This window comes from Alsobacter metallidurans, assembly GCF_014636935.1.
GTDB classification, from domain to species: domain Bacteria; phylum Pseudomonadota; class Alphaproteobacteria; order Rhizobiales; family Beijerinckiaceae; genus Alsobacter; species Alsobacter metallidurans.
The window spans coordinates 657,054-882,666 of record NZ_BMES01000001.1; the positions used below are offsets into that span (position 1 = coordinate 657,054).

A 225,613-nucleotide genomic window follows, 5' to 3' on the forward strand; every position below is an offset into this window, starting at 1 on the left:
TGGAACGGGTGCCCCGGGTCCGCCGTCCTCCTCGGACCCGGGGCTCGCCCGCCAAGCCCCCCTGCGCAGAGCGGCCCCTCGCGGCCGTTTCCAAACTTGCCAACACGCTCCAGCCCCTTAACCTTCGCGCCGAAACAGCCCGGCCGAAACGGAACGCCAGGGCAGACGCGAGGGTGGTTACGCCGATGGCGCAAGAACTGAGGATCAAGGACGCTGACCTGCGCGCCGCCGTGCGCGCCCTTTTCGCGGCTGCGGGGTCGAGCGAACGCGAGCAGCGCCTCGTGGCGGACCATCTGGTCGAGGCGAACCTGCGTGGCCACGACTCGCACGGGGTCGGCATGATCCCGGCCTACATCACGAATTTCTCGGCGGGCGAGATGAAGCTCAACGCCGCCCCGACGGTGGCGGTCGACACCGGCTCGCTGCTGGTCTGCGACGGCGGCATGGGGCTCGGCCAGACTATCGCGCACGACTCCGTCGCGCTCGCGATTGACCGCGCCAGGCAAAACGGCAGCTGCATCCTGTCGCTGCGCAACAGCCACCATATCGGCCGCATCGGCCACTGGTCGGAGCAATGCGCGGCCGAAGGGCTGGTGTCGCTGCATTTTGTCAACGTCATCAGCGACCCCGCCGTCGCGCCGTTTGGCGGACGCGCCGCCCGCATCGGCACCAACCCGATCTCGATCGGCATCCCGCGCCGCGGCCAGGAGCCGATCATCGTCGACTTCGCCACCAGCAAGCTCGCGGTCGGCAAGGTGCGGGTGGCCTACAACAAGGGCGTGGATGTCGCGCCCGGCGTGCTTCTGGACGGGGAGGGCGAGCCGACCACGAGCCCGGCCGCATTGTTCGAGGAGCCCCGCGGCACGCTGCTGCCCTTTGGCGACCACAAGGGCTGGGGGCTGGCGCTGGCCTGCGAGCTCCTGGCCGGCGCGCTTTCGGGCGGCGGCACCCAGCACCATCCCAAGCGCCGGCAGGCGATCGTCAACAACATGTTCTCGGTGGTTGTCTCGCCCGACGCGGTGGGTACGGCCGAGACCTTCTTTCCGCAGATCGACGCCTTTATCGAATGGGCGCGAACGCCCCCGCCGGGGCGCGATCCGTCCGTGCTGATCGCCGGCGAACCCGAACGGCGCACCCGGGCCGAACGCCAGCGCGACGGCGTGCCGGTGGACGTGACGACCTGGGAGCAGATCGGGCAGGCGGCGGACGCCGTCGGCCTGCCGCGCGAGGAGTTGCAGGCACTAGCCGGTCTGGCCTGAGCGGCGTCGCCGGCCCGCCCCGGGGCTTGCGGGGCCGGTCGGGTGCGGCCATAAGGAGCCGCCGCGAGGGCCGCGGCCCAGCACGGACCCAGGAATGACACGCATGCAGGAGCGCTCGGGCGACGAGCTGCCCGAGCCCGGCCCGGCCGTCGCCGGTTCGCCGAGCGGCAGGCTTGGCGGCCCGAACGCGCCGCGCGGACGCTGGGCCTGGATCGGCGCCGGCGCGAGCGTGCTTTTGTTCGTGATCTCCGCCGTGGTGCTCTGGCGCATCCTCTCGGAGGTGAAGCTCGCCGACGTGCGCGCCGCCTTCGCCAGGACCGAGCTCGAGAACCTTGCCATCGCGCTCGCCTTCGTGACGCTGAGCTACACGCTGCTCACCGCCTATGACGCGCTGGCGCTGCGCCAGCTCAAGCTGCGCATCCCGTTCCGCACCACCGCGCTGGGCTCCTTCACCAGCTACGCCATCTCGTTCACGCTCGGCTTCCCGCTCGTGACGGCCGCCACGGTCCGCTACTGGATCTACGCGCCGCTCGGCGTATCGCCCGGGAAGGTCGCAAGCCTGACCACCATCGCGGGGCTCACCTTCCTGCTCGGCATGGGCACGGTCGTAGGCCTCGGGCTGATCTGGCAGGCGCCGGCCATTTCCGACATCAACCACCTGGCCGTGAACGCGAACCGGCTCATCGGCGCGGCCGTGCTGGCCGTGATCGCCGGCTACCTGGTCTGGGTCGGGGCCAAGCGGCGGGCCGTGCGGGTGCAGCGCTGGCGGCTGGAGCTGCCCAGCTTCCGCGTCTCGCTCGCCCAGATCGTGCTCGGCGCGGCGGAAGTCTGCTGCGCCAGCGCCGTGTTGTACGTGCTGCTGCCGCCCGGCTATGGCGTCGAGTTTCAGACGCTGGCGGCCATCTACGCGTTTGCGTGCATCCTCGGCATCGTCAGCCACGCGCCGGGCGGCCTCGGCGTTTTCGAGAGCACCATGCTGCTCGCCTTCTGGCGGCTTCCTTATGGCGGGATGATCGGCGCGCTGCTGCTGTTTCGGATCTGCTACTACCTCATACCCTTCGTTCTCGCGCTGGCGCTTCTCGGAGCCATGGAGATCGTCCGCCGGGTAAAAGCCTTCCGGGCCGACGAGGGCGAGGATGAGGACGACGACGAGGTCGAGGTCGGATCGGGCTGAGGGGCGCAGGGATGGACGACGCCGCGCAGGACCCATCGCCGCCGCCCGCGCGCGACGCGTTCGTGGCGTCGGTGCTGGAGGCAATCCCGGACCCCGTGATCCTGGTCGACCCCGTTCTCACGGTGGTGCTCTGCAACGCCGCCGCGCGACGGACATGGCGGTTCGTCGCACCCGGCAAGCCGCTGTCCTTCGCGCTGCGTGCGCCGGCCTTGATCCGCGCCGCCGAAGCCGCGGTGCGCGGCGAGGGGCCGATTTCGGATGAATACGACGAGCGCGTCCCCGTGCAGCGGGTGTTTTCCTTCCGGGCGTCCGCTCTGCCGGGCGAAGCCAGGGAGCCCGGCGAGCCCGCCGCCCTGATCGCCTTCCACGACCTCACCGAAGCGCGCCGGCTGGAAAAAATGCGCGTCGACTTCGTCGCCAACGCCAGCCACGAGCTGCGCACTCCGCTGGCGTCCCTGCTCGGCTTCGTGGAAACTCTGGAGGGTCCGGCCAAGAACGACGCCGTCGCGCGCGAACGCTTTCTCGCCATCATGCGCGCCCAGGCGCAGCGCATGTCTCGCCTGATCGACGATCTCCTGTCGCTGTCGCGCATCGAGATGAGCGAGCATCGCCACCCCGACGCGCCCGTGGACCTCGCCGCCGTGGCCCGTCAGGTGGTCGACACGCTGCGGCCGCTGGCCGAGGACAAGGGCGTCGAGATCCGCATCGATAGCCCCGGTCCCGTGATCGTGCCGGGCGATCGCGACGAGCTGCTGCGGGTCGCCGACAACCTCGTCGAGAACGCCATCAAGTACGGCCAGGCCGGCAAGCTGGTCGAGATCACGGTCGACAGCGTGGAGGACGGCGGGCGACCGCACGGGCGCTTGTCGGTGCGCGACCATGGTCCCGGCATCGCGCCCGCCGATCTGCCGCGGCTCACCGAACGCTTCTACCGCGCCGAAACCGGCGACAAGAGCGGCACGGGCCTCGGCCTCGCGCTGGTGAAGCACATCGCCACCCGCCACCGGGGTCGCCTCGCGGTGGAAAGCCGGCGCGGGGAGGGCTCCACGTTCCGCGTCACGATCCCGCAGTCGAATCCCTAGACGGCTCCGCCCGCAAGGGTTGCGGAGTGTAATATGAATGTCATGGACCGGTCATACACAGCAGGCTGTGAAGCATCCGGAGACCGCGTGATGGCGTCCGCCCCATTCATCCTGATCGTCGAGGACGAGGAGGCGCTGACGCTGTTGTTGCGCTACAACCTCGAAGCCGAAGGCTACCAGGTCGACGCTGTGGCGCGCGGCGACGAGGCCGACATCCGCATCCGCGAGCGCACCCCCGACCTGATCCTGCTCGACTGGATGCTGCCCGGCCTTTCCGGCATCGAGCTGTGCCGGCGGCTGCGCCAGCGCCCCGAGACCCAGCGCCTGCCCATCATCATGCTCACCGCGCGCGGCGAGGAGAGCGAGCGCGTCCGCGGCCTCGCGACCGGGGCCGACGACTATGTGGTGAAGCCGTTCTCGGTGCCCGAGCTGGTGGCGCGCGTCCGCGCCTTGCTGCGCAGGGCCTCGCCCGAGCGGGTCGCCAGCATGCTGGAATCCGGCGACATCGCGCTCGACCGCGAAACCCGCCGCGTGCGCCGCAGCGGCCGCGAGCTGCGCCTCGGCCCGACCGAGTTCCGCATGCTCGAATTCCTGATGGAGAAGCCCGGCCGCGTCTTCACGCGCTCGCAGCTCCTCGACGGCGTCTGGGGCCTCGACAGCGAGATCGACGAGCGCACCGTGGACGTCCATGTCGGGCGCCTGCGCAAGGCCATCAACCGCCCGCGCGAAAAGGACCCGATCCGCACCGTGCGGGGCTCGGGCTACTCCTTCGACGAAACCTTCGCGCGCCGCTGAGCCCCTACTGCGCCGCGCAGTTGGCGATCAGCCGCCGGATGAAGCCGACGCCGCGCTCGATTTCGTCCAGCGTGATGTATTCGTCCGGCTGGTGTGCCTGGTTGATGGATCCCGGCCCGCACACCACGGTCGGCAGTCCGTTGCGCTGGAAGTGCCCGGCCTCCGTGCCGTACGGCACCGTCATGGTCTGGTTGCGGCCGGCCAGCCGCAGGGCCAGCGTCTCGGCGGCGGAACCAGGGTCTGGCGCGAGCCCCGGAACCGCGACCTCCAGCAGCGTCTCGACCGAGCCCGGCCATCCCCACCGGGTGAGGCGCGGCACCACCACGCGCTGCGCGTAATCCTGCAGCATGCGGGCGACCTCTTCCTCGTCGGTCCCGGGCACGCCGCGCACCTCCCACTGGAAGTGGCAGATTTTCGGCAGGATGTTGCGGGCCGTGCCGCCGTTCACGGTTCCGACATGCACCGACGAGTAGGGCGGGTCGAAACGGCCCGTGGGGTCGCCCTTTTCGCGGTAGACGTCCGAGAGCCGGTCCAGCTCCTGCAGCAGCCATCCGGCCGCGAACACCGCGTTGGAGCCGAGCTCCGGCTTGGCCGAATGCGCCTCGTAGCCGTGCACATAGGTGTTGAACGTGACCACGCTCTTGTGGGCGTCGGCCACCTGCAGCTCGGTCGGCTCGCCCACGATCACGGCCTGCGGCCGCGGCAGGTCGACGCCCATGCGCCGGATGGTGTCCACCACGCCGAGGCAGGTGAGCTCCTCGTCGTAGCTGAGCATGATGTGGATGGGCGTCTTCAGCGCGGCCGCCTGCATCTCCGGCACGAGCGACAGCGCGATCGCCGCGAAGGCCTTCATGTCCACCGCGCCGCGCCCGTAGGCCTTTCCGTCCCCCACCCGCAACGTAAAGGGATCGCTGGTCCAGGCCTGGCCGGCGACCGGCACTACGTCCGTATGGCCGGACAGCACGATCCCGCCGCGGTCCGTCGGACCGATCGTCGCGAACAGGGCGGTCTTGTCGCCTGTCTCGTTGGGGACGCGCACCGACGTGACGCCAAGGTCGGCGAGGTAGCGCTCCACGAAGGCGATCAGGTCGAGGTTCGAGCGCGCGCTTTCGGTGTCGAACGATACCAAGCGTTCGAGCAGGGCGAGGGGGGTCATCGCGGTTCCGTGCTTGGCGGCCATCAGTGCATCACCCGGCGGCGGTTGGGGCTGTCCAGCGAAAAGGCCGGGATGTCGATGTCGAAATGCGCGCCGTCCTGGCCCTGCATGCCGTAGGTGCCCGACATGATGCCCTCCGGCGTCTCCAGCGGGCAACCGCTCGTGTATTTGAACGTCTCTCCCGGTCCAATCGTCGGCTGCTTGCCGATCACGCCCTCGCCGCGCACTTCCTTTACGGCGCCTGTCGAGTCGCGAATGTGCCAGCAGCGGGTGAGCAGCGTCACGGTCTCGGCGCCGAGGTTTACGATCTCGACCGTGTAGGACCAGAAGAATTGCTTCTTTTCAGGCGCCGACTGGTCCGCCATGTAGGCGGGCGTGACGGTGACCTGGATCTGGCGGGTGACGGCCCGATACATCGTCGCGTGAACTCCGGGGGCTGCGGAAAGCGCTCGCGTCCTAAAGCATTTCACCGCGGAGGGGAATCGGCTTTGCTCGGCGGCGGGCGCCGGGAGCGTGGAGCAGGCATGTTGGACGGAATGGCGCGGCGGTTGATCGACCCGCCGCTGGCGCGGCTCGCGACGCGTTGCGTGCGCCTCGGCCTCACCGCCAACGCCATCACGGGGCTGGCGCTCTGCTTCGGGATCGCGAGCGCGGCCGCGATCGCGGCGGGCGATTTTGCGCTGGGGCTCGCCCTGATGGCGCTCGGACGGATCGGCGACGGCCTCGACGGCGCGGTCGCCCGCCAGACCCGGCGCACGGATCTGGGCGGCTTCCTCGACATCGTGTCGGATTTCGTTTTCTACGGCGCCGTGCCGCTGGCCTTCGCGTTTGTCGCGCCCAACGCCAATGCGCTCGCGGCCGCCACGCTGCTGTTCAGCTTCTATGTGAACGGCGCGACCTTCCTGGCCTACGCGACGGTCGCCGGGCAGCGCGGGCTGCAGACGACATCGCGCGGCCTGAAGTCCATCTACTTCACGGCCGGGTTGGCCGAGGGCGCCGAGACCATCGGCTTCTTCGCCCTGATGATGCTGTTCCCCCGCGCCTTTCCGACGCTGGCCGTGATCTTCTCGCTCATGTGCCTCGTCACGGCCGCCAGCCGCGTTCTCCTCGCCTGGCGGACGTTCCGATGAATGCGCCTAGCGCATTCCCCCGGCCCGGGCCGCCGCGCGGCGGCGGTCCATGGAAGGCTGGTAGGCCACCTGCGAGTGGAAGTTGCAGTAAGGCGTGCCGGTCGGCGACTTGGCCCCGCAAAAGCGGAAATCCTCGCTCGTCGGGTCGCCATGCGGCCAGCGGCACATGCTCTCGCGCAGCTCCATGATGGTGACGCGCTCGGACATGGGGATCACCACATCCGTCATCGGCGTGGGCGCGAGCTCCATGATGGGCGCCGCCATCGGCATGGCCTTGGGGGCCACCGCCAGGTTGCCGCGCACCACGGGCGCCGAATGCGTGTGGCTCATCGGATGGCTCGGCGCCCGGGTCGGCGCCTTGCGGGGACGAGCCTGCTGGGGCGCGGGCGCCTTCGCGCGGCCCGAAAGGCCGAGCCTGTGGACCTTGCCGATCACCGCGTTGCGGGTGATCCCCCCGGCCAGCTCCGCCGCGATCTGGCTGGCGCTAAGCCCCTGGTTCCACAGTTTCTTAAGGAGTTCGACCCGTTCATCGGTCCAGGACATCGGCCTCGGTCTCCGTATCTGAATGTTGCCTCTGTGGACTTCGCCGCCGGCTCTTGAGGCCGATCTGTCGCGCCGTCCGCCTGTTCCTTCGCCAGCCGAATCCTCCCGCGTTCGCCGCTCCGCAACGGCGGAGCACGGGACTGCCTTCGACCCAACTACGTGGTTTGCCGCACCACATGTCGTATCCGACAAGTGGAAACCTACGATATCGCGTGACTCTGCCGCAAGAGTCCGGCGCGCATCGGCCGGCGGCGAGGCGCGTTTTCAACAAGGATCGTGGCAGGAAAGAGTCGGTCGTGGGGTTGACCTGCGTGGCGCGTTGCGCATCGGCGCCAAAACCTTCGGAGATCTAGGCTCTGGCTCGTTTCATTGACAGAAAACGCGGCCGTCCTCATAGTTCAGCCGCGCCGCCCGGGTCGGGCGGCGCTTCCTATTTCTAAGGTTCAATCGAGGAAAGATCGTTCGCCATGGCCGAAGAGAGCCTTCATCCGTCGCCGCTGCTTCCGAACTTCGCGCGCGCGGACCTCTCCTTCGAGCGAGGAGAAGGCCCCTGGCTCTTCACGGACCGAGGCGAGCGTTACCTGGATTTCGGCGCCGGCATCGCCGTGAACGCGCTCGGGCACGCCCATCCGCATCTCGTGAAGGCGCTGGCCGACCAGGCCCAGAAGGTCTGGCACGTCTCCAACCTCTACCGCATCCCGGAGGGCGAGAAGCTCGCCCAGCGGCTCGTGGACGCGACCTTCGCGGACACGGCCTTTTTCTGCAATTCGGGCGCTGAGGCCAACGAGGCCGCCATCAAGATGGCGCGCAAGTACCACGCCGTGAACGGCCAGCCCGAGCGCTTCCGCATCATCACGGTGGAGGGCGCCTTCCACGGCCGCACGCTGGCCACGCTGGCGGCGGGCGGGCAGCAGAAATACCTCGAAGGTTTCGGTCCCAAGGCCGAAGGCTTCGACCAGGTGCCCTATGGCGATCACGAGGCGCTCAAGGCCGCCATCACGCCCGAGACGGCCGCCATTATGGTTGAGCCGATCCAGGGCGAGGGCGGCGTGCGCTCGGTCCCGCCGCAATGCCTGCGCGGCCTGCGCCAGCTTTGCGACGAGCACGGCATGCTGCTGATCTTCGACGAGATCCAGACCGGCGTCGGCCGCTCGGGCAAGTTCTTCGCGCATGAGCGCGCCGGCGTCACGCCCGACATCATGACGGTCGCCAAGGGCATCGGCGGCGGCTTCCCGCTCGGCGTCTGCCTCGCCACCCGCGAGGCCGGCAAGGGCATGACGGCCGGCACGCACGGCACCACTTTCGGCGGCAATCCGCTCGCCATGGCGGTCGGCAACGCGGTGCTGGACGTGGTGCTGGAGGAGGGCTTCCTCCAGCGCGTCGAGCGCATCAGCCTCGTGCTGAAGCAGCGCCTCGCCGAGCTGAAGGATCGTCACCCCTCGGTCATCGAGGACATCCGCGGCGAAGGCCTGCTGCTGGGCGTGCGCACCCGCGTGCCCAATGTGGAGTTCGCCGCCGCAGCCCGCGACGAGCATCTGCTGCTCGTGCCCGCCGGCGACAACGTCGTTCGTTTGCTGCCGCCCCTCACCATCACGGAGGCCGAGGTCGCGGAGGCTTTCGATCGTCTGGATCGCGCCTGCGCCAGGATCGAGGCTGCGAAGAAGACGGGAGCCGCCGCATGAGCGCGCCGGTTCGTCACTTCCTCGATCTCACGGCCCTGCCGGGCGACGAGCTCAGAACCATCATCGATGCGTCCGCCGCCATGAAGCGGGCGCGCCGCAAGGGTGAGCACGCCGCCCGGCGCCCGCTCGCCGGCAAGACGCTGGCGATGATCTTCGACAAGCCCTCGACGCGCACCCGCGTGTCGTTCGACGTCGGCATGCGCGAGCTCGGCGGCGAGACCATCATGCTCACCGGCGCGGAAATGCAGCTCGGCCGTGGCGAGACCATCGCCGACACGGCGCGCGTGCTGTCGCGCTACGTGGACGCGATCGTGATCCGCATGCTCGACGCCAAGGCGGTCGCGGAACTTGCCGAATACGCCACCGTGCCGGTGATCAACGGGCTCACGAAGCTGTCGCATCCCTGCCAGGTCATGGCCGACGTCATGACCTACGAGGAGCACCGCGGGCCCATCAAGGGCAAGACGGTGGCCTGGGTGGGCGACGCCAACAACGTGCTCGCCTCCTGGGTGCACGCCGCGGCGCGCTTTGACTTCCGCCTCAACATCGCCGCGCCGGAGCAGCTCGCTCCGCCCGCCGACCTGCTGGCCTGGGCGCGGCGGGAAGGCGCCCGCGTGGCCGCCATGGAGGACCCGCAGGACGCCGTGACGGACGCCGATTGCGTGGTGACCGATTGCTGGGTGTCGATGGGCGACGAGGACGCGGGTAGACGCCACAACATGCTCGCCCCATATCAGGTGAACTCCAAGCTCATGAAGCTCGCCGACGACAAGGCGATTTTCATGCACTGCCTGCCTGCTCACCGCGGCGAGGAAGTGACGGACGAGGTCATGGATGGCCCGCAGTCCGTGGTGTTCGACGAAGCCGAGAACCGGCTGCACGCCCAAAAGGGCGTGCTGGCCTGGTGCCTCGGGGCATTGGATCGATGACTGACACACACCCAGAGCTCGACGACCTCGTACTGCCCTTTTCGGTAGAACCTCTCGAAGCCCGCGGCCGCATCACGCGGCTCGGGCCGTTGGTGGACCGTATCTTGGAGCGCCACGCCTACCCGCCCCAGGTGGCGCGGCTGGTCGGCGAGATGGTGGTGCTGGCCGTTCTGCTCGGCACCTCGCTGAAATTCGAGGGCCGCTTCCAGCTGCAGACGCGTACGGACGGCGCGGTCGACATGCTGGTCGTGGACTTCGAGGCGCCCGACCGCGTGCGCGCCTATGCGCGCTTCGACGCCGAGCGCCTGGGCGAGCTCGCCGCCGACGCCAGCCCGGCGGCGCTGCTCGGCCGCGGCCACCTCGCGCTCACGATCGACCAGGGCTCGGACATGTCGCGCTACCAGGGCATCGTCGCCCTGGAGGGCCAGTCCATCGAGGACGCCGCTCACCAGTATTTCCTCCAGTCCGAGCAGATCCCGACCCGCATCCGCATCGCGGTGGGCGAAACGCTGGCGGGCGCGCGCCACACGTGGCGCGCCGGCGGTGTAATGGTGCAGTTCCTGCCGTCCTCCCCCGAGCGCCAGCGCCAGGCCGACCTGCCGCCCGGAGACGCGCCCGAGGGCGCGACTGCGCATGTGGTGGACGAAGACGACGCCTGGGTGGAAGCCCGTTCGCTGGTGGAGACCGTTGAGGACCACGAATTGCTGGATCCCACGCTCACCAGCGAAACGCTGCTCTACCGCCTCTTCCACGAGCGCGGCGTGCGCGTGTTCGAGGCCCAGACCGTGATCGAGCGCTGCCGGTGTTCGCGCGAGCGCATCGTCGGCATGCTGCGCCAGTTCTCACCCGAGGAGCGCCGCTCCATGGTGGGCGACGACGGTCGCATCGGGATCACCTGCGAGTTCTGCTCCACGCACTACCAGGTCGAGCCGGCCGAGGTCGGCGTCGAGGATTGAGCGGCTTCGAGCCGAATTGAGCGATCACAAGCCGGAGAGCCGCGCTCGCCGCGCGTTCACCCGCGCGTGAGCCGGCCGTGGCGGACGGAGGTCAATAAATCCGGCCGCCGAAGCTGAAGCGTAAGCACGGCAAGCACTTCGCTGGTTTCATGACGCCCAGCGCTGATCACGCCGCCTTCTCCGACGCCCGGCGCCGTCGCGTCATCACCGATCTTGCTCCGGTTTTCGTGATCCCGCCGCCTCTGGCCGAAGCCGGGCGGGCGTGCCTTCGTGATCGTACGACGGCGACAACAGCCGCTCGGCCCATCTCGGGGAGGCGCACATGACCATGGACACCACGCTGCGGCCGGCGCTTCCGGCCATTCCGAGCCGGCGTACGATCGCGTGGCTGCTGATTGGCGGGTTCCTCGGCCTCATGGCTTGGGAAATCTGGGCGCGGTTCATCACCCCGCTGATCCTGGGCGGACCGCTGGAGCCGGCCGAACTCGTGATCTCACTCGTGCGCCGCTGGACCGGATACGAGCTGGCGCGCTTCCCGGCCGAGGTCGCCCATTACACTATCGGCATCGTTGGTTACCCGGTGCTCTACTACATCGTGTCGCGCAGCCTGAAGAGCTGGGCGCTGGTGCTCGATATCGGCGTCTGGGCGCTGTTCACGCTCTACCTCGCCGGCGTCGCATTCACGGGCGGCCTGATGATGGGCGCGGTGCTGTTCTGGCTGTTCGTCACCGTTCTCACGGCCACACGCTTCATCAACCCGAACAGCCTCCTGGCGGATTGCCTGAGCTGGGGCTCGTTCACCTGGTTCAACGCGCTTGGCATCATGGCGCCGCTGGCCGGCCTGCCCTTCCTGCTGCTGGAATGGGGCGGTGGGCTCTCGTTCATGAGCTACGCCGGCCACATCATCTTCGGCTTCGTGGCCGCGCTGGTGTTCGAGATGAAAGCCGGGCGCCAGGCCTGAGCGGCGGGGCCGCTCTCGGGGCGGCCTCGTTTCAGGGCTTCAGGGCCGCGCCTTTCGGGCGAGCCGGCAGGCTCTCCATCCAGCGAAACGCATCGGCGACCCAGCCCGCCTCGATCTCGTGCTCGCCGGCGTGGAGGCACAGCGTCAGCTCTCTCCCGCTGGCGCAGTGGCTCGCCGACCATGTGCGGCAGGCGAGCGCGCCCCGCTGCGCCTCCTGGTCCGGCTCGGCCACGCAGCCGTCGATGCTGCGCCACAACGCCATGCCGCGCAGCACGTCGCCCTGCTGCAGCGCGCCGCCGCGCAGCACGCGGCCGGCCATCGGCACGGTGCGATCGGCCAGCCCATGCACATGTCGCAGCGACACTGGCCCGCCCGGGCAACTCTCCGGCTCCGGCATCCAGAACGCGCCCGCGACGGGCGCGAACGCCGTGAAGCGGCCGGGCGTCTGGCAGGCGAGGCTCCACACCATGGAGCCGCCGACCGAGAAGCCGGTCGCGAGCACGCGCGTCTGGTCCACCGGCCAGCGGCGCTCGACGTCATCCAGCACGCGGCCCACGAACGCGATGTCGTCGCGGCCCGGAAACGCCTTGGACGGAAATGACCAGGATAGCGCTGACCCGTTCTCGGCCCGCCCTTGCGGCGCCACCAGGATGGCCCCGACGCCCTCCACCGCGTCAGCCAGCGTGGCGTCCGCCATCACGCCTTCGGCCGAGCCCGAATAGCCGTGGAAGAACATCACAACCGGGAGCCGCGCCTGCCCGTCCCACCGCGGCGGAACGCGGGCGTAGTACACGCCGTCAGCCACCGCGCACGGGATCTGGGCGTCACACGCGAACGCGTCCGGGGCGACCAAGGCCAGCAAGGCTGCGAGCGCACCAGGGATCAGGCGCATGGGATCGGGCGCATGAGCGCTCCTCCGGCGGTTGCCCGCACAGTAGCACCACCCCGACGGCCGTCATCCGGCTCACGCCGGCATCACGCGAACGTGTCGGCCGCTCACGCGGATGTTCGTGGCGCAACTGGGCGCCACACGGTCCGATGCGCCTCGAGATCTTCGAAGACATGGCCCGGAGGGCAGTCGCATGATCGTTGACGCGTATGCGGGGCGTCATTCCACCGGTAGTCCGGCCGCGGTCGCAGCCTTCGAGCAGGCGATCGCCAGCGTCGCCCGCCACCAGCCCGGCGCCGCCGAAGCATTGGATGCGGCTTTGGCGGCCGACCCCGACCTGATCGCCGCCCACGCGCTGCGGGGCTTCGCGGCCGTGATCCTGGCGCGCTCCGAGTGCGTCCCGGCCGCGGACGATGCCTACGCCCTTGCGGCCGCCGCGCTGGCGCGACGCCCCGACGTGACCTCGGACGAGTCCGTCCTGGTCCATGCCCTCGACGCCGCCCGGCGCGGGCGCTTGCGCGCCGCCGCCGACCGGCTCGACGCGCACCTGCACGCCGAGCCCGGGGCCTTTCTGCCGCTCAAGCTCTCGCACTCCCTGCGCTTCATGGCGGGCGACCTCGGCGGCATGCTTGCGCTGACGTCGCGGGTTCTCCCGGCCTGGACGGAGGACCGTCCGGGCGCGGGCTTCGTGCTCGGCTGCCACGCGTTCGGGTTGGAAGAAGCCGGCGAGCTCGCGCCCGCCGAGCGTTACGGGCTGCGCGCCGTGGAGCTCGAGCCAGGCGACGCGTGGGGGCTGCACGCCGTTTCTCACGTGCACGAGACGCAGGGCCGCACCCGCGAGGGCGCGTCCTGGCTCGAAGCCTCACGCCCGCGTTGGGCCGCCTGCAACAACTTCCGCTTCCACCTGTCCTGGCATCTCGCGCTGTTCGAGCTGGAGGAGGGGCATGTCGGGCGCGTGCTGGACCTCTATGACGACGAGGTGCGGCCGACGCGGACCGACGATTTCCGCGACGTCGCCAACGCGGCCTCGCTGCTGTGGCGGCTGTCGCAGGAGGGCGTCGACGTCGGCGACCGCTGGGCCGAACTGGCCGCCGTCTCGCGCCGCCGGACGCGCGACGTCACGCTGGTGTTCGCGTCACTGCACCACATCCTCGCGCTGGTCGGCGCGGGCCAGCGAGGCGACGCCCTCGCGCTCGCGGGGGAGATCAGCGCGCGGGAGCGGAGCGGCGGCGACCAGGGCAGGGTCGCGGGCCAGGTGGGGCGTGATCTCGCCCGCGTCATCCTCGACCTTGGCGACGCCGCCACGATCGCCCGCGCGGCGGCCGCACTGCCGCTGATCGGGGGCAGCCACGCCCAGCGCGACGTCTTTCTGCGCACGCTGGCGCTGGCGGCCGCCGACCGCGGCGAGCGCGACGCCATGGCGGTCGTGATGGGCTGCCGGGCCGCCTTGCGCCGGGAGGACCGGTTCTGCCAACTGGCGCATCAGCGCCTGGCGCGGGCCGAAGCCGCCCGCAGGCGCGTCGCCTGAGCGCAAGGTGGACCCTATGAACCGCATCGCAGACCGCATCGCCGAAACGCTCTACGCCGCCGGCGTCCGCCACGCCTTCGGGATGCCGGGCGGCGAGGTCGTGACCCTGCTGGACGCGCTGGAGCGCGCCGGCATCCGCTTCGTGCTGGCCCGCAACGAAACCGCGGCCGCCATGATGGCGGCGGCCGCGAGCGTGGTCGGCGGCGCGCCGGGGCTGCTGGTGACCACGCTTGGGCCCGGTCTCGCCAACGCGGTGAACGGCGTCGCGGACGCCGCGCAGGAGCGCACGCCGCTGCTGGTGATCTCCGGCGTGGTGGAGCGCTCGATCCGCGCCCGCTATACCCATCAGGTGGTCGATCACGCCGCCATGTTGCGGCCGCTCGTGAAGGCGTCGTTCGAGATCGAGCCCGAAAGCGCCGAGGCCACGATCGCGCGCGCGCTGCGCCTCGCCACCACGCCGCCTTTCGGCCCGGTGCACCTCGATCTGTCGCCCACGACGGCGGCGCTGCCGGCCCAGGGCGCGCCTGCTTCCCGCAACGGCGCTTCCCAACCGCTTGCGCCCGATCCGGCCGACCCCGCCGTCGCGGCCGTGCGCGAGCGCCTCGCCCGGGCCGAACGCCCGCTGCTGGTCGCCGGCTTCGACGCTGCCCGGGGCGGGGCGGCCGCCGCAATCTGCAGGCTGGCGGACACGCGGCGCATGCCGGTAATCACCACCTACAAGGCCAAGGGCGTCCTCGATGAGAACCACCCCTGCAGCCTTGGCGGGGCCGGGCTGTCGCCGCTCGCCGACACGATGCTGCTGGGGATGGTCCGCGACGCCGACCTCGTGCTGCTCGCCGGCTACGACCCGATCGAGATGCGCCCCGGCTGGCTCGGCGTTCCGCCCCATCCGGAGCGCGTGGTCGAGCTCGGCTGGCCGGTCGATCACGCCATGCACGAGGCCGGCCTGCGCCTGTGCGGCGATCCCGCCCAGTTGCTCGCCGCCCTTGCCGACGGCTGCGCGCCCGGCGAAAGCTGGCCCGGCGGCGCCGTGGCGGACGCACGGGCGGCGCTGGCCCGCGCCTTCGCGTCCCCGGCGGACTGGGGTCCGCACGCCGTGTTCGAAACGCTTGCCGAAACGGCGGGCGACCCCACCGTCACGATCGACAGCGGCGCCCATCGCATCCTCCTGAGCCAGATGTGGCGCGCCTCCCGACCCCTCTCGCTGCTGCAGTCCGCCGGCTGGTGCACCATGGGCAGCGCCATCCCGCTCGCGATCGGCGCGGCCCTCGCCGAACCCTCTCGCCGCGCCATCGCGGTGCTGGGCGACGGCGGCCTCGAGATGACGCTCGGCGAACTCGGGACAATCCGGGATCAGGCCCTGCCGCTCACCATCCTGGTTCTGCAAGACGAGAGCCTCGGACTCATCGAGCTTAAGCAGGCGGCCGCCGGCCTCACTCGCACAGGGGTTACGCTGGGGCGCACCGACTACACGGCAGTCGCGCGAGCCTTCGGAGGGCTAGGCGTCGAATGCCGCGACCGCGCCTCCCTGCGTTCGGCCCTCGCGGAGGCGGCCAGCCGTTCGGCGTTCACGCTGATCACATGCCCGATCGACGCGAGGGCCTATGTCGACCGCATCTGATGTTCCCGCCGCGCCGCGCGCGCGGGATCCGCGGCTCGATTTTTTTCGCGGCATGGGCATGTGCATCATCCTGATCGCCCATATCCCGTGGAACCCCTGGACCAACTGGATCCCGGCGCGCTTTGGCTTCAGCGACGCGGCCGACATGTTCGTGTTCTGCTCCGGCATGGCGTCCGCCATCGCGTTCGGGCGGGTGTTCGCGCAGCATGGCTGGCTGATCGGGACGTTCCGGATCCTGCATCGGCTCTGGCAGGTCTACTGGGTGCATATCTGCGCCTTCGTGACCGTGCTCACGCTCGCGATCGCGCTCGACCAGATGCTGGATGTCGATCACTACGTCCGCGAAGAGCTGAAGCTCCAGCCGGTGCTGGACGACCCGCGCACCTATCTGGTCAATCTGCTCACGCTCCGCTTCGTCCCGAACTATTTCGACATTCTGCCGATGTACCTCGTGGTGCTCGCGATGACGCCTGTCGCGATGGCGCTGGCTCGCGTGAGTCCCGCTTTGGCCGGCGCAGTCTCGGTGGCTCTATGGCTCGGCGCACAGGCCGGCGTGCTGGAGCTCACGGCGGACGCGACCACGGGCCGTCCGTGGTTCTTCAACCCGTTCGCCTGGCAGCTCCTGTTCTTCACCGGTTTCGCCTTCGCGCGCGGCTGGCTGCCCGCCCCGCCGCGCGACAGGCGGTTGGCGTTGGCGGCCGGTGGCCTGGTGGCGATCGGGATCCCGCTTGGTTGCCAGAACGAGTTCCAGTGCTATGCGGGATTCGGCGCGGCGCCGGCGCTCGGGGAGGCGCATGAGGCTCTGGGCGCCCTGATTGCGAAGACCAACCTCGGTCCGCTGCGCTACCTGCATTTTCTCGCCACCGCCTACCTGGCTTTTCTGGCCGTCGGGGAGGGCGGTCGCCGCCTCGCCGGTCGCGTGCCGGACGTGCTCCGGATGATTGGCAAGCAGACCCTGGCGGTGTTCCTCACCGGACTGGTGATCGCGCAGGGCCTCGGGGCGCTCTTGGACGTCGTCGGGCGGAGCCCGCTGTCCGCACTGCTGGTCAACCTTGCCGGTCAGGCCATCCTGCTGATCGCAGCCCTGATCGTCACGGCGGTGAAAAGCCCGCCCTGGCGCAAGCCGCCCGTACCGGATCGTCGGGCCTCGTCGCCTGCGGGCGCCAGGCCTCCGCGCGGTTCCCCGACAACGCAGGCCGCGGCGCCCGGCTGAACAGGTGTCGTCTGAAGATTGTTGACAATCGACAGCGACGGGGCATGATGCCCCCATGTCCGCGCATGAAGCCATCGCGTTCCTGAAAAGCCGGTCCCTGGGCGTTCTGATCGAGCCCGAGATCGAGCGGATGATCATGTCCGGCGAGATCAAGCCGGGCGATCGCATCAACGAGAACGCCCTTGCGCTGCGCTTCGGCACGAGCCGCGGGCCCATTCGCGAGGCGCTGCGCTCCATGGAGGCCGGCGGCCTCGTGGCGCTCGTGCCCAATCGCGGCGTTTATGTTCGCAGCCTCGATCTCGCCACCGCCTGCGCGATCTACGAGGTTCGCGCCGCCCTGTTCGGCATGGCGGGACGCTGCGCGGCCGAGCGCGCCGGCGCGGAGGATATCTGCAGGCTCGAGACGCTCGTGGCCGAGATGGACCGCGCCGTCGACGCTGGGGATTTCGAAACCTACTACCCGCTCAATCTTGCCTTTCACCAGGCCATCCTGGCGGCCTCCGGCAATCATTTGCTGGCTGCGCAATACGCCAGCCTGATCAAGCAGCTCCACCTCTACCGGGCGCGCAGCCTCGTGCAGGGCGGCGGCTTGCACGTGTCCAACCAGGAGCACCGCGCCATGGTGGACGCCATCGCGGCGCGCGACCCCGAAGCCGCCTCCCGCACCCATTTCGACCACGTGATGCGCTCGCTGGACCGGCTTCGCGCCGCGCCGGCGGCGCACGCCGCAACATAAGGCCAAGCCATGACGTCGCGCCCCATGACCGCGGAAGCGATCCGCTTCATCGAGACGGTCCGCTACGAGGACCTGCCCGAGGAAGCGCTGCGCATCGGCCGCCGCTGCATGGTCGACACGCTCGGCCTTTATCTGGCGGGCGGCCTGGAAGGCTCCGTCAAGATGCTGGCGGCGGACGCCATCGAGAATGGCGGCCGTCCGGACGCCTACGTGATTGCGGGCGGGAATGCGAAGGCGCCGGCGGCGCTGGCCGCCCGCGTGCTCGGCACCGCCGGCCATGCGCATGACTGGGACGACACGCAGGTGTCGCACGACCCGCGCCACGTCTACGGCCTTCTCACGCATCCTTCCGTGCCGCCCCTCACCGCCGCGCTCGTGATGGCGCAGCGCCTCGGCGGCGTCGACGGCAAGCGCTTCATGCTCGCCTTCCAGGCGGGCTTCGAGGTCGAGTGCAAGATCTCGGAGTGGATGACGGACCGCCACTATCGCCGAGGCCACCACACCAGCGGGACGGTCGGCACCTTCGGGGCCGCGACGGCGGCCGCCAAGCTCCTCGGCCTTTCGGGCGACAAGCTCGCACATGCGCTCGGCATCGCGGCCAGCTTCGCGGCCGGCATCCGCTGCAACTTCGGCACCATGACGAAGCCGCTCCATGTCGGCCGCGCGTCCGAGAATGGCGTCACGGCGGCGCTGCTGGCCGCGCGCGGCTTCACGGCCGATCCGGAGGCGCTCGATGGGCAGTGGGGCTTCTGGGCCGTGATGGGCGAGGGCGCGGACGAGAGCAAGTTCGAGCAGGGCTTCGGCAAGACGCTCACGATCGTGGACCCGGGCGTGAGCATCAAGCCGTACCCGTCGGGCATTCTCACGCACCAGTCCATGGACGCCATGCTGAAGCTCGTGCGCGAGCATGACCTCAAGCCCGACCAGGTCGAGACGATCCGCTTCTACGCCGGCAAGAACATCACCGAGCCGATCCGCTACCCGGTGGCGCAGAACCACCTTCAGGCCAAGTTCTCCATGCCGGCGCTGCTGTGCATGATCGTGCTCTGCCGCCGCGCCAGCCACCACGAGTTCGAGGACAGCTTCGTGGCCGGCGCCGCCATGCAGGACATGCAGCGCCGCACGCAGGTGATCAACGACCCCGAGATCGACGCCAAGGGCTACGACCTGATCCGCTCGCGCATCGAGGTCGACACCAAGGACGGCCGCACGCTCACCCAATGGGCCGACGAGCGCTATCGTGGCGGGCCATTGAACCCGATCAGCGACGCCGACCTCGAAGGCAAATTCCGCATGTGCGCCGAGGGCGCCATCGACAACGCCCGGCAGGACCAGTTGCTTGACGCCGTGCGCGGCCTCGACAAGGCGGCCGACGCCGCCAAGCTTGCCGAGCTGATGATCTACGACGCGGCCGCCCGCTAGGGCGACGGCGTATCGACGGTGCGGCCCACAAGGGCCGCAGGGCGCTCCGGGAACGCGCCAAAGGAGGAAGTCATGGGCAAGCTCAAGGCAGCAATGCGGCTCGCCGTGGCGGCGGCCGCTGTCGCGTGCGGGATCGGGATCGCGAAGGCCGCGCCCGAAGCCTATCCGCAGAAGGTCGTCACGCTGGTGACGCACTCCAGCCCGGGAGGCGGCAGCGACGTCTTCCTGCGCGAGATGATCAAGTACCTGAACCGCTACATCGACGCGACCTTCGTGGTCGAGAACGTGCAGGGCGGCAGCGGCGCGCGCGCGATGTCCAAGGTCGCGACCGCGAAGCCCGATGGCGCCACCTTCTACGCCATCACGCCGACTTATGTGTTCACCTCGCTGATGAGCAAGGTGCCGAGCACCTACAAGGACATGCAGCCCGTCGTCACCGTGTTCTCGGACGCCGAGGTGCTGTTCACCCGCACGGACGGCCCGTTCAAGTCGCTGAAGGACGTGATCGCTCACGCCAAGGAAAAGCGCGGCCGCTGGGGCGTCGCCAACCCGGCCTCGCTGGAGCGCCAGGCGGCCGAGCGCCTGAAAAAGGCGGCCGGCGTCAACGCCGCGATCGTCTCGCACGAGGGCGGCGGCGACATGATGATCAACGTGCTCAACGGCACGCTGGATGTCGGCGTCGGCGAGATCCAGGAGCTGCGCTCGCAGCTGGAGGCCGGCAAGGTGCGCCTGGTCGCCACCTTCAACAGCAAGCGCCTCGACGGCTATCCCAACGTCCCGACCGTCAAGGAGGAGGGGTTCGACGTAGTGGTCCAGAAGTTCCGCGGCCTCGCGGGTCCCAAGGGGCAGCCGCCGGAGGTGCTGGCCATCTGGGAGCGGGCGATGCGCGGCCTGATCGCGGATCCCGACTACAAGAAGGTCTACGCCGCCGAGAGCCTCGTCCCCGAGGTGCAGGGCTCCGCCGGCGCGACCAAGCTGGTCGACGATTTCGCGGCCGAGTCCGAGGCCTTCCTCAAGGAGGCGGGCGCGGCCAAGTAGCCGCCGCCGTCTCGAGCCGCAGGAGCGCGGGTCATGCACAAGGACATCCAGAGCGGCCTCGTGGTGGCCGCCGTGGGGTTCCTCTACCTCTGGGGCCTGCGCGGCATCAGCGAGACCACGCTGTCCGACGAGGTCGGTCCCACGGGCATTCCCTATCTGCTCGGGATCGGCCTTGCCTTGACCGGGCTCCTGATCGCCGCGCGTGGCGCGCTGGTGGCCCGCAAGGCCCAGCCCGCCGTCGCGGCCGCTCCGGCTCCTGACGATGACGAAGAGGCCGACGCCCCAGCCTGGCGCGCCATGAGCTTTCTGGGACTTGGCGTCCTGTTTATCGGCGCAGCCTGGCTGGCCGGCTACGTGGCCGCCGGGATCGTGCTGCTCGCCGCCACCGCGACCTTCGAGGGCATCCGGCCCTCCGCCCGACTCGCCGTGCTGGCGGTGGTTGGCGCCGTCGGGTTCTGGATCGTATTCGTGAAGCTGCTCGGCATCGACCTGCCGCACGGCGTGCTGTTCGGGGGCTGAGGCATGGACACCCTGCTGAAATGCCTGACGCTGCTGGTCGCCACCCCGCTGGTTCCGGCCGCCATCATCGGCCTCGTCTGGGGCATCATCGGCGGCGCCCTGCCGGGCATCTCGGCTTCCGTGACGATGTCGCTGGTGCTGCCCTTCACCTACGCGATGGACCCGATGGTCGCCATCGTGCTGCTGGCCTCGGTCTATATCGGGGCCGAGTATGGCGGCTCCATCCCGGCCATTCTGATCCGCACGCCGGGCACCAACTCGGCCGCCGCCACCGTGGTGGACGGGTACGAGATGAAGCGCCAGGGCCGCGCCGGCGAGGCGCTCGGCATCTCGCTGTGGTCGGGCGTCATCGGCAGCCTGTTCGGGCTCGTGATGCTGATCGGCTTGACCGAGCCGCTGTCGCGCATCGCGCTCGCGTTCAAGCCGATGAGCTACTGCGCGCTGGGTCTGCTCGGCCTCAGCATCATCGCTTCGCTGTCGGGCGGCTCGCTGCTGAAGGGCCTCGCGGCCGCGCTGGTCGGCATGATGGTGTCCACCATCGGCATCGATCCGATCTCGGGCGTGGATCGCTTCACCTTTGGCCAGCCGGACCTGCTGAACGGCGTCAAGCCCATCATGGTTATGGTCTCGCTGTTCGCCGTGAGCGAGCTTCTGCGCCAATCAGGCAGCAAGAGCGTGGCGCTCGGCCAGCAATCGGTCCGCATCACCCTGCCGAACCTTGCAATGATGCGCCGGCTGATCAAGCCACAGTTCATCGGCTGCATCACCGGCACGGTCGAGGGCCTGATGCCGGGCGGCGGCGGCTCCATCGCGGCGTTCTTCTCCTATAATGAGGCCAAGCGCTGGTCGAAGCACCCGGAGGAGTTCGGCAAGGGCTCGGTCGAGGGCGTCGCCGCCCCGGAGGCCGCCAACAATACGGTGGCGAGCGCCTCGCTGATCCCGCTGCTCAGCTTCGGCATCCCGGGCTCCAACTCGGCCGCGGTGCTGCTGGGCGGGCTCCTGATCCACGGCCTGCTGCCCGGGCCGCGCCTTTTCGAGCAGAACGCCGACGTGGTGCTGGGCCTCTACACCGGCTCGCTGGTCGCCACGATCGCGCAGATCGCGGTCGGCATCGTGATCATGCCGGTCTGCATGTGGCTAGTGAACCGGCCGCGGCCCTATCTGGCGGCTTTCATCTACCTGCTGGTGCTGTCGGGCATCTACACCATCAACGGCAGCCTGTTCGACCTCGGCATCGTGCTGTTCGGCGGCCTCGTCGGCTTCCTGATGAAGGCCTTCGGCTACCCGTTCCTGCCCGCCGTGCTGGGCGTGGTGCTGGGTCCGATCGTGGAGTCCAACTACCGGCGCTCCATGCTGCTCTCGGGCGGCGACCTCTCGATCTTCCTCGACGATCCCATCGCGGTCGGCTTCCTGATCACGGCCGTCCTGTTCCTGTCCTGGTCGCTCTGGCGCGAGTGGCGTGACGCCGTCGCGCGCCGGACGGAGGTGAAGCCCGCATGAACGCCCCCCCGAAGAGCGACGCCCCGGTCGCGGCCTCGCTCGCCCGCTTCGCCGTCGAGACGAGCCGGAAGCCCCTGCCGGACGCCGTGCGCGAGACCGTCCGCCTCCTGCTGCTCGACGTCGCCGGCCTTTGCCTTGCGGCGCGCGACACCGACTACGTTCGCGCCGGCCTCGCCAGCGTGGCGTCCGAGGGGCGCTGCACGGCGCTCGGCCATCCGGGCGGGCTCGGCCCCTACGACGCCGCGCTGGTGAACGGCCTCGCGGCCCATGGCGAGGATTTCGACGACACCTTCGAGGGCGGCCCCGTGCACGCCGGCGCGGTGGTGGTTCCGGCCGTGCTGGCCATCGCGGAGCATCGCGGGCTTTCTGGCGATGCCGTGCTGCGCGGCGTCGCGGTCGGCACGGAGCTGATGTGCCGGCTGAGCCTGGTCGCCCCGCAGGCGATCCACAAGGCGGGGTTCCACCCCACCGCGGTGCTGGGCGCCCCTGCGGCAGCCGCCGCCGTCTGCGCGGCGCTCGGGCTGGACGGGACGCAGACGCTGAACGCCATCGGGACCTCCGGCAGCCTGGCGTCCGGCATCATCGAATACCTGTCCGACGGCAGCTGGACCAAGCGGCTCCACGCCGGCGCGGCCGCGCAGGCCGGCATCCGCGCGGCGCTGCTGGCCGAGGGCGGCTTCTTCGGCCCGTCCACCGTGCTGGAAGGCAAGCACGGCTTCTACAAGGCCTTCGCGCCCTCCCGCGCCCCCGATTTCGCGCCGCTGCTGGACGGCCTCGGCGAGCGCTGGGTGCTGCAGGACATCGCCTTCAAGCCCTACGCATGCGGAACCATGACGCAGCCCTTCGTGGACTGCGCCGTGAAGCTCGCCGCCCAGGGCGTCAGCCCGGAGGACGTCGTCGCGATAGAATGCCGGGTCGGCGAGGGCACGGTCCATCGGCTGTGGGATCCCATCGCGCTCAAGCGCCGGCCGCCCAACGGCTACGCGGCCAAGTTCTCGACCCCCTACTGCATCGCGGTCGGCTTCATCGACGGCAAAGCCGGGCTGGAGCAGTTCACCGAGGAGCGCGTGCGCGATGAGCGCGTTCTCGCGCTCGCCGCCACGGTTTCGTACGTGGTCGACCCCGAGGACGAATACCCGCGCAACTTCACCGGCCATATCCGCGCGACGCTGCGCGACGGCAGCGTTCGCGAGGTCACCAAGGGCCATATGCGCGGCGGCGCGCGCGAGCCCCTGACCGCCGCGGACATTCGCGCCAAGTTCGACGACAACGCCCGCTTCGGCGGCTGGACCGAGGCCGCCGCGCTCGCCGAGGCTCTCGACCGGATCGCCGCCGGCGGCTCGGTGGATCTCGCCGCCGGCCGTGCCGGCCAAAAGGAAACACGCCCATGAACGGCGAACTCAGCCACCGCAATGTCCTCGTCACCGGCGCGTCCAAGAACATCGGCCGCGCCATCGCGCTCGATCTCGCGGCCGGCGGCGCCCGGGTGGCGCTCGTCGCCCGGCAGGATCGCGCAGGCCTCGAAGCCGTGGCGCGCGAGATCGAGGAGGCGGGCGGGCCGCGCCCGGTCGTGCTGCTCGCCGATGTCTCGGACGAGGCGTCCGTGCGCCGCATGGTGGAGGACGCCGCCGCGCAACTGGGCAGCCTTGACGTGCTGGTTAACAACGCCGCCGTCCGCAACGAGGCGCATTTCGAGGACCTCACCTTTGCGCGCTGGCGCGAGGTGATGGCGATCGCGCTGGACGGCGCCTTCCTGTGCTGCCAGGCCTGCCTGCCGCATCTCTCCAAAGGCGGGGAGGGAGCCATCATCAACATCGGCGGGCTCACGGCCTACACGGGAGCGCGCGACCGAGCCCATGTGGTCGCCGCCAAGGCGGGGCTCGACGGCCTCACCAAGGCGTTGGCGCACGATCTCGCGCCCAAGGGCGTCACCGTGAACCTCGTCTCGCCGGGCCTGATCGACACCGTGCGGGGCGGCCCGACATCGGCCGCCGAGCCCACGCATCACAAGACGCACGCCACGCTGCTCGGACGGCGCGGCAAGCCCGCCGAGGTCGCCGCCATGGTGCGCCTGCTGGCGGGCCCGCAGGGGCGCTTCATCACGGGCCAGACCATCCACGTGAACGGCGGGGCCTATCTGCCGTGACGGCGGCGGCGGACCCCGCAGCGTTCGGCCTGGCCGGCTTCGCCGGGGCCGACTTTGCGGCGACCGCCACCCTCGTGGCGCTAGCGGCCTTTCTGGGCGCGCTGTTCAGCGCCCTCACGGGCTCCGGCGGCGCCATCATCCTCTCGCTCGCGCTCGCGCCCGTGATCGGCGTCGCCGCCCTGGTGCCGACGCTCAGCGTCGCGCTGCTGATCACCCACGTGGCGCGCGTTGTCGCGTTCCGCCACAGCATCGACAGGCGCGCCGCGACCATGATGGCCGGGTTCGCGGTTCCGGGCTGCGCGTTTGGCGCGGTGATCTACGCCTGGCTGCCCGAGCGCGCCATCGCGGCCATGCTGGGCGTGTTCCTGCTCGTTCTCGTGATCGTGAAGCGGTCGCTGGCGTCCCGCATCGCGGCGTCCCGTCTCGCCCGGCTCGGTCCCGCCGGCCTTGCGGGCGCGTCCGGCCTCTTCGGCGTCCTTTCTGGCGCGACCATCGGCGGCGGCGTGCTCGCCCTGCCGATCCTCGGCGCCGCGGGGTTGGTCGGATCGCCGCTCGTGGCCACGGACGCGGCGGTCGGCTTGGCGTTGCAACTCACCAAGGCGATCGTGTTCGGGGGAGCGGCTACGCTGACGGCCGAGTTGTTCGGCCTCGGCCTGCTGATCGGCCTCTGCATGGTTCCGGGCGTCACGCTGGCGAAGTCGCTGCTCTCCCGCATGTCGCTCCACGTCCACGGCCTGATGATCGACGGCGTGATCGCGCTCGGCGCGCTCGGCTTCATCCGGCAGGCGCTGAAGGGATGACGCGCGATTTCGAAAACAGTCTATTGTTGACAATCTGAACCGCCCTGGCCCATCGTGGCCATCACGGCGCCGCAGAGCGCCAGGAGGCGATCGTCGAAATCCCGTGCGGGACGAGGCGCCGCTTCACAAACCGGGAGGAGGTCGCATGGCCTTCGTCGAGCTTTCGCAGCTGTCCAAGTCCTACGGGAAGCTGACCGTCGTCGATCGCGTGTCGCTCTCCATCGAGAAAGGCGCGTTGGTGTGCCTGCTCGGCCCTTCGGGCTGCGGCAAAACCACGACCTTGCGTCTCGTGGCCGGCTTCGTCGATCCCACGGGCGGCGAGATCCGGGTCGGCGGCCGGGTGTTGTCCGCGCCGGACGTCACCACACCGCCCGAGCGCCGCAACATGTCGATGATCTTCCAGAGCTACGCGCTCTGGCCGCACATGACGGTGTTCGAGAATGTCGCGTATGGGCTCTCCATCAGGGGCCTCTCCAAGGCCGACATCAAGACGCGGGTCGACAACATCCTGAGCGTCGCCAAGCTATCGCCGTTGGCCGAGCGCTACCCGTCGGAGCTCTCCGGCGGGCAGCAGCAGCGCGTGTCGCTGGCCCGCGCGCTGGTGGTTGAGCCCGAAACGCTGCTGCTCGACGAGCCGCTCTCCAACCTCGATGCAAACCTGCGCGAGGAAATGCGCTTCGAGATCCGCCGCCTTCACGACCAGTATCGCTACACCACCATCTACGTCACCCACGACCAGGCCGAGGCCATGACCACCGCCGACGTGATCGTGGTGATGAACCAGGGCCGCATCGAGCAGGCGGGCTCGGCCGAGGACATTTACAAGCGGCCCCGCTCGGAGTTCGTCGCCCGCTTCATCGGCGGCACCAACATCCTGAAGGGCCGGCGCTCGGGCGACCAGGCTGTGGACTGGGGCGGCATCAAGCTCACCTGCGGCGATGGCGAGTTCGCGGCTGCAGACGAGACGGCGGTGTCGATCCGGCACCACGACATCCGCATCGCCACCAATGCGCCCGTGGACGGCCTCAACTGGGCGCCGGGCGCGGTCTCACGCCAGGTCTTCCTCGGCTCGCACCGGGACTACCTCATCGATCTTTCGAATGGCGAGACGGTGCGCGCGGTTGCGCCCCCGGATGTAGCCATTCCGAAAGGGCAGCCGGTCTGGCTCCAATTCCCCCCGGAACACTGCCGGGCGCTGGCTCAATAGAACAAGGAGGAAACGTCATGAAGCATTTCGTCCTCGCCGCGGCTGCGGCCGTCATGTGGCTCGCGCCGCATGCTGTCCAGGCCGCGCCGCCCGCGCCCTACGAGCCCGACCAGGCCCTGGTCGAGGCCGCCAAGAAAGAGGCCAAGGTCGTCTGGTACACGTCCACTGACGTGCAGGTGTCCGAGAAGATGGCCAAGGCTTTCGAAGCCAAGTATCCGGGCATCGACGTCCAGGTCGAGCGTTCGGGCGCCGAGCGCGTCTACCAGCGCATCAACCAGGAATATGGCAGCAAGATCTACAACGCCGACGTGATCGAGACGTCGGACGCCGTGCACTTCCTGGTGTTCAAGCGCGAGGGCATCCTCGCCCAGGCGTTGCCCTCCGACGTCGCCAAGAGCTGGCCGGCCGAGGCCAAGGACCCGGACGGCTTTTACGCGGCCTACCGCGCCCACCTCTCGGTGATTGGCTACAACACCAAGCAGGTGAAGGCCGAGGACGCCCCCAAGAGCCACGCCGACCTGCTGCTCCCCAAGTGGAAGAACCGCATGGTCAAGGCGCATCCGGGCTATAGCGGTACGGTGCTGACCGGCACGGCGGCGCTGAGCAAGCTGCTCGGCTGGGAATATTTCGAGAAGCTCGGCCAGCAGAAAGTCATGCAGGTCCAGTCCTCCACCGAGCCGCCGAAGAAGCTCGCACAAGGCGAGCGCTCCATCATGGCGGACGGCAACGAGTACAACCTCTTCCTGCTGCGTGAGACCGGCGTGCCGATCGAGGTCGTCTACGCGCAGGAGGGCAGCCCCATCGCGATCGGGCATGCGGGTCTTCTGAAGAACGCCGCGCACCCCAACGCCGGCAAGCTCTTCTACGCCTTCATGTACACCCAGGAGGCCCAGCAACTCGCCAGCGATGTCGGCGGCCTGCGCTCCTTCCACCCGGGCGTGAAGGAAAAGGAGGGCCGCGTGCCGCTCTCGAAGATCAAGGTGCTGTTCACCGACCCGGCCGAGGTCGAGAAGCAGATCGAGACGATCAAGAAGAAGTACGAGGAATATTTCGGGACCTAGTCCACCACTCCGGCGCCCGGCGGCCAGTTCGCCGGGCGTCCTTTACGACGGCGAGGGGCGAGGAAATTCCGGAATGACGGTTGCGATCGAACGGACACTGCCGGTGCGACGCTTCGCCTTCGACTGGTCGAAGCCCGTTTTCATCTCTCTTGTGCTCGTGCTGGGCGGCCTTGTTCTGCTGCCGCTGTTCTGGCTCGCCTATTACAGCGTGCTCGCCAAGGACGGCTCGCTCTCGCTGGAGAATTTCCGCGCGCTCGTCACCGATCCCACCCTGCGCAAGCCCTACGCGATCGCGATGGGGATGGCGCTCGCCACCGGCGCGCTCTCCTGCCTGATCGCGACGCCGCTCGCCTGGCTCACCGCGCGCACCGATCTGCCCGGCCGTGGCGTAGTGCGGGCCTTCGTGACCGCCTCCTTCGTGACCCCGCCCTTCCTGGGCGCCATCGCGTGGGAGATCCTGGCCGCCCCGAACAGCGGCATCCTGAACGAGATCTACCGCTGGGCCTTTGGCCTGGAGCAGTACGAGTATCTCTTCGACATCTACACCTTCGAGGGGCTCGTCTTCGCGCTCTCCTGCTACACCTTCCCGTATGTGTTCACGCTGGTCGCCAACGCGCTGGACCGCGTGCCGACGGACCTGGAGGAAGCCTCCGCCATGCTGGGCGGCGGCGTCTGGACCACGCTGCGCAAGGTGACGCTGCCGCTGGTGCTGCCCGCCATGCTGGCCGGCGGCCTCGTCGCGATCCTGCAGGCGCTCACCATGTTTGGCACGCCCGCCATCCTGGCGCTGCCGGCGGGCTTTCACGTCATCACCACCAAGATCTGGAGCCTGTTCCAGTATCCGCCCAAGCCCGGGCTGGCGGCCGCCAGCGCATTGCCGCTGCTGCTGATCACCGTGTTCCTGATCTGGGCGCAGGCCAAGATCATCGGGCGCCGCGGCTACACCACGGTGGGCGGCAAGAGCGGCGCGGCCCGCATCACGCCGCTTGGCCGTTACCGCTGGGCCGCAGTCGCCTTCGTTACGGTGGTGCTCAGCATCACGGTGATCATGCCCTATCTGGCGCTGCTCAAGACCGCCGTGACCCGTACGGTGTCGGAGCCGTTGACCTGGTCGAGCTTCACGCTGCACCACGTCAACTTCGTGCTGTTCGAGTTCTCGGCCACACGCCTTGCGCTGCAGAACACGCTCGTCCTTGGCGTCATGACCGCGACGGCCGGCACCGCGATCGCGCTGCTCGTGTCCTATCTGGTGGCGCGCCGCTCGGTCGCGGGCGCGTCGCTGCTCGGCTATCTCGCCACCGCGCCGGTCGCGATCCCGGGCATCGTGCTCGGCGTGGGCCTTTTCCTGAGTTATTCCAGCCCGCCCTTCATGCTCTACGGCACCATCTGGATCCTGTTCATAGCCTTCCTGACCATCGAGATGCCGGCCGGCTACCAGCAGCTGTCCTCGGCCTTCAAGAGCATCCATCCCGAGCTCGAGGAGGCGAGCCGCATCCTCGGCGCCACCCGCATGATGGCGTTGCGCCAGATTACCGCCCCGCTGCTGCGCACCAGCGTGGTGGCCACCTGGTGCTTCGTGTTCATCGGCACCATCCGGGAGCTCTCGGCCACGATCCTGCTCACCACCGCCGAAACCAAGCTGGTCTCCGTGATCATCTACGACCTCAACGAAAGCGGCGACCTCGGCGCCATCTCGGTGCTCGGCCTCCTGCTGCTGGGCGTGTCCTTCGCGATCGTGTTGCTGGCGAACAGGCTGCCGGTGCTGGGTGGCCGGCGGATCACGGCGCTGCGGTGACCGGCGTTCCCTTCTCCCCGGCACGGGGAGAAGGTGGCCGAGCGCAGCGAGGTCGGATGAGGGGAGCGGCCCAGCCGGGAGCATGGCCGCAACGCCCTCACCCCAGCCCTCTCCCTGTTCCAGGGAGAGGGGGCCGCCCGCTCACTTCCCGAACAGCGCGTCCTTGCTGGTGAGCACGTGTTCCTCCATTTCGCGGCGGGAGGCCTCGGCGTCGTGCTTCTTGAGCGCGGCGAGGATGCGCCGGTGCTCGGCGTTGGAGACCTTCATGCGCCCCGGCGCGTCGAGCGTGCGGCGGCGGAAGAGGTGGGCTTCGCGCTGGATCGCGTTGCACAGCGAGAGCAGCCGCTCGTTGCCGGTGAAGCCTACGATTTTTTCGTGGAAGCGCAGGTTGAGCGGGTAGAAGGCGTTCAGGTCCTCGGCCTTGGCGGCCTTGTCCATGTCGTTGATCAGCGCCTGCAGCTCGGCCGCCTGCGCGGTCGTGATGATGGGCGCCAGCAGCCGCCCGGCCATGCCCATTAGCGAGGCGCGGATGTCGTAGAGCTCGGCGGCGGCCTTGTTGTCGAGCTCGCGCACGAACACGCCGCGGTTGACCACGACCTCCACGAGGCCGCTCTGCTCCAGTCCCCGGCACGCTTCCCGGATAGGGCCGCGGCTGACGCCGAGCCGCGTCGCCAGCGCGTTCTCGTTCAGGCGGTCGCCGCCCGCGAGCTCGCCCATCTCGATCATGCGCTCGAGCTCGCGGCGCACCAGCGAGGTGAGCGACTCGGTGCGGCGGATCTTCAGGGCGAGCGTCGGGTCCACGGGCGTTCCGCAATTGACCAAAGAAGCAACCTTCCTGAACGCAGATCGACATCCGCGCAAGCGAAATCCGGCGGCGAAAAACTGTTGACAATTCACAATCCGGCGACGAGCCTGAGGGAGACGCGGCGCGAAGCCGTGCAAAGCATTCGCCCCAGCCGGGCCTGGCCAACCGCCAGGGAGGAGATCGAGATGAGCGCCAAAACCGCCGCGGATCGCGCCGACACGACATGGTACGTCGCCGAATTCGTTCATGACGTGCAGGCGTCCGACCTGCCGTCCGATGTCGTCGCTCTGGGCAAGAAGTCGATCCTCGACGGTCTCGGGCTGGCCCTTTCGGGCTCGGTCGCGCGAAGCGGCGAACTCGTCCGCCGGCACCTCGACGACCTCGCGCTGGGCGATGGCCCCGCGACCGTGATCGGGACCAACCGCCGCGTCGCGCCACGCTTCGCGGCCTTCGCCAACGGCGTCGGCGTCCACGCGGACGATTACGACGACACCCAGCTCGCCGTGGCGTCGGACCGCGTCTACGGCCTGCTCACGCACCCGACCGCGCCGGCCCTGCCGGCCGCGCTTGCGATGGGAGAGGCCAGGGGCGCCAGCGGCCGCGACGTGATGCTGGCCTACCATCTCGGCGTGGAGGTGGAGTGCAAGATCGCCGAGGCGATCGACCCGCGCCACTATCAGACCGGGTTCCACGCCACCGCCACCTGCGGCACTTTCGCGGCCGCGTCCGCGGCGTCGAAGCTGATGGGGCTCTCGGCCGAGCAGATCACCCGCGCGCTGTCGGTCGCCGGCAGCCAGTCGGCCGGCCTGCGCGAGAACTTCGGCACCATGACGAAGCCGTTCCACGCCGGGCGCTCCTCCGAGAGCGGCGTCGCGGCGGCGCAGTTCGCCGACTATGGCTGGACCGCCACGGACAAGATCCTGGAAGCCCCGCGCGGCTTTTTCCGCGCCGCCGGCGGCGGCTTCGACCGCAACGCCATCATGGGCAAGCTCGGCGCGCCCTGGACCTTCGCGGAGCCGGGCATTTCCATCAAGCCGCATCCGTCGGGCTCGCTCACCCATCCGGGCATGACCGAGATGCTGCGGCTCATCCGCGAGCATGGCGTCAAGGCCGATCAGGTCGAGAGCGTGCGCGTCGGCACCAACTCCAACATGCCCAACGCGCTGATCCACCATCGCCCCACCAACGAGCTGCAGGCCAAGTTCTCCATGGAGTTCTGCATGGCGATCCTGCTGATCGAGGGCCGGGCCGGGCTCAACGAGTTCACCGACGAGGTGGTGATGCGCCCGGACGTGCGCGCCATGATCGAGCGCGTCGACTTCGGCGTGAACGACGAGGCCGAGCGCGCCGGCTACCACCTGATGACCACCATCATCGACATCGCGCTCAAGGATGGCTGCACCATCTCGGGCCGCGCCGACTTCGGCAAGGGCAGCCCCTCCAACCCGATGAGCTACGAGGAGGTCGCCGACAAGTTCCGCGAATGCGTGGAGTTCGCGCGCTTCGACAAGCAGAAGGCCGAGACCGTGGTCGCGATGGTGCGCGACCTGGAAGACCTCGGCTCCATCGAGCGCCTCACCGCCGCCCTGCGCCCCTGAGGCCGCGGTGGACGACAGGCCGCAACGCGAGCCCCTGCAGGCCGGCCGCTTCGGCCGGCTCGCGCCGCGCGATCGCTGGGCCCCGGTGCGCATCGTCGCCACGCTGGCGCTGGGCTTCGCGGCCGGCTGGGCGGCGAGCCGCGTCGGCCTGCCGCTCGCCTGGATGCTGGGCCCCATGCTGGCCACGGCGGCCTGCGCGATGCTCGGCTGGGCGCCCACGCCTGCGCCGCGCAGCCGCGAGTTCGGTCAGGCGGTGATCGGCCTCGCCATCGGGCTGCGCTTCACGCCCGTGATCCTGGCTTCCACCGCGACGCTGCTGCCCGCCATGGCGGTCGCCACGCTGGGCGTGATCCTCATCACCACTGCGGCCGCGCTCGCGGTGCGCGCCATGATCGGCCTCGATCGCCAGACCGCGTTCTTCGCCACGGCGGCCGCCGGCATGGCCGAGATGGCGATGCTGGCCCGCGACCGCGGCGCGGACTCCGAGGCGGTCGCGGTGTTCCACGCCATCCGGGTCGGCACCATCGTGACGGTGGCCCCGCTCGCCGTGTACGCGTTCGGGTCGGACGGCGGCATCCCGGATCTCGGCCAGACCGGCGTCGTGCCGCCGCTGCCGCTCGCCCTGATGCTGGCCGGCGCAGTCGCGGCGGCGCTGCTCGCCCGACCGGCGCGCATCCCCAATCCCTGGCTGTTCGGCCCGGCCATTCTCGGCCTTGCCCTGGCGGCCTCCGGGCTCGTCGCCGGCTCCATGCCGCCCTTGCTGCTGATCGTCGCCCAGGTGGCGCTCGGTGTGGCGCTGGGCGCGCGCTTCCAGCGCAGCCTCATGATGCGCCTGCCAAAGGTGGCGGCCTGCGCCTTCGCGGTGTCGCTTGGCCTCGTAGCGGCGGCGGCGGGCCTCGCCTACGGGCTCTCGGCCGCCACGGGGCTGTCCTACGGCACGAGCTTCTTGGCCGTCGCGCCGGCCGGCGTCACCGAGATGGTGCTCACCGCCAAGGTGATGCACCTCGACACCGCCAGCGTCACGGCCTTCCACGTCATGCGCATCGCCGCCATCACGGCGACGACGCTGCTCACCCTGCGCGTCTACGAGCGCCTCGCCGGCTGGCTGGACGCGGCCTGATCCCATGGAGTTCACGCATGCCTGAAGCCCACCTCGTCGTCGGCGTCCTGAACGGCGACGACATCGGCCACGAGATCGTGCCGGCATCCGTGGAGGTCGCCAAGGCGGCCGCCGCCCGCACCGGGCTGGTGGTGGACTGGCGCCCGACGCCGATCGGCCGCAGCGCGCTGGATACCCATGGCTCCACCATGCCGGAGGGCACGCTGGAGACGCTGGGGAGCTTCGACGGCTTCATCCTGGGCCCGATCGGCCACCGCGCCTATCCGAAGGTGCCGGGCGCCATCAACCCGCACCCGATCCTGCGCAAGCACTTCAACCTTTTCGCCAATGTTCGCCCGACGCGGTCCTTCCCGGGCATCGGCTGCCTTTACGACGACGTCGACCTCGTGATCGTCCGCGAAAACAACGAGGGCTTCCAGCCGGACCGCAACGTGGTGGCGGGCTCGGGCGAGTTCCGTCCCACCGACGAGGTCACGATCTCGGTGCGCGTCATCACTCGCACGGGCAGCCGCCGCGTCGCCCGCGCGGCGCTGGAGCTGGCCCGCAGCCGCCGCAAGCACCTCACGATCATCCACAAGGACACGGTGTTCAAGCTCGGCTGCGGCATGTTCGTGGAGGAGTGCCGCAAGGCCGCGCTCGACTTCCCGGACGTGCTGGTGGACGACGTTATCGTCGACACCTTCGCGATGCGCCTCGTGCGCGATCCGCAGTCTTTCGACGTGGTGGTCACCACCAACATGTTCGGCGACATCCTCAGCGACGAGGCCGCCGGCCTCGTGGGCGGCCTCGGCATGGCGCCCGGCCTGTGCATCGGCGAGGGCGACATCGCCATGGCGCAGGCCACCCACGGCTCCGCCCCCGACATTGCCGGCAAGGGGATCGCCAATCCCTACGCGATGATCGAGTCCACCCGCATGCTGTTCGACTGGCTCGGCCGCAGCCGCAACGTGCCTCAGGCCGTCGAGACGGCCGCCCTGATGCAGCGCGGAGTCGAGGCCGCGCTCGCCAATCCGGAAACCCGCACGGGCGACATCCGCGGCTCCGGCGGAACCGCCGACATGGTGCGGGGGATCATCGAAGGCTTGGGACGCTAGCGGCTCGCCATGGTGAAACCGTCATGCCGGGCTTGTCCCGGCCGTCCGCGCAGGCGCTCCGCTTCTCACAATTCCCGGCCAAAGTGCCGGCTCAGTTCCTGAACGCCTTTCGGCGTCACCTCGAGCGCGCGGGTTCCGGCCATGCGCCGAACCCACCCGCCATCGAGGCACCATCGGCAGAGCGCCGCCCCCACGGCTCCGGCGATGTGCGGCCGACGCTCGCTCCAGTCGAGGCACGGCCTGCAGAAGATTCGGCCGCGCGCCGGCCCGGTCGGGGGATCGAGCGTCATCCCGATCCCGCGCAGGAATGCAAAGCCGTCCGGCGTCAACGCGGCGCCGTCGTCCGACAGGTCGAGGCGGCCGCTGGCCACGAGGCTGTCCGCGATCCCGACCGCGATCTCGCCGGCCAGGTGGTCGTAGCAAGTCCGAGCGCGCCGCAGCGCCGCATCGCGCGGGCCGACCCTGGGCCGCCGCGTCGCCGCGCCGTTCTCCAGCCCACCCGCGACCGCCATCAGGCTCTCCAGCATGGCGGCGACCTGCGGGGAGGCAAGCCGATGGTAGCGATGCCGTCCCTGCTTCTCCACGGCCAGCATTCCGGCCTGGGTTAGCTGGGCGAGGTGCCCACTCGCGGTGGCCGCCGTAACGCCCGCCACCGCGGCGAGTTCGGACGCTGTCAGCGCGCGGCCGTCCATCAGCGCCGCCAGCATGCCAGCGCGGGCGGGTTCGCCGACGAGAGCCGCCGTGGCGGCGAAGGCCGAGATGGTCGTCATGGGTTCCTCGCGAGCGCCATCATGCCCGCGCAGCACCATGGATGCTACGGCCGCGCCCGAAGCATTCCAGGGGCGTGAGCCGCTAGGTCTTGTCCACCTTCCACGGAGCCCCCGCCATGATCACCTGTTTCATCCGCTACGAGATCGACCCCTTCAAAGTGGACGCCTTCAACCGGTACGCCCGCTCCTGGGGAGAAGCCATTCCGCGCTGCGGCGCGGACCTGATCGGCTATTTCGCCCCGCACGAGGGCTCGGCGACCACGGCCTATGGCGTCTACTCGGTGGAGAGCCTCGCCGCCTACGAGGCCTACCGGGCGCGGCTGAAGGTCGATCCGTTAGGACAGGAAAACTACCAGTTCGCCAAGCGAGAGCAGTTCATCCGGCGCGAGGATCGTGTTTTCCTGCGCCTCGCCTCCGCGCCTCACGCCCCCCTGGTGCTTCCATGATCGCCGTCATCTTCGAAGTCCGCCCCGCCGAGGGCCAGATCGACCCCTATCTGCGGCTCGCCGAGGCGCTGCGCGGTGAGTTGGAGCGCATGGACGGGTTCATCTCCGTCGAGCGCTTCCGCAGCATCAAGGATCCCGACAAGCTGCTCTCGCTGTCGTTCTGGCGCGACGAAGCGGCGGTGCTGGCGTGGCGCAACCATGAAAAGCATCGAGCCACGCAGGCGCGGGGCCGCGGCGGCGTGTTCGCCGACTACCGGCTGCGGGTCGCGGCCGTGCTGCGCGACTATGGTCTCGACGAGCGCGCCGAAGCGCCCGCCGACAGCCGCGTCGCGCACGGGGCCTAGTTCTCGTAGGGCGCAGGCTTTCGGCCGGAAAAGAACTCAAAGAAGCTCGTCGTAGGAGCCTTGCCCAAAAGCCGTCTCAACAACCTCGATGCCCTCATCCTGAGGAGCAGGCCGACTTCGGCCTGCGTCTCGAAGGACGAGGGAACCAGCCTGCACGCGGCTTTCAGCCTCCTGGATCCCCTCGTCCTTCGAGACGCCATGCGAAGCTCGCATGGCTCCTCAGGATGAGGGGGCGGGGTGTGCTTGCAAGGATGGTTTTGGCTCAGCCCGCGAAGGGCGCGGGCTCGCGGCCGGAGAAGAACTCCCAGAAGCTCTGGTACACGAGGTCCGGCCTGTGCTCGGCCGGGTAGTGCCCGGTCGGGATCGCCCAGCCGCGCAGGTCGTCGCACCAGCCGCCCCAGGCCTCGATCGGCTTGAAGTGTCGGCCGCAATGGCTGTTGGAGCCCCACAGCACCAGCGTCGGGCAGGTGATGCGCTTCTTGCCGAAATCGGCCGCATCCATCGCGAGATCCAGCGTCACGGTGGCGCGATAGTCCTCGCACACCGCGTGGATCTGCTCCGCCGTGGTGCAGCGGGCGTATTCGGCCATCGCCTCGGCGGTGAAGATCTCGAGCCCGACGCCCTTTTTGTTGAGCTTGTAGCGAATGTAGTAGTCGAGGTCGGCCGTGATGAGCTTCTCGGGAAACGGGGCCTTCTGGGCCATGAAGAACCAGTGGTAGCTCTCCAGCCCCCAGCCGAGCGTCACCTGCGTCAGCACCGTGTGGGTCGGGACGATGTCGAGCGCCGCCATGCGCTCCACCCGCTCGGGCTTGTCCAGCGCCATGCGGAACGCCACGCGCGCGCCGCGGTCGTGGCCGGCGACGCCGAAGCGCTCGAAGCCGAGCGCGTCCATGACGTCGAACGCGTCCTCGCCCATGGCCCGGAACGTGTAGGCCGCGTGGTCCTCGCCGCCGTCCGGCTTGGAGCTGTCGCCGTAGCCGCGCAGATCCATCGCCACCACGGTGAAGCTCCTGGCCAGCGTCGGCGCAATCTTGTGCCAGCTCACCAGCGTCAGCGGGTTGCCGTGGATCAGCAGCAGGGGAGGGCCGCTGCCCGCCACCGCCACCTCGATCTCGGCGCCGCGCGTCCGGATCCGGCGGCGTTCGAAGCCGGCCATCAGGGTGGGCCCGTGGTTCTCGAGCGGCGGCATGGCCTGCATGGCGTTGAACTCCCTTGGCGCGCTCGTTGCGGCGGCGCGCGTCTTATCGCCTTTCCGCAAACTGAGAGCGGGATCGCAGATTGTCAACAATTGACATCAGGCCTGAGCCGTGGCGCCATGCAGGCGAACAGCTTTTGCGAGGCCCCATGCCGTCCACTTCCGCCGCTCTCCCGCGCATCGCCCTCACGCTCGGAGATTGCACCGGCATCGGCCCGGAGCTCTGCGCCCGCATCCTGCATGACGGCCGCCTGCGCGACGCCGCCCGCATCGTCGTGGTGGGCGACGCGCGCGTGCTCGAACAAGGCATGCGGGACGCCGGCGTGTCATTCCCGGTGGCGCGCGTCGCCTCGCCGGACGAAGCCGATTGGAGCGGCGACGCCGTTCCAATGGTGGACCTCGGCAACATCGATCCCGCCACGCTGCCGCGGGGCGAGATGTCACCCGAATCCGGCAAGCTGACCGGCGACACCCTCGCCAGGGCGGTCAGCTTCGCGCAGGCCGGGCAGGTCGACGCCGTGTCGTTCGCGCCGCTCAACAAGGCGGCGCTGCATGCGGGCGGCTGGCGTTTCCCCGACGAGCACAAGATGTTCGCCCACTTGCTCGCGCACGAGGGCTACTTCTCGGAAATGAACGTGCTGGACGGCCAGTGGATGTCGCGCGTCACCTCGCACGTGTCCCTGCGCCAGGCCATCGACCAGATCACGCCGCAGTCCATCGAGGACGCGATCCGCCTGGTGGACCGTACCATGCAGCGCGCCGGCGTTGCCCGTCCGCGCATCGCCGTGGCGGCGCTGAACCCGCATGGGGGCGAAAACGGCCTCTTCGGCATGGAGGAGATCGAGATGATCGGCCCCACCGTGAAGGCCGTGGCGGCGACCGGCATCGATTGCCGCGGCCCGTTTCCGGCCGACACGATCTACCTCAAAGCCTTCGCGGGCGACTATGACAGCGTGGTCGCGATGTACCACGACCAGGGCCAGATCGCGACCAAGCTGCGCGGCTTTAACCGCGGCGTCACGGTGACGGCCGGCCTCGCCACGGTGTTCACCACCCCGGCCCACGGCACCGCCTTCGACATCGTCGGCCAGGGCGTAGCGTCCACCGGCGCGATCGAGACCGCCATCCGCCTCGCCGCCAAGCTGGCGGCCGGGACGGGGTGGCGCGCCGAAGCGGCAGCCTGATAGGGCAGATCCAGCGCGAGGCGGACCCGCACATAGTCCGCGCCACCCTCCCGTCATTGCGAGCGAAGCGAAGCAATCCAGCCTAAGGGCCGGGCCGCTAGGCTGGATTGCTTCGCCTCCGGCTCGCAATGACGGCGAGGTGGTTGGCCCATCCCCGGGTCAAGCCCGGGGAGAGCCGCAGCGCCTTAGCTGGCCGAGAACGGAATGCCTTCCAGGCTGTCCGGGAAGGTGTGCACCGGCACCTTCATCCACTTGTCATAGACTTTCTTCAGCTCGCCATTGGCCTTGATCTTGTCGATGAACGTGTTGATCGCGGCGTTCATCTCCTTCTCGCCAAGGCGCGTGCACGCCCCGTTGTAGAGGTTCTGGAATTCGAGCTTGTTCTCGAACTCGCCCGGGCGCGCCTGCTCGATGCGCTGCATGTAGAAGATGTTGCCGCCCAGCGCCTGGACCTGGCCCGAGACGAGCGCCTGGATGGACGGCGCGTCGCCGTCGAAGCGCCGGATGGTGGTGCCGGCCGGTGCGTTCTTGGTGACCTGGGTGTCCTGCGCCGCGCCCTTGGCGACCCCGATGGTGAACTTGCCCATGTCCTCGTTCTTCTTGATCTCGGCGTTCTTGGGCCCGATCAGCACGATGGTGTTGGCCACGTAGGGCTTGGAGAACTGCACCGCCTTTGCGCGCTCCGGGAGCATCGCCATGGTGGCGAACAACACGTCGACGCGGCCGGTGGTGAGCGCCGGTATGCGGTTGTTGACCTCGAGCGGCATGAACTCGACCGGAACGCCGAGCTCCTTGCCGAACAGCTCGGCGATGTCGGCGTCGAGGCCTTCCTGCTTGCCGCTGCTGTTGACGAAGCCCCATGGCGGGTTGTCGCCCTGGATGCCGACGATGACCTTGCCGCGCGCCTTGATCTCGGCGGGCGTCACCGCCTGGGCGGCCTGCGGCAGCGTGGCGGCGGCTGCGAGAAGCGCAGCGGCCGCGATGGCGCTGCGGCGGTTGATCCTGAATCCCGTCACGGTGTTCTCCCTGGTCCGGCTTCTTGGTTGGGCCCGCGGCAGGCGCGGCTGCGTGAACCTCTCACCGATCGCGCCCGGTCGCAACCGAGAATCGCGCGATCATCGGATGGAAGCGTCATTCGTCAGATGATCTGGCCATGCCGTGATTCCGGCTCTAGGATGTGGCATGCTCCAGGCCAGCCCCGATCCAGACGCCGCGCCGCACCAGGACGCCGACATCCTCTCGGCGGGCGAACGCGCCTATGAGCGAATCCGGACTGACATCGTCTTCGGCCGGCTGCCTCCCGGCCAGCGCCTCACGCTGGAGAAGCTTCGCGCCCGCTACGGCGTTGGCGTCGGCACCCTGCGCGAGATCTTCAGCCGGCTCACCCCCGAAGGGCTCGTCACCGCCGAGGGGCAGCGCGGCTTCCATGTCGCGCCCTGTTCGGCCGACGACCTGCGGGAGGTGGCGGCGCTGCGGCTGCTGCTGGAGAAAAGCGCGATGGCGAGCTCTTTCGAGGCCGGGGATGTCGAGTGGGAGGGCCGGCTCGTCGCCGCGCACCACAAGCTCGCCCGGGTGGAGCAGGGGCTGCTGGCCGGGCAGGACGGCGGCGCCGAGCGGTGGAAGCGCTTCGATTGGGAATTCCACCAGGCGCTTGTGTCGGCCTGCGGCTCCCGCGCGCTGCTGGACCTGCATGCGGGCGTGTATGACCGCTACCTGCGCTACCAGATGGTGTTCGTGATCTTTCGCGGCGCGGTGGCGGCCGACGAGCATCGCGCGCTTCTCGACGCGGCGCTGCGCCGGGACGCGCCCGCCGCGCAGGAGATCCTGGAGCGCCACGTCGCCGGCTGCCTCGATTTCGCGTTCAGCCGCAAGCTGCTCTGACGCTCAGGCCGTATTGAGCCGCAGCTTCGCGCCCGCCTCCGCGAGATCCGGCGCATCGATCCGCCGATAGCGCGCCGCCACGAACTGAAACGCCCCGAACGCAAACAACCCCGCCGCCGTCGCCAGCAGCAGGAGCCAGCCGTAGGGTTGCGCTTCCAGGGCCGCGAGCGTGCCCGCGAGCCCGCGCGCCTCGCGGGCGTTGGCGTGCCACGCGGCCGCCAGGAGGAACGCGCCCGCGAGCCCGAACACGGCCGCCCGCGCGGCGTAGCCCAGGCGCCCGAGCGGGACCACCCACGCGCGCGCCCCCGCGCGCAAAGCCAGATGCTCGCAAAAACTCGCCTTCCAGGCTTTGACCGCGGCGGCGCAGCCGGCGCCGATCACAGTGGCGCCGGCGGCGCCGACCAAAAAGGGGCCGAACGGCAGTTGGAGGAGATAGGCCGTCCAGTCGCGCGCGGATTGGTCGCCGCCCGAGCCGCCGCCCGAAAACGCGAAGATCAGCGACGCCGCCGAGATCGCGAGGCCGCCATTCACCACCGCGCCCGCCCCGTAGCCGATCCGGCGGACGATGCTTTTCGGCCGGCTCCCGAGATGATCGGCGTCGAACACCGCCTGCGCGACGCGCCAGGCCGCAAAGCACAGCAGCCCGATGCTGAGGAGCCCCAGCATCACGGCGCCATAGGGCTGCGCCAGCAGCGTTCGCAGCGCGCCATGGCTGTCGGGCGTTCGCCCGCCGCCGCCCATGGCCGCGAGGGCCGCGAGCCCGCCCACCATCACGAAAACCACCCCGCGCGCCACGTAGCCGGCGCGCGCCAGGCGTTCGGCGTTGCTGTCTTGCATCGACCACCTTCCTCGTTCCGGACAGAACGTGGCGGTCGAAGAGCCGTTCCGGTCAGCCCCGGTCGGCGAGGCGGCTCGCGATGTGGGCCGTCATGCCGCGCGCGATCTCGGTCTCGCCCACGATGATGAAGTTCGCCCCGTAGCGGCGCAGATACTCCACCTCGGCGTCCGAATGCGCGCGGGCGATGATCTCGATGGACGGATTGGCTGTGCGGCTCTGCTCCATCAAGGTGGCGTTCTCGAACGGGTTCGGGATCGCGCTGATCAGCCAGCGCGCCCGCGCGATGCCGGCCGCCTCCAGCAGGCCCTCCTGGGCGGCGTTGCCGGAGATGACCTCCACGCCGCGCGCCCGCAGCGCGTCGATGGCTTCGCGCCGCTCCTCGATCACCAGCAGGGGCTGGCCCTTGGCGAGCAGCTCTTCGCCGACGAGGCGCCCGACACGCCCGTACCCAACCAGCACGGCGTGGTCCGTCAGCGCTGTGGGAACGAGGCCGGGCTCGTCGTCCGTCTCGACGGCCGCCGTCGCGGGCGGCTCCTTGCCGGCGTCCGGAGCGGCTTCGCGGCTCTTCAGCCAGGGCGCGAGGGCGTCCAGTCCCACAAACAGCAGCGGGTTCACGATGATCGACAGCAGCGCGGCCGCGAGCACCAAGTCGCGCCCGGCCTCCGGCAGGAGGCCGAGATCAACGCCGAGCCCGGTCAGGATGAACGAGAATTCGCCGATCTGGGACAGGCTCGCCGCCATCGTGAGGGCGGTTTTCAACGACCGACGGAACAGCCGCACGATCGCGTAGGCCGCGATGGCGTTGCCGACCACCACGATCAGGAAGGCGCCCAGCACCGGCAGCGGCTGGCGGATCAGCACGGTGGGGTCGAACAGCATGCCGACCGACACGAAGAACAGCACCGCGAACGCGTCGCGCAGCGGCAGCGTCTCCTGCGCGGCCTGCTGGCTCAGCGTCGACTCCGCCAGGATCATGCCGGCGAAAAACGCGCCCAGCGCGAAAGATACGCCAAACAGCTCCGCCGATCCGAACGCCACGCCCAGCGCGATGGCGAGAACGGCCAGCCGGAACAGCTCGCGCGAGCCCGTATGCGCCACCCAGTGCAGCACGGCCGGGATCAGCCGGCGGCCGACCACCATCATCACCACCACAAAGGCGCCGACCTTCAGCACCGTCAGCCCCAGCGCCGCCCACACGGAGCCCGGCTCCAGAAGGGCCGCCAGCCCGCTGGCCGGCGTGGCGGCGGTCTTGCCGCCCAGAAGCCCCGACACGGCGGGCAGCAGCACGAGGGCGAGAACCATCGCGAGGTCCTCGACGATGAGCCACCCCACCGCGATCTTGCCGCGCTCGGTGTCGACGAGCCGGCGCTCCTGCAGGGCTCGGAGCACCACCACGGTGCTGGCGACCGAGAGCGACAAGCCGAAAACGAGGCCCGCGCCCGGCGACCAGCCCATGAGATGCGAAAGGCCAAAGCCCAGCATCGTCACGAAGGCGATCTGCCCCAGCGCGCCCGGAACCGCGATCGTGCGCACCGCCATCAGGTCGCTGACCGAAAAATGCAGGCCGACGCCGAACATCAACAAGATGACGCCGATCTCGGCCAGCTGCGGCGCGAGGGCCTGGTCGGCCACATAGCCCGGCGTAAAGGGGCCGATCAGAACGCCGGCCAGCAGATAGCCCACCAGGGGCGATAATCGCAGCCGGTTCGCGATCGCTCCGAAGACGAAGGCCAGACCGAGGCCTGCGACAATGGTGGCGATCAGCGAAGTATGATGCGGCATCGGAGCTCCGGGGACGTAGGGTCCCTTGATTTGGGGCCAGGTTGCGCTTATTTCAACCTTTTTGGTGGACATAAAGTGCTGCTCTGTCCTGAAATCTCGCGTGCCGCTCGCGGCCTCCTGGATTGGACCCAGGAGGATCTCGCCATGCGCGCCGGCGTGTCGCGCAGCACCGTCCGGGATTTCGAGAAGGGTCGCCACGTCCTGCACCGGTCGTCCGAGGACCTGCTCGTGGCGGCGCTGCGGAGCGCGGGCGTGGAATTGATGCCCGCCGGCGAGGGCGGCCCCGGGGTCAGGCTCCTGACTCACGCCGAAACGAAGCCGTGCGCGACATGACGCGCAAACGGGCCGCCATGCGGAGCTTGCCGCTCGCGATCGTGCTGGCTTGCGCGGCGTGGCTGTTCACTCTGGCGGCCGACGGGCATCGCGCGCCCGCGCTCGATGGTCCAAGCGCGTGGCGCAGCCATGCCCCCGTGGAAAGCGTCAGGCCAACGACGCCAACCCTCGTGGCGCGGGCTGCGTCCCAGGCTGCGTTCATCCCCGGCCGCGACGGCCCGGACCCGGTCGCCTTGGCGCCGGCGGCGCTTCGTCTCCATGGCAGTCCGGCCGCCGAGACGGTTCAATGGCCCGGCCGGTCGCCCGTCCGCCTCGGCGAATGGACCGACGCATGGCCCCGTGCGCCTCCGAGCTCCCCGGCCTGAAGCCCGGCTGAGACGTCACCCATCCCCGCGCCCTCCGAGACGTCGTGCGACGCCGCACGGCTGCTTGGGATGAGGGCCGTCGAGCGGATGGCCGCCCGGGCTCCGTCTCGTTCCTGAACCCATCCGGCGCTTCGGCGCCGTTCTGATCCCGGGCGACCGCGGCTCGCGAGAGCGCGCGCCCCATCAAGGCAATCGCATCATGAAATCCATCCGTGCGCTGATCAGCGCCGCCGTCCTGTTCGTCGGCGCCGCAGGCAGCATGGGAACGCTCGGCGTTCTCATCTTCGAGGAAACGGTCGCGTTGACGGTCTACAGCGTCGGCGTCGCCGCCGGGGCAAGCTGGCTCGCGCTGGGGACCTACCGGGCCGAGCTGGCCGAAAACGCCACCCGGCCTCGAACAGCCGAAATAGACCCGCGGGCTGAGTGAGCAGTCGGAAACAAGCGTGACTGGCGGCCGGGGCGACCAACGATCCCGGCCGCCCATCCGCTGCGCCTCGGCATTTATGGTCTTGCGCTCGGCGACCCAAACGGGCTCATTCTCCCCAGGGTTGCGAAGCCGACCGAACGAAAACGGGAGAAACGCCTTGTTGAATCGACGCCACATCCTTGCCGGCGCGGCCGCGCTCGCCGCAGCGCCTCGCGGGGCTTTTGCGCAGGCGAAGACGGAGCTGACGATCAGCCGGCAGCCCGGCATCCTCTACATGCCGCTGCACGTGATCGAAAAGAACCAGCTGATCGAGAAGCACGCGGAGGCGCTCGGCATCAAGGGCGCGGCCTTGAAGTGGCTGTCGTTCAGCAATGGCGGCGCCCAGCAGGACGCGCTGATTTCCGGCAATGTCGACATCGTCAACACCGGAACCGGGCAGCTGCTGCTGCTGAACGACCGCACCAAAGGCGGCGTGAAGGGCATCGTGGCGAGCTCGGCCTCGCCGCTGAAATTCGTGAGCCGCGACCCGCGCATCAAGTCGCTGGGCGACATCGGCCCGGGCGACCGCATCGCGGTCCCGACCGTGAAGATCTCCACCCAGGCGATCCTGCTCCAGATGGCGGCCGCCCAGATGTTCGGCCCCGACCAGTGGGCGCGATTCGACGCCAACACGGTCCAGCTCGGCCACCCCGACGCCTATGTGGCGCTCAAAAACCCTACGCACGAGGTGCGCAGCCACTTCGGCGCGCCGCCTTACGACTATTACGAGCTCAAGGAAGTGCCCGACGCCCACCAGGTGACGACCTCCGCGGAGATCATCGGCGGGCCGCTGTCGCAGGGCCAGTTCTTTACCACGACCAAGTTCGCGGATGCGAACCCGAAATGGATCGAGGCCGTCCGCAAGGCCGCCGAGGAAGCCAAGGCGCTGATCGAGGGCGACCTGAAGGCCGGTGTCGAGGCCTACAAGGAGATCAACAACGACAAGACCCCGACCGAGACGCTGGTCGACCTGATGAAGCAGCCCGGCATGGCGGATTTCAACCTGTACCCGCAGGGAACCATGAAATTCGCCGCGCACCTGCACAAGGTCGGCTCGCTCAAGGCCATGCCGGCGTCCTGGAAGGACTACTATCTTCCGATCGCGCACGACATGCCGGGGAACTGAGAGCGGCCCTGGCCACTTTTCGGCCAAACGCTGCTGCTGCGATATCGACGTCCGGCGCGCCGCGCCGGACGAACCGCATGGGGAATGAACGATGCCCGACTTCCGGCGACTTCTCGATCGCGTCCCGCTTGGCGGCCTGCGTTCGCCGGACGGCGCCCGACGGCTCCAGTTGCGCGCGCCCGGCGGCATTGAGCGCGGCCCGCTCGTCGCGGCTGTGATCGTGCTCGGCATTCCCGCCGCGGTGCTGATCGCCCTGATCGCGGGCTCGGAAGGCGTGCGGCTGGGCGGGCTGGTTTTCGCCACGCTGGTGTTCGGAGCGTTTTTGTGGGGCTTCTTCTACGAAGTGCGCCGGCTCACTCTGCTGCCCTGACGTTTCGCTTCAGCGGCTCGCATCGCCGCTCTGAATCGGGCGTCGCCGAGGTCACGACGGCGTCTTCCAGCTTGCGCAGCAAAACGGTCCAGTCGCTAAGGTCGCCGGCGGGGAGGGGGGCCAGCAGGCGGCGCATCTCGGCCGCGATGCGGGCCATCTCGTCGTCGTCGGGCTGCGGGTAGACGACCTGAAACATTTGGAGGCTCCACGGCCAGAGGTCTGTGAGACCGTTGTGAGCCGGAAGCCTCTTTGGCGCGGTGCGCTGCCGCACTGGGGCAACGCGCCACAAAGGGGAGACGAGCCGGAAAGGCTCGCCTCCCGTGTGGACTACTTGCGGATAAACGAGCTCAGCATCCAGGCCACGAGGCCGATGCCGACCGCCGTCGCGAGAGGTTCGCGGCTGGCCTGCCCGCCGAGGCGCTGGGCGTAGTCGCGGCCCATGTCGTAGGCGGCGCTCAGGTCGTAGTCGCTGAGCGTGCTGCGCGCCTGGTCCGCATAGCTGCGGGCCTCGCCCGCATAGTCGCCAAAGCGGCCGCGGGCCGTGTCCGCATAGTCGTTCGCCAGGCTGCGCGCCCGGCGATACCCCCGGTCCATTCCGTAGTCGTCGCTTCGGCGCGAGCCGAACAGCGCGTAGGCGATCAGCCCGCCGATCGCCGCAGTCGCGAAGGGGTGAGACGTGATCGTGTCATAGGCGTACTCGCCGCCCTGCTTGGCCATGCGGGTCGCGTCCTGCGCCGACATGTTTTGCACCGCCTCGCTGGCGTCGCTGATTTTCTGCCGCGCCGTATCGGCCGCCTTGCTGGCGATGTCCGTCACGTTGCCGAGGGCGCCTTCGCCCGATCGAATGTCGTCTGCCATGTTTCGCCTCCATGTCTGGAGCTTGGAAACGGTCAACCTCCCGAGCTGTTCCGATCCCAAATGCGATCATGTCCGCCGCTGGCTGATAAAAAACCGAGGCAGCGCCCGCGCGGCGACCCAGACGGCTTAGATCGCGGCGCCGTCCGGCGCCGCTGCGGCATGCGGCTGGGCGCCGGGGCTGAACATGGGCCGCGGCACGTGGAAGAGGTGCAGCCGCATTTCGCACCGTATCCCGTCCGGGAGATATTCGACCGCAACGGCCCCGCGTGGCCCGATCGCGGCCGCGCGCTCCAGCAGGATGCTGCCAAGGCCGCGGCGTTCCGGCGGCTGGATGCGCGGACCACCGCTCTCGATCCAGCGCATGGTGATGTCGATCCCGTCCTGGCTTACGGCCTGGGCCACGAACCACGACACAGCGATGCGCCCCTGCGGCGTCGACAGCGCGCCAAACCGCTCCGCATTGTGGGCGAGTTCATGCACCGCGAGCCCGATCATCACCGCTGCCTGCGGGGTCAGCTCGATGCGCGGTCCATCCAGGGTCACGGCGTCGTGTTCCGCCGGGTAGCGGCGCAGCTCCCGCTCGATGATCGCCCGCAGGTCCACGGCCTGCCAGTTGTTGTCGCTCAACACGTCGTGCGCCTGCGCGATGGCGTGCAACCGGTCCTGCAGGCGCCGGGTGCATTCCGCGACCGACTGATAGGCGCGGGCGCTGAGGCTCGTGATCGACTGCACGATCGAAAGGGTGTTCTTCACCCGGTGGTTCAGCTCCGCGATCATGCTCTGCTGGGCGGCGTTGTGCGCCTGCAGCCGAACGGATGCGCCCTGCAGCGCGTCCGAGATGTCGGCGATCTCGGCGATGCGCGAGCGCGGCGGCGGCGGCGCGCCTTCGCCGCCCAACGCAGCCGAATAGGCCCGGATGCGGCTCAGCGGCAGCAACGCCCACCCGGCCGCGAACCACGCCAGCAGCGCGCTCGCCAGGCCGACCAGGAGGCCCGCGACCGCAATGGACCTCTGCAGGTCGGCGACCGGCGCAAAGGCCGTCGCGGCCGGCTGGCGGGTCAGCACCGTCCAGCCGAGCCCAGGGTAGTCCGCATAGCCCGAGGTGCGCCGCCAGGCCGTCAGGTAGGATCGTCCGTCGGGCCACGTCACGGTGGCGGATTGCGGGCCGAGGCCCGCCAGCGCAATCGGCACGGGCTTGTTGCGGAGCGCGTCGGGGCCAAGCAGAACGGTCCCGTCCTTGGCGAGGATGAACACCTCCAGCCCCGGATGGCGGGCTGACGCGATGGACCGCAGCGTCGCGTCGATCTCGGCCGCCCAGCTCCAGAACATGTGCGCGCCGATCACGCCGACCAGCGCTCCGTTGTCGTCGCGAACCGGCGCGACGAGGTCGACGAAGCGCGGGACGTCCAGCGGGCCGGTCGACATCAGCTTGGCGAGCAGCAGCGCGTCGTGCACGTCGCCCACATATGGCGCCTTCCGGCCCTCCTGGAAGAACTCCCGGTTGGTCACGTCCGCGCCCACCATCTGCGGCACGGTGGCGGTGACCACACGCCCCTCGGGGCTCATCAGCGCGATCGCCGCATAGGCCGGATAGGTGGTTTTCAGTTGATCGAGCACCTTGCGCTTGGCCTCGACCGGCGCGTCGGCGCTGCGCATCGTGTCCAGCGAAGCCGCCACCCGGATGTCGCGCAGCCGCTCGGCCATGCCGCGATCCAGCGCGCCTGTCATGTAGCTGGCGAGTTCGCTCAGGCCGCCCTTGATTTCACCTTCGAGACGGGCGGCGGTGTCGCGGCTGACCACGATCGCGAGGGCGGCCGTGGCCGCGAGAGCCACCAGCGCGACCGCGCTGGCGAAAACGAAACGAAAGGAGGGTCTCATGAAAGCCCGGGGAAGCGCCCGCACGTCTGCGTCGGCAGTGTAGCCGCCCGGCGGGCGCTCGGCACTGGCGATTTTGCGGCGTCGTCGTCGCAAGCGACGCCAGCGCGCCTTCGCTTGACAGGCTGGCCGCGACAGCGTTCAGATCTGCGCCTGGGGACCGCGATCTCCCCACGAGGCTCCGGCCGAAGCATCGCGTCCAGGTCAACAATCCGGGGACGCGCCATGCCCTCCATCAACGCCATCTCGGTCGACAAACTCGCCCGGCTGATCGGTACGCCGAACTGCCCCGCCATCATCGACGTCCGCACGGACGAAGACTTCGACGCGCAGCCGCGCCTCTTGCCCGCGTCCGCGCGCCGCCGGCACGCCGACGTCGCCTCCTGGGCGGGCGAATACGCCGGCCGCTCGGTCGCGGTCGTGTGCCAGAAGGGCCTCAAGCTCAGCCACGGTGTGGCGGCCTGGTTGCGCCAGGCCGGCGCTTCCGCCGAAAGCCTCGAGGGCGGCAGCGATGCGTGGTTCGCGGCCGGCATGCCGGCGCTTCCGCACGCCATGCTGCCGCGCCGCGACGCGCAGGGCCGCTCCCTGTGGGTGACGCGCGAGCGTCCCAAGATCGACCGCATGGCTTGCCCGTGGCTGATCCGGCGGTTCGTCGATCCGGGCGCGGTCTTCCTGTTCGTGAAGCCGTCCGAGGTGCTCGGCGTCGCGGACCGGTTCGACGCAACCCCCTTCGACGTCGAGGACGTGTTCTGGAGCCACCGCGGCGAGCTCTGCACCTTCGACGTCATGGTCGAGGAGTTCGGCCTCGCTGCTCCGGCGCTGCGCCATCTGGCGTTGATCGTGCGCGCGGCCGACACGGCGCGGCCCGACCTGTCGCCGGAAGCGCCCGGCCTGCTCGCCGCTTCGCTCGGCCTGTCGCGCATGTTCGCGGACGATCTTGCGCAACTCGACGCCGGCATGACGCTCTACGACGCCTTTTTCCGCTGGTGCCGCGACGCGACGGGCGAAACCCACAACTGGCCGTCCAATCGGCCGGGCGCCTGAGATGACGATGACCCTCGAGGCGTCCCCCGCCCGGCTGCGCCCCGCTCACCCCACCTTGCGCGAAGCCGCGCCGGTCTGGGCCCGCATCGCGGCGCTCTCCTTTGGCGGCCCGGCCGGGCAGATCGCCGTGATGCACCGCATCCTGGTCGATGAGAAGCGCTGGATCTCGGACAACCGGTTCCTGCACGCCCTCAACTACTGCATGCTCCTGCCCGGTCCCGAGGCCCAGCAGCTCGCCACCTATGTGGGCTGGCTGATGCACGGCGCCTGGGGCGGCGTGCTGGCCGGCGGCTTGTTTATCCTCCCCGGCATCCTCGCCATCATGGGGCTGAGCGTCGTTTACGCGGCCTTTGGCGGCGGCGGCCTGGTGGCGGCGCTGTTTTTCGGCCTCAAGGCCGCCGTGCTCGCCGTTGTGCTCCAGGCCGTGCTGCGGGTCGGCTCCAAGGCGCTGAAGAACCGCATCATGGTGGCGATCGCGGCGGCCGCCTTCGTGGCGATCTTCTTTTTCGGCGCGCCGTTTCCGCTGATCGTCCTCGCAGCGGCGCTGATCGGCTATGCGGGCGGGCGCGCCGGCCTTCCGGCCTTCGCGGTCGGCGGCGGCCACGGCCCCAGAAAGGAGGCCGACGGATCCGATGTCGCCTACCTGCTGGCGGACGATGGCTCCGGGCCGCCCGCGCCGGATCGGTCCTCGTCGCTGCGCGCGGCCGGCGTGGCGGCGGCGCTTTGGCTGGTTCCGGTCGCGAGCCTGCTGGCCACGCTCGGCCCGCAGGACGTTTTCGGCCAGATCGCGCTGTTTTTCTCCAAAATGGCGATGGTGACGTTCGGCGGGGCCTATGCGGTGCTGGCTTACGTGGCACAGCAGGCCGTCGAGACGCTCGGCTGGTTGCGGCCGGGCGAGATGCTGGACGGGCTCGGCATGGCCGAGACCACGCCGGGCCCTCTGATCATGGTGCTCCAGTTCGTGGGCTTCATGGCGGCATTCCGCGAGCCGGGCGGCCTCAGCCCGATGCTGGCCGGCGCACTGGGCGGGCTGCTGGCCACTTGGGTCACCTTTGCGCCCTGCTTCCTGTGGATCTTCCTGGGAGCGCCCTTCATCGAGGTTCTTCGCGGCCAGAAAGCGCTCGCGGGAGCGCTGTCGGCGATCACGGCCGCGGTGGTTGGCGTGATCCTGAACCTCGCAATCTGGTTCGGCGTCCATACGCTGTTTCGCGAGGTCGTTCGGTTCGACGCCTACGGCCTCCAGTTCGATCGGCCGGTGCTGGCCAGCGTCGACCCGTGGTCGCTGGCGCTCGCCATGGCGGCGATCCTGGCCATGTTCCGCTTCAAGGTCGGCATGCTGCAGACGCTGGCGGCCTGTGCGGCCGCAGGCGTCCTGCTGCGGCTCGCGGGCGTGCTGGCCTGATCGCGCCCTGCGGCTCCGGCCATGGGCGCGGCGCGAAAAGGCGAGAAGAAGCTCACCCCCTGCAGTGCGGCGCGCAGCCGGACGCCCAGAACGGCGTCCCGGCTTGATGGGCCGGAACGCTCGGCCGGGGCTTGCGGCCGGGCAGGTCGGCCGGCGTCGGGCGCACCAGCTCCCACCAGCCATGCGCGCATTCCGAGCGCCAGGCCATCTGGTCGGCGAGGGTCACGCCAACGCGCTCGCAGGCTTGTTCCAGCGCCGCCAACGAGGCGCGCAGTTCGGCGTCGGTTGACGGGCCGGGCTCGTCCCCGGCCGCGCAGATCGCGCGCGTGAACCGCTCCATGTCGCGCCGGATCTCGGGCGCGGTCGCGTCGTCCATCGCCCACGCGGCCATCCACTCGCGCACCACGAACGCGACCGCCTCGTCGCGGTCCCGCCCGGCGACTTTCGCGGCCGTGGTGCGCATGTGCCGCAACAACTCCGCCCGCGCATGCACGGCCCGCGCATGGAACGCGGCCTCCTGCATCGCCGCAATGGCCGCCTGCGCCTCGCGCTGCAGGTCGTCGATGAGATCGGGCATGTAACATCCTTCTTCGGTTGACACGAGACCGGGGCGCCGGGCGAAACCTTCTCCCCGGCACGGGGAGAAGGTGGCCGAGCAAAGCGAGGTCGGATGAGGGGAGCTGCCCGATAACCCTCACCCCAGCCCTCTCCCCGTCCCGGGGAGAGGGGGCGCATTCCGGCGGCGGCGCTTTCGCGTCCACCGCGGATGCCCTAGCGAAGCTTCGCCAGCGAGCCCGCCAGCTGGGCGAAGAACCCGCGTGCGTCCACGCGGTCCGCCACGAAGGCGTTGGGCGGGCGCTTCAGGCGGTTGTTCCAGTCGATGGTGGTGCGCCCGCGCAGCGGGCCGGCGGAGGTTTCCACCTCCACAGAGCAGTCGCGGCCCTGGAACAGCTCGGGCCACAACAGCCACGCGATGACGAGCGGGTCGTGCATCGGGTGTCCGGCCGTGCCGAGCCCGCCGGCGCGCGGTCGCGTCATCATGCCGAGCACGGCCCGGGAGGCGGCGTTGCCGACGGCACGGATGGCTTCGAGATCAGCGGCGTCCGGCACGGCCTGGTGCGTGGTGTGAAGGTTGAACATCACGATCGGCAGGCCCGCGCCAAACACCACCGCGGCGGCGTGCGGGTCCACATAGGCGTTGAACTCGGCCGCGGGCGTCATGTTGCCCAGCCCGAGCGCGCCGCCCATCAGGACGATCCGCTCCACGGCCGCCATGGCGTCCGGCGCCAGCCGAAACGCCAGCGCCAGATTGGTGAGCGGCCCCAGCGCGCACAGCGTGACGCTGGCTGGCGCGGCGGCGCGCAAAACCGAGACCATGGCCTCCACGGCGTGTCCGCGCGTCGGCGCGCGGTCGGTCTCCGGCAGATCCGCGCCCGCGAGCCCATCCGGCCCGCACACGAACTCGGCCGTCTCGAGCTCAAACAGCAGCGGCGAGGCGGCGCCGGCATGCACGGGCACGTCGGGCCGGCCGGCGAGGTCGCACACGCGCAGGACGTTGAGCGCCGCCTGCCGCACCGGCACGTTGCCGGCCACGGCCCCGATCATCCGCAAATCGAGCCGCTCGCGTTCGGCCAGCGCCAGAAGGATCGCGACGGCGTCGTCCTGCCCCGGATCGGTGTCGATGATGATCGCCGTCATGACGCCGCCGCCACGGCCGGGCGCTCCGCCCCGTTCATGATCATGTGGCTGAGATCGTCCGGCTCCAGCCCGTCGATCGGCCGGTCCACGACCTTGCGGCCCCGGCTCAGCACCACGACGCGTGAGGCCAGCGCGACCACGTCGCGCATGTTGTGGCTGATCAGGATCACGGTGCGGCCGTCGGCCTTCAGCGAGCGGACGAGTTGCAGCACCTGCGCGGTTTCGCGCACGCCCAGCGCCGCCGTGGGCTCGTCCATGATGATGATCTCTGCGTCCCAGCGCAGCGCCCGCGAGATCGCCACCGCCTGTCGCTGCCCGCCCGAGAGCCGCTGCACCGGCCGGCGCGTGTCCGGAATGTCCACGGACAGCCGCGACAGGTAGCGCCGCGCTTCCGCGCGCATGCGCGCCTTGTCGAGCAGCTGGATCGGCCCGAGCCGCCGTGTCAGCTCCGCGCCCATGAACACGTTCTCGGCGATGGAGAGCCGCGGCGCCAGCGCAAGGTCCTGGTAGATCGTCGCCACGCCCTTTTGCAGCGCGTCATGTGGCGACCGGAACCGCACCGGTTCGCCCCGCAACGTCATGGTTCCGGCCGTCGGCGGCTGGGCCCCCGAGATGATCTTGATCAGCGACGACTTGCCCGCGCCATTGTCTCCGCAGATCGCCAGCACGTCGCCGCGATGGAGGTCGAGGTCGATGCCGCACACCGCGTCGACGCCTCCGTACGACTTGCTGATCCCGCGCAGGCTGAGGATCGGGGCGGCGATGTCCGTCATTGGGTTCGATCCAGATAAAGGCGGTGCGCCACGATCATCCTCCCGTCATTGCGAGCGCAGCGAAGCAATCCAGGCCTAAAGGTCGGCCGTTAGGCTGGATTGCTTCGCCTCAGGCTCGCAATGACGGGGAGAACGCAAACTACTGCTTCAGGTATTGCTTGACGTTGTTCTGGTCGACCAGCACGGCGTCGACATAGAGGTACGGCCCCTTGGTGACGCTCTCCTTGGGCTGCTTTTTGACCACGATGGCCTCCACGGCGTTCACAGCGGCTTTGCCCATCTCCTCAAACGGGATCGTCACGGTGGCCAGGAATGTGCTGTCCGGGTCGGCGATGCGGCGGTAGCTCTCCTGGCCGCCATCCACGGACACGAGCGGGATCTGGCCCTTCTTGACGCCCTGCTGCTGCATGATGTCGTCGATGATGTAGGCCTGGCCGTCGAACGAGGCCCAGATGCCCTGCACCTTGCCCTGGTTCTGCAACAGCAGCGCCTGCATGCCGCTCTTCACGTCGTCGCGCCAGCTCTGCGTGCGGGCCATCGAGAACTTGCCGATCTCCTTCACGGCCTGGTTCTCGGACAGCACGGCGTCCAGCACCTTGCCGCGGATGCGCGAGGCCACGTTGCCGTCGAAGCGGGCCGTGAGGATCTGGCCCTGGTAGCCCATCTGGCCCAGCAGGAACATGGCCGCCTCGGCGCCGACCTTGTACTCATTGGGCTGGATGTCGAACAGCGTGTGCGGGCTGCCGCCCGACTGCACGGTCACGACCGGGATGCCCTTGTCCTTGGCGGCCTTGAACTGGGCGTCCGCCTCGATCGGCTTGCCCATCGCGACGATGATGGCGTCCACCTTCTTGGTGATCAGCGTCTCGAACTGCTCGGCGTGCTTGGGCAGCGCGCCTTCGGAGTTCAGCAGCGTCACCGTCCAGCCCTTCTCCTTGGCGGCGGCGGCGGCCGCGTTGGCGACGCGGGCGTGCGTTTCGGACGAGAACTGGAAGCCGATCACGCCGACCTCGAAGGCTTGGGCCGCGATGGCGCTCGCCAGCAGGGCGGCCCCGCCGAGCAGGATGGATTTCAAGGTTGTCATGACGCGTCTCCCCTCCGTTTTGGTTGTATTCATACCTTGAACGCCGCCTGCTTGACCACGCTGGCCGAGAAGGCGACCGATCCGATGATGATGACGCCCAGCATGATGTCCTGGACGTAGTAGGCGGCCCCCATCAGCACGAGGCCGTTGCCGAGCGCCTTGAGCACGAAGGCCGCGAACACCGTGCCGGGCACGTTCGGGTGGCCGGGCTCGAACATCGTCATGCCGAGCAGCACCGCCGCGATGGCGTAGAGGAAATAGTCGCCCGCCATGTTGGGCGCGGCCGACGACACGTTGGCGGCGAGCAGCACGGCTGTGACGCCCGCGAACAGGCCCGACAGCGCCAGCCCGAGCAGCTTCATGCGGCCGGTCGCGATGCCCGAGAGGCGTGCGGCCTCCTCAGCCTCGCCGGTCGCCACCATCCGGGCGCCCGTGCGGGTCCACTTGATCAGCCCATAGGTGAGGGCGGTGGCGGCGACGAGCCACAGCACGAGGTTCGACACGCCCAGCGTGGTTCCGCGCGACAGGCCCGTGAAGCTGGTGGGCCAACGGCCCACGAAGGCGACGCCCTGTGTTTCCATGAAGGCGAGCCCGCGCGCGATCGCGGCCGTGCCGAGCGTTGCGATCAGGGACGGCACGCGCAGGGCCGTGACGGTGAGACCGTTCAGAAGCCCGAGACCAAGCCCGACGCCGAGCCCGGCCAGCACGGCGAGGCTGGGGTCGTACTTGCCCTGAATCAGCGCGCCCGCCGTCACAGCCGACAGGCTCGCGACCTCGGCGATCGACAGGTCGAGCTCCGCGATCGTGAGCGCCAGCCCGAAGCCCAGCGCCAGGATGGCCAGGAAGCTCGTGTCCTTGACGACGTTCAGCAGGTTGCCGGCGGTCGCGAAATTCGGCGCAAAGACCACGAAGGCGAGAACCATCGCCATGCCGGCGAAGGCCGTGCCGTATCTCTCGATCAGGGGCTTCATGGGGAGCTTGGGAGGGCCATACCGTGCGGAGGGCCCACACTAGGAGGCGCGGCGGCCCTGCGCCAGCCGATTTGGGCGCGAATACAACCGATTATTGTGGCGGCCCCAACTTCGCCAGCGCGTGCGAGATCGGCGTGAGCGCCGCTTCGGCTTGCCGGAAGAGCGCGTAGCTGGCGTCCAGCCGCGCCGCGCGCGCCGGGGCGGGGCGGTAGACGGCCGCCGGGGCGGCGAGGCGCTCCTGCGCGGCCTCAAGGGTTTCGCCGTCGGCCGCCGCAGCCGCCGCGATCGCGCCCCCGAGAAGGCCCGGCTCCGCATGCGCGGCGGTGACCACCGGAACCCCGCACACATCGGCCTTGACCTGCGCCCAGGCCGGGCTCGCCGCGCCGCCGCCGCCGAAGCGGATCTCCGCGGGCCGGAACCCGAGGGCGGCCTCGGCGCGCTCGAACACGATCCGGTTCAGGAAGGCGACGCCCTCCAGCACGGCCCAGGCGCAATCCGTCGCCGTGTGGCGGCGATCGAGGCCCACAAAGGCCCCGCGCAGCATCGGGTCCCAATAGGGCGTCCGCTCGCCCTGCAGGTAGGGCAGAAACAGGAGCGGCTGGGCGAAGCGTTCGCCCGCCAGGAGGCGGTCCAGCGCCGGGCCGGTCGCCTCATCGGCGAAGCCCAGCAGGTCCAGCGCCCAGCGCAGCGCGTCCGCGCCGTTCTGCCCGGGGCCGCCCAGATGCGTGAGGCCGCCCCAGTCCACGCTCATCAGCCCGGGCGCCTGCGCGGGCCCCTTGGAGAACACGCCCACGACCTCGGTGGTGCCCGAGAGATTATAGGCGCCGCCATGGTGCAGCGCCCCGAGCCCGAGCACGGACGCCCAGGTGTCGTGCGAGAGCATCACGACGCGCGCGCCCGCCAGCCGGCCCAGCGCGCCGGGCAGTCCGCGCCGAACGGCCCCGACGACGCTGGCCGGCCGAAGCAGGTCCGGCGTGGGATCGGCGATGTTGGCCGCCTCGAAGAGCGAGCCGCCGCCCGGGCCCGGTTGGCGGCACGCGGCGAGCCGGGCGGAGGCGATAGGGTCCGACGCCATGCGGCCGGTCAGGCGGGCGTTGAGCCAGTCCTTCGGCTCCAGCACCCGCGCAACCGCGGCGGCGCGATCGGGCGCCGTGCGGCGCAGCCAGGCGAGGCGCGCCAGCGGATGAAACGCATTCACGAGTGCGGTTTCGACGTGGTCCTGCGGCAGCCTCGCCCGCAGCGTGTCCGCGTCGGCGGCGGAACGGGCGTCCGCCCAGGTCAGGGCGGGGCCGAGCGCCCGCCCGCGGGCGTCCACGAACACCTGCGTGCGCGTCACGCTCGTGATCGCAACCGCAGCGGCCGCCTCGAAGGCGGCCTGCGCCACGCTCTCGAGCTCGTCGGCGGCGTCGGCGAGCAGCGTCCACCACGTCGCGGGATCGGCCTCGGCGCTCCCGGCGGATCCGAAAGGCTGCGGCCGGCCCGCCATCGCGACAACGCCGCCGTCGCTCCCCACCAGCGCGGCGCGCAGGCTGGTGCCGCCGAGATCCACGGCGAATGTGGTGTGGTGCGCGGATGTCATGGCCTCAGGCCGCCTGCACTTCCCGCAAGAACCGATCCACCGACGTCCGGAACTCGGAGGCGAGTTGGCCCATCTCGCGCGCGTCCGCGAGCACGCGCATTGCGGCCACGCTGGTGCCGTCCGCGGTTCCGGCCGTGAGCGCGAGCGACTGGTCGAGCTGGCCCGCGCCCGCCGCCGCGCTCGAGATGCTGGAAGCAATCTCCGCCGTCGCGACGGTCTGTTGTTCAATCGCGCCGGCGATCTGGTCGGTGACGCCGGAGATCTCGGCCACGATGCTGTCGATCTCCGCCATGGCCTGCACGGCCTGCGCGCCGCTGCCCACGATGTCGTGCACCGTGCCGGTGATGCCGTCCGTCGCCTTGGCGGTCGCGGCCGCCAGCGACTTCACCTCCGCGGCCACCACCGCGAAGCCCCGCCCCGCCTCGCCGGCGCGCGCCGCCTCGATGGTGGCGTTGAGCGCCAGCAGGTTGGTCTGCTGCGCGATGCTCTGGATCAGCGCCAGCACGCTCTCGATGCGCGCGCCGGAGGCGGCCAGCTTGGAGATGGAGCCCTGCGTCACGGTGGTCATTTCGGTGGCGCGGCGGACGATGCCGCTGGCCTCGCCGATCTGCGTGGCGATCTTTTCCACGGACTGCTCAAGCTGCTTGGCCGAGTGGTCGATCGAGCCCACGTCCTTGGAGGTCTGGGCCGCCGACATGGCGGCCGAGCGGGTGTGCTGGTCGACGATCTGCGCCGCCTGCGTGAGCTCGCCCGCCAACCCCTCGAAGCTCGCCGTGAAGGCCCCCATCCGCTCCAGCGCGGAGGCGACGTGGAGCCTGAATTCATGGATGGCGGTCTCGATCCGGGTCTGGCGCTCCTTCTCGACCGCGCCGGCCCGCACCTTGGCGTCGAGCTCGTTCTTGAGTTCGGTTTGGAGCCGCAGCGCCTCCACGACGCGCGCCAGCGTGCCGATCTCGTCCGGTCGCCGAAGGCCCGGGACCCCCACCGAGGTGTCGCCGCTGGCGATCCGCTGCAGCAGGTCGATATGCTGCGAGATCGGCCGCGAGATGCTGCGGGTGAGGTAGCGGTAGAGTTGCCCGGCCAGCAGCAGGGTGACCAGGAGGGCCAGCACGGTGGCGAAGCGCAGGCGCTGGGCGAAGCTCGCCGCGCCCGCCGAGGCGGCGTCGAGCGAGTCCCCGATCTGACCGCGCAGCTCCGCCGCCATGCGGCCGAGCTGGCGCGTATCGTCCGTATAGCCGTCGATGCGCCGGAGCAGGTCCGCCGGGTCCGTCGGGGGGCGGTCCGCCAGCGCGGAGCCGTCCGCGATGTGCTGGACGAGCCGGTCCCGCAAGGCCGGAACCTCTGGGGCCAGAACCGGATCGATGCTCGCCAGGAACTGCAGCGTGCCGTTGAGCTTCTCGCGTGTGGTCCTGACGTCGTCCGTCACGCCCGGCCCGGCGGCCGGGTCCATGGCCTTGCGGATGACCCGCCGGTCGAACGCCTGCACGTCGATCACGCCGCGATAGAAACCGTCGAGATTGTGCGCCGACTCCCGCGTGCTCGCGACGCTGGCCATGAGCCAGTAGGTCGACATGATCGCCGATCCGCCGACCGCCAGGGCCAGCAGCGCCACGCCGCCCACCACCACGGACGCGTGGGTCCTGATCGAGACGCCTCGGAGCCAACGAAACATTGCGCAGAATTCCCTCTGCCTCAACACAAAGCAGAGCGGTCCTAATACTGCCTTTACGACTATGATCATCGCGAGCGCGCCGGCGCGGTTTCGACGGCGTTGGGCCAGCTTGTCGCGCCGCCCTGCAATGAAACCCTTTCCTTTCGAAGCGCGTTCTCGACCGGCGCAAACTGCGCCGTGCTCCGGGGACCCGTCGATGCTGGACGAACAACACACGCGGGAGCGCGGCGACGCGCGCGCCAAGCTGGATCTGTACAAGAGCCTGCTCGACTGGAGACGGACGGTCGGGGATCTCTACGCCGACATCCGCATGATGGAGCCCGAGGAGGGCTGGGCGTTGTGGCGCGACACGCGCGACCGCCTGTTCCGCAGCCACGCGCAGTCGCCGCTGTCGCAGGCCCGTCGGACCCAGTTTGAGGGCGTGAACTACTTTCCGTACGATCCCGCATTGCGCTTCACCGTGGCGCTGCAGCCCGCCGAGGGGCGCGAGACGCTGCAGGCCGAGGCCGGCAAGGACGGGCTCATGACGCTCGTGCCCTTCGCGCTCACGCAAGGGCTGGAGCAGCCGCTCGGCAAGGAGCTGACGCTTTACTGGATCAACGGCTATGCGGGCGGCGTCTTCCTGCCCTTCAACGACGCCACGAATGGCTGGACGACATTTGCGGGTGGGCGCTACCTGCTCGACACCATCAAGAGCGCCGATCTCGGCGCTGCCGAGGATGGCCGGCTGATCCTCGATTTCAACTTCAGCTACTACCCGTCTTGCGCTTATTCGGAGGCCTGGGTCTGTCCGCTGTCGCCGATCGAGAACCGGCTGAAACGGGCGATTGCGGGCGGCGAACGCGACGCTCCGGATGATCGCCGCGAGCCGGCGGGCCTGCGTCTCGTCTGACGGCGAGTTGATGACCTACCGCCATTGAGCGCTTGCGCGCCGGTTTTCAACCGATAGCCTGACCGCATGATCCTTCGAGGGGCTTTTCCGATGCGTATCGCGCCAGTTCTCGCCGTTGCGGCGACTTTCGTCGTCTCGTCCATCTCGGCCGTGTCAGCCCAGACCATCAAGATCGGCTCCAAGAACTTCACCGAGCAGTTCGTGGTCGCCGAGCTCTACGCGGCCGCCCTGGAAGGAGCGGGCTTCAAGGTGGAGCGCAAGATCAACCTCGGCGGCACGCTGGTGGCGCACGAGGCGCTGAAAAGCGGCGCGATTGACCTCTATCCCGAATACACCGGCACCGGCCTGAACGCCGTCATGAAGGCGCAGGGCGTCACCGAGACGGATCCCGAGAAGGTCCGCGGCATGGTGAAGGCCTTCTACGAGAAGGAATTTAACCTCACCTGGCTGAAGCCGTCGGGCATCAACAACGGCTACGCGATCGTGGTGCGGCCCGACACCGCAAAGGAATACGGGTTGAAGACCCTGAGCGACCTCGGCAAGGCATCCTCCAAGCTGAAGCTCGGCGCCGGCGCCGAGTTCGTGGATCGCCGCGACGGCATCAAGGGCCTGAAGGAGGTCTACGGGGCCGAGTTCCAGGAGTTCAAGCAGTTCGCGGCGCTGCGCCTGCGTTACGACGCGCTCACGCAAAAGCAGGTCGACGTCGCCAACGGCTTCTCGACCGATTGGCAGATCGCGGCCGAGAAATTCATCGCGCTCGATGACGACAAGTCTCTGTTCCCTCCCTACTACCTCGCCCCGGTGGTGCGCCCGGACATCGCCGCCAACGAGAAGGTGGTGGCCGTGCTCGAGAAGGTCGGCGCGGCGCTCGACAACCCCACCATGCAGGAGCTGAACCGGCAGGTGGAAGTCGACAAAAAGGAGCCCCGCACGGTGGCGGCCAACTTCCTGAAGAGCAAGGGCCTGTGACCTGAGCCGCGGGCCAGGTCCGTGGGGGCGGAACCTGAACACGACGCGGTGACGTTCGGCGGGAGCGCCGTCGCGCTGGCGGACATCGTTGCGGTCGCGCGTCGCGCCGCGCCGGTGCGCCTCGACGCGAGCGTCGGACCGCGCCTTGCGGCGGCGCGCGCCGTGGTCGATCGCGCGCTTGGGCGCAATGACGCCGTCTACGGCCTGACCACCGGCCTCGGCGCCGCGGTCGACACCCGGCTGGACGCGGAGCAGATCGCGGCCTTCCAGACGCGGGCCATCCGGGCTCGCGCGGTCGGCGTCGGTGAGTGCATGGCGCCCGATGAAGTACGGGCCATGCTGGCCGCCCGCCTGGCCGGCCTCTGCCAGGCGGCGTCCGGCATTTCGCCAACGCTCGTGGACGCTGTCGCGGCCCTGCTCAACAAGGGCGTGACGCCGCGCGTGCGCCGCATCGGCTCGCTCGGCGAAGCGGACCTGAGCCCGCTCGCGCAGGCGTTCCTGCCGCTGATCGGCGAAGGCGAGGCCGAGCGTGACGGCGCTGTGGTGTCCGGCGCCGACGCTTTGGCGACGGCCGGGCTCGCGCCCGCGACGCTGGGGCCGAAGGACGCCCTGGCGCTGCTCAACAGCAACGCCCAGAGCATCGGCCTGGCGGCGCTCGCCCTTGTGGATCTGCGGGCGGTTCTGGAAGCGGCGATCCTGGCCGGCGCCTTGTCGCTGGAGGGCTACCGCGCCAACCTGTCGCCGCTGGACCCCGACCTCGGCCGCCTGCGCGGCCTGGAAGGCCATGCGGCGGGCCTGCGGGCGCTGCGAGCCGCGCTCGATGGCTCCGCCCTGTTCGGACCCGGAGTCGCCCTGCGCGTGCAGGATCCGATCTCGTTTCGCACTCTCGCCCCCGTGTTCGGCTGCGCGCTGCGGGCCTGCGAGGCCGCGGAAGCGGTCGCGACGGCCGAACTGAACGGCGTCGGCGACAGCCCGGTGGTGCTGCCGGAGCGGGACGCCATGCTGTCCAGCGTCAACTTCGACACCACCGAGCTCGCGCTGGCGCTGGAGGCCGCCGGGCTCGCGCTGTCGCACCTTGCCGCGATCTCGGCCGCCCGTGTCACCAAGCTGATGTCGCCGGGCGCGAGCGGCCTGCCGCGCTTTCTCACCCGCCATGGCGGATCGCATTCGGGCTTCGCCACCACGCAGAAAACAGCCTCCGCGCTGGAAGCCGAGATCAGGCATCTCGCGCATCCGCTCGGCGCCCTCACGATCCCGGTGGCGGACGGCGTGGAAGACTACGCCCCGATGACGCCGGCCATCGTCGACAAGCTGCACGCGACGGTGCGCCGCTTCGCCCGGCTCGTCGCGATCGAGCTCGTGGTCGCCGCCCAGGCCGTGGATCTGCGCGAACCCGCCGCGCTCGGCCATGGCGCGGCTCTTGCGTACGACTTCGTGCGCGCCGCCGTGGGGCCGCTGGGCGACGACCGCCCGATGGGACGCGAATACGAGGCGCTGGCGCTGCGCATCCTCGATGGCGAGCTGCCGCGGCGGCTGGATCCCGAGGTCGCCGAGGCATGAGCTGGCTGGTGGAGAACTACGACCGCCTGCTGGTCGCCCTGTGGGAGCACATCCAACTCGTCGGCGTCGGGCTCGCGATCTCGCTTGCGCTCGGCCTGCCGCTCGGCGTCGTGGCTGCGCGGCGTCCTGGCTTCGCGGTGTTCATCCTGCTCGTGTCGGGCGCGCTCTACACCGTGCCGGCGCTGGCCATCTTCGCGCTGCTGATCCCCTATCTTGGTCTCGGCTTCTGGCCCGCCATCGTGGCGCTGGTCGCCTATGCGCTCCTGATCATCATCCGCAACGTGTCGACGGGGCTCCGGCAGGTCTCGCCCGACATCCTCGACGCCGCGCAGGGCATGGGCTACGGCCCGATGCGCCGGCTCTTCGCCATCGAGCTGCCGCTCGCCATGCCGGTGATCGTGGCGGGCATTCGCATCACGGTGGTCACGCAGGTGTCGGTCGCCACCGTGGCGGCCTTCATCAACGCCGGCGGGCTGGGCGACATCATCTTCCAGGGCATCACGCAGGATTTCGGGGAGAAGGTCGTCATCGGCGCCGTTGCGACATCGGCGCTCGCGGTGGCGTGCGACGAGGCGCTGCGCCGGATCGAGATGCGGCTGCGCGCCGCGCAGGCGGACGCCCTGTGATGGCGGGTGCGCGCTGATGCTCCAGTGGATCGCCGACAATCCCCGCATCTTCACGGTGGCGCTGCAGAACCACCTTTGGATCTCGGCCGCCGCCCTCGCGGCCGTGCTCGCCATCGCGCTGCCGCTCGGGCTGGCGCTCACGCGCCGCCGCGCGCTGGCGGGCGCCGCCATCGGGATCGTCAACGTGTTGCGAACGGTGCCGTCGCTGGCGCTGCTGGTGATCATGCTGCCGGTGCTGGGCACCGGCTTCCTGCCGTCTGTGGTGGCGTTGACGCTCTACGGGCTGCCGGCGCTGCTGCTGAACACCTATACGGGCCTGACCGAGGTGGACCGCGACATCGTCGACGCGGCGCGCGGGCAGGGGTTCTCCGACCGGCAGGTGATGACCCGCATCGAGATCCCGCTGGCGCTGCCGGTGGTGTTCGCGGGCGTGCGAACCGCCGCCGTGCAGATCGTCTCGGCCGCCACGCTGGCGGCCTTCATCGGCGGCGGCGGGCTCGGCGAGCTCATCACCTCCGGAATGGCGAACTTCAACTTCCCGCAGCTTGTGGCCGGCGCGCTCGCGGTGGCGCTGCTGGCGTTGGCGGTGGAGCTCGCCTTCGCGGCCCTGGAATGGGTCATGACGCGCTCCACGGGGCTTCGCGACTGATGAAAGGCGTTGGCGCGTGATCAGGCTGGAAGCTGTCAGCAAGATGTTTCCCGGCGCGGCGCGGCCCGCCGTGGATGCGCTGGACCTCGAGGTGCCGTCCGGCCGCACCTGCGTGCTGATCGGCCCCTCGGGCTGCGGCAAGACCACCACGATGCGGATGGTGAACCGGCTGATCGAGCCCAGCGCCGGCCGCATCATCGTGGAGGGCGAGGACGTCACCACGGTGGACCCGGTCGGCCTGCGCCGGCGCATCGGCTACGTGATCCAGCAGGTCGGCCTGTTTCCGCACATGACCATCGCGGACAATGTCGCGGCCGTGCCGCGCCTCCTCGGCTGGCCGGAGGCGCGCATCCGCGAGCGCAGCGCCGAGATGCTGTCGCTGGTGGGGCTGGAGCCCGGCCAGTTCCTGTCGCGCCACCCGCGCCACCTGTCGGGCGGTCAGCGGCAGCGCGTCGGCGTCGCCCGGGCCCTGGCGGCCGACCCGCCCGTGATGCTGATGGACGAGCCCTTCGGGGCCATCGACCCCATCGTGCGCGGGCGCCTGCAGGAGGAATTCCTCGACATCCTGCGCAGGCTGAAGAAGACCGTGATCCTGGTCACGCACGACATCGACGAGGCGATCCGCATGGGCGACCTCGTCGCCATCATGCGGGATGGGCGGCTCGTGCAGTACGACGCGCCGGAGCGCCTGCTGGCCGCGCCGGCGGACGGCTTCGTGGCCGATTTCGTCGGCGCCGACCGGGCGCTGCGTCGCCTGTCCTTGCTGCGCGCCATGGATGTCGCCGAGCCGGGCGAAAGCGGCGGGCTGCGGCTGCCGGGCTCGCTGTCGGCCCGCGACGTGCTGTCGGCCCTGCTGGCCGAGGGGCGGGACGTCGCCACCATCCTGGACGGGGAGGGAAGGGCGGCGGGGACGCTCACGCTCGCCGCCATCCAGCGCCTGAGCGTGCTCGACAACCCGCACCCGGACGGAACCGGGCGTGCCTAGCCGGGCTGCCGGTAGCCGGCGCGGTCGGCCGCCTCGGCTTTGTCACGCAGGATGGCGTAGTCGCCCGCATCGACCGCCGCGAAGCCGGTGAGTTGCAGCGAGGCCAGGAGCGCCCGGCCGGCGTCGTCCTCCGCGAACCCCAGCAGGGCGGAGCGCAGCGCCGCGAGGGTCGCGGCGTCCACGGATGGCGAGGCCGCCAGCAGCGGCATTGGCCGGGGGGCGGTGGTCACGACCACGCGCAGCCGCGCCGCCGTGTCCGGCTCGTGGGCCAGGAGCAGGTCGTGGTAAAAAGAATCGAGCGGGCCGATGTCGATGACGCCGGACAGCACCGCGTCGATCACCCGGCGCGGCGTCTGCAGACCGCCGACGCTCTCGGCGAAGAGCGTCCGCCCCTTGTCCACATGCGGTAAAAGATGCGTCCGCAGCGCCTGGAAACCCGATTGCGAGTGCTCGGCCGTCCACCCGATGCGCCCGCCGAAGCTGTCCTCCAGCGTTCGGAGCGGGCCGTCGGCGCGCACCACGAGGCGCGTGGCGTAATGGGGCCGCCCGTCGCCGCTCGCCGGAATGGGAGCGGCGACCGGCGCGAGGCCGAAGCCGCCGGTCACGAACGGAAACCCGCAGATAAACGCGAGCCCGAGGTCCGGTCGCCGCCACAGCTCCTCCAGCGGCGCGGGCGCGGCATGCGGGATCACGTCCAGAGGGACGCCCGACACGGCGGCGACGCGCCCGAACAGCGCCGTCCAGGCGCCCGCCACGGCGGCGTTCACCGCATACATGCGGGCGTTGGCGACCAGCCTCACGCGTAGCGCAGCCGTTGGCCGAGCCCCATCCGGGCGGCCTTCTCGAGCATGAAGTGCCCCAGCGCGATGTCTGACAGCGACAACCCGCGATGCCAGAACAGGATCGTCTCGTCGTCGCTCTCGCGCCCTGGCTTGCGCCCGGCGACGATCTCGCCCATCTCGGCGTGGAGCGTCTCGGCCGAGAGCTTGCCGGCGTCCACATGCGGCCGCAGCGCGCCGAAGGGCCCGCCCTTGCACTGGCCCCAGTCGTCCACCACCAGCTTCGCCATGATGTCGGTGAGCGACAACTCCACGGCGCTCATGGTGCCGTACGGAACCACGAAGGCGCCGGGCTTGATCCATTCGGTCTTCAGCAGCGGCTCCGGCGCGTTGAGGCGCGACGCCTCCACGACGATGTCGGCGCCGTCCACGCAGGAGCGCCAGTCCGGCGTCGCCACCACGCGCTTGCCGAGGTCGGCGCTGAGCCGCTCCGCGAAGGCGTCCCGGCTCTCCGGGCGGCGCGAATGGACGCGGATCTCGTCGAAGTCGAACAGCGAGTCGAGCAGCCGCACGTTCCAATAGGCCGTGCCCCGTGCGCCGATGTGGCCCAGCACCCGCGAGCCCTTGCGGGCGAGGTGCTTGGCCCCGATGGCCGTCACCGCGCCGGTGCGCATGTCGGTGAGGTGGCTGCCGTCCACGATGGCCTTGGGGACGCCGTTCAGCGGGTCCATGAGCAGGAGGAGCCCCATCTCGGAGGGCAGCCCCTGCTGGTAGTTGTCCACGAAGTCGCCGATCACCTTCACGCCCGCCCGGGCGATGGGCGCCCGGAAGGCGCCGCGCAGCACATTGAAATGGCCGTTCGCGCCCGCGTTCGGCATCAGGTGCACGCGCGGCTCGATCACGGTCTCGCCGCGGCCCTGGGCGGCGAGGCCCGCCTCCACGGCCGCGATGATCTCCGCGTCCGTGAGCCGCAGGGCTTCCACGTCGATGGCGTTCAGGTAGTCGATATACAACTCGGCCTTCGGCATGCCGGCGCGCTCCTGCTCTCTCGTTTCGTCCTACGGATCGTCCACCGTCACGCGGGCAGTGGTCACCTGGTCGCCCTTCTGCTCGGCGTTCAGCGTCACCTGCCGGCCCGGAACGAGGTTCTCGGCCGAGCCCTGCGCGAAGGTGAACACCTTGGTGTCGGGCGTCAGCGCGATGGTCTTCTCGCCGCCCTTGTAGGTGAGCTTCATCGCCTTGCCGTCGCTGGTGTCCACGGTTTCGGCCATGGTGGCGTTGGTCATGGTGCTCTCGGGCAGGAGGTCCCACGCGCGGTGGCCTTCGCCCGTGCCCCGCATGGCGGCCGGGAAAATGAAGATCTCGACGGCCTTCAGGGTCTCGCCCGTTCCCGGCACGGCGGCGACGCCCACATAGTCGTTCGGCTTGATCTGGCTGGCCTCGGCCCGCACGCGCCGGCCGACCGTGACGTTGGGGGCGAGCTGCACGTTCACGGTGGCGCCCTCCCGGGTGCGAACCTCGAGCACGCTCGCGTTGGCGCTCACGATGGCGCCGCGCAGGCGGGCCGTCTGGGCGCTCGCGCCCGTGGCCGTGACGGCGGCGAGGCCGACCGTCGCGAGGGTGAGATTGAGGAAGAAGGAAAATCGCATGCGGGATGCTCCGGAGGGGGATGCCGCATCCTCGACCGCCCGCCTGCGTCGCGCCACCCCACCACACGCAGCTTTGATCGGGCGGGAAGATTTGTTTTCCGTCGTCGCCGCCATCGCGCCGGGGCGTCCGCGCCCGCCGCGCAGCGCTGCCGGGCGCTGGACGCGGCTTGACGCCGGCTGCGCTTCGCCCGATCGGTTGCGGGCGGCGCGACACCTCATGTGCGGTTGCCGAGCGTGAGAGAGGGACGGCGTGACCGCGTATCTGGAAGGGGCTCTGGCCGGTCTTGCCCTCAGCCCCGGCGTGGTTGCGATCCTGATCGCCGTGGTGCTGGGCGCAGCGGTGCTGCGCGGCTTCACGGGCTTCGGCTTTGCGATCGCGGCCGTGCCGCTTCTCAGCCAGGTCGTGCCGCCGCTGGTCGCCGTCACGATGGCGCTTTGCATGCAGACGCTGGGCGGCCTCATCGACCTGCGCCGCTCCTGGCGCGATTGCCACCGCGGCTCGTTGCGCTGGCTCCTGACCGGCGCGCTCGCCGGTTCCCCGGCAGGCATGGCGCTGCTGGGCGTCGCCCCCGCCTCCATCGCCCGCATCGCCATCGGGGGGATCACGCTGATCGCCGCTGTGTCGCTGGCCCGCGGCGCGGCCCTCGCCGCCATGCCGGGCAAGGCGGTTACGCTCGGCGCCGGGCTGCTCGCCGGAATTTTCAGCGGCCTCGCCGCTATGCCGGGTCCGCCTGCGGTCGCGTACTACCTGGCGTCGCCGGTCAGCCGCACCCAGGCCCGCGCCTCCATGCTGGTGTTCTTTTTCCTGACGTCCTCGCTCGCGCTCGCCAGCGCGCTCTGGCTCGGCCTCGCCGACAAACGTGCGCTGGTGCTGGCCGTGATCGGCATGCCCGTGATGGTGCTCGGCGTTCACGCCGGCAATCGCGCGTCCCGCCACGGCGGCGAGCGTACCCATCGGCTCATCGCGATCGCGCTGCTGGTCGTGATCGCGGTCAGCAGCATCGCGCGCGGCGGCCACGAACTCTGGCCGTGAGGCGGGGCACAACGCCCTCGGCCGCCCTCAGCCTCAAACCCTCGACACCGTCGTTCTCCGATCCGCATCGCCTGGGGCGATGCTCTTCAGCGTCAGGGGATTGATGAAGGGATGGGGCGAGGCATTCACCGCACCTGCGTTCCTTTGAGCCCGAGCGATCCCGGGTTCATCAGGCCGCGCGGGTCGAGCGCCCGCTTCACGTCCTGCAGCAGCGACCAGGTTTCAGGCTTCAGGATCTCGGCGAACGGGTAATCGCGCGCGATCTGCCAGCTGACGCCGCCGAGTCCCGCGTAGAGCTCCTGCGTGGCGCGGCGCAGCTCCGCGACGGCGTTGCGGGTTTCAGGGTTGGCCGGGCGATTCATCCACGGCTTCACGATTTCGGCCCCCACGCTGGCGGCGTGCAGGGGCGTGATCTCGTCGGTCCAGTAGAAAGCCGGCTCCAGAAAGAACTCGTTGCCCACCGTCATGCTCATCACCGAGTAGACGATGCCATGGCGCTCCATGAAGGGCTGGCGCTCGGCGAAGAACGCCTCGTTGGCGTCCACCACGCGCTGCGCATCGCCGAGCGGGAACACGGCGTGGATCGGCACCCAGCGCTCGCCGTTGAGGCCCAGCATGCCCCGCACGGGCCCGAAGGGCTTCGCCCGCATCACCTTGGGCACGCTGTTCTCGATCTCGGTTCCATGCGCCCGCCCGATGGCGCTCAGCGTCGCCATGCCCCTGCGCAGCGCGTCCGCGTCGGCGCCCTCCGTGACGATGTGGAGCGTGTAGTTGTGCGCCTTCAGGAAGTTCGCGCCCGCCACCGCCACGCCGGCCGCCGCCTTGACGCCCTCCAGCAGCGACTTGCCCGAGGTCGCCACCGCGCCGAGCGCCTTCAGCCCGTCCGAGATGCGGTTCACGCTGGCCGAATGCTGCGCCTTGGTGCGATCGATGCCGAAGCCCTCCGCGACGAGGCGGGTGCGCGCCATCTCGACCTGTGCGGCCGCCATGGCGTTCAGGCTCTGGAAGCCGAAGGACAGGAAGCCCGTCTCGGCCGGCCGGGGCCACAGCCGCAGCGTCGCCGAGACCTTGACGCCGAAGGCGCCGTTGTCGCCCAGAAACAGCCCGGTCAGGTCCGGCCCGCCCTCGCGCGTGAAGGGCTTGGTCCCCTTCCGCCCGCCCGAGCCCGTGGTCGCCAGCCGCCCGTCCGGCAGCGCGACGGTGACGCCGAGCACCGCCTCCGCGACCGTGCCGTTGAGCGCCGAGCCAAAAAAGGCGCTGTTCTGCGAGAGCGCGCCGCCCACCGTGGCGTTGACGCCCGACAGCGGCCCCCAATAGCCCGTGCGCAGGCCCGTGCCTTCCAGCGCTGCGTTGACGCTCTCCCAGGTGCACCCGGCCTCGACCGTGATGTAGCGATCGTCGGCGTTGACCTCGACGATGCGGTTGAGCTTGCGCGTGTCGATCACGACCGAGTCGGCGCGGTCCGGAAGGTAGCCCTTGGTGTACGACATGCCGCCGCCGCGCGGCACCACCGAGAGCCCGTGCTCGGCCGCGACCCGCACCGCCTCGGCGACCTCCTCGCCGGTTTGCGCCATCACGACCGCGAGCGGCGGAATGCCCGGCTGCCAGAAGATGTCGTTGGCGTAGTAGTCGCGCGTCTTGGCGTCCGCGAGCACGCGGTCGTCGCCCAGCGCGCGCTGCAGGGCGTCAAGAGCCATCAGGTCGTCAGCTCGAATATGGTCCGCCATCGACATCGGGCGCTCCTCCGTTCGGGGCGGTTCGTCGCCCGCCGATTTGGGCCGGATCGAACCACCGCAGGCCGACGCGTGTCAACTTTCGACTTCCATTTCATACCGTGACATGGGTAATCTGAGGGCGGACCACAGAAGTTGCCGGACGATCCATGGCTGAGACCGACTCCCCCACCCAGAATGTCAGGGCCGTCACCCGGGCCCTCTCCGTCCTGTCGTCATTTTCGGGGAAGAGCGTCCAGTCGCTGGCCGAGGTCACCAACGCCACCGGCCTCGACAAGGGCACCACGCGCCGCCTCCTGCTGACCCTGATGAGCAGCGGCTTCATCGCCCAGGACCCGGCCACCCAGCATTATCGGCTCGGCCGCGCCATCCGGGACCTCGCCGCCAATGTGGCCGACGATCTCGACCTGCGCAGCCTCGCGCTGCCGGTTCTCACCGAGCTTGCCGGCGACGTGCACGGCACGGCCTTTCTGTCGGTCTACGACGAGGGCGACGTGGTGTGCCTCGACCGCATCCACGACATGAAAGGCATCGAGGTTCATTGGTGGGCGGTGGGCGGCACCCTGCCGTACAACTGCGGCGGTGCCCCCAAGCTGCTGCTCGCGTTTCAGGAGCCTGCCGAGATCGAGCGCGTTCTCCGGCAACCGGCCGCCGCCCTCACGCCCAAGAGCATCACCGACAAGGCGGAGCTCAAAGCCTCGCTGGCGAAGATCCGGGAGCGCGGCTGGGAACTCGCGGTCGACGACGTGGCGCTTGGCCTTTCGGCGCTTGCCGTGCCGGTGCGGGGTCGCGACGACGCCATCGTGTGCTCGATCAGCATCGCCGGCCTCACGCCGCAGATGGTGGCGCGCAACAAGCCGGTTCATCTTGCCCGTATGCAGAGCGCGGCCGCGGCCATCGAACGCCGCCTCAAGGGGGCTGGGCGGAGCTAGCGTGTCACTCTATGAAACGCGGGTTGTGGTTTGACAGAGCAGAGCCGTTGGCGCTAGTTTGGGTTGTGGCCGATGAGGCCGTGAGAACGCCGTAGCCGAAGCTCGAAGACGCATTGCCCCGAGGGCGGGGCGTCACGGGCCCGGTCCACGACGGTTCGACGATGATCACCAAGATCACGCGAAAGATCGGGGAGGGAACATGAGCAAAGCTTCCGCAGCCGCGCGCACGTTGCGCGGCGTTCTGGCCGGCGCCGCCGCGCTGGCAATCGGCTATGCCGGAACCGCCGCCGCCGCTCCCGCGGCCGGCGAATACGGCGTCGGCTTCATCACCGAGAACACCGGCCCGCTGGCCGCCGCCGGCGTGTCCTATCATCGCGGCGCGCAACTCGCCGTCGACGAGATCAACGAGGGCGCCTGGATCGGGCAGGGCGTCAAGCTTAAGCTCAACGAAAAGGAAAGCGGCTCGGACGCGGCGCGCGCCGTGCAGGCGCTCACGCAGTTCTCGGCCGACCGCAACGTCATCGCGGTGACGTGCTGCATCCTCTCGCCGGTCGCCGCCGCCCTGAAGCCGGTCACCACCAACGCCAAGCTGCCGCTCGTGATCTACGGCGCGACGCTGCCCGGCCTGCCGCAGCCCCCCTATGTCACCTCCGTTGTTGGCCTGCCCGGCCCGCAAGAGGTGAAAATGTCGAAGATGCTGGCCGAAACCTTGAAGCCCAAGACGGTCGCGTACTTCGTCAACGCCGACAACGAAGGCTTCCAGAACCGCTTCAAGGCCGCCCAAAAAGTCATGGAAGAGGCGGGAGTGAAGACCGCCGGCGTCGTCAGCATTCTGTCGGCCGACACCGACTTCACCGCCCCGGCCACCCAGGCGATGGCGACGAACCCCGACCTGATCATGGTCTGGACCACGCAGACGCCCGCCGCCGGCATCATCGCGGCGCTCCGGGCGCGCGGCTACGCCGGCAAGATCTCGGCGTCCGACGTTATCTCGCCGGCTCCCGTGTTCAAGAAGATCGGCGCGGCGCTCGCCGGCGTCCCCTTCCCGATCGTGTTCTCCTCCGAAATCTCGAGCAGCCCGGAGGCGAAGAAGTTCGTCGAAGGCTACACCAAGAAGTTCGGCGAGGCGCCCGACACCTACTCGGCCCAGGGCTATACGTCGCTGTACCTGATCGCACAGGCCATGAAGAGCCTGGACGGCAAACCCTCCCGTGAGGATCTCGCCGCCGCGCTCGGCAAGGCTTCGGCCGTGGAATACAACATCTATGGCGGCCTCCCGATGGTGAACGGCCAAGCCGAAGTCCAGAACTCGCTGGTCGCCGCCTGGACGGCGGACGGAAAGGTCGTGCGCTGGGAGAACAAGTGATGCAGCTCTTTGTCGAGCAGCTGATCAACGGCTGGGCGCTGGGCTCGCTCTACGCCCTGTTCGGGATCGGCTTCGGCCTCGTCTTCTCCACGCTCGGCATCCTCAACGCCGCGCACGGGACCTACGCGAGCTGGGCCGCCATCGCGGGCTACTACGCGGTGGAGCGCTTCGGCGTCCCGTTCCCGGTCGCGATCGCGGCGGGCGTGATCGGCGGCGGCCTCCTGGCCGTCGTCGTGGACCAGATCGGCTTCCAGCCGCTCCGGGCCAAGAAGACCGGCATGCTCGGCGCGCTGATCACCAGCATCGCGTTCTGGATCATCCTCGACAGCCTGGCCGGTTTCGCGACCGGCCAGCAGAGCCTGGCTTTCCCGGCCGCGAGCTATCCCAACCAGATGGTCGTGATGGGCCCGCTGCGCGTGCCGCAGATGCAGATCATCACCATCGTGGCGCTGCTTGTCTGCACCATCGGCATCCACCTCTTGATCCAGAAGACCCGCATCGGCGCGGCCATGCGGGCCGTCGGCTGGAACGAGGTCGCGGCGGCGCTGGGCGGCGTCAACGCCCGCATGGTGATCCTGCTGACCGCCTTCTTGGCGGGCGCGACGTCCGGGCTCGCCGGCGTGCTGGGCGGCATCTCGACCTCCAACGTGTCGTTCACGCTGGGCGAAGGCTTGATGCTGAAGGGCTTCGCTGCCGTGGTGGTGGGCGGCTACGACGACGTTCGCGGCACCGCCATCGCGGGCATCTGCCTCGGCATCATCGAGGTCTTCGTGGCCCAGTACATCTCCACGAGCTTCCGCGACGGCTTCACCTACATGCTGCTCCTCGCCTTCCTGATCGCCCGTCCGCGTGGGCTGTTCGGCAGCGCCAGCTTCGTGCGGGCCTGAGATGGAGACCTTCCTCGACCTCTGGGCCGCCTATGGCAGCACCGTCACTTTCGCGATGGTCAACGCGCTGTTCGCGCTGAGCACCTACGCGGTGCTGTCCACGGGCGTGCTGAGCTTCACCACGGTGGTGTTCGCCGCCGTGGGCGGCTTCCTGGCCGCGCAGCTCTCCGGCAAGTTCGGCTTGCCGCTCTGGGCCGCCTTTCCGGCGGCGGCGCTGGGCGGCGGCTTCGCGGCCGCCGTGGTGGCCTTCGCGTTTCTGCGGCTCGAGAGCCACTGGATGGCGCTCGCCAGCCTCGCGCTGGTGCTCATCACCCGCGTGACGGCCCTGAACGCGCCGGCTCTGACCGGCGGCGTCAACGGCCTGATCGTGCCGGTCCGGGTCGAGCCATTGGAACTCGCGATCCTGCTGGCGCTCTGCACGGTGGTGTTCTGGCGCCTGCACCGGTCGTGGTTCGGCCTCGCCTCCAGGGCCGTACGCGAGGACGCGGCCGTGGCCTCCACGATGGGGATCAGCCCCTATCGCATCCAGTTCATCGCCTTCCTGATCAGCGGCGTGGTCGGCGGCCTCGGCGGCGCGGCGCTGGCCTTCACGCTGCAGTTCATCTCGCCCGAGACCTATTTCATTGGCATCGCCTTCACGATGATCGCCTCCACGGTGCTGGGCGGCTCCTTCCACTGGCTCGGCCCGATCATCGGCGCGGCCGTGTTCACGGCGCTTCCCACCACCATGCAGGCCATCGTCCCGCAGATCGAGGACGTGGCGAAAGGCGTGGTGCTGCTGTTGATCATGATCTTCCTGCCGCGCGGCCTCATCGATCCGCGAGCCTGGGGGCTGAAGAAGGCCGCCAAGCTTCGTGAGGAGACCGAAGCCAAGCGGGCGGCGGAGCGCGACGCCCATGCGTGACGCCGGCTCCCTCCTCGTGCTCGACCAGGTGGTGAAGACCTTCGGCGGCGTCGCCGCTGTGGGCGGGCTCACGGCCCATGTCCGCCAGGGCAGCGTCCATGGCCTGATCGGCCCCAACGGAGCCGGCAAGACCACGGTGATCAACCTGATTACCGGGCTCTTCCACCCCAGCGCGGGCAGCATCCGCTTCAATGGCGCGAAGCTGGAGGCCATGGCCCCGCAGGACATCGCCGCAACGGGCATTTCGCGCACCTACCAGAATGTTCGCCTGTTCAGCGGCATGACGGCGCTCGAGCAGGTGATGACCGGCTGCTACCTGCGCCGCGGCGTGTCGCTGTGGTCGTCCTTCCTGGGCCTCCCGGCGGCGTCTAGCGCCTGGCGCTCCACCCGCGAGCAGGCGCTGCACCTGCTCGACCGGGTCGCGATGGCCCACCGCGCCGACGAGCTGGCCGAGACGCTGAGCTATGGCGAGCAGCGCCGCATCGAGATCGCCCGCGCGCTCGGCTCCGACCCGAAGCTGCTGTTGTTGGACGAGCCCACGGCGGGCATGAACCATTCCGAGGCGGAGGCGGTCGGCCGCCTCGTCCACGAGCTGCGCGACGCCGGGCTCACCATCCTGATGGTCGAGCACAACATGAGCCTCGTCACCGCCTTCTGCGACAGCTGCACGGTGATGAATTTCGGCCGCCTGCTGGCCGAAGGGGACCCGAAGACCTGCATCGCCGACCCGGCCGTGCAGGAAGCCTATTTCGGACGCAAGAACGATGCTGACCGTATCCAAGCTCTCCGCTAGCTACGGGGCGATCCAGGCCGTCCGGGGCATCGACCTCCAGGTCAAGGCGGGCTCGCTCTGTGTCGTGCTGGGCTCCAATGGGGCCGGCAAATCGACGACGCTGCGCAGCATCGCCGGCCTGCACCGGCCGGTGTCGGGCTCCATCAGCCTCGACGGCGCGGAGATCTCGCGACTGCCGCTGCACAAGGTGGTGCGCTCCGGCCTCGCGCTGGTGCCGGAAGGCCGCATGGTGGTCGCGCCTCTGACCGTGGAGGAGAACCTCGGCCTCAGCGCCTTCGCGGGCCGCAACGCCGATCCAGAGCTCCTCGACAAGGTCTACACGCTGTTCCCGCGCCTGGCCGAGCGGCGCCTGCAGAAGGCCGGCCTGCTCAGCGGCGGCGAGCAGCAGATGCTCGCTATCGGCCGCGCATTGATGACCCGGCCGCAGATGCTGGTGCTGGACGAGCCCTCGATGGGTCTCGCCCCCTCCATCGTCGACCTCGTGTTCCAGGCGATCGTGGCGCTGCACCGCGAGGGCCAGTCCATCCTGCTGGTGGAGCAGAACGCCGCCATCGCGCTCTCGGTCTGCGACTACGGCTACGTTATGCGCCGCGGCCAGATCGTGGTCGAGGGCACGCCCGACGCGCTGAAGCAGAACCCGGAAGTGCTGGAAGCCTACCTGTCGTAGCGCTCAGCCGTTCAGGAAGGCGTCGTAGACCGCCATTGTGGCGGCCGCCGCGGCCGGGTCCGGATCCGGCCACCACACCGTCGTGGGCGTCACCCGCACCTCGACGCCGGGCAGGGCCAGCGCCTTCGCCTCCTTGAGGCCATCGATCAGCATGTCGTTCGGCCCGGCGCAGACCAGCGTCGGCGTGCGCAGCAGCGGCATGCGGGAGCGGGTGTCGTACGTGAAGGCGGAGCGGTAGGCGCGGTCGTAGGTCGGGCCGCTTTCCAGGATGCCGACCGTGTAGAGGTTCAACTGCTCGGCCGAGGGCAGGCCAAGCTGGCGGGCGGCGGCGCGCTCGACGCGGTACCAGGGCCAGTACAGGAACATGTCGCGGCGCCAGTTCCAGGCGAACTGGAGGTGCAGGCCCCACGGGTCCGCGACGATCGGCGGGAAGTAGCGCGCCAGCAGGTCCTGCTGGAAATCCTGCGAAATGAAGACCGGCCCTTCCAGCACGGCGCGGCCGACGAGATCGGGACGCCGCACGGCGAGCTCGAGTCCGACCAGGGCGCCTGTGTGGGATCCCCAGACGTCGACCTGTGGGAAACCGAGCGCCTCGATCAGCGCGATCATATCGTCCGCGAGGTCGCCGATTTCCACCGGCCGGTCCGGCTTGTCTGAAAGCCCGTTGCCCAGATAATCGACCGAGAACGTCTGGCGTCCGTGCGCCAGCCCGGTGACGACGGGCGCGAACTGGGCCGAAGAGCCGCCCCCCGTGGGGATGATCAGCAGCGGGCGTCCTTCCCCGCCCGCGCGGCGCAGGTGCATGCGGCCGCGCGCGGTCTCGACATAATGGTTCCAGATTGCGCCATTTGGCAGCGGAGCAGTCGACGGAAAGCATGGCGCCGGGGTTGGCGTCGCCAATCCGGCGAGGGCCGAATACAACGCATCAAGGCTGGCGACAGGCGTCCCCGTAGCAGGGGCGGATACGCCGTCCAGGGCGCCCAGGCAGGCGGACCAGAGCCGTTCATACGCGATAGGGTCGACGGCGGCGGCCGTCACGGTGCTGTCGAGTTCGACGGGGGTGGGCAACGGCTCTCCGATCGGCGCCGGCTGCGTCGGATCCAGGGGGTCGAACAGGTGCGCGTCACGCACATGCGCCCAAAGCGCCGTGAGGTGGGCCCCGTCCTGCCGCGGCGCGAGTGACGGCGGGCGCCATGCCCGTCGCGTCCAGGCCTGCGCGGCTGCGGCGCCGAGCGACAGCCCGGGACGGTGTCGCATGCGGGCCGCTATCGCGATGGCGAGATCGCAAGCCGCCAGCGGCGTGTCGGCGGCCACGCAGGCGTCCAGCGCAGCGTCGAGGCTGCGGGCCATGGCGGTGAGATCCGCCGTCGCGAGCCCGGCCGAGCCGCCGACGCCGGGCAGTTCCAGCACGGTGACGCGCCGGCCCGGACACGCTGAAGCAACGCGCGCGGCCGTGGCTTGCGCGCCCAGCGTGAGCCCGTGCAGGACGGCGACGTCCGGCCCGTCGCCGCAGCGCCAGACGCGGATCTGCCCACCCGCGACGGTGATGTAGTGCGGCCGTGGCGCCGCGAAGGCCTGTTGCGAGCCACTCACGGCGCTGCTCCTTGTCAGATTGCCGACTACTCCGCCGCGAAGGCCTTCGGCGGCGGGGTGGTGAGGTACTTCAGCTGCAGCGCCTCGATTTCCTTGAAGCCGATCATCTCGATGAAGGGGTCGTGGCCCATGGTCGGCCGGGGCAGGTTCTTGGTGGTCTTGTCGCGCACCAGTGCGGCGAGGTTTTCCTGCAGCGCAGTCGCGATGCTCATCAACGGCACGAGCGGGAAGGTGGCGAGGCCCGCCACGCTGGCGATCTCGGCCGGCGACAGGTTCTTCTCCAGCCAGCCCAGGATCTGCAGGGACAGCGGCACGCCGCAGGCCTCGCGCAGCGCCCGCAGGCCCTCGATGGTCTTGAACGTGCGGCTGATCGGCTGGATCACGTCCGCGCCCGCCGCCACATACGCCTTGGCGCGCTCGATCGCCTCCGCCTCGGTGGCCACGTCCGTGCGGGCGACGATCAGCATGTTCGGGTTGCGGCGCGACTCCACGGCGGCCCGGATCTTGCCGACCGCCTCGTCCATCGGGATGGTCTCGACCCCGCCGACGCAGATCGGACAGCGCTTGGGCGCGACCTGGTCCTCCATGATCACGGCGGCGACGCCCGTTGCCTCGAACTCGCGGATCGTCCGCATCACGTTGATGGCGTTGCCATAGGCCGTGTCGATGTCGGCGATCACCGGGATGTCGACCACATTGGTGACGTTGCGGACGACGCCGAGATTTTCGGTCATCGTGTAGAGCTCGGCGTCCGGCATGCCGAGCAGCGAGGCGGAGACGCCGAAGCCGCTGGTCAGCAGGGCGTCGAAGCCGGCGGCCTGGATGAAGCGCGCCGACAGCGCGTCATAAGCGCCGGCGGCCCAATGCGTCTTCTGCGCCAGCACCTTGGCGCGGAAATCCTGGTGTCCGGTGAACGGCATGGTGGTGACTCCTCGGGGGTCGGGCGCGGCGGCTAGACGGCCGCGATGGGGCGTTTCAGGTAGGGAACGAGGCCGCCCGCATCCAGCATCTCGCGGTCGGCGTAGGACAGCGGCTCCATCGGGAGCGATGTGCCCTTGGTGAGGTTACGGACGAGATTGGCGTCCCAGTCGACCTCGATCTCGTCCCAGCGGTCCACGAGCGACAGGATCCCGGGGCAGCTCGCCTGCGGGAAGCCCATGCTGATCTCGCCGCGCCAGTAGCCGGGCGAAAAGCTCTCGGCGATCACGCCCGTGACGCCCAGATGCCGCATGGCGCGCATCGGCGGATAGTGCGGGTGGCCGTAGCCGAAATTATGCGCGCCGACGATCACGTCGCCGGGCTTCACCTTGCCGTGGAAGTCCGGGTCGTAGGACAGCATCGCGACCTTCGCGAGCTCGTCCACGTCGGTGATCTTGATGTTCTTGACGCCGACGATCTGGTCGACGTCGAAGTTCTCCTCGTCGAACACGAAGGCGACGCGGCCGCGAAGCGGTTTCAGAGCCATGGCGACCTCCCGGTCAGAGATATTTGCGCGGATCCGCGATCGCGCCCTCGATGGCGGAGGCGGCGACCGTGGCGGCGTTGCAGAGGTAGATCTCCGAATCCGGGCTGCCCATGCGGCCGCGGACATTGAGCGTGCCGGTCGAGACCGCGCGCTGGTTGGCCGACATGGTGGCGATGCGGCCGAAGCAGTAGTCGCAGCTCGGCGACGACACGAAGGCGCCGGCCTCCACCAGCGTCGACAGCAGGCCTTCGCGGCCGGCGGCCGCCATGATCTCCTGGCTGGTCGGCACGACATTGAGCTGGAACCCAGCTTTCACCTGCCGGCCCTGCAGCACCTTGGCGGCGACCCGCAGGTCTTCCAGCCGGCCCGACGCGCAGGAGCCGAGGTAACCGGCGTTGATCTCGATCCCCAGGTACTCCGACAAGTTGCGGGAATTCGCGGGCGTCGGCGGGATCACGACCAGCGGCTCCAGATCGGTGAGATCGAGATCGTGGACGGCCGAGTACTCGGCGTCAGGGTCGCTCCAGACGGGCTCGATCTTCTTTTTGGCGCGCGGCAGCGCGTAGGCCAGCCGCTCCTCGTCCGGGTTGACGATGGCCGTCACCGCGCCGGTGAACATGGCGAGGCCCGTGATGGTCTGCAGGCCTTCGGTCGAAATCTGCGAGAGCGCCGGACCGCCCACCTCCAGAACCTGGAAGCGGCAGGACGCGGGCCCCAACGTGCGCACCAGATGGTGGAACACGTCGCGGGCCATCACGCCCTTCTGCAACGTGCCGCGCAGGTTCACCCGCACGGTTTGCGGCACCTTGATGGAGATGCGCTCGCGCACGAAGGCTTCGAGCAGGTTACGACGGATGCCCATCGCCAACGTGCCGAAGGTGCCGAGCTGGCTGATGTGCCCGTCGAAATGCACCACGAACGCGCCCGGCACCGCGTAGCCGACCTCGGCCGCCACCTGATGCCCGATGCCCTTGCGCTCATAGAGGGCGACGCCGTTCTCGGCGCACCATGTGCGGGTGCCGATGTGCAGCTCCTCCTCCTTGGGGGTGGCGGCAGGCACCATGTGGTCGATGAAGATGGCGTAGCGATCCGGCTCGGCGACGCGCTCGATGCCGAAATCCTCCTTCATCTGCTTGAAGTAGACGTCGGTGTAGCCGGGAAAGTCATAGGCGATGACGTAGTCCGGCTTGGCCATGACCTCGTCGCCGGCCTTCACGAACTCCTTGCCGGACACCCGGGCCAGGATCTTCTCGGTGATGGTGTAACCCACGTGCGATCTCCTTCGGCCGGCTTGCGCCCGCCGCTCAGTGCCGGCCGGCGCTCTCGGCCGGCTTGAATGTGAAGCCGCCGCCCCGGCGACCGATGAAGCCCGCATGCGGTGGGCCAAAATGGGAGGGCAACAGCAACGCGCCAGTGTCGGCGCAATGCTCGAGCAGCCGCAGCCGTGTCGCGCGCGCGGCCTCCTGGTCTTCGCAGAAGCAGCTGTTCAGCTGCGGCGCGTACACCTGGATGGGCTGGTGCAGCACGTCGGCCGAGCACACGAAGCTTTCGCCGCCCTTCGCATAGACGAGGTTGAGCTGCGTCTCGGTGTGCCCCGGCGCAGCCGCGACCGTGAGGCCGGGCAGGATCTCGTCGCCCGGGTCCACGAAGTCGACCAGCCCGGCCTCGATCACCGGATCGACGCTGTCGCGGATCACGTCGACGTTCTCCGGCAATCGTGCGCGCCCCGCGCCGCCCTCGCGCCAGTGGTCGTATTCGGCGCGGCCAAACAGGTAGCGGGCGTTTGGAAAGGTCGGGACCCAGCGCTCTCCGTCCCGGCGCGTGTTCCAGCCGACATGGTCGATGTGCAGGTGCGTGTTGAAAACGAAATCCACGTCCTCGGGCGCCACGCCCGCGGCCGCGAGATTGTCCAGGTAGGGAAAGTCCAGCATGTGGAAGCGCCGGAACAGCGGCAGCGCCCGCGCCTTGCCGTTGCCCGAGCAGGTGTCCACCAGGATCGTCTTGCCTTGCAGCCGGATGAGCCAGGACTGGATGCTCGACATCACCTTGCCGCTGGCGGCGTGAAAGAAGTTGGGGCCGGCGAGTTGGGGATGCTCTTCAAGCAGCGCCGCATCGAAGCCGGGCAGCAGGAACTGGGGCTCGAACCCCTGCTCCAGCACCTCCTCGACGCGGGCGACAGAGACGCCGCCGAGCTGAAAATTCGCCACAGGCGCACTCCCTTGGGCGCAGTTTTCTTGGCCCAAGGGTTACCACGCAGCACGCATCCTGCCAATCAGCAAAATGCGTTTCATCAGATGACACGACAGTGCGCGCGGTTCAAACCGCGCCGCGATCTCCCGTGCGCAGCTTCTCGGCATAGACGTTGATCACCAGGGCGGCGAGCAGGATGAGGCCGCGGATCAGGATTTTCAGGAAGCTGTCGATGTTCACATGGTCGAGCCCGTTGTTGAGCACGCCCAGCACGAACAGGCCCAGGATGGTGTTGCCGATGCCGCCGCGTCCGCCGAACAGGCTGGTGCCGCCCACCACCACGGCCGCGATGGCGTCCAGGAGGTAACTGTCGAACTCGTTTTGCTGCGCGCTGCCGAAATAGGCTACGCCCAGCATGCCGGCGACGCCGGAGCAGACCGCCGAGATCACCAGCGCGGCGCCCACCACGAAGCCGGCGTTGACGCCCGAATTTTCGGCCGCCTCGCGGTTGCCGCCGACCATGTAGACGTAGCGTCCGAAGCGCGTGTAGGTCAGCACCAGGTGGGCGACCAGCAGGAAAAGCGCCGCCACGATCACGATCCAGGGCACGCCCAGAAACGAGCGCGAGCCCAGCGTGGTGATCAGGGGCGGCACCGAATAGGCGATCTGGCCGCGCACCAGCAGCGCGCTCACGCCCGCGCCGATCTGCATCATCGCCAGCGTCATGATGAAGGACGGAATGCCGATACGCGTCACGCCCACCGCCGTGATCAGCCCGAGCAGCGCGCATGCCGCCAAAGCGAGCAGGATTGCGATCGGCCCCGGCAGAGGCAGGTTGGCGATGGCCACGCTGGCGTCCTGCAGGGTGAAAAACGCCACCACGATGCCGGTCGCGTTGGCGACGGCCGCGACGCTGAGGTCGATCTCGGCCGTCAGGATCACGAAGGTGAGCCCGACCGCGATGATCGCCGTCACCGAGACCTGCTGCAGGATGTTCCAGACATTGCCCATGCTGGTGAAGGACGGGCTCGCGATCGAGAAGAACAGGATCAGGAACAGCAGCGTCAGCAGCGGCGCGATGTTGCGCAGGCGATGGCTCAGCCATCGGCCGGCCCGGTTGGCGAGGGGAGGCCGGCTTTGCGTGGCGGATGCAGCGTCCATGAACGGGTCCCCGGACTATTGAAACAGCGGCCTGCCGTAATGGCGGACGGCCTCAGGCCGCCGCGAGCAGATCCTCCTTGGAGATCGCCATGTCGGCGAACTCCCGCACGACCTCGCCCCGGCGCAGCACCAGGATGCGGTCAGCCATCGACAGCACCGTCTCGGGCTCGGTCGACAGCACGATTACGGCGATGCCCTGCTCCTTGAGCGAACGCACGATGCGCACGACATCCTCTTTCGCCCCCACATCCATCCCGCGCGTGGGCTCGCACAGCACGAGCACGCGGGGAGGGCGGGTCAGCCAACGCGCCAGCGCGACCTTCTGCTGGTTGCCGCCCGACAGCGCGCCGAGCCTCGTTGAAGGACCCGGCGCGCGGATGCCGAGCGTTTGGATGTGGCCCGCCGCGATGGCGCGCTCGCGGTCCGGTTTCACCCAAATCCGGGAGATGGTCTCGAGGATCGAGATCGAGATGTTGCGGTAGATTGGCTCCTCGGCGAACAGCATGGCGCGCCGGCTCTCCGGCACGAACGCCATGCCGGCCCGCTTGGCCGCTGCGGCGCCGCTGAGCCGGGCCGGCTGGCCGCCGATGCGCATCGCCCCGCGCCGGGGTTGGATTTTGCCGAACAACGCGCGCGACAGCTCGATCTGGCCGCAGCCCATGTAGCCGTAGACGCCCAGCGCTTCGCCGGCGCGCACCTGGAAGCTGACGTCCCGGAACGCCGGCGCGTGCGTGAGGCCGACGGCCTCGAACGCCACCGGGGCGTCCCGGGGCGTCGCGAGCTGGATGGAGCCCATCCAGCTTTCCTCGAGGTCGGCCGCCTGCGCGCCGATCATGCGTTCGATCAGCCAGCCCTTGTCGATGGCCGGCGACACCCGCTCGGTCACGACCTTGCGGCCGTTGCGGAATACCGAAACCACGTCGGAGATGCGCAGGATGTCGTCCAGGAAATGCGAGATGAAGATGATGCTGCGGCCTTCCGCCTTCAGGCGGCGCAGCACTTCGAACAGCCGCTCGGTTTCGGGCGGCGACAGCGCCGACGTCGGCTCGTCGAGGATGATCGCCTCGGCGCCCGAAAACAGAACGCGCCCCAACTCCACCAACTGCTGCACGCCGATCGGCAGGAGCCCGGCCGGCGCGTCCACGTCGATCTCCAGCCCGAGGCGCGACAGCAGATCGCGCGCGCCGCGCCGCATCGCGCCCCAGTCCACCATCCCGAAGCGGTTGGTGGGCTGCGCGCCGAGATAGACGTTCTCGGCCACGCTCAGGTCCGGCGCGATGCTCAGCTCCTGGTGGACCATGCCGATGCCGGCCGCCAGCGCGTCCCGCGAGGCGCGGAAGCGCACCTCGCGGCCACGCACGCGCATGATCCCGCCGAACTCCGGGTGAACTCCGGCGATGATCTTCATGAGCGTGCTTTTGCCCGCCCCGTTCTCGCCCACGAGGCCGTGGATCTCGCCGGGCGCGAGCGCCAGGTCGACATCCCTCAGCGCCTGGACCCCGCCAAACGCCTTGGAGATGCCGACCAGTTCCAGGATGGGCTCGACCGCCATGGCGCAGCGCCCGTCAGATCAGGAACTGCTCTTCCATCCAGGCCATCCCGGCCGCGTTGGCCTTGGTCACCACCGGGCCGTCCGTGATGATGTGCTTGGGGATGTCGGTTCCGGTCTTGGCCCCGTTCATCACGGCCGCGACGCCCGCGATGATCGCGCCGCCGTGGATGCGGCAGGAGGGGTTGCGCACCGTCGCGAACATGCGCCCGTCGCTCACCGCCGCAATCGCGGGCGGCATGGCGTCCACGCCGCCGATCTTGATCTCGGTCCGGCCCTTGGCCTTCATGACGTTGTAGGCCGCGAGCGCCATGTCGTCGTTGTGGAAGAACGCCGCGTCGATCTTGGGGTACTTGGTGAGATAGCTCTCCCAGAGCCGCACCGCCTTGGTGACGTCCCAGTCGGCCGGCTGCGTTTCCAGGACCTCGATCTTGGGGAACTTCTTCACCACCGAGTCGAAGCCGCGAGCCCGGCCTTGCGCGCCGGTATGCCCGAGGGCGCCCTGCGTCATGATGACCTTGCCCTCGCCCCCGATGGCGTCCACCAGCGCCTGCGTGACGGAGGCGCCCATGAACTCGTTGTCGGGCGCCAGGAAGGTGTGAACGTTGATGGAGTCCAGCGGCGCGATCAGCGTGTCCATGTCGATCACGGGCGTGCCGCCCTCGATCATGCGGTTCACCGGAGCCGTCAGCGTACCGATGCCGAAGGCCTGGATGGCGACGAAGTCCCATTTCTGGGAGGCCATGTTGTCGATGGCGGAGCGCTGCTTCACGGCGTCGAGCTGGCCATCGAACCAGGTCACCTCGACATTGAACAGCTTGCCCCAGTATTCGGCCGCCTGCTTGCCCTGGGCGCACCAGGTGGCCTGAAGGCCGGCGTTGGAGAAGGCGGCCTTGAGCGGCTTAGAGGATCGGCCCGCCTCCTTGGCCATGGCGGCCGCCATGAAAGGGCTCACGCCCATGCCGCCGAAAAGCGCCGCGGCGCCAGCCGCCGCCGCAGAACCGAGCATCAGGCCACGCCGGGAAGCCCCGACGGAATCGTCTTGGGTCATGATTTCCTCCACTGCGATCCGGCCTTATGCGGCCCGGTATCGAGGACTAGGCTGGCATGTCCTGAAGTCTTAGTCACGGGCCATTGCGGCTCGTCTGCGCATGTCTCGAATGCGTTCTGCGCCAGTGCGCGCCAGGACTATTATCGCCACCGGCGACGCCGGGCGGCCTGGATCTGTCGGTGCAATCTGGAGGAAAAATTGGAGCGGGCGAAGGGAATCGAACCCTCGACATACAGCTTGGGAAGCTGTCGTTCTACCACTGAACTACGCCCGCGCGCCTCGCCCTTATAGGGCGGAATCGGCGCGCCCCGCAAGGCGCTAGCCGCCTTTGAAATGCTTGGAAAGCTTGAGGCCCTGGGCCTGGTAGTTCGAGCCGAGGCCCGAGCCGTAGAGCGCGGCCGGGCGCCCGGCCATGCGCTCGTAGACGAGGCGGCCGACGATCTGGCCGTCCTCCAGAATGAACGGCACGTCGCGCGAGCGCACCTCCAGCACGGCCCGGCTGCCCGCGCCGCCCGCGCCCGCATGGCCGAAGCCGGGATCGAAGAAGCCCGCATAATGGACGCGGAACTCGCCCACGAGCGGATCGAACGGCGTCATCTCGGCCGCGTAGTCAGGCGGCACGTGCACAGCCTCCTTGGAAGCCAGGATGTAGAACTGGCCCGGATCGAGGATCAACTCGCCCTCGCCCTTGAGATGCAGCGGGTCCCAATAGTCCTCGACCGCGCGCGCCCCGACGGCGTCCACGTCCACGAGACCGGTGTAGCGCTTCGCCCTGTAGCCGACGAGCCGGTCCGGGCCGAAGCCGACGAGGTCGACGCTCACCGCCACCCCGTTCTGGATCGAGGGCTCAGCCGACGTCACCAGCCGGTCGCGGGCATGCAGGGCCGCGAGCTCGGCGTCGTCGAGCCGCACCGCGCCGGACCGGAACCGCACCTGCGACAGGCGCGAGCCGGTGCGCACCAGCACCGGGAAGGTGCGAGGGGAAATTTCGAGATAGAGCGGCCCCTTGTAGCCGGCCGAAATCTGGTCGAATTCGGTCGCCCCGTTGGCGATCACGCGCGTGAACACGTCGAGGCGCCCGGTGGAGCTCTTCGGGTTCGCGCCCGCCGCGATGTCGTCCGGCAGATCGAGGCTTTCGCCCAGTTCGGCGATGTAAACCGCGCCGGTCTCCAGCACGGCTCCGCGCGTCAGGTCGATCTCGTGGAACGAGAGCTGCGCGATGCGCTCTTCGACGCTGGTCTTGAGCCCGGGCAGGAAGCTGGCCCGCACCCGAAAGGCGCGCCGGCCGAGGCGCAGGTCCAGGCTCGCGGGCTGGATCTGCCCGGCCGCGAGCGGCGCGTCCGTGCGGATATGTCCAGCCGAGACGAGCGCCTCGATGGCTTGCGAGGGAAGAATGCCGGGCTTGCGGGTCACGGCTGGATCCTGGCGCGAGCGCCCCATGGGGCTTTCCCATCCACTAGCGCATCGCCGGCCCGGCGCAAACAACCGTTGACCATAGCGACGGCGCAGGCGTAAGCAGGTGTGGACATCGTGGTCTTTGTGCCGGCCGGCTTGCACCCACGTTAAAAATGCTAAAAGGCCGGGGCGACGCATGTCCGGCCCGGTCTTTTATGATCCGGCCGGATTTTTTGTGTCCGGAGATGGGTCATGCCCGACGAAAGCCGCTTCGAAACCGCCAACCTGCATGCCGACACGCTGCTGGTGCATGGCGGCGGCATGCGATCGTCGTTCGGCGAAATGTCCGAGGCGTTGTTTCTCACGCAGGGCTTCGCCTACGACACCATGGAAGCCGCCGAGGCCCGCTTCAACGGCGAGGATCCCGGCTTCATCTATTCGCGGTTCTCCAACCCCACGGTGGCGATGTTCGAAAGCCGCATGGCGCTGCTGGAAGGCGCCGAGGCGGCCCGCGCCACCGCCAGCGGCATGGCGGCCGTGACGGCGGCCATGATGGGGCTGGTCAAGGCCGGCGACCATGTGGTGGCCGCCAAGGCGCTGTTCGGGTCGTGTCGCTACATCGTCGAGGACCTGCTGCCGCGCTTCGGAGTGGCGTCAACGCTTGTGGACGGCACGGATCTCGCGCAGTGGAGCGCGGCGGCGCGGCCCAACACCAAAGTGTTCTTTCTCGAGAGCCCCACCAACCCGACGCTGGAGATCATCGACATCGAGGCCGTGGCCGGGATCGCGCATGCGGCCGGCGCGAAGCTCGTGGTCGACAACGTGCTGGCGACGCCGATCTACCAGAAGCCGCTGCGGCTCGGGGCCGACTGCGTGATCTACTCGGCCACCAAGCACATCGACGGCCAGGGCCGCTGCCTCGGCGGCGTGATCCTCGGTTCGGCCGCCTTCATCAACGACAACGTCCACAACCTGCTTCGCCAGACCGGCCCGGCGCTGTCGCCCTTCAACGCCTGGGTGCTCCTGAAGGGACTAGAGACGCTGCCCCTGCGGGTCGCCCGCCAGGCCCACACGGCCGCGCTCGTGGCCGACCAGCTCTCGCGCCTGCCCGGCGTCCTGAAGGTGCTGTACCCCGGCCGCGCCGACCACCCGCAGCACGGGCTGGCCCAGCGCCAGATGGGCAGCGGCGGCACCATGGTGGCGTTCGAGATCGAGGGCGGGAAACCCGGCGCCTTCGCGTTCGGCAACCGCCTTCGGATCGTCAAGATCTCCAACAACCTCGGCGACGCCAAGACAATCGTGACACATCCGGCCACCACCACCCACCAGCGCCTGACGCGCGAGGCCCGGGAAGAGCTCGGCATCACCGAAGGCCTGCTGCGGTTGTCGGTGGGGCTGGAGCACCCCGAGGACCTTCTGGCCGACTTCGCCCAGGCCGCACGGGGGTAGGGCGGCAGCCGAGAGACGGCTGCCAATCCCGGGCCACCCTCCCGTCATTGCGAGCCCAGCGAAGAAATTCAGTCTAAAGGCCGGGATTACAGGCTGGATTGCTTCGCCTCCGGCTCGCAATGACGGCGAGAGGCGCTCACGCCGCCGCACTCTGCAGCTTCGCTCCGCGCGTCACGTTCAGGGCGATCACCACCAGCCCGAGCACGAAGCCCATCGTGTCGCTGTAGGAGAAATCGCTGATCAGCAGCGCGGCCGAGAGTCCGGCCAGCACACGTTCCATCAGATTCGTACGCACCCTCAGGAAGCCGATGGCCGCGATGCCCGACATGGCGATAACCATCATGGCCTTGGTGAACACCACCGCGACCTCCACCCAGTAGCCATACGCCGCCGCGATCGCCCCGCCGTTCTGCAGCATCAGCGAGGGCTCGTAGACGGCCATGAAAGGGATCAGGAACCCGGCCAGCGCGATGCGGGTCGCCTGCCAGCCGATGGCGTCCGGCGACGCCTTGGCGATGGGCGCGGCCGCGAGCGCGGCGAGCGCAACCGGCGGCGTCAGGTCGGCGATGATGCCGTAGTAGAACACGAACATGTGGCTGACGATCAGCGGGACGCCGAGTTGCAGCAGGGCAGGGGCCGCCAGCGAAGCCGTGATGATGTAGGTCGGAATCGTCGGCAGGCCCGTGCCCAGGATGATCGAGGTCACCATCACGAGCACCAGCGAGGCGAACAGCGACGCCTTGCCGAACGACACGATGTAGCTGCCCAGGATCGTGGCCGATCCGGTGAGCGTCAGCGTGCCGATCACCACGCCCACGATCGCGCAGGCGAGCCCGACCGGCAGAGCCTGCCGGGCGCCGTCCGCGAGCGCGTCGCGGCACATGGCCAGCGTTTCGCGACCGCCGCGGCTCAGGAGATTGATGACGATCAGCGCCGCCACCATGGCGACCAGCACCAGCACGCCGAACTTCAGGAACGAGGCCGTGAGCAGGCCGATCACGATCCAGAACGCAACGCGGAACGCCTGGGAGCCGAGCCCCAGCGCCACGGTCGCGCCGAGGATCATCACCACCGTCAGCGCGAGCCCGACCGAGCCGGCGAACAGCGGCGTGAAGCCGTGCATCAGCATGTAGATCAGCAGCGCGAGCGGCAGCACGAGGTGCCATTGCCGCTTCAGGGCCGCGAGTGGGCTCGGCAGCTCCGACCGCGGCATGCCGCGCAGGTTCTCTTTGCCGGCCTCCAGATGCACCATCCAGAACGCCGAGGCGAAATACAGGATGGCCGGGATGATGGCGGCCTTGACGATCTCGGCGTAGGGCACGCCGATGTTCTCGGCCATGATGAACGCCACCGCGCCCATCACCGGCGGCATGATCTGCCCGCCCATGGAGGCCGTCGCCTCGACGCCGCCCGCGAAGCTGGACTTGTAGCCGAACTTCTTCATCAGCGGGATCGTGAACTGGCCCACCGTCACCACGTTGGCGACGCCCGAACCCGAGATCGTGCCCATGAAGGCGGAGGACACCACCGCCACCTTGGCGGCGCCGCCCTTGGCCCAGCCGACGAGGCCGAGCGCCACGTCGTTGAAGAGCTGGATCATGCCGGCCCGCTCCAGAAACGAGCCGAACAGCACGAACAGGAAGATATAGGTCGCCGAGACGCCCGTCGGCGTTCCGTAGATGCCCTCCGTCCCAAAGGACATCTGCTCGACGATCTGGTCCAGGCTGTAGCCGCGGTGGTCCAGCGGGGCGGGCAGCAGGTGGCCGAACATGCCGTAGGCCAGAAAGGCGAGGCAAATCAACGGCAACGCGGCGCCCATCAGCATCCACGCCACCGCAAAGAGGATCACCAGAGTGGTGACGCCGACGACGAAGTCAGCCGTGGTGAGTTCGCCGGCGCGATTCACGAGGTCAATGAAGAAGACCCAGTGATAAAGCCCCGCCGCGAATCCGATCAGCGCCACGGCCCAGCCCAGCATTCTCAGGGCGGAGTTGGGGGCCTTGTGGTTTGCTATCAGTGCGCCGCCGACCAGCACCAGAAAGCCCACATGCACGGACCTCAGCACCTGCGCGGGCAGAATGGCGTAGACCGCGGTGGCGATCTGGAACACCGAGAAGGCCAGCGCGATCCAGAAGGCCAGCCGCGCCGACCAGCCTTCGCCCCAGCCGGGCGGCAGGCCGTGCTCAATCTCCATCTCGGTGAGGCTCGTGGTCGCAGGGTGGTGGTGCGTGTCGGCGGCCGTGCTCATTTCTCGTCCCTGCGTCCATTCTTGAATCGCTCGTTGGCGGCACTAAAGCACTGCGCGGGCTGCGTGGAAACGCCAATGGTCCGCAATGGCGCCCTGGCGGCGCGCCAACGCTCCGGACAACCGCAGGGGGTGGACAGCTGCAACGCCCGTGCTTCATTGTCGCAACCTCTGATATAGGCCGGGGGGCATATGACGGTGCGGTGGAGGCCGCTGGGCAAAGGCGCATCCCTGCGGCTGAGGCTGCTGGCCCTTTCGGTGGCGGCGCTGCTGCCGGGCTTCCTCGTCCTGGGCTACACGCAGGTGCAGATCGATCGCTCGCGGAAAGCCGAGATCCTCGATCTCGCGACGCGAAGCGCCGTGCTGGCGTCGTCCGAGCTCGACCGCATCGTCTCGGGCGTTCAGAACCTGCTCGTCGCCGTATCAAGGACCGAGGGCGTCCGTGACATGGCCGATCCGGCATGCTCGTCCTACCTTGCGGCGCTGCAGCCGGACCTGCCGCATCTGATCGGCCTGACAGTGATCGACGCAGCCGGCCAGTTTCGTTGCGGCTCGACGCCTGCGCCTGAAAACGCCGTGTATCGCGACCGCGCTTATTTCCAGGACGCCCTGCGCCACCGCGGCATCGTGCTGGGGCAATACACGGTGGGGCGATTTTCCGGGAAGCCGGTCCTGCCGGTGGCGCTGGCCATGCGCGACGCCGCCGGCGCGCCAACCGGCGTCGTGGTGGCGGCCATCGACCTCGCCTGGCTTGGCGGTCTGATCAGGGACAGGGGCGTGCCGCCCGGCGGCTCGCTGACGGTGGCGGACATCAACGGCACGATCCTGGTTCGGCAGCCATTCCCCGAGCGCTTCGTCGGCGCAAAAATTCCCGATCCCTTTTTGCGCCTCGTAAAGGCGTCAGCGCCAGGCGCCGAGGTCATCGACAGCCAGGACGGCACGTCGCGCGTTCTGGGCTACGTGCCGGTCGTCGATCCGCTCTCGGACCTTTACGTGAGCGCCGGGCTCTCCACGGAGGTGAGTTTCGGGACCGTGAGCCGCGCCGCCTATGTGGGCGGCCTCCTCGCCGCCTTCGGGGCGCTGGCGACCCTCGGAGCGACTTGGCTGGCCGGGCGGAGGTTCTTCGTGCGGCCTGTGGAGTCCGTGACCAGCACATTGCGGCGCTGGCGCGAGGGCGACCGAACCGCCCGGACCGGCTTCAGCGCTGGGCATGGTGAGCTGGGCGAACTCGGGGCCGAGCTGGACCGCATGATGGACGAAATCGTGCGATCGCAGGATCAGCGCGAGCTTCTCGCCGGGGAACTGGCCCACCGGGTCAAGAACACGCTCGCGACCGTGCACGCCATCGCGGCCAGCACGTTGAACAAGGTGAGCCCGGGACGCGAGATCCTGCCGGACTATCTCGCCCGGATCGCCGCACTGGCGCGCACGCATGACGTGCTGACCTCCGAGCGCTGGGAAGGCGCGGAACTGCACGCGCTGATCCGCGCCGTCACCGGGCCCCTGGTGGTGGACCACGAGAGCCGGATGACGCTGGCCGGCGCGTCCCTGCATCTGCGTCCCTCGGAGGTGCTCGGCATGACGATGGTGCTGCACGAGCTGTGCACCAATGCTCTCAAGTACGGGGCGCTTTCGGTTCCGGACGGCAGGGTCTCCATCACGTGGGCCACCGCGCCAGACGTTTCAGGCCCGACCCTGACGCTGACCTGGCGTGAGCGCGGCGGCCCGCCCGTCGTGGCTCCCGGTTCGCGCCTCGGATTCGGCACGCGCCTGATGGCGCGGGCGTTCGGCGACGCGGGCGAGGTTCGGGTGCATTTCGAGCCTGAGGGCGTGCTGTGCAGGATCGACCTTGAGATTGCCGAAACCGCCAAGGATGCCGCGTAATTCCCGCGGGCCGCACGCTACCTAACAACAATCAACAAGCAAAATCGCATGTTGCAGAATGTCAAGCTGAAGCTTTACAGCAAAATTCCATGTCGTTTCGTTCGATTTGACCCCTGACGAGGGCGGAATACGCCCGAGAACCATTGAGCGAATTGACGAATCCGGTTCGGTCGCGCAGTGTTGCTGGCGAAAGCGGACCCGCCTGGGCCTCCTGCGTTGTGTTTGAAGAGGAGAAGGCCATGAAATCGAACCGTCGATTTCTTGTCTCGCCGGCGCTCGCGCGGCTCGCCCGCAAGGAGCGCGGCATCTCTGACCGCTCGGTCATTGGTTATTTTCCCGGCCAGTCCGACCGCCAGCAGGCGGTGGAGATCGGCCAGCAGAGCAGCACGCTGGTGCTGATCACGCGCGACGGCGAAGGTCCCTCGAACGAGGAGCGTTTTGACGTTCCCCGCCGCCATGCCGAAGCGCTGCTGGAATCCTGCGCGGCGCGCATCGGCTTCGAGCGCACCCGCATGGATGCGGGCGGCCGCATGGTGCAACTCACCCGCCTGCTCACGTCCCAGCCCGTTGAGCTGATCGACGTCGAGTTCGCGGAGGGCGAGGACGTGACGCGCTTCTGGCCGCCGGCCTGGTTCGGACCGGAAGTGACCGAGGACGAGACCTGGAGCGACCGCTCGCTGGCCATGGAGGGTCTGCCCAACAAGTCGACCCCGCAAGCCAACGAAACCGCGTTGAGCGCATTCCTGGACGATATCGAAGGCATCGGAGCCCTGCAGCGCTTTGCGACCCGCGACGGCGAACGCCGCCCGACCGCCCCAGAGCGCCCGGCCGCGCAGGACCGCGCGACGGCCGCTTCCGAGCGTTCCGGCGCGGAGCGGCCCGCCGCGGAACGGCCTGCGCCGGAGCGTCCCGCCTCGGAGCGCTCGGCGGCAGAGCGCCGTGAGGCGCGGTCGCCCAACGTAGTGGCGGCCCCCTTCGCGCCGCGCACGGCGGGTGCGGAGGCCTGAGGCCTCCGGACGCCCCCAACTATCGGGCGATGGCGGCGAGCGGGATTGTCGCCGTGAGGTGATAGCCGCCGTCTTTGAAGGCCGTCTCGTAGCTTCCGCCCATTTCGTTCTCGATGCAGAGCCGCACCAGCCGGCTGCCGAACCCTGTGCCGGCCTCCGCGCCGGGGTCGCGGGCGCCGGTCTCCCGCCAGTCGAGCTGGATGGCCTGGCCGGCGTCGATTTCGGACCAGCACACCGCCAAAGCCCCAGTGGGGCGCGACAGGCCGCCATACTTGGTAGCGTTCGTGGCGAGCTCGTGCAGCGTCAACGACAGCGACACCACCGAGCGCGGCCCCACGCGGACGGGTGGGCCGCTCAGCGCAGTGCGGGTGAAATCGGGCCCGTCATTCGCCAGGAGCGACGTGCGCAGCACCGCTTCCAGCGTCGAACCCCGCCACTCCGATTCGCTCAGCAGCTCGTGCGAACGCGCCAGCGCCATGATGCGGCCCGTGAGGGCGTCGCGGAACTGCTTTGGCGAGGACGTCGAGTTCAGCGTCTGGTGAACGAGGGACTGGACCACCGCGAGCGTGTTCTTCACACGGTGGTTCAATTCGGCGATCAGCAACGCCTGGTGTTCGGAGGCGCGCCGCTCTTCGGTGACGTCCAGCACCACCCGCACCGCATAAGCGAAAGCGCCATCCGAGCAGACGGCCGCGCTGAACACGCGTCCCCACCGCAGTTCGCCATCAAGGCGGCGGAACCGCTTCTCGACCACATAGGCCGGGCGGGCGCGGTCGCGTTGCTGGGCGAAGTTGAGGAGGTCGTCCCGCAGGTCGTCCTCATCGCTCAAGTCCTGGAAGCGCCGCCCGATCATGTCCTCGCGCTCTCGGCCGGTGATGCGGCACAGCGCGTCGTTCACCGCGATGAAGCGGCCGTCACGATCGATTTCGCCGATGCCGACGCTGGCGTTCTCGTAGGTGGCGCGTAGCCGTCGCTCGCCGTCCTCGGCCGAACGCAGGGCGAAGTCGCGCTGCGACGCGCGCGTCTTGAGCTCCTCTGCGGTGGTCATCAGGGCGGCCGAAATCTCCTGCACTTCGGCGATGGACGACGGGGCCGGCCAGGCCGGAGCCTCGGAGTTGAGCGTCGCAGCCGCGGACGCCACGGCCTGGATCGGACGCGAGAGCCGGCGCCCATACGCGAACGCAAAAGCGAGCGAGCCCGCCAGACCGAGCCCGGTGAGCGCCGCGACGCCGCCCAGCGCCTTGCGCAGGGGAGCCTCGAGCGACGCCCTGGTCACCGACACGGACACGCGCCAGGGCGCATTTGCGGTGCGCTCGGACAGCGTGAGCACGTCCGCGCCGTCCAGCGTCACTCCTCTCCACATGGTTTTGCCAGCCGCCGCGTTGGCCTGGAACGAAGCCGAGGCCGTCGACCCGACATAACGCTCTGGCTGGCGCGAGCGCGCCACGACCTTGTTCACGCCGTCCGTCACCGAAACGATCCAGTCGGGCGGCATGTCAGCGAGCCGCAAGGCCGCCGTGATGGCGTCCGGCGCGGCCGCAACGTTGATCGTGTAGTCCGAGCGACCGTTCACCGTGATGGGGATAACCACCATCACGAATTGTGTTTTGGTCACGGAGCCCTCGAACAGGTCCGATATGACCGGCTTGCCAGTCCCCATGGCCCGGTCCGCCGCGTCTTTGATGGCCGGGTTGTTGCCTACCGGGAGCGGCGCGCCCCAGGGCAATTCGGTGATGAACACCAGGCGGCCGTCCGCGTTACGCACGGCGATCACCGGAGACCGGCCAGGAAGGATTCGCTGCGCCTGTGCATGCAGAGTCGCGAAATCGCCGATCGCCACGGCGGGCGACGTCGCCAGGGCTTGCAGCGTGGCGACAAGAAACTCGAATTCGCGGTCGAGATTCCGCGCCAGCGACCGGGCGATCTGCTGCGCCTGTTCCTCGAGCCGGGCCCGCTCGGCGTTCGCCAGTCCGATGGACGCGATCAACCCCGCTAGCGCGATCGGGATCACGATCGCCAACCCGAATATCGCGAGATGAACCGCGATCGAGAAACGTCGTCGGAAAAAGGTTGGCGTCGTCATCGCACCCGGTCCTGGATCAGCTTCGCGTGCACGGGGAGGCCGACGCAATCGGGAGCATCATAGCTTGAGCAATTCTGCTGGCAAATTTGATGGACGCCGCTTCCGCGTCCAACCTGCGATGGGTGGAGATCGCTTCAGCGGCCGGATCCTCTCGCAATGGGGCGGGATCGTCGGATAAGCTCAGGGGCTTCCCATGTGGTCGCAAAGATAGTTTAATTATGAACCATCTGGCGCAAAAGCCGGAGTGAACATCTGAGGGAGGACGCTATGGTCGAAACCGCGCGGGCGATGGCGAGCGCCAAAATGCCGTGGCTCGACCATTACCCGCCCAATGTTCCGGCCACCATAGACGTGGGCGCTGTGGGCACGCTGGTCGACATGTTTCGCGACAGCGTGCGCGATTTTGCGGGCCGCCCAGCGATCGAGAGCTTCGGGGTCCGCCTCAGCTACGGCCAACTCGGCGGGTTGTCAGACGCTATCGCGTCCTGGCTGCAGTCCATCGGTGCGCGCAAGGGTGACCGCATCGCCATCATGATGCCGAACGTGGCGGCCTATCCGCCCACCCTGTTCGGGGTGCTGCTCGCCGGCTGCGCGGTGGTGAACGTCAACCCGCTCTATACCCCTCGCGAGCTGGCGCACCAGCTTAACGACTCGGGCGCGACTGTGTTGTTCGTGCTGGAAAATTTCGCCCACACGGTGGAGCAGGCGCTGCCGTCCACGAAGCTCCAGCGCGTCGTCGTGGTCCGGCCGGGCGATCTGCTCGGTCTCAAGGGCAAGATCGTCGACATCGTCTCGCGCTACGTGAAAAAGGCCGTCGCACCCTTCAAGCTGCCCACCATGACGACCTTCGCGGAGGTCGTGGCCACCGGCAAGGCGCGCGCGCTGCAACCCGTTGCGGTGGAGCCGGGCGACGTCGCCTTCCTGCAGTACACGGGCGGAACGACCGGCGTCTCCAAGGGCGCCACCCTGCTCCATCGGAACATCGCCGCCAACGTGGCGCAATGCGACGCCTGGATGCGGCCCTTCATGCGCGGCGACGACCAGATCATGGTGACGGCGCTGCCGCTCTATCACATCTTTGCGCTGACAGCCTGCTGCATGTTCATGTGCCGCATCGGCGCGTGCCAGCTCCTGATCACGAACCCGCGCGACATACCAGGATTGATCAAGACGCTGAAATCGCGGCCGTTCACCTGCATGGTGATGGTCAACACGCTCTACAACGCGCTGTTGAACCATCCCGACATCAAGACGGTCGACTTCTCCCACATGGCGTTTTCGGTGTCGGGCGGCATGGCTACCCAGCAGGCCGTCGCCAAGGCCTGGAAGGCTCTCACCGGCAAGCCGATCGTGGAAGGCTATGGCCTGTCCGAGACGTCGCCCGTGGTCTGCGCTAACCCGCTCGACCTGCAGGAGTTCTCGGGCACGATCGGTTACCCGGTTCCCTCCACCGAGGTGTCGATCCGCGGCCCCGACGGTCAGGAATGCGCAACCGGCATCCCGGGCGAGCTCTGCATCCGTGGGCCCCAGGTGATGGCTGGCTACTGGAACCGCCCCGACGAAACAGCCAAGGTAACCACGCCCGACGGCTTCTTCCGGTCCGGCGACATCGGCGTCCTGCAGGCCGACGGGCAGGTGCGGCTGGTGGACCGCATCAAGGACATGGTGCTCGTATCGGGGTTCAACGTGTACCCCAACGAGGTCGAAGACGTGTTGGCGTCGCACCCGGGCGTACTCGAATCCGCCGTGATCGGCGTCCCGGACGAGCACTCGGGCGAGGCCGTAGTCGCCTATGTGGTCAAGAAGGACCACGCTGTCACGGCCGAGGCGATCCGGGCCTACTGCAAGGAAAACCTCACGCCCTACAAGGTCCCGCGTCGCATCGAGTTCGTGGACGCACTGCCCAAGACCAATGTCGGCAAGGTCTTGCGACGCGCCCTGCGGGACAGCGTCGCCGACAAGGCCGCTGGCTGATCAGCGCACGAAAGGCGAGGACAGAACGACCCGGGCCGGCGCGGCCGCAACCACCGGCGTCGCGGCGACCGCCGTCGCGGCGCTTTTAGCGACGGCGCTGCTGCTGAACGCCGCCGGCGCAGCCGATGCGGCCAGCGCGACCGCGGCGCTGCGGGACGCGACCACCACAATGCTGTTCGGCTCGCGCGGGCTGGCATACTCGAACCCCGAGTTCTTGGCGATCTCACGCCGAAATGAGAAGCCGAGCAGCCGGTCGGCGTCGCGCCGCTCATTCTTGCGCGTCTCCGCCGAGCCCTGGATGTCGCGCAACTGCGACGTCATGACCGGCCCGTCGCGACGGACCGAACCGGTGAACAGGGCGGCGCTCTGCTCGTTCACGACGATGTCGCCGCTCTTCAGGGTTGGGTCAGCCAGGAGCCGCTTGGCCCATTCCGCATAGGAGCCGGGCTTCTGGCAGCCGCAGGCCGGAATGCTGGCCTTGCGATAGGCGAAGGCGCTGGGCAGGTCCTTGTAAAGCCGGCCAGTGGCCCCGACCGCGAGGCTCATGTCCTCGCCGCGGCTGCGATACACGTCCATCTGCGTTCCCGGGCATACGAACGAGCACATCTCGGCGTCGCTCTTTCCGTCCTGCGCCTTCGCGCCCAGCGGGAAATAGAAGCCGTCGCAGGCCCGGACGCAGAAGCCCGCTCCGCCAGAATGAACCGAAACGACGCGCGCTGCGCCCTCGCGGGTCGGAGCGTCGACCCGTGTCAACGGCCGCCTCTCTGACGTGCGCCGGGAAGACGGAACCTCCCAGGCCGGAATGGACACTGGTGGAAGCGGCGCGTACGCGCGGACCTGCGGGTGCGAAGGCGCCCTTCCGAACAACATCTCGAAAAGGCCGGCCGCTTGCGCGGGGCCGGCCAAAGCGCCGCTGAGCCACGTGGCGGCGGCAAGGACGAGAGACGGCACGAAACGACGACGAAGCACGCAAAAGCTCCCGCAAAACTGATTCCGGTGTGCCACACGGCCCACAGCCGTGCAGCCTTTACCAAATGTTAACCCTAACGGCTATGCCCGTGCGCATGCGCGCAAAAATTGCAAAGCGCATCGGGACACGCGAGGTCGCCACGAGGATCTCGGGATTTTGTTCAAAGGCGGGACGCAGCCGCCGAACCGAGGTCCCGGATCAGAACGAAGCCTTCCGGAATGGATCGCTTCGAAACGGCGGAAGGCAGCGCGGGGCTCGTTAACGCTGGCGGGAAGAAGTCTCGCGGCCGCAACAACCGGGAATTGTATCGCGCGCATTGTGCCGCGCGACCGACGAGAAGGGCGGAGAACCATGAGCGAGGCGATCAGGAACACCATCGTGGCCATCATCGTGGAGGCAGGCCGTCTCCCGGTCGCGGCTGAAACGCTGACGGACGACGCCGATCTCTATCAGGCCGGGCTCACGTCCTTCGCGTCCGTGCAGCTCATGCTCGCCATCGAGGACCGATTCGGCGTCGAGTTCCCGGACCGCTATCTCAACCGCCGCTCCTTCGCGAGCATCGCTTCCATTCGCGCGGTGGTGAGCGAACTCCTGACCGAAAGGGAGGCGGCCTGATGGGTTATCAGAGCCCCTCGGCTTTGCTTGAAGCCGCTCTCCCTGACGACGAGCAGCGCAGGCTTGGCCTGATGCTCCGCGCCCGCCGCGTGGCCGACATCGCGGCCCGGCACGCCGACGCGGTGGATCGCGCCGCCCGCTTTCCCGCGGAGGCCGTCGCCGCCATGCGCTCCGAAGGCCTTCTCGGGCTCATGATCCCGGTGGAATTCGGCGGCGACGGCGCGACGCTCGGCGAAACAGCGGCGGTCTGCGGCGTGGTCGCCCAGGGCTGCTCGTCCGCCGCCATGATCTTCGCCATGCACCAGATCAAGGCTTCGAGCCTGATCACGCATGGCATGGACAGCCCCTGGCACCGCTCCTTCATGCGGCGCGTCGCGACCGAGCAGCTGCTGATCGCCTCGGCGACCACGGAGGCCGGCATCGGCGGCGACCTGCGCAACTCCATCTGCGCCATCGCGCAGGATGGCGGGCTGTTTCGCCTCGGCAAGGACGCGAGCGTGATCAGCTACGGCCCGCAAGCCGACGCCATCATGGTGACGGCCCGCCGTAACCCGGATGCGCCTTCGTCCGACCAGATGATGGCCGTGTTCGCGAAGGACCAGTACACGCTGGAGCAGACCGGCGGCTGGGACACGCTCGGCATGCGTGGCACCTGCTCGGCCGGCTTCCGCTTCGAGGGCGCGGCGCCGGTGGAGCAGATCCTGCCCAAGCCTTTTGCAGAAATCGCGGCGCAATCCATGCTGGTCCACTCGCACCTGCTCTGGGGCGCGGTGTGGCAGGGCATCGCGGGCGCCGCGCTCTCGCGCGCCCAGGCCTTTGTGCGCGCTGACGCCCGCCGTCGGCCGGACGTGACGCCTCCCGGCGCGCTCCATCTCGCGGAGGCGGTCGGCAAGCTTCAGTCGCTCCAGTCCACTCTGGCGAGCGCCCTGCGCCGCTATGAGCGCGCCCGGCGCGACCAGGATGAGCTCTCCTCCATGGGCTTCGCGGTGGCGATCAACACCGTGAAGCTGGTCGCCTCCCGCACCGCCGTGGAGGTCTGCCAGGCCGCCATGCAGATCGCCGGCATCCAGGGCTACCGCAACGATGGGCCCTACAGCGTCGGCCGCTTCCTCCGCGACGCCATGTCGGCGCCGCTCATGATCAGCAACGACCGCATCGCCGGGAACACAGCCACGATGCTGCTGGTGTCCCGCCTCGAAACCGATTTGGCAGGGTGAACCCGATGGACGCACAAGTCGCATTGATCGATCAGCTCTTCGACGCCGGCCTCCTGATCGAGACGGGCGTGGACGGATTGTATGGCCGCAGTGGCCAGTTCGAGGACGTGATCTCCCGCTTCGACGCGCTGATCACCTCCTTCGGCCGCGAGGACAAGGCGGAGGTCATCCGCTTTCCGCCCGGCATGAACCGCGCCCATTTCGAGAAGAGCGGCTACCTGAAGAGCTTTCCCCAGCTCGCCGGCACCGTGCATTGCTTCTGCGGCGACGACGGCGCGCATGCCGACCTGCTCCAGTGCCTGGGCGAGGGCAAGGATTGGTCCGCCAAGCAGGAGATGTCCGATGTCGTCCTGACGCCGGCGGCCTGCTACCCGCTCTATCCGATGGCGGCCAAGCGCGGCGCGCTGCCCGAACATGGTCGCCTGTTCGACCTCATGTCCTATTGCTTCCGGCACGAGCCCTCGCGCGATCCCGCCCGCATGCAGATGTTCCGCATGCGCGAATATGTTCGCATGGGCACGCAGGCCGAGGTTCTGGCCTTCCGCGAGACCTGGCTGCAGCGCGGCCGGGAGCTGATCTCGATGCTCGAACTGCCTTTCGAGGTGGACGTCGCCAACGACCCGTTCTTCGGCCGCGCCGGACGCATGATGAAGAACAGCCAGCGCGACCAGGGACTGAAGTTCGAGCTGCTGGTGCCGGTGAACAGCACCGTGTCGCCGACCGCATGCCTGAGCTTCAACTACCATCAGGACCACTTCGGCCAGACGTGGGGTCTCAAGACCGCCGCCGGCGAGGTCGCGCACACGGCGTGCGTGGGCTTCGGCATGGAGCGGGTCGCGCTGGCGCTGTTCCGCCACCACGGCGTCGACGTCCAGGCCTGGCCGCGCTCGCTGCGCCGCGTGCTGTGGGGCTGATCATGTCGGCGGTGGACTTCGCCCCCCGGCCTGCCTCGGCCCGTCCCCTGCGCGCCGCCGGCCCGGTTGTGGCCGGGGCGGGCGCGACCCGGCAGGCGCTGCACGATCCGCAGCGCAGCTGGCCCGAGACCAACTGCTCGGTGGATCTCTGGATCGAGCTCCTGGGCGCCCTGGGCCTGGAGCCCGCCGCCGCCATGGCGTTCACGGTGACGCAGGACTTCGAGGGCGACCAGTTCACCTTTTTCAAGATCCCGACCGACGACCTCGAGCGTCTCTACGGCGTGACCCTGCAGGAGCTGTCGATCTTCGACCGGCTGGAGGACCACGTCGCCGAGCAGCTCCGGCGTGGCCGGATCGTGCTGGTGGAGGTCGACGGATTCTGGTTGCCCGACACGCAGGGCGTCTCCTACCGGGGCGAGCACACCAAGACGACGGTCGGGATCAACCAGATCGACGAGGCGAACCGGACGCTCGGCTATTTCCACAACGCCGGCGCGTTCACGCTCTCGGGCGAGGATTTCGACGGCGTGTTTGGCCGGCTGCCGGGCCAGCGTTCGGACTCGACGCTGTTTCCCTATGCCGAATTCGTGAAGCTGGACCGCGCCCCGCTCGGGCCGGAGCGGCTGCGGGCGGCCGCCAAGGACTTGCTCTACCGCCACCTCGAACGAGCGCCGGCCCGCAACCCGATCGAGGCCTGGCGCGAACGCATCACCGCGCAGATGCAGGCCGTCGCCGACCGCGAGCCCGCCTTCTTCCACAAGGTCGCGTTCAACACCGCCCGCCAGCTCGGCGCCAATTTCGAGTTGCTGGCGAGCTTCCTGGATTGGCTCGCGCCGGGCGAGGCCGCCTATGCGGCCGAGCGCGACGCGGCCGCCCGCATCGCCACAGGGGCCAAGAGCCTGCAGTTCAACATGGCCCGCGCGGTGGCGCGCCGCCGCTTCGACACCCTGCCGCCGCTCCTCGATCCGCTCGCGGCGGACTGGACCGCCTGCGTGCCGGCGCTCGCCGCCAAGCTGGGCGTCTGATCGCCATGGCGCGCTGGTCGTCCTCCGCCGAGATCGTCGAGCCCATCGCCGGCTGGGCGATGGCCATCACGCCGGCCGGCTCGGCGGCTACGCCCGGTGAACTGGCCGATAATCTCGAATGGTTCGCGGCCGCCGTTCCAGGCACGGCCGTCGGCGCGCTTGCGGCTGACGGCCGCTGGAGCTTCGACAAGCCGGTCCCGCTCCACGACAATGACGTCTGGTGCCGGGCCTCGATCCAGGGCCAGGGCTGTGAAATCCTCCGCTTCGACGGCTTGGCGACGCTCGCCGAGGTCTGGCTGGACAACGAGCGCATCCTGGTCTCGGACAACATGTTCCTCGCCCACGCGGTCGAGGCGACTCTGTCGGGCGCCCACACGCTCACGATCGCGTTCAGGGCCAACGCGGCAAGGGCCTCCGCCTCCCGCCCGCGTCCGCGCTGGCGCTCGGCCATGATCGCGGGCGACGGTCTGCGCCATCTGCGCACCACGCTGCTGGGCCACATGCCCGGCTGGTGTCCGCCAGTCGACGTGGTCGGGCCCTGGCGTCCCATCAGCCGCATCCGGCGCACCTGCGACCTGCACATTCGGTTGGTCGACCTGCGCGCCGAGCCGATCGGGGAGGGAGGCGTGGTCCGGATCTCGCTGGATCTCGCGGGTGACCTGCAGGGCTCGCCGGCCGTTCTGGTCTGCGCCGGCGCGGAATCGCCTCTGCGCCGGGCCTCATCCGGGCGGCTGGAAGGCGAACTTCACCTTGCCAACGTCGATCCCTGGATGCCCAACGGCTACGGAGCCCAGCCGCTCTATTCCGTGCGGGCGCGCATCGGCGAAACGGTTCTCGATCTCGGCCGCGTTGGTTTCCGCGCTATCGCGGTGGACAGCGGCCCCGACCGCAAGGGCTTCGGCCTGGTCGTGAATGGCCGCCCGGTGTTCTGCCGCGGCGCGTGCTGGACGCCACTGGACGTCCTGATGCTGAACGCCTCGCCCGAGGCGCTGCGTGACGCGCTCACGCAGCTGCGCGACGCCGGCTTCACCATGCTGCGGATCAGCGGCGTGACGGTCTACGAGACGGACGCGTTCTACGCCTTCTGCGACGAACTCGGCCTGCTGGTGTGGCAAGACTTCATGTTCGCAAACCTCGATTATCCCGTCGCGGACGCCGCCTTCGCGGCCGGCGTCGCCGAGGAAGCGCGCCAGTTCCTCCTGCGCACGCAGGCGTCGCCCTGCCTGGCCGTGCTGTGCGGCGGCAGCGAGATCGCCCAGCAGGCCGCCATGCTGGGCTACCCGCCCGAAGCCTGGTCCGGCCCGCTCACGGGCGAGATCCTGCCCGCCGCCGTCGCGGCGCTTCGGCCGGATGTGCCTTATGTCGAAGGATCGCCCTGGGGCGGCGACCTGCCCTTCGCGGCGAATGAGGGCGTCACCCACTACTACGGCGTCGGCGCCTACCGCCGCCCGCTGGAGGACGCCCGGCGCGCCCATGTGCGCTTCGCCTCCGAGTGCCTGGCCTTCGCCAACGTGCCCGAACCCGTGACGCTCGATCGGCATCTGCCCGTGCCGGCCGTCCACGATCCGCGCTGGAAGGCGCGGACCCCGCGCGACGTCGGCGCCGCGTGGGACTTCGAGGACGTTCGCGACCACTATCTCGGCCTGCTCTTTGGCGTCGATCCGGCGCGCCTGCGCACCGAAGACCCGGAGCGCTTCCTCGCTCTCTCCCGCGCGACCACCGCCGAGGTCATGGAGGCGACCTTCGCCGAGTGGCGCCGGCCCGGCTCGCCCACCCGGGGCGGCCTGGTCTGGTTCCTGCGGGACCTGTGGCCCGGCGCCGGCTGGGGCGTCATCGACGCGACCGGCGAGCCGAAATCCGCCTTCTGGGCCTTGAAGCGGGCGTTCCGCCCCGTGCAACTCACGATGACGGACGAAGGCGTCAACGGGCTGACGCTGCACCTCGCCAACGACACGCCGCGCCCGGTGGAGGCGGTCCTCAGCTTCTCCTGCCTCCGCGAGGGGGCGACGCCGGTGGCGCGCGGCGAACGCCTGGTGTTGTTGCCGCCCGGCTCTGGCCAGACGCTCGGCTCGGCCGCCTTGCTCGGCTCGTTTTTCGACGTCACCTACGCATACCGCTTCGGGCCGCCGGCCCACGATGTCTGCGTGGCGACCCTAGCGGATGCGGCGACCGGGCGGGTGCTGGCCGACGCCTTCCACTTCCCGCAAGGGCGTGGCGCGACCCGCGTTCCCGTTGCGCTTTCGGTGCAGGTCGACCGCGACCGCGAGGGCTGGTCGCTGCTGGTCGCCGCGGACCGCTTCGCCCAGTCGGTGCACGTGATCGATGAGGCTTTCTGTCCCGACGAGAACTGGTTCCACCTCCCACCGGGGCGCGACAAGCGCATCCGCCTCACGCCGCGCAGCGCCGGGGACGCGACGCCTGCCGGCCGTGTGGCGGCCGTGAACGCCGTGGCTTCCTTCCCCTACCGGACCGCCTAGATGCTTCCGCTCGCTTTCGGCTCCTGCGCGGGCTGGCTTCATCGGCCCGCCTCCGCGCCATCCTCGCGCGGCGTCGTGCTCTGCGCCGCTCACGGCTTCGAGGAATTCGGCGCCCGCCATGCCTGGCGCCTCCTGGCCGACGAGATCGCGGCGGCCGGCCTTCCCACACTCCGCTTCGATTATCCCGGCGTCGCCGATTCGCTGGGCCGGGACTCCGATCCGGATCGCGTGGCGGCATGGCTCAAGTCCATCGGCGACGCCGTCGCGACGCTGCGGCGCGAGGCCGGCGTGCGGGAGGTCTATCTGGTCGGCCTGCGGCTCGGCGCGCTGCTGGCCGCCCATGCGGCGGCGCGGAAGGATATATCCGGCCTCGCCCTGCTGGCTCCGCCTCTTTCGGGACGCGCCTATGGGCGCGAGATAACGGCGTTGTCGTCGCTGCTGGCCCCGCCCGGCGTCAGCTCCGTCGTCGAGGACGAAGCGGTGGATGGCGTCGAGACCGCTGGTTTCCTGCTCTCCAGCGGGACGATCGACGCCTTGAAAGCCTTGGATTGGCGCAGCGCGCCAGCCTCGCCGGGCAGCCGGGTGCTGATCGCAGCCGAAAACGGAGCGCCGTCCGTCGCCGCTGCGCTCGGGTCCGGCGGCGCCGTCATCGAGGCGCTCGCCTTCGAAGGGCAGACGGCGCTACTGCGGGATCCCACCACCTCGTTGGTTCCAAGCCGGGACTGGCGCGCCTTGACGGCCTGGCTCGCCGATGGCGCTGGGCCCGCGACTCCGCGCCTGCCGCGCATCGCCCCGCCGGCGCTGCTGGCGGGCGATGGCTTCACGGAGGAACTCGTCGCCTTTGGACCAGGGCGATGCCTTCCGGGCGTGCTGACCCAGCCGCGCGGGCCTGCGCTGGGCCGTCCCGTTCTGCTCGTCCTCAATGCGGGCGGCAACCCCCACACCGGTTGGGCGCGCCAGACGGTCGACCTCTGCCGCAAGGTCGCGCTCGGCGGCGTCGCGGCGCTTCGGATGGATCTGCTCGGCCTCGGCGATGCGCCCAGGCCGACGGATGGTCGCGACCGCATCCATTACGCCGATCAGTCGCACGAGGACGTGGTCGCGGCGCTGGATTGGCTCGAGGCGCGCGGCTTTGGCCCGGTCACGCTAGCCGGACAGTGCAGCGGCGCCTACCGGGCGTTCCATACCGCCGTCGCTGACCCGCGGGTGGCCGGGCTTGTGATGCTCAACAACCAGATCTTCAGCTGGCGCGAAGGCCAGTCGCTCGACGCCGCCATGCGCGACAGCTATCGGGCGACGGGCTTTTACCTCGCCAGGATCGCCAACCGCGAAGTCTGGCGCCGCATCGTCGCCGGAGACGTCAAGGTGGCCGGCATCGCGGGCGAACTCGCCCGCCGGGGCTGGCGCGCCGCTCGCGCCCGACTGGCGCGAAGCCGCAGGGCCGCCGGCCCGAACCCCGTGCGAGGGGCCTTCGAGGCGTTGTCGGAACGCGGCTGCCGCGTGCTGCTCGTGTATAGCGAGGACGATGGCGGCCGCGACGAACTCGCCCGCCACATCGGCCCGGGCGGCCGCGAAGCCGAAGCCCTGCCGGGCTTGAGCCTCCGCATCATCCCGGGCGCCGACCACAACCTCACGCCGCGCCACGCCCGCGAGACTTATGCGCGCTGCGTCGAGGAGTTTCTGGCCGGGGTGGAAAAGGCTGGGGCGGAGCGCTCGGTGGCGGCTTAAGCTTTTCCGGAAAGGCCGTAAGCCCGCAGCGTCGGCAACGTTACAGCCACCTACAATCCCCGCATCCTGAGGAGCATCGGGGGCTTTGCAGCCAAGCGACCAAGCAAGAGCTGGTTACAAGTTCCTGCTCCGCCTCTAAGCCGGCGTCTCCTCCGCTTCCCCCTCGCGCTGGAGCAATTTCTCCAAGATCTCGATCCTGTCCGCCTCGGCCGGCGGCTTGTCCCAGCGAATGCGGGACACGCGCGGAAAGCGCATCGCCACGCCGGACTTGTGCCGGGTCGAGCGGTTGAGGCCCTCGAACGCGATCTCGAGCACAAGTCCCTTGTCGGGCTCGTGCGTGACTTCGCGCACCGGCCCGAAGCGGTTCACCGTGTTGCGGCGAACAAAGCGGTCCAGCTCGGCGAGCTCCGCGTCCGTGAAGCCGAAATAGGCCTTGCCGACCGGCACCAGCTCGTCGCCGCCGGCGCCCTCGCGCCACACCCCGAACGTATAGTCGGAGTAGAAGGACGAGCGCTTGCCGTGGCCGCGCTGGGCGTACATCAGCACCGCGTCGACCACGTGCGGATCGTGCTTCCACTTGTACCAGAGCCCCTTGGGCCGCCCCGGCACATAAGGACTGTCCGCGCGCTTGATCATGCAGCCCTCGACCGCAGCGGCGTCAACGCCCGCGCCGGCCTCGGCCGGGTTGGCGCGCGCGGCCGCCAAGTCCTCCCAGGTTTCAAACGAAATCAGCCGCGAGATGTCGAAGCGGGGGTTTTCCAGACTCCCCAGCATGGTCTCCAGGCGCTCTCGACGCTCGCAGAACGGCAGGGGGCGCAGGTCTTCGCCGCCCCAGTGCAGGAGATCATAGGCCCGCACATGGGCCGGGAACTCCACCAGCATCTTGGGCGAGACGCTTTGCCGGTTCAGCCGCTGCTGCAGCACGTTGAAGGTCTGGACGCGTCCCTCGCGCAGCACCAGCAACTCGCCGTCGATGGCGCCGTCGAAGTCGATCGCCTCGACGAGGTCGGGGAAGCTCTTCGAGATATCCTCCCCCGTTCGCGAGAACAGCCGCTGCACGCGTCGGCCATCCGGCCGCGTCCCGCCGACCGCCTGCACGCGGATGCCGTCCCACTTCCACTCCGCCGTCATCACGCGGGCGTCGAGGCCGTCAAAATCTTTGTCGTCGATGGGGTGCGCCAGCATCGGCGGCCGGAATGGGGCGGGGTCGGTCGCCTCCGGCCGGGGGCTGCGGCCTTCCACCCAGGCGAACAGGCTCTCGTAAGGCGGCTCCAGCCCGTGCCAGACTTCCTCGATGTCGTTCGGCTCCAGATCCCCCAGCGCCGCCACCGAGCTCTTGGCGAGGCGCGCCGACACGCCGATGCGCAGGCTGCCGGTGATGAGCTTCAGCAAGGCCCAGCGACCGGTCTCGTCTAGCCCGTCGAGCCAGCGCGACAGGAGGCCTGGCAGATCCGACCTGTGGCTCGCCTGCAGGCTCTCGATCACCTCGGCGAGGCTCGGCGGCGGCCGGTTGTGCCCGATGGCGGGCTGCCCCGGCTCATGCACCTCGCGTGGGCTCGGCCAGAGCAGCGCGACCGTCTCGGACAGGTCGCCCACATAGTCGTAGCTCATGCCAAACAGCACCGGATCGGTGCGCTCGGCGATCAGCGCCCGGATCAAGCCCGGCTTGGCGTTGGCGAAGGAGAGCCCGCCCGCCAGCGCGGCAAGCGCGAAGCCGCGCTCGGGGTCCGGCGTGGTGCGGAAATACTCCGTCATCAGCCGCAACTTGTTGTTGCGGCCGGGCTCGTAGCCGAGGCGGTCCAGCAATTCGGCGAAGCGGTTCACGACGCCGCCTCCGCAACCGGGGGCGCGTCGGCGGGGCCGGCCGTATCGGGCTCGACCTCGCCCTCGTCGCCATAGCCGAGCATGTGCAGCGGCTTTGCCCGGATGCCTCGCGACGTGCACCAGTGCACCAGCGCGTCCTCCTGGCCGTGCGTGACCCAGACCTCGCCGGCTCCGGTGTCCAGGATCGTGCGGCACAGGTCGTCCCAGTCCGAGTGGTCCGAAACCACGAGCGGCAGCTCCACGCCTTTTTGCCGGGCGCGGGCGCGCACCCGCATCCAGCCGGACGCGAAGGCGGTCACCGGATCCGGAAACTTGCGCGCCCACAGGTCCTGGGTGGCGCTGGGCGGGCAGATCACGATGGCGCCGCCGAGCTTCGGCCGCTCCGCCGCCTGAACTTTCCGGATCTCGCCCAGCGGCACGCCGCTCTGCTGGTAGAATTCGGTGAGCCGCTCCATCGCGCCGTGAACGTAGATGGGCTGGTCGTAGCCAGCCTCCCGGATCAACGCCATCAGGCGCTGCGCCTTGCCGAGCGCATAGGCGCCGACGATGTGGGCGCGCTCGGGGAAGAGCTGGACCGAAGCAAGCAGCTTGGCGACTTCGTCGCGCGTGTCGGGATGGCGGAACACCGGCAGCCCGAAGGTGGCCTCGGTGATGAACACATCGCAGGGAACGACCTCGAAGGGCGCGCATGTGGGGTCGCGGGCGCGCTTGTAGTCGCCCGACGCGACAATGCGCAGCCCCTCGCATTCCAGCGCGATCTGGGCCGAGCCGAGCACGTGGCCGGCCGGGTGATAGCTCACCTTCACGCCATTCAGGTCCACGGTCTCGCCGAGCCGGACCGCCTGCGTGTAGCCCGCGAAGTCGACCCCGTAGCGCACCGCCATGATGGCCAGCGTCTCGGGCGTCGCCAGCACGGCCTCGTGCCCGGCGCGCGCGTGGTCCGAATGCCCGTGCGTGATCAGCGCCCGCCGCACCGGACGGACCGGATCGATATGGGCGTCCGCCTGCGGGCAGTAGAGGCCGGACGGGGTGAGGGTGAGCAACTCGGAGGGGCGCATGCCCGACTATGTAGGGCTGCGTCCCCGCGACGGCGAGCGTTGGCGCGGGCTCAGCCGATCCAGCCCTCGGCCGGCCGCTCCGCGAGCTCGGCCGCGCGTCGCCCGACCACGGGCGCGAGGCTGTCCAGCCGCTCGCTCGCGAGCGCGCGCGCGAGCCCGGCCAGGATCTCGTCCACGAGCCCCGCGCCCTTGTAGACCAGCGCGGAGTAGAGCTGGATCAGCGTCGCGCCGGCCTCGATCTTGGTCCAGGCCGTCTCGGCCGAGTCGATGCCGCCCACGCCCACGAGCGGGAAGGCGCCCTCGACCCTCCCATGCGCCGCCGCCAGCATGCGGGTCGACAGCGCAAAGAGCGGCCGGCCCGACAGGCCGCCCTGCTCGCGGGCGGTTGCGGTTTCGCGAAGCGTGGTCGGCCGGCTCACCGTGGTGTTGGACACGATCAGGCCGTCGATGGCCCGGCGCCGCGACACCGCGACAATGGAATCGAGGTCCGCCAGCCCGAGGTCCGGCGCAATCTTCAGCAGCACCGGCTTGCGGCCGTGGCGCTCCGCGGCGGCGTCGCGGGCCGCGAGCACGCGCGCCAGAAGATCGTCGAGCGCCGCTTCGTGCTGCAGGTCGCGCAGGCCGGGCGTGTTGGGCGACGAGATGTTCACCGTGAAGTAGGTCGCCACGGGCGCGAACGTCTCGATCCCGCGCACGTAGTCGGCGGCGCGGTCGGCCGCATCCTTGTTGGCCCCGATATTAACGCCCACGATGCCGGGCCGCCCGGCCCGGGCCTGGAGCCTGGCGAGAGCCGCCGCATGGCCGGCGTTGTTGAAGCCGAGGCGATTGACGACGCCCTCGTCGCCCGGCAGCCGGAACACCCGCGGCCGTGGATTGCCGGCCTGCGCCAGCGGCGTGATGGTTCCGACTTCCGCGAAGCCGAAGCCCAGCCCGAGCATGGCGTCCGGAACCTCGGCGTTCTTGTCGAAACCCGCCGCAATGCCGAGCGGATTGGTGAAATCCAGCCCGAAAGCCGCGACCCGTAGGCGGGCGTCGGGCCGTGGCGCCGGCAGGGCGGGCAGGCGCGAGAGCGCCTGGATGGTCATCCCATGCGCGGTTTCGGCGTCGAGCCGGTGCAGCATCGGCAAGGCGAGCGCGCCGAGACGCCCGGCGAGGAACCGTCCGATCACGCCACGTCCTCCGGAAACAGGTGGGCGCCGTCTGGCCCGAGTCCAAGCGGCCTGACGCTGCGCGCCGCCGCGACCGGCAGCTGCCCGTAGAGATGCGGAAACAGCGCCCCGCCGCGCGACGGCTCCCACCGCAGCTCCGGGCCCAGTTCGTCAGCCTCGACGGCCACCAGCAGCAGGTCGGCCTGCCCGGCAAAATGCTTCGCGGCGGTTTCGCGCGCCTGCGCGCCGGTCGAGAAATGAATGTAGCCGTCGGCCAGGTCCACGGGCGCTCCCGCAAACGCGCCGGCCTCTTTTGCGGCGCGCCACAGCGCAGCCGGAACAATCTTGTAGATGAGCATGCGCCCCCCGAATGTCCTCCGGCTTTAAGCCATGGCGCCTGCAATGATCAACGGTTCATAAACCCCGCGCACGTCAGCGCTGTTGCATTCCGCAGGCAGTGGGATTAAATCCATAAAGACGGATGATGATCCTCCCACTTGTCCGGAGGCCTTTTTGCATGACCACGCGGCTTTCACACACCCAGGTCTGGGCGGCGATCGACGCCCTTGCGGCCAAATACCAGTTTTCGGCCTCCGGCCTCGCCCGGCGGGCAGGGCTCGACCCCACAACCTTTAATAAATCCAAGCGGACGTCCCCGGACGGGCGCGACCGATGGCCGTCCACCGAGTCCATTTCCAAGGTTCTGGACGCCACCGGCGCCAGCATCGAGGAATTCATGGCGCTGATCGCGCCACGCACGGTGGAGTATAAGAGCCGTTCGCTGCCGCTGCTCGGCCTCGCCCAGGCGGGCGCGGGCGGCTTCTTCGACGACGCCGGCCTGCCCAAGGGCGAGGGCTGGGATGAGGTCGATTTTCCCGACCTGCCGGAGGGCGACGCCTACGCGCTGGAAGTGACCGGCGATTCCATGCTGCCGCTCTACCGCGACGGCGACGTCATCGTGTGCTCGCCTTCGGCCTCCGTGCGCCGCGGCGATCGCGTGGTGGTGAAAACCGCGAGCGGCGAGGTGATGGCCAAGGAGCTGAAGCGCAAGACCGCCAAGTCGATCGAGCTCGTCTCGCTCAACCCCGATCACGCCGAACGCAGCATTCCGATCGCCGACGTGGTCTGGATGGCCCGCATCATGTGGGCGAGCCAGTGATGAGCAGCCACAGCCCTCGCGCCACGTAGGTGAGGCTGACGGTGCGGATGATGACCCGGCTCCACCAGCGGAAGCCTGCATCGCTCATCCGGTGCAGCACGATCGCGGCCAGCGACGTGCCCGCGAAGGCGGTCGCGATCGCGAGAGCGTAGACCCACCACGGCAGGCTCTCGTCCATAAGGCTCGCGAAGCTGCCGAAATAGGCCACGCGCAGCAGGTGCGCGACCGTTTGCGTCGCCGCCTTGGTGGCCACGATCGTCTTGCGGTCAAGTCCGCTGTTCTGGAAGAAGATGTCGAGCACGTTGCCGGCGGCCCCGGCCAGGAGCTGCAGCACCATGATGATGGCGCCGCAGTAGACCGGCGCGCCGCGGCGGGTGATGTCCATCCGCAAGCCGTGCGGCATGCGCTCGGCCACGAAGGGCAGCAGCCCGAGGCCGAGATAGATCGTCGCCTTGTCGGGGACGTACGCGATCGCCTTCATGACCGCGAAGGCCGCCACGGAGCCGACAAGGTAGCCGGTGAAGATCCCCCACTGGACGAAACGCCGCCACAACAGCGTGCGCCAGCCGTTCGAGGCCATCTGGGTGGTCCCGAACAGCACCATGGCGGGCGCGACGTCCAGCATCAGCAGCAGCACGCCGAGCAGGATCATCCCGCCCGCCATGCCGAAGATGCCCGACAGAAACGACGTGACCAGAACGGTCCCGCCGAGCGCCGCGACCAGGGCCGGCCCGAAAACCACCGATCAGGCCGGCTTGCGCGACGCCAGGAACGCCTCGTGCTCGGCGATCAGCCCGGCGGATAGCCCCTTGGCGATCAGCGCGCGGGTCTCGGCCACGCCGTACAGCGCCGCGAAGGAGCCGAAGCGCGGCCCACGCTCGGCCCCGAGCAGGATCTGATAGAGCATCGAGAACCACTGCTGCGACACGCCGGGACGCCCGTCCGGGCTCTTGGACTTGCCGCTCGTGTCGGGGAAGTGCTTGCGGCCGACCTCATACACGGCGAACTGGATGGCGTCGCCGTCCGTCGAGCCCTCAAATTGGGCCAAAGCGGCCGAGAGGTCCTCCAGGGCGGCGCGATCCGCTTCGGTCGGAGCGCGGTACACCTTCGAGGGCCGCACGAAGTCGCGGAAATAGGCCACCGCGTAGCGCACCAGCTTGTCGAGCCGTGGGTTCGCCTCCGGCGAGGCGCCCGGCGCATAGCGGCGCAGGAAGCCCCAGAGCACGGCCGGGTCCTCCGAATTCGCCACCGCGACCAGGTTGAGCAGCATGCCGAACGTCACCGTGGTGGCGGCCGCGTTGACGTCGGCGCTGTGGATCGTCTCGGGCGCGGGCGGGTTCCCGCCGTGGATGTGCCAGACCGGATTGGCCAGCTGCTCACGAAGGCCCTGCTTCTGGTAGCGCTCCAGGAAGCCTATGTAGTCGTCCACCGCGCGCGGAATCACGTCGAAGAACAGCTTCTTCGCCTCGCGCGGCTTGTTGTACATGAACAGCGACAGGCTCTCGGGGCTCGCATAGCCGAGCCACTCGTCGATCGTCAGGCCATTGCCCTTCGACTTCGAGATCTTCTGCCCCTTGTCGTCCAGGAAGAGCTCGTAGTTGAAGCCGTCCGGCGGCGTCGCTCCGAGCGCCCGCGCGATCTCGCCCGAAAGCTTCACGCTGTCGATCAGGTCCTTGCCGGCCATCTCGTAGTCGACGCCCAGCGCCACCCACCGCATCGCCCAGTCCGGCTTCCACTGCAGCTTGCAGGCGCCGCCGAGCACTGAGGTTTCGAAGCGCTCGCCGCTGTCGGGGTCGCGCCACACGATCGTGGCGGCCTCGCGGTTCACCTCGTCGATGGGCACCTGCATCACCACGCCGGTCTTCGGGTGCAGCGGCAGGAAGGGCGAGTAGCTCTGCGCCCGCTCGGCCCGCAGCGACGGCAGCATGATCGCCATCACGGCGTCATAGCGCTCCAGCATCAGCCGCAGGGTCGCGTCGAAGCGGCCGGCCTTGTAGCAGTCGGTGGCCGACAGGAACTCGTAGTCGAAGCCGAACGCGTCCAGAAAAGCCCGCAGCCGGGCATTGTTGTGCTCGCCGAAGCTCGGATGCGTGCCGAACGGGTCGGGAACCTGGGTCAGCGGCTTGCCAAGCGAGGCGGCCAGCAGCTCCTTGTTGGGGACGTTGTCCGGCACCTTCCGCAGCCCGTCCATGTCGTCCGAAAAGGCGACGAGGCGCGTCGGGATCTTGTCGTCCGTCAGCACCCGGAAGGCGTGCCGCACCATGGTGGTGCGCGCGACCTCGCCGAAGGTGCCGATATGCGGCAGGCCCGACGGACCGTAGCCGGTCTCGAACAGCACCTCGGTCTTGCCCGAGCGCTTGATGCGCTCCACCAGCTTGCGCGCTTCCTCGAACGGCCACGCGAGACCGGCCTGGGCGGCCTCCTGGAGGGTCTGCGGCTGGTCGGTCGCGGGCGCGGACATGAGCGGGACTTTCGGTGCGTTCAACGGGATCAAGCCCGGCCGCCATCGCTGGCCCGGGCGCGGCGGACCATAGGAACCCGGGGCCGAAGGGTCAATGCGGAGGCGCGCCGCGCCGCCTAGTAGAACCCCACCGGGAAATACCGCAGGTAGATTTCCGCGTAGACGCCGCGCTCGGCGACGCGCTGGAGGGCCCAGTCGATGGCGCGGCGCAGCACGACTTCGTTCTTGCGCGTCGCGATCGCGACGCCTTCGCCGAACCAGCGGCTTTCCTGATAGGGGCCGCCCACGAAGGCGCAGCAGTCGCCCGCCTCCTGGCCGTTGAGCCAGATCGCCATCGTGAGGCCGTCCGCGAACAGGAGGTCGACGTCGCCGCGCATCAAGGCCGCGCGCGCCCGGTCGAGATCGTCGAAGGGCTTGCGCTGCGCCTGGGGAAAGAACGTCTCGACGAAATCCTCGTGCGCCGAGCGCGCCACAACGGCGACGGTCTTGCCCGCCAACGCGGCCGGCGACGGATCGAGGGCGGCGCCCGCACGGCCGACGAAGCGGGCCGGGGTTCTGAGATAGGGCGACGTGAAGCCATAGCTCTCGCGCAGCTTCGGGGTGACCCGCAGCGACGCCACGATGGCGTCGCCCCGGCCCTCGCGCAGCGCGTCGAACAACGTGTCCCAGCGCCGCGCCTGCACCGTGCAGGCGACGCTGAGCGCGTCGCACACCGCGCGCGCGAGGTCGACGTTGAAGCCCGCCAGCTTGCCCTCCTCGGTGAGGAAATGCATGGGCGGGTAATCATCCTCTGTGAGGAAGCGGATGACCCGGATGGCCGACAGGTCAGGCTTGTCCGGACGCTGCGCCGGATCCCAGAAGCCCGGGATGAAAACCTTGTCCTGCGCGGCGGCCTGCGCCGGGGATTGCGGCTGGGAGCCTGGATCTGGGCTGCGCGTCTGCGCTGTCGCCGGAGCTGACATCGGCATGAAGGCAAAGCAAATCAGCAGAACGGCGACAAGCCGCCGGCTACGCAACCAGACCCTGTCTTTTCTGTATAGGTTAGGTTGCAAATTGATCAATGTGAGACTCTTCACTCTGAGGCATCGATATTCGCTCTACCCTTTCGGTATTACACCGATGCTTGCCGGGCGGAAATTGCCGATGAGCCACATAGCATTTTCCCCTCGCCAGCGCGCGCCCGCGCTGCCGCACACGCTCAGCTTTCTCGCCGAGATCGGGGTGCCGATCGCCGACGCGGCCGCATGTCTTGCGCGGGCGAAAGCGACCGGCCGGCCGCTCGATGAAATCGTCATCGGCGCGGGCCTGATCAGCGAGGAGGCGTTCTACCGCGGTCTGGCGCGGCGCATTGGCGCGCCTTTTCTACGCAGCTTTGCGACCGATCCGGCGCTTCCCGTGCCGGCGTTGAACATCGGAGCCGCCCCGCTGGCGCCCGGGTCTGGCGCGCGTTTCGCGCTGGCGCCGCGCGGGGAGGCGCTCGACCGGTTGCTCGAGCGCGCCCGTCCGGGCGGATTGATGCCGGGAGCCGGCGTCACCACGCCGTCGCGCCTCGCATCGTCGCTGCGGGCCGACATCGAGGCCCGGATGGCGCATGAAGCCGCAAACGCCTTGCCGGAAGCATCGCCGCTCCTGTCCGTGCGGGATGGGTGCACGCGGCGCGAGCGCTATTGTCTGGGGAGCCTGGCGGCCGGGTTGCTCGCCGCCGTTGCGGCGTCGCCGCAATTGACGATCTCGGTTCTGCTGCTGCTCTGTGGAGCGCTCTTTCTGTTTGGCGCTGCTCTGCGACTGGCTGCCTGCCGCAAGGCCCGCGGCAGTGATCTCCCATGCCCGCCCCTGAGCGACGTCGCCCTGCCGCGCTATACGATCCTCGCCCCGCTCCACCGCGAAGGACGGGTGCTTGGGCAACTCGTGCAGGCGTTGAGCCTGCTCGATTACCCGCCCGAAAAGCTCGACATCAAGCTGCTGGTCGAAGCGGATGACGCCGAAACGCTATCGGCCGCGGGCCGGCTCGCGATGCCTCCCCAGTTCGCCGTCGTGATTTGCCCTCCGGGCCTGCCGCGCACGAAGCCGCGCGCGCTCAATATCGGCTTGCGCAGCGCCACCGGAGCGCTTCTCGTCGTGTACGACGCCGAAGACCTGCCCGATCGCGATCAGCTCCGCCTGGCGGCGGCCCGCTTCGCCGCCGCGCCCCGAGAGCTTGCATGCCTGCAGGCGCGATTGGCGCCGCACAATCACGCGGCTTGCCGGCTCGCGCACCTGTTTGCGCTCGAATATGCCGCCTTGTTCAGGGTCATCATCCCCGGTTTCGCAAGGTTGGGCGTCCCCATTCCGCTCGGCGGCACGTCCAACCATTTTCGCGTCGACGTCCTGCGTCGCGTTCTCGCCTGGGATGCCTGGAACGTTGCGGAAGACGCCGATCTTGGACTGAGGCTGGCCCGATTGGGCTGGACGGTGGGCGCGCTCGCGTCCACGACCCGCGAGGAGGCTGTGATCACCGGCCGGGCCTGGATGGCGCAACGCAGCCGCTGGTTGAAGGGCTGGATGCAGTCGTCCCTCGTGCATGGCCGCGCCGTTTTCCGCCAGGAGCGCGCATCACCGTTCGAGAAGCTTATGATCGTTTCGCACACGGTGGGGCTCGTTCTGGCCGCGATGGGTTTTCCATTCTTCCTCGCGACCCTGTGCTGGAAGCTCTGCGACGGCTCGCTCCTGAACCCGTCCGGAGCGGTCGACGGCGCGGCCGCGATCGTTTCCGTGCTGGTTTTCGCCGTTGGCGTCGTCGCGCTGGTTCTGCCGTTGGGCCTGGGCGCCCGCGGGGCGCAACTGCGGTTCGGGGCTGGCGACCTGGCGCTATTCTGCTTCTATCTTTTCATGATGTGCGCAGCGGCGTGGCGGGCGGCCTGGGAACTCGCCCGCAATCCGCAGGGCTGGAACAAAACCGAGCACGGGCTGTCGCCCCCGGCGAGATCCAGCGAACGGCGCGTGCTCATCCCACGCCCGCTCAAAAATACCGCTGAACGTCCTTGGCCGAATCGGCGGGCGCGCGTTGCAGGTTGAACGCGCCCGCGAAACGGCCGTTCTTGTCCATGAGGTAGACCAGCGCCGTATGGTCCATCGTGTATTCGCCGCCTTCCAGCGGCACCTTGCGGGAGAACACCCGGTAGGCCTTCAGCACGGGGTCCAGCGCGGCGCGGTCGCCCGAAAGTCCGGTGATCCGTTTGTCGAAGCTCGACAGGTAGGTCTTCATCAGTTCGGGCGTATCACGCTCGGGATCCACCGTGATGAAGAACGCCTGGAGGCGGTCGGCCTGCGGACCCAGCGCGTCGAACACCTGGGTGACGTCCTGCAGCGTGGTCGGGCACACGTCCGGGCAATGCGTGAAGCCGAAGAAGATCAGCGACGGCTTGCCCTTCAGGATCGCCTCCGTGGCCGGCTTGCCATCCTGGTCGACGAGGCGAAATGGCCCGCCCACCGCGCCGGCGGCGTTCTGCTGCGCGCCTGGCGCAAGCGCCACGTAGGCGGCCACGCCGAGCCCGATCACCCCGAACAGAAACGCCACGAGGGGCAGGACGAGCCGGTTCGCGTTTTTCGGGGCGGGGTCGGTCATGGGGTGAACTCGAAGCGTGAGGAGGTCAGAAGCACCAGGCCAGCGCCGACGACACCACGTCGGTGAAGACGATCTCGCCCTGCGCGGCCCACAGAAACAGGCCCGCGCCCGTGAGGCTCGCGGCCACGCCCGCCCACAAGGCGACGTGGAGCCCGCGCCGGCCGGCGCCGGCGTCGTCCCATTCGGCGGGTTGCGTCATCGCGAATGCTCCGCGGGCCAGTTGAAGCCGCATGCCTCGAACGTGCCCCTGATATAGGCGCACGCGGCCGCTTGGCCAATCCGCGATTGGCGGGCCCGCGTCAGAGCATGTCGTCCGTCAGGGGTCTCGGCAGGACGGCCGACCGGCGGGTGAACAGGCTTGCGGCCGCGCCGGCCGCCAGCCCGACCGCGCAGCCCACCACGCCGGCCGATGCCGGAAGACCCGAAGGCTCCAGCCGACCGTCGATCAGCGCCAGCGTCACGACGAGCCCGGCCCCGAGCGACGCAAAGCCTCCTGCGGCTGTCGCGCGATCCCAGGCCACGCCGAGCAGGATGGGCGGGAGCAGCGCGCCGACCGTGAGCGCCGCCGCGGCTTCAGCCTGCGTGGCCGCGACGCCCGGGGCCCAGCCGACGGCGCCTGCCGCGAGCGCGATGGACGCCAGGGTGGCGAAGCGGATCAACGCGAAGCGCGCCGATGCGGGCGTGCGCCGCCGGTCGATCCGAGGGCGAAAATCAAAGCCCATCGCCTGCCCGGCGGCCAGCAGCAACGCTCCGGCGGCCGCAAGGCTTGCGGCCAGGGACAGGATCTCCATTGCGATCGGCCCGAAAACGCCAACCGGAGTGGCGGAGGCCGGCCCAGCCGCAAACGCGATCAGGCACACCGTGATCGACGCCCAGAGAAGCGCGAGCCGCATGTCTGCGGGTTTGTCGATGCCGGGCCATACCGTCTGGAACGCCGGGAACGCCAGCGCGCTGAGGGCCGCGCCCACGGCGAGCGCCGCGCCGCCCGGGCGCGTCAACGGCGACAGGAGCCCGATCATGCGCTCCGGCGCCGTTTCGGCCTGGGTGGCCCAGAGCGCGGCCGCGCATGTCGCAACCACCAGCGCCAGCGCGACGCCGGCGCGTGACTGGCTCCGCGATCCGCCCGGAAGGCTCGTGAACGCCAGCACGAGGCCGCCCAGAACGGCCGCCTGCGGGCGCGTCAGCGTGAACAGGCGCGCGAGAACGTCGGCCGCGTGGCCGAGGGCGGCTGCCCCGAGCCCGAGCGCGGCCGCGGCCAGCACCGCCGCCGCCACGACCCGAAGGGCCGGGCTGCCGTAGCGCGTCCCCAGAAAACACGGCCAGGTCGGCGCGCCCGACCGGCGCAGCACGGGGCCGAGCAGGAAAGCCGCCAGGACGAGTCCAGCGGCGACGCCGAGCGCCGGCTGGCCCGGGAGGCCAAAGGGCAGCAGCGCCGCCGTCGCCAGTGTGACCCCGGCCGAGGGGAGCGCCCGGTTCTGCGTCAGGAACTCCGGCAGGCGCATGGTCCCGGAGACAAGGCCGCTCACGACAACCAGCGCGATCGTCACCACCGCGGCGCCGGCCGCGAGCGCCCACGACGGTACGCCGAGCCGCTCGATCACGAGCACCGAGGCGGCGGAAAGCAGGGTCACGAAAAGAGCCAGGGCGGCGAACCGCGCAAAGACCACGGGAGACGTCATCATTGAATCGCAAATCCCGCACGCATCGCTTGCAAGTAAATCTCTTTGCAAATGGGAATAGACGCACCCTTGCGTTTAAGCTTGGTCGTAAGCTTGGCCATCAGGAGTTTCGCCGATGCGCCGAGCCCTTGCGAAGGCTAACGTCTTCGCGGAATGTTCACAATGCGGACCGGCTTCAACAAGGTTCCACCGGGGGAGGCGAGCTTGAGCGCGATGGCACAGACTCGGATCATGATCGCCGACGACCACCCCCTTGTGCGAGGCGCGCTGCGAACCGCGCTCGCCGGAGTGGTGCCCGAAGCCGACATCGTCGAGGCCGGCACCTTCGAGGACGTCACCGACTGCCTCGGCAAGGGCGCGGATCTCGATCTCGTCCTGCTCGATCTCAGCATGCCGGGCGTGCAGGGCTTTTCGGGGCTCATGTACTTGCGGGCGCAGCATCCCGGCACGCCGGTGGTGGTCGTGTCGGGCAACGAGGACCGCGGCGTCATCCGCCGCTGCATCGAGTTCGGGGCGTCGGGCTTCATTCCCAAGAGCGTTGACGTCGAAACCATGCGCGGCGCCATTCGGGACGTGCTCGACGGGCGCGCGTACACGCCGCCGGATGTCGACATGTCGTCGCCGATGGATCGGGAGACCGGCGATCTCGTGCGTCGGCTCGGCAGCCTGACGCCCCAGCAGGTCCGCGTGCTGATGATGCTGTCGGAGGGGCTGCTCAACAAGCAGATCGCCTACGAGCTCAGCGTGTCGGAAGCCACCGTGAAGGCGCATGTTTCCGCAATCCTGCAGAAGCTCGGCGTCGAAAGCCGGACGCAGGCCGTGATCGCGGCGTCCAAGATCGCGGCCGGGCAGCCGGTGGCCGTGGAGTAGCGGACGGCGCGCCGCGCCGCGGTCAGAGCCCGTTCAGGAACGCATCCGTCTTCGCCAGCGCCTTCTCGGTCAACGGCCCCGGAAAGCCGATGAACACATGCGCGCCGCCGGCCCACAGGGCGAGTTCGGCCGCATTGCCGGCCGCCGTCCAGCGCGACGCCATGAACAGGCTGTCATCCACCAGCGGATCGCGCGTTCCCACCGAAAACAGGGCCGGCGGCAACCCGGCGAGATCGGCATGAATGGGCGAAACGTCCGGGTCGCGAAGGTCACCCTTCAGCCGCAGGAAGTTTTGGGCGAACAGGAAGATGTCGCGCGTATTCAGCACGAGCTTCAGGTCGCCCCAGCGGCGTACGCTCGGCGTCTGGGCGAGATCGTAGCAGCCCGCCGTCAGGTTCGCGCCGCGAAACGGCGTGAGCCCGTGCTTGTCGCGCAGGCGCAGGAGAGTCACCACGGCGAGATGAGCGCCCGCGGATTCGCCGCCGATGAACAGCCGATCGGTCCCGAAGCGAGACTGGCATTCGCGCAACAACCACAGCGCAGCCGCCTCGCAATCATCGGGCGCAGACGGATAGGGGTTCTCGGGCGCGAGCCGGTATTCGACCGACACGCTGGCCAATCCGCAGTTCTGCGCCAGGCGCTCTAGCCGGTCGTCCTGCATGTCGGCCGTGCCGAACACCCAGCCGCCGCCGTGAATGTGGAGATAGACCCCGGTCGGTGCGTCCGGGGCGATGACCCGCAGCTCCAGCACGCCGCCCGGACCTTCGATCGCGAGCGTCCGGGCGCGTGGGCTGGGCGGAACCAGCGGAAACGCGCCGAGCCCCTGCTTGCGGCGCTCGCGCACAACCGCGGGCGGCACGGACCATTGATCAGGCAGGCCGGTCAGCTTGGCCAGAATTTCGGCGTTCAGCTTCTGCGTGTCCGGATCCACCGTGGCGGGATCAAATGCGCTGGGGTCGACGAGCATGCGGTTTTTCCGGTCGCTAGCGTGGGGCGCCATAGAACCGTCCTTCCGGCGGGAGGTCCAGAGCGTCATGGCCGTGATTCAGCCGCGATCGTGCTATCCTTGACGGCGTGGAATCGCCCGATCTGCGCGGGCTGGAGACGCTGATGGCCAACTCGGACTTTTCTCGCATGCTCGGCGGCTCGCCGGGCGCGGTGCTCGTGAAGCTGATCTTCATGTCCGTTCTGGTCGGAGCGTTTCTGTCCCTGTTCGGGCTGACGCCGCCCGACCTGTTGCGGGGGCTGCGTGATCTCGTCGATCGCGTGATGGATCTTGGCTTTGGCGCGGTGCGCGAGGTTTTCCGCTACTTCGTCTACGGGGCCGTGATCGTGATCCCGATCTGGCTGTTGATGCGGCTCTTCGGCCGCAACTGAGCCCGGTTTGATGCTGGAGCGCGCCCGCCGGCCCGTCGCGGCCACGGCGGCGAGCGTCATCGCGCTCGCCGCGCCCCTGATGCTCGCCCATCTGACCGAGCCGCTGATCGGCCTTGTCGATACGGCGGTGATCGGCCGGTTGGGCGAGGTCCATCTGCTCGGCGCGGTGGCCATCGGAGCGGTGCTGTTCGACATGCTGTTCTGGGGCCTTGGCTCCCTGCGCATGAGCACCGCCGGGCTCACCGCCCAGGCGCATGGCGCAGGCGATGACAGGGACGTCGCCCTGGCGCTCGCACGGGCCTTGGCGCTGGCCGTCTCGCTCGGCGTTGTCCTGATCGTGCTGCAACGGCCCATCATGGCGGCGACCTTTGCGCTGATGGACACCAGTCCAGCCGTTGACGCGGCGGCGCGCGCCTATATCGCGATCCGGATCTGGTCGGGGCCGCTGGCGCTGAGCAACTACGCCATCCTGGGCTCGCTGATCGGGCGCGGCCGGACCGATCTCGGCTTGCTGCTGCAGGTCGGCCTCAACCTCACCAAGGTGGCGGGCACGATCCTGTTCGTGCCGGGTCTTGGATGGGGCATCGAGGGCGCGGCCTTCGCGACGCTCCTGGCCGAGGCCATCGGCCTGCTCGGCGGCGTGCTGCTGCTGCGCCGCATCGGCGGCCTGCCGCGCGGGTTGGCTTGGGGCGCGATTGTGGAGGGGCCGGCGCTGCGCCGCATGCTGGCCGTCAACCGCGACGTCGCGATCCGGACCGTAGCGCTTCTGTCCGCCTTCGCGTTCTTCACCGCCCAGGGCGCACGGGCAGGCGACGTGGCGCTGGCCGCCAACGCCGTGCTGTACAACCTCTTCCTGATCGGCAGCTACTTCCTGGACGGCTTCGCGACCGCGGCCGAGCAATTGTGCGGCCAGGCCGTCGGCGCCCGCGACGAGCGCGGGTTCCGGAGGACAGTGGGGTTGACGCTGGGGCTGAGCCTTGGGGTCGGAGCAGTGGTTTCGGCCGCCGCCTTCGTCGGCGGCTCGGCGTTCATCGACGCCATTTCGACGAATGAGGCCGTACGCGAAGCCGCGAAACTGTACCTGCCGCTCGCCGCGCTGACGCCGCTGATTGGAGCCGCCGCCTTCACGTTCGACGGCGTTTACGTCGGCGCAACCTGGACTGCGGCCATGCGCAACCTGATGTTGGCCGCCCTGGCGATCTACCTGGCCGTGTTCTACGGCGGCGTCGCGCTCGCGGGCGCCTGGACCAATGCGGGGCTCTGGATCGCCTTCCTGGTGTTCCTCGGCGTGCGCGGCTTTGGCCAGTGGTGGCTTTATCCCGGACTGGCGCGACGGACCTTTCCGACAGCCTGACCAATCGGAACGAATGACGGCCCCGCGGGGGCAACGCGGGGCCGTCGGGACCAGGTCGCGTGGAGGTTCAAGGCCGCGACCTGGCCGTTCGAAAACCGATCCTGGGATCAGTCGCAAACGGTGCGGCGGACTCGGCGCCAGCCATAGTCGGTCAGGACGCGCCGGTGGACGACGTAGCAGTCGCCCGCCACATAGACCGGGCCATAATAGGTGGGGCGAGCGGCGGACGCCGCGAGGGCGCCCAGCGCCAGACCGCCGACCACGCCGGCCGCCGCAGCGCCGCCATAGCCCCAGCCGCCGCCATGATGGTAGCCCCAGCCGCCCGCTGAGGCGGGCGTCGCGGTCGCCGCCACGCCGCCGCCGAAAGCGAGGGCGGCCAGGCTGCCAATCAGGACCTTGCGGGCGTAGGAAGGCAGAGCGGTAAGTACGGTCATGGCGGCGAACTCCTGAGTGGCGGGCCGGAGGCCCCGTGTTGGCGTGGGCCGCTTTGTGTTCGGCCATGGCGGGACAATGCCCTGAGCCCGGCCCGGCCGATGTGTGGGGCCGCACACCGGCCGAGGCGTCGCCAGGGATGACGTCCGGCCGCTCGAGCGCTACCTAAAGGCGGTGAACGCCCCAACCCCCGACGCCGCCCTTCTCCCAGAGCGCTTCCAGCGCTGGTTCGCGGCGCGCGGATGGGCGCCGCGTCCGCACCAGCTGTCCTTGTTGGCGCGGGCGCGTTCCGGCCGCTCCGCCCTCTTGGTCGCCCCGACCGGCGCAGGCAAGACGCTCGCTGGGTTCCTCCCCAGCCTGATCGAGTTGGCCGATGCGCCCTCTGGAGGGCTGAAGGGAAGGGGGCTGCACACGCTCTACATCTCGCCCTTGAAGGCGCTCGCGACCGACATCGCCCGCAATCTCGAGGCGCCCATCGCCGAGATGGAGCTGCCGATCCGGATCGAAACGCGCACGGGCGACACCCCCTCGCACAAGCGTACGCGGCAGATGCAGCGGCCGCCCGACATCCTGATGACCACGCCCGAGCAACTCGCCCTGATGCTCGCGCATCGCGACGCCCAGACGGTGTTCGGCGATCTGCGTCGTGTCGTGCTGGACGAACTGCACGCGCTCGTCACGTCCAAGCGCGGCGACCTGCTGTCGCTGGGGCTGGCGCGGCTGAACCGTCTCTCTCCCGGCTTGACGGCCGTAGGGCTGTCCGCAACCGTTCGGGAGCCCGACGACCTGCGCCGCTACCTGGCGCCGCAGAGTCATGGCGCCACGCCGCCGGAAAGTCATGACGCTGCAGCGCCGGACGGCGACCCTCCGATGGCCGACCTCGTCGTGGTGGAGGGCGGCGCGCCGCCGCTGATCCGCATTCTGGAAGGCGCCCGCATCCTTCCGCTCGCCGGCCACAACGCCGTGCACGCCATGGGGGCCGTTTACGCCGCCATCCAGGCCCACAAGACCTCGCTGGTCTTCGTGAACACCCGCATGCAGGCCGAGTTCATGTTCCAGGAGCTCTGGCGCATCAACGAGGATGGTCTCGCCATCGCGCTGCATCATGGGTCGCTCGATGTCGCCCAGCGCCGCAAGGTCGAGGCCGCGATGACGGCCGGCAAGCTTCGCGCCGTCGTGTGCACGTCCACGCTCGATCTCGGCATCGACTGGGGCGACGTCGACCTCGTCATCAACATCGGCGCGCCCAAGGGCGCGAGCCGGCTGATGCAGCGCATTGGTCGCTCCAATCATCGGATGGACGAGGCGTCCAAGGCCTTTCTGGTGCCGGCCAATCGCTTCGAGATCATGGAATGCCGGGCCGCGCTCGACGCCGTCGAGGTCGCCGCCCAGGACACGCCCGACGCCCGCGTCGGCGCGCTCGACGTGCTGGCGCAGCACGTGCTCGGGATGGCCTGCGCGGGCCCGTTCGACGCTGACGACCTCTTCGCCGAGGTGTCCTCGGCCAGCCCCTATGCGGGGCTGGAGCGCGATGATTTCGATCGGGTGATGAACTTCGTCGCGACGGGTGGCTACGCGCTGGCGACCTATGATCGCTTCGCCAAGATCCGGAAGGGGACCGACGGCCTCTGGCGCGTCTCGAACCCGCGCGTCGCCCAGCAATACCGGATGAACGTGGGCACCATCATCGAGGCCGCCTCGCTGAAGGTGCGCCTTGGCAGGATCAAGCATGCGCGGCCGGGCTCGCCGGGCGTCATCGCGCGCGGTGGCCGCGTGCTGGGCGAGGTGGAGGAATATTTCGCCGAGAACCTGATCCCGGGCGACACCTTCATCTTCGCCGGCGAGATGCTCCGCTTCGAGGCGCTGGCCGACAACGAGGTCGTGGTGTCGCGCGCCCCGGCCGGCACGGACCCCAAGGTGCCGAGCTACGCGGGCGGCAAGTTCCCGCTCTCGACCTTTCTGGCCGCGCGCGTCCGCGCCATGCTGGCCGATCCGTCCGAGTGGAGCCGCATGCCGGGGGGCGTCGCCGAATGGCTGGAGAACCAGCGGCTGCGCTCGATTCTGCCCCGCCAGAACGACCTCCTGGTCGAGACCTACCCTCGCGCGGGAAGGCACTATATGGTGGCCTACCCGTTCGAAGGCCGGCTGGCGCACCAGACGCTTGGGATGTTGCTGACGCGGCGACTGGAACGCGCCCGCCTGCGTCCATTGGGCTTCGTGGCCACCGACTACGGGCTCGCCGTTTGGGCCCTCTCGGACATGAGCGCCGCGATCGCGCAGGGGCGGCTCGACCTCGCCGACCTCTTCGCCGAGGACATGCTCGGCGACGACCTGGAGGAGTGGCTGGACGAGTCCGCCCTGATGAAGCGCACCTTCCGCCAATGCGCCATCATCGCGGGGCTGATCGAGCGCCGGCATCCCGGCCAAGAGAAGACAGGCCGACAGGTCACGATGTCGACGGACCTCGTCTACGACGTGCTGCGCCGGCACGAGCCGGACCATATCCTGCTCAAGGCGACGCGGCAGGATGCGGCGACAGGTCTCCTCGACTTGAAGCGCCTCGCCGGGATGTTGTCGCGCATCAGGGGGCGAATCGTGCACAAAGCCCTCGAGAGGGTCTCGCCGCTTGCGATCTCGGTCATGCTCGAGATCGGCCGCGAGGCGGTTTATGGCGAGGCGGCGGAGGACATCTTGGCCGAGGCGGAAGCGGAGATGATGGACGAGGCGCTGGCCGGGAAAACTCCGGCGTGAACGCGCGTCCCCTGAGCTGGGCGACCGGCGAAGCTTGCGAGGCGCCCCTCGCGGTCGGCGAACTCGTGTTCGCGGCCTGCCGCTCCGGCGCGCTGTTTCTGGAGCGCGAGCGCATGCTCGTGGTCGCGGACCTGCATCTCGAAAAGGGCTCCGCCTTCGCGCAGCGCGGCCGCATGCTGCCGCCCTACGACAGTCGCGCCACGCTGGCGTCGCTCGCCGCCGTGGTGGCGCGGTTCCGTCCCGCGACTGTGCTGGTGCTGGGCGACGGCCTGCATGACATCCGGGCGCTTGAGCGCATGCCGCCCGAGGATCTCGCGGCCTTGCGCATCCTGCAGACCGGCGCGGACTGGATCTGGATTGCCGGCAACCATGACCCTGTCGCGCCGGAAGGTCTCGGAGGACGGGCTTACGACACGCTTGCGATCGCCGGCGTGACGTTCCGGCACGAACCGTCGGCGAGCGGTGCGGGGCCGGAGCTGTCCGGCCATCTTCATCCGGCCGCCAAAGTGGTCGGGCGTGGCCGCGCGGTTCGCCGACGCTGCTTCGTGTCGGACGGTCGGCGCTGCGTCATGCCGGCCTTCGGCGCCTATGCGGGCGGGCTCAACGTGCTTGACCGCGCCTTCGCGCCGCTGTTTGGACGCCGGTTCACCGCCCATGTCGTCGGATCGGAGCGCGTTTACGCGGTGTCTCCGGCGCAGTTGCGGCCGGACTAGCCTTCCAGGCCGGGCGTGAGCGCCAGGACGCCGATCAGCACCAGCACCACGGCGGCTGTGAGCAGCAGCCGCAGCGTCCCGTACCAGCGCGGCGTGGAGCCGCGCGACGCTAGCGCGATGTCGGACACGCCAAGCACCAGGAAGCAGCCGATCAGCACCACGAGATCGTGCGGGCGAGGCATGAACAGCGCCCCCCAGGCGACCAGCGGCGCCAGCACCGACATCGCGAAAAGGCTCGGCGCCTGCTTGCGATCCGGCAGCAGCAGGCCGACGCCCCAGCGCACGCCACCCAGAAACGACGTGATCACCACGCCGTAGCCGACCAGGGCCGCGCGAAAGAAACCAGCCGCGAGCCCGAGCCGGCTTTCGGCCTGCACCAGGGAGGCGACGCCCAGCGCCACGAATGGGATCACGCCCGCGCCGCCCAGCAGCATGGCGCTGGTCGGGATCGCGCGGTCGTCGGCGGCGGCCGGGGTGGCGGCGGGTTCGGTCATAGTCACTCCTGCAGGTCAGGCGCAGCGATAGCCAAGCCGTCGCGGATCCGCCAGTGGCGCATTCAGTCGCGGCGGAAGATCACGGTGGCGAGCCAACCGAAGATCAGCGCGATGGCGGCCGTCGCCAGGCCGTACAAATAGGGGTGCTGCCGGGCCGCCGTCGCGACGGCCTGCTCAAAGCCGGCTTTCGACACCTCGAAATTCGTGCTCTCGCGCGCCAGCAGCACGCCGCCCGAATACAGAGCCACGTTGACCTCGTAGCCTCCCAGCGGCGCCGTGGGCGGCACCGGCACGATGGCGCGGAAGATCGAGGGCGTGATGAACGTGACGCCGCGCTCGTCGGTCTTGTAGAGGCCGGCGTTGCGCTGGAGCCGGATCAGGGCCGACCGGAAGCTCGGATCATAGATCAGGTCGTAGCCCGCCGGATCCAGCAGCGCTTCGAGGCCAAGCCCGAAGCGTCGGCGCAGGTCCGGCGCTGTAATCGCCGCGATGGGTCGCGAGGAGATCTGCGCCACCGTGATCGGCACCTCGAAGAACTTGCGCTGTTGCAGGTTCATCCAGATGGGGCCCAGGCGCACCTTCTCGCGCACCACCGTGGAGGCGCGCGGCCCGATCGCCGTGACAACGACGTCGTAGGGCTCCTGTCGGGTGACGCTGCGCCGGTCGTTGTCGATAACGCCGAAGATCACCAGGTCTGATCCCGCCCATGTGGACGTGATCTGCACCCGGTGGTTGGACAGCGACAGCACGAGCGCCTCGGCGTGCGCCCGGCCGCTGAGCAGCAGCAGCGAAAGGCACGCGACCAGGAGGCCGGCCGCCTTCACCGGCGGATCTCCGTGAGGCCGATCGAATAGAGTTCGTCCGGCTTCAGCACGATCTCGGAGGCGAAGCGGACGCCGACGGCCAGCACGATTAGCGCCAGCAGCAGGCGAAAATGCTCGCCCCGGATGTTCTGGCCGGCCCGCGCGCCGAACTGCGCGCCGAAGACGCCACCCACCACGAGCAGTAGCGCCAGGATGATGTCGACGGACTGGTTGGTGGCCGAATGCAGGATGATGGCGGCCACCATCGTGAACAGGATCTGGAACAGCGACGTACCCACCACCACGGCGGTCGGCACCCGGAACATGTAGATCAGCGCCGGCACCATCAGGAAGCCGCCGCCGATGCCGAGCACCGCGCCCGCAAAGCCGATCAGCACGGAAAGAAGCAGCAGCGGCAGCACGCTCACATAAAGCTTGGAGCGGTGAAACCGCATGCGCAGCGGAAGGCGGAAATACCAGGGATGGCCGACCGGGCGCAGCGGCGCGACCATGCCGCGGCGGGCCGACAGCATCGACCTGATGCTCTCGGTCAGCATCAGCCCGCCCACCGAGCTAAGCAGCGTGATGTAGGAGAGCGTGATCACGAGATCGAGCTGGCCGAGACGGCGCATGGAGTTGAAGAAGGCCACGCCCAGCACGGTGCCGACGACGCCGCCCGCCAGCAGCACGCCCCCGAGCTTGAAGTCGAGCGCCCGGCGCCGCCAATACGCGATCGCTCCCGTCATCGAGGAGGCCGCGATCTGCGCGGTTTCGGTCGCCACCGCTACGGCCGGCGGAATGCCGATGAAGATCAGCAGCGGCGTCATCAGGAACCCGCCGCCGACGCCGAACATGCCCGAGATGAAGCCCACGGCCGCGCCGATGCCCAGCACCAGGAAGATGCTGATCGGCAACTCGGCGATGGGCAGGTAGATCTGCACGGCGGTCCTTCCGGCAGCGGGCGCGGACGCATCTCATGAACCGGAGCGGCTCGGCCGCGTCAACGCCGCCCAGCTCCGCCGCGGCCGTTTGCCAACCGCCGTTGCGTCGGCGCCGCGCCGGGCGCGGCCGGCGACCGGCTCAGAGCCGCGCCGACTTGCCCTTGGGCAGGCCCTGCAGGCCGACCGGCTCCTGGTCCCAGCCGCCGGGCGGCGGAGCAACCTCGTTGGCGCGCGGATCGGTCGGCTTCGGCTTGAAGGCCTGCAGCGCCGCCTTGGCCTGACTGGCCGCCTCGGCGTCGAGCCGCGCCGCGACCTCGTCGCGCTTCTTTGCCGCGTCCTGGTCGCCCTGGGCGGCCGCGAGCGAGAACCACACCCAGCTCTCGGCCAGGTTCGGCTGCACGCCGAGACCTCGGGCGGTCAGGATCGCGAGATTGTACTGGCTGTCGCGGACGCCATATTCGGCGGCCTTGCGGAACCAGGTCGCCGCGCCCGCATAGTCGGGCTTCCCGCCCGCGCCGTCCGCGATCACGACGCCGAGATTGTGCATCGCCTTCGCGTTTCCTGCCTCGGCGGCGCGCTGGTACCACGTCTTGGCTGCCGCCAGGTCGCGCGGAACGCCGACGCCCTTTTCGAGGATGCTCCCCAACCGATATTGCGCCGGCGCGAGACCGAGGCTGGCGGCTTTCTCGAACCACTTGGCCGCGAGCTTGGGATCGCGCGCGACGCCGCGGCCATCCGCCAGCCGCGTCGCGACTTCGAACGTGGCGGCCGGGTCGTTCTGGCCAACGGCCTTCTGCAGCGGCTTCGGCCATTGGCCGGCCGGGAGATCGGCCGCTACGCCGAGGTCCGGCCCAACCGGGGGAGGGGCGGCGGAAGGCGCGGCGCTCGGGGCCGATCCGAGTGAGCCCACCGTGGAAGGATCAGTTGGGCCAAAGCCGCTCGGCCCTGGCGCGATCGGCTGGTTGTTCAGGCTGAACTTCTGCGCCGGCGCGACGGACGGGGCCGTGATCGCGGACGCTTCCTTGTCGGGCTTGGGCGCAGCCGGGGCCTCGGACGCCTTGGATGGCTTCGCGGGCGCGCTCTGCGGCGCGTCGATCTGGGGAGGCGTTCCCTCGAACGAATCGGCGCTGAGCAGGTGGCGGGCCACCTGGGCGCTGCTGAGCGCGAGCACGATGGCGGCGAGGCCGATCAGGATCGGGCGGCGCTTGGCGTCCACATAGGCGCGAACCTGATCGACCGCCGAGCCCGTCGCCGTCGCTTCACCATCGAGGCCGGCGTTCTTGGTGCGCTTGGACTCCTTGACCGCCGGAGCGCCGCCGGAGCCGCGTCCCAACCGGAACAGCGGCTTGGATGGCTCAGCCGATTGCGTAGCCTGCGCGGCCTGGGCCGCTTTGCGCGCCGCTGCGATAAAGCTTGCCTGCGGGCTGTCCTGGCTGGCGCTGCGGCTGGCGGCAGGCTCGGACGGCTCGGCGCCATAGGTGGGGCGACCGCTTCCCGGCTCGAGGGGCAGGTCGCCGCCGAGGTCCAGAACGGGCGCTTGCGCGGCGGCAGGCGCCGGGCGCTCGGCTTCCGGGCTGCGCGTCGGCGCCTTGGGCGCGGGCGCGCGAACCTGCGGCCCGAGCGCGCGAGCCGCTTCGGCGGCAGCGGCGGCCGCCGCCATCTTCTGCGCGGTGAGGCTGGGCGAATGCGCGGTGAGGCTGGGCGAAGCCGGCGCGGCGGTCGGCGCAGCTTCGGCCGGAGCCGCCGCCTGAGCCTTCTCGGCGACGTTCAGCAGGCGGACGCGGTCGCTCGCCATGTCGGATTCGAGCATGCCGAGCCGCTCGACGATTTTTTCAAGCGTGTCGTGCACGGCCTCGAGCGTCTGGCGCGTGCGCACCTCGGCGAATTCGGAGGCGGGGCGAGCGGGCTCGCCGGCGGCAAAGCGCTGCGTGGCCTGCTCGGCCGCACGCTGGGCCGCGATGTCGGCTGCCTGGATGGCGCCAAGCTTGGCGTCCTCGATCTTGGCGAACAGGTCGCCGATGGATCGCTCCATGCTGCGCAGGGCCGAGAACCCTTCGCCCGATCGCTCCAATGCGGCCGTCATCCGGGCGAGCTGATCCGAGAGGCCGTCCAGCGACGGCCGGTCGCTGGCGCCGGCCTGCACGGTGGCGAGCTTGTTCGTCAGCGTGCCGATCAGGCTTTCGAGCGGGCTTAGATCGGGCGCGGTCTGGTTCTCGACGGCGCTCTGGACGCGGTCCAGCCTGCTGCGGATGTCGTCAAAGGCGCTGCGGTCCGGCTCGGCCGCATTGGCGTCCAGTCGCTGCCCGAGGTCGCCGATCTGCCGTTCGAGGCGCGAGAAGCGCTCGTTAGGCTGGAATTCGCGAGCGGCGGCGCGCAGTTCCGCCACCGCGGCCGCGATGGCGCCGAGGCCGGCCTTGTCGCCGCCGCGCCCGGGCTTGGCGGCGAGCGCTGCTTCGAGACGTTCGTTGAGGGCAGCAACCTGGCGCTCCAGCGGCTCGAGCGAGACCGGCCGGGCGGCTTTGCCCACAGAGGCGCGCAAATCCATGATCTGCGAGAGGATCGCTTCGGCGGTTTCGGCCGAAAGGCCATGCTGCGGCGCCCGGTCGAGCCGGGTTGCGAGCGCACTGATGTCGTCGCGCAGGGTGGTGAGGCCCGCGACAGGGCGCAATTCATCGATCAACGCCCGCATGTCGTCGATGACGCGTTCGGCCGCCGTAACGCCCGTCCCTGAAGGGCCGCTGCCCTGCCAGGCGTCGATGCGCTCGGACAATTCGCCGATGCTGCGCTCCAGCGCGGCGAAATCGCTTCGGTTGGCCGTGGTGTGCACCGAGCGCGCGAGGTCGGCGAGTTCGCGCCGCATCGCGTCCACGCCGGGGATGTCGCGGGGCTCGTCAATCCGCTCCAGACGCTGCGCCAGGCTGATCACGTCGCCGCGCAGCCCGTCCAGCAACTCCGCCGTGCGATCCTGGTTGGCGGAACGCCGCTCGCGCGCGCCCTCCAGCTTTTGCTGCCGGCTGCGGATCTGCGAGATCGCCTCGTCCATCGTCTGGGCGGGGGCCTCGTCCAAAACGTCGTCCGCCTCGTCGTCGTAGGCGGCTCGGCCATGCTGGCCATCGAGCACGTTCAGGACGGCCGCAAGCTTCTCCTCGATGCGCGCGATCCTGTCGGACCGGACCCGCGGGGCGTCCCGATGCTCGCTCTGCTCGGTCTCGGCCAGCTTGTCGGCGATGTCGACCAGGCGGGCTTCGAGATCCTTCATCTTGGATTCGATGCGGCTCGCACCTTCGCGTGGAGCCGGCATCCGTTCGTCCAGCCGCATCTCCAGGCGTTGGATGGCGGCCTTGATGGGCTGCAGCTCGGCCCCGTCGCGCCGTGAAATCGAGTGCTCGAGCGAGTCCATACGCCCGGTGACGAGCGCCAGCGCGTCGCGTAACGCGATAGACGTGCGTTCCTGCGCCTGCGCGAGCGTGCCGAGCTCGTCGCGACGCTGGCTGTCGGCGCGCTCCATGAAGCGCACCATCGAATCCAGCGCCGTAGCGGTTTTGGCCTCGACGGCGTCCGTGCGCGCCTGCGTCTCGCGCATTGCGCGCTCGAGCACGGCGGCGAGATCGTTGCGCTGCGGTTCAGGGTGGCGCTGTGAGGCGCGCGGAATGGCGGTCTCGCTGGCGCGGCGCGACAGCGCCTCCAGTTGGTTTTCCAGGCTGACCAGCTTCTCGGCCGCGGCGCGCTCGTCGTCAGCCGCAGGCAGGGCGGCGGGTTCGTGCTGGGCCGGAGCATCCCGCTCGTCTCGTTCACGAGCCTCGCGCGCTTCCCGCTGCTCGGCCGTTTCGGCGATCACGGTGTTGAGCCACTCGCCGAGCGTCATGCCGGCCCGGCGCGCCGCGTCTTTCGCGGTATCGCGCGCATTGGCGTCGACACCCTTCACGCTCCACGGGATCGCCTGTTTCATCGTCACGCTCGTTCTGGCGCGGGCGAGGGGCCCGCTGCTGGCCACGCCGGCGGAAGCCGATGCGGTTGCGAAATCTGCCCCCGCCTAGACAAATCGGAGACGGGCTTCACGCTCCGACTTTTCAAGAAACACGGTAAACAGGGGGTTAAGGATTGTTCCCCGGCTGTTAAGTTTTGTGAAAGCAGGCCGGAGTTGGCGACACCCGGTTGTATTCGAGCCTCTTTCCATCCTTCTGGAAAAGGTTTATATGTGAACCAAATCGTGGCTGGGCTCCGTCGGCGTCGCTGGCCAAACGTACCGAGGAGATGCCGCCATGCCGTCCTACAAGGCTCCCGTCGAGGACGTTCTCTTTTTGCTGAACGACGTCTTCGGCATGCAGCGCTACAGCAACCTGCCGGGCTTTGCGGATGCGTCGCCGGACGTGGTCGAGGCAGTGCTCGGCGAAGCCGCCAAGCTCTGCGAGGAGGTGCTGCAGCCGCTCAACCGCGTAGGCGACCTCGAAGGCTGCACCCGCCATGACGACGGCCGCGTCACCACGCCGAAGGGCTTCAAGGACGCTGTGAACGCCTTCTCGGACGGAGGCTGGATTGGCCTCGCGGCGGATCCCGAATATGGCGGCCAGGGCCTGCCCTACACGCTGGCGGCGGTCGTCAACGAGTTCTCGTCCTCGGCCAACATGGCGCTGGCCATGTATCCGGGCCTCACCATGGGAGCCATTGCGGCGCTGCACACCCACGGCTCGCCCGAGCAGAAGGCGCTGTACCTGCCGAAGATGATCGCCGGCGAATGGACCGGCACCATGAACCTGACCGAGCCGCATTGCGGCACGGATCTGGGGCTGATCAAGACCAAGGCGGTCCCGCAGCCGGACGGCTCCTACAAGATCACCGGCACCAAGATCTTCATCTCGGCCGGCGAGCACGACATCACGTCCAACATCATCCACCTCGTGCTGGCCCGCATCGACGGCGCGCCCGAGGGCGTGAAGGGCATCTCGCTGTTTGTCGTCCCCAAGGTGAAGGTGGCGGCCGACGGCTCGCTCGGCGACCGCAACGGCGTTGCCTGCGGCTCCATCGAGCACAAGATGGGCATCCACGGCAACGCCACCTGCGTGATGAACTACGACGAGGCGACCGGCTGGCTGATCGGCCAGGAGAACCGCGGCCTCGCCGCCATGTTCGTGATGATGAACGAGGCGCGCCTTGGCGTCGCCATCCAGGGCCTCGCCCAGTCCGAAGTCGCCTACCAGAACGCCGCAGCCTACGCCAAGGACCGCATTCAGGGCCGCTCGCTCACGGGCGCCAAGGCGACCGACAAGGCGGCCGACCCGATCATCGTCCACCCCGACGTGCGCCGGACCCTGCTGCAGATCCGCGCCTTCAACGAGGCCGCCCGCGCGCTGGTGCTCTACACGGCGCTGAAGAGCGACGTCGCTCACCGCGGCGGCGACGAGAAGGAGCGCCAGCAGGCCGATGACTGGCTCGGCCTCCTGACGCCGGTGCTGAAGGGCGTGCTCACCGACGTCGGCTTCGACAACGCGGTGCGGGCCCAGCAGATGTTCGGCGGCCACGGCTACATCGCCGAATGGGGCATGGAGCAGTTCGTCCGCGACGCTCGCATCGCCATGATCTACGAGGGCGCCAACGGCATTCAGGCGCTCGACCTCGTCGGCCGCAAGCTGCCCAAGGATGGCGGCCGCGCCGTGATGGGCTTCTTCAACGAGGTCGGGACCTACCTGAAGGAGAAGGGCGAGGACCCGGCGCTCGCGCCGTTCTGCAAGCCGCTCGGCGGCGCCTTGCAGCACCTGCAGCAGGCCACCATGTGGTTCATGAACAACGCCATGGCCAAGCCCGACAACGCCGGCGCGGGCAGCGTCGACTACATGCACCTCTTCGGCCTCGTCGCCATGGGCTACATGTGGGTTCGCATCGTCGAAGCCGCCGCGGCCAAGAAGGCGGCCGGCGAGGGCGACGCCGCCGTGCTCGACGCCAAGCTGGTGACCGCCCGCTTCTTCATGGAGCGCATGCTGCCCGAGACCGCCGCGCATCTCGCGCGCATCTCCGCCGGATCCGACGCCATCATGGCGCTGCCCGCCGAGGCGTTCTGAGTTCTGGAACTTCTCCCGCGCAGCGGGGGGAGGGCAGGGAGGGGGCTGTCGAGCGCCAGATAATAGCTTGTCCTGAGCACCCCCTCTGTCCGCGGCGCGGACATCTCCCCCGCTGCGCGGGAGAGAGTTCGCGCCTCGCCGTTTGATGCTTAAGATCACCCCCAACCGCCGCGCGCCGGCGGATCTCAGGGAGACCACCATGCCCGACGCTTATATCTTCGACGCCGTCCGCACCCCGCGGGGGCGCGGCAAGCAGGATGGCTCCCTCCATGAGGTGACGTCGCTGGCGCTGGCCGCGCACGCGCTTCGCTCCATCCGCGACCGCAACGACCTCGACACCACCAAGGTCGACGACGTCGTGCTCGGCTGCGTCGACCCGGTCGGCGAGGCGGGCGGCGACATCGCCCGCGCGGCGGCGCTCGTTGCGGATTACGGTGACAGCGTGCCGGGCATCCAGATCAACCGCTTCTGCGCTTCCGGTCTCGACGCCGTGAACTTCGCTTCCGCGCAGGTGATGTCCGGCCAGCAGGATCTCGCGGTCGCGGGCGGCGTGGAGAGCATGAGCCGCATCGGCATCGGCGCCTCGGGCGGCGCCTGGCCGGTGGACCCGGCGATCGCGATCAAGTCGTATTTCATGCCCCAAGGCGTCTCGGCCGACCTGATCGCCACCAAATACGGATTTAGCCGCGACGACGTGGACGCCTATGCGGTGGAAAGCCAGCGCCGCGCCAAGGCGGCCTGGGACGAAGGACGGTTTGCCAAATCGGTCGTGCCGGTGCGCGACGTCAACGGCCTCACGATCCTGGCGACCGACGAGCACATGCGGCCGCAGACCGACATGCAGTCGCTGGCCAGCTTGAAGCCCTCCTTTGTGATGATGGGCGAGCAGGGCGGCTTCGACGCCGTGGCCGTGCAGGCGCATCCGGAGGTCGAGAAGGTCATCCATGTCCACCACGCCGGCAATTCCTCCGGCATCGTGGACGGCGCCGCCGCCGTGCTGGTCGGCAACGCCGACGCCGGCCGTGCGGCAGGCTTGAAGCCCCGCGCACGCATCCGCGCCTTCGCGAACATCGGCTCGGAGCCGGCGCTGATGCTGACCGGCCCGGTGGACGTCACCCGAAAGGTGCTCCAGCGCGCCGGCATGTCGATCGCCGACATCGACCTCTTCGAGGTCAATGAGGCTTTTGCCGCCGTCGTGCTGCGCTTCATGCAGGCCTTCGACGCCGACCCCGCCAAGGTGAACCCCAACGGCGGCGCCATCGCGCTCGGCCACCCGCTCGGCGCCACCGGCGCGATGCTGATCGGCACGGCGCTCGACGAGTTGGAGCGCACCGGCAAGTCCACGGCGCTGATCACGCTCTGCATCGGCGCCGGCATGGGCACGGCGACGATCATCGAGCGCGTCTGACGCAAGCGGAACAGGGAGACACCCAAATGGAACTCGCGAATTTCCGCTTCGAGGTCGACGCCGACGGCGTGGCTCTGGCCACGTGGGACATGGCCGACCGATCCATGAACGTCATCACCCCGCAGGTGATGGAGGACATCGGCAAGCTCATCGACGAAGTGACAACCAACGACGCCATCAAGGGCTGCGTGATCACGTCCGGCAAGGACGGCAGCTTCTCGGGCGGCGCGGACCTCACCATGCTGCAGGGCCTCGGCATGGCCTATCACAAGCTCGCAAAGCAGCAGGGCGAAGAGACTGCGATGCAGTTCTTCTTCGACGAGAGCCGCAGGCTGAGCCTGCTGTACCGCCGCCTCGAAACCTGCGGCAAGCCCTTCGCGGCGGCCATCAACGGCGTCTGCCTCGGCGGGGCCTTCGAACTCGCGCTGTCCTGTCACTACCGCGTCGTCTCGGACGACAAGGCCACGCGCGTTGGCCTGCCCGAGGTCAAGGTCGGCCTGTTCCCGGGGGCAGGCGGCACCCAGCGCGTTGCCCGCCTGATGCCGACCGGCGACGCCCTGCAGATGCTCTTCAAGGGCGAGCAGATCCGCCCCGCCGCAGCAAAGAGCATGAACCTCGTGCACGAGGTGGCCCCGAAGGCCGAGATCGTCGCCAAGGCGAAGGCCTGGGTTCTGGCCGGCGGCAAGCCCCAGGCGCCGTGGGACGCCGAGGGCTACCGCCTGCCTTCCAACAAGGTCTACTCGCCCCAGGGCATGATGATCTGGCCGGCCGCCAACGCGATCTACCGTCGCGAGACGCAGAACAACTACCCGGCCATCAAGGCCGTGCTGCACGCCGTTTACGAGGGCCTGCAACTGCCCATGGACCTCGCCCTCAAGGTCGAGAGCCGCTACTTCGCCAAGATTTTGCGCTCGCCCGAGGCGGCCGCGATGATCCGCACGCTCTTCGTCTCGATGCAGGAGCTGAACAAGGGCGCACGCCGCCCGGCCGGCGTCCCAGCCTCCAGCCTCAAGAAGGTCGGCGTCATCGGGGCAGGCTTCATGGGCGCGAGCGTCGCCTATGTGACCGCCAACGCCGGCATCGACGTGGTGCTGATCGACCGCGACATGGAAGCCGCCGAGAAGGGCAAGGCTTACTCGCACAAGCTCGTCACCGACCAGATCATGAAGGGCCGCGCCAAGACGGCCGACCGCGACGCCCTGCTGGCCCGCATCACGCCATCGGCCGACTATGCGTCGCTGGCCGATTGCGACCTCGTGATCGAGGCCGTGTTCGAGGATCCCAAGGTCAAGGCGGAGGTGATCGCCCGCGCCGAGGCGGCGATGCCGGAAGGCGCCATCTTCGGCTCCAACACCTCCACGCTGCCCATCACGGGCCTCGCGGATACCGCCAAGCGGCCCGAGCAGTTCATCGGCATCCACTTCTTCTCGCCTGTCGAAAAGATGCTGCTGGTCGAGGTGATCATGGCCAAGCAGACGGGCGACAAGGCGCTCGCGCTGGCGCTGGACTATGTGCGGGCGATCAAGAAGACGCCAATCGTCGTCAACGACGCGCGCGGCTTCTACGCCAACCGCTGCGTCGGCAACTATCTCCGCGAAGGCCATCTCATGCTCATGGAAGGCGTGCCGCCGGCCATGATCGAAAATGTCGCCAAGATGGCCGGCATGCCGGTGGGCCCGCTCTCCCTCAACGACGAGGTCGCCATCGATTTGGCGCTCAAGATCGTGAAGGCCACCAAGGCGCAGCTCGGCGACGCGGCGGTGGATCCCGTTCAGGAAAAGCTCCTGAGCACCTTGGTGGAAACAGAAGGCCGCCTGGGTCGCAAGAACCGCAAGGGCTTCTACGATTATCCCGAGAAGGGGCCGAAGACGCTCTGGCCCGGCCTCGCCGCCATCGCGGGCCAGCAGCTAGACCCGGATGCGCTGGACATGGAGGAGCTGAAGCAGCGCCTGCTCGTCACCCAGGCGCTGGAGGCGGCGCGCTCGGTCGAGGAGGGCATCGTCACCGATCCGCGCGAGGCGGACGTCGGCTCCATCATCGGCTTCGGCTTTGCGCCCTACACGGGCGGTACGCTGAGCTACATTGACGGCATGGGCGCGAAGGCGTTCGTAGCGCTCTGCGAGAAGCTCGCCGCCAAATACGGCGCCCGCTTTGAGCCGAATGCGCAGTTGCGCGACATGGCGGCGAGCGGCGAGACGTTCTACGGCCGCGCCGCTGGAGCCCGACGGGCGGCGTGAGCGGGGCGCGCTAACGCCGGACGCGGAGAAGGATTTCGGCGGCCGAACCCTCACCCCAGCCCTCTCCCCATTCCGGGGAGAGGGTGTCTGTTGCGGCGCTTCGCAAGCGTTGCGGCATTTCGGAATCCGACAGCAAAAGCGCGGCGAACGAGAGCGTCCCCTCGCCCTGGAACAGGGAGAGGGACAGGGTGAGGGCAAGCCGCCGAGCGTCGGTGTTCGAGAAGAGGGCAACAGCTTGCCGTTGCGGTCAGTTTCCGAAAGCAAGCCCCCCTACGCCTCCAGCTCCTTCAGCAGATCGTCAAGATCCAGCCGCTCCGTCACCATGGCCAGCGAGCCATCGGGCTTGCGGGGCCATTCGCTCTCGGGCTTGTCCCAGTAGAGCTCCACCCCGTTGCCGTCCGGATCATCGAGGTACAGCGCCTCGCTGACGCCGTGGTCCGAGGCGCCGCCCAGCGGGATGCCGGCGACGATCAGGCGGCGCAGCGCGTCGGCCAGGTCCCGGCGGGTCGGGTACAGGAACGCCGTGTGGAACAGGCCGGTGGCGCCGCGCGGCGGGGGCGAGCCTCCGCGGCTCTCCCAGGTGTTGAGGCCGATGTGGTGGTGGTATCCGCCGGCCGACAGGAACGCGGCCTGCGTGCCGTAGTGCTGCTGCACCTGGAAGCCGAGCACGCCGCCGTAGAACGCGATGGCGCGATCGAGATCGGCGACCTTCAGGTGGACATGCCCGATACGCGTTCCGGCCGCGACGGGCGGGAAGGCGGCGGGTGCGGTGGCGGCGGCGCTCATGGCTCTTCCTCGGGTGTCTTGAGACCTTCAAGGTAAGCCGACGACCCGGTTGAAACCATGGCCCCGGCGCAATGACGATCTTGCGCCGGGGCCAACGTGGCCGCCCTGTTACTGAGACAACGCGATGGCGGTGTTCTTCTGGATCGCGGCGAGCACCTTCTGGAGTTGCGGGCCGATCTGGCTGGCGGACGAAGCAAGGAAATAATGGTTGGAGTCCGTTGAGCAGGTCCCCAGCACGTCGACGCTGCCCTCGATCACATTGATGGTGAAAATCTCGACCCCCTTGGCCTTGATCTCGGCGCAAGCCGCCTTGGTGTCGGCATCCATGGCGGCGTAGTGCGGCGCCTGATGGTTCGCCGGAATGCTCTTCCAGCGGTGGATGGTGTTCTGGCCGTCCGAGATGATCAGCATTGCCTTGATCGTGCCGGGTCCCCAGGGTTTGCCCAAGCCGATCGGGCCATCCGGCGCCAACAGGGTGCCGGCCCACGACACGCCCAGCGTGATGTCCGTGTAACCGTCATACTTGATGGTTCCGAGCCTGGACTTGATGGCGTTCAGGTTCTTGGTCGGCATCACCATTGCGTTGCCCGTGCCGGCCCAGTCGGTCGCGTCCCATTCAGACCGCGCGCAGGTGGTTGCGGGATAACGAGCGTCTGCGCCTGCTGCGCCGGAGAAATTGTAGGGCGAAGCGTCGAGAGGCTTTTCACGGTCGACGATGCAGCCATCCCAGGAGCCGCTGCTGGTCGAGGGAAGCGGAGAGGCGTTCCAGGTGATCCAGGACGCGCTCTTGTAGGCGTTCGGGTCGACCTTCACGACCGTCGTGAACGGCACGAACGACACCACGGCGTTCGGCAGCGCCGAAATCCCGTCCAGGAACGACTTAAGGCCGGCCTTGGCTTCAACGCCTCGGCCGTCTTTTTTCATCGATCCCGAAACATCGAACGCGATCGCGATTTCGATCGGTACCGGCACCGCATAATTGGCTGTTGCGGTTGACTGCACCACCTGACTGCCTTTGCCCAGGAAAGCGCCGAGATAGTTCTTCACCGTCACGGACGTGACAACCGTGACCTTGTTGTTGGCGGTGTCGACAGAAACGGTCCGGGTCATGTCTGGCCAGTCCGTGCCGGCGCGGTTCGCGACCAGGAAGTTGTTCGACTGCACCTTGCCGTCGGAGCTCGGATTTTGATTGAGCTCACGCGCGGCCGCGAGGGCCGCCGAATCGGCCACCTTCTGCGTTTCGTTGCGCGCCCTGTACATGTTGGTTGAATCGATCGCAAAGCCGATCATCGCCAGCATCGGAACCAACAGAACGCCGAAGATTGGGCCGATTGAGCCACCATCGTTGCGACGAAAGCGCGCCAAGTTCCGATGAAGCTTCGAGAAGCGTACCGACGACATTGCTCAACCCTGCTCAATTATTGGGTTGAAATGTATCAACAACATCTGAAGGTCTTGTGAATCGATATCCTTAAGATTCGCTGACGGTGATCTACTCTGCTGCGGCCCGCGTCGCGCGCCACTGCGCCAGAAGCGACCGCAACGCGGCCGGCTTCAGCGGCTTGTTCAGGACGTGGATGTCCTTTTCCGCCGCAAGGTCCCGCACCGCCGGCGAACGATCCGCCGTCACCAGCACGGCCGGCAGGTCCGCGCCGAATTTCCAGCGCAGCGCCGTGATGGCCTCCAGGCCATCCCCGTCATCGAGATGGTAGTCGGCGATCACCACGTCGGGGCCAAGCTTGCGACGGCGCAACGCGCCCTGCGCTTCCTTCAGGCTTGCGGCCGCGATCACGGCGCATCCCCACCCGGTCAGCAAGGTTCGCATGCCATCCAGGATGGCGGGTTCGTTGTCGATGCACAGCACCGCCATGCCGGCCAATGGCGCGACCGGAGTCGGGCGGGAAGCGCCTTGCGACACCATGGCGGGAAGGGGGGCGGCGACGGGCAGTTCGACGGTGAACACCGAGCCTCGTCCGACCTGCGACTGAAGCCGGATAGGATGATCGAGCACGCGCCCGATGCGCTGCACGATGGAGAGCCCGAGCCCGAGCCCACGGGCCGCGCGGGCGCCCTGGTCGAGCCGCTGGAACTCGCGGAACACCGCCTTCTGCTTGGACGGAGGGATCCCCATCCCGGTGTCCCACACCTCCAGCCTTAGGCGATTCCGCCGCCGGCGCGCGCCCACGATCACACGCCCTTTCATGGTGTATTTAATCGCGTTTGATACGAGGTTCTGGAGCAGGCGGCGCAGCAAGCGACGGTCGGATCGCACCGTGAGAGAACAGGGCAGGAAGGTGAGCTTCAGTCCCTTTTCCCGCGCGATCGGCTCGAATTCCAGCCGCAGCTGGTTCAGGATGTCGTCGATGCGGAAGCTCGAGACCTCGGCCTTCATGGCCCCGGAATCAAGGCGCGAGATGTCCAGGAGAGCTGTGAGAATTTCCTCGACGGCCTCGAGCGACGCGTCGACATTCTTGGCGAGGCCCGCTTCTTCGGTGTCGGCGGCCCGCTCCACGAGCGATGTCGCGTAAAGCCGCGCCGCGTTGAGCGGTTGGAGAATGTCGTGGCTCGCGGCGGCCAGGAAGCGGGTCTTGGAGACATTCGCGTCGTCTGCTTCGGACTTGGCTCGGCCCAGTTCCTCGTTCAGCCGCATCAATTCCTCGGTGCGCTCGCGCACCCGCTTTTCCAGCGTCTCGTTCGCGCGTTCCAGCGCCTCCTCGGCCGCCACGCTGGCGGTGATGTCCGTGTAGGTGGTCACGATGCCGCTGTCGGGCATGTGGGCCGAGCGGATCTCGATCACCTTGCCGCTGTCATGCAGACGCACGCGCACAGGCTCGACGTCGTTGACGAAGCTTTCGAGCCGGGCGGTGACGAACTCATCGGGCTCGCCGGGCCCATAGCTACCGCGCGCCGCGTTGAAACGGACGATTTCGTCCAGGCCCGCGCCCGCGCGCGCGAGCTCCGGCGGGAGATCGAACAGGTCCTGGAACTCGCGGTTCCAGCACATCAGCCGCAGGTCTTTGTCGAAGACCGTGATGCCCTGACGGGCATGGTCGAGCGCGTGCTGGAGGAGGTCGCGATTGTACTGGATCGCCGCCGAGGCGTCGTCGAGGAGCTTGAGGGCGGCCTTTTTGGTGACGTTGCGCCGACGCAGGAGCAGTGACAGCACGAGCCGCGACGACGCCGCCCCGATCGCCGACGCCAGCATGTGCTCCGCGTAGCGCAGCAAATGGATGTCGGCATCCTTCTGCGGCTCCAGGGTCATTCCGCGAGCGGCCGAGAATGTCTGGAAGGACGCAGCGGTTTGCTCTTCCCCGAGATAGCGCGCGATCGTGGCGCGCAACTCGCCGACCGTCACGGTGGCGCGCCACAGGCGGAAGCTCTGCCCCATGGCGGGCATGTCGGGCGACACGAAGGTGCTCGCCTGCAGCCGCTCGATCGGCGTGGCTGGCCGCGCCAGCGAGAACGCCACGAAGGCGAGCGTATTCGCGACGAGGCTCCAGCTCGCGCCCCGCGTGATCTCGGCCAGGCCGAAGCGCAGCCCCTCCTGACCGGGCGAGCCGATCAGCAGGCGATCGACGCCCAGCCAATCGACCCCGATTGCGCCGAGCGAATTGAGCCAGCCCGGGTCCGCGACGCTCGGGATGAAAAGCGTCAGCGCCCACACGATGAGGCCGCCCATGATGCCGGCGCTTGCCCCCAGGGCCGTGCCCCGGCGCCAGAACAGGCCGGCGAAAAAGGCCGGCGCGATTTGCGCGATGGCGGCGAACGAGATCAGGCCGATCGACGCCAGGGCGGCTTCGCCCATGTTCCTGAAATAGAAATAGGCGAGCAGCATCAACAGCACGATCGCGACGCGTCTGACCGCCAGGATGAGACCGCCCATGTTGCCGATGCCGGCGCTGCCGGTGAGCGCGCGCCGGCGCAGCACCACCGGGATCACGAGATCATTGGAGATCATGATCGCCAGCGCGACGCATTCGACAATCACCATCGCGGTGGCGGCCGAGAGGCCCCCGATAAAGGCGACGAGCGCGGTGAGGTTCTGGCCATGGCGCAGCGGCATCTCGAGAACCGCCATGTCCCGGTCGACGCCAGGCGGCAACAGCAGGTCCGCCGATAGCGCGAGCGGAACCACGAAGATGTTGATCAGCACGAGATAAAGCGGGAAGAGCCATGCCGCCCGCCGCGTCTCGCCTTCCGCGCGGTTCTCCACGACCGTGACGTGGAACTGCCGCGGCAGCAGCAGGATGATAAGCCCGGACATCATCGTGACGCCCAGAAAGGCCGGCCAGCCCGCGCCGCGGTCCAGCAGCGGCGTCATGCCGGGATGCGCCGCGACCCGCGCGAGCAGATCGCCGAAGCCGTCGAAGACCCCGTAGATAACCGCCAGGCCAACCCCGATGAAGGCGATCAGCTTCACCACGGACTCGGCCGCAATGGCGAGCATCAGCCCATCCTGGTGCTCGGTGGCGTCAACATGGCGGGTGCCGAAAGCGGTCGCGAAGCCGGCCAGGATCAGCGCGATCAGGAGCGCGAGGTCGCCGAAGATCGGCACCGCCTGCGACATCGCCCCGGGCTCGACGGCGTTCAGCAGCGTCGTGAGCGAGGCCGCGATGGCCTTCAGTTGCAGCGCGATGTAGGGCACGCAACCGATCACGGCCGTGATGCTGACCAGCGCGGCCACCCGCTCGCTCTTGCCGTAGCGCGATGCGACGAAATCCGCGATTGAGGTGATGTTCTGCGATTTGGCGAGCCGGACGACGCGCCCGACCAGCCCATAGCAGAGCCCGATCACGAGCGCCGGGCCGATATAGATCGCCAGGAAGTCGAGGCCCGACCGGGACGCCAGTCCGACGGAGCCGAAAAAGGTCCAGGAGGTGCAGAACACCGCCAGCGCAAGCGCGTGGATCGTCGGGCGCGCGCGCCCATTCACCCATCGGCGCCCTGTGGTGTCGCCGTAATGGGCGACCGCGAACAGCACGCACAAATAGATCAGAGCGGTCAGAACGATCGACCAACCCGCCAGCACGACGCTTCCCCCTCGACGCGTCGTCAGTCTAGCGCCCCGGCGAGCAAGACGGAAGTACAGCCAACGTCTGTCATTTGACGTAAAATGAACGCGGAGGTTGAAACTGCGTGTGGCGGCTTTCTTTTTACAGTGAATTGAGGGATTTTTGGCGATCTGCCTGGCCGTCAGGGCCAGGTTCACGAGGGGTGGCCTTATGCTTCAGGAATTCAAAGCTTTCGCGATGCGCGGCAATGTCGTCGATCTCGCGATCGGCGTGGTGATCGGCGCGGCGTTCGGCAAGATTGTCGATTCATTGGTCAACGACATCATCATGCCGATTATCGGCGCGATCACGGGTGGCCTCGACTTTTCCAACATCTACATTCCGCTCTCCAGCAAGGTGAGCCTCGGAATGGCCTACGCGGACGCCAAGAAGGCGGGCGCCGTGATGGGCATCGGCAACTTCATCAACACGCTGGTGTTCTTCATTATCATCGCCTGGGTGCTGTTCATGGTCGTGAAGGCCATCTCCAAGCTCCAGCGCGAGCAGGCCGCCGCTCCCGCTGCTGCGCCGGCCCCCACCACCGAGCAGGTGCTGCTCGGCGAAATCCGCGATCTGCTGGCCGCCAAGGCCTGAGTTCACGCCGCTGAAATCTGGAAGCCCCAGCCCTTGGGCTGGGGCTTCTCCGTTGCTGGACCAAACAGCCCGGCTGATGCTTCCGATGAAGAGAATTGAGAAGACGGCGTCGGCGCCCCATGGCAGAAGGGCCGCTTCCTCTCCGATCATCGATCCAGCTGCGACGGCGTGATGACTGACCTCTCGACCATGAACCAGCCCTCCGCCGAAGCTCACGCGGAGGTTGGACAGTTCCTCCTGTCGGCCGTGCGTCCCGAGGCGGCCGGCGCGCCCGAGAGCGGCATCGTCGAAGTGTTCAACTATGGACGTGGCCGCCAGGGCCTGATCCCGCTCTGGGTCGGCGAAGGCGACATGCCGACGCCGGGCTTCATCCAGGAAGCCGCCACGCGGTCGCTCGCCGCCGGAGAAACGTTTTACACGTATCAGCGCGGCCTGCCCGAGCTGCGCAGCGCCATTTCGACCTACATGAGCCGTCTCTATGGCCGGCCCCTCGACGCCGAGCGCTTCTTTGTCACCATCGGGGGCATGCACGCCCTGCAGATGGCGATCCGCATCGCAGCCGGGGTGGGCGACGAGGCCCTGATCCCGTCGCCGGCCTGGCCCAACTTCCTCGGCGCCGTTGGCGTGGCCGGGGCGACGCCGGTCGAGGTCCCGATGGCGATCGACCCCGTGCGGAACCGCTGGTCGCTCGATGTCGAGCGCCTGGCCGCCGCTGTGACGCCCCGCACCAAGCTCATCATCGTGAACTCTCCGGCCAACCCGACCGGCTGGACGGCGACGCGGGAGGAACTCGAAGCGATCCTCGCATTGGCGCGCCGGCATGGATTGTGGATCGTCGCCGACGAGATCTATGGGCGGTTCGTGTTCGACGGCGCCGAGCGCGCGCCGTCCTTCCACGACATCATGGCCGAAGAAGACCGCATCCTCTTCGTGCAGACCTTCTCCAAGAACTGGGCCATGACCGGCTGGCGGATCGGCTGGCTCGAATGCCATCCGGCCCTTGGCCAGGTCGTCGAGAACCTGATGCAGTATTCCTGCTCGGGCGTTCCGGCTTTCATCCAGCGCGCCGGCGTGGTGGCGCTGGAGCAGGGCGAAGGCTTCGTCCAGCATCAGATCGAGCGCGTCCGCCGGTGCCGGGAGATCATCTGCGACGCCCTGTCCGGCACCGGAAAGGTCGAATTCGCCGACCCGGCCGGAGCCTTTTACCTGTTCTTCTCCATCCGCGGCGAAGCCGATACCCGCAGGCGGGCGCTGCGCCTGGTGGACGACGCCAATGTGGGGATCGCGCCCGGCACGGCCTTCGGCGCGGGCGGGGAGCAGTATTTCCGCCTGTGTTTCGCGCGCCGGCCGGAGGACATCCAGGAAGCCGCGCGGCGGCTCTCCGCCGCGCTCGCGGGCTGACGAGGCAGCCTATTCAACGAAGGGCGAGGCCCCATCCGCCGCCTTCCAGTTGCGCACACCGCAACGGCGCATCAGTATGCCCGTGAAACGAGCAGTACGAACGCGCATGGAATGACCATTCCCCCGGGCGGCCCAACCGACCTCATGACGGTGTCCGACGCACGCCTTTCGAGCGTGCTGGATACGGCAGTCGATGGCATCCTCGTGATCGAGGAGAGGGGCGCGATCCTCGTCTACAACAAGGCCTGCGAGGGCCTGTTTGGCTATTCGCACGAGGAGGCGGTTGGGCAGAACGTCCGGCTGATCATGCCCAGCGACTATGCGGGCGCGCATGATCGCTACCTGGACAACTACCTCACGACGGGGTCGCGCAAGATCATCGGCATCGGGCGCGAGGTGCGGGCGCGCCACAAGGACGGAACGGAATTCCCGGTCGAGCTTTCGGTGGGCGAGGCGACCACCCCGATGGGTCGCCAGTTCATCGGGATCATCCGCGATCTGCGGTCCCGCAAGGAAGCGGAGCGCCGGTTCAACGAGCTGCAGGCCGACCTCGTCCACATGGCGCGCGTCTCCGCCATGGATGAAATGGGGGCCGCGCTGGCGCATGAGCTGAACCAGCCGCTCACCGCCATCATGCTCTACCTGCAAGCGGCCAGCCGCACGATTTCACGCGCGGTGCAGGGCGCGCCGCTGCCCGTCGAGACGTTCAAGCAGGTCCTCGAAAAAGCCGTCCACGAGGCCGAGCGGGCCGGCGCAATCATCAGCCGCATGCGGCACTTCGTGGAAAAGCGCGAGCCGCAACGTCGGAACGTCGACTTGCGCGCCATCGTGGACGAGGCCGTCGAGCTCGTGATGCTGGGCCAGCGAAACCCGCCCCGCGTCGCGCGCGAGTACCAGATGGACTTGCCGTTGGTGTCGGTGGATCCGGTCCAGATCCAGCAGATCATCGTCAATCTGCTGCGCAACGCTGTAGAGGCGCTTAAAGGCCGGGAGAATCCGCGCATCGTCATCGAGGTGCAGAGCGAAGCCGATCACGTGCTTGTCAGCGTCGAGGACAATGGGCCGGGCCTTGCGCCGTCGGCGATACCGACTCTGTTCAAGGCCTTTTCGAGTTCCAAACGGACCGGTATGGGACTAGGTCTATCTATCTCCCGCACGATCGCGCAAAATCACGCGGGGGATTTGTCGGTCGACCCGGGTGGGGACGGCCGAGGAGCAAGATTCAACCTGCAACTGCCCATCCTGCCGATCGAACAGGATGACGCTGACAACCCGAGCGATGGTCGTCTGTCGCTTGATACAGAATGAACGAGAGGCGAGGCCGGTCCCATTCGGATGAATGCGGATGGCCAAGGGAGCGGCGGCGACTCGACATGGCAACGGCGAACGGCACGACCCAGGAGGTCTTCATCGTCGATGACGACGGCGCGGTGCGCGATGCGCTGCGACTCGTGTTCGAGATGGACGGATATCAGGTCACGGCTTTTCCGGATGGCGGCAGCTTCCTCGCCGCCGCCCGCACGCGCACGCCGAGCGTCGTGGTGCTGGATGTCCATATGCCGGGGCGCTCCGGGCTGGAAGTGCTGCAGGAGCTCGGCCCCCACTACGGCGCGCCGGTGTTCATGATTTCCGGACAGGGCGACATCCCGATGGCGGTGGAAGCCATTCGGCAGGGCGCTCACGATTTCCTGGAAAAGCCCTTCGACGCCGACACGGTGCTGACCCGTATCCGCGAAGCCATTGAGGCGCGGACGCGCAAGGCGTCACAGAAAACCGGCGAACTCATCCTGGCCCCCTTTACGGGTGAGGATCAGCTCACGCCGCGCGAGCGGGAAGTGCTGGAGCGCATCGCCATGGGGGCGTCCAACAAGGAGGCCGGCCGACAACTCGGCATCAGCCCGCGCACCATCGAGGTTCATCGCGCCCGGATCATGGAAAAGCTCGGCGCGCGCAACACGGCCGACCTCGTGCGCATCGTCTATTCGGACGTTCGCCGCAACTGAACCGACCGCAAGCCCCCCTGCGGGCCGGCGCCGCATCCGCATCCTTACGGGTGCGCTTTTCCCGACGTCCTTGGGAAACCTACGGATGCACGGAGCCCAGGCGTCCGGCACACTCAGTTTGACTGTGATCAATGCATGCCCCCCGCATCGCGGGCAGGCTCCATGCTGCGTGCGTGAGACTGAGGCGCCTGACGTCGTGACAATCCACATCCTCGAAGATGATCCTGGGGTGAGCGACTCGCTCCTCATGTTCCTCAAGGGCATGGGCTACGATGCTTTCGCGTATCCGGACGCCGAGAGCTTCCTGGAGCTGTCTCCGCCAGGTCCGGATGACACCATCATCGTGGACCTGCTTTTGCCGGGCATCAGCGGAGCGCGCGTGATCCGCTGGCTGCAGGACCTGAAGACTCCGCCGCGGGTCATCGCCATTACGGGCCAACCGCAGTCCGCGATCGAAAAACAGACCACGGGTCTTCGCAACGTTCAGGTGCTGCGCAAGCCCCTGAACGCCGAGACGATTGCGTCGATCGTCTAACATTCTCCAAAACTTTGCGGATGAAGACTTTCGTCCTCCGTAACACTGCTTACGGCGATCCCCCGATGCGCCGGGTTCCATCGCGGGCTTAACCTTCAGCGTGACTTTCCAGGCGCCATACGGGCCCACCGTGGCGCTGCAGCCCCCCGTGAGGCCCGCCATGTCCCTCGATGTCGCCTCCCTCGCCCATTCCATGCGCGATCGCCTCCCGCCCAAGCACGATGCGGGTTGGACGCTTGGCATCTCGCGACCAGAGGCCATGGCGGAACCCGCCGAGAAGGCGGCGCGCCATCTTGATCTTCCGGCGCGCCAGACGATCCTGGACGAGGGTGACGAGGCGCGCTCGCTGCATGTCATTCTCGAGGGCTCCGTCATGCTCTCCAAGCTTCTGCCCGACGGCCGCCGGCAGATCATCGAGCTGCTTGGCCCGGGTGACGTCTTCGGCCTCTGCATCAACCGGCTTTCGGACGTGACCGCCGAGACCGTGCTTCCTTCCCGCATCGTCGTCTACGACCGCGCGGTGGCCGAAAGCTCGCCCTCGCTGCAGCGGCTCGTGGCCGATCGCATGAAGGCCCAGATCTGCGCCTTGCACGATCACGCCATGCTGCTTGGCCGCAAGAATGCCGTTGAGCGGGTGGCCACCTTCCTGATGCGCCTTGTGCCGAACCGCGGCGGCCAGGGATGCGCCGGTCCGCTGGCGGCCGGCAAGGCCGACCAGGCTCAGGTCCACGTGACGCTGACCCGCCAGGAAATCGCCGATTACCTTGGCCTGACGCTCGAAACCGTCAGCCGTGCGTTCTCGCTGCTCAAGCGCCAGGGCGTTCTCGCCTATGGTCGGCACGACGACGTCACGATTGGCAATGTCTGCCGTCTCTGCCAGTGCACGGGCTCGCACTGAGGCGACCGACGACAATCGCGTGATCCTGAAAATGGAAGCGCCCGGCACAGCTCCCCCGAGACTGCGCCGGGCGCCCCGGCCCACGGCTTTTGGCCATGGAACGGTGAACCGGAAGCCGCGACCGTCCGCGGAGACCCCCGCCGCCGGCGGGCCAGTCTGTTCAGCTTCCGCTGATCACGAGGGTGAATTTGACGCGGGCGTCCCTCGGCGTCATTGATCGAGGTCAACGGCGGCGAATTGTTGCCGCGCCCTCTCTTCTCGCCCTCAACATCCCACCGCCAGACCGCCTCGATGAACAGCGCCGCCGGGCCGAACTTTCGCGCGATTCTGGGCCAGATCGGCCTGATCGCCGCCGCCGCGGGTGGCGGATGGCTGTGCGATCTGGCCGGCATCCCGGCGCCATGGCTGACAGGGGCCATGCTGGCGACGGCGGCGCTCTCGGCCGCTCACCTCGTGCCCCCCATGGTGACGCCCATTCGCGAGTTCGCGCTCGTGATCTCGGGCATGAGCATGGGCGCGGCAGTCACGCCCGAATCGCTGGGCGCCTTCGCGGCCTATCCGGCCAGTCTCGCGATCCTGTTGGTCACGATCTTCGCCGTGGTGGCGGCGTCGGCCGCCGTGCTCGTCCTCTTGTCGGGCTGGACGCTGCCGGACGCCGTTCTGGCGTCCGCCCCCGGCGCGCTCTCCACCGTTCTGGTGATCGCCGCCGACAGGGGCGCGGACGTGCCGAAGATCGTGGTCGTGCAATTGCTGCGGCTGTTCGTGCTCGTCGCGATCCTTCCGATGGTGATCGTCTTCGCCGAGCATGGGCAGGCCGGAGCCCCGATCGTTCGTGCGGCCGCTGATGCGCCGGGGCTGGCCATCTTCTTCGCCGTGTCGCTCGCTGGCGCCATGCTATTCGAGCGGTTCAGGGTGGCGGGCGCGTTTATTCTGGGGCCGATGGTCGCCACTGCCCTCGTCACGGGCCCCGGGCTGATCCATGGCGGCGTGCCGCCTATCTTCTCGCTGATCGGCTTTCTGCTGATCGGAGTGTTCATTGGCCAGCGGTTCAGCGGTCTCGAGGGCATGACGGTGCTGCGCACCGCGCCGGCGGCCGTGATCTCGTTTGCGGCTTCGCTCGCGATGTCGGCGCTCGGCGCCGTGCTGGTCACCTGGTCCGTCGGCGTGCCGTTCGGCGAGACCGCCGTGGCCTTCGCCCCCGGCGGATTGGAGGCCATGACGGTGATCGCTTTCGCGCTCGGGCTCGATCCCGTCTATGTCGGCGTCCACCACCTCGCGCGGTTTCTGCTGATCGGCTTCCTGATCCCGGCCGCGTTCAAGTGGCTGCCGTTCATGCAGCTGCCCGAGAATGGCGCCAGCGCCCCCGCCGCAAAGGAGCCGTTCGGCCCCGGGGAGCGGCCCTGAAGGGCTAGACCTTCACGCCGATCCGCAAACCGCCCCAGTGCCGGCCGCGCACCCTGATCGGAGCGCTGACGTCCTTCATCAACGCGAAGATGCCGCCGCCCATGTCGCGGCGATAGGTCTGCACCAGGAACCGCTTGGTGTTCTGCCCGGCCGAGAGGCCGGTGCGATCGTTGAAGATGCGCCGGTTGCGGCAGTTCGCCGTGTTCCACACCGGATCGGGGCTCAAGGGCTTCGAGAACACCCGGTTGTGCGTCGGCAGGTAGCCGTTCCGATCCACAGCCGCGCAGAATACGATCCGAGGATCGACCTGCAGCGCCGGCTCTTGCAGCGCCGGGAGCAGCCGGTCCGTCAGCGTGGTGAAACGTGTCAGGTGCTGGAGAGGGTTGGAGCCCGGAATGGGCCGGTAGTCCGTGTCGAATAAGGCTTCAAGCGAAATCGACCCGTCTGTGAGCGCCTTCTCGAACACCGCCGCGATCGCGGCGGCGGTCTCCTGTGCGGCCGTGATCAATCGGCTGTCCTTGGCCTGGACAGCCGAACCGGCGATGTACTCCACCAGATCCTGGCTGGTCTTCACCAGGCAATCGATCCGTCGCGACGCATCCGCGTAGCTGGCCTTTGAAGCGTCCATGTCGGCCAGAACCGAGTCGAGCTGGTCGATGACGTTTCCGCAGACGCGGATGTTCTCGTTCACCGGGGCCGTCACCCCGTCGATGTCTTCCACGAGGCGGTGGACCCGGCGACCGAATTCGTCGAAGGCCGCCAACCGCTCGGAGATGGTTTCGTTGTGCGCCGTGGCGGCCCGGGCTTTTTCCTCGCTGTCGCGGCTTTGCCGCGCGAGGCGCTCGATGGTTTCGGCCAGCGCTGTCAGCTGCCTCGCGTTCTCGGCCGTGGCGGCGCGTGTCTGCTCTGCGAGGTCCTTCACGGCGTTCGCGATCACCGCGAACCCCCGTCCGGCAGCGCCGCTTCGCGCCGCCTCGACGCCCGCATTGATGGAAATGAGCTGGATCTCGCGCGCCACCGAGTTGATGGAGGCGCTCGATTCCGAGACCCGCTGAACGGTTTCCGTCGCTTCCTCCAGGATGCTGGAAAACCGCGTTGCCGCCTCGGCGAGTGTCGCTACGTTTGTGCGCGCCCCGTTGAGCCCCTCCCGGATCGCGCCGGTCGCGACCGAGAGTCCCTCCCGCACCGCAACAGCGGAGCCCTGGGCGCGCTCGGCGGAGGCTGAGATGGTCTCGTTCGCCTGGATCATCTGTTCGGCGGCCACCGCGACATCGTTGATCCGCGCAGCCTTGGAGAAGACGCTTCGGACAACGTCATTCACGCTTCCGGCGATGTCCACGATCTCGCCGAGCTGGTCGATCCTGTCCGACAGGCCATGGATGAACTCGGCCGCCTTGTCGCCGTCCATGGTGTCAGCTGCGCCTGGGGGGCGGGCGTTGGCAATGTTCACGAGCGTCAATCTCCCGGCTGCAACAGGGTAAGTGTGCGCGAATGTGATTAACGGAAGCTGAAAATACAACCGACGAGCTAGTCTTTGTTTACCTTGTCTAAGCCAAGGTGGAACTCTCGCACCAGCGGGACGCTTGAACTAAGCTGCGCGAGCGAATCAAGGAGACTGTGATGCGGGAGTTGTTCGTGTTGGGCGTCGTGGCGCTGGGCTTGGGCGCATGCGCATCCCCGCCGGTCATCAGCCAGCCCTTGATCTCGCTCGACGGCGAGTTTCGCGGTCCCGTTGTAGCGCAGCGCGGCGTGCCGATTTCGGTTCGCTACCAGGGCTACTGCGAAAGCCGCCCGCACCGCTGGCATCACGGCTGGTATCGCGCCTATACGCCCGCCCCGTGCGAGACCATCACGCGCCGCGCGACCGTGCGCGCGCTTTACTGACGCGTCGCGAGACCCTGACGGATCTTTCGAAGCACTGCATCGTTCTCGTGCACAATCGCCCGAGGATGCAGCGTGCTTTTCTTCCGCCGTCGTGAACCAGCATCCCGCCGATCATTACCCGCCTTACTCGCAACCGGTCTGACGCTGGCGTTCGCCGGTGCGGCATGGGCGGCGTCCGGGCCCGGTGGATCGGGTCCGTCAGAATCACTTTTCATCGCCCAGGTGCTGGTGCTCATCGTGGTGGGCCGCCTGCTCGGCGAGGCCATGCAGCGGATCGGGCAGCCGGCCGTGATGGGCCAGCTGATCGCCGGCATCATCCTCGGTCCGTCCGTGTTTGGCGCGTTGCTGCCTGATTGGCAGCACGCCCTGTTTCCGGCGTCGCGAGAGCAGAAGGCGATGATCGACGCCGTGTCGCAGCTCGGCATCATGCTGTTGCTGCTGCTTACCGGCATGGAGACAGATCTCGGGCTGGTCCGGAAGGTGAGGCGGGCAGCCTTCAGCGTCTCGGTCGCGGGCGTCGCCGTGCCCTTCGCGTGCGGGTTTGCGCTGGGTGAGTTCCTGCCCGACGCCATGCTGCCCCGGCCCGAGCTTCGGCTGATCACCTCGCTTTTTCTCGGTACAGCCCTGTCGATCTCCTCCGTCAAGATCGTCGCCATGGTGGTGCGGGAAATGAACTTCCTGCGCCGGAACATAGGGCAGGTGATTGTCGCCTCCGCGATCATCGATGACACGATCGGCTGGATCATCATCGCGCTCACCTTCGGCATCGCGCTGCATGGCTCGTTCGAGTTCGCCTCCTTGGCCAAGAGCGTGGTCGGGACATTGGTGTTTCTGGCCGTCAGCCTGACGATCGGCCGGCGTCTCGTCTTCATGGCGATCCGCTGGGCCAACGACAACTTCGTCAGCGACATGCCGGTCATTTCGGTGATCCTCGTGATCACCGGCGTCATGGCTCTCATCACCAATGCGATCGGCGTCCATACAGTCCTGGGCGCTTTCGTGGCCGGCGTGCTGGTCGGGCAGTCTCCGATCCTTACGCGTCACATCGAGGAGGAACTGCGCGGCCTGATTGTGGCGCTGTTCATGCCCGTGTTCTTTGGCCTTGCGGGCCTGGGAGCCGATCTCACCATCCTGGCCAATCCTAACATCGCGCTCCTGACGGCCGGCCTCGTGCTGATCGCCAGCGTCGGCAAGTTCGGCGGCGCCTTTGTGGGCGGGTGGTTTGGTGGACTGGGCCGCGCGGAGTCGATTGCGCTTGGGTGCGGCATGAATGCCCGCGGCTCGACGGAGGTCATCGTCGCCTCCATCGGATTGTCGATGGGCGCGCTCAGCCAGGATCTCTTCACCATGATCGTCGCCATGGCGGTGCTCACCACTATGGCGATGCCGCCGATGCTCCGATGGGCGCTGCGCCGACTGCCGCTGACGCCCGAGGAGGCCGAGCGGATCGATCGCGAGACGTTCGAAGCACAGGGATTCATTCCCCGCCTGGAGCGCCTGCTGGTCGGCGCGGACGAAAGCGCCAGTGGACGCCTGGCGTCGCGGGTCGCGGGCCTCCTGGCCGGCGCGCGCGGCCTGCCCGTCACGATTCTCCGGCTTGGCGAGGGACGCGCGAGCGGCCCCGTTCCATCTGAAGCCGCGCTGGCCAATGACGTCGGCGCCGAAGCCGTCGTCAGGAAGGCCGCCGCGGTGGCGTCGGACGATCCCGATCGCGACCCCGTCCTGCTCGACGTGGACGTGACCATGCGTGACGCGGACACGGTGGGTCAGGCTGGGGAAATCGTCGCGGCGGAAGCCGCCAAGGGCTACGATCTCCTCATCGCCGGCCTGGAGCCAACCTTGCGTTCAAAGGGCGGACTCGACGCCCGGGTCAGCGACGTAGCGCTGAGTTTCAGCGGACCGCTGGCGCTGGTCAGCGCCCGTGGATCGCACGTCGATGAGCCGTTGCGCGGCGACCTCAACATCCTGGTGGCCGTGACCGGCACCGAAGTGTCTCGCCGCGGCGCCGAAGTCGCGCTCGCGCTCGCGCGCGCGCACCGGAGCCAATTGACAGCCCTGTTCGTGCCGGGGGCGCACAACACCAAGGCGCGTCGCCGGCGCTTCCGCGCCTTGCGGGGCCAGAACGAGGCTATCTTGAAAGACATCGTCGAACTCGGAGACAAGTTCGGCGTCCCGGTTCGGACGGCGGTGCGCGTCAACATGAGCGCCGAGGCCGCGATCCTGCGGCAGGCACGAATCGGCGGCCACAGCCTGATCGTTCTCGGAGTGAGCAAGCGGCCTGGCGACGTGGTCAGCTTCGGCCATGTTGCGGGCGCGCTGCTGGAAGACAGCGATCGCTCGCTCGTGCTTGTCGCGAGCGGCGCGGCCGCCTCCTGATCACACGAAAAAAGCCCCTGCAGATGGTGACACCTGCAGGGGCCTTTGCGCATCTTGGAGGGGGCATTCCTGTGATGCGCCCGAATAACGCCGGCCAGGATCGCCGGTTCCGGGCTGCCGGTAATTTTTTGCCACGCCGGGGGCTTGAGGTTTAGCGGCAGAGTTCGAGAACGCGGTCCGTGACCGTCAGGACCTTGCCGTCGTCGAAGTCGATGCCGTCCAGCACGCATTCCTCCTGTCGGGAGTTGATCAGGCGGAGCCGGTGCTTGCCGTCCGAGACCCATCGCAGCATGCGATCCTCCCCGAAGCGAATCGCTCGCCCTTCCAGGTGATCGGGGCCCCAATCGCGTCCATGCGACACCTGCACCGCCGCAATCGGCTGGCGCGTCTTGTTGACGATCCGCAGCGACCCAGCATGGCCAACCGTGGAGGTCACGACGAGAAGGAGTGCGGCTGAGATGAGGGACTTCTGCACGGTTGGGCGTTCCAGGTTGACCAAATGCGGCGCTGCCGCTGCAAACGACATCATCGTGGCGGCTCGGTGGCGGCGCGCAGCAGACCGAGTCGCCGTGACGAAATGAAGCTCCTCAGCCAAAGGCGCAACCATTGGGTGTATAAACGCCAATGAGCAGCATGGAACTACTGGCCTATATGCAAATCGCTCTATGCAATTAAATCAAGTAAAGCTACATTGCGCTCGCTGAAAAATAAACACGGAGCACATCGTGTCTGAGAACAGCGATATGGTCATAGATCTCGTCGCGGACATCGTGTCCGCATATGTATCAAACAACAAGCTCTCTCGTGAAGAGTTGACCGCTCTGATCGGTAGCGTTCACCAAGCCATGACGGCTGTGGCGACGGGCCGCGTCGAGGAGCCGGCGGAAGAGCTTCGTCCTGCGGTTCCGATCAAGAAGTCGGTGACCCCGGACTACATCGTCTGCCTGGAGGATGGCAAGACGTTCAAGTCGCTCAAGCGCCACCTGTCGACAAAATACGGCATGACGCCCGCGGAGTATCGCTCACGCTGGGGACTTCCCGCCGACTACCCGATGGTGGCGCCGAACTACGCGGCGTCCCGCTCTCAGCTTGCCAAGAGCATGGGGCTGGGTCAGGCCCGCCGCAAGGTTGCGCCCGCGCCGGCTCCTACGCCGGCCAAGCGTGGCCGCAAGCCAAAGGCCGCTGCCGAGTGATCCTCAGCGCCCCTCCAGGGGGCGGTGGCGCACAGGAAAGATCCGCAGCGCGTGCCTGCGCCGCTTGCGGCGCTTCGCTGTGGGGCGTCGGGAACCACGGCCAGTCCTCCGCATTGGTCCTAGCCTTTGCTGGAGAGCGCCCATGACGTCCCTTCTCCCCGCAGCCTTCGCGGCCATGGCCGCGCCGCTCGTGACATTGTTCCTGGTGCTCATGGTGGCCAGGGCCTGGGATGCTCACCGCTCACAACCGGCGCGCGTGCGCGTCGTGAACCGAGCCAGGCAGCGGCGCTAGGCGCTGCATTTCGCCTCAGGAACCATTGCGCGAAACTCCGGTTGAACCCTCCGAACGGCGACGAGCTACAAAGGCCGCGCCGACAGGACCTCAATCGGAGAGATGCCGTGAGCCCGTCTGCTGCAGACGCGTCCGCAAGCGTGGGCGCCATTCCGATCCGAATCACGATCAACGGCGAGAGCCACGCTCTGCAGGTTGAGCCATGGACCACGTTGCTGGACCTGCTCCGTCTCCACCTCGACCTGACCGGCACGAAGAAAGGCTGCGATCACGGCCAGTGCGGCGCCTGCACGGTGCTGGTCGACGGCAAGCGGATCAACTCCTGCCTGACGCTCGCCGTCATGAAGGACGGCTCCGAAGTCACCACCATCGAGGGCCTTGCTCAGAACGGTGACCTGCACCCCGTTCAGGCAGCTTTCGTGGAGTATGACGCTTTCCAATGCGGCTACTGCACGCCAGGCCAGATCTGCTCAGCCGTTGGCCTGATCAACGAAGGTCATGCTCAATCTCGTGAGGAGATCCGCGAGTTGATGAGCGGCAACATCTGCCGGTGCGGCGCCTATGTGAACATCGTCGACGCCGTCGAGCACGCAATGGCGCATCGGCGCCAGTCCCCGCGGAACCCGGAGGCGCGCTCATGAACCGCTTTTCCTATGTGCGCGCCGCCTCCGCCGCCGAGGCCGTCCGAGAGTTGGCGGATCCTGCAGCCCGGATCATCGCAGGCGGCACAAACCTTCTCGACCTGATGAAATATGCCGTCGAGAAGCCAACCCGCCTCGTCGACATCACCCATCTGCCGCTCGCCACGATCGAGGATGCGCCGGGTGGAGGCGTCCGCATTGGCGCGCTCGTCACCAATGCGGCGCTCGCGTATGACGACCGCATCGCCCGTGACTATCCGTTGCTTTCCAGCGCCCTCTTGGCCGGCGCGTCGCCGCAATTGCGCAACGCCGCCACCACGGGCGGAAACCTGCTGCAGCGGACGCGCTGCTACTATTTCTATGACCCCGCCACGCCTTGCAACAAGCGCGAGCCCGGGTCCGGCTGTTCGGCGATTGGCGGGCTCAACCGCATCCACGCGATCCTGGGCGCGAGCGAAAACTGCATCGCGACTCATCCCTCCGACATGTGCGTCGCTCTGGCGGCCCTGGAGGCCGTGATCCACGTCGAGGGTCCGGACGGCGCCCGCGCCATCCCGATGGCCGACTTCCACCGGTTGCCTGGTGATTCTCCCGAGATCGACACGACGCTCCGGCAGGGCGAGTTGATCACATCCGTCGAGCTGCCGCCGCCGGCGTTCGGCCAGAACCACACCTACCTCAAGCTCCGCGACCGCCTGTCCTACGCGTTCGCGCTCGTGTCGGTGGCGGTTGGACTGAACATCGAGGGCGGAACGATCAAAAAGGCCCGGATGGCGCTGGGCGGGGTCGCCCATAAGCCCTGGCGCAAGCCGGAAGCCGAACAGGCGCTGGAAGGCCAGGCGCCCACGCTCGAGAACTTCGGCCGCGCGGCCGAACTGCTGCTCCAAGGAGCGCGGGGCCACGGCCACAACGACTTCAAGATCGAGCTTGCCCGAAGGGCCATCGGCCGGGCGCTCAGCCAAGCCGCCGAGGCACGCCCGCAGTCGCAGACCGACAAGCGCATCCGCTAAGGACCACCGCCATGCTGAATGCCGAACACACCCAGGGCGCGCATGTCGGCGCCCCGCGCTCGCGCGTTGACGGACGCCTGAAAGTGACGGGCGCTGCGCGCTACGCTGCCGAATTCCCGGCCGATAGCCTGCTGCACGGCGTGATCGTGTCTAGCGCGGTCACGCGCGGGAAGATCAAGCGCATCCACACCGGGGACGCAAAGGCGCAGCCCGGCGTGGTCGAGGTGTTCACGCACGAGAACCGGCCCTCCACGGCCTGGTTCGACTACAAGTACCGCGACGAGACGGCCCCTCCGGGGTCGCCGTTCCGGCCGCTCTACGACGACGAGATCCAGTTCAGCGGCCAGGCGATCGCGTTGGTGGTGGCCGAGACTTTCGAAGCCGCGAGGGCCGCAGCCATGCTGGTCCGGGTGGAATACACGCCTGCCGATCATGCAACCAACCTCGATCTGCAGCTCGACGAGGCCTATGTGCCTCCCAAGAAGCGCAACGGCATCAAGCCCCCGCCGAAGCCGCGGGGCGACGCGGAGGCTGCGTTTGCGGCCGCGCCCGTGAAGCTTCAGAACGAGTACCGGGTTGCGATCGAACACCACAATCCGATGGAGCCCCACGCCACCACGGTGGTCTGGAAAGGCGGCGGCAAACTCACTATTCACGACAAGACGCAGGGTTCGCAAAACTCGCAATCCTATGTCACCAACGTTTTCGGTCTCTCGGCCGACGACGTCGAGGTGATCTCGCCATTCGTGGGCGGCGCATTCGGCTCAGGGCTGCGGCCCCAGCACCAGCTTTTCCTCGCCGTGATGGCGGCGCTGCAGTTGGAGCGCTCCGTTCGGGTAGAGCTCACGCGCGACCAGACCTTCACGCTCGGCTACCGGCCCTGCACGATTCAGCAGGTGAGCCTCGCGGCCAATCGCGACGGCAAGCTCCAGTCCGTGATGCACAATGCGACGGCCGGAACGTCCCGGTTTGAAGACTACCAGGAGGTGGTCGTGAACTGGTCGGGGCTGCTCTACGACAGCCCCAATGCGTCCTTCGACTACCGCCTCGCCAAGCTCGATACCTACACGCCATCCGATATGCGCGCGCCGGGCGCAACCCTTGGTGTCTTTGCGCTTGAAGCCGCCATGGACGAACTCTCCTGCGAACTCGGCATGGACCCAATCGAGCTTCGTCTTCGCAACTACGCGGATCGTGACGAGAACGACGACAAGGCGTTCACCAGCAAGGAGCTTCGCGCATGCTACCGGCAGGGCGCGGAGCGCTTCGGCTGGTCGCGCCGCTCGTCAAAGCCCCGCAGCATGCGCGAGGGCCGCGAACTGATCGGCATGGGGATGGCCAGCGGCGTTTGGGAAGCCATGATGCAGAAGACCGCCGCCCGGGCGACTCTGACGGCCGATGGAAAGCTGGAAATCGCCTGTGCGACCGCTGACATCGGCACCGGAACCTATACAATTCTGGCGCAGATCGCCGCCGACGCTCTCGGCCTTCCGCTGGAGCGCGTCTCGGTGAAGCTCGGCGACAGCTCCCTGCCAAAGTCGCCCGTGGAAGGTGGGTCCTGGACCGCCGCATCGGCCGGAAGCGCCGTGCAGGCGGCCTGCGACAGCGTCAAGCAGGCGTTGCTGACGGCTGCGCGTGGCCTGGAAGGCTCCCCGCTCGCCAATGTGGACCTCGACCGGATCGTGCTCCGCGACGGCCGCGCCGAGGTGGCCGCGCATTCATCGGCCGGCCTCGCGATCGAGGACATCATGCGCGGCGCCGGCAAGCAAAAGCTCGAAGCCGAGGAAAGCGCCGCCCCGAGCAAGACCGCCATGCTGACGCATGTGGGCTACACGCATTCGGCCGTCTTCGCCGAAGTGCGGGTGGATGAGGAACTCGGCGTCGTGCGTGTCACCCGCATCGTGAACGCGGTCGCGGCCGGCAAGATCATCAATCCCAAGACGGCGCGCAGCCAGATCCTCGGCGGCGTCGTGATGGGCATCGGCATGGCGCTGGAAGAAGAGACCTTGGTGGACCACCACCTCGGCCGCTTCATGAACCACAACTTGGCCGAGTACCACGTGCCCGTGAACGCCGACATACACGACATCGATGTCCTGTTCGTCGAGGAGCACGACGAGATGGTGAGCCCGATCGGAGTCAAGGGCCTCGGCGAGATCGGGATCGTCGGCACGGCCGCCGCCATCGCCAACGCGATTCATCACGCGACCGGCAAGCGCATGCGCGACCTGCCGATCACCATCGACAAGATCATCGGCGCGTGACGCGCCGTTGATCTCGTCCCTGAGCATCATCTCGCCAGTGAACGGCGGCTGATGGACGATGATGCTGGGGAAATGGCCGCTGGAGCACAGGCGACCTGATCCGGTCAGGTCGGTTTGCGCTCTAGCGCGGCTTTTCCCTCTGCCAGCCAGACGGCCGGGCGGGCTTGCCGCTTTTGGCCTTCGAGACCCAGAGCGGCTTCTTGGGCTCGGGTGGCTTGGCGGGCGTTGGGAAACGTCCCATGGCGCCGCGGCGCTGGGCGGCCTCTTCGTGCTTTTCGACAACCTCGTAGGGAAACAGGCGCGCGTGTTCGTGCGCGGCCTTCCGCGGGACCTCGAGATCGGCTGCTTTCGCGGCCGCGATCTGCTTCTGCCGCTCGGCTGTTTCGTCGACGTGTCGAACCAGCCGTTTCAGGAAGCGGCCTCTCCATTCCCTGTCGAGCATCGCGGATCCTCGCAGCTGGGCCCGGACCGAGATTAGTCCCAGTTCCTCAACGAGGCGTTTCGAACATTCAGACTTTGTGGCGCGCCGAATGACGACGAGACGTGATCCAGCCGCGCCCGCCATTCGCACACAGTCGGTCAATCATGCCGGCCGGAGATCGATCGAATGAAGCGCGCGTTGATCCTGTATGGCTGGGCCTTTGCGGTCATGATCCCGCTCGACCTGTTGTGGCTCGGCGTGATCGCCCGCAAATTCTACGTCGAACAACTTGGCGCCTTGATGCTCGACAGGCCGAACGTGGTCGCGGCGGTTCTGTTCTACGCGCTTTACGTCGTCGGCGTCGTGATCTTCGCCATCATGCCGGCCGTGCGCTCCGGCAACTGGGTGGACGCGACCTTGTATGGCGCAGCCTTTGGGCTCTTCGCTTATGCAACTTACGACCTCACCAATCTGGCGACTCTGCGCGGCTACTCGTTGACGTTGGCCGTCGTCGATATTGCCTGGGGCGTGGCGGTCACATGCGCAACAGCGACCTTCGGGTACTTGCTTGCGAGACACTTTGCGGATCTCTCGCAATAGACGCAGCACCGAATGAACCTAATACAGGTTCTCGTGGGGAACATATTGATATTATTGGTTAGATAGCGCTGGTCTGACCGTAAATCGCGTCAAGAACACGCGAAACGTCCACCAGACGGGCCGCCTCGGCGTCGAACTTCGCACCCTCGGCCAGGCGGCGCGACCAGTCGGCCGCTGCGCGGCCGCCCCAGCTGTCCGGCGGCGACGAGAGCGTCTCGCGCGCAGTGCCGCGATAAAGTTCCGCTTCGAAATCGTAGAACGACCCGCCGACGTTCCGGAGCGCCGCGCCGCCGTCGCGCCCGTAAAAGGCGGCCGTAATGATCGCGTCGCGCCCGGCATGCAGGCGCCACGAGCACGCCAGCTGCACAGCGGCCCCGTTTTCCAGCGTCAGCGTCGCGAGCGCGTAGTCCTCGACCCGGTCCGTCCGGCCTTCGAGGCGTTCGCCACCCGCAAACAGCGACGAAGTCACGCGGGCGACCGGCGGGAAGTCCAGCGTCCAGAGCGCCAGGTCCACGAGGTGGACGCCGAGGTCCATCACGCAGCCGCCGCCCGATTGGGCCGGGTGGTAGAACCACGGCTTGTCCGGCCCATACGCGTTGTGGAACACGAGGTCGACCGCATGCACGTCGCCGAGCGCGCCGGACCGCACCGCGTCCCTGATCTTCCGCATCCCTTCCGTGAACCGGTAGGAGAAGTCCACCCCGAGCAGCCGGTCGGCCGCGCGTGCGGCGTCGACGACGGCCTTGGCCTCGGCGGCCGTGCGGCCGAGCGGCTTCTGGCAGAACACCGCGACGCCCCTTGTCAGCGCCCGGATCGACTGCTCGGCATGCAGCGCGCTCGGCGTCGCGATCACGATCCCGTCCAGGCCCATCTCCAGCATGGCGTCGAGCGATGGCGCCACGGCGGCCCCGGGCGCAACCTTGCGGGCTTCCCCGGCCATCTCGGGGGAGGGGTCGGATACGGCCACGACCTCTACGGCTCCCGTTTCGATGATGGCCTGCATGCGGTGCCTGCCGATCCAGCCGACGCCCAGGAAGCCGACGCGCGGGCGTGGTGCGGAAGCGGAAGCCGAGCCCGACATCAGAATGTCACCAGTGCTTTCAGGAACCCATCCGGCCGGTCGCGCGTGGCGTCCAACGCCTCTCCGAGCCGCTCCAGCGGGTAGCGATGAGTATACAGCGACGAGGGGTCGAGGCGACCCGACTCCACAGCCGCGACGGCGTTCCGAATGCCGGTCATGTAGATCTTCGGATTTCGCTCATGCGCGTTGATGACGTCGATCCCTCGCCAGTTCCAGAGCCACATGTTGACCTGCCGCGGCCCGTCCTGATGGTAGCCGGCCACGATCAGCCGACCCCTCTCGCCTGTGATCTCACCCGCGAGATCGAGCGGCCACTGCTTGCCGACGGCCTCGATGACGCGCTCACAGAACGCCCCGCCCGTGAGGTCCTTCACCCGCGTGATGATGGCGTTGTGGTCGTCCATCGCAATCGTCTCGGCCGCGCCCATGCGCCGCGCGAGATCGAGCGAGTAGGGGCGACGCGAAATCCCGATCACCCGCGCGCCGGCCTGGGATGCGAGCCGGGTCAGGATCGCGCCCAGGAAACCAACGCCCACGATTGCGACCGTCTGCCCGGCTTGGACCTGGCTGCGCTCGAAGATGTTCATCGCGCAGCCGAGGGGCTCGCCCGGGAACGGCTGGTCCGCGAGCGCCGCCGGCAGCTTCACCACATTGGCGGCGTCCGCGACGTCATACTCGGCGTAGCTCCGGTAGGAGAGCGCCGCCACCCGGTCGCCCGGCGCGACGGAGTCGACGCCTGCGCCGACCGCCTCCACGACGCCCCAACCCTCGTGTCCGAGGTCGCCCGGCTTGGTTGGAAATTCCATCCACTCCGGCCCGGCCCACGGCGTCAGGTTGGACGCACAGACGCCGCAGCCTTCCAGCCTGATCAGCACCTGCCCGGCGTCGGGCTTCGGGATCGGCTGCTCGATCACGGCGACCTGCCCGGCCTTTTCGAGGATGGCGGCCCGCATCGTTCCGGCCATCAACGAGCCTCCCGCCGGGACATGGACCGGAGGGGCGAAACGAAAGCTGGAAACTGCATCGAAGGCTCGCGCTTGGGAAACACGAGCGCAAACGCGGCCGGAGGAAAGAAGGTTGCGCGTCGGGCCTGCTGCGTGCGGCCAGCCTCAGATGCAGCGCCCGCCGTCGACCTCCATGGCGATCCCGGTCACCAGAGACGCCTCGTCCGAGCACAGAAAGACCGCGGCCATCGCGATGTCGTGCGGCGTCGACAGGCGGCCTAGCGGAATGGAGCCTACGAACCGTTTGCGGTTCTCCTCCGTGTCGCCGCCCATGAAGGTGGCGAGCAGCGGCGTCTCGCCCGCCACCGGGTTGATGGCGTTCACCCGCACGCCAAACGGCGCGAGCTCGATCGCCATGCCGCGCGTCGCGCCGATCACCCACGCCTTGGAGGCGTTGTACCAGGTAAGGTTGGGCCGCGGGCTCACGCCGCCCGTGGACGCGATGTTCAGGATCACGCCCGCGCGGGCCGCCTTGAAGAGCGGCACGGCGTAGCGCGCCGCCAAGTAGATCGCCCGCATGTTCACGGCCGCAATGCGGTCGAACGTCTCGTCGTCGATCGTCTCTAGCGGCGCCGGCAGGTGCCCCACCCCGGCGTTGTTGACCACGATGTCGAGCCGCCCATGCTCGCGTTGCGCGGCGTCCACCATGGCCTCGACCTCGGCAGCCCGCGACACGTCCGCCGTGAACGCGCGTGCGCTGGCGCCGATCGCGGCCGCGACCCGCTCGGCCGCCGCGCCATCGCGGTCCACCACCAGCACGCGCGCGCCCTCGTCCGCGAAGGCCTGCACGATCCCGGCCCCGAAGCCGGAGCCTCCGCCCGTCACGATGGCGACTTTCCCCGCAAGCCTCATGCTCGTTCCTCCCTGTGCGCCGTCTCGAGCGGCGCTCCGCCGGGCGAGCTTACTCCTGCGCGATGGCGTGGAAAAAGGATCCTGTCACACGGCCCCGGCGGCTGCCGGAGGGCGCGGGCTCGGAGCCGTAGGCGTCGCCGGCGAGCGCGAAGGGTTCGTCGCCGCCGAGATCCGTCACGCTCGCATAGTGGAATTCGTGCCCCCGCAGCCGTGTGCCGGCCGGCCCGAGCACGCCGTCCGCCGCCAGCGTCACGGCGCGGTAGCCGAGGTTCATCTTGCGCTTGGCGAAGCTCGTGCTCACCGAAAGCAGCCCCGCCATCGCGTGGTCCACCCCGGCCGCGTCCGTCAGCACGCGCCCGAGCGTCATGTAGCCGCCGCACTCGCCATGAACGGGCCTGTGCTCCGCGAAAGCCCGCAAGCCGCCGAGGAACTGCGTGGCCGCCGCCAACCGGCCCGCATGCAGCTCCGGATAGCCGCCCGGCAGCCAGCACACGTCGCAGTCGGCCGCCGGCGCCTCGTCGGCCAGCGGCGAGAACGGGACGATCTCGGCCCCGGCTGCGCGCCAATCCTGCAGCAGATGAGGGTACATGAACGAGAACGCTTCGTCCCGCGCCAGCGCGATCCGCCGTCCCGGCGGCCGCAGGGCGGGACGGCCGGGCCCAAAGGCTCGCAGCGGCGCGGCCGCGGCCTGGATGGCGTCGAGGTTGAGATGCGCTTCCACCATGTCGGCCATGCCGTCCAGCAGCTGGTCGAGCCCGCTCGTTTCGCTGGCCTGCACGAGGCCGAGATGGCGCTCGGGCAGGCTGACTGCGTCCGAGCGGGGCAGGGCGCCGAACACCGGCACGCCCAGCTCCCGCACGGCGTCCGTCACCAGCCGGGTGTGCCGGGAGCTGCCGGCCTTGTTGATCACCACCCCGGCCAGCCGGATGCGCGGATCGTACAGGGCGCAGCCCTTCACGATGGCGGCGGCCGATTGCGATTGCCCGCTCACGTCCAGCACCAGCAGCACCGGCCAGCCCAGCGCGGCCGCGACGTCCGCCGAGGAGCCGGACCGCCCGGGCGCAGCCGGCACGCCGTCGAAGAGCCCCATCAGGCCCTCGCAAAAGGCGAGATCGGCGTCCGCGGTCGCCCGCGTGGCGAGGCCGCCTAGCAGGTGCGGCTCCATCGACCAGGCGTCGAGATTAAGGCTTGGCCGACCCGTCGCGGCGGCGTGGAATGCGGGGTCAATATAGTCCGGCCCGCATTTCGCGCCCGTCACCCGCAAGCCGCGCCGCGCAAAGGCGCGCAGCAGGCCAAGCGTGACGGTGGTTTTGCCGCTGGACGAGCGTGGGGCCGCAACGACGAGGCCGGGTGTCGGAATGGTCATGTCCCATCCCTGCGCGAAATCGGAATACCCGGCAAGGTCCCCCAAGCCGCAACCCTGCGGACCCGCAGCCCTTTGCGCCGCGCCCGGGAGGCGTTACCACGGTGCGATGAGCCACGCGCCGCCGGAGGACCTCCCGCCCGTCGCCAGCCTTCGCCGGGGCTGGACCACGGGCTCCTGCGCCACCGCGGCGACCCGCGCCGCCTTCGAGGCGCTGCACACGGGCGTGTTCCCCGACCCGGTCGAAATCCTGCTGCCGAACGGCTCCCGCCCGGCCTTCGCGCTGGCGGTGACGGAACGCGGCGACGACTTCGCACGCGCCGGCGTCGTCAAGGACGCCGGCGACGACCCGGACGTCACCCACGGAGCGCTCGTGCTCGCGACGGTGCGTCGCGGGGCTCCAGGTTCCAGCGTCCATTTCCGGGCCGGGCCCGGCGTCGGCATGGTGACGCGCCCCGGCCTGCCGATCCCGCCCGGCGAACCCGCCATCAACCCCGTCCCGCGCGAAATGATGCGCGCCGCCGTCGCGGAGGCCGCCGCTCTGCTGGGCGTATCGGCTGATTGCGAGATCGAGGTATCGATCCCGGGCGGCGAGGAGATCGCCAAGCGAACCCTCAACGGCCGTCTCGGCGTAGTCGGCGGGCTTTCGATCCTGGGCACCACCGGCATCGTGACCCCCTATAGCTGCGCGGCGTGGATCCACAGCATCCACCGCGGGATCGACGTGGCGCGCGCGTCCGGCCTCCACCACGTCGCGGGAGCAACCGGCGACACCAGCGAGAAGGCCGTCCAGCGCCTGCACGGGCTGGACGAGATCGCGTTGATCGACATGGGCGACTTCGTCGGCGGCATGCTGAAATATGTGCGCCGCCACCCGGTGGAGCGCGTCACCGTGGCGGGCGGCTTCGCCAAGATGACCAAGCTCGGGCAGGGCTTGCTCGATCTGCACTCCCGGCGCGGCGAGGTCGATCTCGGCTGGCTGGCGCAGCGGTTCGCCGAAGCGGGCGCATCGGCCGGGCAGGTCGCCGAGGCGGCCGCTCTGGCGTCCGCCAACGAAGCGCTGCTTCTGGCGCGCACCGCCGGCGTCGACCTCGGCGCCGCGGTCGCCGAAGCCGCCTGGGCCACGGCCGCCAAGGCCCTAGCCGGGTCCGGCGTCGAACTGGACGTCGCCGTCTTCGACCGGCAGGGCGCGCTCGTGGCGCGCACGCCTTTCCGGCCGGTCTGATCCAGGCCTCTGGCGGGGAAAAATTGACAGCCTTCCTTCCTCGCGCCTATCACTGAGGCCGTGAAGGTCCCTCGCATGAGGGTGAATAGGGAATGCGGTGAGCCCCCGGGCGAAGCCGCAGCTGCCCCCGCAACTGTGAGCGGGTAGCCGAGCGCCGATAAGCCACTGGGGCAACCCGGGAAGGCGGCGCACGGCGCCGATCCGCGAGCCAGGAGACCTGCCCTCACGACAACCGATGCTGCGGGCGGGGCGCCTTGCGGGATCGTGCGGCCCAGAGCCGCGAACTCTCCGGGGCCGCCGTGCGGTCCCGTCGCGCCCCGATCGAAAGACGCCCAAGGGCGGGAGCGCCGAGAGAATGGCTCGCACCACCATCCATGTCTGCGTGACGTGCAAACTTGCTGACGATCCGCTGGAGGAGCAGCACGGGCGCGCCGGCGCTCGCCTGCACCGGGCCGTGGCGGAGCTGGCGGCCGAGCGTCAGGCGCCGGTCGACATCGTCGCGGTGGAATGCCTCAGCGTCTGCAAGCGCCCGGTCACGGTCGGCTTCGCGGCGGCCGGCAAGTGGACCTACGTGTATGGCGACTTCCCGGCCGAAGTGAGCGCCGAAACCATCGTCAACGGCGCGCTGCTCTACGCCGATGCGCCCGATGGTCTGATCCCCTGGCGCCAGCGCCCGGACATGCTGAAAAAGGGCGTCATCTCGCGCTCCCCCCCGCTCGCGGCGCCCGCCGCTTCCCCGTCGCCCCTGCCGGAGGCCGCCGAATGACCGCGCCCGTTCCCATGACCAAGGTTCCCGTCACGATCGTCACCGGCTTTCTTGGCGCCGGCAAGACGACCCTGATCCGCCACGTGCTCGAGAACGCCGGCGGCCGACGCCTCGCCCTGGTGATCAACGAATTCGGCGATGTCGGGGTCGACGGCGAGATCCTGCGCTCCTGCGGCATCGAGAGCTGCCCGGAGGAAAACATCGTCGAGCTCGCCAATGGCTGCCTGTGCTGCACGGTGGCGGACGACTTCATCCCGGCCATCGAGGCGCTCCTCGCGCACGAGAAGCGGCCGGACCACATCATCGTCGAGACCTCCGGCCTCGCGCTGCCCAAGCCTCTCGTGAAAGCGTTCGACTGGCCGCCCATCCGCTCGCGCCTCACCGTGGACGGCGTGATCGCGGTGGTGGACGGCGCCGCCGTGGCGGCGGGCCGTTTCGCGGACGACCCCGACGAGGTTCTGGCGCAGCGCGCTGAGGACACGGCGGTGGACCACGACAACCCTCTCGAGGAAGTCTACGAGGACCAGCTCCTCTGCGCCGACCTCGTGATCCTCAACAAGGCCGACCTTTTGGACGAGGCCGAGCTCGCCCGTGTGACGGCCGAGATCACGGGCGCGATCCCAAGCGCCGTGAAGATCGTCCCGACCCGAGAGGGCAAGATTGACGCCGACTTGCTGCTCGGCATGGCGGCGGCCGCCGAGGACGACCTCGCCCAGCGCCCCTCCCACCACGACGCCGAGGAGGGGCACGACCACGACGATTTCGACAGCTTCGTGCTGGAGCTTGGTCCCGTCGCCGATCCGGCCGCCCTGGTGGCGCGGCTCGCCGCCGTCGCCGAGCAGCATGACGTGCTGAGAATGAAGGGCTTCATGGACGTCGCCGGCAAGCCCATGCGCCTCCTGGTGCAGGGCGTCGGCACGCGCTTCCGCCATCATTTCGACCGCGCCTGGACGGCCGGCGAGCCGCGCCGCAGTCGGCTCGTGGTGATCGGCGAGAAGGGCATCGACCGCGCCGCCATCGAGGCGGCTTTGGCCGCCTGACCCCATGCACCTGCTCCGCACCGAGACGCGCACGCTCGACGAGGCCGAGGCCGCGGTCGACCTTGCGCAATCGCCCGCGGAGCTGGTGTTCCTGAGCTTCACCGACAGCGACATGACCGCGCTGGCGCGGGCTTGGAACGTCGGGAGGGATGGATATCCGACCCTGCGCATCGCTCCCTTGGCGCAGCTCAAGCATCCCTATTCGGTTGATCTTTACGTCGCCAACGTCGCCGCGCATGCCCGCTTCGTGCTGGTGCGTCTGCTTGGCGGGCTCGATTACTGGCGCTACGGCGTCGAGGAGCTCAGCCGCGCCGCGCGAGCCGGCGGCTTCGAGCTGGCCGTCGTGCCGGGCGATTACCGGCAGGACGAACGCCTCGACGCCGCCTCCACGCTCCCGCCCGAAGACTTGCGCCGCCTCTGGGGCTGGTTCCACGAGGGCGGGCCCGAGAACCTCGCCAGCTGCCTGGCTTTCCTGTCGTCACGCATTGGCGCGCCGCACACGTGGCGTGAGCCCGAGCCGGTTCCCGCCATGGGCGTCGCGTCCGCGCTGTGCCGCGAACCCGCGACGCTGGACATGGGGCAAAGGGCTCCATGCGGAACCCTCTCCCGCGAAGCGGGGGAGGGCAGGGAGGGGGTGGCCAAGCGTCCCCATCTCGCCGGGCGAGCCCCACTTGCCAGCCCGCCGCGTGCTCTGATCACCTTCTACCGCTCGGTCCAGATGGCGGCCGACACGGCCCCGATCGCCGCGCTGGCGGACGCGCTGGCCGAGCGCGGCTTCGCGGTGACGGCCGCGTATGTGTCGAGCCTCAAGGACCCGGCCGCCGCCAGCGACCTCTCGGCCCTGATCGCGCGCGAGAGGCCTGACGTCATCCTCAACACCACGGCGTTCTCGGGCCGCGCCGAAAACGGCCCCGGCGTGCTCGACGAAGCCGATGCGCCGGTGCTGCAGGCGATCCTGTCCGGAGCGCGCGCAGAGGCTTGGCGCGAAAGCGGCCGAGGGCTCGGCGCGGCGGACCTCGCCATGAACGTCGTCCTGCCCGAGCTCGACGGACGCCTCATCGCGGGCGCGATCTCGTTCAAGGCCGAAGCCGCCCGCAGCGAAGCGCTGGAATTCGCCAGCCTCGTGCATCGGCCGGATCCCTCGCGCGTCGCCGCCGTGGCCGACCGCGCCGCCGCATGGGCGCGCCTGCGCCGAATGCCGGCTGCCGAGCGCCAGATCGCATGTGTGCTCTCCGACTACCCGCACAAGGGCGGCCGGGCCGGCTATGCGGTGGGTCTCGATACCCCCGCCAGCGTCGTCGCGATCGTTCGGGCGCTCGATGAGGCAGGGTATGCGGTCGGGGATGCGCCAGATCCGCGCGAATTGATGGCGCTGCTAACGGGCAAAGGGGAGGGAGCGGCCTCCCTCACCGCTGCCCCTCTCCCGGTGGGAGAGGGAGGCCCATTTATCGCGAGCGAACCCGATCTCCCAGAGGAAGCCGCCACCTCCGCGCGCATCGCCCTCTCCCTCCGGGAGAGGGGCAGGGGTGAGGGCCTAAAAGCTTGCGCCCATCCCGCCGACGCAGCCCTGCTGCCTCTCGCCGCCTACGAGCGTCACTTCGCAGCTCTTCCGGCGTCGCTGCGCGCCAGCATCACGGCCGCCTGGGGTTCGCCCGCCGCCGACCCGGCGGTCGCGAACGGCGCCTTCAGCTTCCGTGTCGTCCGCTGCGGGACCCTGCTGGTGGCCCTCCAGCCCACCCGCGGCCTCGATCGCGACCGCAAGGCCGACCACCACGATCCGGCCCTGCCGCCGCGGCATGCCTATGTGGCGTTCTACCTGTGGCTGCGCCTCGTCGCCCGGGTCGACGCCATGATCCATTGCGGCACGCACGGCACGCTGGAGTGGCTGCCCGGCAAGGCCGTGGCGCTTTCGGCCGATTGTGCGCCCGAGGCCGTGCTCGGGCCCGTGCCGGTGATCTACCCCTTCATCGTCAACAACCCCGGCGAAGCCGCCCAGGCCAAGCGCCGCATCGCGGCCGTCACGGTGGGGCACCTCACGCCGCCGCTCGTGGAAGCCGGCCAGCACGGCGCTGCGGCCGAAGTCGAAGCGCTGCTGGACGAGTACGCCGACGCACAGGGCCTCGATCCGCGCCGCGCCCGCAAGCTCGCCGACGCCATCCTGGAGCGCGCGGTCGACACGGGCCTCGCCGCCGAGGCCGGCCTCGCTGCGGGCGCTGATCCCGAGGAAAGGCTGCAAGCGCTGGACGCCTGGCTCTGCGACCTCAAGGAAGCGCGCATCGGCGACGGCCTGCACGTGTTCGGCCGGTCGCCCGAGCGCTGGGACGAGGCGCCCGCCGACATCGTGGCCGCTTGCGGCCCCGCCGAGATGGCGGCGCTCTTGCGCGCGCTGGACGGCCGCTTCGTGGAGCCGGGCCCCGCCGGCGCGCCGTCCCGCGGTCGATCCGACGTGCTGCCGACCGGCCGCAACCTCTTCAGCGTCGACCCGCGTTCCATCCCGACCCGCACCGCCTGGGAGATCGGCCGGCGCACCGCCGACGAGATCGTGACCCGCTACGCGCAGGACCATGGCGACTGGCCGAAGCGCATCGTGCTGGACCTGTGGGGGAGCGCCACCATGCGCACCGGCGGCGACGAAATTGCTCAGGCGATGGCGCTGCTCGGCGTACGCCCGGTCTGGGACCACACCTCCTCGCGCGTGAGCGGCTTCGAGATCCTGCCGCCGGCTGTGTTCGGCCGCCCGCGCGTGGACGTAACCCTTTGCATCTCGGGCCTGTTTCGCGACGTGTTTCCGGGCCAGATCGCCCTGTTCGACGACGCGGTGCGCGCCGTCGCGGCGCTGGACGAGCCGGACGACGAAAACCCGCTCGCGGCCGCAAGCCGCGCCGCGGCGGCCGAGCCGATGCGCATCTTCGGAACCGCGCCGGGCGCCTACGGGCTGGGGCTCGGCGAGATCCTGGCCGATGGCCAATGGGCCGATCGCGCCGAACTCGGCGCCGCCTACCTGGCGGCCAGCAGCCACGCGTACGGGCGCGCGGCCGAGGGCGCCAGCGCGCCCGCGGCTTTCGGCGAGCGCGTCGCCAGCGCGGACGCCTTTGTGCACGTGCAGGACATGGCCGAGCAGGACGTGCTGGATTCCGACGCCTTCGCGGAGCACGAAGGCGGCTTCGCGGCCGCCGCCTCTAGCCTCGGCGCTACGCCCGTCCTCTACCACGCCAACACCGCCAACCCCGAGCGCACCCGCGTCCGCACGCTCGCCGAGGAGGTCGCCAAGGTGCTCCGCTCCCGCGCCGCGAATCCGCGCTGGCTCGCGGGGCAGATGCGCCACGGCTGGCGCGGCGCCGCCGAGATCGCCGAAACGGTCGGCAACCTCTTCGCCCACGCGGCCCTGGCCGAGGTGGTGCGCAGCGAGCAGTTCGACCTCATGTTCGACGCCTCCTGCGGCGACGACGCAGTCCGCGCGTTCCTGCTGGGCGCCAACCCGGGCGCGGCGCGCGCCATCGCGGACGCCTTCGACGAGGCTCAGCGGCGCGGGTTCTGGAGTCCGCGACGAAATTCGACCGCCGCCATCCTGGCGGAGATGCGCAGCGAAGGGGCCGCGCCATGACGGCGACAGCCTCGCTGCGCAGAGGATGGTGCCCGGGCGCCCTGCGGCCGATGCGGACCGGCGACGGGCTGCTGGTGCGGCTGCGCATCACCGGCGGCATCGTGCCGGCCCGGCTGGCGCGCGCCATCGCGGACTGCGCCCGCACCTTCGGCAGCGGGGCGATCGATCTCAGCGCCAAGGCCAACCTGCAGCTGCGGGGCGTGCGCGACGACACGCTCGAGCCGCTGACGGCGCGGCTCGCGGAGCTGGGCGTGCTGGATATGGACGCCGACGCTGAGGCCGTCCGCAACGTGGTGTCGAGCCCGCTGGCGGGCCTCGACCCGTCAGCGGTCCTGGATGTTCGCCCAATCGTGGCCGCCCTGGAGCGCAGGCTCAGCGGCGATGGCGCCCTGCACGCGCTGCCGGCCAAATTCGGCTTTCTAGTCGATGACGGCGGTCGTTTCGGGCCGCGCGACGTTTCGGTCGACGTGCGCTTCGAGGCCATAGCGACGGCGGGCGGCCCCGAGTTTAGGGTGCGGCTGGGAGGCTCGGGTGAGAAGGCGGCGACGAGCGGCGCCTGCGCGCCGGAGGCTGTCCCCGACCTGGCGGCCGCGATCGCATCGACGTTCATCGCCTTGCGCGAGGAGCGGGGCCCCGAGGCGCCACGCCGCATGCGAGGGATGCTGGCCGGCGTGGGACTGGAGACTTTCGCGCGGGTCTCGGGCGCGAGCAGGGCTGTTCAGGGCGCTTCGTCTTCCCGTTTACCTGCGCCGCAGCCGCTGGGTCGCCACGACCTCGGCCCGGGCGTCACCGTCTTTGGCGTCGGGGCTCCATTCGGCCGTTGGTCGGCGGATGACCTCGACACGCTGGCCGATTGGTCCGAACGCTTCGGCGTCGCCGAGCTTCGCCTGACGCCCTGGCGCGCCATTGTCATCCCGGTGCGCGCTCCCTCTAGAACAGACGCCGCGACGCAAACCGGCGCCCCCGCGGCCGCCTTGGCCGCCTTGGCGGGATCGCGCTTCATCATCGATCCGGCGGATCCCCGCCTCGCCGTCGTGGCCTGCCCGGGCGCGCCGGACTGCCTCAACGCGACCACGCGGACGCGGGACGACGCATCCGCGTTGGCGGATGTCGCCCGGCGGCTCGTCCCGGGTGGCGTGACACTGCACGTGTCCGGATGCCCCAAGGGCTGCGCGCATCCGGATGCGACGGCCGTGGCGCTGGTGGGCCGGGACGGGCTATACGACCTCGTTCAGCGAGGCAGGGCGGGCGATGCGCCGGCGGCGATCGGGCTGAACGTCGCGCAGGCGCGTGCGGCGCTGATTGATGGGGCGGGAGAAAAGCGTTGAGTGACCGCACGGACTACATCCGCGAAGGCGCGGAGATCTATCGGCGCTCCTTCGCGATCATCCGGTCCGAGGCCGATCTGGGGCGCTTTACGCCGGAAGAAGAGATCGTGGCGGTGCGCATCATCCACGCCTGCGGAATGGTGGAAGCCGCGCCCGACATCGCGTTCGCGTCCGGCGCTGCGACAGCGGCGCGGGCGGCCCTGCGCGCCGGCGCGCCCATCCTGTGCGACGCCCGCATGGTGGCCAACGGCGTGACGCGCGCGCGCCTGCCCGCCAACAACGAAGTGATCTGCACCCTCGACGATCCGCGGACGCCCGGGCTCGCCGCCCAGCTCGGCAACACCCGCTCGGCCGCCGCCATGGAGCTGTGGCGCGAGCGCATGGGCGGCGCGGTGATCGCGATCGGCAATGCGCCCACATCGCTGTTTCGCCTGCTCGAGATGCTGGACGAGGGCGCGCCCATGCCGGCGGCCGTGATCGGCATGCCGGTTGGTTTCGTGGGGGCGGCCGAGAGCAAGGACGCGCTCGCTGCTGACGGGCGTGCGCCGTGGATCATCGTTCGCGGACGCAAGGGCGGCAGCGCCATGGCGGCGGCCGCCGTGAACGCGCTGGCGGGCGATCCCGAATGAGCGCCACCGGAACCCTCCATGGCGTTGGGCTCGGCCCCGGGGACCCTGAACTGCTGACCGTGAAGGCCGTGAAGGCCGTGCAGTCCGCGCCGGTGATCGCCTGGTTCTGCAAAAAGGGCCGACGCGGCCACGCGCGCACCATCGTGGACGGCTGGCTGAAGCCCGAGCGTATCGAGGCGCCGCTCGTCTACCCGGTCACGGTCGAAATCCCGTTCGCGGATCCCGAATACAACAACAGCCTCGCGGCCTTTTATGCCGGCGCCGCCGAAACGCTGGCCGCCCACCTGGAGGCCGGCCGCGACGTCGCGCTGCTGTGCGAGGGCGACCCGCTGTTCTACGGCTCTTTCATGCACCTCTATGTGCGCCTGAAAGACCGCTTCCGCGTCAGCATCGTTCCTGGCGTCACCGGCATGTCGGGATGCTGGACCGCGGCCGGCGCGCCCATCACGTGGGGCGACGACATCCTGACGGTGCTGCCCGGCACGTTGCCGCGCGAGCAGCTCGCCGCGCGGCTCGCCGCCACCGACGCCGCCGTGGTGATGAAGCTTGGCCGCAATTTCCCGAAGGTGCGCGCCGCGCTGGCCGAAGCCGGCCTGCTGGAGCGCGCGATCTATGTCGAGCGCGGCGCCATGGCGGACGAAAAGGTCATGCGCCTCGCCGACAAGATTGACGACGAGGCTCCCTACTTTTCGATCATCCTCGTGCCCGGCCAGGGACGCCGGCCATGACGGCGGGTTCGCTCTGGGTCGTCGGGCTCGGACCCGGCCCGGATTGCTGGGTCACCCCCGAGGCGACGGCCGCCGCCGCGCAGGCGACCGATCTGGTGGGCTATGGCCCCTATATCGACCGGCTGCCGGCGCGCGAGGGCCAGCACCGGCACTCCAGCGACAATCGGGTGGAGCTGGACCGCGCCCGCCACGCGCTCGAGCTGGCCGCGTCAGGCCGTCGGGTCGCGGTGGTGTCTGGTGGGGATCCGGGCGTGTTCGCGATGGCGGCGGCCATCTTCGAAGCCGTGGAAGCCGGGCCTCCCGAGTGGCGGGGGCTGGACATCCGCGTCGCGCCGGGCGTCAGCGCCATGCAGGCCGCCGCGGCTCGCCTAGGCGCTCCTCTGGGTCATGATTTTTGCGCGATCTCGCTGTCGGACAACCTGAAGCCCTGGTCCGTGGTGGAGCGCCGGCTCACCGCGGCCGCGCAGGGCGACTTCGTGATCGCGTTCTACAACCCGGCCTCCCGCGCGAGGCCGACCCAGATCCACGACGCCTTCGCGCTACTGCGCCGGCTCAAGGATGGCGCAACCCCGGTCGCCTTCGCGCGGGCGGTGGGCCGGCCGGATGAGCGTATTGTGCTGACCACGCTGGAGGACGCCGACCCCGGCGTCGCCGACATGAGCACGCTGGTGCTGGTCGGCTCGGGCGAGACCCGCTTCCTGGACCGCCCCGGCGGCGAGCCGTGGCTTTTTACGCCGCGCCACTATGGGGGCGGCCGATGAGCCTCGATCCAGTCCAGCACTGCCGCAAGCCGATGCTCGACGCGCGGGCCGGAGGGCGGCGGCCGGTCGACCATAATCACCGGGAGACCCAGCGTCCGTGCGGCTTCGAGCTTGGCGGCGGTGGCTTTTCCGCCGCTGTTCTTGGTGACCACCACGTCCACGCTGAACCGTTGGATCAGCGCGGTCTCGGCCGCGACGTCGAACGGCCCGCGCGCCAGCACCAGTTCGTGGCGCGGCGGCAGGTCGGACCGATCCGGCTCGTCGATGCTCCGGACCACGTAGGTATGCTGGGGCGCCGCCTTGAAGGCCGGCAGGGACAGGCGGCCGACGGTGAGGAACACGGTCCGGGGCTGCGGACCGAGCGCCGCGACGGCGTCGTCCATGGTGGCGACGGTGGTCCAGCGATCGTCCTTCAGGGGCTCCCAGGCGGGTCGCGTGTAGACCAGCAGCGGCGCGCCGACCTGCGCGCAGGCCGCTGCGGCATGGCGCGACATCTGCGCCGCGAAGGGGTGCGTGGCGTCCAGCACGACGTCGATCGTCTCGGATGTCAGATAGGCCGCGAGGCCCTCGATCCCGCCGAAGCCGCCGACGCGCATCGGAAGCGCGCTCTCGGCCGGCGCGCTGGTGCGCCCGGCGAGCGACAGGATGGCGTCGAGATCCTTCCGCCCCGCAAGCGCGCGCGCCAGCGCCGTCGCCTCGGTGGTTCCGCCCAGAATGAGTACGCGCATGGCGGCGGTTCTGTCAGCATCGCGGCGCAGAGCGCAAGTCCTCATGCGCCATCCCTCTCCCGGCGGGAAAATGACACGGCCGGCGGGGGACACGCATGACGATCGCTGCTCCCTGGCTTTCCATCGTGGGCATCGGCGAGGACGGCCTCGACGGCGTCTCGCCCGCCGCGCGGCGCTGCGTCGAGCAGGCGGAGCTCCTGGTCGGCGGCGCGCGGCATCTCGCGCTCGTTGACGGCGTGGGATCGGCCCAGCGCATGGCGTGGCCGTCGCCACTGACCGACGCCATCCCGCGCCTGCTGGAATGGCGGGGGCGACGCGTCTGCGTGCTCGCCAGCGGCGACCCGTTCTTCTACGGCGTTGGCGCAACGCTGGCGCCGCATGTCGCCGCCGATGAGGTTCACTGCCTGCCAGCGCCGTCCGCCTTCAGCCTCGCGGCGGCGCGGCTGGGCTGGCCGCTACAGGATTGCGCGCTGGTGTCCCTACACGGCCGGGCCTTTGAGCGCATCGCGCCGCACCTGCAGCCGGGCGCGCGCATCCTGGCGCTGAGCTGGGACGAGACCACGCCCGCCCGCCTGGCCGAACATTTGAGCGCGCGTCGCATGGGCGCCTCGCGGCTGGTCGTGCTGGAAGCTATGGGAGGTCCCCGCGAGCGGATCAGCGCCACCACCGCCGAAACCTTCGCGATAGCGTCGATCGACCCGCTCAACCTCGTCGCGATCGAAGTGGTTGCAGAGCGCGGTGCGCCCGTGCTCTCGCTGGCCGCGGGGCTGCCGGACGGGTGGTTCGAGAACGACGGCCAGATCACCAAGCGCGAGATCCGGGCCATGACGCTCTCGGCGCTGGCGCCCCGGCGCGGGCAGCTGTTGTGGGACGTGGGCGCCGGGTCCGGCTCGGTCGGGATCGAGTGGATGCTGCGCTCGCCGGCCATGCGAGCCATCGCGATCGAGGCGCGGCCGGATCGCGCCGCGCGCATCCACCGCAACGCGCTCGCGTTGGGCGCGCCGGATCTCGACGTTCGGGAAGGCGAAGCGCCGGCCGCGCTGGCCGGACTGCCGACGCCCGACGCCATTTTCGTGGGCGGAGGCGCCACCGACCCGGCCGTGCTGGACGCCGCCTGGGAGGCGCTTCCCGCGGGCGGCCGGCTCGTCGTGAACGCCGTCACGCTGGAAACCCAGGCGGAGCTGATGCGCCGCCATGCGGCGCTGGGCGGCGAACTCGTTTCGGTGCAGATCGCTCGCGCCGATCGGGTCGGGCCGTTCCACGGCTGGCGCCCGGCGATGCCGGTGGTGCAGTGGGCCGTCCTCAAGGGTGGCGCCGCATGAGCCGAACCGTTACCGCCATCGGGATCGGCTGTCGCGCCAGCTGTCCGGCCGACGCCATCGTGGCGCTGGTCAGGCGCGCTCTGGCCGCCGCCGCGGTGGCGGATGACGGCCTGCTGGCGATGTTCACCACCGTCGAGAAGCAGGCGGAGCCCGGCATTCCGGCCGCCGCAACCGCGCTCGCGATCCCGCTCGTCTACCTACCGCGCAGCGCGCTGGAAGCCGCAGCCCCGTCCGCCGCTACGCGCTCGGAACGGGTTGTCGCCCTATTCGGCGTGCCATCGGTGGCCGAAACCGCGGCGCTGGCCGGCGCGGGCCCGGGAGCGCGCCTCGTCCTGCCGCGCATCAGCGCGGACGGGGCGAGCTGCGCGGTGGCGGCGATCCCTCAGCCCCTTGCGGAAGACGTCCAGCCATGACGGTTCACTTTATCGGGGCCGGCCCCGGCGCGCCGGACCTCATCACGGTGCGGGGTCGCGACCTCATCGCACGCTGCCCGGTGTGCCTCTACGCCGGCTCGCTGGTGCCCAAGGAGCTGCTCTCCTACTGCCCGCCCAGCGCGCGCATCGTGGACACGGCCGCGCTGTCGCTGGAGAGCATCGCCGCCGAGTATGATAGCGCCCACGCGGCCGGATGGGACGTGGCGCGCCTCCATTCGGGCGATCTCTCCGTCTGGAGCGCCATGGGCGAGCAGATCCGGCTGCTCCAGGCGCGCGGGATCCCCTACACGGTGACGCCCGGCGTGCCCTCCTTCGCGGCAGCCGCCGCCGCATTGGGCCGCGAGCTCACGCTGCCGGAGGTTGCGCAGTCGCTAGTGCTCACGCGCACGCCCGGGCGCGCGTCCTCGATGCCGCCGCGTGAAACGCTGACAGCCTTCGCGCAGACCGGCGCGACGCTGGCGATCCACCTGTCCATTCACGTGCTCGGCAAGGTCGTCGCGGAGCTGGCGCCGTTCTACGGGCCCGATTGCCCGGTCGCGATCGTGTTTCGCGCCTCCTGGCCGGACGAGCGCATTCTGCGCGGTACGCTCGCCAGCATCGAGGCCGAGGCGGCCGCGTCGCCCATGGAGCGCACCGCGCTGATCCTGGTGGGCCCCGCTCTGGCCGCCGAGGATTTCCGCAACAGCGCTTTGTACGACGCCGACTACGCCCGCCGCTTCCGGACCCCCGGCTGGCGCGGCACGGGAGACCCCGCATGACCGACACGACCGAAACCGACGACGAGCGCCGCCACCGCGAGAAGATGGCCAAGCGCAAGGCCGTGCAGGACGCCGAGGTGGCCTCCAAGACGGTGGAGTCCAAGGGCCTGCTGATCGTCCACACGGGCGCGGGCAAGGGCAAGTCCACCGCCGCGTTCGGCCTCGTGATGCGGGCTCTGGGCTATGGCTGGCAGGTCGGCGTGGTGCAGTTCATCAAGGGCGCGTGGGACACCGGCGAAAAGCACGCGCTGGAGCGGTTTCCCGAGCTGGTGCGCTGGCACACGATGGGCGAGGGCTTCACCTGGGAGACGCAGGACAAGGCCCGTGACATTGCGGCGGCCAGCGCCGCCTGGACCAAGGCCAAGGAGCTGATGGCCGACCCGACGGTGCGCCTCCTCGTCCTTGACGAGCTCAACATCGCGCTGCGCTACGACTACCTCGACCTCGCCGATGTGGTCGCCACGCTGAGCGCCCGCCGGCCGGACCTGCACGTGGTCGTCACCGGCCGCAACGCCAAGCCGGAGATGATCGAGGCGGCGGACCTCGTGACCGAGATGACGCTGGTGAAGCACCACTTCAAGGCCGGCGTGAAGGCCCAGCAGGGCATCGAGTTCTGATGCGCGAGCCGGCCGCCCCGCGCGCCCGGGCGCTGATGTTCCAGGGCACGGGCTCGGACGTCGGCAAGTCGCTGGTGGTGGCCGGGCTCTGCCGGGCCTATCGCAATCGCGGGCTGCGTGTGCTGCCGTTCAAGCCGCAGAACATGTCCAACAACGCCGCCGTCACGGCCGACGGCGGCGAGATTGGTCGCGCCCAGGCGCTGCAGGCCCGCGCCTGCGGCGTTCCGACCAGCGTTCACATGAACCCAGTGCTGCTGAAGCCGCAAAGCGAGATCGGCTCGCAAGTGGTGGTGCAGGGCCGCATCGTCGGCGCCGCCCGGGCGCGCGAGTACCAATCCTGGAAGCCGCGCCTGATGGCGGCCGTGCAGGAGAGCTTCGCGCGGCTGCGCCAGGAGGCCGATCTCGTGCTGGTGGAAGGCGCGGGCAGCGCCGCCGAGGTCAACCTCCGCCGCAACGACATCGCCAACATGGGCTTCGCCCGCCTGGCTGACGTCCCGGTGGTGCTGGTCGGCGACATCGACCGGGGCGGCGTCATCGCCCAAGTGGTCGGCACGCGCGCGGTGCTCGATCCGGAGGACGCCGCCATGGTGGCGGGGTTCCTGATCAACAAGTTCCGCGGCGACCCGACGCTGTTCACAGCCGGCATGGACCTCATCGCCGAGCGGGCAGGGTGGCCGGCGCTGGGGCTGATCCCGTTCTTCGCCGACGCCGGCCGCCTGCCGGCCGAGGACGCCGTGGCGCTGGACGTCCGCGCCCGCCCGGCGGACGCCCCGGTCACGATCGCGGTCCCGGTGCTGCCGCGCATTTCGAACTTCGACGATCTCGATCCGCTGAAGAACGAGCCCGGCGTGCGCCTGCTCCTGCTCAAGCGCGGCGAGCCCCTTCCGGGCGACACGGACGTGGTGATCCTGCCGGGCTCCAAGGCGACGATCGCGGACTTGGCCGCCCTGCGCGCCGAGGGCTGGGACATCGACATCCGGGCGCATGTCCGCCGGGGCGGGCGCGTACTGGGCCTGTGCGGCGGCTACCAGATGCTGGGCGCCACGATCGCCGATCCGCACGGCATGGAGGGGCCGGCGCAGACCGCGCCCGGCCTCGGGCTGCTGGCCGTGGACACAGTGATGACGGCAGAGAAACGGCTGGAAAGCGTCGCGGGAGCAAGCCTGGACGAGGACGCCCCCTTTAGCGGCTACGAGATGCACATCGGAAGCACGACAGGGCCCGACATTGCCCGCCCGGTGCTGCGCTTCGCGGATGGGCGGCTCGACGGCGCGGCCTCGCCCGATGGCCGCGTGCGCGGCGTGTACGTTCATGGCCTGTTTGGAGACGATTCCCAGCGCGCCGCCTGGCTGCGCTGGATGGGGGCGCAACCGTCCGGCTACGCCTATGAGGCGGACGTCGAGGCGACGCTGGACGCGCTCGCCGCCCATCTGGAGCGGCATGTCGACCTCGATCGGCTGCTCAGCTTCGCCAGATGAGCGCAGCGGCCAGCGCCGCGCCCACAAGCCACTGGATCACGCAGGCCCGGCGATAAAGCGCCAGCGCCGCCCGGATGTCGGCCGCTGTCGCCTCACGCCGGCCGTCGCCCATGAAGGCGTCGTCCACGAGCGCATCGGCATAGACGCGCGGTCCCGCCAACGCCAGCCCGAGCGCGCCCGCCATGGCGGCCTCGGGCCAGCCGGCGTTCGGAGAGCGGTGCTTGCCGGCGTCCCGCCAGACGGCCCGCAACGCGCCGCCGGCCGAGGCGCCGGGCGTGACCAGCGCGGCGAGCGTCAGCCAGAGCGCGGCGAGGCGCGAGGCCGGGAGATTGATCAGGTCGTCGAAGCGGGCCGCGGCCCATCCGAACGCCGCGTGCCGCGGCGTGCGGTGGCCGATCATGCTGTCGGCCGTGTTGGCGGCCTTGTAGAGCGCTCCGCCCGGCAGCCCCGCCGCGCAGAGCCAGAACGCAGGCGCGACCACGCCGTCGGAGAAGTTCTCGGCCAGGCTCTCGATCGCGGCGCGGCAGACGCCCGCCTCGTCCAGCGCCTTTGGGTTCCGGCCGACGATCATCGACACGGCCGCCCGTCCCCCCTCCAGGCCATTCCGGTCCAGTCCGGCCGCAACGGCGCGCACATGCTCGTCGAGGCTCCGCTGCGCCGGCAGGCTGGCGGCGAGCACGACCAGGGAGATGAAGCCCGCCCCGAACCCGCCCAGCACGGCCTGCGTCGCCAGCGCTGCACAGCCCACGGCGCCCAGCAGGATCAGGAGCGCCACGACGCCGCGAGCCCGCCGGCGGGCGAACGGATCACCGTCGCGGTTCAAGCCTCGATCCAGCCAGCCGATAAGCGCCCCCATCCAGGTGACCGGATGGCCGATGACGCGGTACACAGCAGTCGGATATCCGAGCGAAGCCTCCAGCGCGAGCGCCAGGAGGCCCAGCACCACGTGGGAGCCCATCAGGTGGGATTCGAATGACATCGCGCGCGCCGGACGGCCTTGAGGATCAGAGGGACGGAGTTCCGGCCGACGCTGGCGCGGCTGGAGGCGCGAACTACTACCATGGCGGAGCCTTGGCGGCAGCCCGTGCGCGGTTCCCCGACGCGCCCCAGCCCTGGATCGACCTGTCCACCGGCATCAACCCGGTCGCTTACCCTGTCGGGTCAATCTCCGCCGACGCCTGGATGCGGCTGCCGGATAGCGAGGACACGGCTGAACTGGAGCGCGTCGCCGCCGACGCCTATGGGGCGCCCGATCCGGCCTCGGTGGTGGCGGCGCCAGGCGCCCAGGCGCTGATCCAGGTGCTGCCTGGCCTGCTGCGCCCCCGGCGCGTGGGGGTGCTCGGCTTCACCTACGCGGAGCACGCCCGCTGCTTTCGAAGACTTGGAGCCGATGTCGTCACGCTCGACAGCCTCGATGAAGCCGCGGCTTCCGACGTCGTGGTGGTCGTGAACCCGAACAATCCGGACGGCCGCCTGGTCCCGCCCGCTCGTCTTCTGGAGGCAGGCGCTCGCTTGGCGTCCCAGGGGGGCGCGCTGGTTGTGGACGAAGCATTTCTGGACGTTCTCGACCCCGCCTTGAGCGTCGCAGACAACGCCGCCGATGCCGGCGTCATTGTGCTCCGCTCCTTCGGCAAGTTCTACGGTCTTGCCGGACTGCGGTTGGGCTTCGCGATCGCGCCACTTCGCATCGCGCGCGCGTTGCGGGACGCGCTCGGTCCCTGGGCGCTGAGCGGTCCAGCGATCCAGGTCGGCGCGCGCGCCCTTGCGGACGCCGCATGGCTGCGCGACCAGAGGCGGCGCCTAGCCGCCGACGCCGCCCGGATGGACGCCCTTCTGATGGGTCACGGTTTCAGGATCGTGGGTGGAACGCCGCTGTTTCGCCTGGCCGAGCACGACGCCTCCGAGCGCCTTTTCGAACTCCTGGGCGCACAGGGCGTGCTGGTCCGCCCCTTTCCGCAAAGGCCTGCTTGGCTACGGTTCGGCCTCCCGGAGCCAGACGTTTGGGACTTGCTGCACCGCCGCATGGAGAATGCCGTTCGCTCCGCATGCAACCAAAGTTGAAATCCGGCCTACCCTTTTAAGCATAGTCACAAGATAAGCAGATGAACGAATGCCAATCTTTGCACTTGCTGCTTGAATTGTAGTTCTCGCCGCTATAGTTGCACTCCTGACATCGCGGAGCGCACAATGACCGAGAACGCCGATTATGCCCTCGACCTCGTGGCCGATATTGTTTCAGCCTATGTTTCGAACAACAGTCTTTCTGCGGCCGAACTGCCTGCGCTGATCGCCAGCGTCCACGGCGCGCTCAACCAAGTCACCACTGGCAAGGTCGAAGAGCCGGCCGTGGAATTGAAGCCTGCCGTTTCGGTGAAGAAGTCGATCACCCCGGATGCGATCATCTGCCTGGAGGATGGCAAGTCCTTCAAGTCGCTGAAGCGTCACCTTGCGACCAAATACGGAATGACGCCGGACGACTATCGCGCTCGTTGGGGCCTGCCCAAGGATTACCCGATGGTGGCGCCGAACTACGCGGCCGCGCGCTCCGCGCTGGCCAAGACGATGGGCCTCGGCCAGGGCCGCCGGAAGCCCGAGCCAGAGCCGGTCAAGACCCGCAAGACCCGCAAGCTCGCGAATGCCTGAGCGATGGTTGCGGTCGGCCTACCGCAGCTCCAGCACGGATCAGGAAAGCCCGGCTTCGGCCGGGCTTTTTTTCGCCAGGAGGTTACCCCGTAGGTGGGCGTCGGCAGCGTCGGGCATGGACGCTAAAGCGAGAGAGCGCGCCTAAAGGCGACCGGCGTCGTGGCAGACCGCCTCGATGTTGTGGCCGTCGGGATCAAAGACGAAAGCGCCATAGTAGTTGGGATGATAGTGCGGCCGCAGGCCGGGCGGGCCGTTGTCGCTAGCGCTCGCCGCGATCGCGGCGGCGTAGAAGTCGTCCACCGCGGCTTCATCAACGGCCGAAAACGCGACGTGGAGACGCCCGACGATCGGCTGGCCCTCGGTGATCCAGAACTGCGGTCGCCCATCCTTGCCGAAGCCCGCATGGGCGCCGCTTGCGCTCGCGCCGTCGTCGACTTCCATGACGAGTTCATAGCCGAGCGTGCCGAGCACCTTTTTGTAAAACTCCAGCGACTGCACGTAGTTCGAGACCGGAAAGCCGATATGGTCGAGCATGGGGTTCTCCTCAGGCGGAGAAACCTAAAGCTGAAACCTCTGCGCGTGAAGCTCGCGCGTCCGGCGCCGCTCGGCCGCAGAAACGATCCCGGCCGAAGCCGCGATCGATCAGGCCACCATTGTGAGTTCGGCTTCCACGCGGGCCGGTATGAAGGCCTCCGCGGTTCCGTCTTCGCCGGCCGCCACGTCCTCGATGGACGCGCCGACGTCCTGGGCTTCGCGAGCGATTTCCTTGGCGATGCGCACCAGGGTCGGGCGGCTCTTGTCGAGCAGGGGAGCGAGCCAGTCGGACATCTCGGCCGTGAGAACGCCGATGGGGCGCTCGCCCCATACCGCATAGTCGACCACGTTTGCGACGAGCCAAGCTCCGTAGGCGCGGTCGTAGCGCCGCACGTCGCGCTCGAGCCGGATGAGCACCTCGATCTCCTCGCGCGAACTGACGCCATCCGGCAGCACCTTGCGATGCAGTCGCTGCACGTCGCCAAAGGTGATGCGCCCGGTGCGGGAGACGATTTCGGCGAAAGCCGTGAGGGCGGTATGGGAGTTGGTCATGGCGTCTGCTCGCGGTGGTCGCTTGAATGTCTTGCAGCCATTCAAGCCGCCACTGCTGGCCGCCACGTTAAAAACGATGCTGAATCGATGTTCAGGTTAAATGAACGTGTTCAATCGATTGCCGAGATCTTACTTCACGATCTGAAAACCATGCAGCCGCACGTCTGGCCGGTGACATGAAAAAGCCCCGCCGAAGCGGGGCTTTTCCTTCGCCGTGCAGGAAGCTCAGAGCTTCTTGTTGGCGGTGTCCGAAATCTTGTCGGCCATGTTCTTGGCGCCGGCCTTGGCGTCGCCCATGGCCTGCTGAGCCTCGCCCTTGGCCTCCTGGGCCATGCCCTCGGCGCGCATCTTGTCGGAGCCGACGACCTTGCCGATGCCCTGCTTGATGTTGCCCATGGCTTCGTTGCCCAAGCCGGCGGCCTTGTCGGTGGTGCTACCCATTTTAAGTCTCCCGTTGTGTACGCTTGCGTCGGGAAGTGAACGGGTTTCGGGAGGGAAGGTTCCGGAAAACATGCGGCGATCCACGGTTGGCGAGTTCCGTCGACGCGCTTATCTGTGACGGATCGAAAGTCGCCACGAGCCAGCCATGACGGTCATCCCGCTGTTTCCAACGCCACGCGACGAGATTGTCCGGCTCGAAGAGCAGATCGAGGCGTTAGGCGAGGCGGTCGAGCGTTCGCGCAAGCTCATCACGCTCTCGCGAGCCGCAGCCGTGCTGGGAGCCGTTTCGCTGGTGGTGGTCGCGACGGGAGTCGCGGCGCTGAATTCATCCGTGACGCTGTTCGGCATCGCGACCTTGCTCGGCGGCATGGTGCTGGCCGGCTCCAGCCGCAGCACCCTCGACGAACATGTCGAGGCGCTCGAAAAGGCCCGGCAGGCGCGCGACGCTCTGATCGACGAGGTCGCGCCTGTGTCGGTGACGCTTCACTGAGGAGTCCGCCTCAGGATCGCGTCGCCACCAAGAAGAGCCGGGGAAAGCGCAGCAGCACGACGCCATCCTGTTGCGCCGGATACTCCATTGCGATCCGGGCCTGATAGGCGGCCAGAAACCCGGTCCGCAGATCCGCCGACAGCGGATCGAGGTAGGGCCTCAGGCCAGTGCTCTTGAACCATTCGACGATCGCGGCGGCGCCTTGCAGCGGATGGACATAGGTCGTCTGCCATATGTCGACCTCGCAGCCGGCGGCGCGAAGGATGGCGTAGTAGCCGTCGAAACTCTCGATCGGCGTCCGCGCCCCGGCCGCGCCCGCGAGCGCGTTGCGCCACGGTCCGTCGCCGGCCGCCTCCGCCATCGCCCGGTGCGACGGCTCATTGAGATTGTTGGGCATCTGGATCGCCAGCGCGCCGCCCGGCGTCAAGGCCGAGACGAGCCGCGGAAACAGCGCCGCATGATCCGGCAGCCACTGCATGACGGCGTTTGCAAAGATCACGTCGTAAGGCCGCGCCGGCCGCCATGTCGCGATGTCGGCGAGACCGAACGTGGCGCCGGGCAGGCGCTTCTTCGCCGTTTCGATCATGTCCGGGGAACTGTCCACGCCCTCCACAAGCGCATCGGGAAATCGCCGCGCCAGCAGTTCGGTGCTGTTGCCCGGGCCACAGCCGAGATCGATCACCCGCCGGGGCGCTTCGACGCGAACGCGGTTCAGGAGGTCGACGGAGGGGCGCGTCCGCTCGTCCTCGAACTTCAGGTACTGGTCGGCGCTCCAGTCGGCCATGTGGCGATCTCCGGTTGTCCCGGCGCATCAGTAGCGCCGGGATGGGTTGCAAGGAAGCCGCCTCGGCTCAGGGCTGCCGAGACCGGCCGGCTGCCTCACCGTCCTGACCGACGAAGGCAACTGGCGTCCTGAGTGGCGAACGCAACCGAGATCGACGCCAGCTCGATCAGCCCCCTGGGCGAACCATCGACGTCATGCCGCCGGATCTTTCCGAACGTCGCCGCGGGTCAGGTGCGGCGAAAACGCCCGGCTGGTGAGCGGACCCAAGGCGGGGCGGAACCATCGGTTCGGCCCGCGCGATGCGCTTGAAAGCCGCGCCCGGTCCGGAGCCCGGACGGTGGAGCTGTCCGTTCGCAAGAAGATGGAGGGAAACTGACATGACCAAAAGCCACGACGACACCTACAAGGCCTTTCGCGAAGCCGTGAACATGACGCCAGCCGAACTGGAGCGCTGGCTCGAAACAGATCACTCCCGCGAAGTGGGCTGGACCGACGGCCACGCGAAGCACTCCGCCAGCGAGGCGGAGTCGGTCGGGCACCGGTCTGGGCGCCGCATCGTCGAGCTCAAGCGCACCGCCAAGGCCGACCTGTCGGACGACGACTACGCTCACACGGCCAAGGTGGTCGGCTATGTTCACCGCCACATGGCCCAGCGGCCGGCCGGCGACGTCACGGACACGCGCTGGCGCTACTCGCTGATGAACTGGGGCCACGACCCCAAGAAAGGCTGAGGCCGGGCTACCCGGCCTTCTTGCCCTTCACGGCAGCCTTGTTGGTGAAGCGGGCGTTGCCCAGCCCCGTCCCGATCGTCAGGATGCCCCAGTGGGCGACGTCGGCCATGAACGGGATCTGGCTCAGGCCCTGCACCACGGCGTCGTTGTGCATCAACACCGTGGTGTCGTGCTTTCCGATGCTGGGGATCTCCTTTGCGATCAGCTCCGGCAGGTTGAAGTGATCGCTTTCCCAGTTGCCGCCCGGCAGGTTCTGGCCGCCGCGGTCGATGCTGCCGTCTGGCTCGATCACGCCCGGGCAGCCGACGCCGATGATGGGGGCCAGCTTCATGCCCTCCTTCTCGGCGCGCGCTATCAGGTCGCGCACCATCTCGACAAGCCGCTTTACCGCCGAAGTTCGCTTCGGCTTGTCGTCGGCGTGGCGCCAGAGCTCGGTTTTCCAGACCTCGGCGAGCGAGAGGTCCTTCTCCTTTTGCATGTTGAGCGTGACCACGCCCGCCCGGATATTGGAGCCGCCGATATCGACGCCGATCAGCGCCTGATGGCCTTCCAGCGCCCATGGCGGGATGAGGTGGGCGACGCCGATCAGCCCCGCGTGGTCGGGGTGCTGGCGGATAGGCATCAGCTTCACGTCGTGCCCAGAGCCCTTGAGCAGTCCGCTCGTGCGTCCGATCACGAGTTCGCCAAGCCGCCCCTGGCGAAAGCCGCCGCCGACCGCGATGTTCTGGGTGTTCTCCCAACCCTTCGTGCGCAGGAAGCGCCGCGTCACGGCCGCGAGCTCCTGGGAGAAATCCTCCACGGCGCCATGGATGATCCCCACCGCGTCCGGATCGCCGTTGAGGAAGATTTCCTCCAGCTTCTTCTTGCCGATTTGCGAGCTCGGCTTGTCGCCAAGCGGGTCTTCGTCGTACTGGCGGAACCGCTCGCGCCAGTCTTCCAGCACCTCGACGAAAGCGCGTTTGCTGGCGCGGTCGCCGATGAAGCCGTCCTGGTGCCGAACCTCGAGATTGTAGCTGTCGATGGTGACGGACGGCAGGTCGAAGGCGCCGTGAGGCCCCTTGGGGGTTTCGCGTGCGGGCATGAGCGGTCCTTACTCCGGGCGTTCGCTGAGGACGATCGCCTCGTCGGAGCGGGTGCGCTCCTCAAGCTCCTGGCGGGTGTGCTTCTCGCAAAGGTCGGCCGCGCAACGCAGCAGCTGCCCGGCCGCCGCATAGGCGTCCAGCGCCATCGCGCCGGCGTCGCGGCCGGCGTCCTGCGGCACGCGGATCCGCAACGAAATGCTCTGCACCGGACCATCATCGTCGGCGCGGAAGCCAAAGTTGAGCTCGGTCGCGAGCGTCGGCGGACGGTCGCCGTCCGAGGGCGCGAGCTTCATTTCGCCAAACGAAAAGCTGTAGAACTGCATCGCGCCTCGCCACTCTGGACGCCGGAACAACGCGCGATGCTCGGTTCCGTTCAGGCTCCGCCGGCGACGTTTTCCTCGTCCAGCACAGCGTCTTCCTCGGCCTCGAGCCGGGACGCGTCCTCAGGCCGCAGCCCGAAGCGGGCCGCTACGTCCGGCGCATAGCGCAGGAGGTCCGGCCGCAGCCGCAACAGCGCGAGGTCCTTGGCCTTGGCCTCCAGCATCACGTCGAAGTCCAGCCCCTCGGCGATCCTCATGAAGGTCGCGAACTCGAAGGGATTGCAGAAGTCGGCGTGCCCGGTGAACACCGGCGCGACGTAGTGCGTGGTTTTCTTGCGCGTCGCCTTGTCCACCCGCTGCTGCTCGCGCAGCTCCGTCCGGGGCGACGAGAAGTGCACCTTGGGCTGCTGGTCGTCCGGCCAGGTCGCCAACATCGCGGCCAGCGTGGCGCGCATGTCGGCGCGTTCGGGGTTGAGGCACCAGAAATGCTGGTGGTCGAAGATCAGCCGCACACCGGTTTCGCCATGGATCCACAGCGTATCGGCGGCCGAGAAGCGCAGGTCGTCATGCTCCAGCGTCAGCCGGCGCCGCACCGGCTCCGGCAGGGTCGGCCAGGTCTGGGCCCAGCGCGCCCGGCTGGCTTCGAGGTCGCCATAGACGCCGCCGACATGGATCACCAGCACGGCCTCGGGGCCGAGCTCCATCAGGTCGAGCATCTCGGCCTGGCTGGCGAGGTCCCAGGCGCTCTTGCGGATGAGCTCGGGGTCCGGGCTGTTCAGGACGACATATTGCGACGGATGGAACGACAGCCGGACGCCGAGCTCCTTTGCCTTGGCCCCGATGGCGCGCAGCTCCGGCGCGCTCTCGCGCACCATGTCGTGGAACTGCGGCATGTCCGGGTGGGTGGCGTAGGGCGCCAGGTCCGACGACATCCGGTACATGCGGATGTCGTGCCGAACCAGATAATCGAGCAGCGTATCGAGGTAGCCGAGCGAAACCTTGAGATGCGGATCGCTGGTGGAGCGCCGGGCGTCATGGCTCTTCAAGTCGTCCCGGCCCATAACCTTGACCGGGAAGCCCAGCCGCGAGATCCGGCGCTGGCCGCCCGGCGCCGTCGATAGAATGTCTGTCACGCGTAGGTTCCTGTTCGTGGACCCTACGGAAACGGCGGTGGGCTGGATCGGTCCCGCCCTGCGGCGAACGAACTCAGCCGCGAAATTGCTTCAGGAGCGCCTCGGCGCTTCGCGCCAGGATCGTCGCGTCCACGCCCACGCTCGTGAAAGTCGTGCCCCATTCCATGCAGCGCTTCGCGAAGGCGGTGTCGGGCGTCAGGATGCCGGCCGGCTTGCCGCAGGCGCGGATGCGCCGGATGCCGTCCTCGATGGCGGATACCACTTTGGGGTTGGCTGGCTCGCCGATGCAGCCGAGGCTGGCCGCGAGATCGGCGGGGCCGATGAACACTCCGTCCACCCCCTCGACGGCGGCGATTTCCTCGAGGTTGTCGAGCGCCTCCTGCGTCTCGATCTGCACCAGCAGGCACAGTTCCTCATGGGCGCGCTTGCCGTAGTTGGCGACCCGCCCGAACGCTGTCGCACGGGTGACGCCCGACACGCCCCGGATCCCCTCCGGCGGATAGCGCATCGCCGAAACGGCCGCGCGCGCTTCCGCGGCGTTCTGAACGTAGGGAATCAGCAGCGTCTGCGCGCCGAAATCGAGCAAGCGCTTGATCAGCACGGCGTCGTTGCTGGCCGGCCGCACGATCGGGGTGACCGGGTAGGGGGCCACGGCCTGCAATTGGGCCAGGATCGTGAGCGGATCGCCGGGCGAATGCTCGGTGTCCAGCAGCATCCAGTCGTAGCCCGCCCCGGCCAGCGCTTCGGCCGCGTAGGAGCCCGGCAGGCTGCACCAGAGGCCGATCTGTTGCCGCCCTTCCAGGATGGCGCGCTTGAAGGCGTTCTGGGGCAACTGCATGACGAACCTCGGACGGGGAAGGGAGCAGGACGGACGGGCGCTTGCGCCCCGGCAGGATGACGGCCCGGCGGCGGCGCGTCCACCCGTCAAACCGCATGCCGGCTAGGCGGAAGGGTCCGGCTCGCGAAGCACGTAGCGCAGCACCGTGTCGGCCGCGACCGCGCGGCGCCGGGCGAGCGCCTCAGGGGTGTCCATCGCGACCCGGAAAATGCGCGAGAAGGTCGCGCGGTGCGACACGTTGAAGATCGCCAGCGCGCTGATCGTCATGTGAAGGTCGATGATGTCGAGACCCGCCCTAAACACGCCCTCTCGAACGCCGCGATCGTAGACGTCCCGCAGCATCTCGATGATGGACAGGTTCAGCTTCTGAATTTTGGCGGATTTCGCCAGATGCTCACCGTTGTGGATGTTCTCCACGATGATCAGGCGGACGAACCAGGGATGGCCGTTCTGGTAGTCGAAGGTGAACTCCGTCAGGCGGCGTAGCGCATCCGCGGGGCCCAGTCCGGTCAGGTTCAGTTCGCGCTCGACCTGCCGCATGGTCGCATAGGCGGCCTCCAGGGCGGCGACGAACAAGCCCTCCTTGTCCTTGAAATAGTAGTAGATCATCCGCTTGCTGGTGTCGGTCTTGGCGGCGATCTCATCCACGCGCGCACCACTGTAGCCATGCTCCGCGAATTCGCGGCTGGCGACCTCCAGGATGTTGCGGCGGACGCCCTCGGGGTCCTGCGCGCGGGTCGCCGGCTTGGCTGTGGTGGTCATCCTCGCGTCCCCTCCGAGGCCGCACCCCGGCCTCGCGCCAGCTTTGTACTGACTGGTTCATTTTCGCGTTGACTAAATGTACCAGTTAGTACAACGTCGCGAAACCATAAAAACGGCGCCTTTCGGGGACGCCAGAGCAGCGCCATCGGACCCGAACACGGGCGGCGCTGCAGAATGGGTGGAAACGTGGGCTATCAACTCGATTTCAGCGTCGTCTGGGATGCGTTGCCGTCCCTGCTCTGGGCGTGCCTTGGCACGATCGGGCTCGCAGTCAGCGGCATGCTGCTCGCCATAGTGATCGGGGTCGGCGGCGTCATGCTGCGCGACAGCCGCTTCAAGCCAGCGCGTTGGGCCGTGATGGCCTTCGTGGAGTTGATCCGCAACACGCCGTTTCTGGTGCAGATCTTCTTTATCTTCTTCGCCCTGCCGCTGATCGGCCTCCGGCTCGATCCGACTCCGACCGCGATCCTGGCGCTCGGGATCAACGGCGGCGCCTACGCGATCGAGATTATCCGGGGCGGCGTGCAGTCCATCGGCAAGGGCCAGATCGAGGCGGGCCTGGCGCTCGGCCTGCACAAGGCGCAGGTCTTCCGGCTCATCGTCCTGAAGCCGGCGCTGCGGGCCATCTTTCCGTCCCTGACGAGCCAGTTCGTGCTGCTCACGCTCACCACGAGCGTGGCCTCGGCGATCTCCGCCTACGAACTGACCTCCGTGGCGCAGCAGATCGAGTCGAATACGTTCCGCAGCTTTGAGGTCTACGGGACCATCACGGTGTTCTACCTCGTGATGTCGTGGCTGCTGATGAGGGTCTTCGACCAGATCTCGCGCCGCTATTTCAGCTACCCGGTGAAGTGAGGGCGACGCGATGGGCTGGAATGAGTTCGCCTTTCTGCTGCGCGGCCTGCAATGGACCGTGGCGCTCTCGCTGGTCGGCTTCATCGGCGGCGGCGTCTTCGGCCTCGCGGTCGCGTTGGCGCGCACCTCCGGCCAGCCGCTGCTCGAGCGCGTGACGGCGGGCTATATCGGCCTGTTCCAGGGCACGCCGCTGCTGATGCAGTTGTTCGTCGTCTATTACGGACTGGCGCTGATCGGCCTGAAGCTCGACGCCTGGGTGGCTGTCTCGATCGGCTTCACGCTCCATGCCAGCGCCTTCCTGGGAGAGATTTGGCGCGGCTCCATCCAGGCCGTGCCGCGCGGCCAGACGGAAGCCGCGAACGCGCTGAGCCTGCACTACGTGTCGCGCATGAAGGACGTCGTTCTCCCGCAGGCCTTCCGCATCTCGCTGCCCGCCACGGTGGGCTTCCTGGTGCAGCTCATCAAGGGCACGTCGCTCGCTGCCATCGTGGGCTTCACCGAACTCGCCCGGGCGGGCAACATCGTCTCCAACCAGACGTTCAAGCCGCTCCTCGTGTTTGCGGTGGTGGGGGCCCTCTACTTCGTCATGTGCTGGCCGCTGTCGCTCTACGGCGCCCACCTGGAGCGCCGCTTCGCGGCCGCGTCCCGCTAGCAGGAACGGAATTCGCCATGGCCGCCGCAAACGCCTCACCCGCGCCCGCCTCCGCTCAGCCGATGATCGCAATGCGCGGCGTCGAGAAATGGTACGGCGACTACAAGGCGCTCACGGACATCAACCTCACGGTCGCATCCGGCGAGAAGATCGTGCTCTGCGGGCCGTCCGGCTCAGGCAAGTCCACGTTGATCCGCTGCATCAACCACCTGGAGCCCTATTCGGCCGGCGAGATCCGCGTCGACGGTACGCTGCTCGGCGACGACCGCAAAACCATCGACGCGGTGCGCCGCGAGGTCGGGATGGTGTTCCAGCAATTCAACCTGTTTCCCCATCTCACCGTGATGCAGAACTGCACGCTCGCCCCCATGCGCTCGCGCGGCCTGGGGAAGGCGCAGGCCGAAGCGGTGGCGCGCCGCCTGCTCGATCGCGTGAAGATCCTCGACCAGGCCGACAAATTCCCGGCGCAGCTGTCGGGTGGCCAGCAGCAGCGTGTCGCCATCGCCCGGGCGCTCTGCATGAAGCCGAAGGTGATGCTCTTCGACGAGCCCACCTCGGCGCTCGACCCCGAGATGGTCAAGGAAGTGCTCGACACCATGATCTCCCTGGCCGAAGACGGCATGACGATGATCTGCGTCACCCACGAAATGGGCTTCGCCCGCCAGGTCGCCGACCGCGTGATCTTCATGGCGGGCGGCGCCATCGTGGAGGAAGGCCATCCGGCCGAGTTCTTCAAGGCGCCCAAGCACGAGCGCACGCGCAAGTTCCTGGGCGAGATTCTCGGCCACTAATCCTTCGACGCCTCCCTGACGGAAAACGCCCATGAGCCGCCTCGTTTACGTTCTGAACGGTCCCAACCTGAACCTTCTCGGCAAGCGCCAGCCGCATATCTATGGCCACGAGACGCTGGCCGACGTGGAGGCCGACTGCCGCAAGCTCGCGGGCGAACTCGGTCTGGAGCTGCGCTTTCACCAGAGCAACCGCGAGTACGAGATCATCGACTGGGTTCACGAGGCGCGCGAGACGGCGGGCGGCATCGTCATCAACCCTGCCGCCTTCACGCATACCTCGGTGGCGATCCTCGATGCGCTGAACACCTTCGACGCGCCCGTGATCGAGGTGCACATCTCCAACGTCCACAAGCGCGAGGCCTTCCGGCACCACTCCTACGTGTCCCTGCGCGCCGACGGCGTGATCGCGGGCCTGGGCACGCAAGGCTACCAGCTCGCGCTCAGGCGCGTCGCCAAGCTGATCGATGAGAAGAAGGCCCCGGCCGCATGATCAACGGCGATACGGTGCTGATCGCGCACATCGGCTACCCGACGAGCACGTTCAAGGCGCCGCTGATCTACAATCCCTATTTCGAGAGCATCGGCGTCAACGCCGTGGTGGTCCCGATGGGCGTCAAGGCCGAGGGCTATCCCGGCACGCTGGCGGCGCTGCGGGGCTTCACCAACCTGCGCGGCGCGTTGATCACCATGCCGCACAAGGTCACCACCGTCGGCCTCGTCGACGAAGTCTCGACCACGGCCCGCATCGCGGGCGCGTGCAATGCCGTGCTATTGCGGCCCGACGGTACGCTGCTCGGTGACATGTTCGACGGCGAGGGCTTCGTTCGGGGCGTGCTGCGCAAGGGACGCGCCGTAGCGGGAGCCCGGGTCCTGGTGATCGGCGCAGGGGGCGTCGGCTGCGCCATCGCGGCGTCGCTTGCGGCGGCCGGCGCGGGCGCGCTTGGCCTTTTCGACGTGAACCCCGCCGCCGCCGAGGCGCTGGCGACCCGCCTGCGCGAACACTACCCCAAGATTGCCGTCACGGTTGGATCGCGCGATCCAGCCGGTTGCGACATCGTCGTCAACGCCTCGCCGCTGGGCATGAACGCCGGCGATGCGCTGCCGGTGGACGTTGAACGTCTCGCGCCCTCGACCTTCGTCGGCGAGGTCGTGATGAAGCAGGAGATCACGCCCTTTCTGGCCGCCGCCCGTGCGCGCGGCTGCGAATACCAGGTCGGAACCGACATGCTCTTCGAGCAAATTCCGGCCTACCTCGAGTTCTTCGGCTTCCCCAGCACCACGCCGGACGTGCTCCGGAGCGTGGCGCAGATCAGCTACTGACCATCGCCGCGCCTACGCGGCGCCGAGCTCGAACACCTCGGCGTGCGTGGCGACGGCCAAGCGGCCATCCCGGTCGATCCAGCCCCGGAACATGCCGTCGGTGTTGAAGGGCGCGGCGATGCGGCCCTCGGCGTCGATCGCAACCAGCCCGGCGCCGACCCCGTAGGGCGCAAGGTCGCGCATCACGACCTGCTCGGCCGCCGCATCCAGGCTTTCGCCCAGATACGCCATGCGGCTCGCGATCTCGTGCGCCAGCACGTGGCGGATGAACACCTCGCCCTTGCCGGTGCCCGACACCGCGCAGGCGCCGTCGCGCGCATAGGTTCCGGCGCCGATGATTGGGCTGTCGCCGATGCGTCCCACCGGCTTGTTCGTGAAGCCGCCCGTCGAGGTCGCGGCCGCCAGATGGCCGGCGGCGTCCAGCGCCACCGCTCCGACGGTGCCGTGCTTCTCGGCTTCGCTTGCAGTCAGCGTCGTGCCCGCCTTGGCGCGCGCCTGCATGGAGGCGAGCGCCTTGCGGCGACGCTCCGTGCCGAAATAGGAGGGATCGACGACGCGCAGGCCCGCCTCCTCGGCGAAGCGGTCCGCCGCCTGGCCGGTGAGCATCACGCTGTCGCCGCGCTCCATCAGCGCCCGGGCGGCGCTGACCGGGTTGCGGATGCGCCGTGCTGCGCACACCGCGCCGGCCGCCAGCGTCGCGCCGTCCATGATGGACGAATCCAGCTCGTTCTCGCCCGCCGCATTGAAGGCGGCGCCATGGCCGGCGTTGAACTGCGGCGAGTCCTCCATGACCATCACGGCCGCCTCGACGGCGTCCACGGCCGTGCCGCCGTTTTGCAGCTTCGCCCACCCGGCCCGCAGCGCACGGGCGAGGTCCTCGCGCGCGGCGCTCCACTCGGCCTCGGAGAGGTCGAGCTGGGCCATGACGCCGCAGCCTCCGTGAATGGCGATCGCCGGCCGTGCCATGGTGCTCTCCTAGGGTTTGTTCGCCGAAAGGGCTTCGGCCAGGGAAGGTCGGTCATGGCCGTCGCGGCCCGTCATCGCGGGGCTCGACAGCATCGCATCCAGCACGGCTTCCTGCGTCGCGCCCGCCACGGCCTCGAACACCGTGTCCATGCGCCTCTCCGCCAGCATCGCGATCGGCACGACGTCGCGCGCCTCGTCATGCCGAATGCGCCACGCCGTCGTGAACCCGATCGCTACGTCGCCGCTGCCATGGCCCCAGAACGAGCCGAGCCGTGCGAGCCCGACGCCCGCGCGCCGGATGGCGCGGGTGAGTTGGCGATGGTCGAGCGGCAGGTCCGTCGCCACGATGATGATGACGGAGCCACGCTCGGGACTTGTCGCGGAGGAGGGTGTCGGCGCGCGGCTTCCGTCCGGGAGCACGAGGTCCCCCGCCCGGCCGAAATTGGCGAGCGTCAGGACGCCGAGATGGACCGGGCCGCCCTCCAGATCCAGCCGGCGCGAGGCCGTGCCGACCCCGCCCTTGAACCCGAAGGCGCTCATGCCGGTCCCGGCGCCCACCGAGCCCCGCGCGAAGTCTGGCGCGGCGGCGGCGATCGCCGCCAGCGCGTGCTCCTGCGTCACCGCTAGCGCCTGGATGTTGCTGAGATACCCGTCGTTGCACTCGCCCACGAGCGCGTTCACCGTCGAGGTGCGCCGGCCGATGGCGGGATTGCGGCCGATCGCGTCGCGGATCAGCGCATCCGCGCAGGCGCCCACCCCGAACGTGTTGGTGAGCAGGATCGGCGTCTCGATCTCGCCCAGCTCCTCCACCTGCATCAGCCCGACGCTCTTGCCGAAGCCGTTGATCACGTGCACGGCCCCGGGAACCTTCTCGCGAAACAGGTCGCCGCCATGCGGCAGCACGGCCGTCACGCCGGTGCGCAGGTCGCCGTCCAGCAGCGTGACGTGGCCGACCGTGACGCCGGGCACGTCCGCGATGCTGTTGCGCGCGCCTGTGGGCTGCGCCCCGAAGGTCCAGCCGAGTGCGCGAGCGGGAGAGAGCGCCGGGCCCACGTCAGGCGGCGTTGTCGCGGGCGAAGCGCGCCACGTCCGCATGCGTGGCGAACCAGGCGCCCGCGTGGCCCTTAATATAGGTGATCAGCTCCTCGAGGATCCAGATCCGCGAACGGTAGGTGATCACGTGCGGATGCATGGTGAGCAGGAACAGGCCGCCGTCCCGATACGCCCGGTCGAACTCGCGCTTGAAGATGTCGAGCACGGCCGTGGGCGGCGTGTAGGGCCGAAGCGCCGTGAAGCGGTTCATGTTGAAATAGACCGCATCGTCGCGCACCCACTCCACCGGCAACTCGACGATGCCAGTCGGCTCCCCGTCTTCCAGGATCTCGTAGGCGTCGTCGTCCGCCATCAGGGAGGAATCGTAAAGCAGGCCGAGCTCACGCTCGATTTTCAGCGTCTCCTGCGAGAAGTCCCAGGAGGGCGTGCGCATGCCCACGGGCCGCACGCCGGTGATCTTCTCCAGCGTATCGGCGGCGCGGAAGTGCAGGTCGCGCTCGGCGTCCGCCGGCACCTTGGTGTTGAGCTCATGAATCCAGCCATGCAGGCCGATCTCATGGCCTTCCGCGATCACGCGCCGCTGTTCGTCCGGGTGCAGCAGCGCTGAAACAGCCGGCACGAAAAAGGTCGCCGGCACGCTCTCGCGCCCGAGAATATCGAGAATGCGCGGCACGCCGACCCGCGAGCCGTATTCGCCGCGCGACATTGCGCCGATAGATTCGCCGCCGTCGCGCAGCTCGTTGGTTTCATGGTCGCTGTCGAAGGAGAGCGCCACCGCGCAGCGCGCGCCGCCTTTCCAGGCCGCCGGCTTCAGCGCCCGGCCCGCCCGCACCTTGCCGACCTTCTGGCGCCAGGTCTCTTCCGGCCACTGCCACGGTTCCATGGGCGTCTCCTCGTGTTCTCTGTCTCTCATCCCCAGCCCTCATTGCGAGCCGAAGGCGAAGCAATCCAGCCTCAAGGCCCGGCCGTTAGCTGGATTGCTTCGCTCCGCTCGCAATGACGGCAGGGGATGACGAACTTCCCGTAATGATGTTCAAGTCAGTCTTCGCGAAGTGGCACGCCGCACGTCGTCCGGTGGCGACGGGGCGCAACGTCGGGCGCTCCACGGCGCACCGCTCGGCCGCAAAAGGGCAGCGCAGGTGGAAGTGGCAGCCGGGCGGCGGCGCCAGGGGGGAGGGGAGTTCGCCCTGGATGGGTTTGAAGCGCACTTCCGCGCCCTCCTCCAGCACCAGCTTCGGCACGCTGTCGAGCAGCGCCTGCGTGTAGGGGTGGCGCGGATCGGCGTAGACCTCGTGGGTCGGCCCCTCCTCGACGATGCGGCCAAGATACATGATCGCAACCCGGTCGCAGAGGTGCCGCACGACCCCAAGGTCATGCGAGATGAACAGCAGTGTGAGATCGAGCTCGCGCCGCAGCTTCAGGAACAGGTTGATGATCTGCGCCTGGATGGACACGTCGAGCGACGCCACCGGCTCGTCGCACACGAGCACGTCCGGCCGCATCGCGAGCGCCCGCGCGATGGCGACGCGCTGGCGCTGGCCACCCGAGAACTGGTGCGGATAGCGGCTGACGTAGTCCGGCTCCAAGCCGACCTGCCCGAGCCAATCGCGCACATACGCCACCGCGCCCGCCTTGCTGACGAGGCCATGGTGAATCGGCCCTTCCGCCAGCGCGTCGCCGATGCGCATGCGTGGGTCGAGCGACGCGAACGGGTCCTGGAACACCATCTGCACGCGCGTGGTGGTCTTGCGCGGGCTGGCGCCGCACGTCATCACGGGCTCGCCCGCGATCGCAAGCGCACCGTCGCTGGGCGGCAGGATGCCGGCGATCATGCGTCCGAGCGTGGTCTTGCCGCAGCCGGACTCGCCCACGAGCCCGAGCGCCTCGCCCTTGCGTAGCGACAGATCGACCTGGTCGACCGCCCGAACCGAGCGTCGCTCCACCGCGCCGCCGAAGGCCGCCACGATGCGCTCGCCGAGCGGCAGACTGGGGGTAAAATGCCGGCTCACGCCCGACGCCGTAACAAATCCGTCGGTCATGCGCGCACCCCGAGCGGAAAATGGCACAGGAAGGTGCGGTCGCCCTCCACCGCGAGAGGCGGCTCGTTCGCGCAGACCGGCTGCGCCCGGGGGCAGCGGGGCGCAAACGGGCAGCCGGGCGGCAGCTTCAGCAGCGAGGGCGTCGTGCCGGGGATGGATGCGAGGTCCTCGCCGGCCTGCGCGATGGCCGGCAGAGAGTCCAGCAGGCCGCGCGTGTAGGGATGGCGCGGGTCGCGCAGCACCGTGGCGGTGGGTCCGCTCTCGACGATGCGCCCCGCATACATCACCGCGATGCGGTCGGCCATGGACGACACGGTCGCGAGATCGTGGCTGATCCAGATCATCGCCGTGCCGGTGTCGCGCGCCAGCGCCTTCATCTCGGTGAGGATCTGCGCCTGGATGGACACGTCCAGCGCCGTGGTGGGCTCGTCCGCGATCACGAGGTCGGGCTTGTGCAACAGAGCGATCGCGATGGCGACGCGCTGGCGCATGCCGCCCGAGAACTGGTGCGGGTAGCTGTCCAGCCGGCGGCCCGGGTCCGGGATGCCGACCTGCTCCAGCGCCGCCACGCAGCGCCGCCGGCCGTCGCCGGCCGAGATGCGCTCGTGCGCCCGCAAGGCCAGCAGCATCTGGTCGCCAACGGTGAGCACCGGGTTCAGCGTCATGCTGGGGTCCTGGAACACCATCGAGATGCGCTTGCCCCGGATGGCGCGCAACTCGTCATTGGGCAGGCCGACGATGTCGCGCCCATCGAGCTTCACCGAGCCGGCCGCGATGCGCCCCGGCGCGTCCACAAGGCCGATCAGCGAAAACCCGGTCACGCTCTTGCCGGACCCGGACTCGCCCACGAGCCCCAGGATCTCGCCGCGATTCACCGTGAACGACACGCCGTTCACCGCCCGGACGACGCCGTCGCGCGTCGGGAACTGCGTTTCCAGCCCGGAGACGTCCAGCAAGGGCGCGCTCATCGCCGCAGCCTCGGATTGAGCTGGTCGCGGATCTGGTCGCCGACGAGATTGACCGCGAAGATCAGGATGATCAGCGCCACGCCCGGATAGATCGAGATCCAGTAGCGGCCGGATAGCATGTACGGGAATCCGTTGGCGATCAGCATGCCGAGCGACGGCTCCGTCGGCGGCAGGCCGACGCCGAGGAATGACAGCGTCGCCTCCAGCGAGATTGCGCTGGCGATCTGCACGGTCGCGACCACGATCAGGGGCGGCAGCGCGTTCGGCAGAATGTGGCGGAACACCACCCGCCGCGCCGGCAGGGGCGTCGAGAGCGCCGCCTCGACATAGTCCTTGTGCCGCTCTGCCGCTGCCGCGCCGTGCGCCGTGCGGGCGAAGTAGGCGTACTGGGCCGCAACCAGTGCGGCGACCAGCTGCCACTTGCCCTGGCCCAGCAGCGCCGCGATCACGAAGGCGAGCAGGATGGCTGGAAACGAGAGCTGCAGGTCGATGAGGCGCATCACGAACGCCTCGACCCTGCCGCCCAGATAGGCCGCCGTGGTGCCGACGCTGGCTCCGAGCACGAGGCCGATCGCGCCCGCCACCAGCCCCATCTGGATGGAGATGCGTAGGCCATACAGGATGGCCGAAAGGAGATCGCGGCCCTGCGCGTCCGTGCCCAGCCAGTGCGTGAAGCCGGCCGTGCCCACGTAGCCGGGCGGGCGGCGCGCGTCGCGCAGCGTCAGGCTGGCGAGGTCATAAGGGTCCTGCGGGGTGATCAGCGGCGCCAGGAGCGCGAGGCCAATCATCAGGCCGACCACGACAAGGCCGAACACGGCGGCGCGGCTTTCGCGGAATTCGCCGAAGAAGCGGGCGAGCGGGGAGGCGCGGTCGATCATGCGCGGCCCTTCCGCATCCGCGGGTCGAGCGCCGCGTAGGAGAGATCCACCGCCAGGTTAATGACGATGAAGAACAGAGCGACCAGCATCAGGTAGGCCACCATCACGGGCCGGTCCAAGGACGTGATGCTGTCGATGATGAGCTTGCCGAGGCCGGGCCAGGAAAAGATGGTCTCGGTCACCACCGCGAAGGCGAGAGTCGAGCCGAATTCGAGGCCGAACACCGTGACGAGCGGAATTGCTATCAGCCGCAGGACATGGCGCAGCAGCACGGTGCGCTCGGAAAGACCCGCCGCGCGGGCGAACTTTACCGTGTCGGTGAGCATCGCCTCGCGAGTGCCGGCCCGGGCGAGGCGGATCATCAAGGCGAATTTGAACAGCGCCAGGTTGATCGCCGGGAGGATCATGTGCTGGAGGCCGTCGGCGGTGAGAAAGCTCCATTCCACGCCGAACAGCGGCGCGGTCGCGCCCCGCCCGCCGGCCGGCAGCCAGCCGAGGTTCACCGCGAACGCGAAGATGAGCACCAGCCCGACCCAGAAGGTGGGCACCGAGAAGCCCAGGATGGAGAGCGCCATCACGGCCTTGGAGAAGCGGCTCTGCGGCCGGTAGCCGGCATACATACCCAGCGGCACGCCGAGCAGGGTCGCGCCCAGCACTGCCGCCAGCGTCAATTCCAGCGTGGCGGGCAGGCGCGACAGGATGAGCCGGCCCACCGGCATGTTGTACACGAAGGACTGCCCGAAATCGCCGTGCAGCGCCCGGCCCAGGAAGGTGAAGTATTGCTCCCAAAGCGGCCGGTCGAAGCCGTACTTGGCGATCGTGGCGGCGCGGATGTCCTGCGTGGCGTCTGGCGAGATCAGCACATCGATCGGGTTGCCGATCGCGAACACGCCGGCGAACACCAACGCGGACATCGCCAGCACCACAAGGGCCGCTTGCAAAATTCGCTGGATCAGAAAACCGAGCATGCCGAGCGATCGCCCTCGCGGACGCGCGCCTCCCTGCTGATCGGCTTCCGGTCGACGACGTGCATCACCCCTCCGCGAACGCGCGACCGCCGCCCGCAGGAGAGACCTGAAGGTCGGCAAAATGGTTCCGTTTGGAACTTGTTCTTCAGAATTGACGAGGCCCCGTCCTGCTGTCAAGTTTCAGTGTGAACCAGTTGGGCGGACGCAACGTCGCCCCGGGACGCCGCGAGACGCATGCCGGAACCGCATCTCCACGCGCTGTCGAACGATCCGCTCGGGACCCCGTCGGGGCTCGACCCGTTGATCGCGCAGAAGCTATGGCGCAACCCGTGCTGGTTCTCCTTCCGCATCAACTACGTGGCCCTGCATTTCAATATCCCGGTCTATGGCTGGATCGAGAAGACCTTTGATCTCACCCGGCCCGAATTCGTGGTGCTGTACTCGCTCGGGCTGCAGGGCGGCGTCGCGGCGCGCGACATTTGCGCGTCCAGCGGCTTTCCGAAGCCCACGATCAGCCGCGCCATCCAGCAACTCCTGAAACGCAAGCTCATCAGCCGTGACGCCGACCCGCGCGATCACCGCAGCTATGTGTTGAACATCGCGGCGGCCGGCCGGAGCATCTTTGACGCAACCATGCCCGTGATGGTGGAGCGTGAGCGCACCATGCTGTCGCGGCTGACGCCGGGCGAGCGCTCCATGCTGTCCGAGCTGCTCGCCAAAGTCGTATTCGACACGCCGAACTGGCCAACCACGATCCAAGAAGGGGACAAGCCGACATGACGACTTCATTTGGACGGACCTTGCGTACGCTGTCGCTCGCGGCGCTGCTCGCCTCCACGGCCTCCGGCGCCGTGCTGGCCCAGACGCTCACCATCGGCGTGCGCGCCGGCCCCGCCTCCATGGACCCGCACTTCACCGCCACGGGCGTCCAGGCCGAGGCCGTGAAGCACGTGTTCGACACGCTGGTGAAGTCCGGCGACGACCTGTCGCTGGAGCCTGGCCTCGCCGAGAGCTGGAAGGCCGTCGACAACACGACCTGGGAGTTCAAGCTCCGCAAGGGCGTGAAGTTTCACGACGGCTCGGACTTCACCGCCGAGGACGTGAAGTTCTCGATCGAGCGCATTCCCAATGTCACGGGCCCGAACCCCACCACCGTGTATGTGCGCCGCGTGAAGGAGATCCAGATCCCGGGTCCGCTGACGCTGGTGATCAAGACGGACGGCCCGGCCCCGACCCTGCCGAACGACTTCATCCGACTGTTCGTGGTGTCGCACACGGCCGCCAAGGACTTCTCGACCAAGGACACGGCCGGCGAGGGCTTCAATTCCGGCAAGGCGACGGTCGGCACCGGCCCCTACAAGTTCGTGTCCTGGACGCCGAAGGAGGAGATGGTTCTCGCCCGCTTCGACGGTTACTGGGGCGGCAAGGAGCCGTGGGAGAAGGTAATCCGGAAGGAGATCCCCAACGACGCCGGCCGCGTCGCGCAGCTCAAGGCCGGACAGCTCGACCTCATCGCGCGCGTGCCCGCCGCCGACGTGCCGACCCTCGAGAAGGACAGCAAGCTCAAGGTCGTCAAGGCTGACAGCGTCTACCTGTTCAACGTCGAGTTCGACTTCCGCGAGAAGCCCGCCATGGTCTCCGCCAAGGACGGCTCGCCGCTGCCCAAGAACCCCTTCCTCGACCCGAAGGTGCGCGAAGCCTTCGATCTCGCGATTGACCGCGAGACGCTGGCCGAGATCGCCATGGAGGGGATGGGCAAGCCCGCCTCGCAGCTCGTCACCGAAACCATCTTCGGCTTCAACAAGAGCCTGAAGGTGACGAAGTCCGATCCCAAGAAGGCCAAAGCTCTGCTGGCTGAGGCCGGCTACCCGAACGGTTTCAAGGTCACGTTCAGCTACACCAACGACCGTCTGGCCGGCGACGGCGCGGTGGGCGCCACCATCGCGCAGATGCTGGCCTCCATCGGCATCGACGCGCAGGCCAATGGCGCCCCGGGCGCGGTGTTCTTCCCGGCCAAGCAGCGCGGCGACTACGGCCTCGCGATGTCAGGCTGGGGCACGCTGACGGGCGAGGCCAACTACACGCTGGCCGGCCTGATGCACACCAACACGCCGGCCACCAAGATGGGCGGGTTCAACGTGCGCGGCTGGAGCAACCCGGCGCTCGACAAGCTGATCGACGACGCCGCCGTCGAGATGGACGTCGCCAAGCGCAAGGCGCTGCTGGAAGAAGCCAACGCCATCGTCGCCAAGGAGCGCCCGAGCCTCCCGATCGCCTCGCTGGTGACCGCCTGGGCCATGCAGAAAAGCAAGGTCACCATCGTGCCCCGCGCCGACGAGGACACGCTGGCGATGAACGTCAAGCCCGCCAAGTAAGCCGAGATTTCGCTGCAACACAAAGCCCGCGGTTCGCGCCGCGGGCTTTTTCATTCGAGTGTTTATGCGGCGCTCGCGCCCGCGATGGCCTTGAGCACTTCGTCTTTAGGGCCGTCCGCGACGATGCGGCCACCGTCCATCCAGACCAGGCGGTCCACCAGTTGCAGCATGGGCGCACGGTGGGTGGACAGGATCAGCGTGCGGTCGCCGATGGCGGCGCGCAGGTCGCGCACGATGCGCACCTCCATGGTGTTGTCCATGGCGGCGGTGGGTTCGTCCAGCACCAGCGCCCTTGGCGCGCCGAGCAGCGTGCGGGCCAGCATCACGGATTGCCGCTCTCCGCCCGAGAGCCGCTCGCCGCGCGGGCCAATGCGCATGCCGTAGCCGGCGGGATGGCGTGCCGCGAACTCGGCCACGCCCGATAGCGCCACGGCCTTTTCGAACGCCTCCGGATCCACGTCGTCCAGCCCGAAGCATACGGCGTTGCGCAGCATGTCGTCGAAGAGAGCTGAATCCTGGCGCATAAAGCCGAAATGGCGCCGGAGGGCGCCCGGCGACGCCTGCCTGATGTCGTGGCCGTCCAGCAGCACCGCGCCTTCCGTCGCGTCGTGGAGGCGCAGCATCAGCTTCAGCAGCGTGCTCTTTCCGCTTCCGGCCCGGCCGACGAAGCCGACCTTTTCGCCTGGCGCAATGGAGAGCGACACCCCTTTCAGCGCCGCGACCTGCTCGCCCGGATAGGTGAAATGGACGTCCTTGAACGCAAGTGCGCCCAGGATCGGGCGGGCCCCGGCCGTAGGGTCGCCGGCGCTTTCCTGAGTAGCCTTGAGGGCTTCCTCCACGGTTTTGGTGGACCGAAGGATCTGCATGAGCCGGTGTACGGTCGACCCGATTGCGCTGACGGGCGAGATCATGCGGCCGATCAGCATGGTGGAGGCCGTGAGCGCGCCCATCGTCATGGCGCTCTCGCCGATCTGGTAGACGCCCACCACCAGCCCCACCACGACTGCGGCCTGCGATACCGTCATGGCGACGATGCCGGACGCGGCCCCATGCAGACGATTGAGGTGGCCCACATAGGCGGCCGCGTCCACGAGCCGCTCCCAGCGCCGCGTCAGCGGCCCGGCCGCGTCCGTGATCTTCACGGTTTCGAGCCCGGCCACGCTCTCCAGCAGGAGATTGGCCTGCGTGGCCATCAGGCGTGCGGCCTCGAGGGCGCGTTGCCCGCGCGCATCGCCCATGAGCTGCATGGCGTAGATCGGGAGGAGCGCCACGAGGGGAATCCAGGCGACCGGCCCCGCGATCGCGGCGAGCAGCGCCATCGCGAGCGCAAAGAACGGCACGTCGACCAGCACCGAAACCAGCAGCGCGGGCAGGAGTTGCGACAGCGCCTCGATCTCCCGCAGGCCGGTCTGCACGCCGCCCGCCATGCGGGGCGCCTCATCGAGCTTCGCCCGGAGAATGCGGGCGTAAAGCCTCGCCTGAACGGCTGCCGAAACGCTGAGCCCGACCGCGTCGCTGAGCTTCAAACGGACAATCCGCAGCGCAAGGTCGAAGCCGAGCGCGATGCACACTCCAATCGCCAGCGCCCACAGCGTCTCCCAGGCGAGATGAGGGATCACCCGGTCATACACAGCCTGGGAAAACACCGGCACGGCAAGGAGCAGCAGGTTGCTGACTAGGGCGGCGACGCAGACCTGCAACAGCCGTCCCATGTGGCGCTGGCGCATTTCATCGACGACCATGCGCAGCAGGCTCACGTGGCGTTCTGTCGATTGCATCTCGGCCGGGGCCGCGGGGTCCGTGACCGAAGGGTCGCGCTGCGGCGAAACGAAGAAGACGACGCCGCTGTGCTGCGCATTGAGCTCCGCAAGGCTCGCTTGCCGGTCCACGCCTGCGGTTCTGCAGGTAAAAACGTCCTTCAGCGGCCGGCCGGTGAGAATCGTGCTCGCCCCATCCTTGTCCATGATCACGCAGGGAAAGTCGCCCTCGATCAGGCTGGCCAGCCTGCGCTGCGCGAAGGACACCTCGATGCCACGTTCCCCCGCGGCCGCGACGAGTTCTTCCGGGGTCGCTCCCGCGCTCGGCTTGCGTCCATCGAACCAGCGCTGCCCGAACCACGAGTCGGCCACCGCATTCAGGTCGCCCAGCAGCGTTCCTCGCGCAGGCTCGCCCGCGCCGGGCGCCCCCATAGGCGCTACAGCGTCTTCGGCCGTCGCGGCAGGGGTCTTCGCGCGCCTGCCGGCTCGGCTTTTCCGTCCTGTCCAAAAGGGCATCGTCGTCCCGTCCGGCGCGGCCCGCTCCATCATGGGCATCCGCCTTCTTTGGATTTGATTTTTTTATGCTTAACAATCCGTAAAGACGAGGCCGGTACCGTGGCGTTTCCGTTAAGCCGTGGATCGCCGATGGCCCTTACAGACTCGAAACAAAAGACGCCGGCCGCTGCGCCGCTGCCGTTTCCACGCCAGACCGACCGAATCGCCAAGGGCTCCCAGACCATTTTCGTTGGCGCCAGCGCGGTTGGCCTCGCATCCTTTATCGCCTGGGCGAGCCTGACCTCGCTTGAAAAAGTCACGCGAGGGTCCGGGCGCGTGATCCCCCAGCTCCAGAACCAGACCGTGCAGCACTTCGAGGGCGGCATCCTCACCGAGATCCTGGTGCGGGAAGGCGAGACCGTCGAGAAGGGTGCGCCGCTGTTGCGCATCGAGAACAGCTTCTCGCGGGCCGAGCTGCAGCAAGCCAAGCTCGAGATCATGGCGCGCGAGGTCAAGCTGGCCCGCCTTGCCGCGGAGGCCAATGGCCAGCCGTTCACGCCGCCGACCGGCCTGGATGGGCCAGCGCGCACCTTCGCGGAACGCGAGCAGACGGTTTATGACAGCCGCCGCCTAACGCTCAACGAACAGATGGCGATTGTCGACGAGCAAAGCCGCCAGAAGCAGCTCGAGCTTTCCGAATTACGGTCACGCTGGACCAATACGGTGCGCGAACGCGATCTCGTCAACCAGCGCGTCAAAAGCCTGAGGCGGCTCACCGAACTTGGGGCGGTGTCGTCCAACGACCTGCTCGAGGGCGAACGCGCCCTGCAGCAGATCGAAAGCCGCATGTCGGATCTCAGTCACGAGATCCCTCGGACCGAATCCGCTCTGGTGGAGCTGACGCGGCGTCGGAGCGAAACGGCGCTGCGCTTCGCGTCGGACGCTGAGAAAGAGCGCTCCGAGGTGGCCTTGCAGCAGGCAAAATTGCAGGAAAGCGCGCTCGCCTTGCAGGATCGGAGCCAGCGCTCGGACGTGATCTCACCCATGAGCGGGGTGGTCAACAAGCTGTACGTCTCGACGGTGGGCGGCGTGGTCAAATCCGGCGAGCCGCTCGCCGTGCTGGTGCCGGTCGACTCCGCCATCGCGGTCGAGGCGCGGCTTTCCCCGTCCGACCGAGCCGAGGTTTGGCCCGGGCTGCCCGCCATCGTCAAGATCAGCGCCTACGACTACTCGGTGTACGGCGGCCTAAAGGGGCGCATTACCGAAGTCTCGCCGGATGCGCTGCAGGACGAGCGCGGGCAATCCTATTTCCGGGTTCGCCTGGAAGCCGAGAGCGGCGGCTTTGGTCCCGATCGGCCCGTGGTGCCCGGGATGACGGCGGATGTCGACATCCTTTCGGGCAAACGCACCATCCTGTCGACGCTGCTGCGGCCGGTGCGAAATCTGCGCGACAACGCCTTGCGCCAGTGAAGGGGCCGGGCTGCGTCCCGCCCCGCCCTAGGCGGCCGCCCTGCGTGCCAGGAGCTCGCCCAAGGCTTCCTCGCTGATAAGGTGGGACAGGCGCACGCCGTAGCCCAGCGGCGAGACGTTGACGATGTCGCCTTTGATCTCCAGGCCGGGAAGGTGCACCACCACAGGGGCGCCGCGCCGGTCGAGAATGTAGCGCGAGGACTCGCGAAACAGGATCCCGCCACGGGACGCTTCGATGATCATGCCATCGATCGAGAATGCCTTTTCGGGCAATTCGAGCCGGGCCGCGATGCGGCAAGCGCTTCGCGGGTAGGCCCGCTTCACGGCGCTCTGGCCGTCGAAGAGCCGGGTGATGGCGGAGAGAATGGACGTGTTGCGGGCGTGCATGGTTGGCTTCCCTCAGGCCGAGCGTTCAGCCGGAGGCGCGAAGCGCTCCCGGGGTTCGTTGGCGTGCTGTCGGGCGATCAGCACAAAGGACGCAAAGGCATGCTCCATGGCCCGCGATACTTCGGTGAGGCCGTCCGTCAGGCCGTCCTGAAGCGATTGGCCGAGCACGCGCAGTTCGGAGGTGATCTCAGGCGAGGCGCTACGCGACATCGCGATCGTGGTGGCGCGCTGCTCTTCGGACAATCGCGCCAGCTCGCGTCCAATCTCTCTGACGACGCCGTCCAGCGCGCTCGCGAGGTCGCCGACGCCGGCCGCCACCGAGCCGGCGATCTGGTCCGCCATCATGGGCTCTAGAGCCCGGGCCGAGGCGTCGGCCTGGACTTGACGTAGAATCGCGGCGCCATGCTCCTGCAAGCTCGCCATCGTCGCGAAGGCGTCCTGGTTTTCCAGCCGCTGCTCCTGCGCCATTCGGGCGATCTGCTCGAAGCCGTTGTTGACTGCGATGCGCAGCCCGGCTGTATGCCGAGAAACGTCCTCGCGCAGGGCCGCCACGTCCTGGCTCATCGCCTCGGTCCGTTGCAGGGCCTGCAGCGACGCACGGTCGTTCTCGGCAGCCTGGGTCAGCAGGCGGCACGTCCGCTCCAGCAGGTCCGCCTGGAAATCTTGGCGTTCGGAAACGCGGCGCAACGTCGTCGAGACCTGCGAAATCGCGTCGCCGGCTTGCGCGATGGCGACCGCGAGATCGCCCGACATGGCGGCCACATGCGGCAGCGCGGAGGCGTCGGAGCCGCCTGCGCCTTCGCTCTGGCGCGTCTCGATCTGCGCGATGCCGGCCAGCCAGCTCTCGAACTCCTCTTTCACGCCGTGAGCGGCCGTGCTCACGAACCGGCCGAACAGGCCCAGCATCAGCGATCCGAACAAGCCGAACAGCGAGCACGAGAAGCCGGTGGCCATGCCCACGAGCGGCGCCTCGAGATCGTGGATCAGCCGCTTGATCGAGTCCGCCGATGCGGAGTCGCCGTTGGCAAGCCCGCCGATGATGCCGCCGACCGAGCCGACCATTTCCATCAATCCGATGAAGGTGCCGATGAGGCCGAGAAACACGCTCAGGCCGGTCAGGTAGCCCATCAGCGAACGCTGGTGGGCCATGCGGGTGTCGATGGCGTTCAGCAGGTGCTGCATCGTCGCGATGGAGATGCGCATGTGCCGGGTGCGCAGCAACTCGTCCAGCGTCAGATCGAACACGTGGCCCAGGAGATCGGGCGAACGGTAGACGACTCCCGGCGTCAGGCAGAGGCTGAGCCGACGCTGGCGCTGGTCGACATGCGGATCATGCCGCTCGCGTTGGATTTCGTCGTAGATGTCTTTGAGCGCCGCGAAGGCTTTCACGTCGTTGCGCAGCCCAAACAGGCTAATGATAGCCAGAATGGCGCCGAAGCCGAACACCCCGATGATCACCGTGTTGAGGTACGGGTTCGAGTTGATGCCGCTCATAATGAAGTGGTTTTGCCACAGCACCAATCCGACAAGGGCCGCGAAAACCAGCGCGATGCGAAGGAATTGGACGAGGATGATTCTTTTCATGAAGTAGTCCGCCTATGCGGCTGAGGGGCGGGAACGGGCGTCATTTCACGCTCCCGTTGCGGCCTATGACGAGAACGAGATCCTGGGCGTCCGAGGTGGCGTCATCGCGGACCTCTACGACGATCCGGTTGGCGGGCAGGCCGATCTGGATGATGCGCTCGCGCACCAACATCGCCCGGTAATAGGCGCGGCGCCTTGCGTCGGTGGCGCCGGTGTTGGCCACGAACGCCGACGCCCGCACCACGAAGGAGCCCGCCTCAAAAAGCCGCGCGTAATTCTGGAGCGCGTTGGAGCCTATCTGGTCGAGCTGGACCGCGCCATTTTTGAAGACGATCTTCAGGCCATCGCCAGCCTCGGTGAGGCTTGCGGGCTTTTCCCGCGGCGCTTCGGTTGGGAGAGCTTCATTCTGGATGACTTTGTCGCGGCCGGCGCCCTGCAATGCGGCCTCATCCCGAAGCGGCAAGCTGGCGATTTGGGGACCTCCCGGCGTGACGGCGTCGGCCGGCGTCGGTCCCGGCGCGGGACTTGAAGGAAGCGTCGGCGCCCCCGAAGCGAAGGTCGGCAGGGCTGGCGCGATGGGCGTGCGAGCAGGCTCCGGCACGGGAGCCGGTTGCTCGGCTGCTCGGGCGAGGGCTGTCGCGCCCGGAGTTGGCGGCGGCTGTGTCGGGTGCGCCAGCTTCTCCTTCAAGGCCTCGATCACGGCTTGCCGAAGCGCCTCGGGCGTTCTCGCGTCAAGGGCCGATGTATCGATGTTCATAGCTTGGGCGACGCCGGCGACGACGTTCTTGGAGACATTCTGTGAGAGCGTGAACACCACGATGCCGAGCACCATCATCACGAAGGTGAGCACCATCAGCATGGTGGTCAGCGCATCGACGTAGCCCGGCCAGTAGTTTTCCTCTTCGCCGCTCGCTGCTCCCGCCATACTCGAACCGCCACCGTCCTAAACCAGTAGGGTTATTTGAATTGATAATGGTTAAGACGCCGTGAGCGCGGCCGTTGGCCGGTCGCGCCTGGCTTATGCCGCGATGACGTGCAGCTTGGCGATCAGCGTCGTGTGGGCGTCGTCCGTGTAGAAATCGTAGTTCGTCGTGTTGCCCGAGACCGAGCTGACATAGCGGCTGGCCGAGTCCGCGATCGCGATCACATCGCCGCCCGAAAGGTTGACGTTGATCGTCAGGTCCTTGCCGGCGTCCGTCATGGCGGAGATCTGTGCGCCGCTCAGCGTCAGATTGGCGTTGATGTCGGTCTGCCGAAAATCGAGCGTTTCGACATTGGTTAGCGCCGCCGCGAGGTCAGCGCCCGTGAAGGACGAGCCCGAACCGGCCGCGATCGTGACCGTGTCCGAGCCGACGCCTCCATCGATGCGCGCCCCGATCGCCAGGAAACTGCCGTCGATCGTGAACGCGTCAGTTCCGGCGCCGCCGCTGAGCGTGTCCGCTCCGCCGCCGCCGATCAGCGTGTCGGCAAAAGAGCCGCCGGTGAGCACGTTGGCGGCGCTCGTGCCGGTGAGCACGTTTGAGGCGCTCGCCGCGCCGATGATGTTCTCGACACCCGACAGAATGTCGCCCGCTGCATCGCCGCCGGATTGGGAGGTGGAGAGGTTGAGGTTGACGGTGACGCCCGCGCTCGAGGCGGAGTAGTCGACCGTGTCGACATTGGCGCCCCCGACGAGGCTGTCCGCGCCGCCGCCGCCGACCAGCGTGTCGTTGCCCGCGCCGCCGATCAGCGTGTCGACTTGCGCGCCGCCCGTGAGAACGTTGTTCGCGCCGTCGCCGGTGAGCATGTTTGAGGCGTTGGCCGCGCCGAGGACGTTCTCGACGCCGCTGATCATGTCGCCCGCCGCATCGCCGCCGCTCTGGCTGGTGGCGAGCGACAGGTCCACGGTGACGCCGCTCGTCGAGGCGGCGTAGCTGGCGAGATCGATGCCGCCGCCGCCGATCAGCAGGTCAGCGCTTGCGCCGCCGATGAGCGTGTCGGCCCCAGCGCCGCCGATGAGCGTGTCCAGTCCTGCGCCTCCGTCGAGCAGGTTGTTGGCCGTGTCTTCGATGACGCGGACATTGTCGATGTAAAGGTCGGTGATCGTCCCGGCGGCCGAGGTCTGGGCGAACAAGATGGTGGTCGTCGTGCCAGTGGCCGTAAACGTGATCACGTTGGTGGCGTAGCCTGAGGTCGGGGCGTTGATCGCAGTGGTCTGGCCCCCGACCGTCACGGTCCCGGCGTTTGTACCGGGGTCCATGGCGTCAAACACGAGCGTGTAGGTCTGGCCGATCACGGTCGTCAGGTTCTGCGCGACGCCGTTGCTCTGGTTGGGGGTGGGGCCGCCGATCGCGAGGGATTGGGAACCTTCGCTCGAGGAGCCCGCGACCTGGTTCGAGAATCCCCAGAGTGAGTACCATTGTCCGCCAAGCACGTTGGTGCCGCCGGTTCCGCCGGCCTCGAACCCGCCATTCGACACAATGTTGCGGCCAGCGTAGAGCGTGTCGTTGCCTCCCGCGCCGGACAGCGTGTCGGCGCCCGCGCCGCCGATCAGCGTGTTGGCGCTGCCGTCGCCCGTCAGCGCGTTAGCGCCGGTGGCCGAGCCCGTGACGTTGGTCATGCCGGCGACGACGTCGCCCTGTGCCTCGCCGCCGGCGTAGGACCCGGAGGTGAGGTTCACCGTCACCCCCGAGGCCGAGCGAGAATAGTCGATCGTGTCGACGCCGCCGCCGCCCGTGATGGTGTCGGCCGCGAGGCCGCCCGCGAAGACGTTGTTGGTCGCCGTGCCGGTGAGCACGTTGCCGCCGACCGCCGCGCCGAACACGCCCTCGATGTTGGCGAGGATATCGCCCTGGGCGTCGCCGCCCGATTGCGAGGTGGCGAGGCTGAGGTTCACCGTCACGGCGCTGGCCGAGGTGCGGTAGTCGGACACGTCGAGATCGGCGCCGCCGTCGAGGGTGTCCCCGCCGCCGGCTCCGATCAGCGTGTCGGCGCCAAACAGGCCAAGGAGCGAGTCATTGCCGGCCAAGCCCACGATCATGTTGTCGCTGGCGTTTCCGGTGCCGAAGAAACCTCCGATCCCGTTGTAGATCATGTTCTCGATGTTGGCGCCCAGCGTCCAGCCGGGTCCGCGTACTGTATAAAGAGTATCGATCCCTTCTCCCGCGTTCTCCGTCGTTCCCGTGCTGCCTGTCCCCGTCAGATAGGTGTCGTTGCCGGCGCCGCCCGTCATGAGACCGCCCGCGCCGCTCGGCCGCATGCTGGTGTCGAGCACGTCGTCGCCCGCGCCGCCGAAGAGGCTTTCGTTGGTGGCTCCCGTCGAGCCCAGGAGGGTGTCGTTGAAATCCGAGCCCACCACGGCGAGGATGCCCGAGAGGATGTCGCCCTGGGCGTCGCCGCCCGATTGCGCCGTCGACAGGCCGAGATTGATGCTGACGGCGGCCGACGAGCCGACATAGCTCGCCGTGTCGGAGCCGCCGCCGCCTGTGATCCGGTCCGCGCCCGCGCCGCCGATGATGACGTCGTTGCCGGAGCCACCGTCGATGGTGTCGGCGCCAGCGCCAGCGACGACAACATCGTTGCCGACGCCGCCGTTGATGGTGTCGTCGAAGCCTCCGCCCACGATGGTGTCGTTGCCACTATCGCCGTTGAGGACGTTGGCGGCCGTATCCTCCATTACCCGGACGGCGTCGATGGAGATGTCGCCGCCAACCGGCGCCGTGACCTGGGTGAAGGAGATCACCGTGGACGTACTGGAGGCCGTGAACGAGAAGGTGTTGAAACTCTGTGTCCCCATCGTCACCGAATAGGTGACGCCGGCGGCGTCGACGCGCAGCGTATCGGGGCCGTTCCCGTTCTGGACCGCATCGAAGGTGACGACGTATGTCTGGCCGACCGTGGTGGCCAGGGTCTGGGACACGACGCTGCCCGCTGCCGTTGTTCCGCCCCCCAGCAGCAGGCCGAGCGTACCTTCCGACGGCTTGGTCGTGTGCAGGATGGAGGCGCCCGCGTCTTGGCTCCACCCCGTCGGGAATGCGCCCTGCACGCCTGTTTCAAAACCGCCATTCACCACGAGGTTGCGACCGCCGAAAACGCGATCGTCGTTGCTGCCGCCCGAGATCGCATCCGCGCCGAGCCCACCCGTGAGAGTGTCGTTCGAACCACCGCCCGTGATCACGTTCGCGGCCGCCGTGCCGGTGATCAAGTTCGAGGCGTTGAGCGATCCCACCACGTTGGTAATGCCAGACAGGATGTCCCCGGCCGCATCGCCGCCCGACTGCGAGGTCGCCAGAGTGAGGTCCACGGTGACGCCGGCCGTGGAGGCGGAATAGTCGACCGTGTCGACGCCGCCATTGCCCACGATCGTATCGGCGCCCGCGCCGCCGAAAAAGGTGTCGTTGCCCGCGCCGCCCGTCATGGCGTTGGCGCCGGTCGTGCCGGTGAGCACGTTCGCGCCGGTGGCGGAACCGATCACGTTCTCGATGCCCGACAGGACGTCACCCGCCGCGTCGCCGCCGCTTTGGCTATTGGCGAGGCTGAGGTTGACCGTGACGCCCTGAACGGACGTGGTGTAGTCCACCGTGTCGGTTCCGGCTCCGCCCGCGAGCGTGTCGGCGCCTGCGCCGCCAATCAGCGTATCGTTGGCGACGCCGCCTGTAAGGACGTTGTCGCCCGTGTCCCCCTTCAGGATGTTCGACCCGTTCGTGGCGCCGATCACGTTCTCGATCGACGTCAGCCTGTCACCGTCGCTCGCGGTTCCGGCCGTGAGGTCGACGACGATCCCCGTCGCCGTATAGGCCGTGACATTGTCGATCGTGCCGTTGAAACGCGTCCCGGAGGCTTCGATGCTCAGGAAGGTATTCGTGGCCACGAACGTGCAGGTCAGGGTTCCTGAGCCGCTCAGCGTGCCGGAGACGTAGATGATGTTCGTCCCGTTTGTGCTGCCGTTCGTGACGCGCAGGAAACCCGTGTTTGCGCCGCTGTAGGCGTAGTCGAATGACACCGTATAGGTTTGCCCGACCACGAAGACGTTGCTTTGCTGAACCACCTGCGCGGCGTTCGAGGCAGTCAGGTTTCCGGCGACGGTGTCGATCGAAACGCCCGCGAATGTCGTCCAGTTCGTGGCCGCGTTGAACGACCCATTCTGGACCACGTTCGCGCTCAGCGCTCCCGTGGCGACCACCATGGCGCTGTAGTCCCCCGTGTCGGTTCCGCCGCCGCCGTTCAGCGTATCGGAGCCCGCGCCTCCTGACAGCGTGTCGTTGCCCGAGCCGCCGGTGAGCACGTTGGCGCCCGCGTCGCCGGTCAGGACGTTGGCCGCCGTGGCCGAACCGATGACGTTCTCCATGCCGCTCAGCACGTCGCCGGCCGCGTCGCCGCCCGCCTGCGCAAGCGCCGACGTAAGGTTGACCGTGACGCCCGCGGTGGAGAGCGCGTAGTCGACCGTGTCAGAGCCCGCGCCGCCGAACATCGTGTCGTTGCCGGCGCCGCCCACGAAGGTGTCGTTGCCTGTTTCGCCCCGTATCCAGTCGTTGCCGAGGCCGCCGTCGAGCACGTCGGCGCCGCCGCCGCCCATCACGCTGTCGTCGCCGCCGCCGCCGATCAGCGTGTCGCTCGCCGTCGTGCTGGCCGCCGTGACCTGGATGTTGCGAACGATATCGTCGACCGAGGCGATGCCGGACATCGTCAATGTCAGGACGGTCGCCGTGCCGGTCGCCGTGAACGTGTAGGTGTAGTTCGAAAAGGTTGCGAGCCCAAGCGACGGTGTGGTCTGGCTGAGCGCCACGCCGCCTGAGGTAACCGTAACGGCGATGGCCGAGGCGCCGGTGCCTCCCGCCGCGCGCGTAGCGTCGAAGCTGATCGTGTAGGTCTCGCCGATGACCGTCGTCAGCGTCTGCGTCGCAGTGCCCGTCACGGGGGCGCCCGGACCGAGGAGGAGTCCGCCCGCCGTGTCATAGGACGAATTGCTGAGCGTCCAGCCGGTGACGCCGCCGAGGCCGGCGCCGTTGCGCACGAGGTTTTCGCCGAACAGGATGTCGGTTCCGGCTCCGCCCGTGAGGACATTCGCGCCCGTCGTTCCGGTCAGGGCGTTGGCGACCGTGGAGGCGGGAAGCCCGGTATAGACCGTCCAGGCGCCCGCCGTCGCCGTCGCCGCGCCGGTGACGTTCTCGATCGTGATCAGCCGGTCGCCGGCGGCGTCGCCGCCCACCTGCGAGGTGGTGACATTAAGGTCCACATAGACGGCCGCCGCCGAAGTCGAGTAGTCGGCGAGGTCCGTGCCGCCGCCGCCGATCAGCACGTCCGCGGCGCCTCCGCCGATCAGCGTGTCATTGCCCGCTCCGCCCGCCATCGTGTCCGCGCCGGCGGTCGCCACGCCGGTAAGGTCGTCGCCGATCAGCAGCGTGTTCGCCGTCGAGTCGAGCACCCGGATAGCGTCGAGGGCGACATCGGAGGTGGGTGCTAAGTTCGTCAGGTGCGTGAAGGTCAGGGCCGTCGACGTGCTCGTGGCCGTGAAGGTGACCGAGTAGGTCGTCCATGTGGTCGTCTCATTGACGACGAGCGATTGGTTTCCCGCGTCCACCCGCACCGTGTCCACGCTGTTGGCCCACAATCTGGTGTCGAACACCAGCGTGTAGGTCTGCCCCGCCACCGTCGCGAGATTCTGCGACAGCACGTTGCCGAAACCTGGACCGCCGAAGCCGTCCATGGCGTAGCCCTGGGTGCCTTCCGAGGCGTAGTTGCTGCTCCACGCTCCGCCATAGATGTTGCCCGACATGGTCCAGCCGGCAGGCGCCCCCTGGATCATGGTGCTGCCCTGGAAGCCGCCGTTCACCACCAGGTCGCGCCCGGCGAACATCCGGTCCGCGCCGCCGCCGCCGATGAGCGTGTCGAGCCCTCCGCCGCCCATGATCGTGTCCACCCCGGCGCCGCCGGTGAGCACGTTGGCGTTGGCGTCGCCGGTGAGGGCGTTGGCCACGGTGGCCGAGCCCGTGACGTTCTCGATGCCGGTCAGCACGTCGCCCAGGGCGTCGCTGGCGCCGCCGACCTGCGCGGTCGCGAGCGTCAGGTCCACGGTGACGCCCGTGGTCGAGGCCGAATAGTCGGCGAGGTCCACGCCGCCGCCGCCGATCAGCACGTCCGCCCCCGCGCCGCCGATGAGCGTGTCGGCGCCGCCGCCCCCGACCAGGGTGTCGACGCCCACGCCGCCGTCGAGCAGGTTCCCTGCCGTGTCGTCGATGATGTGGACGTTGTCCAGGGCGATGTCGCCGGCGCCGCTCGTATGCGTGAAGGTGAGCGTCGAGGATGCGCCGGTCGCCGTGAACGTCACCGAATAGACGTTCCAGGCGTTGAACGCGGGAGCGAACGTGGCGAGTTGTCCGCCGGCGTTGACCAGCAGCAGGTCGTTCGACGCGGTCGCGTTCTCGCGCGCGTCGAACACGACGGTGTAGCTCTGGCCGGCGACGGTCGCCAACGTCTGCGCGATCGAGCTGCCGGCGGCGCTCGTACTGAAGTCGAGAAAAGCGCCTTGCGATCCTTCGGAAACGTAGGAACTGGTCAAGCTGACGCCGGAATTCGCCGTGTTACCGCTGATCGTCCAGCCCGAAGCCGCGGTAGCGCCGGCTACATTGCCCGGGTTCAGCTCGAATCCGCCGTTAACCACGATGTCGCGGCCCGCATAGACGCGGTCGTTGCCGGCGCCCGCCATGACAGTGTCGGCGCCGAGCCCACCCGTGATGGTGTCGTTGCCGCTGCCGCCCGTCAGCGCGTTGGCGCCGCTGTCGCCCGTCAGCGCGTTCGCGCCCGCCGAGGAGCCGATGACGGATTCGACCCCCACGATCGTGTCGCCCTGGGCGTCGCCGCCCGACTGCGCCGTAGTCGTCTTGGTCAGGTCGACGGTCACGCCCGCCGTCGAGGCGCTGTAGTCGACCGTGTCGAAGCCCGCGCCGCCGATGATGCTGTCGGCCCCCGCGCCGCTCTTCAGCAGGTCGTCGCCCGCGCCGCCGTCGATCGTGTCGCCCAACCCGGCGAACAGCCGCACATTGTCGATGAAGGGCGACGTGACGTTGCCGCTTTGGGCCAACGTGTCCTGGATGGTGAGGACGTCCGCGCCCCCCGTGCCGGTCACGTTGACCGAGAACGTCGTCCACGCCGTGCTGGTCGCGCTGTAGCTGCCCACCAGCACGCCGTTCCAGTACACGTCGGCGCCGCCATCGGTCTGACCGTTGCGACGGGCGAGGTCCAGCATCAAGGTGTAGACTTGGCCATTCGCCGTGCTGACGGTCTGCGAAAGGGCGTCCACGCCCGAGGTGTTGTCGAGGTCCAGGTAGCTGAATCCATCGGACGCCTGCTGACCCTGATAAGTGTTCAGCGTCTCGACCTTGCCCGCGCCGTTCCCGCCGGTCCAGCCGGTCATTGTGACGGAGCTGGCGAGGCCATATCCTGGGGCGCCCGTCTCGAAGCTGCCGTTGACCAGCAGGTTCGTCACCGAGACCGCCGTCAGGGTGTCGTTCTGGTCGCCGCCCGTGAGTGCGTTCGCGTTGACATCGCCCGTAATCACGTTCGCGGCGTTGAGCGAGCCAGTGACGTATTCCACTCCCGACAGCACGTCCCCCTGCGCGTCGCCGCCGCTCTGCGACGTGGCGAGCCGCAGATCGACCGTCACCCCCGCGACCGAATTCGTGTAGTCGGCAAGGTCCGCCGCTCCGGCTCCGCCAACAAGCGTGTCGGCGCCCGCGCCGCCCGCCAGCGTGTCGGCGGCCGATCCGCCCACCAGACTGTTGGCGCCGCCGTCGCCCGTGAGCCTGTTGGCTCCTGTGGCCGAGCCGACGACATACTCGACGCCCGACAGCACGTCGCCGGCCGCCAAGCCGCCGCTTTGCCCGGTCGTGGTGTTGTTGAGGTCAACGATGACGCCTGCGCCGGTTGAATAGTTGACGGTGTCGCCCGTCCCGGCTCCGCCAGCGAAGCTGTCCGCGCCCGCCGATCCCACCATGGTGTCGTTGAGCAGCCCGCCCGTGAAACTTTCGCCGGCGCCGCTGCCCTTGAAGCTGTTGGCGAAGCTCGAGGCGCCGATCACCACGTCGACGTTGCGCAGAACGTCGCCTTCCGCGTCGCCGCCCGTCTGGGAGGTCGCCACACTGAGGTCGATGGTGATTCCCGCGCCCGAAGCCGCATAGTTGACGAGGTCGAGGCCGCCCGAGCCGCCGTCCATCGTGTCGGCCCCGGCGCCGCCCATGAATGTGTCGGCGGCCGCGCCGCCAACCAGCGAGTTGCCCGCACCGTCGCCCGTGAAGCTGTTCGCCTGGGTGGCCGAGCCGATCACATACTCGATGCCCGAAAGCACGTCGCCGGCCGCCAGGCCGCCGGCCTGGCCGGTCGTGGAATTGCGCAGGTCGATCGACACGCCGCCGCCGGCCGAATAGTCAGCCACGTCGGCGAGGCCGCCGAGGCCCAGCAGCGTGTCCGCGCCGATGCCGCCCACGAAGGTGTCATTGCCGGCGCCGCCGGTCAGCGCATTAGCGTTGGCGTCGCCCGCAAGGCGGTTCGCGGCGGTGGCCGAGCCTGTGACGTTCTCGATGCCGGAGAGGATGTCTCCTGCGGCGTCCCCGCCCGCCTGGGCCGTCGCAAGCGATAGATCAACCGTGACGCCGTCCGCGGAAGCGGAGTAGTCGGCCTGATCCGTCCCAAGTCCGCCCACCAACGTGTCGGCCCCGTCGCCGCCGCTGAACGTGTCGTCGCCCGAGCCGCCCACAAGATTGTTCGCGGCGCTGTTGCCCGTGAGCCTGTTCGCGCCGGTGGCGGAGCCCGTCACGAACTCGATGCCCATAAGCTCGTCGCCCTGAGCGTCTCCGCCCGACTGGGCCGAGCTCAGCGTCAGGTTGACGGTGACGCCCGTCGCGGAGGCGGAGTAGTCCGCCTGGTCGGCGTCGCCGCCGCCGCCCACGAGCGTGTCGGCCCCAAGCCCGCCGGTGAGTGTGTCGTCGGCGGAGCCGCCCACGAGGCTGTTCGCCCCGTCGTCGCCCGTCAGCCGGTTGGACGCGGAGGCCGAGCCGATCACATCCTCAACCCCCGACAGCACGTCGCCAGCCGCCAAGCCGCCGAACTGCCCGCTTGCGGTGTTGCGGAGGTCAACCGTGACGCCCGCGCTCGCGGAGTAGTCCACGACGTCCGCTGTTCCGCCCAGGCCCAGCAGGGTGTCGGAGCCTACTCCACCGATAAACGTGTCGTCGCCCAGGCCGCCGGTCAGAATGTTGGCGGCATCATTGCCTGCGAGGCGGTTGGAGGCCGTTGCGGAGCCCGTCACGTTGGCGATCCCGACGAGGATGTCGCCCTGTGCGTCGCCGCCCGATTGCGACGTGGCCAGCGAGAGGTCCACCGAGACGCCGACCGTCGAGGCGGAATAGTCGGCAAGATCGATCCCACCTCCGCCCGTGAGTGTGTCCGCGCCGCCGGCGCCGATCAGGGTATCGTTGGCCGCTCCACCCGTCAGCGCGTTATCGAAACCGTCGCCGGTCAGTCGGTTTGAGGAGAATGCCGAGCCGGTGACATTCTCGATGCCGGAAAGGACGTCTCCGGCCGCGTAGCCGCCGGACTGTCCTGTCGCCACGCTGAGATCGACCGTGACTCCGGCGGCCCCGGCCGAATAGTCGACAAGGTCTGTGCCCGCGCCGCCAATCAGAGTGTCGGCGCCGATGCCGCCGATAAACGTGTCCGCGCCAGCGCCCCCGGCGAGCGCGTTGGCAAGCCCGTCGCCTTTCAGCCAGTTCGCCGCCGTGCTGGATCCCGTGACATTTTCGATGCCGGACAGGACGTCGCCGTCCGCATCGCCGCCCGCTTGGGCGGTGGCGAGCGTCAGGTCGACGCTGACGCCGGACGCGGACGATCCGTAGTCGGCCGTGTCCAGGCCGCCCCCACCCACGAGCGTATCCGCGCCGGCTCCACCCGACAGCGTGTCGCCGGCGTTGCCGCCCGCCAGCACGTTGGCATTCAAGTCGCCCGACAGGCGGTTCGCCGCGGACGCAGAACCAACGACATTTTCGATGCTGGACAGGATGTCGCCTGCCGCGTCCCCGCCGAATTGCGAAGTCGCCAGTTGCAGGTCCACGGTCACGCCTTCCGTGGACGACGCGTAGTCTGCCGTGTCATCTCCGAAGCCGCCGATCAGCGTGTCAGCCCCGGCCCCGCCGATCAGCGTGTCGTTTGCGTCGCCGCCCGTCAGCAGGTTGGCGCCGCCCTCGCCTTTGAGGCGGTTCGCCCCCAGGGCCGAGCCCGTGACGTTCTCGATTCCGGAAAGCACATCGCCCGCCGCGTCGCCGCCAGACTGCGCCGTCGCGAGCGTCAGGTCGGTAGTCACGCCGAGCGCCGAAGTCGAATAGTCTGCAAGGTCGACGCCGCCGCCGCCGGTAAGCGAATCCGCTCCCGCGCCGCCGATCAGGGTGTCGGCCGCCGCGCCGCCCATCAGTGCGTTCGCGCGCGTGTCGCCGATGAGCGTGTTCGAAGCTGTCGCCGAGCCGATGACGTTCTCGATCTCAGAAAGGAGGTCGCCTTCCGCGTCGCCGCCAGACTGCGCCGTCGCGAGCGTCAAGTCGACGGTTACGCCTCCGGCCGAACTCGCATAGGTGACGAGATCGACGCCGGCTCCGCCCGTCACCGTATCCGCGCCCGCACCAGCCACGATCGTGTCGTCGCCGCCCCGGCCGTCTATCAGGTTACCGTAGGAGTCGCCTGTTATCAGGTCGTTGAATTGTGAGCCGAATGCGCCCGAGAAGCCGTAGATGCTGTCCGTTCCGGTTCCGTTGTTGACGGTGGAGAGCCCTGCTCCAAGCGTAACCTGAACGCCGCCATTCAGGCCATTCGCCCCGACCGCAGAGGTGAGCCAGCCATAGTCGATGATGTCCTGCCAGCCATCAGTCGCCACCTCGTAGTCGCCGGATTCGGCTCCGCCTAGAATGCGATTTGAGCCTCCGCCCCCCGACAGCGTGTCCGAGCCGACCCCGCCGAGCAGCGTGTCGGATGCATCGCCGCTGCTGATTGAATCGTCGCCCCTGGATCCGTCGAGTCGGTAACTGGAGCTGGAATCGGCCACGATCGTGTCGTCGCCATAGCCGGCGATCAGGCTTTCGATGCTGATCAGGGTGTCCCTGGGGCCGGCGCCCCTGATCGTGCCTGTCTGTCCGAGTTCGAACAGGCGATCGACCCGCGCAAACCTGTAGTCCGCAAGGTCGAAACCGTCGCCGCCGTCCAGCGTGTCGCCCCCAGCGTAGCCAACCAACGTGTCGTCGCCAGCGCCCCCGACGATCAGGTTGGCTTCGTTTGTCCCGGTCAACAGGTCTCGATAAGCGGAGCCGATCACGCTCTCGATGTCGGTCAGAATGTCGCCGTCCGCATCGCCGCCAGACTGCGGCGCCGGCGAACCGAGATTGACCAACACGCCCTCGTTGGAGGCCGAATAGTCCACGAGGTCTTGGCCATCCCCGCCCGTGATCGTGTCGGCGCCTGCGCCGCCCACAAACGTGTCATTGCTGACGCCGCCGACCAGAAGGTTGTCCGACCCGTTGCCCGCGAGACGGTTGGCTCCCGTGAGCGAGCCAAGAGCCGCCTCGAACCCGGAAAGCAGGTCACCGGCGGCGTCGCCGCCACTTTGTGCAGCCGTCGAGGCCAGATCGACCGTCACGCCGGCGGACGAGGCCGTGTAGTCCAGGGTGTCATACCCGCCGCCGCCGATCAGCGTGTCCGCACCGGCTCCGCCCTCGATCGTATCGTCGGCCGATCCGCCGGTGAGCGCGTTCGCCCCGCTCGTGCCGGTGAGTCGGTTAGCGCTCGTCGCCGAGCCGATCACGCTTTCCATGCTGTCGAAGACGTCGCCTTGGGCGTCGCCGCCCAATTGCGTCACGTTCCGCAGATCGACGGTCACGCCCAGAATCGAATTGTGATAGTCGGCCGTGTCGTTGCCGCCGCCGCCCACCAGGGTGTCGGCCGAGACTCCGCCGTTCAGCGTGTCATTTGCGCCGCCGCCGGTGAGCAGGTTCGCACCGGCGTCCCCCGTCAGGCGATTGGCTCCGGAACTCGAACCCAAGATGACGCTGAACCCGGTGACAACGTCGCCTTCGGCGTCGCCGCCGTGCTGCGGACCGCTGGATGCGAGCGAAACCGTGACGCCAGCCGCCGAGGACCTGTAGTCGAGCGTGTCCAGCCCGCCGCCGCCCACCATCGTGTCGGCCGAGCCACCGCCCTCGATGACGTTGTCGCCGGCGTCACCGGTCAAGACGTCCGCCTTTGCAGAGCCGATCAGGTTTTCGAAGCCGTCGAAGTGGTCGCCACGCGCGAAGCCTCCGGACGCCGCACCAGTCGCGAGGTTCACCGACACGCCGCTGTTCGACTGCCTGTAGGACAAGGTGTCCACACCGGAGCCGCCGTGGATCGTGTCGGCGCCCGCGCCGGAGAAGACCAGGTCATTTCCAGCGCCGGCATCGGTCTCCGAGCCGGGCGGGTTTGACCAGAGCACGAGAACCTGTTCGCCCGTGACCGGGTCGGTGAAGTTCATGTCCGTCGCGTCATGCACTTCGCGTATGCCGATCAGCCGCGTTCCCGTGGCGTTTCGTGTCTGATTGTCCGAGTTGCGGAGCGTGAATTCGATGCTGATCTCGAAGATCGACAGAAATCCGTTTGCGTCCGGCGTGACCGTGTCATCAGGGATCTGATAGCTGAGAAGAAAACTGAGCTGGTTCGGCTTGGCGAGACCGTCGAGCAGCATCGTGAACGTGCCGTCGCCGCGGTCCAGCGCGTTGGTCACTGCAAAACCGGCCGGCAAGTTCTTGAACGTTGCCTGAGCGGCGACCCAGCCGGAACTCGGCACGGTCACGCTGCCGCGAAACTCGCGCGAGGACGAACCCACATGGGCGAGCTCCGGGCTATCGATGGCGATCTCGTCGGACAGGGACGAACCGGTGATTCTGCGCGTCTCGCTTTGCGCGACGTAGCCGGCTTCAGTGTTCGACGAGGGACCGCCAGTGCCGTTGTGGAGCTTGTAACCACCGGAGGGCAGCGTCGACATCGCGCTCGTCTCGGTGTTGAACAGGCTGAACGCCAGCTTGGCTCTCAGCACTCCGTCATTGCCCGGCTTTCCCACGGGCGCCTCGGGAGCGCCCTGTGATCCGCCTCCGGCCAATTGCTTGATCGACTGCTGCTCGTAAAGCGCTGTTTTGATGATCTGTTCCGGTGGTTTCGGCGCTGCACTCTCGTCGGGCGCGGCGAACCGAGCGATGCGCATCAGCGGCGCTGGTCCAACGTCCACGCCGGGACCTTCGCCCGAAAATCGGGCCTGAACATCCTCGGCTGCAGTCTGGGCGGCCGCCCCGGTCGCAGGCGCAATCAGGGACTGGATGGGCGCAAGATGCAGTTCGGAGATTGCTCCGATCAGAGCTTGTGGGTCGATTTCGCCGGCAAGAAAGGCGAGTTGGGGCGGCTTGGGCCCAACCGCCGTCATCCCGAGGTTCGGAAGGATGATCTTGGCCCCGTCCGGGAAGGTCAGGACGATATCGACGTCGAGGGCCAGCACCGTGCAGTCCGCGAGATCGAAGCCGAATCGCAGCTTGCCGCCCGTCGCGCCGTCCACCACCACGACCGAGCCGGGCGCAGGACGCGCCACTATGGACTCCGCAGGCGCGGCATTTGGGGGCGACCCAAGCGACGCAGCTATGATTGCATCATTGGCGTCGGCCGGAGCGGAAGAGGGCACGGGTTCACCTTTGGCGTCGAGCGATCCCCGACGGTAGCCGCCCAGAAATTAAAAAATGTTAAGCAAAAACTTGCGTTTATTGGGAATTTGGCTGCTTTGCCAAGCCGCAGCCCTGCGGAACCTCGATAAACCGCGAGTTGCAAAGATCCGACTTTCTCGTGAAAAACGCAAAACATGGTTTATCATTTATTAAAAGAATTTAGGGATTTTGCTAACGGTAGGTAAGCGGGTGTGCCGGTTCGAGGAACGATGATTCTGTTTCGCAAGGCTCTGTCGAACGCTTCTCGGTCGCTCAGGCTCGCTCTCGTGCTCGCGCTGGCCGGAACTGTGTCCGCGTGCCAGACGATGAAGGACTCTGCCCCTGTTTGCGAGACCGGCGCATCAGCGCGACCTGAGGGCTGTCCGCTCGTATTGGTCGCCGCCGAGTTTGCCAACACGACCGAAGCCGCGCTTTCCGCAGCCATCCCGGTGATGGCTTCTCCGGCCGTGACGGCGCGCGAATCCCCGCCTGCGGCTGCCGCGCCGTCGCGGAGGGGAGGCCAGCTCAGTCTGGCCGAGATGATGCGGCGGACGCTGGCCGTGAGCCCTTCAACCGGACTTGCTCAGGCCATAGAGCTGGAACTGGGCGCCGGCGTCGCTGTTTCGCGCGCTGCGTTCCTGCCGCAACTCTCTCTTCAGGGCGGCACCGGGCAGTCGCTCAACGGCTCCTTTCATACGTCGACCTACCGCGACTACTGGGCCGACCGGAACGTCGCTGGCGCTTGGCGAAACGACGTGTCTTTGTCGGGCTCGCAACTCATCTATGACTTCGGCGCTTCGCGGGCCGACCTTGATCGCGCCGTGAAGGCGCGGGACGCCCAGTCTTTGCGCGTCATGGCGGCCGCAGAGGAAGCGGCTCTGAGCGCCGCTCAGGCCTACGTCAAGGTGCAGGAAAGCCGGGAGTTGCTGGCGCTCGCCAAGGAAAACCTCGTCGCCCTCCAGGGCATCGAGACGCTGATTTCCCGGAGCGAGCAGAACGGCAACGGCACCCAGGCAGACATGAAGCGCGTTCGCGCCCGCGTGGTCGATGCCGAGAGCACCGTGGTTGATCAGGACCTGGACCTCAAGGTCGCCATCGAGAAGTTTCGCAGGCTGGCGCAAACGGATCCGGACGGGCTTCAAACGGCCCCGACCCTTCAAGCTTCGCTACCTGCGAACGCCTCGCAAGCGCTGACAGAGGCGGCCAAGAACAGCCCGCAGCTACTGGCCGGAGCAATAGCCGTTGCCGCCGCGCAGGCAGAGGTCTCCAGCATTGTCAGCGCCGAAATGCCTCGCCTGGGACTGACGCTCGATGCATCGCAAAAGAACTATCGAGCCAATCGCACACGTTCGGAGGTGGACGCGACCGGCCTCCTGACGCTCACCTACAAGCTCGCCGATGGAGGCCTGTCCTCGGCCAAGCGCGAGCAGGCCAGCGCGCGCATCACCCAGGCCGAAATGCGCCTGGCCTCGGACCGCCTCGATGTCGAACTAGCGGTTCGCCAAGGCTATCTGCAGTTGTCGTCGCTCCGCTCCAAGGCGCAGGGCCTGGGGGAGGGCGTATCGGCCAGCGCCAAAGCGCGCGAGCTTTATCGCGAGCAGTTCACGGGCGGCAAGCGCAGCCTGCTCGAACTCCTTGAAGTGCAGACCTCCTACTACACGGCCCGCTACAACGCGATCACGAACGGATACGAGCAGCGCCGCGTCACCTACGCGATCCTGAAAGCCGTGGGCGGCCTGCGCAACGCCGTGGCCCGCCGCGCCTGACCGCCGCCGGCGAAAAATCGGCTTTACCAAAACCCCGAATTGCCGCCATGCAGGGGCGCAGCGCCGCCGGGCGCCGGCCCTGTTCCCGCGCCCTGCGCGCCGCCATTCGGAGATCATGATGCGCATCGAGCCCTTCGGCGTCGAAATCTGGATGAACGAGTTCGAGCTGAAGTGCGAGCTCAACCTCGCCGAGACCTGCGTCGAAAGCCTCACCATCGAGCAGCTGCTGGCCCTTTCGGGCCGAAACGATCAAACCCTTTCCGAGCTCCTGCCCCTGAAAATGACCTATGGGGCCATCGAGGGCTCGGACCGCCTGCGCGACGCCATCGGGGCCATGTACGAGCGTCAGGCGCGCGACAACATCGTGGTCACGCACGGGACGATCGGGGCGAACTCACTGGTCCATCAGGCGCTGGTGTCGCGCGGCGACCGGGTGATTTCCGTCATTCCGACCTACCAGCAGCACTACTCGATCCCCGAGAGCATCGGCGCCGAGGTCGTTCACCTGCGCCTGCGCGAGGAGAACGGCTACCTGCCGGATCTCGCCGAACTGCGCGAGCTCGCCGCGCCGGG

196 protein-coding genes, 1 tRNA gene and 2 riboswitches (1 of these 199 running past the window's edge) are annotated in these 225,613 nt (G+C 68.7%); of the genes, 111 read left to right on the forward strand and 86 right to left on the reverse strand.

The features are described 5' to 3' along the window. Nucleotides 1-185: 185 nt before the first annotated feature. The 4 genes from IEV99_RS02830 (at nt 186) to phoB (ending at nt 4,310) form a co-directional block, all read left to right on the forward strand. Nucleotides 186-1,259 (forward strand): malate/lactate/ureidoglycolate dehydrogenase, encoded by a 1,074-nt coding sequence (locus IEV99_RS02830; protein WP_188516202.1) that lies wholly within the window; start codon nt 186-188, stop codon nt 1,257-1,259. A gap of 94 nt (nt 1,260-1,353) precedes the next feature. Then, nucleotides 1,354-2,433, forward strand: coding sequence for a lysylphosphatidylglycerol synthase domain-containing protein (locus IEV99_RS02835; RefSeq protein ID WP_188516203.1), 1,080 nt, complete (start codon nt 1,354-1,356; stop codon nt 2,431-2,433). A gap of 11 nt (nt 2,434-2,444) precedes the next feature. After that, nucleotides 2,445-3,515, forward strand: a complete 1,071-nt coding sequence (locus IEV99_RS02840; protein ID WP_188516204.1) for an ATP-binding protein — start codon at nt 2,445-2,447, stop codon at nt 3,513-3,515. Nucleotides 3,516-3,605: 90 nt separating this feature from the next. Continuing rightward, nucleotides 3,606-4,310 carry a phosphate regulon transcriptional regulator PhoB gene (phoB, locus tag IEV99_RS02845; protein WP_188516205.1) on the forward strand — a complete coding sequence of 235 codons (705 nt, stop codon included), beginning with the start codon at nt 3,606-3,608 and terminating at the stop codon, nt 4,308-4,310. Between the two features lie 4 nt (nt 4,311-4,314). On the opposite strand, the gene argE is transcribed toward phoB, so the two are convergent. Then, nucleotides 4,315-5,490 carry an acetylornithine deacetylase gene (argE, locus tag IEV99_RS02850; RefSeq protein WP_188516206.1) on the reverse strand — a complete coding sequence of 392 codons (1,176 nt, stop codon included), beginning with the start codon at nt 5,488-5,490 and terminating at the stop codon, nt 4,315-4,317. Further along, complete coding sequence (gene apaG / locus IEV99_RS02855; protein WP_188516207.1) at nt 5,490-5,882, reverse strand: Co2+/Mg2+ efflux facilitator ApaG/CorD; 393 nt, start codon at nt 5,880-5,882, stop codon at nt 5,490-5,492. Before apaG ends, argE begins: the two co-directional genes overlap by 1 nt. A 108-nt stretch (nt 5,883-5,990) precedes the next feature. On the opposite strand from apaG, the gene IEV99_RS02860 reads away from it, so the two are divergent. After that, a complete protein-coding gene (locus IEV99_RS02860) occupies nt 5,991-6,596 on the forward strand; it encodes a CDP-alcohol phosphatidyltransferase family protein (protein WP_188516208.1) in 606 nt (201 codons plus the stop codon). Between the two features lie 6 nt (nt 6,597-6,602). Here the strand turns inward: IEV99_RS02860 and IEV99_RS02865 are convergent, their stop codons facing one another. Continuing rightward, on the reverse strand, nt 6,603-7,139 hold the full coding sequence (locus tag IEV99_RS02865; RefSeq protein ID WP_188516209.1) for a GcrA family cell cycle regulator: 537 nt from the start codon (nt 7,137-7,139) through the stop codon (nt 6,603-6,605). Between the two features lie 467 nt (nt 7,140-7,606). On the opposite strand from IEV99_RS02865, the gene IEV99_RS02870 reads away from it, so the two are divergent. The 4 genes from IEV99_RS02870 to IEV99_RS02885 all read left to right on the forward strand — a co-directional run bounded on the left by IEV99_RS02870 (nt 7,607) and on the right by IEV99_RS02885 (nt 11,667). Then, nucleotides 7,607-8,821, forward strand: a complete 1,215-nt coding sequence (locus IEV99_RS02870) for an aspartate aminotransferase family protein (RefSeq protein ID WP_188516210.1) — start codon at nt 7,607-7,609, stop codon at nt 8,819-8,821. Beyond that, nucleotides 8,818-9,750 carry an ornithine carbamoyltransferase gene (argF, locus tag IEV99_RS02875; protein WP_188516211.1) on the forward strand — a complete coding sequence of 311 codons (933 nt, stop codon included), beginning with the start codon at nt 8,818-8,820 and terminating at the stop codon, nt 9,748-9,750. Before IEV99_RS02870 ends, argF begins: the two co-directional genes overlap by 4 nt. Beyond that, nucleotides 9,747-10,706 carry an Hsp33 family molecular chaperone gene (locus tag IEV99_RS02880; protein ID WP_188516212.1) on the forward strand — a complete coding sequence of 320 codons (960 nt, stop codon included), beginning with the start codon at nt 9,747-9,749 and terminating at the stop codon, nt 10,704-10,706. Before argF ends, IEV99_RS02880 begins: the two co-directional genes overlap by 4 nt. A 322-nt stretch (nt 10,707-11,028) precedes the next feature. Beyond that, a complete protein-coding gene (locus tag IEV99_RS02885; protein WP_188516213.1) occupies nt 11,029-11,667 on the forward strand; it encodes a hypothetical protein in 639 nt (212 codons plus the stop codon). 31 nt (nt 11,668-11,698) lie between these two features. Here IEV99_RS02885 and IEV99_RS02890 read toward each other — a convergent pair whose 3' ends face one another. Next, nucleotides 11,699-12,559 (reverse strand): CE1 family esterase, encoded by an 861-nt coding sequence (locus IEV99_RS02890; protein WP_188516214.1) that lies wholly within the window; start codon nt 12,557-12,559, stop codon nt 11,699-11,701. A gap of 190 nt (nt 12,560-12,749) precedes the next feature. Between IEV99_RS02890 and IEV99_RS02895 the strand changes: the two genes are divergently transcribed. From IEV99_RS02895 to IEV99_RS02960, 14 genes are all read left to right on the forward strand, one after another. Further along, complete coding sequence (locus IEV99_RS02895) at nt 12,750-14,084, forward strand: tetratricopeptide repeat protein (RefSeq protein ID WP_188516215.1); 1,335 nt, start codon at nt 12,750-12,752, stop codon at nt 14,082-14,084. Between the two features lie 16 nt (nt 14,085-14,100). Next, nucleotides 14,101-15,705, forward strand: a complete 1,605-nt coding sequence (locus IEV99_RS02900; protein ID WP_188516216.1) for a thiamine pyrophosphate-binding protein — start codon at nt 14,101-14,103, stop codon at nt 15,703-15,705. Beyond that, the gene (locus IEV99_RS02905; RefSeq protein ID WP_188516217.1) at nt 15,689-16,918 is read left to right on the forward strand and encodes an OpgC family protein; all 1,230 of its coding nucleotides are present in this window, start codon (nt 15,689-15,691) and stop codon (nt 16,916-16,918) included. The genes IEV99_RS02900 and IEV99_RS02905 overlap by 17 nt, the downstream gene beginning before the upstream one ends. Nucleotides 16,919-16,973: 55 nt before the next feature. Next, nucleotides 16,974-17,654 (forward strand): FCD domain-containing protein, encoded by a 681-nt coding sequence (locus IEV99_RS02910; RefSeq protein WP_188516218.1) that lies wholly within the window; start codon nt 16,974-16,976, stop codon nt 17,652-17,654. 9 nt (nt 17,655-17,663) lie between these two features. Next, the gene (locus IEV99_RS02915; protein WP_188516219.1) at nt 17,664-19,076 is read left to right on the forward strand and encodes an MmgE/PrpD family protein; all 1,413 of its coding nucleotides are present in this window, start codon (nt 17,664-17,666) and stop codon (nt 19,074-19,076) included. Nucleotides 19,077-19,148: 72 nt separating this feature from the next. Beyond that, nucleotides 19,149-20,114: a tripartite tricarboxylate transporter substrate binding protein gene (locus tag IEV99_RS02920; RefSeq protein ID WP_244643509.1), complete on the forward strand. Its 966-nt coding sequence runs from the start codon at nt 19,149-19,151 to the stop codon at nt 20,112-20,114. Between the two features lie 33 nt (nt 20,115-20,147). Beyond that, on the forward strand, nt 20,148-20,633 hold the full coding sequence (locus IEV99_RS02925) for a tripartite tricarboxylate transporter TctB family protein (protein WP_188516220.1): 486 nt from the start codon (nt 20,148-20,150) through the stop codon (nt 20,631-20,633). Between the two features lie 3 nt (nt 20,634-20,636). Next, entirely contained in the window at nt 20,637-22,133 is a 1,497-nt protein-coding gene (locus tag IEV99_RS02930) for a tripartite tricarboxylate transporter permease (protein WP_188516221.1), read from the forward strand. Then, entirely contained in the window at nt 22,130-23,524 is a 1,395-nt protein-coding gene (locus IEV99_RS02935; RefSeq protein WP_188516222.1) for an MmgE/PrpD family protein, read from the forward strand. Before IEV99_RS02930 ends, IEV99_RS02935 begins: the two co-directional genes overlap by 4 nt. Then, the gene (locus tag IEV99_RS02940) at nt 23,521-24,279 is read left to right on the forward strand and encodes an SDR family NAD(P)-dependent oxidoreductase (RefSeq protein WP_188516223.1); all 759 of its coding nucleotides are present in this window, start codon (nt 23,521-23,523) and stop codon (nt 24,277-24,279) included. Before IEV99_RS02935 ends, IEV99_RS02940 begins: the two co-directional genes overlap by 4 nt. After that, complete coding sequence (locus IEV99_RS02945) at nt 24,276-25,079, forward strand: sulfite exporter TauE/SafE family protein (protein WP_188516224.1); 804 nt, start codon at nt 24,276-24,278, stop codon at nt 25,077-25,079. The genes IEV99_RS02940 and IEV99_RS02945 overlap by 4 nt, the downstream gene beginning before the upstream one ends. Before the next feature lie 145 nt (nt 25,080-25,224). After that, entirely contained in the window at nt 25,225-26,286 is a 1,062-nt protein-coding gene (locus tag IEV99_RS02950; protein WP_188516225.1) for an ABC transporter ATP-binding protein, read from the forward strand. A 17-nt stretch (nt 26,287-26,303) separates the two neighbouring features. Beyond that, a complete protein-coding gene (locus IEV99_RS02955; RefSeq protein ID WP_188516226.1) occupies nt 26,304-27,347 on the forward strand; it encodes an ABC transporter substrate-binding protein in 1,044 nt (347 codons plus the stop codon). Between the two features lie 73 nt (nt 27,348-27,420). After that, entirely contained in the window at nt 27,421-29,142 is a 1,722-nt protein-coding gene (locus tag IEV99_RS02960; protein WP_188516227.1) for an ABC transporter permease, read from the forward strand. Nucleotides 29,143-29,283: 141 nt separating this feature from the next. Here the strand turns inward: IEV99_RS02960 and IEV99_RS02965 are convergent, their stop codons facing one another. Next, nucleotides 29,284-29,943 carry an FCD domain-containing protein gene (locus tag IEV99_RS02965; protein WP_188516228.1) on the reverse strand — a complete coding sequence of 220 codons (660 nt, stop codon included), beginning with the start codon at nt 29,941-29,943 and terminating at the stop codon, nt 29,284-29,286. 189 nt (nt 29,944-30,132) lie between these two features. Here IEV99_RS02965 and IEV99_RS02970 point away from each other — a divergent pair, with 189 nt between their 5' ends. From IEV99_RS02970 to IEV99_RS02980, 3 genes are read left to right on the forward strand one after another with little or no spacing between them, the layout of a single operon-like run. Then, nucleotides 30,133-31,545, forward strand: a complete 1,413-nt coding sequence (locus IEV99_RS02970; protein WP_188516229.1) for an MmgE/PrpD family protein — start codon at nt 30,133-30,135, stop codon at nt 31,543-31,545. Between the two features lie 7 nt (nt 31,546-31,552). Beyond that, nucleotides 31,553-32,665 (forward strand): AbrB family transcriptional regulator, encoded by a 1,113-nt coding sequence (locus tag IEV99_RS02975; RefSeq protein ID WP_244643516.1) that lies wholly within the window; start codon nt 31,553-31,555, stop codon nt 32,663-32,665. A gap of 17 nt (nt 32,666-32,682) precedes the next feature. Next, the gene (locus tag IEV99_RS02980; protein ID WP_188516230.1) at nt 32,683-33,759 is read left to right on the forward strand and encodes an isocitrate/isopropylmalate dehydrogenase family protein; all 1,077 of its coding nucleotides are present in this window, start codon (nt 32,683-32,685) and stop codon (nt 33,757-33,759) included. 65 nt (nt 33,760-33,824) lie between these two features. Here IEV99_RS02980 and IEV99_RS02985 read toward each other — a convergent pair whose 3' ends face one another. Continuing rightward, entirely contained in the window at nt 33,825-34,529 is a 705-nt protein-coding gene (locus IEV99_RS02985) for an ArsR/SmtB family transcription factor (RefSeq protein WP_188516231.1), read from the reverse strand. Nucleotides 34,530-34,645: 116 nt separating this feature from the next. Between IEV99_RS02985 and IEV99_RS02990 the strand changes: the two genes are divergently transcribed. Together IEV99_RS02990 and IEV99_RS02995 are read left to right on the forward strand one after the other, a co-directional pair. Beyond that, nucleotides 34,646-34,975, forward strand: a complete 330-nt coding sequence (locus IEV99_RS02990) for an NIPSNAP family protein (protein ID WP_188516232.1) — start codon at nt 34,646-34,648, stop codon at nt 34,973-34,975. Next, complete coding sequence (locus IEV99_RS02995) at nt 34,972-35,319, forward strand: antibiotic biosynthesis monooxygenase family protein (RefSeq protein ID WP_188516233.1); 348 nt, start codon at nt 34,972-34,974, stop codon at nt 35,317-35,319. Before IEV99_RS02990 ends, IEV99_RS02995 begins: the two co-directional genes overlap by 4 nt. A 262-nt stretch (nt 35,320-35,581) precedes the next feature. Here IEV99_RS02995 and IEV99_RS03000 read toward each other — a convergent pair whose 3' ends face one another. Beyond that, on the reverse strand, nt 35,582-36,517 hold the full coding sequence (locus IEV99_RS03000; protein ID WP_188516234.1) for an alpha/beta fold hydrolase: 936 nt from the start codon (nt 36,515-36,517) through the stop codon (nt 35,582-35,584). Between the two features lie 146 nt (nt 36,518-36,663). Here IEV99_RS03000 and IEV99_RS03005 point away from each other — a divergent pair, with 146 nt between their 5' ends. After that, nucleotides 36,664-37,698, forward strand: coding sequence for a PdxA family dehydrogenase (locus tag IEV99_RS03005; protein ID WP_188516235.1), 1,035 nt, complete (start codon nt 36,664-36,666; stop codon nt 37,696-37,698). Between the two features lie 185 nt (nt 37,699-37,883). Here IEV99_RS03005 and IEV99_RS03010 read toward each other — a convergent pair whose 3' ends face one another. Then, entirely contained in the window at nt 37,884-38,714 is an 831-nt protein-coding gene (locus IEV99_RS03010; protein ID WP_188516236.1) for a transporter substrate-binding domain-containing protein, read from the reverse strand. Between the two features lie 166 nt (nt 38,715-38,880). Between IEV99_RS03010 and IEV99_RS03015 the strand changes: the two genes are divergently transcribed. Continuing rightward, nucleotides 38,881-39,579, forward strand: a complete 699-nt coding sequence (locus IEV99_RS03015) for a GntR family transcriptional regulator (RefSeq protein ID WP_188516237.1) — start codon at nt 38,881-38,883, stop codon at nt 39,577-39,579. 3 nt (nt 39,580-39,582) lie between these two features. Here IEV99_RS03015 and IEV99_RS03020 read toward each other — a convergent pair whose 3' ends face one another. Both IEV99_RS03020 and ybaL read right to left on the reverse strand, forming a co-directional pair. Next, nucleotides 39,583-40,416, reverse strand: coding sequence for a DUF1206 domain-containing protein (locus tag IEV99_RS03020; RefSeq protein ID WP_188516238.1), 834 nt, complete (start codon nt 40,414-40,416; stop codon nt 39,583-39,585). Between the two features lie 52 nt (nt 40,417-40,468). Next, nucleotides 40,469-42,199: a YbaL family putative K(+) efflux transporter gene (gene ybaL, locus IEV99_RS03025; protein ID WP_188516239.1), complete on the reverse strand. Its 1,731-nt coding sequence runs from the start codon at nt 42,197-42,199 to the stop codon at nt 40,469-40,471. Between ybaL and IEV99_RS03030 the strand changes: the two genes are divergently transcribed. The 4 genes from IEV99_RS03030 (at nt 42,191) to IEV99_RS03045 (ending at nt 44,859) form a co-directional block, all read left to right on the forward strand. Further along, nucleotides 42,191-42,532, forward strand: coding sequence for a helix-turn-helix transcriptional regulator (locus tag IEV99_RS03030; RefSeq protein ID WP_188516240.1), 342 nt, complete (start codon nt 42,191-42,193; stop codon nt 42,530-42,532). The two genes, ybaL and IEV99_RS03030, sit on opposite strands and share 9 nt — an antisense overlap. 564 nt (nt 42,533-43,096) lie before the next feature. Then, entirely contained in the window at nt 43,097-43,324 is a 228-nt protein-coding gene (locus IEV99_RS03035; protein WP_188516241.1) for a hypothetical protein, read from the forward strand. A gap of 157 nt (nt 43,325-43,481) precedes the next feature. Then, a complete protein-coding gene (locus IEV99_RS03040) occupies nt 43,482-44,489 on the forward strand; it encodes an ABC transporter substrate-binding protein (protein ID WP_244643519.1) in 1,008 nt (335 codons plus the stop codon). A 91-nt stretch (nt 44,490-44,580) separates the two neighbouring features. Then, nucleotides 44,581-44,859 (forward strand): hypothetical protein, encoded by a 279-nt coding sequence (locus IEV99_RS03045; RefSeq protein WP_188516243.1) that lies wholly within the window; start codon nt 44,581-44,583, stop codon nt 44,857-44,859. Here IEV99_RS03045 and IEV99_RS03050 read toward each other — a convergent pair. The 3 genes from IEV99_RS03050 to IEV99_RS03060 all read right to left on the reverse strand — a co-directional run bounded on the left by IEV99_RS03050 (nt 44,843) and on the right by IEV99_RS03060 (nt 47,595). Then, a complete protein-coding gene (locus IEV99_RS03050) occupies nt 44,843-45,055 on the reverse strand; it encodes a hypothetical protein (protein WP_188516244.1) in 213 nt (70 codons plus the stop codon). The genes IEV99_RS03045 and IEV99_RS03050 overlap by 17 nt on opposite strands. Before the next feature lie 131 nt (nt 45,056-45,186). Further along, complete coding sequence (locus IEV99_RS03055) at nt 45,187-45,717, reverse strand: hypothetical protein (protein WP_188516245.1); 531 nt, start codon at nt 45,715-45,717, stop codon at nt 45,187-45,189. A gap of 126 nt (nt 45,718-45,843) precedes the next feature. After that, on the reverse strand, nt 45,844-47,595 hold the full coding sequence (locus IEV99_RS03060) for a sensor histidine kinase (RefSeq protein WP_188516246.1): 1,752 nt from the start codon (nt 47,593-47,595) through the stop codon (nt 45,844-45,846). Between the two features lie 222 nt (nt 47,596-47,817). On the opposite strand from IEV99_RS03060, the gene IEV99_RS03065 reads away from it, so the two are divergent. Both IEV99_RS03065 and chrA read left to right on the forward strand, forming a co-directional pair. Further along, a complete protein-coding gene (locus IEV99_RS03065; RefSeq protein ID WP_188516247.1) occupies nt 47,818-48,636 on the forward strand; it encodes a chromate resistance protein ChrB domain-containing protein in 819 nt (272 codons plus the stop codon). 1 nt (nt 48,637) lies between these two features. Further along, nucleotides 48,638-50,038, forward strand: coding sequence for a chromate efflux transporter (chrA, locus tag IEV99_RS03070; protein ID WP_188516248.1), 1,401 nt, complete (start codon nt 48,638-48,640; stop codon nt 50,036-50,038). Nucleotides 50,039-50,090: 52 nt separating this feature from the next. On the opposite strand, the gene IEV99_RS03075 is transcribed toward chrA, so the two are convergent. The 7 genes from IEV99_RS03075 to IEV99_RS03105 form a co-directional block, all read right to left on the reverse strand. Continuing rightward, a complete protein-coding gene (locus IEV99_RS03075; RefSeq protein WP_188516249.1) occupies nt 50,091-50,615 on the reverse strand; it encodes a hypothetical protein in 525 nt (174 codons plus the stop codon). A gap of 194 nt (nt 50,616-50,809) precedes the next feature. Continuing rightward, nucleotides 50,810-51,736: a nucleoside hydrolase gene (locus IEV99_RS03080; RefSeq protein ID WP_188516250.1), complete on the reverse strand. Its 927-nt coding sequence runs from the start codon at nt 51,734-51,736 to the stop codon at nt 50,810-50,812. Then, nucleotides 51,733-52,509: an ATP-binding cassette domain-containing protein gene (locus tag IEV99_RS03085; RefSeq protein ID WP_188516251.1), complete on the reverse strand. Its 777-nt coding sequence runs from the start codon at nt 52,507-52,509 to the stop codon at nt 51,733-51,735. The genes IEV99_RS03080 and IEV99_RS03085 overlap by 4 nt, the downstream gene beginning before the upstream one ends. 139 nt (nt 52,510-52,648) lie before the next feature. Continuing rightward, a complete protein-coding gene (locus IEV99_RS03090) occupies nt 52,649-53,593 on the reverse strand; it encodes a sugar ABC transporter substrate-binding protein (RefSeq protein ID WP_188516252.1) in 945 nt (314 codons plus the stop codon). Nucleotides 53,594-53,622: 29 nt separating this feature from the next. Then, the gene (locus IEV99_RS03095) at nt 53,623-54,564 is read right to left on the reverse strand and encodes an ABC transporter permease (protein WP_188516253.1); all 942 of its coding nucleotides are present in this window, start codon (nt 54,562-54,564) and stop codon (nt 53,623-53,625) included. Nucleotides 54,565-54,655: 91 nt separating this feature from the next. After that, nucleotides 54,656-56,143, reverse strand: coding sequence for a xylulokinase (locus tag IEV99_RS03100; protein ID WP_188516254.1), 1,488 nt, complete (start codon nt 56,141-56,143; stop codon nt 54,656-54,658). Nucleotides 56,144-56,147: 4 nt separating this feature from the next. After that, nucleotides 56,148-57,815: a methyl-accepting chemotaxis protein gene (locus IEV99_RS03105; RefSeq protein ID WP_188516255.1), complete on the reverse strand. Its 1,668-nt coding sequence runs from the start codon at nt 57,813-57,815 to the stop codon at nt 56,148-56,150. Between the two features lie 196 nt (nt 57,816-58,011). Here IEV99_RS03105 and IEV99_RS03110 point away from each other — a divergent pair, with 196 nt between their 5' ends. From IEV99_RS03110 to IEV99_RS03135, 6 genes are all read left to right on the forward strand, one after another. Further along, nucleotides 58,012-58,707 carry a DUF1684 domain-containing protein gene (locus IEV99_RS03110; protein ID WP_188516256.1) on the forward strand — a complete coding sequence of 232 codons (696 nt, stop codon included), beginning with the start codon at nt 58,012-58,014 and terminating at the stop codon, nt 58,705-58,707. 90 nt (nt 58,708-58,797) lie between these two features. Then, a complete protein-coding gene (locus tag IEV99_RS03115) occupies nt 58,798-59,676 on the forward strand; it encodes a glycine betaine ABC transporter substrate-binding protein (RefSeq protein ID WP_188516257.1) in 879 nt (292 codons plus the stop codon). A gap of 48 nt (nt 59,677-59,724) precedes the next feature. After that, nucleotides 59,725-61,236 carry an HAL/PAL/TAL family ammonia-lyase gene (locus IEV99_RS03120; protein ID WP_188516258.1) on the forward strand — a complete coding sequence of 504 codons (1,512 nt, stop codon included), beginning with the start codon at nt 59,725-59,727 and terminating at the stop codon, nt 61,234-61,236. After that, nucleotides 61,233-61,862 (forward strand): ABC transporter permease, encoded by a 630-nt coding sequence (locus IEV99_RS03125; protein WP_188516259.1) that lies wholly within the window; start codon nt 61,233-61,235, stop codon nt 61,860-61,862. The genes IEV99_RS03120 and IEV99_RS03125 overlap by 4 nt, the downstream gene beginning before the upstream one ends. A 16-nt stretch (nt 61,863-61,878) precedes the next feature. Next, nucleotides 61,879-62,511, forward strand: coding sequence for an ABC transporter permease (locus IEV99_RS03130; protein WP_188516260.1), 633 nt, complete (start codon nt 61,879-61,881; stop codon nt 62,509-62,511). Nucleotides 62,512-62,527: 16 nt separating this feature from the next. Continuing rightward, nucleotides 62,528-63,496 (forward strand): ABC transporter ATP-binding protein, encoded by a 969-nt coding sequence (locus IEV99_RS03135; RefSeq protein WP_188516261.1) that lies wholly within the window; start codon nt 62,528-62,530, stop codon nt 63,494-63,496. Here the strand turns inward: IEV99_RS03135 and IEV99_RS03140 are convergent. From IEV99_RS03140 to IEV99_RS03150, 3 genes are read right to left on the reverse strand one after another with little or no spacing between them, the layout of a single operon-like run. Further along, nucleotides 63,493-64,296: a phosphate/phosphite/phosphonate ABC transporter substrate-binding protein gene (locus IEV99_RS03140; RefSeq protein WP_210318611.1), complete on the reverse strand. Its 804-nt coding sequence runs from the start codon at nt 64,294-64,296 to the stop codon at nt 63,493-63,495. The two genes, IEV99_RS03135 and IEV99_RS03140, sit on opposite strands and share 4 nt — an antisense overlap. Further along, nucleotides 64,293-65,303, reverse strand: a complete 1,011-nt coding sequence (locus tag IEV99_RS03145) for an ornithine cyclodeaminase family protein (RefSeq protein ID WP_188516262.1) — start codon at nt 65,301-65,303, stop codon at nt 64,293-64,295. Before IEV99_RS03145 ends, IEV99_RS03140 begins: the two co-directional genes overlap by 4 nt. A 30-nt stretch (nt 65,304-65,333) precedes the next feature. After that, entirely contained in the window at nt 65,334-65,924 is a 591-nt protein-coding gene (locus tag IEV99_RS03150; RefSeq protein WP_188516263.1) for a hypothetical protein, read from the reverse strand. Nucleotides 65,925-66,174: 250 nt separating this feature from the next. Here IEV99_RS03150 and IEV99_RS03155 point away from each other — a divergent pair, with 250 nt between their 5' ends. Further along, nucleotides 66,175-66,957, forward strand: coding sequence for a sulfite exporter TauE/SafE family protein (locus tag IEV99_RS03155; RefSeq protein ID WP_188516264.1), 783 nt, complete (start codon nt 66,175-66,177; stop codon nt 66,955-66,957). A 125-nt stretch (nt 66,958-67,082) separates the two neighbouring features. Here the strand turns inward: IEV99_RS03155 and IEV99_RS03160 are convergent, their stop codons facing one another. Further along, on the reverse strand, nt 67,083-68,690 hold the full coding sequence (locus IEV99_RS03160) for an FAD-binding oxidoreductase (protein WP_210318612.1): 1,608 nt from the start codon (nt 68,688-68,690) through the stop codon (nt 67,083-67,085). 149 nt (nt 68,691-68,839) lie between these two features. Between IEV99_RS03160 and IEV99_RS03165 the strand changes: the two genes are divergently transcribed. The 6 genes from IEV99_RS03165 to IEV99_RS03190 all read left to right on the forward strand — a co-directional run bounded on the left by IEV99_RS03165 (nt 68,840) and on the right by IEV99_RS03190 (nt 74,239). Then, nucleotides 68,840-69,622: an IclR family transcriptional regulator gene (locus IEV99_RS03165; protein WP_188516265.1), complete on the forward strand. Its 783-nt coding sequence runs from the start codon at nt 68,840-68,842 to the stop codon at nt 69,620-69,622. Between the two features lie 199 nt (nt 69,623-69,821). Next, nucleotides 69,822-70,988, forward strand: a complete 1,167-nt coding sequence (locus tag IEV99_RS03170; protein ID WP_188516266.1) for an ABC transporter substrate-binding protein — start codon at nt 69,822-69,824, stop codon at nt 70,986-70,988. Then, nucleotides 70,988-71,875 carry a branched-chain amino acid ABC transporter permease gene (locus tag IEV99_RS03175; protein WP_188516267.1) on the forward strand — a complete coding sequence of 296 codons (888 nt, stop codon included), beginning with the start codon at nt 70,988-70,990 and terminating at the stop codon, nt 71,873-71,875. The genes IEV99_RS03170 and IEV99_RS03175 overlap by 1 nt, the downstream gene beginning before the upstream one ends. A gap of 1 nt (nt 71,876) precedes the next feature. Continuing rightward, nucleotides 71,877-72,779, forward strand: a complete 903-nt coding sequence (locus IEV99_RS03180) for a branched-chain amino acid ABC transporter permease (RefSeq protein WP_188516268.1) — start codon at nt 71,877-71,879, stop codon at nt 72,777-72,779. Further along, the gene (locus tag IEV99_RS03185) at nt 72,772-73,572 is read left to right on the forward strand and encodes an ABC transporter ATP-binding protein (protein ID WP_188516269.1); all 801 of its coding nucleotides are present in this window, start codon (nt 72,772-72,774) and stop codon (nt 73,570-73,572) included. The genes IEV99_RS03180 and IEV99_RS03185 overlap by 8 nt, the downstream gene beginning before the upstream one ends. Then, the gene (locus IEV99_RS03190) at nt 73,544-74,239 is read left to right on the forward strand and encodes an ABC transporter ATP-binding protein (protein WP_188516270.1); all 696 of its coding nucleotides are present in this window, start codon (nt 73,544-73,546) and stop codon (nt 74,237-74,239) included. Before IEV99_RS03185 ends, IEV99_RS03190 begins: the two co-directional genes overlap by 29 nt. A 3-nt stretch (nt 74,240-74,242) precedes the next feature. Here IEV99_RS03190 and IEV99_RS03195 read toward each other — a convergent pair whose 3' ends face one another. From IEV99_RS03195 to IEV99_RS03240, 10 genes are all read right to left on the reverse strand, one after another. Next, entirely contained in the window at nt 74,243-75,832 is a 1,590-nt protein-coding gene (locus tag IEV99_RS03195) for an alpha/beta fold hydrolase (protein WP_188516271.1), read from the reverse strand. Between the two features lie 26 nt (nt 75,833-75,858). Continuing rightward, nucleotides 75,859-76,752: an isocitrate lyase/PEP mutase family protein gene (locus IEV99_RS03200; RefSeq protein ID WP_188516272.1), complete on the reverse strand. Its 894-nt coding sequence runs from the start codon at nt 76,750-76,752 to the stop codon at nt 75,859-75,861. A gap of 32 nt (nt 76,753-76,784) precedes the next feature. Further along, complete coding sequence (locus IEV99_RS03205) at nt 76,785-77,297, reverse strand: 3-isopropylmalate dehydratase small subunit (protein ID WP_188516273.1); 513 nt, start codon at nt 77,295-77,297, stop codon at nt 76,785-76,787. A gap of 13 nt (nt 77,298-77,310) precedes the next feature. Then, a complete protein-coding gene (locus tag IEV99_RS03210; protein ID WP_188516274.1) occupies nt 77,311-78,567 on the reverse strand; it encodes a 3-isopropylmalate dehydratase large subunit in 1,257 nt (418 codons plus the stop codon). A gap of 34 nt (nt 78,568-78,601) precedes the next feature. Continuing rightward, the gene (locus IEV99_RS03215; protein WP_188516275.1) at nt 78,602-79,504 is read right to left on the reverse strand and encodes an MBL fold metallo-hydrolase; all 903 of its coding nucleotides are present in this window, start codon (nt 79,502-79,504) and stop codon (nt 78,602-78,604) included. A gap of 109 nt (nt 79,505-79,613) precedes the next feature. Further along, entirely contained in the window at nt 79,614-80,648 is a 1,035-nt protein-coding gene (locus IEV99_RS03220) for an ABC transporter permease (RefSeq protein ID WP_188516276.1), read from the reverse strand. 52 nt (nt 80,649-80,700) lie between these two features. Beyond that, entirely contained in the window at nt 80,701-82,200 is a 1,500-nt protein-coding gene (locus tag IEV99_RS03225) for a sugar ABC transporter ATP-binding protein (RefSeq protein WP_188516277.1), read from the reverse strand. A 13-nt stretch (nt 82,201-82,213) separates the two neighbouring features. Next, the gene (locus IEV99_RS03230; RefSeq protein WP_188516278.1) at nt 82,214-83,248 is read right to left on the reverse strand and encodes a sugar ABC transporter substrate-binding protein; all 1,035 of its coding nucleotides are present in this window, start codon (nt 83,246-83,248) and stop codon (nt 82,214-82,216) included. 199 nt (nt 83,249-83,447) lie between these two features. After that, nucleotides 83,448-83,522 (reverse strand) — tRNA-Gly (locus IEV99_RS03235). Between the two features lie 44 nt (nt 83,523-83,566). After that, nucleotides 83,567-84,688, reverse strand: coding sequence for a 2'-deoxycytidine 5'-triphosphate deaminase (locus IEV99_RS03240; RefSeq protein ID WP_188516279.1), 1,122 nt, complete (start codon nt 84,686-84,688; stop codon nt 83,567-83,569). 80 nt (nt 84,689-84,768) lie between these two features. Further along, a riboswitch (SAM riboswitch) is annotated at nt 84,769-84,843 on the forward strand. 52 nt (nt 84,844-84,895) lie between these two features. On the opposite strand from IEV99_RS03240, the gene metZ reads away from it, so the two are divergent. Beyond that, complete coding sequence (gene metZ, locus IEV99_RS03245) at nt 84,896-86,092, forward strand: O-succinylhomoserine sulfhydrylase (protein ID WP_188516280.1); 1,197 nt, start codon at nt 84,896-84,898, stop codon at nt 86,090-86,092. A 136-nt stretch (nt 86,093-86,228) separates the two neighbouring features. Here metZ and IEV99_RS03250 read toward each other — a convergent pair whose 3' ends face one another. Then, a complete protein-coding gene (locus IEV99_RS03250) occupies nt 86,229-88,340 on the reverse strand; it encodes a TRAP transporter permease (protein WP_188516281.1) in 2,112 nt (703 codons plus the stop codon). Nucleotides 88,341-88,529: 189 nt separating this feature from the next. On the opposite strand from IEV99_RS03250, the gene IEV99_RS03255 reads away from it, so the two are divergent. Together IEV99_RS03255 and IEV99_RS03260 are read left to right on the forward strand one after the other, a co-directional pair. Further along, the gene (locus tag IEV99_RS03255) at nt 88,530-90,221 is read left to right on the forward strand and encodes an HWE histidine kinase domain-containing protein (protein WP_188516282.1); all 1,692 of its coding nucleotides are present in this window, start codon (nt 88,530-88,532) and stop codon (nt 90,219-90,221) included. A gap of 239 nt (nt 90,222-90,460) precedes the next feature. Further along, entirely contained in the window at nt 90,461-91,228 is a 768-nt protein-coding gene (locus IEV99_RS03260) for a CYTH domain-containing protein (RefSeq protein ID WP_188516283.1), read from the forward strand. A 19-nt stretch (nt 91,229-91,247) separates the two neighbouring features. On the opposite strand, the gene IEV99_RS03265 is transcribed toward IEV99_RS03260, so the two are convergent. Continuing rightward, a complete protein-coding gene (locus tag IEV99_RS03265; protein ID WP_188516284.1) occupies nt 91,248-93,311 on the reverse strand; it encodes an HWE histidine kinase domain-containing protein in 2,064 nt (687 codons plus the stop codon). A gap of 267 nt (nt 93,312-93,578) precedes the next feature. Here IEV99_RS03265 and IEV99_RS03270 point away from each other — a divergent pair, with 267 nt between their 5' ends. Next, nucleotides 93,579-95,285, forward strand: a complete 1,707-nt coding sequence (locus tag IEV99_RS03270; protein WP_371875762.1) for an AMP-binding protein — start codon at nt 93,579-93,581, stop codon at nt 95,283-95,285. On the opposite strand, the gene IEV99_RS03275 is transcribed toward IEV99_RS03270, so the two are convergent. Then, on the reverse strand, nt 95,286-96,038 hold the full coding sequence (locus tag IEV99_RS03275; protein ID WP_188516285.1) for a DUF2865 domain-containing protein: 753 nt from the start codon (nt 96,036-96,038) through the stop codon (nt 95,286-95,288). A 580-nt stretch (nt 96,039-96,618) separates the two neighbouring features. Here IEV99_RS03275 and IEV99_RS03280 point away from each other — a divergent pair. From IEV99_RS03280 to IEV99_RS03305, 6 genes are all read left to right on the forward strand, one after another. Beyond that, nucleotides 96,619-96,870 carry an acyl carrier protein gene (locus IEV99_RS03280; RefSeq protein ID WP_188517626.1) on the forward strand — a complete coding sequence of 84 codons (252 nt, stop codon included), beginning with the start codon at nt 96,619-96,621 and terminating at the stop codon, nt 96,868-96,870. Nucleotides 96,871-96,941: 71 nt separating this feature from the next. Further along, entirely contained in the window at nt 96,942-98,087 is a 1,146-nt protein-coding gene (locus IEV99_RS03285; RefSeq protein WP_244643764.1) for an acyl-CoA dehydrogenase family protein, read from the forward strand. Between the two features lie 5 nt (nt 98,088-98,092). Then, on the forward strand, nt 98,093-99,001 hold the full coding sequence (locus IEV99_RS03290) for an amino acid--[acyl-carrier-protein] ligase (protein WP_188516287.1): 909 nt from the start codon (nt 98,093-98,095) through the stop codon (nt 98,999-99,001). A gap of 47 nt (nt 99,002-99,048) precedes the next feature. Next, entirely contained in the window at nt 99,049-100,026 is a 978-nt protein-coding gene (locus IEV99_RS03295; RefSeq protein WP_371875776.1) for a DUF1839 family protein, read from the forward strand. A 5-nt stretch (nt 100,027-100,031) separates the two neighbouring features. Next, nucleotides 100,032-102,503, forward strand: coding sequence for a glycosyl hydrolase 2 galactose-binding domain-containing protein (locus IEV99_RS03300; protein ID WP_188516289.1), 2,472 nt, complete (start codon nt 100,032-100,034; stop codon nt 102,501-102,503). Continuing rightward, nucleotides 102,504-104,231 carry an alpha/beta hydrolase gene (locus IEV99_RS03305; protein ID WP_188516290.1) on the forward strand — a complete coding sequence of 576 codons (1,728 nt, stop codon included), beginning with the start codon at nt 102,504-102,506 and terminating at the stop codon, nt 104,229-104,231. Between the two features lie 135 nt (nt 104,232-104,366). On the opposite strand, the gene IEV99_RS03310 is transcribed toward IEV99_RS03305, so the two are convergent. The 4 genes from IEV99_RS03310 to IEV99_RS03325 are packed head-to-tail and all read right to left on the reverse strand — an operon-like array spanning nt 104,367 to nt 108,620. Beyond that, the gene (locus IEV99_RS03310) at nt 104,367-106,055 is read right to left on the reverse strand and encodes a cisplatin damage response ATP-dependent DNA ligase (protein ID WP_188516291.1); all 1,689 of its coding nucleotides are present in this window, start codon (nt 106,053-106,055) and stop codon (nt 104,367-104,369) included. Next, entirely contained in the window at nt 106,052-107,113 is a 1,062-nt protein-coding gene (locus tag IEV99_RS03315; RefSeq protein WP_188516292.1) for a ligase-associated DNA damage response exonuclease, read from the reverse strand. The genes IEV99_RS03310 and IEV99_RS03315 overlap by 4 nt, the downstream gene beginning before the upstream one ends. Before the next feature lie 50 nt (nt 107,114-107,163). After that, nucleotides 107,164-108,282 (reverse strand): quinone-dependent dihydroorotate dehydrogenase, encoded by a 1,119-nt coding sequence (locus IEV99_RS03320; protein ID WP_280514627.1) that lies wholly within the window; start codon nt 108,280-108,282, stop codon nt 107,164-107,166. Further along, the gene (locus IEV99_RS03325) at nt 108,279-108,620 is read right to left on the reverse strand and encodes a DUF952 domain-containing protein (protein ID WP_188516293.1); all 342 of its coding nucleotides are present in this window, start codon (nt 108,618-108,620) and stop codon (nt 108,279-108,281) included. Before IEV99_RS03325 ends, IEV99_RS03320 begins: the two co-directional genes overlap by 4 nt. 158 nt (nt 108,621-108,778) lie before the next feature. Here IEV99_RS03325 and IEV99_RS03330 point away from each other — a divergent pair, with 158 nt between their 5' ends. Further along, nucleotides 108,779-109,420, forward strand: coding sequence for a S24 family peptidase (locus IEV99_RS03330; protein WP_188516294.1), 642 nt, complete (start codon nt 108,779-108,781; stop codon nt 109,418-109,420). Here IEV99_RS03330 and IEV99_RS03335 read toward each other — a convergent pair. From IEV99_RS03335 to IEV99_RS03345, 3 genes are all read right to left on the reverse strand, one after another. Further along, nucleotides 109,401-110,162, reverse strand: coding sequence for a TSUP family transporter (locus tag IEV99_RS03335; RefSeq protein WP_188516295.1), 762 nt, complete (start codon nt 110,160-110,162; stop codon nt 109,401-109,403). The genes IEV99_RS03330 and IEV99_RS03335 overlap by 20 nt on opposite strands. A gap of 3 nt (nt 110,163-110,165) precedes the next feature. Next, a complete protein-coding gene (locus tag IEV99_RS03340) occupies nt 110,166-111,881 on the reverse strand; it encodes a lysine--tRNA ligase (protein ID WP_188516296.1) in 1,716 nt (571 codons plus the stop codon). Nucleotides 111,882-111,997: 116 nt separating this feature from the next. Continuing rightward, nucleotides 111,998-112,849 (reverse strand): transporter substrate-binding domain-containing protein, encoded by an 852-nt coding sequence (locus tag IEV99_RS03345; RefSeq protein ID WP_244643521.1) that lies wholly within the window; start codon nt 112,847-112,849, stop codon nt 111,998-112,000. Between IEV99_RS03345 and IEV99_RS03350 the strand changes: the two genes are divergently transcribed. Next, nucleotides 112,848-114,935, forward strand: coding sequence for a glycosyltransferase family 2 protein (locus IEV99_RS03350; protein ID WP_188516297.1), 2,088 nt, complete (start codon nt 112,848-112,850; stop codon nt 114,933-114,935). The genes IEV99_RS03345 and IEV99_RS03350 overlap by 2 nt on opposite strands. Here the strand turns inward: IEV99_RS03350 and IEV99_RS03355 are convergent. The 3 genes from IEV99_RS03355 to IEV99_RS03365 form a co-directional block, all read right to left on the reverse strand. Further along, a complete protein-coding gene (locus tag IEV99_RS03355; protein WP_188516298.1) occupies nt 114,880-115,485 on the reverse strand; it encodes an SCO family protein in 606 nt (201 codons plus the stop codon). The genes IEV99_RS03350 and IEV99_RS03355 overlap by 56 nt on opposite strands. Nucleotides 115,486-115,510: 25 nt before the next feature. Further along, the gene (locus IEV99_RS03360) at nt 115,511-115,684 is read right to left on the reverse strand and encodes a hypothetical protein (protein WP_188516299.1); all 174 of its coding nucleotides are present in this window, start codon (nt 115,682-115,684) and stop codon (nt 115,511-115,513) included. A gap of 100 nt (nt 115,685-115,784) precedes the next feature. Further along, nucleotides 115,785-117,167 (reverse strand): hypothetical protein, encoded by a 1,383-nt coding sequence (locus IEV99_RS03365; protein WP_188516300.1) that lies wholly within the window; start codon nt 117,165-117,167, stop codon nt 115,785-115,787. Between the two features lie 210 nt (nt 117,168-117,377). On the opposite strand from IEV99_RS03365, the gene IEV99_RS03370 reads away from it, so the two are divergent. After that, entirely contained in the window at nt 117,378-118,034 is a 657-nt protein-coding gene (locus IEV99_RS03370; RefSeq protein ID WP_188517629.1) for a response regulator transcription factor, read from the forward strand. Nucleotides 118,035-118,056: 22 nt separating this feature from the next. On the opposite strand, the gene IEV99_RS03375 is transcribed toward IEV99_RS03370, so the two are convergent. Then, nucleotides 118,057-119,001 (reverse strand): alpha/beta hydrolase, encoded by a 945-nt coding sequence (locus tag IEV99_RS03375; protein WP_188516301.1) that lies wholly within the window; start codon nt 118,999-119,001, stop codon nt 118,057-118,059. Between the two features lie 143 nt (nt 119,002-119,144). On the opposite strand from IEV99_RS03375, the gene IEV99_RS03380 reads away from it, so the two are divergent. Both IEV99_RS03380 and IEV99_RS03385 read left to right on the forward strand, forming a co-directional pair. Further along, nucleotides 119,145-119,411: a DUF6460 domain-containing protein gene (locus tag IEV99_RS03380; RefSeq protein ID WP_188516302.1), complete on the forward strand. Its 267-nt coding sequence runs from the start codon at nt 119,145-119,147 to the stop codon at nt 119,409-119,411. 10 nt (nt 119,412-119,421) lie between these two features. Then, a complete protein-coding gene (locus IEV99_RS03385; RefSeq protein WP_188516303.1) occupies nt 119,422-120,765 on the forward strand; it encodes an MATE family efflux transporter in 1,344 nt (447 codons plus the stop codon). A gap of 107 nt (nt 120,766-120,872) precedes the next feature. Here the strand turns inward: IEV99_RS03385 and IEV99_RS03390 are convergent, their stop codons facing one another. Further along, the gene (locus IEV99_RS03390) at nt 120,873-121,199 is read right to left on the reverse strand and encodes a hypothetical protein (RefSeq protein ID WP_188516304.1); all 327 of its coding nucleotides are present in this window, start codon (nt 121,197-121,199) and stop codon (nt 120,873-120,875) included. 172 nt (nt 121,200-121,371) lie between these two features. On the opposite strand from IEV99_RS03390, the gene IEV99_RS03395 reads away from it, so the two are divergent. Then, a complete protein-coding gene (locus tag IEV99_RS03395; protein ID WP_188516305.1) occupies nt 121,372-123,948 on the forward strand; it encodes a ligase-associated DNA damage response DEXH box helicase in 2,577 nt (858 codons plus the stop codon). Next, nucleotides 123,945-124,661: a ligase-associated DNA damage response endonuclease PdeM gene (pdeM, locus tag IEV99_RS03400; protein WP_244643522.1), complete on the forward strand. Its 717-nt coding sequence runs from the start codon at nt 123,945-123,947 to the stop codon at nt 124,659-124,661. The genes IEV99_RS03395 and pdeM overlap by 4 nt, the downstream gene beginning before the upstream one ends. Here pdeM and IEV99_RS03405 read toward each other — a convergent pair. The 4 genes from IEV99_RS03405 to IEV99_RS03420 form a co-directional block, all read right to left on the reverse strand. Beyond that, entirely contained in the window at nt 124,658-125,155 is a 498-nt protein-coding gene (locus IEV99_RS03405; RefSeq protein WP_188516306.1) for a DUF3429 domain-containing protein, read from the reverse strand. The genes pdeM and IEV99_RS03405 overlap by 4 nt on opposite strands. Nucleotides 125,156-125,217: 62 nt before the next feature. Further along, nucleotides 125,218-125,979, reverse strand: coding sequence for a TIGR02186 family protein (locus IEV99_RS03410; protein WP_188516307.1), 762 nt, complete (start codon nt 125,977-125,979; stop codon nt 125,218-125,220). After that, on the reverse strand, nt 125,976-126,899 hold the full coding sequence (locus tag IEV99_RS03415; protein ID WP_188516308.1) for a sulfite exporter TauE/SafE family protein: 924 nt from the start codon (nt 126,897-126,899) through the stop codon (nt 125,976-125,978). Before IEV99_RS03415 ends, IEV99_RS03410 begins: the two co-directional genes overlap by 4 nt. Before the next feature lie 139 nt (nt 126,900-127,038). Continuing rightward, nucleotides 127,039-130,848 carry an SEL1-like repeat protein gene (locus IEV99_RS03420; protein WP_188516309.1) on the reverse strand — a complete coding sequence of 1,270 codons (3,810 nt, stop codon included), beginning with the start codon at nt 130,846-130,848 and terminating at the stop codon, nt 127,039-127,041. 313 nt (nt 130,849-131,161) lie between these two features. Between IEV99_RS03420 and IEV99_RS03425 the strand changes: the two genes are divergently transcribed. From IEV99_RS03425 to IEV99_RS03435, 3 genes are all read left to right on the forward strand, one after another. Beyond that, nucleotides 131,162-132,955, forward strand: coding sequence for an acyl-CoA dehydrogenase C-terminal domain-containing protein (locus tag IEV99_RS03425; RefSeq protein WP_188516310.1), 1,794 nt, complete (start codon nt 131,162-131,164; stop codon nt 132,953-132,955). A 199-nt stretch (nt 132,956-133,154) separates the two neighbouring features. Continuing rightward, nucleotides 133,155-134,363 (forward strand): acetyl-CoA C-acetyltransferase, encoded by a 1,209-nt coding sequence (locus IEV99_RS03430; protein ID WP_188516311.1) that lies wholly within the window; start codon nt 133,155-133,157, stop codon nt 134,361-134,363. Between the two features lie 26 nt (nt 134,364-134,389). Continuing rightward, complete coding sequence (locus IEV99_RS03435) at nt 134,390-136,600, forward strand: FAD-dependent oxidoreductase (RefSeq protein WP_188516312.1); 2,211 nt, start codon at nt 134,390-134,392, stop codon at nt 136,598-136,600. Nucleotides 136,601-136,870: 270 nt separating this feature from the next. Here the strand turns inward: IEV99_RS03435 and IEV99_RS03440 are convergent, their stop codons facing one another. The 3 genes from IEV99_RS03440 to IEV99_RS03450 all read right to left on the reverse strand — a co-directional run bounded on the left by IEV99_RS03440 (nt 136,871) and on the right by IEV99_RS03450 (nt 142,415). After that, nucleotides 136,871-137,386, reverse strand: a complete 516-nt coding sequence (locus tag IEV99_RS03440; RefSeq protein ID WP_188516313.1) for a VOC family protein — start codon at nt 137,384-137,386, stop codon at nt 136,871-136,873. 108 nt (nt 137,387-137,494) lie between these two features. Next, the gene (locus IEV99_RS03445; RefSeq protein WP_280514628.1) at nt 137,495-138,787 is read right to left on the reverse strand and encodes a TadE/TadG family type IV pilus assembly protein; all 1,293 of its coding nucleotides are present in this window, start codon (nt 138,785-138,787) and stop codon (nt 137,495-137,497) included. A 91-nt stretch (nt 138,788-138,878) separates the two neighbouring features. Then, nucleotides 138,879-142,415 (reverse strand): PAS domain-containing hybrid sensor histidine kinase/response regulator, encoded by a 3,537-nt coding sequence (locus IEV99_RS03450; RefSeq protein ID WP_188516315.1) that lies wholly within the window; start codon nt 142,413-142,415, stop codon nt 138,879-138,881. Between the two features lie 193 nt (nt 142,416-142,608). On the opposite strand from IEV99_RS03450, the gene mscL reads away from it, so the two are divergent. The 7 genes from mscL (at nt 142,609) to IEV99_RS03485 (ending at nt 149,272) form a co-directional block, all read left to right on the forward strand. After that, a complete protein-coding gene (gene mscL / locus IEV99_RS03455) occupies nt 142,609-143,031 on the forward strand; it encodes a large conductance mechanosensitive channel protein MscL (RefSeq protein ID WP_188516316.1) in 423 nt (140 codons plus the stop codon). Between the two features lie 189 nt (nt 143,032-143,220). Next, complete coding sequence (locus IEV99_RS03460; protein ID WP_188517631.1) at nt 143,221-144,432, forward strand: pyridoxal phosphate-dependent aminotransferase; 1,212 nt, start codon at nt 143,221-143,223, stop codon at nt 144,430-144,432. A gap of 111 nt (nt 144,433-144,543) precedes the next feature. Further along, nucleotides 144,544-145,740: a PAS domain-containing sensor histidine kinase gene (locus IEV99_RS03465; RefSeq protein WP_188516317.1), complete on the forward strand. Its 1,197-nt coding sequence runs from the start codon at nt 144,544-144,546 to the stop codon at nt 145,738-145,740. A gap of 65 nt (nt 145,741-145,805) precedes the next feature. Continuing rightward, nucleotides 145,806-146,435, forward strand: a complete 630-nt coding sequence (locus IEV99_RS03470; RefSeq protein WP_188516318.1) for a response regulator transcription factor — start codon at nt 145,806-145,808, stop codon at nt 146,433-146,435. A 196-nt stretch (nt 146,436-146,631) separates the two neighbouring features. After that, the gene (locus IEV99_RS03475) at nt 146,632-146,970 is read left to right on the forward strand and encodes a response regulator (protein WP_210318613.1); all 339 of its coding nucleotides are present in this window, start codon (nt 146,632-146,634) and stop codon (nt 146,968-146,970) included. 160 nt (nt 146,971-147,130) lie between these two features. After that, on the forward strand, nt 147,131-147,868 hold the full coding sequence (locus tag IEV99_RS03480) for a Crp/Fnr family transcriptional regulator (protein WP_188516320.1): 738 nt from the start codon (nt 147,131-147,133) through the stop codon (nt 147,866-147,868). Between the two features lie 291 nt (nt 147,869-148,159). Next, a complete protein-coding gene (locus IEV99_RS03485) occupies nt 148,160-149,272 on the forward strand; it encodes an AbrB family transcriptional regulator (RefSeq protein WP_188516321.1) in 1,113 nt (370 codons plus the stop codon). Nucleotides 149,273-149,276: 4 nt separating this feature from the next. On the opposite strand, the gene IEV99_RS03490 is transcribed toward IEV99_RS03485, so the two are convergent. Next, complete coding sequence (locus IEV99_RS03490; RefSeq protein WP_188516322.1) at nt 149,277-150,722, reverse strand: methyl-accepting chemotaxis protein; 1,446 nt, start codon at nt 150,720-150,722, stop codon at nt 149,277-149,279. A gap of 170 nt (nt 150,723-150,892) precedes the next feature. On the opposite strand from IEV99_RS03490, the gene IEV99_RS03495 reads away from it, so the two are divergent. Together IEV99_RS03495 and IEV99_RS03500 are read left to right on the forward strand one after the other, a co-directional pair. Further along, complete coding sequence (locus IEV99_RS03495; protein WP_188516323.1) at nt 150,893-151,156, forward strand: hypothetical protein; 264 nt, start codon at nt 150,893-150,895, stop codon at nt 151,154-151,156. Nucleotides 151,157-151,294: 138 nt separating this feature from the next. Next, nucleotides 151,295-153,532, forward strand: a complete 2,238-nt coding sequence (locus IEV99_RS03500; protein WP_443092859.1) for a cation:proton antiporter domain-containing protein — start codon at nt 151,295-151,297, stop codon at nt 153,530-153,532. Between the two features lie 151 nt (nt 153,533-153,683). Here IEV99_RS03500 and IEV99_RS03505 read toward each other — a convergent pair whose 3' ends face one another. Continuing rightward, nucleotides 153,684-154,007 carry a hypothetical protein gene (locus IEV99_RS03505; protein ID WP_188516325.1) on the reverse strand — a complete coding sequence of 108 codons (324 nt, stop codon included), beginning with the start codon at nt 154,005-154,007 and terminating at the stop codon, nt 153,684-153,686. 268 nt (nt 154,008-154,275) lie between these two features. Between IEV99_RS03505 and IEV99_RS03510 the strand changes: the two genes are divergently transcribed. From IEV99_RS03510 to IEV99_RS03530, 5 genes are all read left to right on the forward strand, one after another. Further along, entirely contained in the window at nt 154,276-154,725 is a 450-nt protein-coding gene (locus tag IEV99_RS03510) for a Ros/MucR family transcriptional regulator (protein WP_188517632.1), read from the forward strand. Nucleotides 154,726-154,867: 142 nt separating this feature from the next. After that, the gene (locus IEV99_RS03515; RefSeq protein WP_188516326.1) at nt 154,868-155,017 is read left to right on the forward strand and encodes a hypothetical protein; all 150 of its coding nucleotides are present in this window, start codon (nt 154,868-154,870) and stop codon (nt 155,015-155,017) included. 140 nt (nt 155,018-155,157) lie between these two features. Continuing rightward, a complete protein-coding gene (locus tag IEV99_RS03520) occupies nt 155,158-155,658 on the forward strand; it encodes a (2Fe-2S)-binding protein (protein ID WP_244643530.1) in 501 nt (166 codons plus the stop codon). Then, nucleotides 155,655-156,668: an FAD binding domain-containing protein gene (locus IEV99_RS03525; protein ID WP_188516327.1), complete on the forward strand. Its 1,014-nt coding sequence runs from the start codon at nt 155,655-155,657 to the stop codon at nt 156,666-156,668. The genes IEV99_RS03520 and IEV99_RS03525 overlap by 4 nt, the downstream gene beginning before the upstream one ends. Before the next feature lie 11 nt (nt 156,669-156,679). Continuing rightward, nucleotides 156,680-158,932, forward strand: coding sequence for a xanthine dehydrogenase family protein molybdopterin-binding subunit (locus IEV99_RS03530; RefSeq protein ID WP_188516328.1), 2,253 nt, complete (start codon nt 156,680-156,682; stop codon nt 158,930-158,932). Between the two features lie 121 nt (nt 158,933-159,053). Here IEV99_RS03530 and IEV99_RS03535 read toward each other — a convergent pair whose 3' ends face one another. Further along, nucleotides 159,054-159,374 carry a hypothetical protein gene (locus IEV99_RS03535; RefSeq protein ID WP_188516329.1) on the reverse strand — a complete coding sequence of 107 codons (321 nt, stop codon included), beginning with the start codon at nt 159,372-159,374 and terminating at the stop codon, nt 159,054-159,056. Nucleotides 159,375-159,539: 165 nt separating this feature from the next. Here IEV99_RS03535 and IEV99_RS03540 point away from each other — a divergent pair, with 165 nt between their 5' ends. Continuing rightward, nucleotides 159,540-159,953: a DUF2177 family protein gene (locus IEV99_RS03540; RefSeq protein ID WP_188516330.1), complete on the forward strand. Its 414-nt coding sequence runs from the start codon at nt 159,540-159,542 to the stop codon at nt 159,951-159,953. A 58-nt stretch (nt 159,954-160,011) separates the two neighbouring features. On the opposite strand, the gene IEV99_RS03545 is transcribed toward IEV99_RS03540, so the two are convergent. The 4 genes from IEV99_RS03545 to IEV99_RS03560 form a co-directional block, all read right to left on the reverse strand. Next, on the reverse strand, nt 160,012-161,034 hold the full coding sequence (locus tag IEV99_RS03545; protein WP_188516331.1) for a Gfo/Idh/MocA family protein: 1,023 nt from the start codon (nt 161,032-161,034) through the stop codon (nt 160,012-160,014). Then, on the reverse strand, nt 161,034-161,999 hold the full coding sequence (locus IEV99_RS03550; RefSeq protein WP_244643531.1) for an MDR/zinc-dependent alcohol dehydrogenase-like family protein: 966 nt from the start codon (nt 161,997-161,999) through the stop codon (nt 161,034-161,036). The genes IEV99_RS03545 and IEV99_RS03550 overlap by 1 nt, the downstream gene beginning before the upstream one ends. Nucleotides 162,000-162,143: 144 nt before the next feature. Then, on the reverse strand, nt 162,144-162,890 hold the full coding sequence (locus IEV99_RS03555) for a glucose 1-dehydrogenase (RefSeq protein WP_188516332.1): 747 nt from the start codon (nt 162,888-162,890) through the stop codon (nt 162,144-162,146). A gap of 49 nt (nt 162,891-162,939) precedes the next feature. Continuing rightward, complete coding sequence (locus IEV99_RS03560) at nt 162,940-164,256, reverse strand: cobyrinic acid a,c-diamide synthase CobB (RefSeq protein WP_188516333.1); 1,317 nt, start codon at nt 164,254-164,256, stop codon at nt 162,940-162,942. A 106-nt stretch (nt 164,257-164,362) separates the two neighbouring features. Here IEV99_RS03560 and IEV99_RS03565 point away from each other — a divergent pair, with 106 nt between their 5' ends. From IEV99_RS03565 to cobJ, 8 genes are all read left to right on the forward strand, one after another. Further along, nucleotides 164,363-165,478 carry a cobalt-precorrin-5B (C(1))-methyltransferase gene (locus IEV99_RS03565; RefSeq protein WP_188516334.1) on the forward strand — a complete coding sequence of 372 codons (1,116 nt, stop codon included), beginning with the start codon at nt 164,363-164,365 and terminating at the stop codon, nt 165,476-165,478. A gap of 47 nt (nt 165,479-165,525) precedes the next feature. After that, nucleotides 165,526-165,717: riboswitch (cobalamin riboswitch) on the forward strand. Between the two features lie 116 nt (nt 165,718-165,833). Continuing rightward, the gene (locus tag IEV99_RS03570) at nt 165,834-166,244 is read left to right on the forward strand and encodes a DUF1636 family protein (RefSeq protein ID WP_188516335.1); all 411 of its coding nucleotides are present in this window, start codon (nt 165,834-165,836) and stop codon (nt 166,242-166,244) included. Further along, nucleotides 166,241-167,284 carry a cobalamin biosynthesis protein CobW gene (cobW, locus tag IEV99_RS03575; RefSeq protein WP_188516336.1) on the forward strand — a complete coding sequence of 348 codons (1,044 nt, stop codon included), beginning with the start codon at nt 166,241-166,243 and terminating at the stop codon, nt 167,282-167,284. The genes IEV99_RS03570 and cobW overlap by 4 nt, the downstream gene beginning before the upstream one ends. A gap of 4 nt (nt 167,285-167,288) precedes the next feature. Then, nucleotides 167,289-170,888: a cobaltochelatase subunit CobN gene (gene cobN, locus IEV99_RS03580; RefSeq protein WP_188516337.1), complete on the forward strand. Its 3,600-nt coding sequence runs from the start codon at nt 167,289-167,291 to the stop codon at nt 170,886-170,888. Continuing rightward, nucleotides 170,885-172,216 carry a precorrin-3B synthase gene (cobG, locus tag IEV99_RS03585; RefSeq protein WP_188516338.1) on the forward strand — a complete coding sequence of 444 codons (1,332 nt, stop codon included), beginning with the start codon at nt 170,885-170,887 and terminating at the stop codon, nt 172,214-172,216. Before cobN ends, cobG begins: the two co-directional genes overlap by 4 nt. Then, nucleotides 172,213-172,845, forward strand: a complete 633-nt coding sequence (locus IEV99_RS03590) for a precorrin-8X methylmutase (RefSeq protein WP_188516339.1) — start codon at nt 172,213-172,215, stop codon at nt 172,843-172,845. The genes cobG and IEV99_RS03590 overlap by 4 nt, the downstream gene beginning before the upstream one ends. Next, a complete protein-coding gene (locus IEV99_RS03595; RefSeq protein ID WP_188516340.1) occupies nt 172,842-173,573 on the forward strand; it encodes a precorrin-2 C(20)-methyltransferase in 732 nt (243 codons plus the stop codon). Before IEV99_RS03590 ends, IEV99_RS03595 begins: the two co-directional genes overlap by 4 nt. Beyond that, a complete protein-coding gene (gene cobJ / locus IEV99_RS03600) occupies nt 173,570-174,334 on the forward strand; it encodes a precorrin-3B C(17)-methyltransferase (RefSeq protein ID WP_188516341.1) in 765 nt (254 codons plus the stop codon). The genes IEV99_RS03595 and cobJ overlap by 4 nt, the downstream gene beginning before the upstream one ends. On the opposite strand, the gene IEV99_RS03605 is transcribed toward cobJ, so the two are convergent. Further along, on the reverse strand, nt 174,316-175,062 hold the full coding sequence (locus tag IEV99_RS03605) for a cobalt-precorrin-6A reductase (RefSeq protein ID WP_188516342.1): 747 nt from the start codon (nt 175,060-175,062) through the stop codon (nt 174,316-174,318). The two genes, cobJ and IEV99_RS03605, sit on opposite strands and share 19 nt — an antisense overlap. A 95-nt stretch (nt 175,063-175,157) precedes the next feature. On the opposite strand from IEV99_RS03605, the gene cbiE reads away from it, so the two are divergent. From cbiE to IEV99_RS03630, 5 genes are read left to right on the forward strand one after another with little or no spacing between them, the layout of a single operon-like run. Further along, nucleotides 175,158-176,384, forward strand: a complete 1,227-nt coding sequence (cbiE, locus tag IEV99_RS03610) for a precorrin-6y C5,15-methyltransferase (decarboxylating) subunit CbiE (RefSeq protein ID WP_188516343.1) — start codon at nt 175,158-175,160, stop codon at nt 176,382-176,384. Then, on the forward strand, nt 176,381-176,797 hold the full coding sequence (locus tag IEV99_RS03615) for a cobalamin biosynthesis protein (protein WP_188516344.1): 417 nt from the start codon (nt 176,381-176,383) through the stop codon (nt 176,795-176,797). The genes cbiE and IEV99_RS03615 overlap by 4 nt, the downstream gene beginning before the upstream one ends. Then, nucleotides 176,794-177,576 (forward strand): precorrin-4 C(11)-methyltransferase, encoded by a 783-nt coding sequence (gene cobM / locus IEV99_RS03620; RefSeq protein ID WP_188516345.1) that lies wholly within the window; start codon nt 176,794-176,796, stop codon nt 177,574-177,576. The genes IEV99_RS03615 and cobM overlap by 4 nt, the downstream gene beginning before the upstream one ends. Next, complete coding sequence (gene cobO / locus IEV99_RS03625) at nt 177,573-178,193, forward strand: cob(I)yrinic acid a,c-diamide adenosyltransferase (RefSeq protein WP_188516346.1); 621 nt, start codon at nt 177,573-177,575, stop codon at nt 178,191-178,193. The genes cobM and cobO overlap by 4 nt, the downstream gene beginning before the upstream one ends. A 35-nt stretch (nt 178,194-178,228) precedes the next feature. Continuing rightward, nucleotides 178,229-179,671 (forward strand): cobyric acid synthase, encoded by a 1,443-nt coding sequence (locus IEV99_RS03630; RefSeq protein WP_188517635.1) that lies wholly within the window; start codon nt 178,229-178,231, stop codon nt 179,669-179,671. On the opposite strand, the gene cbiB is transcribed toward IEV99_RS03630, so the two are convergent. Next, the gene (gene cbiB / locus IEV99_RS03635; RefSeq protein ID WP_210318614.1) at nt 179,655-180,650 is read right to left on the reverse strand and encodes an adenosylcobinamide-phosphate synthase CbiB; all 996 of its coding nucleotides are present in this window, start codon (nt 180,648-180,650) and stop codon (nt 179,655-179,657) included. The two genes, IEV99_RS03630 and cbiB, sit on opposite strands and share 17 nt — an antisense overlap. On the opposite strand from cbiB, the gene cobD reads away from it, so the two are divergent. Together cobD and IEV99_RS03645 are read left to right on the forward strand one after the other, a co-directional pair. Continuing rightward, complete coding sequence (cobD, locus tag IEV99_RS03640) at nt 180,644-181,732, forward strand: threonine-phosphate decarboxylase CobD (RefSeq protein WP_188516347.1); 1,089 nt, start codon at nt 180,644-180,646, stop codon at nt 181,730-181,732. The two genes, cbiB and cobD, sit on opposite strands and share 7 nt — an antisense overlap. Nucleotides 181,733-181,858: 126 nt before the next feature. Beyond that, nucleotides 181,859-182,314, forward strand: a complete 456-nt coding sequence (locus IEV99_RS03645) for a Ros/MucR family transcriptional regulator (protein WP_188516348.1) — start codon at nt 181,859-181,861, stop codon at nt 182,312-182,314. Between the two features lie 141 nt (nt 182,315-182,455). Here IEV99_RS03645 and IEV99_RS03650 read toward each other — a convergent pair whose 3' ends face one another. From IEV99_RS03650 to IEV99_RS03660, 3 genes are all read right to left on the reverse strand, one after another. Further along, the gene (locus IEV99_RS03650; protein ID WP_188516349.1) at nt 182,456-182,848 is read right to left on the reverse strand and encodes a VOC family protein; all 393 of its coding nucleotides are present in this window, start codon (nt 182,846-182,848) and stop codon (nt 182,456-182,458) included. A gap of 108 nt (nt 182,849-182,956) precedes the next feature. Then, complete coding sequence (locus IEV99_RS03655) at nt 182,957-183,400, reverse strand: hypothetical protein (protein ID WP_188516350.1); 444 nt, start codon at nt 183,398-183,400, stop codon at nt 182,957-182,959. 225 nt (nt 183,401-183,625) lie between these two features. Next, nucleotides 183,626-183,841: a CsbD family protein gene (locus tag IEV99_RS03660; RefSeq protein ID WP_188516351.1), complete on the reverse strand. Its 216-nt coding sequence runs from the start codon at nt 183,839-183,841 to the stop codon at nt 183,626-183,628. Between the two features lie 145 nt (nt 183,842-183,986). Here IEV99_RS03660 and IEV99_RS03665 point away from each other — a divergent pair, with 145 nt between their 5' ends. Further along, the gene (locus IEV99_RS03665; RefSeq protein WP_188516352.1) at nt 183,987-184,331 is read left to right on the forward strand and encodes a hypothetical protein; all 345 of its coding nucleotides are present in this window, start codon (nt 183,987-183,989) and stop codon (nt 184,329-184,331) included. Between the two features lie 10 nt (nt 184,332-184,341). Here the strand turns inward: IEV99_RS03665 and tam are convergent, their stop codons facing one another. Continuing rightward, the gene (gene tam / locus IEV99_RS03670) at nt 184,342-185,115 is read right to left on the reverse strand and encodes a trans-aconitate 2-methyltransferase (RefSeq protein WP_188516353.1); all 774 of its coding nucleotides are present in this window, start codon (nt 185,113-185,115) and stop codon (nt 184,342-184,344) included. A 377-nt stretch (nt 185,116-185,492) separates the two neighbouring features. Here tam and IEV99_RS03675 point away from each other — a divergent pair, with 377 nt between their 5' ends. Continuing rightward, nucleotides 185,493-185,846 (forward strand): DUF3140 domain-containing protein, encoded by a 354-nt coding sequence (locus IEV99_RS03675; protein ID WP_188516354.1) that lies wholly within the window; start codon nt 185,493-185,495, stop codon nt 185,844-185,846. A gap of 7 nt (nt 185,847-185,853) precedes the next feature. Here IEV99_RS03675 and IEV99_RS03680 read toward each other — a convergent pair whose 3' ends face one another. The 5 genes from IEV99_RS03680 to IEV99_RS03700 form a co-directional block, all read right to left on the reverse strand. Continuing rightward, nucleotides 185,854-186,927, reverse strand: coding sequence for an ROK family protein (locus tag IEV99_RS03680; RefSeq protein WP_188516355.1), 1,074 nt, complete (start codon nt 186,925-186,927; stop codon nt 185,854-185,856). A gap of 9 nt (nt 186,928-186,936) precedes the next feature. Continuing rightward, the gene (locus tag IEV99_RS03685; RefSeq protein WP_188516356.1) at nt 186,937-187,251 is read right to left on the reverse strand and encodes a hypothetical protein; all 315 of its coding nucleotides are present in this window, start codon (nt 187,249-187,251) and stop codon (nt 186,937-186,939) included. Nucleotides 187,252-187,301: 50 nt separating this feature from the next. Continuing rightward, entirely contained in the window at nt 187,302-188,381 is a 1,080-nt protein-coding gene (uvsE, locus tag IEV99_RS03690) for a UV DNA damage repair endonuclease UvsE (protein WP_244643533.1), read from the reverse strand. 73 nt (nt 188,382-188,454) lie between these two features. After that, complete coding sequence (gene hpaI, locus IEV99_RS03695; RefSeq protein ID WP_188516357.1) at nt 188,455-189,219, reverse strand: 4-hydroxy-2-oxoheptanedioate aldolase; 765 nt, start codon at nt 189,217-189,219, stop codon at nt 188,455-188,457. Between the two features lie 102 nt (nt 189,220-189,321). After that, nucleotides 189,322-189,981 carry a TetR/AcrR family transcriptional regulator gene (locus IEV99_RS03700; protein WP_210318615.1) on the reverse strand — a complete coding sequence of 220 codons (660 nt, stop codon included), beginning with the start codon at nt 189,979-189,981 and terminating at the stop codon, nt 189,322-189,324. Between the two features lie 186 nt (nt 189,982-190,167). On the opposite strand from IEV99_RS03700, the gene IEV99_RS03705 reads away from it, so the two are divergent. From IEV99_RS03705 to IEV99_RS03725, 5 genes are all read left to right on the forward strand, one after another. Next, nucleotides 190,168-190,836 carry an amino acid ABC transporter permease gene (locus IEV99_RS03705; RefSeq protein ID WP_188517638.1) on the forward strand — a complete coding sequence of 223 codons (669 nt, stop codon included), beginning with the start codon at nt 190,168-190,170 and terminating at the stop codon, nt 190,834-190,836. A gap of 10 nt (nt 190,837-190,846) precedes the next feature. Continuing rightward, a complete protein-coding gene (locus tag IEV99_RS03710; RefSeq protein WP_188516358.1) occupies nt 190,847-191,488 on the forward strand; it encodes an amino acid ABC transporter permease in 642 nt (213 codons plus the stop codon). Between the two features lie 62 nt (nt 191,489-191,550). Continuing rightward, nucleotides 191,551-192,279, forward strand: coding sequence for an amino acid ABC transporter ATP-binding protein (locus IEV99_RS03715; RefSeq protein WP_188517639.1), 729 nt, complete (start codon nt 191,551-191,553; stop codon nt 192,277-192,279). A gap of 31 nt (nt 192,280-192,310) precedes the next feature. Then, complete coding sequence (gene aroQ / locus IEV99_RS03720; RefSeq protein WP_188516359.1) at nt 192,311-192,769, forward strand: type II 3-dehydroquinate dehydratase; 459 nt, start codon at nt 192,311-192,313, stop codon at nt 192,767-192,769. Then, nucleotides 192,766-193,599 (forward strand): shikimate dehydrogenase family protein, encoded by an 834-nt coding sequence (locus IEV99_RS03725; RefSeq protein WP_188516360.1) that lies wholly within the window; start codon nt 192,766-192,768, stop codon nt 193,597-193,599. The genes aroQ and IEV99_RS03725 overlap by 4 nt, the downstream gene beginning before the upstream one ends. A gap of 12 nt (nt 193,600-193,611) precedes the next feature. Here IEV99_RS03725 and IEV99_RS03730 read toward each other — a convergent pair whose 3' ends face one another. The 7 genes from IEV99_RS03730 to IEV99_RS03760 all read right to left on the reverse strand — a co-directional run bounded on the left by IEV99_RS03730 (nt 193,612) and on the right by IEV99_RS03760 (nt 200,471). Continuing rightward, nucleotides 193,612-194,565: an isoaspartyl peptidase/L-asparaginase family protein gene (locus IEV99_RS03730; RefSeq protein WP_188516361.1), complete on the reverse strand. Its 954-nt coding sequence runs from the start codon at nt 194,563-194,565 to the stop codon at nt 193,612-193,614. Between the two features lie 9 nt (nt 194,566-194,574). Further along, nucleotides 194,575-195,660 (reverse strand): DmpA family aminopeptidase, encoded by a 1,086-nt coding sequence (locus IEV99_RS03735; protein WP_188516362.1) that lies wholly within the window; start codon nt 195,658-195,660, stop codon nt 194,575-194,577. Further along, nucleotides 195,620-196,501: a polysaccharide deacetylase family protein gene (locus tag IEV99_RS03740; RefSeq protein ID WP_188516363.1), complete on the reverse strand. Its 882-nt coding sequence runs from the start codon at nt 196,499-196,501 to the stop codon at nt 195,620-195,622. The genes IEV99_RS03735 and IEV99_RS03740 overlap by 41 nt, the downstream gene beginning before the upstream one ends. An 85-nt stretch (nt 196,502-196,586) precedes the next feature. Further along, the gene (locus tag IEV99_RS03745) at nt 196,587-197,657 is read right to left on the reverse strand and encodes an ABC transporter ATP-binding protein (protein ID WP_188516364.1); all 1,071 of its coding nucleotides are present in this window, start codon (nt 197,655-197,657) and stop codon (nt 196,587-196,589) included. Further along, the gene (locus IEV99_RS03750) at nt 197,654-198,625 is read right to left on the reverse strand and encodes an ABC transporter ATP-binding protein (RefSeq protein ID WP_188516365.1); all 972 of its coding nucleotides are present in this window, start codon (nt 198,623-198,625) and stop codon (nt 197,654-197,656) included. Before IEV99_RS03750 ends, IEV99_RS03745 begins: the two co-directional genes overlap by 4 nt. Continuing rightward, nucleotides 198,622-199,503 carry an ABC transporter permease gene (locus IEV99_RS03755; protein ID WP_188516366.1) on the reverse strand — a complete coding sequence of 294 codons (882 nt, stop codon included), beginning with the start codon at nt 199,501-199,503 and terminating at the stop codon, nt 198,622-198,624. The genes IEV99_RS03750 and IEV99_RS03755 overlap by 4 nt, the downstream gene beginning before the upstream one ends. Further along, nucleotides 199,500-200,471 carry an ABC transporter permease gene (locus IEV99_RS03760; protein ID WP_188516367.1) on the reverse strand — a complete coding sequence of 324 codons (972 nt, stop codon included), beginning with the start codon at nt 200,469-200,471 and terminating at the stop codon, nt 199,500-199,502. Before IEV99_RS03760 ends, IEV99_RS03755 begins: the two co-directional genes overlap by 4 nt. A 234-nt stretch (nt 200,472-200,705) precedes the next feature. On the opposite strand from IEV99_RS03760, the gene IEV99_RS03765 reads away from it, so the two are divergent. Both IEV99_RS03765 and IEV99_RS03770 read left to right on the forward strand, forming a co-directional pair. Continuing rightward, a complete protein-coding gene (locus tag IEV99_RS03765; protein ID WP_188516368.1) occupies nt 200,706-201,251 on the forward strand; it encodes a MarR family winged helix-turn-helix transcriptional regulator in 546 nt (181 codons plus the stop codon). Beyond that, nucleotides 201,248-202,846: an ABC transporter substrate-binding protein gene (locus IEV99_RS03770; protein ID WP_188516369.1), complete on the forward strand. Its 1,599-nt coding sequence runs from the start codon at nt 201,248-201,250 to the stop codon at nt 202,844-202,846. Before IEV99_RS03765 ends, IEV99_RS03770 begins: the two co-directional genes overlap by 4 nt. 62 nt (nt 202,847-202,908) lie before the next feature. On the opposite strand, the gene IEV99_RS03775 is transcribed toward IEV99_RS03770, so the two are convergent. Further along, nucleotides 202,909-205,035 carry an ATP-binding cassette domain-containing protein gene (locus IEV99_RS03775; RefSeq protein WP_194483062.1) on the reverse strand — a complete coding sequence of 709 codons (2,127 nt, stop codon included), beginning with the start codon at nt 205,033-205,035 and terminating at the stop codon, nt 202,909-202,911. Between the two features lie 132 nt (nt 205,036-205,167). Between IEV99_RS03775 and IEV99_RS03780 the strand changes: the two genes are divergently transcribed. Further along, nucleotides 205,168-206,568 carry an HlyD family type I secretion periplasmic adaptor subunit gene (locus IEV99_RS03780; RefSeq protein ID WP_194483063.1) on the forward strand — a complete coding sequence of 467 codons (1,401 nt, stop codon included), beginning with the start codon at nt 205,168-205,170 and terminating at the stop codon, nt 206,566-206,568. Between the two features lie 27 nt (nt 206,569-206,595). On the opposite strand, the gene IEV99_RS03785 is transcribed toward IEV99_RS03780, so the two are convergent. The 4 genes from IEV99_RS03785 to IEV99_RS03800 form a co-directional block, all read right to left on the reverse strand. After that, on the reverse strand, nt 206,596-206,955 hold the full coding sequence (locus tag IEV99_RS03785; RefSeq protein ID WP_188516372.1) for a PilZ domain-containing protein: 360 nt from the start codon (nt 206,953-206,955) through the stop codon (nt 206,596-206,598). 12 nt (nt 206,956-206,967) lie between these two features. Further along, nucleotides 206,968-208,539: a hypothetical protein gene (locus IEV99_RS03790; RefSeq protein WP_188516373.1), complete on the reverse strand. Its 1,572-nt coding sequence runs from the start codon at nt 208,537-208,539 to the stop codon at nt 206,968-206,970. A gap of 40 nt (nt 208,540-208,579) precedes the next feature. Continuing rightward, nucleotides 208,580-209,464, reverse strand: coding sequence for a hypothetical protein (locus IEV99_RS03795; RefSeq protein WP_188516374.1), 885 nt, complete (start codon nt 209,462-209,464; stop codon nt 208,580-208,582). 93 nt (nt 209,465-209,557) lie between these two features. Next, a complete protein-coding gene (locus IEV99_RS03800; protein WP_188516375.1) occupies nt 209,558-223,165 on the reverse strand; it encodes a DUF642 domain-containing protein in 13,608 nt (4,535 codons plus the stop codon). 339 nt (nt 223,166-223,504) lie between these two features. Between IEV99_RS03800 and IEV99_RS03805 the strand changes: the two genes are divergently transcribed. Together IEV99_RS03805 and IEV99_RS03810 are read left to right on the forward strand one after the other, a co-directional pair. Beyond that, nucleotides 223,505-225,040, forward strand: coding sequence for a TolC family protein (locus tag IEV99_RS03805; protein ID WP_188516376.1), 1,536 nt, complete (start codon nt 223,505-223,507; stop codon nt 225,038-225,040). Between the two features lie 118 nt (nt 225,041-225,158). Continuing rightward, on the forward strand, nt 225,159-225,613 hold the beginning of the coding sequence (locus tag IEV99_RS03810; protein WP_188516377.1) for an aminotransferase. 667 nt of this gene lie beyond the right edge of the window; 455 of the gene's 1,122 nt are visible here — the first part of the coding sequence; its start codon is at nt 225,159-225,161; its stop codon lies off the right edge, out of view.

Excerpts from the sequence above, each read along its gene's own strand:
- IEV99_RS02890 (WP_188516214.1), bottom strand. The coding sequence starts at position 12,559 with ATGCGCCTGATCCCTGGTGCGCTCGCAGCCTTGCTGGCCTTGGTCGCC.
- IEV99_RS03805 (WP_188516376.1), top strand. The coding sequence starts at position 223,505 with ATGATTCTGTTTCGCAAGGCTCTGTCGAACGCTTCTCGGTCGCTCAGG.
- IEV99_RS03365 (WP_188516300.1), bottom strand. The coding sequence starts at position 117,167 with ATGATGACGTCTCCCGTGGTCTTTGCGCGGTTCGCCGCCCTGGCTCTT.
- IEV99_RS03390 (WP_188516304.1), bottom strand. The coding sequence starts at position 121,199 with ATGACCGTACTTACCGCTCTGCCTTCCTACGCCCGCAAGGTCCTGATT.
- IEV99_RS03230 (WP_188516278.1), bottom strand. The coding sequence starts at position 83,248 with ATGACCCAAGACGATTCCGTCGGGGCTTCCCGGCGTGGCCTGATGCTC.
- IEV99_RS03425 (WP_188516310.1), top strand. The coding sequence starts at position 131,162 with ATGCCGTCCTACAAGGCTCCCGTCGAGGACGTTCTCTTTTTGCTGAAC.
- IEV99_RS03125 (WP_188516259.1), top strand. The coding sequence starts at position 61,233 with ATGAGCTGGCTGGTGGAGAACTACGACCGCCTGCTGGTCGCCCTGTGG.
- cobJ (WP_188516341.1), top strand. The coding sequence starts at position 173,570 with ATGACGGCGGGTTCGCTCTGGGTCGTCGGGCTCGGACCCGGCCCGGAT.
- IEV99_RS03605 (WP_188516342.1), bottom strand. The coding sequence starts at position 175,062 with ATGCGCGTACTCATTCTGGGCGGAACCACCGAGGCGACGGCGCTGGCG.
- IEV99_RS03740 (WP_188516363.1), bottom strand. The coding sequence starts at position 196,501 with ATGGAACCGTGGCAGTGGCCGGAAGAGACCTGGCGCCAGAAGGTCGGC.
- IEV99_RS02970 (WP_188516229.1), top strand. The coding sequence starts at position 30,133 with ATGAGCGCCAAAACCGCCGCGGATCGCGCCGACACGACATGGTACGTC.
- IEV99_RS03545 (WP_188516331.1), bottom strand. The coding sequence starts at position 161,034 with ATGTCGGGCTCGGCTTCCGCTTCCGCACCACGCCCGCGCGTCGGCTTC.
- IEV99_RS03440 (WP_188516313.1), bottom strand. The coding sequence starts at position 137,386 with ATGAGCGCCGCCGCCACCGCACCCGCCGCCTTCCCGCCCGTCGCGGCC.
- IEV99_RS02905 (WP_188516217.1), top strand. The coding sequence starts at position 15,689 with ATGTCGACCGCATCTGATGTTCCCGCCGCGCCGCGCGCGCGGGATCCG.
- IEV99_RS03350 (WP_188516297.1), top strand. The coding sequence starts at position 112,848 with ATGAAGGCAAAGCAAATCAGCAGAACGGCGACAAGCCGCCGGCTACGC.
- IEV99_RS03565 (WP_188516334.1), top strand. The coding sequence starts at position 164,363 with ATGAGCCACGCGCCGCCGGAGGACCTCCCGCCCGTCGCCAGCCTTCGC.
- IEV99_RS03325 (WP_188516293.1), bottom strand. The coding sequence starts at position 108,620 with ATGCTCATCTACAAGATTGTTCCGGCTGCGCTGTGGCGCGCCGCAAAA.
- IEV99_RS03485 (WP_188516321.1), top strand. The coding sequence starts at position 148,160 with ATGAACAGCGCCGCCGGGCCGAACTTTCGCGCGATTCTGGGCCAGATC.
- ybaL (WP_188516239.1), bottom strand. The coding sequence starts at position 42,199 with ATGCCGCATCATACTTCGCTGATCGCCACCATTGTCGCAGGCCTCGGT.
- IEV99_RS02895 (WP_188516215.1), top strand. The coding sequence starts at position 12,750 with ATGATCGTTGACGCGTATGCGGGGCGTCATTCCACCGGTAGTCCGGCC.
- hpaI (WP_188516357.1), bottom strand. The coding sequence starts at position 189,219 with ATGCAGTTGCCCCAGAACGCCTTCAAGCGCGCCATCCTGGAAGGGCGG.
- IEV99_RS03330 (WP_188516294.1), top strand. The coding sequence starts at position 108,779 with ATGACCACGCGGCTTTCACACACCCAGGTCTGGGCGGCGATCGACGCC.
- IEV99_RS03755 (WP_188516366.1), bottom strand. The coding sequence starts at position 199,503 with ATGATCGACCGCGCCTCCCCGCTCGCCCGCTTCTTCGGCGAATTCCGC.
- IEV99_RS02940 (WP_188516223.1), top strand. The coding sequence starts at position 23,521 with ATGAACGGCGAACTCAGCCACCGCAATGTCCTCGTCACCGGCGCGTCC.
- IEV99_RS03775 (WP_194483062.1), bottom strand. The coding sequence starts at position 205,035 with ATGGGGGCGCCCGGCGCGGGCGAGCCTGCGCGAGGAACGCTGCTGGGC.
- IEV99_RS03160 (WP_210318612.1), bottom strand. The coding sequence starts at position 68,690 with ATGTCGATGGCGGACCATATTCGAGCTGACGACCTGATGGCTCTTGAC.
- IEV99_RS03420 (WP_188516309.1), bottom strand. The coding sequence starts at position 130,848 with ATGAAACAGGCGATCCCGTGGAGCGTGAAGGGTGTCGACGCCAATGCG.
- IEV99_RS02870 (WP_188516210.1), top strand. The coding sequence starts at position 7,607 with ATGGCCGAAGAGAGCCTTCATCCGTCGCCGCTGCTTCCGAACTTCGCG.
- IEV99_RS03550 (WP_244643531.1), bottom strand. The coding sequence starts at position 161,999 with ATGGCCGGAACGATGCGGGCCGCCATCCTCGAAAAGGCCGGGCAGGTC.
- IEV99_RS03665 (WP_188516352.1), top strand. The coding sequence starts at position 183,987 with ATGACGGTCATCCCGCTGTTTCCAACGCCACGCGACGAGATTGTCCGG.
- argE (WP_188516206.1), bottom strand. The coding sequence starts at position 5,490 with ATGGCCGCCAAGCACGGAACCGCGATGACCCCCCTCGCCCTGCTCGAA.
- IEV99_RS03765 (WP_188516368.1), top strand. The coding sequence starts at position 200,706 with ATGCCGGAACCGCATCTCCACGCGCTGTCGAACGATCCGCTCGGGACC.
- IEV99_RS03375 (WP_188516301.1), bottom strand. The coding sequence starts at position 119,001 with ATGCTCGTCGACCCCAGCGCATTTGATCCCGCCACGGTGGATCCGGAC.
- IEV99_RS03065 (WP_188516247.1), top strand. The coding sequence starts at position 47,818 with ATGCCCTCCATCAACGCCATCTCGGTCGACAAACTCGCCCGGCTGATC.
- IEV99_RS03090 (WP_188516252.1), bottom strand. The coding sequence starts at position 53,593 with ATGACAACCTTGAAATCCATCCTGCTCGGCGGGGCCGCCCTGCTGGCG.
- cbiE (WP_188516343.1), top strand. The coding sequence starts at position 175,158 with ATGACGATCGCTGCTCCCTGGCTTTCCATCGTGGGCATCGGCGAGGAC.
- IEV99_RS03510 (WP_188517632.1), top strand. The coding sequence starts at position 154,276 with ATGGTCATAGATCTCGTCGCGGACATCGTGTCCGCATATGTATCAAAC.
- IEV99_RS03265 (WP_188516284.1), bottom strand. The coding sequence starts at position 93,311 with ATGACGACGCCAACCTTTTTCCGACGACGTTTCTCGATCGCGGTTCAT.
- IEV99_RS02935 (WP_188516222.1), top strand. The coding sequence starts at position 22,130 with ATGAACGCCCCCCCGAAGAGCGACGCCCCGGTCGCGGCCTCGCTCGCC.
- IEV99_RS03760 (WP_188516367.1), bottom strand. The coding sequence starts at position 200,471 with ATGCTCGGTTTTCTGATCCAGCGAATTTTGCAAGCGGCCCTTGTGGTG.
- IEV99_RS03060 (WP_188516246.1), bottom strand. The coding sequence starts at position 47,595 with ATGAGACCCTCCTTTCGTTTCGTTTTCGCCAGCGCGGTCGCGCTGGTG.
- IEV99_RS03360 (WP_188516299.1), bottom strand. The coding sequence starts at position 115,684 with ATGACGCAACCCGCCGAATGGGACGACGCCGGCGCCGGCCGGCGCGGG.
- IEV99_RS02885 (WP_188516213.1), top strand. The coding sequence starts at position 11,029 with ATGACCATGGACACCACGCTGCGGCCGGCGCTTCCGGCCATTCCGAGC.
- IEV99_RS02865 (WP_188516209.1), bottom strand. The coding sequence starts at position 7,139 with ATGTCCTGGACCGATGAACGGGTCGAACTCCTTAAGAAACTGTGGAAC.
- IEV99_RS02950 (WP_188516225.1), top strand. The coding sequence starts at position 25,225 with ATGGCCTTCGTCGAGCTTTCGCAGCTGTCCAAGTCCTACGGGAAGCTG.
- IEV99_RS03260 (WP_188516283.1), top strand. The coding sequence starts at position 90,461 with ATGAAATCGAACCGTCGATTTCTTGTCTCGCCGGCGCTCGCGCGGCTC.
- IEV99_RS03180 (WP_188516268.1), top strand. The coding sequence starts at position 71,877 with ATGGAGACCTTCCTCGACCTCTGGGCCGCCTATGGCAGCACCGTCACT.
- IEV99_RS03240 (WP_188516279.1), bottom strand. The coding sequence starts at position 84,688 with ATGGGGCGCTCGCGCCAGGATCCAGCCGTGACCCGCAAGCCCGGCATT.
- IEV99_RS03255 (WP_188516282.1), top strand. The coding sequence starts at position 88,530 with ATGACGGTGCGGTGGAGGCCGCTGGGCAAAGGCGCATCCCTGCGGCTG.
- IEV99_RS02915 (WP_188516219.1), top strand. The coding sequence starts at position 17,664 with ATGACGTCGCGCCCCATGACCGCGGAAGCGATCCGCTTCATCGAGACG.
- IEV99_RS03095 (WP_188516253.1), bottom strand. The coding sequence starts at position 54,564 with ATGAAGCCCCTGATCGAGAGATACGGCACGGCCTTCGCCGGCATGGCG.
- mscL (WP_188516316.1), top strand. The coding sequence starts at position 142,609 with ATGCTTCAGGAATTCAAAGCTTTCGCGATGCGCGGCAATGTCGTCGAT.
- metZ (WP_188516280.1), top strand. The coding sequence starts at position 84,896 with ATGCCCGACGAAAGCCGCTTCGAAACCGCCAACCTGCATGCCGACACG.
- IEV99_RS03680 (WP_188516355.1), bottom strand. The coding sequence starts at position 186,927 with ATGCCCGCACGCGAAACCCCCAAGGGGCCTCACGGCGCCTTCGACCTG.
- IEV99_RS03030 (WP_188516240.1), top strand. The coding sequence starts at position 42,191 with ATGCGGCATCGGAGCTCCGGGGACGTAGGGTCCCTTGATTTGGGGCCA.
- cobW (WP_188516336.1), top strand. The coding sequence starts at position 166,241 with ATGACCGCGCCCGTTCCCATGACCAAGGTTCCCGTCACGATCGTCACC.
- IEV99_RS02920 (WP_244643509.1), top strand. The coding sequence starts at position 19,149 with ATGGGCAAGCTCAAGGCAGCAATGCGGCTCGCCGTGGCGGCGGCCGCT.
- IEV99_RS02840 (WP_188516204.1), top strand. The coding sequence starts at position 2,445 with ATGGACGACGCCGCGCAGGACCCATCGCCGCCGCCCGCGCGCGACGCG.
- IEV99_RS03355 (WP_188516298.1), bottom strand. The coding sequence starts at position 115,485 with ATGACCGACCCCGCCCCGAAAAACGCGAACCGGCTCGTCCTGCCCCTC.
- IEV99_RS03100 (WP_188516254.1), bottom strand. The coding sequence starts at position 56,143 with ATGACATCCGCGCACCACACCACATTCGCCGTGGATCTCGGCGGCACC.
- IEV99_RS03055 (WP_188516245.1), bottom strand. The coding sequence starts at position 45,717 with ATGGCAGACGACATTCGATCGGGCGAAGGCGCCCTCGGCAACGTGACG.
- IEV99_RS03685 (WP_188516356.1), bottom strand. The coding sequence starts at position 187,251 with ATGCAGTTCTACAGCTTTTCGTTTGGCGAAATGAAGCTCGCGCCCTCG.
- IEV99_RS03000 (WP_188516234.1), bottom strand. The coding sequence starts at position 36,517 with ATGCAGGCCATGCCGCCGCTCGAGAACCACGGGCCCACCCTGATGGCC.
- IEV99_RS03535 (WP_188516329.1), bottom strand. The coding sequence starts at position 159,374 with ATGCTCGACAGGGAATGGAGAGGCCGCTTCCTGAAACGGCTGGTTCGA.
- IEV99_RS03770 (WP_188516369.1), top strand. The coding sequence starts at position 201,248 with ATGACGACTTCATTTGGACGGACCTTGCGTACGCTGTCGCTCGCGGCG.
- IEV99_RS03200 (WP_188516272.1), bottom strand. The coding sequence starts at position 76,752 with ATGCCGTTCACCGGACACCAGGATTTCCGCGCCAAGGTGCTGGCGCAG.
- IEV99_RS03495 (WP_188516323.1), top strand. The coding sequence starts at position 150,893 with ATGCGGGAGTTGTTCGTGTTGGGCGTCGTGGCGCTGGGCTTGGGCGCA.
- IEV99_RS03660 (WP_188516351.1), bottom strand. The coding sequence starts at position 183,841 with ATGGGTAGCACCACCGACAAGGCCGCCGGCTTGGGCAACGAAGCCATG.
- IEV99_RS03560 (WP_188516333.1), bottom strand. The coding sequence starts at position 164,256 with ATGACCATTCCGACACCCGGCCTCGTCGTTGCGGCCCCACGCTCGTCC.
- IEV99_RS03045 (WP_188516243.1), top strand. The coding sequence starts at position 44,581 with ATGCCCGACTTCCGGCGACTTCTCGATCGCGTCCCGCTTGGCGGCCTG.
- IEV99_RS03570 (WP_188516335.1), top strand. The coding sequence starts at position 165,834 with ATGGCTCGCACCACCATCCATGTCTGCGTGACGTGCAAACTTGCTGAC.
- IEV99_RS03430 (WP_188516311.1), top strand. The coding sequence starts at position 133,155 with ATGCCCGACGCTTATATCTTCGACGCCGTCCGCACCCCGCGGGGGCGC.
- IEV99_RS03165 (WP_188516265.1), top strand. The coding sequence starts at position 68,840 with ATGGCTGAGACCGACTCCCCCACCCAGAATGTCAGGGCCGTCACCCGG.
- IEV99_RS02880 (WP_188516212.1), top strand. The coding sequence starts at position 9,747 with ATGACTGACACACACCCAGAGCTCGACGACCTCGTACTGCCCTTTTCG.
- IEV99_RS03080 (WP_188516250.1), bottom strand. The coding sequence starts at position 51,736 with ATGACGGCGATCATCATCGACACCGATCCGGGGCAGGACGACGCCGTC.
- IEV99_RS03445 (WP_280514628.1), bottom strand. The coding sequence starts at position 138,787 with ATGTCGTCGGTACGCTTCTCGAAGCTTCATCGGAACTTGGCGCGCTTT.
- IEV99_RS02900 (WP_188516216.1), top strand. The coding sequence starts at position 14,101 with ATGAACCGCATCGCAGACCGCATCGCCGAAACGCTCTACGCCGCCGGC.
- IEV99_RS03785 (WP_188516372.1), bottom strand. The coding sequence starts at position 206,955 with ATGCACGCCCGCAACACGTCCATTCTCTCCGCCATCACCCGGCTCTTC.
- IEV99_RS03175 (WP_188516267.1), top strand. The coding sequence starts at position 70,988 with ATGCAGCTCTTTGTCGAGCAGCTGATCAACGGCTGGGCGCTGGGCTCG.
- IEV99_RS03075 (WP_188516249.1), bottom strand. The coding sequence starts at position 50,615 with ATGCCCGATCTCATCGACGACCTGCAGCGCGAGGCGCAGGCGGCCATT.
- IEV99_RS03650 (WP_188516349.1), bottom strand. The coding sequence starts at position 182,848 with ATGCTCGACCATATCGGCTTTCCGGTCTCGAACTACGTGCAGTCGCTG.
- IEV99_RS03735 (WP_188516362.1), bottom strand. The coding sequence starts at position 195,660 with ATGCGGACGTGGCGCGCTTCGCCCGCGACAACGCCGCCTGACGTGGGC.
- IEV99_RS03555 (WP_188516332.1), bottom strand. The coding sequence starts at position 162,890 with ATGAGGCTTGCGGGGAAAGTCGCCATCGTGACGGGCGGAGGCTCCGGC.
- IEV99_RS03645 (WP_188516348.1), top strand. The coding sequence starts at position 181,859 with ATGACCGAGAACGCCGATTATGCCCTCGACCTCGTGGCCGATATTGTT.
- IEV99_RS03795 (WP_188516374.1), bottom strand. The coding sequence starts at position 209,464 with ATGGCGGGAGCAGCGAGCGGCGAAGAGGAAAACTACTGGCCGGGCTAC.
- IEV99_RS03220 (WP_188516276.1), bottom strand. The coding sequence starts at position 80,648 with ATGGACGCTGCATCCGCCACGCAAAGCCGGCCTCCCCTCGCCAACCGG.
- tam (WP_188516353.1), bottom strand. The coding sequence starts at position 185,115 with ATGGCCGACTGGAGCGCCGACCAGTACCTGAAGTTCGAGGACGAGCGG.
- IEV99_RS03300 (WP_188516289.1), top strand. The coding sequence starts at position 100,032 with ATGGCGCGCTGGTCGTCCTCCGCCGAGATCGTCGAGCCCATCGCCGGC.
- IEV99_RS03020 (WP_188516238.1), bottom strand. The coding sequence starts at position 40,416 with ATGCAAGACAGCAACGCCGAACGCCTGGCGCGCGCCGGCTACGTGGCG.
- IEV99_RS03370 (WP_188517629.1), top strand. The coding sequence starts at position 117,378 with ATGGCACAGACTCGGATCATGATCGCCGACGACCACCCCCTTGTGCGA.
- chrA (WP_188516248.1), top strand. The coding sequence starts at position 48,638 with ATGACGATGACCCTCGAGGCGTCCCCCGCCCGGCTGCGCCCCGCTCAC.
- IEV99_RS03285 (WP_244643764.1), top strand. The coding sequence starts at position 96,942 with ATGCTCCGCGCCCGCCGCGTGGCCGACATCGCGGCCCGGCACGCCGAC.
- IEV99_RS03170 (WP_188516266.1), top strand. The coding sequence starts at position 69,822 with ATGAGCAAAGCTTCCGCAGCCGCGCGCACGTTGCGCGGCGTTCTGGCC.
- cbiB (WP_210318614.1), bottom strand. The coding sequence starts at position 180,650 with ATGTCATTCGAATCCCACCTGATGGGCTCCCACGTGGTGCTGGGCCTC.
- IEV99_RS03715 (WP_188517639.1), top strand. The coding sequence starts at position 191,551 with ATGATCGCAATGCGCGGCGTCGAGAAATGGTACGGCGACTACAAGGCG.
- IEV99_RS03710 (WP_188516358.1), top strand. The coding sequence starts at position 190,847 with ATGGGCTGGAATGAGTTCGCCTTTCTGCTGCGCGGCCTGCAATGGACC.
- IEV99_RS03385 (WP_188516303.1), top strand. The coding sequence starts at position 119,422 with ATGCTGGAGCGCGCCCGCCGGCCCGTCGCGGCCACGGCGGCGAGCGTC.
- IEV99_RS03465 (WP_188516317.1), top strand. The coding sequence starts at position 144,544 with ATGACCATTCCCCCGGGCGGCCCAACCGACCTCATGACGGTGTCCGAC.
- IEV99_RS03315 (WP_188516292.1), bottom strand. The coding sequence starts at position 107,113 with ATGCGCCCCTCCGAGTTGCTCACCCTCACCCCGTCCGGCCTCTACTGC.
- IEV99_RS02930 (WP_188516221.1), top strand. The coding sequence starts at position 20,637 with ATGGACACCCTGCTGAAATGCCTGACGCTGCTGGTCGCCACCCCGCTG.
- apaG (WP_188516207.1), bottom strand. The coding sequence starts at position 5,882 with ATGTATCGGGCCGTCACCCGCCAGATCCAGGTCACCGTCACGCCCGCC.
- IEV99_RS03700 (WP_210318615.1), bottom strand. The coding sequence starts at position 189,981 with ATGACCACCACAGCCAAGCCGGCGACCCGCGCGCAGGACCCCGAGGGC.
- IEV99_RS02990 (WP_188516232.1), top strand. The coding sequence starts at position 34,646 with ATGATCACCTGTTTCATCCGCTACGAGATCGACCCCTTCAAAGTGGAC.
- IEV99_RS03750 (WP_188516365.1), bottom strand. The coding sequence starts at position 198,625 with ATGAGCGCGCCCTTGCTGGACGTCTCCGGGCTGGAAACGCAGTTCCCG.
- IEV99_RS03105 (WP_188516255.1), bottom strand. The coding sequence starts at position 57,815 with ATGTTTCGTTGGCTCCGAGGCGTCTCGATCAGGACCCACGCGTCCGTG.
- IEV99_RS03790 (WP_188516373.1), bottom strand. The coding sequence starts at position 208,539 with ATGAAAAGAATCATCCTCGTCCAATTCCTTCGCATCGCGCTGGTTTTC.
- IEV99_RS03615 (WP_188516344.1), top strand. The coding sequence starts at position 176,381 with ATGAGCCGAACCGTTACCGCCATCGGGATCGGCTGTCGCGCCAGCTGT.
- IEV99_RS03130 (WP_188516260.1), top strand. The coding sequence starts at position 61,879 with ATGCTCCAGTGGATCGCCGACAATCCCCGCATCTTCACGGTGGCGCTG.
- cobN (WP_188516337.1), top strand. The coding sequence starts at position 167,289 with ATGCACCTGCTCCGCACCGAGACGCGCACGCTCGACGAGGCCGAGGCC.
- aroQ (WP_188516359.1), top strand. The coding sequence starts at position 192,311 with ATGAGCCGCCTCGTTTACGTTCTGAACGGTCCCAACCTGAACCTTCTC.
- IEV99_RS03345 (WP_244643521.1), bottom strand. The coding sequence starts at position 112,849 with ATGCCGATGTCAGCTCCGGCGACAGCGCAGACGCGCAGCCCAGATCCA.
- IEV99_RS03035 (WP_188516241.1), top strand. The coding sequence starts at position 43,097 with ATGAAATCCATCCGTGCGCTGATCAGCGCCGCCGTCCTGTTCGTCGGC.
- IEV99_RS03085 (WP_188516251.1), bottom strand. The coding sequence starts at position 52,509 with ATGACGGACATCGCCGCCCCGATCCTCAGCCTGCGCGGGATCAGCAAG.
- IEV99_RS03725 (WP_188516360.1), top strand. The coding sequence starts at position 192,766 with ATGATCAACGGCGATACGGTGCTGATCGCGCACATCGGCTACCCGACG.
- IEV99_RS03460 (WP_188517631.1), top strand. The coding sequence starts at position 143,221 with ATGAACCAGCCCTCCGCCGAAGCTCACGCGGAGGTTGGACAGTTCCTC.
- IEV99_RS03480 (WP_188516320.1), top strand. The coding sequence starts at position 147,131 with ATGTCCCTCGATGTCGCCTCCCTCGCCCATTCCATGCGCGATCGCCTC.
- IEV99_RS03145 (WP_188516262.1), bottom strand. The coding sequence starts at position 65,303 with ATGCCGAAGGCCGAGTTGTATATCGACTACCTGAACGCCATCGACGTG.
- cobG (WP_188516338.1), top strand. The coding sequence starts at position 170,885 with ATGACGGCGACAGCCTCGCTGCGCAGAGGATGGTGCCCGGGCGCCCTG.
- IEV99_RS02985 (WP_188516231.1), bottom strand. The coding sequence starts at position 34,529 with ATGACGACCATCTCGGCCTTCGCCGCCACGGCGGCTCTCGTCGGCGAA.
- IEV99_RS02835 (WP_188516203.1), top strand. The coding sequence starts at position 1,354 with ATGACACGCATGCAGGAGCGCTCGGGCGACGAGCTGCCCGAGCCCGGC.
- IEV99_RS03270 (WP_371875762.1), top strand. The coding sequence starts at position 93,579 with ATGGTCGAAACCGCGCGGGCGATGGCGAGCGCCAAAATGCCGTGGCTC.
- IEV99_RS03540 (WP_188516330.1), top strand. The coding sequence starts at position 159,540 with ATGAAGCGCGCGTTGATCCTGTATGGCTGGGCCTTTGCGGTCATGATC.
- IEV99_RS03225 (WP_188516277.1), bottom strand. The coding sequence starts at position 82,200 with ATGGCGGTCGAGCCCATCCTGGAACTGGTCGGCATCTCCAAGGCGTTT.
- IEV99_RS03115 (WP_188516257.1), top strand. The coding sequence starts at position 58,798 with ATGCGTATCGCGCCAGTTCTCGCCGTTGCGGCGACTTTCGTCGTCTCG.
- IEV99_RS03015 (WP_188516237.1), top strand. The coding sequence starts at position 38,881 with ATGCTCCAGGCCAGCCCCGATCCAGACGCCGCGCCGCACCAGGACGCC.
- cobD (WP_188516347.1), top strand. The coding sequence starts at position 180,644 with ATGACATCGCGCGCGCCGGACGGCCTTGAGGATCAGAGGGACGGAGTT.
- IEV99_RS02830 (WP_188516202.1), top strand. The coding sequence starts at position 186 with ATGGCGCAAGAACTGAGGATCAAGGACGCTGACCTGCGCGCCGCCGTG.
- IEV99_RS02995 (WP_188516233.1), top strand. The coding sequence starts at position 34,972 with ATGATCGCCGTCATCTTCGAAGTCCGCCCCGCCGAGGGCCAGATCGAC.
- IEV99_RS03185 (WP_188516269.1), top strand. The coding sequence starts at position 72,772 with ATGCGTGACGCCGGCTCCCTCCTCGTGCTCGACCAGGTGGTGAAGACC.
- IEV99_RS03305 (WP_188516290.1), top strand. The coding sequence starts at position 102,504 with ATGCTTCCGCTCGCTTTCGGCTCCTGCGCGGGCTGGCTTCATCGGCCC.
- IEV99_RS03655 (WP_188516350.1), bottom strand. The coding sequence starts at position 183,400 with ATGACCAACTCCCATACCGCCCTCACGGCTTTCGCCGAAATCGTCTCC.
- cobO (WP_188516346.1), top strand. The coding sequence starts at position 177,573 with ATGACCGACACGACCGAAACCGACGACGAGCGCCGCCACCGCGAGAAG.
- argF (WP_188516211.1), top strand. The coding sequence starts at position 8,818 with ATGAGCGCGCCGGTTCGTCACTTCCTCGATCTCACGGCCCTGCCGGGC.
- IEV99_RS02960 (WP_188516227.1), top strand. The coding sequence starts at position 27,421 with ATGACGGTTGCGATCGAACGGACACTGCCGGTGCGACGCTTCGCCTTC.
- IEV99_RS03515 (WP_188516326.1), top strand. The coding sequence starts at position 154,868 with ATGACGTCCCTTCTCCCCGCAGCCTTCGCGGCCATGGCCGCGCCGCTC.
- IEV99_RS03250 (WP_188516281.1), bottom strand. The coding sequence starts at position 88,340 with ATGAGCACGGCCGCCGACACGCACCACCACCCTGCGACCACGAGCCTC.
- IEV99_RS03595 (WP_188516340.1), top strand. The coding sequence starts at position 172,842 with ATGAGCGCCACCGGAACCCTCCATGGCGTTGGGCTCGGCCCCGGGGAC.
- IEV99_RS02925 (WP_188516220.1), top strand. The coding sequence starts at position 20,148 with ATGCACAAGGACATCCAGAGCGGCCTCGTGGTGGCCGCCGTGGGGTTC.
- IEV99_RS03050 (WP_188516244.1), bottom strand. The coding sequence starts at position 45,055 with ATGTTTCAGGTCGTCTACCCGCAGCCCGACGACGACGAGATGGCCCGC.
- IEV99_RS03405 (WP_188516306.1), bottom strand. The coding sequence starts at position 125,155 with ATGACCGAACCCGCCGCCACCCCGGCCGCCGCCGACGACCGCGCGATC.
- IEV99_RS03290 (WP_188516287.1), top strand. The coding sequence starts at position 98,093 with ATGGACGCACAAGTCGCATTGATCGATCAGCTCTTCGACGCCGGCCTC.
- phoB (WP_188516205.1), top strand. The coding sequence starts at position 3,606 with ATGGCGTCCGCCCCATTCATCCTGATCGTCGAGGACGAGGAGGCGCTG.
- IEV99_RS03675 (WP_188516354.1), top strand. The coding sequence starts at position 185,493 with ATGACCAAAAGCCACGACGACACCTACAAGGCCTTTCGCGAAGCCGTG.
- IEV99_RS03150 (WP_188516263.1), bottom strand. The coding sequence starts at position 65,924 with ATGCGATTTTCCTTCTTCCTCAATCTCACCCTCGCGACGGTCGGCCTC.
- IEV99_RS03435 (WP_188516312.1), top strand. The coding sequence starts at position 134,390 with ATGGAACTCGCGAATTTCCGCTTCGAGGTCGACGCCGACGGCGTGGCT.
- IEV99_RS03340 (WP_188516296.1), bottom strand. The coding sequence starts at position 111,881 with ATGTCCGCGCCCGCGACCGACCAGCCGCAGACCCTCCAGGAGGCCGCC.
- IEV99_RS03110 (WP_188516256.1), top strand. The coding sequence starts at position 58,012 with ATGCTGGACGAACAACACACGCGGGAGCGCGGCGACGCGCGCGCCAAG.
- IEV99_RS02860 (WP_188516208.1), top strand. The coding sequence starts at position 5,991 with ATGTTGGACGGAATGGCGCGGCGGTTGATCGACCCGCCGCTGGCGCGG.
- cobM (WP_188516345.1), top strand. The coding sequence starts at position 176,794 with ATGACGGTTCACTTTATCGGGGCCGGCCCCGGCGCGCCGGACCTCATC.
- IEV99_RS03730 (WP_188516361.1), bottom strand. The coding sequence starts at position 194,565 with ATGGCACGGCCGGCGATCGCCATTCACGGAGGCTGCGGCGTCATGGCC.
- IEV99_RS02910 (WP_188516218.1), top strand. The coding sequence starts at position 16,974 with ATGTCCGCGCATGAAGCCATCGCGTTCCTGAAAAGCCGGTCCCTGGGC.
- IEV99_RS03470 (WP_188516318.1), top strand. The coding sequence starts at position 145,806 with ATGGCAACGGCGAACGGCACGACCCAGGAGGTCTTCATCGTCGATGAC.
- IEV99_RS03005 (WP_188516235.1), top strand. The coding sequence starts at position 36,664 with ATGCCGTCCACTTCCGCCGCTCTCCCGCGCATCGCCCTCACGCTCGGA.
- IEV99_RS03190 (WP_188516270.1), top strand. The coding sequence starts at position 73,544 with ATGCTGACCGTATCCAAGCTCTCCGCTAGCTACGGGGCGATCCAGGCC.
- IEV99_RS03630 (WP_188517635.1), top strand. The coding sequence starts at position 178,229 with ATGTTCCAGGGCACGGGCTCGGACGTCGGCAAGTCGCTGGTGGTGGCC.
- IEV99_RS02955 (WP_188516226.1), top strand. The coding sequence starts at position 26,304 with ATGAAGCATTTCGTCCTCGCCGCGGCTGCGGCCGTCATGTGGCTCGCG.
- IEV99_RS03530 (WP_188516328.1), top strand. The coding sequence starts at position 156,680 with ATGCTGAATGCCGAACACACCCAGGGCGCGCATGTCGGCGCCCCGCGC.
- IEV99_RS03525 (WP_188516327.1), top strand. The coding sequence starts at position 155,655 with ATGAACCGCTTTTCCTATGTGCGCGCCGCCTCCGCCGCCGAGGCCGTC.
- IEV99_RS03380 (WP_188516302.1), top strand. The coding sequence starts at position 119,145 with ATGGCCAACTCGGACTTTTCTCGCATGCTCGGCGGCTCGCCGGGCGCG.
- IEV99_RS03205 (WP_188516273.1), bottom strand. The coding sequence starts at position 77,297 with ATGGCTCTGAAACCGCTTCGCGGCCGCGTCGCCTTCGTGTTCGACGAG.
- IEV99_RS03745 (WP_188516364.1), bottom strand. The coding sequence starts at position 197,657 with ATGACCGACGGATTTGTTACGGCGTCGGGCGTGAGCCGGCATTTTACC.
- IEV99_RS02980 (WP_188516230.1), top strand. The coding sequence starts at position 32,683 with ATGCCTGAAGCCCACCTCGTCGTCGGCGTCCTGAACGGCGACGACATC.